Annotated in this window: 228 protein-coding genes and 1 tRNA gene (2 of these 229 only partly in view); 110 read left to right on the forward strand and 119 right to left on the reverse strand. The window is 57.7% G+C overall.

Annotation, left to right across the window (positions count from 1 at the left end):
- Positions 1-626 carry the 5' portion of a branched-chain amino acid ABC transporter permease gene (locus tag AC2FH0_RS11140; RefSeq protein WP_142635752.1) on the reverse strand. 406 nt of this gene lie to the left of the window's left edge, so the window shows 626 of its 1,032 coding nt (coding positions 1-626); the start codon lies at positions 624-626; the stop codon falls past the left edge of the window.
- A gap of 96 nt (positions 627-722) precedes the next feature.
- Positions 723-2,069: a substrate-binding protein gene (locus AC2FH0_RS11145; RefSeq protein WP_142635750.1), complete on the reverse strand. Its 1,347-nt coding sequence runs from the start codon at positions 2,067-2,069 to the stop codon at positions 723-725.
- 759 nt (positions 2,070-2,828) lie between these two features.
- Between AC2FH0_RS11145 and AC2FH0_RS11150 the strand changes: the two genes are divergently transcribed.
- The gene (locus AC2FH0_RS11150) at positions 2,829-3,674 is read left to right on the forward strand and encodes a helix-turn-helix transcriptional regulator (RefSeq protein ID WP_496789340.1); all 846 of its coding nucleotides are present in this window, start codon (positions 2,829-2,831) and stop codon (positions 3,672-3,674) included.
- Positions 3,674-4,165 carry an A24 family peptidase gene (locus AC2FH0_RS11155; protein WP_496789342.1) on the forward strand — a complete coding sequence of 164 codons (492 nt, stop codon included), beginning with the start codon at positions 3,674-3,676 and terminating at the stop codon, positions 4,163-4,165. Before AC2FH0_RS11150 ends, AC2FH0_RS11155 begins: the two co-directional genes overlap by 1 nt.
- A 13-nt stretch (positions 4,166-4,178) precedes the next feature.
- On the opposite strand, the gene AC2FH0_RS11160 is transcribed toward AC2FH0_RS11155, so the two are convergent.
- The 9 genes from AC2FH0_RS11160 to AC2FH0_RS11200 form a co-directional block, all read right to left on the reverse strand.
- A complete protein-coding gene (locus AC2FH0_RS11160) occupies positions 4,179-5,162 on the reverse strand; it encodes a type II secretion system F family protein (protein ID WP_142635745.1) in 984 nt (327 codons plus the stop codon).
- Positions 5,163-5,175: 13 nt separating this feature from the next.
- Positions 5,176-6,204, reverse strand: coding sequence for a type II secretion system F family protein (locus tag AC2FH0_RS11165; RefSeq protein ID WP_142635743.1), 1,029 nt, complete (start codon positions 6,202-6,204; stop codon positions 5,176-5,178).
- Between the two features lie 11 nt (positions 6,205-6,215).
- Complete coding sequence (locus tag AC2FH0_RS11170; RefSeq protein ID WP_496691717.1) at positions 6,216-7,613, reverse strand: TadA family conjugal transfer-associated ATPase; 1,398 nt, start codon at positions 7,611-7,613, stop codon at positions 6,216-6,218.
- Positions 7,614-7,661: 48 nt separating this feature from the next.
- The gene (locus AC2FH0_RS11175) at positions 7,662-8,867 is read right to left on the reverse strand and encodes a CpaE/TadZ family protein (RefSeq protein WP_496691718.1); all 1,206 of its coding nucleotides are present in this window, start codon (positions 8,865-8,867) and stop codon (positions 7,662-7,664) included.
- An 11-nt stretch (positions 8,868-8,878) separates the two neighbouring features.
- Positions 8,879-9,517 (reverse strand): TadE/TadG family type IV pilus assembly protein, encoded by a 639-nt coding sequence (locus tag AC2FH0_RS11180; protein ID WP_142635737.1) that lies wholly within the window; start codon positions 9,515-9,517, stop codon positions 8,879-8,881.
- Complete coding sequence (locus tag AC2FH0_RS11185; RefSeq protein ID WP_271948250.1) at positions 9,514-10,005, reverse strand: TadE/TadG family type IV pilus assembly protein; 492 nt, start codon at positions 10,003-10,005, stop codon at positions 9,514-9,516. Before AC2FH0_RS11185 ends, AC2FH0_RS11180 begins: the two co-directional genes overlap by 4 nt.
- Positions 10,002-11,486, reverse strand: coding sequence for a pilus assembly protein TadG-related protein (locus AC2FH0_RS11190; RefSeq protein WP_496789343.1), 1,485 nt, complete (start codon positions 11,484-11,486; stop codon positions 10,002-10,004). The genes AC2FH0_RS11185 and AC2FH0_RS11190 overlap by 4 nt, the downstream gene beginning before the upstream one ends.
- A 30-nt stretch (positions 11,487-11,516) precedes the next feature.
- Positions 11,517-12,344: a Flp pilus assembly protein CpaB gene (cpaB, locus tag AC2FH0_RS11195; protein ID WP_142635731.1), complete on the reverse strand. Its 828-nt coding sequence runs from the start codon at positions 12,342-12,344 to the stop codon at positions 11,517-11,519.
- A 162-nt stretch (positions 12,345-12,506) separates the two neighbouring features.
- Positions 12,507-12,695 carry a Flp family type IVb pilin gene (locus AC2FH0_RS11200; protein ID WP_281972471.1) on the reverse strand — a complete coding sequence of 63 codons (189 nt, stop codon included), beginning with the start codon at positions 12,693-12,695 and terminating at the stop codon, positions 12,507-12,509.
- Positions 12,696-13,076: 381 nt separating this feature from the next.
- Between AC2FH0_RS11200 and AC2FH0_RS11205 the strand changes: the two genes are divergently transcribed.
- Positions 13,077-14,075, forward strand: coding sequence for a LacI family DNA-binding transcriptional regulator (locus AC2FH0_RS11205; RefSeq protein ID WP_496789345.1), 999 nt, complete (start codon positions 13,077-13,079; stop codon positions 14,073-14,075).
- On the opposite strand, the gene AC2FH0_RS11210 is transcribed toward AC2FH0_RS11205, so the two are convergent.
- Both AC2FH0_RS11210 and AC2FH0_RS11215 read right to left on the reverse strand, forming a co-directional pair.
- On the reverse strand, positions 14,076-15,209 hold the full coding sequence (locus tag AC2FH0_RS11210) for a Gfo/Idh/MocA family protein (protein WP_496688851.1): 1,134 nt from the start codon (positions 15,207-15,209) through the stop codon (positions 14,076-14,078).
- A 37-nt stretch (positions 15,210-15,246) separates the two neighbouring features.
- Positions 15,247-16,350: a Gfo/Idh/MocA family protein gene (locus AC2FH0_RS11215; RefSeq protein ID WP_496706315.1), complete on the reverse strand. Its 1,104-nt coding sequence runs from the start codon at positions 16,348-16,350 to the stop codon at positions 15,247-15,249.
- Between the two features lie 126 nt (positions 16,351-16,476).
- Between AC2FH0_RS11215 and iolC the strand changes: the two genes are divergently transcribed.
- From iolC to AC2FH0_RS11230, 3 genes are read left to right on the forward strand one after another with little or no spacing between them, the layout of a single operon-like run.
- Positions 16,477-17,445: a 5-dehydro-2-deoxygluconokinase gene (iolC, locus tag AC2FH0_RS11220; RefSeq protein WP_271948662.1), complete on the forward strand. Its 969-nt coding sequence runs from the start codon at positions 16,477-16,479 to the stop codon at positions 17,443-17,445.
- 9 nt (positions 17,446-17,454) lie between these two features.
- Positions 17,455-18,291, forward strand: a complete 837-nt coding sequence (locus AC2FH0_RS11225; RefSeq protein WP_496789347.1) for a 5-deoxy-glucuronate isomerase — start codon at positions 17,455-17,457, stop codon at positions 18,289-18,291.
- Positions 18,288-19,127 carry a class II fructose-bisphosphate aldolase gene (locus tag AC2FH0_RS11230; protein WP_496700775.1) on the forward strand — a complete coding sequence of 280 codons (840 nt, stop codon included), beginning with the start codon at positions 18,288-18,290 and terminating at the stop codon, positions 19,125-19,127. Before AC2FH0_RS11225 ends, AC2FH0_RS11230 begins: the two co-directional genes overlap by 4 nt.
- Before the next feature lie 49 nt (positions 19,128-19,176).
- Here the strand turns inward: AC2FH0_RS11230 and AC2FH0_RS11235 are convergent, their stop codons facing one another.
- The 9 genes from AC2FH0_RS11235 to iolG all read right to left on the reverse strand — a co-directional run bounded on the left by AC2FH0_RS11235 (position 19,177) and on the right by iolG (position 28,869).
- Positions 19,177-19,935 (reverse strand): SDR family NAD(P)-dependent oxidoreductase, encoded by a 759-nt coding sequence (locus AC2FH0_RS11235; RefSeq protein ID WP_496789348.1) that lies wholly within the window; start codon positions 19,933-19,935, stop codon positions 19,177-19,179.
- A complete protein-coding gene (gene iolB / locus AC2FH0_RS11240; RefSeq protein WP_496789350.1) occupies positions 19,932-20,738 on the reverse strand; it encodes a 5-deoxy-glucuronate isomerase in 807 nt (268 codons plus the stop codon). Before iolB ends, AC2FH0_RS11235 begins: the two co-directional genes overlap by 4 nt.
- Before the next feature lie 39 nt (positions 20,739-20,777).
- Complete coding sequence (locus AC2FH0_RS11245) at positions 20,778-21,959, reverse strand: phytanoyl-CoA dioxygenase family protein (RefSeq protein ID WP_496789351.1); 1,182 nt, start codon at positions 21,957-21,959, stop codon at positions 20,778-20,780.
- A gap of 48 nt (positions 21,960-22,007) precedes the next feature.
- Positions 22,008-22,907 carry a myo-inosose-2 dehydratase gene (gene iolE / locus AC2FH0_RS11250; RefSeq protein ID WP_142635712.1) on the reverse strand — a complete coding sequence of 300 codons (900 nt, stop codon included), beginning with the start codon at positions 22,905-22,907 and terminating at the stop codon, positions 22,008-22,010.
- Positions 22,904-24,736, reverse strand: coding sequence for a 3D-(3,5/4)-trihydroxycyclohexane-1,2-dione acylhydrolase (decyclizing) (gene iolD, locus AC2FH0_RS11255; protein WP_282021591.1), 1,833 nt, complete (start codon positions 24,734-24,736; stop codon positions 22,904-22,906). Before iolD ends, iolE begins: the two co-directional genes overlap by 4 nt.
- Before the next feature lie 83 nt (positions 24,737-24,819).
- On the reverse strand, positions 24,820-25,641 hold the full coding sequence (locus tag AC2FH0_RS11260; RefSeq protein WP_142635708.1) for an ATP-binding cassette domain-containing protein: 822 nt from the start codon (positions 25,639-25,641) through the stop codon (positions 24,820-24,822).
- A gap of 1 nt (position 25,642) precedes the next feature.
- The gene (locus tag AC2FH0_RS11265) at positions 25,643-26,749 is read right to left on the reverse strand and encodes an ABC transporter permease (RefSeq protein ID WP_142635706.1); all 1,107 of its coding nucleotides are present in this window, start codon (positions 26,747-26,749) and stop codon (positions 25,643-25,645) included.
- Between the two features lie 68 nt (positions 26,750-26,817).
- On the reverse strand, positions 26,818-27,738 hold the full coding sequence (locus AC2FH0_RS11270) for a sugar ABC transporter substrate-binding protein (RefSeq protein ID WP_142635704.1): 921 nt from the start codon (positions 27,736-27,738) through the stop codon (positions 26,818-26,820).
- A 117-nt stretch (positions 27,739-27,855) separates the two neighbouring features.
- The gene (iolG, locus tag AC2FH0_RS11275) at positions 27,856-28,869 is read right to left on the reverse strand and encodes an inositol 2-dehydrogenase (protein WP_496701661.1); all 1,014 of its coding nucleotides are present in this window, start codon (positions 28,867-28,869) and stop codon (positions 27,856-27,858) included.
- A 365-nt stretch (positions 28,870-29,234) separates the two neighbouring features.
- On the opposite strand from iolG, the gene AC2FH0_RS11280 reads away from it, so the two are divergent.
- From AC2FH0_RS11280 to AC2FH0_RS11305, 6 genes are read left to right on the forward strand one after another with little or no spacing between them, the layout of a single operon-like run.
- Positions 29,235-30,662, forward strand: coding sequence for a tyrosinase family protein (locus tag AC2FH0_RS11280; protein ID WP_281972479.1), 1,428 nt, complete (start codon positions 29,235-29,237; stop codon positions 30,660-30,662).
- 6 nt (positions 30,663-30,668) lie between these two features.
- On the forward strand, positions 30,669-31,370 hold the full coding sequence (locus AC2FH0_RS11285) for a copper chaperone (RefSeq protein ID WP_496789353.1): 702 nt from the start codon (positions 30,669-30,671) through the stop codon (positions 31,368-31,370).
- Positions 31,357-32,964, forward strand: a complete 1,608-nt coding sequence (locus tag AC2FH0_RS11290) for a S8 family peptidase (protein ID WP_496789354.1) — start codon at positions 31,357-31,359, stop codon at positions 32,962-32,964. The genes AC2FH0_RS11285 and AC2FH0_RS11290 overlap by 14 nt, the downstream gene beginning before the upstream one ends.
- Before the next feature lie 7 nt (positions 32,965-32,971).
- Positions 32,972-34,780 carry a S1 family peptidase gene (locus AC2FH0_RS11295; RefSeq protein ID WP_496789355.1) on the forward strand — a complete coding sequence of 603 codons (1,809 nt, stop codon included), beginning with the start codon at positions 32,972-32,974 and terminating at the stop codon, positions 34,778-34,780.
- A complete protein-coding gene (locus tag AC2FH0_RS11300; RefSeq protein ID WP_496789356.1) occupies positions 34,777-37,899 on the forward strand; it encodes an ATP-binding protein in 3,123 nt (1,040 codons plus the stop codon). Before AC2FH0_RS11295 ends, AC2FH0_RS11300 begins: the two co-directional genes overlap by 4 nt.
- 51 nt (positions 37,900-37,950) lie before the next feature.
- Positions 37,951-39,933, forward strand: coding sequence for a DNA/RNA non-specific endonuclease (locus AC2FH0_RS11305; protein WP_496789358.1), 1,983 nt, complete (start codon positions 37,951-37,953; stop codon positions 39,931-39,933).
- A 37-nt stretch (positions 39,934-39,970) separates the two neighbouring features.
- Here the strand turns inward: AC2FH0_RS11305 and AC2FH0_RS11310 are convergent.
- The 4 genes from AC2FH0_RS11310 to hutC all read right to left on the reverse strand — a co-directional run bounded on the left by AC2FH0_RS11310 (position 39,971) and on the right by hutC (position 43,699).
- Positions 39,971-40,048, reverse strand: a tRNA-Arg gene (locus tag AC2FH0_RS11310).
- 625 nt (positions 40,049-40,673) lie between these two features.
- A complete protein-coding gene (locus AC2FH0_RS11315) occupies positions 40,674-42,050 on the reverse strand; it encodes a formimidoylglutamate deiminase (RefSeq protein ID WP_496789359.1) in 1,377 nt (458 codons plus the stop codon).
- A gap of 44 nt (positions 42,051-42,094) precedes the next feature.
- Entirely contained in the window at positions 42,095-42,898 is an 804-nt protein-coding gene (gene hutG, locus AC2FH0_RS11320) for an N-formylglutamate deformylase (RefSeq protein WP_496691734.1), read from the reverse strand.
- A 96-nt stretch (positions 42,899-42,994) separates the two neighbouring features.
- Complete coding sequence (hutC, locus tag AC2FH0_RS11325) at positions 42,995-43,699, reverse strand: histidine utilization transcriptional repressor HutC (RefSeq protein ID WP_246097191.1); 705 nt, start codon at positions 43,697-43,699, stop codon at positions 42,995-42,997.
- Positions 43,700-43,915: 216 nt separating this feature from the next.
- Here hutC and hutI point away from each other — a divergent pair, with 216 nt between their 5' ends.
- The 3 genes from hutI (at position 43,916) to hutU (ending at position 48,435) form a co-directional block, all read left to right on the forward strand.
- Complete coding sequence (gene hutI / locus AC2FH0_RS11330; protein WP_496789360.1) at positions 43,916-45,124, forward strand: imidazolonepropionase; 1,209 nt, start codon at positions 43,916-43,918, stop codon at positions 45,122-45,124.
- Positions 45,121-46,656: a histidine ammonia-lyase gene (gene hutH / locus AC2FH0_RS11335; RefSeq protein ID WP_496789361.1), complete on the forward strand. Its 1,536-nt coding sequence runs from the start codon at positions 45,121-45,123 to the stop codon at positions 46,654-46,656. The genes hutI and hutH overlap by 4 nt, the downstream gene beginning before the upstream one ends.
- 105 nt (positions 46,657-46,761) lie before the next feature.
- A complete protein-coding gene (gene hutU, locus AC2FH0_RS11340; protein ID WP_496709161.1) occupies positions 46,762-48,435 on the forward strand; it encodes a urocanate hydratase in 1,674 nt (557 codons plus the stop codon).
- A 101-nt stretch (positions 48,436-48,536) separates the two neighbouring features.
- Here the strand turns inward: hutU and glyA are convergent, their stop codons facing one another.
- Positions 48,537-49,844, reverse strand: coding sequence for a serine hydroxymethyltransferase (gene glyA, locus AC2FH0_RS11345; RefSeq protein ID WP_496789363.1), 1,308 nt, complete (start codon positions 49,842-49,844; stop codon positions 48,537-48,539).
- A gap of 103 nt (positions 49,845-49,947) precedes the next feature.
- On the opposite strand from glyA, the gene AC2FH0_RS11350 reads away from it, so the two are divergent.
- On the forward strand, positions 49,948-50,817 hold the full coding sequence (locus AC2FH0_RS11350) for a LysR family transcriptional regulator (protein ID WP_496691739.1): 870 nt from the start codon (positions 49,948-49,950) through the stop codon (positions 50,815-50,817).
- An 8-nt stretch (positions 50,818-50,825) separates the two neighbouring features.
- Here AC2FH0_RS11350 and AC2FH0_RS11355 read toward each other — a convergent pair whose 3' ends face one another.
- A complete protein-coding gene (locus AC2FH0_RS11355; RefSeq protein ID WP_142635670.1) occupies positions 50,826-51,302 on the reverse strand; it encodes a GNAT family N-acetyltransferase in 477 nt (158 codons plus the stop codon).
- On the reverse strand, positions 51,303-51,614 hold the full coding sequence (locus AC2FH0_RS11360) for an ETC complex I subunit (RefSeq protein WP_496789364.1): 312 nt from the start codon (positions 51,612-51,614) through the stop codon (positions 51,303-51,305). It lies immediately after the preceding gene.
- 158 nt (positions 51,615-51,772) lie between these two features.
- Between AC2FH0_RS11360 and AC2FH0_RS11365 the strand changes: the two genes are divergently transcribed.
- Together AC2FH0_RS11365 and uvrB are read left to right on the forward strand one after the other, a co-directional pair.
- Positions 51,773-52,252 carry an SRPBCC family protein gene (locus AC2FH0_RS11365; protein WP_496691740.1) on the forward strand — a complete coding sequence of 160 codons (480 nt, stop codon included), beginning with the start codon at positions 51,773-51,775 and terminating at the stop codon, positions 52,250-52,252.
- A gap of 81 nt (positions 52,253-52,333) precedes the next feature.
- Entirely contained in the window at positions 52,334-54,520 is a 2,187-nt protein-coding gene (uvrB, locus tag AC2FH0_RS11370) for an excinuclease ABC subunit UvrB (RefSeq protein ID WP_496789365.1), read from the forward strand.
- Positions 54,521-54,571: 51 nt separating this feature from the next.
- Here uvrB and AC2FH0_RS11375 read toward each other — a convergent pair whose 3' ends face one another.
- The 3 genes from AC2FH0_RS11375 to AC2FH0_RS11385 form a co-directional block, all read right to left on the reverse strand.
- Positions 54,572-55,087, reverse strand: coding sequence for a DUF3761 domain-containing protein (locus tag AC2FH0_RS11375; RefSeq protein WP_496789366.1), 516 nt, complete (start codon positions 55,085-55,087; stop codon positions 54,572-54,574).
- Between the two features lie 129 nt (positions 55,088-55,216).
- The gene (locus AC2FH0_RS11380; protein ID WP_496696316.1) at positions 55,217-55,507 is read right to left on the reverse strand and encodes an antibiotic biosynthesis monooxygenase family protein; all 291 of its coding nucleotides are present in this window, start codon (positions 55,505-55,507) and stop codon (positions 55,217-55,219) included.
- A gap of 275 nt (positions 55,508-55,782) precedes the next feature.
- Entirely contained in the window at positions 55,783-56,229 is a 447-nt protein-coding gene (locus tag AC2FH0_RS11385) for a MarR family winged helix-turn-helix transcriptional regulator (RefSeq protein ID WP_281972495.1), read from the reverse strand.
- 110 nt (positions 56,230-56,339) lie between these two features.
- On the opposite strand from AC2FH0_RS11385, the gene AC2FH0_RS11390 reads away from it, so the two are divergent.
- A complete protein-coding gene (locus AC2FH0_RS11390) occupies positions 56,340-56,564 on the forward strand; it encodes a hexameric tyrosine-coordinated heme protein (RefSeq protein WP_496789368.1) in 225 nt (74 codons plus the stop codon).
- A 43-nt stretch (positions 56,565-56,607) separates the two neighbouring features.
- Here the strand turns inward: AC2FH0_RS11390 and AC2FH0_RS11395 are convergent, their stop codons facing one another.
- The 4 genes from AC2FH0_RS11395 to AC2FH0_RS11410 form a co-directional block, all read right to left on the reverse strand.
- On the reverse strand, positions 56,608-56,961 hold the full coding sequence (locus tag AC2FH0_RS11395) for an MmcQ/YjbR family DNA-binding protein (protein ID WP_142635658.1): 354 nt from the start codon (positions 56,959-56,961) through the stop codon (positions 56,608-56,610).
- A gap of 38 nt (positions 56,962-56,999) precedes the next feature.
- Positions 57,000-57,401: an excalibur calcium-binding domain-containing protein gene (locus AC2FH0_RS11400; protein ID WP_246097187.1), complete on the reverse strand. Its 402-nt coding sequence runs from the start codon at positions 57,399-57,401 to the stop codon at positions 57,000-57,002.
- Positions 57,402-57,558: 157 nt separating this feature from the next.
- Complete coding sequence (locus AC2FH0_RS11405) at positions 57,559-57,966, reverse strand: universal stress protein (protein WP_496688893.1); 408 nt, start codon at positions 57,964-57,966, stop codon at positions 57,559-57,561.
- A gap of 71 nt (positions 57,967-58,037) precedes the next feature.
- Positions 58,038-58,358 (reverse strand): antibiotic biosynthesis monooxygenase family protein, encoded by a 321-nt coding sequence (locus AC2FH0_RS11410; protein ID WP_142635654.1) that lies wholly within the window; start codon positions 58,356-58,358, stop codon positions 58,038-58,040.
- 121 nt (positions 58,359-58,479) lie between these two features.
- Here AC2FH0_RS11410 and AC2FH0_RS11415 point away from each other — a divergent pair, with 121 nt between their 5' ends.
- Positions 58,480-59,163 carry a hypothetical protein gene (locus AC2FH0_RS11415; RefSeq protein ID WP_496789369.1) on the forward strand — a complete coding sequence of 228 codons (684 nt, stop codon included), beginning with the start codon at positions 58,480-58,482 and terminating at the stop codon, positions 59,161-59,163.
- 43 nt (positions 59,164-59,206) lie between these two features.
- On the opposite strand, the gene AC2FH0_RS11420 is transcribed toward AC2FH0_RS11415, so the two are convergent.
- The 5 genes from AC2FH0_RS11420 to phhA all read right to left on the reverse strand — a co-directional run bounded on the left by AC2FH0_RS11420 (position 59,207) and on the right by phhA (position 64,942).
- A complete protein-coding gene (locus AC2FH0_RS11420) occupies positions 59,207-61,495 on the reverse strand; it encodes a glycosyl hydrolase family 28-related protein (protein WP_496691744.1) in 2,289 nt (762 codons plus the stop codon).
- 138 nt (positions 61,496-61,633) lie between these two features.
- Complete coding sequence (locus AC2FH0_RS11425; protein ID WP_496691745.1) at positions 61,634-62,035, reverse strand: DUF4864 domain-containing protein; 402 nt, start codon at positions 62,033-62,035, stop codon at positions 61,634-61,636.
- Between the two features lie 48 nt (positions 62,036-62,083).
- Positions 62,084-63,658, reverse strand: a complete 1,575-nt coding sequence (locus tag AC2FH0_RS11430) for a lysine--tRNA ligase (RefSeq protein WP_496691746.1) — start codon at positions 63,656-63,658, stop codon at positions 62,084-62,086.
- Between the two features lie 122 nt (positions 63,659-63,780).
- Positions 63,781-64,134: a 4a-hydroxytetrahydrobiopterin dehydratase gene (locus AC2FH0_RS11435; protein WP_496709166.1), complete on the reverse strand. Its 354-nt coding sequence runs from the start codon at positions 64,132-64,134 to the stop codon at positions 63,781-63,783.
- Positions 64,135-64,141: 7 nt separating this feature from the next.
- Positions 64,142-64,942 carry a phenylalanine 4-monooxygenase gene (gene phhA / locus AC2FH0_RS11440; RefSeq protein WP_496691747.1) on the reverse strand — a complete coding sequence of 267 codons (801 nt, stop codon included), beginning with the start codon at positions 64,940-64,942 and terminating at the stop codon, positions 64,142-64,144.
- A 106-nt stretch (positions 64,943-65,048) separates the two neighbouring features.
- Between phhA and AC2FH0_RS11445 the strand changes: the two genes are divergently transcribed.
- Positions 65,049-65,516: an Lrp/AsnC family transcriptional regulator gene (locus tag AC2FH0_RS11445; RefSeq protein WP_246097185.1), complete on the forward strand. Its 468-nt coding sequence runs from the start codon at positions 65,049-65,051 to the stop codon at positions 65,514-65,516.
- An 81-nt stretch (positions 65,517-65,597) separates the two neighbouring features.
- A complete protein-coding gene (locus AC2FH0_RS11450; protein ID WP_142635642.1) occupies positions 65,598-66,020 on the forward strand; it encodes a tellurite resistance TerB family protein in 423 nt (140 codons plus the stop codon).
- Between the two features lie 2 nt (positions 66,021-66,022).
- Here the strand turns inward: AC2FH0_RS11450 and dacB are convergent, their stop codons facing one another.
- From dacB to AC2FH0_RS11470, 4 genes are all read right to left on the reverse strand, one after another.
- The gene (gene dacB, locus AC2FH0_RS11455; RefSeq protein ID WP_496701697.1) at positions 66,023-67,504 is read right to left on the reverse strand and encodes a D-alanyl-D-alanine carboxypeptidase/D-alanyl-D-alanine endopeptidase; all 1,482 of its coding nucleotides are present in this window, start codon (positions 67,502-67,504) and stop codon (positions 66,023-66,025) included.
- A 66-nt stretch (positions 67,505-67,570) separates the two neighbouring features.
- On the reverse strand, positions 67,571-68,191 hold the full coding sequence (locus AC2FH0_RS11460) for a nicotinate-nucleotide adenylyltransferase (RefSeq protein ID WP_496700825.1): 621 nt from the start codon (positions 68,189-68,191) through the stop codon (positions 67,571-67,573).
- A 32-nt stretch (positions 68,192-68,223) separates the two neighbouring features.
- Positions 68,224-68,694, reverse strand: a complete 471-nt coding sequence (locus AC2FH0_RS11465) for an MOSC domain-containing protein (protein WP_496789370.1) — start codon at positions 68,692-68,694, stop codon at positions 68,224-68,226.
- A 109-nt stretch (positions 68,695-68,803) separates the two neighbouring features.
- Positions 68,804-69,334, reverse strand: a complete 531-nt coding sequence (locus AC2FH0_RS11470) for a YcnI family copper-binding membrane protein (RefSeq protein ID WP_496700828.1) — start codon at positions 69,332-69,334, stop codon at positions 68,804-68,806.
- A 593-nt stretch (positions 69,335-69,927) separates the two neighbouring features.
- Between AC2FH0_RS11470 and ettA the strand changes: the two genes are divergently transcribed.
- From ettA to AC2FH0_RS11490, 4 genes are all read left to right on the forward strand, one after another.
- Complete coding sequence (gene ettA, locus AC2FH0_RS11475; RefSeq protein WP_496789371.1) at positions 69,928-71,583, forward strand: energy-dependent translational throttle protein EttA; 1,656 nt, start codon at positions 69,928-69,930, stop codon at positions 71,581-71,583.
- 140 nt (positions 71,584-71,723) lie between these two features.
- A complete protein-coding gene (locus tag AC2FH0_RS11480; RefSeq protein ID WP_496789373.1) occupies positions 71,724-72,326 on the forward strand; it encodes a hypothetical protein in 603 nt (200 codons plus the stop codon).
- A gap of 311 nt (positions 72,327-72,637) precedes the next feature.
- A complete protein-coding gene (locus AC2FH0_RS11485; protein ID WP_142635630.1) occupies positions 72,638-72,844 on the forward strand; it encodes a cold-shock protein in 207 nt (68 codons plus the stop codon).
- 179 nt (positions 72,845-73,023) lie between these two features.
- Positions 73,024-73,581 (forward strand): L,D-transpeptidase, encoded by a 558-nt coding sequence (locus AC2FH0_RS11490; protein WP_142635628.1) that lies wholly within the window; start codon positions 73,024-73,026, stop codon positions 73,579-73,581.
- Here the strand turns inward: AC2FH0_RS11490 and AC2FH0_RS11495 are convergent, their stop codons facing one another.
- Entirely contained in the window at positions 73,582-74,241 is a 660-nt protein-coding gene (locus AC2FH0_RS11495) for an arylesterase (RefSeq protein ID WP_496789374.1), read from the reverse strand.
- Between the two features lie 26 nt (positions 74,242-74,267).
- Between AC2FH0_RS11495 and AC2FH0_RS11500 the strand changes: the two genes are divergently transcribed.
- Together AC2FH0_RS11500 and AC2FH0_RS11505 are read left to right on the forward strand one after the other, a co-directional pair.
- The gene (locus tag AC2FH0_RS11500) at positions 74,268-74,963 is read left to right on the forward strand and encodes an ABC transporter ATP-binding protein (protein WP_496706259.1); all 696 of its coding nucleotides are present in this window, start codon (positions 74,268-74,270) and stop codon (positions 74,961-74,963) included.
- Positions 74,960-77,488: an ABC transporter permease gene (locus AC2FH0_RS11505; protein WP_496789375.1), complete on the forward strand. Its 2,529-nt coding sequence runs from the start codon at positions 74,960-74,962 to the stop codon at positions 77,486-77,488. Before AC2FH0_RS11500 ends, AC2FH0_RS11505 begins: the two co-directional genes overlap by 4 nt.
- Positions 77,489-77,490: 2 nt before the next feature.
- Here the strand turns inward: AC2FH0_RS11505 and AC2FH0_RS11510 are convergent, their stop codons facing one another.
- The gene (locus AC2FH0_RS11510; protein ID WP_496691756.1) at positions 77,491-77,937 is read right to left on the reverse strand and encodes an RrF2 family transcriptional regulator; all 447 of its coding nucleotides are present in this window, start codon (positions 77,935-77,937) and stop codon (positions 77,491-77,493) included.
- 93 nt (positions 77,938-78,030) lie between these two features.
- On the opposite strand from AC2FH0_RS11510, the gene AC2FH0_RS11515 reads away from it, so the two are divergent.
- On the forward strand, positions 78,031-78,600 hold the full coding sequence (locus AC2FH0_RS11515) for a gamma-glutamylcyclotransferase family protein (RefSeq protein ID WP_142635620.1): 570 nt from the start codon (positions 78,031-78,033) through the stop codon (positions 78,598-78,600).
- A 52-nt stretch (positions 78,601-78,652) separates the two neighbouring features.
- Here AC2FH0_RS11515 and gltX read toward each other — a convergent pair whose 3' ends face one another.
- Positions 78,653-79,978, reverse strand: coding sequence for a glutamate--tRNA ligase (gene gltX / locus AC2FH0_RS11520; RefSeq protein ID WP_496789376.1), 1,326 nt, complete (start codon positions 79,976-79,978; stop codon positions 78,653-78,655).
- Between the two features lie 140 nt (positions 79,979-80,118).
- Here gltX and AC2FH0_RS11525 point away from each other — a divergent pair, with 140 nt between their 5' ends.
- Positions 80,119-81,051 (forward strand): MBL fold metallo-hydrolase, encoded by a 933-nt coding sequence (locus AC2FH0_RS11525; RefSeq protein WP_496789378.1) that lies wholly within the window; start codon positions 80,119-80,121, stop codon positions 81,049-81,051.
- A 3-nt stretch (positions 81,052-81,054) separates the two neighbouring features.
- On the opposite strand, the gene AC2FH0_RS11530 is transcribed toward AC2FH0_RS11525, so the two are convergent.
- From AC2FH0_RS11530 to AC2FH0_RS11540, 3 genes are all read right to left on the reverse strand, one after another.
- The gene (locus AC2FH0_RS11530; RefSeq protein WP_496789380.1) at positions 81,055-82,383 is read right to left on the reverse strand and encodes an NAD(P)/FAD-dependent oxidoreductase; all 1,329 of its coding nucleotides are present in this window, start codon (positions 82,381-82,383) and stop codon (positions 81,055-81,057) included.
- 154 nt (positions 82,384-82,537) lie between these two features.
- Entirely contained in the window at positions 82,538-82,789 is a 252-nt protein-coding gene (locus AC2FH0_RS11535; RefSeq protein ID WP_142635612.1) for a hypothetical protein, read from the reverse strand.
- Positions 82,790-83,077: 288 nt separating this feature from the next.
- Positions 83,078-84,736 carry an NAD+ synthase gene (locus AC2FH0_RS11540; protein ID WP_496691761.1) on the reverse strand — a complete coding sequence of 553 codons (1,659 nt, stop codon included), beginning with the start codon at positions 84,734-84,736 and terminating at the stop codon, positions 83,078-83,080.
- Between the two features lie 146 nt (positions 84,737-84,882).
- Between AC2FH0_RS11540 and AC2FH0_RS11545 the strand changes: the two genes are divergently transcribed.
- Positions 84,883-86,352, forward strand: a complete 1,470-nt coding sequence (locus AC2FH0_RS11545) for an MORN repeat-containing protein (protein ID WP_142635608.1) — start codon at positions 84,883-84,885, stop codon at positions 86,350-86,352.
- A 6-nt stretch (positions 86,353-86,358) separates the two neighbouring features.
- Here the strand turns inward: AC2FH0_RS11545 and AC2FH0_RS11550 are convergent, their stop codons facing one another.
- Positions 86,359-87,024: an SDR family NAD(P)-dependent oxidoreductase gene (locus AC2FH0_RS11550; protein WP_496691762.1), complete on the reverse strand. Its 666-nt coding sequence runs from the start codon at positions 87,022-87,024 to the stop codon at positions 86,359-86,361.
- A gap of 283 nt (positions 87,025-87,307) precedes the next feature.
- Here AC2FH0_RS11550 and AC2FH0_RS11555 point away from each other — a divergent pair, with 283 nt between their 5' ends.
- Positions 87,308-88,879, forward strand: coding sequence for a 2-isopropylmalate synthase (locus tag AC2FH0_RS11555; protein WP_281972513.1), 1,572 nt, complete (start codon positions 87,308-87,310; stop codon positions 88,877-88,879).
- 181 nt (positions 88,880-89,060) lie between these two features.
- Here the strand turns inward: AC2FH0_RS11555 and rlmJ are convergent, their stop codons facing one another.
- Positions 89,061-89,846: a 23S rRNA (adenine(2030)-N(6))-methyltransferase RlmJ gene (rlmJ, locus tag AC2FH0_RS11560; protein ID WP_496789382.1), complete on the reverse strand. Its 786-nt coding sequence runs from the start codon at positions 89,844-89,846 to the stop codon at positions 89,061-89,063.
- 154 nt (positions 89,847-90,000) lie between these two features.
- Between rlmJ and AC2FH0_RS11565 the strand changes: the two genes are divergently transcribed.
- The 6 genes from AC2FH0_RS11565 to AC2FH0_RS11590 are packed head-to-tail and all read left to right on the forward strand — an operon-like array spanning position 90,001 to position 96,564.
- Positions 90,001-91,047, forward strand: a complete 1,047-nt coding sequence (locus AC2FH0_RS11565) for a rod shape-determining protein (protein WP_142635599.1) — start codon at positions 90,001-90,003, stop codon at positions 91,045-91,047.
- Between the two features lie 55 nt (positions 91,048-91,102).
- Entirely contained in the window at positions 91,103-92,005 is a 903-nt protein-coding gene (mreC, locus tag AC2FH0_RS11570; RefSeq protein ID WP_281972515.1) for a rod shape-determining protein MreC, read from the forward strand.
- Complete coding sequence (locus tag AC2FH0_RS11575) at positions 91,998-92,531, forward strand: rod shape-determining protein MreD (protein WP_142635595.1); 534 nt, start codon at positions 91,998-92,000, stop codon at positions 92,529-92,531. Before mreC ends, AC2FH0_RS11575 begins: the two co-directional genes overlap by 8 nt.
- On the forward strand, positions 92,531-94,480 hold the full coding sequence (gene mrdA / locus AC2FH0_RS11580; RefSeq protein ID WP_271948353.1) for a penicillin-binding protein 2: 1,950 nt from the start codon (positions 92,531-92,533) through the stop codon (positions 94,478-94,480). The genes AC2FH0_RS11575 and mrdA overlap by 1 nt, the downstream gene beginning before the upstream one ends.
- Entirely contained in the window at positions 94,477-95,616 is a 1,140-nt protein-coding gene (gene rodA / locus AC2FH0_RS11585) for a rod shape-determining protein RodA (protein ID WP_271948355.1), read from the forward strand. Before mrdA ends, rodA begins: the two co-directional genes overlap by 4 nt.
- Before the next feature lie 15 nt (positions 95,617-95,631).
- Positions 95,632-96,564 (forward strand): 2-hydroxyacid dehydrogenase, encoded by a 933-nt coding sequence (locus tag AC2FH0_RS11590; RefSeq protein WP_496709179.1) that lies wholly within the window; start codon positions 95,632-95,634, stop codon positions 96,562-96,564.
- Here AC2FH0_RS11590 and AC2FH0_RS11595 read toward each other — a convergent pair.
- The 6 genes from AC2FH0_RS11595 to AC2FH0_RS11620 all read right to left on the reverse strand — a co-directional run bounded on the left by AC2FH0_RS11595 (position 96,561) and on the right by AC2FH0_RS11620 (position 103,100).
- Complete coding sequence (locus AC2FH0_RS11595; protein ID WP_496789384.1) at positions 96,561-98,576, reverse strand: M3 family metallopeptidase; 2,016 nt, start codon at positions 98,574-98,576, stop codon at positions 96,561-96,563. The genes AC2FH0_RS11590 and AC2FH0_RS11595 overlap by 4 nt on opposite strands.
- A 59-nt stretch (positions 98,577-98,635) precedes the next feature.
- Entirely contained in the window at positions 98,636-99,679 is a 1,044-nt protein-coding gene (locus AC2FH0_RS11600) for a HesA/MoeB/ThiF family protein (RefSeq protein WP_496789385.1), read from the reverse strand.
- Positions 99,679-100,134 carry a dUTP diphosphatase gene (gene dut / locus AC2FH0_RS11605; RefSeq protein WP_496691767.1) on the reverse strand — a complete coding sequence of 152 codons (456 nt, stop codon included), beginning with the start codon at positions 100,132-100,134 and terminating at the stop codon, positions 99,679-99,681. Before dut ends, AC2FH0_RS11600 begins: the two co-directional genes overlap by 1 nt.
- A 15-nt stretch (positions 100,135-100,149) precedes the next feature.
- Positions 100,150-101,346: a bifunctional phosphopantothenoylcysteine decarboxylase/phosphopantothenate--cysteine ligase CoaBC gene (gene coaBC, locus AC2FH0_RS11610; protein WP_496691768.1), complete on the reverse strand. Its 1,197-nt coding sequence runs from the start codon at positions 101,344-101,346 to the stop codon at positions 100,150-100,152.
- A gap of 63 nt (positions 101,347-101,409) precedes the next feature.
- A complete protein-coding gene (locus AC2FH0_RS11615) occupies positions 101,410-102,225 on the reverse strand; it encodes a ChaN family lipoprotein (protein ID WP_496691769.1) in 816 nt (271 codons plus the stop codon).
- Positions 102,222-103,100 carry an RNA polymerase factor sigma-32 gene (locus tag AC2FH0_RS11620; protein ID WP_496789387.1) on the reverse strand — a complete coding sequence of 293 codons (879 nt, stop codon included), beginning with the start codon at positions 103,098-103,100 and terminating at the stop codon, positions 102,222-102,224. The genes AC2FH0_RS11615 and AC2FH0_RS11620 overlap by 4 nt, the downstream gene beginning before the upstream one ends.
- 100 nt (positions 103,101-103,200) lie before the next feature.
- Here AC2FH0_RS11620 and cobU point away from each other — a divergent pair, with 100 nt between their 5' ends.
- From cobU to AC2FH0_RS11640, 4 genes are read left to right on the forward strand one after another with little or no spacing between them, the layout of a single operon-like run.
- Positions 103,201-103,722, forward strand: a complete 522-nt coding sequence (gene cobU, locus AC2FH0_RS11625) for a bifunctional adenosylcobinamide kinase/adenosylcobinamide-phosphate guanylyltransferase (protein WP_496789388.1) — start codon at positions 103,201-103,203, stop codon at positions 103,720-103,722.
- Positions 103,719-104,297: a histidine phosphatase family protein gene (locus AC2FH0_RS11630; protein ID WP_496789389.1), complete on the forward strand. Its 579-nt coding sequence runs from the start codon at positions 103,719-103,721 to the stop codon at positions 104,295-104,297. Before cobU ends, AC2FH0_RS11630 begins: the two co-directional genes overlap by 4 nt.
- A gap of 58 nt (positions 104,298-104,355) precedes the next feature.
- Entirely contained in the window at positions 104,356-105,240 is an 885-nt protein-coding gene (locus tag AC2FH0_RS11635) for a glutathione S-transferase (protein ID WP_496789391.1), read from the forward strand.
- A 45-nt stretch (positions 105,241-105,285) separates the two neighbouring features.
- Positions 105,286-106,797, forward strand: coding sequence for a YifB family Mg chelatase-like AAA ATPase (locus tag AC2FH0_RS11640; RefSeq protein WP_496789393.1), 1,512 nt, complete (start codon positions 105,286-105,288; stop codon positions 106,795-106,797).
- Here AC2FH0_RS11640 and gshB read toward each other — a convergent pair.
- Genes gshB through rsmI form a run of 3 tightly spaced genes read right to left on the reverse strand, consistent with a single transcriptional unit; the run spans position 106,794 to position 109,017 of the window.
- Positions 106,794-107,726: a glutathione synthase gene (gene gshB / locus AC2FH0_RS11645; protein ID WP_281995201.1), complete on the reverse strand. Its 933-nt coding sequence runs from the start codon at positions 107,724-107,726 to the stop codon at positions 106,794-106,796. The two genes, AC2FH0_RS11640 and gshB, sit on opposite strands and share 4 nt — an antisense overlap.
- Before the next feature lie 60 nt (positions 107,727-107,786).
- Positions 107,787-108,158 (reverse strand): YraN family protein, encoded by a 372-nt coding sequence (locus tag AC2FH0_RS11650; RefSeq protein WP_281995202.1) that lies wholly within the window; start codon positions 108,156-108,158, stop codon positions 107,787-107,789.
- Between the two features lies 1 nt (position 108,159).
- A complete protein-coding gene (gene rsmI / locus AC2FH0_RS11655) occupies positions 108,160-109,017 on the reverse strand; it encodes a 16S rRNA (cytidine(1402)-2'-O)-methyltransferase (RefSeq protein WP_496691774.1) in 858 nt (285 codons plus the stop codon).
- Between the two features lie 87 nt (positions 109,018-109,104).
- Between rsmI and AC2FH0_RS11660 the strand changes: the two genes are divergently transcribed.
- Genes AC2FH0_RS11660 through murJ form a run of 3 tightly spaced genes read left to right on the forward strand, consistent with a single transcriptional unit; the run spans position 109,105 to position 114,594 of the window.
- Positions 109,105-110,277: a penicillin-binding protein activator gene (locus tag AC2FH0_RS11660; RefSeq protein WP_282021626.1), complete on the forward strand. Its 1,173-nt coding sequence runs from the start codon at positions 109,105-109,107 to the stop codon at positions 110,275-110,277.
- Positions 110,237-113,056 (forward strand): [protein-PII] uridylyltransferase, encoded by a 2,820-nt coding sequence (locus tag AC2FH0_RS11665; RefSeq protein ID WP_496691775.1) that lies wholly within the window; start codon positions 110,237-110,239, stop codon positions 113,054-113,056. Before AC2FH0_RS11660 ends, AC2FH0_RS11665 begins: the two co-directional genes overlap by 41 nt.
- Entirely contained in the window at positions 113,053-114,594 is a 1,542-nt protein-coding gene (gene murJ, locus AC2FH0_RS11670; protein WP_496688953.1) for a murein biosynthesis integral membrane protein MurJ, read from the forward strand. The genes AC2FH0_RS11665 and murJ overlap by 4 nt, the downstream gene beginning before the upstream one ends.
- Here murJ and AC2FH0_RS11675 read toward each other — a convergent pair whose 3' ends face one another.
- The gene (locus AC2FH0_RS11675) at positions 114,595-115,281 is read right to left on the reverse strand and encodes a rhomboid family intramembrane serine protease (RefSeq protein ID WP_281995206.1); all 687 of its coding nucleotides are present in this window, start codon (positions 115,279-115,281) and stop codon (positions 114,595-114,597) included. It lies immediately after the preceding gene.
- Between the two features lie 86 nt (positions 115,282-115,367).
- Between AC2FH0_RS11675 and trpS the strand changes: the two genes are divergently transcribed.
- The 13 genes from trpS to AC2FH0_RS11740 all read left to right on the forward strand — a co-directional run bounded on the left by trpS (position 115,368) and on the right by AC2FH0_RS11740 (position 126,953).
- A complete protein-coding gene (trpS, locus tag AC2FH0_RS11680; RefSeq protein ID WP_142635552.1) occupies positions 115,368-116,396 on the forward strand; it encodes a tryptophan--tRNA ligase in 1,029 nt (342 codons plus the stop codon).
- 60 nt (positions 116,397-116,456) lie between these two features.
- On the forward strand, positions 116,457-117,320 hold the full coding sequence (locus AC2FH0_RS11685; RefSeq protein ID WP_496700865.1) for a branched-chain amino acid aminotransferase: 864 nt from the start codon (positions 116,457-116,459) through the stop codon (positions 117,318-117,320).
- Positions 117,321-117,380: 60 nt separating this feature from the next.
- Positions 117,381-117,836, forward strand: coding sequence for a universal stress protein (locus AC2FH0_RS11690; protein ID WP_142635548.1), 456 nt, complete (start codon positions 117,381-117,383; stop codon positions 117,834-117,836).
- A gap of 10 nt (positions 117,837-117,846) precedes the next feature.
- Entirely contained in the window at positions 117,847-118,440 is a 594-nt protein-coding gene (locus AC2FH0_RS11695; protein ID WP_496789395.1) for a 2-hydroxychromene-2-carboxylate isomerase, read from the forward strand.
- A 69-nt stretch (positions 118,441-118,509) separates the two neighbouring features.
- The gene (locus tag AC2FH0_RS11700) at positions 118,510-119,073 is read left to right on the forward strand and encodes a NifU family protein (RefSeq protein ID WP_271948391.1); all 564 of its coding nucleotides are present in this window, start codon (positions 118,510-118,512) and stop codon (positions 119,071-119,073) included.
- Positions 119,063-119,650, forward strand: a complete 588-nt coding sequence (gene tsaB / locus AC2FH0_RS11705; RefSeq protein ID WP_496700869.1) for a tRNA (adenosine(37)-N6)-threonylcarbamoyltransferase complex dimerization subunit type 1 TsaB — start codon at positions 119,063-119,065, stop codon at positions 119,648-119,650. The genes AC2FH0_RS11700 and tsaB overlap by 11 nt, the downstream gene beginning before the upstream one ends.
- Positions 119,647-120,060 carry a GNAT family N-acetyltransferase gene (locus tag AC2FH0_RS11710; RefSeq protein WP_496789397.1) on the forward strand — a complete coding sequence of 138 codons (414 nt, stop codon included), beginning with the start codon at positions 119,647-119,649 and terminating at the stop codon, positions 120,058-120,060. The genes tsaB and AC2FH0_RS11710 overlap by 4 nt, the downstream gene beginning before the upstream one ends.
- Positions 120,061-120,220: 160 nt before the next feature.
- Positions 120,221-121,219 (forward strand): BMP family lipoprotein, encoded by a 999-nt coding sequence (locus AC2FH0_RS11715; RefSeq protein ID WP_142635539.1) that lies wholly within the window; start codon positions 120,221-120,223, stop codon positions 121,217-121,219.
- Between the two features lie 92 nt (positions 121,220-121,311).
- Positions 121,312-122,841, forward strand: coding sequence for an ABC transporter ATP-binding protein (locus tag AC2FH0_RS11720; protein WP_282021631.1), 1,530 nt, complete (start codon positions 121,312-121,314; stop codon positions 122,839-122,841).
- A gap of 1 nt (position 122,842) precedes the next feature.
- The gene (locus tag AC2FH0_RS11725) at positions 122,843-123,934 is read left to right on the forward strand and encodes an ABC transporter permease (RefSeq protein WP_142635535.1); all 1,092 of its coding nucleotides are present in this window, start codon (positions 122,843-122,845) and stop codon (positions 123,932-123,934) included.
- A gap of 3 nt (positions 123,935-123,937) precedes the next feature.
- Entirely contained in the window at positions 123,938-124,906 is a 969-nt protein-coding gene (locus AC2FH0_RS11730; protein ID WP_496789399.1) for an ABC transporter permease, read from the forward strand.
- Between the two features lie 356 nt (positions 124,907-125,262).
- A complete protein-coding gene (locus AC2FH0_RS11735; protein ID WP_142635531.1) occupies positions 125,263-126,183 on the forward strand; it encodes a sulfite exporter TauE/SafE family protein in 921 nt (306 codons plus the stop codon).
- A gap of 2 nt (positions 126,184-126,185) precedes the next feature.
- The gene (locus tag AC2FH0_RS11740) at positions 126,186-126,953 is read left to right on the forward strand and encodes a TIGR02186 family protein (RefSeq protein ID WP_142635529.1); all 768 of its coding nucleotides are present in this window, start codon (positions 126,186-126,188) and stop codon (positions 126,951-126,953) included.
- Between the two features lie 4 nt (positions 126,954-126,957).
- Here AC2FH0_RS11740 and AC2FH0_RS11745 read toward each other — a convergent pair whose 3' ends face one another.
- From AC2FH0_RS11745 to AC2FH0_RS11770, 6 genes are all read right to left on the reverse strand, one after another.
- Positions 126,958-127,686, reverse strand: a complete 729-nt coding sequence (locus tag AC2FH0_RS11745) for an SDR family oxidoreductase (RefSeq protein WP_496709190.1) — start codon at positions 127,684-127,686, stop codon at positions 126,958-126,960.
- Complete coding sequence (locus AC2FH0_RS11750) at positions 127,683-129,215, reverse strand: ATP-dependent DNA helicase (protein ID WP_142635525.1); 1,533 nt, start codon at positions 129,213-129,215, stop codon at positions 127,683-127,685. The genes AC2FH0_RS11745 and AC2FH0_RS11750 overlap by 4 nt, the downstream gene beginning before the upstream one ends.
- 61 nt (positions 129,216-129,276) lie before the next feature.
- Positions 129,277-129,915 (reverse strand): acyl-homoserine-lactone synthase, encoded by a 639-nt coding sequence (locus tag AC2FH0_RS11755; RefSeq protein WP_496691780.1) that lies wholly within the window; start codon positions 129,913-129,915, stop codon positions 129,277-129,279.
- A gap of 79 nt (positions 129,916-129,994) precedes the next feature.
- Positions 129,995-130,714, reverse strand: coding sequence for a helix-turn-helix transcriptional regulator (locus tag AC2FH0_RS11760; RefSeq protein WP_496691781.1), 720 nt, complete (start codon positions 130,712-130,714; stop codon positions 129,995-129,997).
- Between the two features lie 363 nt (positions 130,715-131,077).
- Positions 131,078-132,364: a crotonyl-CoA carboxylase/reductase gene (gene ccrA, locus AC2FH0_RS11765; protein ID WP_142635517.1), complete on the reverse strand. Its 1,287-nt coding sequence runs from the start codon at positions 132,362-132,364 to the stop codon at positions 131,078-131,080.
- Between the two features lie 115 nt (positions 132,365-132,479).
- Complete coding sequence (locus AC2FH0_RS11770; RefSeq protein WP_496789401.1) at positions 132,480-133,865, reverse strand: 1-acyl-sn-glycerol-3-phosphate acyltransferase; 1,386 nt, start codon at positions 133,863-133,865, stop codon at positions 132,480-132,482.
- A gap of 129 nt (positions 133,866-133,994) precedes the next feature.
- Here AC2FH0_RS11770 and AC2FH0_RS11775 point away from each other — a divergent pair, with 129 nt between their 5' ends.
- The 3 genes from AC2FH0_RS11775 to deoD all read left to right on the forward strand — a co-directional run bounded on the left by AC2FH0_RS11775 (position 133,995) and on the right by deoD (position 137,148).
- Positions 133,995-135,977 carry a protein meaA gene (locus AC2FH0_RS11775; RefSeq protein WP_496691892.1) on the forward strand — a complete coding sequence of 661 codons (1,983 nt, stop codon included), beginning with the start codon at positions 133,995-133,997 and terminating at the stop codon, positions 135,975-135,977.
- A gap of 125 nt (positions 135,978-136,102) precedes the next feature.
- The gene (locus AC2FH0_RS11780; protein ID WP_281995213.1) at positions 136,103-136,420 is read left to right on the forward strand and encodes an H-NS histone family protein; all 318 of its coding nucleotides are present in this window, start codon (positions 136,103-136,105) and stop codon (positions 136,418-136,420) included.
- Between the two features lie 17 nt (positions 136,421-136,437).
- Complete coding sequence (gene deoD, locus AC2FH0_RS11785) at positions 136,438-137,148, forward strand: purine-nucleoside phosphorylase (RefSeq protein WP_496706219.1); 711 nt, start codon at positions 136,438-136,440, stop codon at positions 137,146-137,148.
- A 39-nt stretch (positions 137,149-137,187) separates the two neighbouring features.
- Here the strand turns inward: deoD and AC2FH0_RS11790 are convergent, their stop codons facing one another.
- The 3 genes from AC2FH0_RS11790 to AC2FH0_RS11800 form a co-directional block, all read right to left on the reverse strand.
- Positions 137,188-137,385 carry a hypothetical protein gene (locus AC2FH0_RS11790; RefSeq protein ID WP_496789402.1) on the reverse strand — a complete coding sequence of 66 codons (198 nt, stop codon included), beginning with the start codon at positions 137,383-137,385 and terminating at the stop codon, positions 137,188-137,190.
- Between the two features lie 50 nt (positions 137,386-137,435).
- A complete protein-coding gene (locus AC2FH0_RS11795; protein ID WP_185956642.1) occupies positions 137,436-137,576 on the reverse strand; it encodes a hypothetical protein in 141 nt (46 codons plus the stop codon).
- Between the two features lie 136 nt (positions 137,577-137,712).
- The gene (locus AC2FH0_RS11800; protein WP_496789403.1) at positions 137,713-138,492 is read right to left on the reverse strand and encodes a succinate dehydrogenase iron-sulfur subunit; all 780 of its coding nucleotides are present in this window, start codon (positions 138,490-138,492) and stop codon (positions 137,713-137,715) included.
- A gap of 158 nt (positions 138,493-138,650) precedes the next feature.
- Here AC2FH0_RS11800 and AC2FH0_RS11805 point away from each other — a divergent pair, with 158 nt between their 5' ends.
- Positions 138,651-139,718 (forward strand): glycosyltransferase family 4 protein, encoded by a 1,068-nt coding sequence (locus AC2FH0_RS11805; RefSeq protein WP_496789405.1) that lies wholly within the window; start codon positions 138,651-138,653, stop codon positions 139,716-139,718.
- Positions 139,711-140,577, forward strand: a complete 867-nt coding sequence (locus AC2FH0_RS11810) for an FkbM family methyltransferase (protein ID WP_496691787.1) — start codon at positions 139,711-139,713, stop codon at positions 140,575-140,577. The genes AC2FH0_RS11805 and AC2FH0_RS11810 overlap by 8 nt, the downstream gene beginning before the upstream one ends.
- A 78-nt stretch (positions 140,578-140,655) precedes the next feature.
- Here the strand turns inward: AC2FH0_RS11810 and sdhA are convergent, their stop codons facing one another.
- From sdhA to AC2FH0_RS11850, 8 genes are all read right to left on the reverse strand, one after another.
- Complete coding sequence (sdhA, locus tag AC2FH0_RS11815) at positions 140,656-142,464, reverse strand: succinate dehydrogenase flavoprotein subunit (RefSeq protein ID WP_496691788.1); 1,809 nt, start codon at positions 142,462-142,464, stop codon at positions 140,656-140,658.
- A gap of 25 nt (positions 142,465-142,489) precedes the next feature.
- Positions 142,490-142,861 (reverse strand): succinate dehydrogenase, hydrophobic membrane anchor protein, encoded by a 372-nt coding sequence (locus AC2FH0_RS11820; RefSeq protein ID WP_496691789.1) that lies wholly within the window; start codon positions 142,859-142,861, stop codon positions 142,490-142,492.
- 11 nt (positions 142,862-142,872) lie between these two features.
- Positions 142,873-143,256 (reverse strand): succinate dehydrogenase, cytochrome b556 subunit, encoded by a 384-nt coding sequence (sdhC, locus tag AC2FH0_RS11825; protein WP_496691790.1) that lies wholly within the window; start codon positions 143,254-143,256, stop codon positions 142,873-142,875.
- A gap of 199 nt (positions 143,257-143,455) precedes the next feature.
- Entirely contained in the window at positions 143,456-144,118 is a 663-nt protein-coding gene (locus AC2FH0_RS11830; protein ID WP_496789407.1) for a DUF1194 domain-containing protein, read from the reverse strand.
- 50 nt (positions 144,119-144,168) lie between these two features.
- Positions 144,169-145,197 carry a MaoC family dehydratase gene (locus AC2FH0_RS11835; RefSeq protein WP_496676575.1) on the reverse strand — a complete coding sequence of 343 codons (1,029 nt, stop codon included), beginning with the start codon at positions 145,195-145,197 and terminating at the stop codon, positions 144,169-144,171.
- On the reverse strand, positions 145,197-145,403 hold the full coding sequence (locus AC2FH0_RS11840) for a DUF1737 domain-containing protein (RefSeq protein WP_142635490.1): 207 nt from the start codon (positions 145,401-145,403) through the stop codon (positions 145,197-145,199). Before AC2FH0_RS11840 ends, AC2FH0_RS11835 begins: the two co-directional genes overlap by 1 nt.
- Before the next feature lie 12 nt (positions 145,404-145,415).
- Positions 145,416-145,970, reverse strand: coding sequence for an NnrU family protein (locus AC2FH0_RS11845; RefSeq protein WP_496688977.1), 555 nt, complete (start codon positions 145,968-145,970; stop codon positions 145,416-145,418).
- A gap of 6 nt (positions 145,971-145,976) precedes the next feature.
- On the reverse strand, positions 145,977-146,834 hold the full coding sequence (locus tag AC2FH0_RS11850; protein WP_496789409.1) for an HpcH/HpaI aldolase/citrate lyase family protein: 858 nt from the start codon (positions 146,832-146,834) through the stop codon (positions 145,977-145,979).
- 171 nt (positions 146,835-147,005) lie between these two features.
- On the opposite strand from AC2FH0_RS11850, the gene AC2FH0_RS11855 reads away from it, so the two are divergent.
- The gene (locus AC2FH0_RS11855; RefSeq protein ID WP_271948426.1) at positions 147,006-147,305 is read left to right on the forward strand and encodes a hypothetical protein; all 300 of its coding nucleotides are present in this window, start codon (positions 147,006-147,008) and stop codon (positions 147,303-147,305) included.
- Here the strand turns inward: AC2FH0_RS11855 and AC2FH0_RS11860 are convergent.
- Entirely contained in the window at positions 147,302-148,057 is a 756-nt protein-coding gene (locus AC2FH0_RS11860; protein ID WP_496700902.1) for a sulfite exporter TauE/SafE family protein, read from the reverse strand. The two genes, AC2FH0_RS11855 and AC2FH0_RS11860, sit on opposite strands and share 4 nt — an antisense overlap.
- A gap of 161 nt (positions 148,058-148,218) precedes the next feature.
- Between AC2FH0_RS11860 and mdh the strand changes: the two genes are divergently transcribed.
- The 13 genes from mdh (at position 148,219) to lpdA (ending at position 161,355) form a co-directional block, all read left to right on the forward strand.
- Complete coding sequence (mdh, locus tag AC2FH0_RS11865; RefSeq protein ID WP_142635480.1) at positions 148,219-149,181, forward strand: malate dehydrogenase; 963 nt, start codon at positions 148,219-148,221, stop codon at positions 149,179-149,181.
- A 69-nt stretch (positions 149,182-149,250) separates the two neighbouring features.
- Positions 149,251-150,099 (forward strand): putative nucleotide-diphospho-sugar transferase, encoded by an 849-nt coding sequence (locus AC2FH0_RS11870; protein WP_271948429.1) that lies wholly within the window; start codon positions 149,251-149,253, stop codon positions 150,097-150,099.
- Positions 150,100-150,315: 216 nt separating this feature from the next.
- Entirely contained in the window at positions 150,316-151,509 is a 1,194-nt protein-coding gene (gene sucC / locus AC2FH0_RS11875; RefSeq protein WP_496688984.1) for an ADP-forming succinate--CoA ligase subunit beta, read from the forward strand.
- A gap of 214 nt (positions 151,510-151,723) precedes the next feature.
- Positions 151,724-151,972 carry a hypothetical protein gene (locus tag AC2FH0_RS11880; RefSeq protein WP_496789410.1) on the forward strand — a complete coding sequence of 83 codons (249 nt, stop codon included), beginning with the start codon at positions 151,724-151,726 and terminating at the stop codon, positions 151,970-151,972.
- A 72-nt stretch (positions 151,973-152,044) separates the two neighbouring features.
- Positions 152,045-152,926 carry a succinate--CoA ligase subunit alpha gene (gene sucD, locus AC2FH0_RS11885; RefSeq protein ID WP_496691799.1) on the forward strand — a complete coding sequence of 294 codons (882 nt, stop codon included), beginning with the start codon at positions 152,045-152,047 and terminating at the stop codon, positions 152,924-152,926.
- A 48-nt stretch (positions 152,927-152,974) separates the two neighbouring features.
- Entirely contained in the window at positions 152,975-153,367 is a 393-nt protein-coding gene (locus AC2FH0_RS11890; RefSeq protein ID WP_282021640.1) for a hypothetical protein, read from the forward strand.
- Positions 153,368-153,377: 10 nt separating this feature from the next.
- On the forward strand, positions 153,378-153,920 hold the full coding sequence (locus tag AC2FH0_RS11895) for a DUF805 domain-containing protein (RefSeq protein WP_282021641.1): 543 nt from the start codon (positions 153,378-153,380) through the stop codon (positions 153,918-153,920).
- Positions 153,921-153,977: 57 nt separating this feature from the next.
- Positions 153,978-154,676, forward strand: coding sequence for a sulfotransferase family 2 domain-containing protein (locus AC2FH0_RS11900; protein ID WP_282021642.1), 699 nt, complete (start codon positions 153,978-153,980; stop codon positions 154,674-154,676).
- Between the two features lie 37 nt (positions 154,677-154,713).
- On the forward strand, positions 154,714-157,671 hold the full coding sequence (locus AC2FH0_RS11905; protein ID WP_496789412.1) for a 2-oxoglutarate dehydrogenase E1 component: 2,958 nt from the start codon (positions 154,714-154,716) through the stop codon (positions 157,669-157,671).
- Positions 157,672-157,673: 2 nt separating this feature from the next.
- Positions 157,674-159,176, forward strand: a complete 1,503-nt coding sequence (gene odhB, locus AC2FH0_RS11910; protein WP_496696446.1) for a 2-oxoglutarate dehydrogenase complex dihydrolipoyllysine-residue succinyltransferase — start codon at positions 157,674-157,676, stop codon at positions 159,174-159,176.
- Between the two features lie 2 nt (positions 159,177-159,178).
- Positions 159,179-159,448, forward strand: a complete 270-nt coding sequence (locus tag AC2FH0_RS11915) for a hypothetical protein (RefSeq protein WP_142635953.1) — start codon at positions 159,179-159,181, stop codon at positions 159,446-159,448.
- Positions 159,449-159,492: 44 nt separating this feature from the next.
- Positions 159,493-159,882 carry an MAPEG family protein gene (locus tag AC2FH0_RS11920; RefSeq protein ID WP_496789414.1) on the forward strand — a complete coding sequence of 130 codons (390 nt, stop codon included), beginning with the start codon at positions 159,493-159,495 and terminating at the stop codon, positions 159,880-159,882.
- An 84-nt stretch (positions 159,883-159,966) separates the two neighbouring features.
- Positions 159,967-161,355 carry a dihydrolipoyl dehydrogenase gene (lpdA, locus tag AC2FH0_RS11925; RefSeq protein ID WP_496691804.1) on the forward strand — a complete coding sequence of 463 codons (1,389 nt, stop codon included), beginning with the start codon at positions 159,967-159,969 and terminating at the stop codon, positions 161,353-161,355.
- A 17-nt stretch (positions 161,356-161,372) separates the two neighbouring features.
- Here the strand turns inward: lpdA and AC2FH0_RS11930 are convergent, their stop codons facing one another.
- Entirely contained in the window at positions 161,373-161,951 is a 579-nt protein-coding gene (locus AC2FH0_RS11930) for a TetR/AcrR family transcriptional regulator (protein WP_496706203.1), read from the reverse strand.
- A 99-nt stretch (positions 161,952-162,050) separates the two neighbouring features.
- On the opposite strand from AC2FH0_RS11930, the gene AC2FH0_RS11935 reads away from it, so the two are divergent.
- Positions 162,051-162,644, forward strand: a complete 594-nt coding sequence (locus AC2FH0_RS11935) for an NAD(P)H-dependent oxidoreductase (protein WP_142635456.1) — start codon at positions 162,051-162,053, stop codon at positions 162,642-162,644.
- A gap of 102 nt (positions 162,645-162,746) precedes the next feature.
- On the opposite strand, the gene AC2FH0_RS11940 is transcribed toward AC2FH0_RS11935, so the two are convergent.
- The 5 genes from AC2FH0_RS11940 to AC2FH0_RS11960 all read right to left on the reverse strand — a co-directional run bounded on the left by AC2FH0_RS11940 (position 162,747) and on the right by AC2FH0_RS11960 (position 166,799).
- Complete coding sequence (locus AC2FH0_RS11940) at positions 162,747-163,799, reverse strand: sterol desaturase family protein (protein ID WP_271948450.1); 1,053 nt, start codon at positions 163,797-163,799, stop codon at positions 162,747-162,749.
- A gap of 91 nt (positions 163,800-163,890) precedes the next feature.
- Positions 163,891-164,496, reverse strand: a complete 606-nt coding sequence (locus tag AC2FH0_RS11945) for a pyridoxamine 5'-phosphate oxidase family protein (protein WP_271948452.1) — start codon at positions 164,494-164,496, stop codon at positions 163,891-163,893.
- Positions 164,483-165,223 carry a lysophospholipid acyltransferase family protein gene (locus AC2FH0_RS11950; protein ID WP_142635450.1) on the reverse strand — a complete coding sequence of 247 codons (741 nt, stop codon included), beginning with the start codon at positions 165,221-165,223 and terminating at the stop codon, positions 164,483-164,485. The genes AC2FH0_RS11945 and AC2FH0_RS11950 overlap by 14 nt, the downstream gene beginning before the upstream one ends.
- Positions 165,223-166,125, reverse strand: coding sequence for a cell division protein FtsX (locus tag AC2FH0_RS11955; RefSeq protein ID WP_281995228.1), 903 nt, complete (start codon positions 166,123-166,125; stop codon positions 165,223-165,225). The genes AC2FH0_RS11950 and AC2FH0_RS11955 overlap by 1 nt, the downstream gene beginning before the upstream one ends.
- On the reverse strand, positions 166,122-166,799 hold the full coding sequence (locus AC2FH0_RS11960) for a cell division ATP-binding protein FtsE (protein ID WP_142635446.1): 678 nt from the start codon (positions 166,797-166,799) through the stop codon (positions 166,122-166,124). The genes AC2FH0_RS11955 and AC2FH0_RS11960 overlap by 4 nt, the downstream gene beginning before the upstream one ends.
- A 182-nt stretch (positions 166,800-166,981) precedes the next feature.
- Here AC2FH0_RS11960 and AC2FH0_RS11965 point away from each other — a divergent pair, with 182 nt between their 5' ends.
- Positions 166,982-167,716 carry a zinc-ribbon domain-containing protein gene (locus AC2FH0_RS11965; RefSeq protein WP_496691808.1) on the forward strand — a complete coding sequence of 245 codons (735 nt, stop codon included), beginning with the start codon at positions 166,982-166,984 and terminating at the stop codon, positions 167,714-167,716.
- On the opposite strand, the gene AC2FH0_RS11970 is transcribed toward AC2FH0_RS11965, so the two are convergent.
- The 5 genes from AC2FH0_RS11970 to argH all read right to left on the reverse strand — a co-directional run bounded on the left by AC2FH0_RS11970 (position 167,717) and on the right by argH (position 173,431).
- On the reverse strand, positions 167,717-170,254 hold the full coding sequence (locus tag AC2FH0_RS11970) for a TIGR02302 family protein (protein WP_496750594.1): 2,538 nt from the start codon (positions 170,252-170,254) through the stop codon (positions 167,717-167,719).
- A 37-nt stretch (positions 170,255-170,291) separates the two neighbouring features.
- Positions 170,292-171,557, reverse strand: coding sequence for a diaminopimelate decarboxylase (lysA, locus tag AC2FH0_RS11975; RefSeq protein WP_496789415.1), 1,266 nt, complete (start codon positions 171,555-171,557; stop codon positions 170,292-170,294).
- Positions 171,558-171,622: 65 nt separating this feature from the next.
- The gene (locus AC2FH0_RS11980; RefSeq protein ID WP_496706195.1) at positions 171,623-171,778 is read right to left on the reverse strand and encodes a hypothetical protein; all 156 of its coding nucleotides are present in this window, start codon (positions 171,776-171,778) and stop codon (positions 171,623-171,625) included.
- A gap of 82 nt (positions 171,779-171,860) precedes the next feature.
- Positions 171,861-172,043, reverse strand: a complete 183-nt coding sequence (locus AC2FH0_RS11985; RefSeq protein WP_496691811.1) for an argininosuccinate lyase — start codon at positions 172,041-172,043, stop codon at positions 171,861-171,863.
- On the reverse strand, positions 172,043-173,431 hold the full coding sequence (argH, locus tag AC2FH0_RS11990) for an argininosuccinate lyase (protein WP_496709210.1): 1,389 nt from the start codon (positions 173,429-173,431) through the stop codon (positions 172,043-172,045). Before argH ends, AC2FH0_RS11985 begins: the two co-directional genes overlap by 1 nt.
- Positions 173,432-173,452: 21 nt before the next feature.
- Between argH and AC2FH0_RS11995 the strand changes: the two genes are divergently transcribed.
- The 11 genes from AC2FH0_RS11995 to yddG all read left to right on the forward strand — a co-directional run bounded on the left by AC2FH0_RS11995 (position 173,453) and on the right by yddG (position 181,815).
- Positions 173,453-174,019, forward strand: a complete 567-nt coding sequence (locus AC2FH0_RS11995) for a TlpA disulfide reductase family protein (protein ID WP_271948463.1) — start codon at positions 173,453-173,455, stop codon at positions 174,017-174,019.
- A 66-nt stretch (positions 174,020-174,085) separates the two neighbouring features.
- The gene (locus AC2FH0_RS12000) at positions 174,086-174,451 is read left to right on the forward strand and encodes a hypothetical protein (protein WP_496709211.1); all 366 of its coding nucleotides are present in this window, start codon (positions 174,086-174,088) and stop codon (positions 174,449-174,451) included.
- A gap of 117 nt (positions 174,452-174,568) precedes the next feature.
- Positions 174,569-174,955 (forward strand): hypothetical protein, encoded by a 387-nt coding sequence (locus AC2FH0_RS12005; protein ID WP_271948467.1) that lies wholly within the window; start codon positions 174,569-174,571, stop codon positions 174,953-174,955.
- The gene (locus tag AC2FH0_RS12010) at positions 174,952-175,923 is read left to right on the forward strand and encodes a sterol desaturase family protein (RefSeq protein ID WP_496789416.1); all 972 of its coding nucleotides are present in this window, start codon (positions 174,952-174,954) and stop codon (positions 175,921-175,923) included. The genes AC2FH0_RS12005 and AC2FH0_RS12010 overlap by 4 nt, the downstream gene beginning before the upstream one ends.
- An 88-nt stretch (positions 175,924-176,011) precedes the next feature.
- A complete protein-coding gene (locus tag AC2FH0_RS12015) occupies positions 176,012-176,200 on the forward strand; it encodes a hypothetical protein (RefSeq protein WP_496691815.1) in 189 nt (62 codons plus the stop codon).
- 84 nt (positions 176,201-176,284) lie between these two features.
- The gene (locus AC2FH0_RS12020) at positions 176,285-177,118 is read left to right on the forward strand and encodes an EAL domain-containing protein (RefSeq protein ID WP_496789417.1); all 834 of its coding nucleotides are present in this window, start codon (positions 176,285-176,287) and stop codon (positions 177,116-177,118) included.
- Between the two features lie 179 nt (positions 177,119-177,297).
- Positions 177,298-178,473 carry an acetyl-CoA C-acetyltransferase gene (locus AC2FH0_RS12025; RefSeq protein ID WP_496709214.1) on the forward strand — a complete coding sequence of 392 codons (1,176 nt, stop codon included), beginning with the start codon at positions 177,298-177,300 and terminating at the stop codon, positions 178,471-178,473.
- Positions 178,474-178,480: 7 nt separating this feature from the next.
- Positions 178,481-178,867: a hypothetical protein gene (locus AC2FH0_RS12030; RefSeq protein ID WP_496789419.1), complete on the forward strand. Its 387-nt coding sequence runs from the start codon at positions 178,481-178,483 to the stop codon at positions 178,865-178,867.
- A gap of 113 nt (positions 178,868-178,980) precedes the next feature.
- Positions 178,981-179,703, forward strand: a complete 723-nt coding sequence (gene phbB / locus AC2FH0_RS12035; RefSeq protein ID WP_271948478.1) for an acetoacetyl-CoA reductase — start codon at positions 178,981-178,983, stop codon at positions 179,701-179,703.
- 301 nt (positions 179,704-180,004) lie between these two features.
- Complete coding sequence (locus AC2FH0_RS12040) at positions 180,005-180,952, forward strand: transcriptional regulator GcvA (protein WP_496709216.1); 948 nt, start codon at positions 180,005-180,007, stop codon at positions 180,950-180,952.
- Positions 180,949-181,815: an aromatic amino acid exporter YddG gene (gene yddG / locus AC2FH0_RS12045; protein ID WP_496709217.1), complete on the forward strand. Its 867-nt coding sequence runs from the start codon at positions 180,949-180,951 to the stop codon at positions 181,813-181,815. The genes AC2FH0_RS12040 and yddG overlap by 4 nt, the downstream gene beginning before the upstream one ends.
- On the opposite strand, the gene AC2FH0_RS12050 is transcribed toward yddG, so the two are convergent.
- From AC2FH0_RS12050 to AC2FH0_RS12060, 3 genes are all read right to left on the reverse strand, one after another.
- The gene (locus tag AC2FH0_RS12050) at positions 181,812-181,976 is read right to left on the reverse strand and encodes a YdcH family protein (RefSeq protein ID WP_142635414.1); all 165 of its coding nucleotides are present in this window, start codon (positions 181,974-181,976) and stop codon (positions 181,812-181,814) included. The two genes, yddG and AC2FH0_RS12050, sit on opposite strands and share 4 nt — an antisense overlap.
- A gap of 121 nt (positions 181,977-182,097) precedes the next feature.
- Positions 182,098-182,871, reverse strand: coding sequence for a tRNA1(Val) (adenine(37)-N6)-methyltransferase (locus tag AC2FH0_RS12055; RefSeq protein ID WP_496709218.1), 774 nt, complete (start codon positions 182,869-182,871; stop codon positions 182,098-182,100).
- Entirely contained in the window at positions 182,868-183,083 is a 216-nt protein-coding gene (locus tag AC2FH0_RS12060; protein WP_496676622.1) for a putative signal transducing protein, read from the reverse strand. Before AC2FH0_RS12060 ends, AC2FH0_RS12055 begins: the two co-directional genes overlap by 4 nt.
- Before the next feature lie 56 nt (positions 183,084-183,139).
- Here AC2FH0_RS12060 and AC2FH0_RS12065 point away from each other — a divergent pair, with 56 nt between their 5' ends.
- A complete protein-coding gene (locus AC2FH0_RS12065; RefSeq protein ID WP_496709219.1) occupies positions 183,140-184,138 on the forward strand; it encodes a polyprenyl synthetase family protein in 999 nt (332 codons plus the stop codon).
- On the opposite strand, the gene AC2FH0_RS12070 is transcribed toward AC2FH0_RS12065, so the two are convergent.
- The 4 genes from AC2FH0_RS12070 to soxR all read right to left on the reverse strand — a co-directional run bounded on the left by AC2FH0_RS12070 (position 184,131) and on the right by soxR (position 188,996).
- Positions 184,131-184,952: a 4-(cytidine 5'-diphospho)-2-C-methyl-D-erythritol kinase gene (locus AC2FH0_RS12070; RefSeq protein WP_496691819.1), complete on the reverse strand. Its 822-nt coding sequence runs from the start codon at positions 184,950-184,952 to the stop codon at positions 184,131-184,133. The two genes, AC2FH0_RS12065 and AC2FH0_RS12070, sit on opposite strands and share 8 nt — an antisense overlap.
- Positions 184,942-186,750, reverse strand: a complete 1,809-nt coding sequence (locus AC2FH0_RS12075) for a tetratricopeptide repeat protein (RefSeq protein WP_496789420.1) — start codon at positions 186,748-186,750, stop codon at positions 184,942-184,944. Before AC2FH0_RS12075 ends, AC2FH0_RS12070 begins: the two co-directional genes overlap by 11 nt.
- Before the next feature lie 7 nt (positions 186,751-186,757).
- Positions 186,758-188,404 carry an electron transfer flavoprotein-ubiquinone oxidoreductase gene (locus AC2FH0_RS12080; RefSeq protein ID WP_271948491.1) on the reverse strand — a complete coding sequence of 549 codons (1,647 nt, stop codon included), beginning with the start codon at positions 188,402-188,404 and terminating at the stop codon, positions 186,758-186,760.
- Between the two features lie 136 nt (positions 188,405-188,540).
- Positions 188,541-188,996 (reverse strand): redox-sensitive transcriptional activator SoxR, encoded by a 456-nt coding sequence (gene soxR, locus AC2FH0_RS12085; RefSeq protein WP_142635400.1) that lies wholly within the window; start codon positions 188,994-188,996, stop codon positions 188,541-188,543.
- Between the two features lie 86 nt (positions 188,997-189,082).
- Between soxR and AC2FH0_RS12090 the strand changes: the two genes are divergently transcribed.
- The 3 genes from AC2FH0_RS12090 to AC2FH0_RS12100 all read left to right on the forward strand — a co-directional run bounded on the left by AC2FH0_RS12090 (position 189,083) and on the right by AC2FH0_RS12100 (position 191,182).
- Positions 189,083-189,463, forward strand: coding sequence for a VOC family protein (locus AC2FH0_RS12090; RefSeq protein WP_496709220.1), 381 nt, complete (start codon positions 189,083-189,085; stop codon positions 189,461-189,463).
- 238 nt (positions 189,464-189,701) lie between these two features.
- Complete coding sequence (greA, locus tag AC2FH0_RS12095) at positions 189,702-190,172, forward strand: transcription elongation factor GreA (protein WP_142635396.1); 471 nt, start codon at positions 189,702-189,704, stop codon at positions 190,170-190,172.
- A 17-nt stretch (positions 190,173-190,189) separates the two neighbouring features.
- Positions 190,190-191,182: a hypothetical protein gene (locus AC2FH0_RS12100; protein WP_142635394.1), complete on the forward strand. Its 993-nt coding sequence runs from the start codon at positions 190,190-190,192 to the stop codon at positions 191,180-191,182.
- On the opposite strand, the gene AC2FH0_RS12105 is transcribed toward AC2FH0_RS12100, so the two are convergent.
- Genes AC2FH0_RS12105 through AC2FH0_RS12125 form a run of 5 tightly spaced genes read right to left on the reverse strand, consistent with a single transcriptional unit; the run spans position 191,179 to position 194,990 of the window.
- Positions 191,179-192,444, reverse strand: coding sequence for a molybdenum cofactor synthesis domain-containing protein (locus AC2FH0_RS12105; protein WP_142635392.1), 1,266 nt, complete (start codon positions 192,442-192,444; stop codon positions 191,179-191,181). The two genes, AC2FH0_RS12100 and AC2FH0_RS12105, sit on opposite strands and share 4 nt — an antisense overlap.
- Positions 192,441-192,932, reverse strand: coding sequence for a molybdopterin-guanine dinucleotide biosynthesis protein B (gene mobB, locus AC2FH0_RS12110; protein ID WP_142635390.1), 492 nt, complete (start codon positions 192,930-192,932; stop codon positions 192,441-192,443). The genes AC2FH0_RS12105 and mobB overlap by 4 nt, the downstream gene beginning before the upstream one ends.
- On the reverse strand, positions 192,929-193,573 hold the full coding sequence (gene mobA, locus AC2FH0_RS12115) for a molybdenum cofactor guanylyltransferase MobA (RefSeq protein WP_496706179.1): 645 nt from the start codon (positions 193,571-193,573) through the stop codon (positions 192,929-192,931). Before mobA ends, mobB begins: the two co-directional genes overlap by 4 nt.
- Positions 193,570-194,106, reverse strand: coding sequence for a hypothetical protein (locus AC2FH0_RS12120; RefSeq protein WP_496789421.1), 537 nt, complete (start codon positions 194,104-194,106; stop codon positions 193,570-193,572). The genes mobA and AC2FH0_RS12120 overlap by 4 nt, the downstream gene beginning before the upstream one ends.
- A complete protein-coding gene (locus AC2FH0_RS12125) occupies positions 194,103-194,990 on the reverse strand; it encodes a formate dehydrogenase accessory sulfurtransferase FdhD (protein WP_496676784.1) in 888 nt (295 codons plus the stop codon). The genes AC2FH0_RS12120 and AC2FH0_RS12125 overlap by 4 nt, the downstream gene beginning before the upstream one ends.
- Before the next feature lie 49 nt (positions 194,991-195,039).
- On the opposite strand from AC2FH0_RS12125, the gene AC2FH0_RS12130 reads away from it, so the two are divergent.
- Together AC2FH0_RS12130 and AC2FH0_RS12135 are read left to right on the forward strand one after the other, a co-directional pair.
- Positions 195,040-195,750 (forward strand): AzlC family ABC transporter permease, encoded by a 711-nt coding sequence (locus AC2FH0_RS12130; RefSeq protein WP_496689036.1) that lies wholly within the window; start codon positions 195,040-195,042, stop codon positions 195,748-195,750.
- Positions 195,747-196,079 carry an AzlD domain-containing protein gene (locus AC2FH0_RS12135; protein WP_142635382.1) on the forward strand — a complete coding sequence of 111 codons (333 nt, stop codon included), beginning with the start codon at positions 195,747-195,749 and terminating at the stop codon, positions 196,077-196,079. The genes AC2FH0_RS12130 and AC2FH0_RS12135 overlap by 4 nt, the downstream gene beginning before the upstream one ends.
- Here AC2FH0_RS12135 and AC2FH0_RS12140 read toward each other — a convergent pair.
- The 7 genes from AC2FH0_RS12140 to AC2FH0_RS12170 all read right to left on the reverse strand — a co-directional run bounded on the left by AC2FH0_RS12140 (position 196,068) and on the right by AC2FH0_RS12170 (position 202,581).
- Entirely contained in the window at positions 196,068-196,700 is a 633-nt protein-coding gene (locus AC2FH0_RS12140) for a hypothetical protein (RefSeq protein WP_496789422.1), read from the reverse strand. The two genes, AC2FH0_RS12135 and AC2FH0_RS12140, sit on opposite strands and share 12 nt — an antisense overlap.
- A 21-nt stretch (positions 196,701-196,721) precedes the next feature.
- Complete coding sequence (locus AC2FH0_RS12145) at positions 196,722-196,856, reverse strand: aa3-type cytochrome c oxidase subunit IV (RefSeq protein ID WP_142635378.1); 135 nt, start codon at positions 196,854-196,856, stop codon at positions 196,722-196,724.
- 68 nt (positions 196,857-196,924) lie between these two features.
- Positions 196,925-197,485: a hypothetical protein gene (locus AC2FH0_RS12150; protein WP_496789423.1), complete on the reverse strand. Its 561-nt coding sequence runs from the start codon at positions 197,483-197,485 to the stop codon at positions 196,925-196,927.
- On the reverse strand, positions 197,472-199,337 hold the full coding sequence (locus tag AC2FH0_RS12155) for a glycerophosphodiester phosphodiesterase family protein (protein WP_496789425.1): 1,866 nt from the start codon (positions 199,335-199,337) through the stop codon (positions 197,472-197,474). Before AC2FH0_RS12155 ends, AC2FH0_RS12150 begins: the two co-directional genes overlap by 14 nt.
- A gap of 36 nt (positions 199,338-199,373) precedes the next feature.
- Positions 199,374-199,823: a DUF6173 family protein gene (locus tag AC2FH0_RS12160; protein ID WP_496691825.1), complete on the reverse strand. Its 450-nt coding sequence runs from the start codon at positions 199,821-199,823 to the stop codon at positions 199,374-199,376.
- Positions 199,824-199,828: 5 nt separating this feature from the next.
- Positions 199,829-200,875 carry an MBL fold metallo-hydrolase gene (locus AC2FH0_RS12165; protein WP_142635372.1) on the reverse strand — a complete coding sequence of 349 codons (1,047 nt, stop codon included), beginning with the start codon at positions 200,873-200,875 and terminating at the stop codon, positions 199,829-199,831.
- A complete protein-coding gene (locus tag AC2FH0_RS12170; protein ID WP_496700962.1) occupies positions 200,875-202,581 on the reverse strand; it encodes an acyl-CoA dehydrogenase in 1,707 nt (568 codons plus the stop codon). Before AC2FH0_RS12170 ends, AC2FH0_RS12165 begins: the two co-directional genes overlap by 1 nt.
- A gap of 138 nt (positions 202,582-202,719) precedes the next feature.
- Here AC2FH0_RS12170 and AC2FH0_RS12175 point away from each other — a divergent pair, with 138 nt between their 5' ends.
- Positions 202,720-203,670: an L-threonylcarbamoyladenylate synthase gene (locus AC2FH0_RS12175; RefSeq protein WP_496691827.1), complete on the forward strand. Its 951-nt coding sequence runs from the start codon at positions 202,720-202,722 to the stop codon at positions 203,668-203,670.
- On the opposite strand, the gene AC2FH0_RS12180 is transcribed toward AC2FH0_RS12175, so the two are convergent.
- Positions 203,671-204,225 (reverse strand): YqgE/AlgH family protein, encoded by a 555-nt coding sequence (locus AC2FH0_RS12180; RefSeq protein WP_142635367.1) that lies wholly within the window; start codon positions 204,223-204,225, stop codon positions 203,671-203,673.
- Positions 204,226-204,370: 145 nt separating this feature from the next.
- Here AC2FH0_RS12180 and AC2FH0_RS12185 point away from each other — a divergent pair, with 145 nt between their 5' ends.
- On the forward strand, positions 204,371-205,183 hold the full coding sequence (locus tag AC2FH0_RS12185) for a protein-disulfide reductase DsbD domain-containing protein (RefSeq protein ID WP_496789427.1): 813 nt from the start codon (positions 204,371-204,373) through the stop codon (positions 205,181-205,183).
- Positions 205,184-205,190: 7 nt separating this feature from the next.
- Entirely contained in the window at positions 205,191-205,607 is a 417-nt protein-coding gene (locus AC2FH0_RS12190; RefSeq protein WP_496696497.1) for an NUDIX hydrolase, read from the forward strand.
- Here AC2FH0_RS12190 and AC2FH0_RS12195 read toward each other — a convergent pair.
- The 6 genes from AC2FH0_RS12195 to AC2FH0_RS12220 form a co-directional block, all read right to left on the reverse strand.
- Positions 205,604-209,002 carry an efflux RND transporter permease subunit gene (locus tag AC2FH0_RS12195; RefSeq protein ID WP_496709225.1) on the reverse strand — a complete coding sequence of 1,133 codons (3,399 nt, stop codon included), beginning with the start codon at positions 209,000-209,002 and terminating at the stop codon, positions 205,604-205,606. The two genes, AC2FH0_RS12190 and AC2FH0_RS12195, sit on opposite strands and share 4 nt — an antisense overlap.
- Before the next feature lie 5 nt (positions 209,003-209,007).
- Positions 209,008-210,462: an efflux RND transporter periplasmic adaptor subunit gene (locus AC2FH0_RS12200; RefSeq protein WP_496789428.1), complete on the reverse strand. Its 1,455-nt coding sequence runs from the start codon at positions 210,460-210,462 to the stop codon at positions 209,008-209,010.
- Between the two features lie 104 nt (positions 210,463-210,566).
- Positions 210,567-211,109, reverse strand: coding sequence for a molybdenum cofactor biosynthesis protein B (gene moaB / locus AC2FH0_RS12205; protein WP_496696503.1), 543 nt, complete (start codon positions 211,107-211,109; stop codon positions 210,567-210,569).
- A 6-nt stretch (positions 211,110-211,115) separates the two neighbouring features.
- Positions 211,116-211,736 carry a LysE family translocator gene (locus AC2FH0_RS12210; protein WP_496789429.1) on the reverse strand — a complete coding sequence of 207 codons (621 nt, stop codon included), beginning with the start codon at positions 211,734-211,736 and terminating at the stop codon, positions 211,116-211,118.
- Complete coding sequence (locus tag AC2FH0_RS12215; protein ID WP_496789431.1) at positions 211,736-212,332, reverse strand: metallophosphoesterase family protein; 597 nt, start codon at positions 212,330-212,332, stop codon at positions 211,736-211,738. Before AC2FH0_RS12215 ends, AC2FH0_RS12210 begins: the two co-directional genes overlap by 1 nt.
- Positions 212,332-213,096 (reverse strand): uracil-DNA glycosylase, encoded by a 765-nt coding sequence (locus AC2FH0_RS12220; RefSeq protein WP_496789467.1) that lies wholly within the window; start codon positions 213,094-213,096, stop codon positions 212,332-212,334. Before AC2FH0_RS12220 ends, AC2FH0_RS12215 begins: the two co-directional genes overlap by 1 nt.
- A 40-nt stretch (positions 213,097-213,136) precedes the next feature.
- Between AC2FH0_RS12220 and AC2FH0_RS12225 the strand changes: the two genes are divergently transcribed.
- From AC2FH0_RS12225 to AC2FH0_RS12270, 10 genes are all read left to right on the forward strand, one after another.
- Positions 213,137-213,796, forward strand: coding sequence for a scavenger receptor class F, member 2 (locus AC2FH0_RS12225; protein WP_496693551.1), 660 nt, complete (start codon positions 213,137-213,139; stop codon positions 213,794-213,796).
- Positions 213,797-213,870: 74 nt separating this feature from the next.
- Positions 213,871-214,806, forward strand: a complete 936-nt coding sequence (locus AC2FH0_RS12230; protein ID WP_496789432.1) for an aspartate carbamoyltransferase catalytic subunit — start codon at positions 213,871-213,873, stop codon at positions 214,804-214,806.
- Complete coding sequence (locus AC2FH0_RS12235; RefSeq protein ID WP_496789434.1) at positions 214,803-215,321, forward strand: hypothetical protein; 519 nt, start codon at positions 214,803-214,805, stop codon at positions 215,319-215,321. Before AC2FH0_RS12230 ends, AC2FH0_RS12235 begins: the two co-directional genes overlap by 4 nt.
- The gene (locus AC2FH0_RS12240) at positions 215,306-215,692 is read left to right on the forward strand and encodes a hypothetical protein (RefSeq protein ID WP_496789435.1); all 387 of its coding nucleotides are present in this window, start codon (positions 215,306-215,308) and stop codon (positions 215,690-215,692) included. The genes AC2FH0_RS12235 and AC2FH0_RS12240 overlap by 16 nt, the downstream gene beginning before the upstream one ends.
- Positions 215,689-216,969: a dihydroorotase gene (gene pyrC, locus AC2FH0_RS12245; protein ID WP_496789437.1), complete on the forward strand. Its 1,281-nt coding sequence runs from the start codon at positions 215,689-215,691 to the stop codon at positions 216,967-216,969. Before AC2FH0_RS12240 ends, pyrC begins: the two co-directional genes overlap by 4 nt.
- Positions 216,969-217,577: a glycerol-3-phosphate 1-O-acyltransferase PlsY gene (gene plsY, locus AC2FH0_RS12250; protein ID WP_142635346.1), complete on the forward strand. Its 609-nt coding sequence runs from the start codon at positions 216,969-216,971 to the stop codon at positions 217,575-217,577. Before pyrC ends, plsY begins: the two co-directional genes overlap by 1 nt.
- 81 nt (positions 217,578-217,658) lie before the next feature.
- The gene (locus AC2FH0_RS12255) at positions 217,659-218,201 is read left to right on the forward strand and encodes a GbsR/MarR family transcriptional regulator (RefSeq protein ID WP_496789439.1); all 543 of its coding nucleotides are present in this window, start codon (positions 217,659-217,661) and stop codon (positions 218,199-218,201) included.
- Between the two features lie 65 nt (positions 218,202-218,266).
- The gene (locus AC2FH0_RS12260; RefSeq protein WP_496696516.1) at positions 218,267-219,103 is read left to right on the forward strand and encodes a fatty acid desaturase; all 837 of its coding nucleotides are present in this window, start codon (positions 218,267-218,269) and stop codon (positions 219,101-219,103) included.
- Positions 219,104-219,319: 216 nt separating this feature from the next.
- Entirely contained in the window at positions 219,320-219,796 is a 477-nt protein-coding gene (locus AC2FH0_RS12265; RefSeq protein ID WP_142635340.1) for a YHS domain-containing (seleno)protein, read from the forward strand.
- Positions 219,797-220,057: 261 nt separating this feature from the next.
- Entirely contained in the window at positions 220,058-220,591 is a 534-nt protein-coding gene (locus tag AC2FH0_RS12270) for an outer membrane protein (protein ID WP_271948532.1), read from the forward strand.
- 44 nt (positions 220,592-220,635) lie between these two features.
- On the opposite strand, the gene AC2FH0_RS12275 is transcribed toward AC2FH0_RS12270, so the two are convergent.
- Positions 220,636-221,619, reverse strand: a complete 984-nt coding sequence (locus tag AC2FH0_RS12275; RefSeq protein ID WP_496749978.1) for a quinone oxidoreductase family protein — start codon at positions 221,617-221,619, stop codon at positions 220,636-220,638.
- A 195-nt stretch (positions 221,620-221,814) separates the two neighbouring features.
- Between AC2FH0_RS12275 and AC2FH0_RS12280 the strand changes: the two genes are divergently transcribed.
- Positions 221,815-222,604, forward strand: the 5' portion of a protein-coding gene (locus AC2FH0_RS12280) for a DUF2189 domain-containing protein (protein ID WP_496789440.1). The gene runs 68 nt beyond the window's last position; 790 of the gene's 858 nt are visible here — the first part of the coding sequence; it begins with the start codon at positions 221,815-221,817; its stop codon lies off the right edge, out of view.

The raw sequence follows: 222,604 nt of genomic DNA on the forward strand, positions 1-222,604 counted from the left end.
AATTGCAGGAACGAGAACACAGCTCCGATAATGCCAACGGCAAACCCGAAATAGACCAGCCGCCAGATCGGATAGATGATGGCGTTGGGATCGAATCCAACCATGATGCCAAGATCAACAGACCCACTCAGCATATCGGGGGGCGGGGTCTGGATCGGATTGGCACCGAAGAAATATTTGATGATCTCCTGCAGCACGATCGCCAGGCCAAAAGTCACAAGGATCTGATCCGCATGAGGGCGCTTGTAAAAATGTTTGATCAGCCCGCGCTCCATCACGTAGCCGACAAACAACATGATCGGGATCGCGAACAGGACAGCCAGAGGAACGGACCAATCTATGATTGACGCGCCAATCTCGGGGCCAAACCAGGCCTCAATATACGGGGTTTCAACCTTCAGCGGGTTGCCCAGAAAATCTTTCTGACTTTCATCAAGGGTCACGTAGCTCAAGTTAAAGAGTTTTTGCAAAGACACGGCGCAGAACGCACCAATCATGAACAGCGCCCCATGGGCAAAGTTCACAACTCCAAGCGTTCCGAAAATCAGCGTCAGGCCAAGCGCGATCAGCGCATAAGCCGACCCCTTGTCCAACCCGTTCAGAATTTGCAGAAGAATGGCGTCCATAGTCCCCACCTTTGGCCTGTCCAGTGGACTCCCCCATAGGCGGGAGAGCCCGTTTTCTAGGTCAGAGAATTTTCGTCGAAAATTCTCGCGCTTGTGTTACGCGCCCGGATTGCATTTACCCAGTTCGCCACCGGCAAACATCGGGTGCTCGGGATCGTATTCGACCTGCGCGCGTGGGGTGATCTCGACGATCTCCAGCGTGTCATAGGCGTTGGTCGGGTTCTCGTTGCCCCGCACCACCAGCACATCCTTGAAGCACTGATGATCCGCGCCACGATACCATGTCGGTCCGTTGCCCAGACCGTCGAACTCGAAATCTTCCAGCGCTTCGGCGACACCACAGGGGTTGAAGGTACCCGCCCGTTCACACGCATCCGCATAGAGCAGAACCTGCGCATAGCAGGTCTGAGCCGAATTGGACGGCGGCTTGCCGTATTTCTCACCAAAGGATTTCACAAAGGCCTTAGTGCCTTCGTCTTGCAGCTGCCAGTTCCAGTTCATCGAACCCAGCACGCCCTTGATGTTCTCGCCAGCACCAGCAGCCATCAATTCGGAATACAGCGGCACGACAATCTTAAAGTCTTTGCCGTTGGCCACCTTGTCGAGCAGGCCGAACTGAATCGCATTGGTCAGCGAGTTCACCATGTTACCGCCATAGTGGTTTAGAACCAGCACATCCGCGCCCGAGTTCAGAACCGGCGCGATATAGGACGAGAAGTCCGTCGACGCGAGCGGTGTTTTGACCGTGTTGACTGTTTCCCATCCCAGGGCTTCGGTCGAGGCCACAATCGACTCTTCCTGAGTCCAGCCCCAGTTGTAGTCAGCGGTCAGATGATAGGCCCGGCGTTCACTGCCCATTTCGGCAGCAAGAACCGGCGCCAGAGCAGCGCCCGACATGTAAGCATTGAAGAAATGGCGGAAACCGTTCGCCTTCTTGTCCTTACCGGTCGTGTCGTTGGCATGGGTCAGGCCAGCCATGAAGATCACGCCCGCTTCCTGACACAGACCCTGAACTGCGACAGCCACGCCCGAGGACGAGCCGCCGTTGATCATGATCGCACCGTCTTTTTCGATCATCGACTTGGCCGATGCGCGTGCGGCGTCCGATTTGGTCTGGGTGTCGCCGGTTACGAACCCGACCTTTTTACCAAGAATCCCGTTCCCTTTCAGGGCCTTGGACGTAAAGGTGTTCAGGCAACCGCCATCGCCCTCACCGTTCAGATGCTCGACTGCAAGCTGCTGTGCCAGCAGTTCATCATTACCCTCTTCTGCATAAGGCCCGGTCTGCGGAACATTGAAACCCAATGTGACAGACGACCCAGAAGGTTCGTTAGTATATGCAGCAGCCGACGATGCAGTAAAAATCGTAGGTAGGGCCAGACCGGTACCGGCAACAGCACCAGACTTCAGCACGCCGCGGCGTGTGACAGATTTATTAGTCATTCATTCCTCCCAGTTCCCTGTTTTACGTCTGTTGGCTCCTCTTCCAGCAAACGATTGCGCAGGTTTACGCACCGCGAGTATGGCGGGGGTTCTGAAAATTTCTCAATAACCTATTCAAAAAGCAGCTATGTTATGTAAACAAATGAACACCTAGGTGCGGATTTTTGTAAATTTTCAAACATCTTATGCTTCTTAAGAATTGAAATTAAAAGGTATTATTTGAAAACATGCCGGTGATCGCCATGCAGGCAGTGCCGCTCTGCTCGGCAAGCAAGAAGTTGTTGCTAAATCTAAAGGAGAGCCCGGGCCGTATGATACAGCTCAGATGGTCACCGGGACGAGCTGACTTCCCCTGCAGATCAAGCCGTTTGAACTTGGATTCTCAAACCCGAAGCATCGTGCAAATCAAGAATTGTGACAAATTGAAAAACGGTTAATCCCTCCACGGCTGCATCGGTGAATACAGGCAACCGCCCGACCAACCGACGACCAAACAAGCGCAATAACCTTACAAAAAAGGCATAAACCACTACGCTTCACCCCGCATTCCGCGAATAGGTCAAAGAAATAGTCCGCGGATTTTGTGCAGTTTGTTTACTGAAACGCGACGAATTGATCGTACATAATTAGGTTAATGATTTTTTAGATGAGTTTTAGACGATTATATAGAACTATAGGAATGTAAAGAATCGGTAGGAGGTTGCGCACTCTTATATTGCAAATGCGCGTTTATGTTTGTTCGAGTACAGGTTGTTATCTATGGTCCGGGGGAATGCTCAGAGCGCTGCGTGGTTGCCAAACGCGCTTCATGCCAGAGCCATCATTAATTTCATTCATTGGAGCCAGGCAGGCGTCGTTCTTGATGCCGCGCTTGAAGGTATCGTCAAAGCATTTGGCGCCGATTGTGCTGTCATCAGCCGTGTGTGGCTGAACAAAGGGGCCCATCGTGTTGCCGCACGGGCTGACACACGGGATCCAAAATTCCAAAGACCATTGTTTCATTCTTTCGCCAACGACGCCCTCGGCCCGTTTCGGAACAAACCAAAACGCGCCTCGGTGTTTAGTCTGCGAGATGACGGGGCAGACCCCAGTGATATCTCCGCAGTTTTGTTGGATTGGATGTCGCACCGCAAGCTGGATGACATTCTGTTCATATGCCTGGACCATAACGGCGGCGAAATCGACTTTCTGGAACTTCATTTCGGGCAGAGTTCCGAACCCGGTTACCGCGAAGCTATTGAACAGGTGGCTCCGCAACTATCCGAGACCTATCAGGCCCGCCGAGCCGGACTGATCACTGAATCATTGTCTCGGCAATCAGTCACCGCACTCAGAAAATCATACAGTGAAGCACCTATTCTCAGCACCGAGAACCCAACGGGCCTGACCCGTGCCGAATGGCGTGTTTGCGTTCTTGTTTCACGCGGGCTGTCGCCTCAGTCCATTGGTGCCGAACTTGAGATCGGACCAGCGACAGTTCGCACGCATCTCAAGCATATCTATTCAAAAACGGCGCTGGACACCTTCCACATGCTGGCCCGGCGCTTGGTATCGGTAGAAGAGCGCGAGGCCCTTTTTGGGAAACCTGGCCAGGCACATGCCTGATGCCTGAACTGGACTGGCAGTCCTGGCTGACATTGTGGGTATTCACACCGCTGTTCGTAATGATCGCCTGGACGGATTTCACCCAAATGCGCATCCCTAACCTGTACTGCCTGCTGGGCGGTGCAGTCGTGCTTGTGACCGCGCCGTTTCCGGATTGGAACCAACTGCTGCTGCGCCTTCTTGTGGCCGCAGCGTGTTTTGCGATTTGTTTCGGTCTGTTTGCTGCGGGTTGGCTTGGCGGCGGCGACGCCAAGATATTGCCAATCGTATTTGCCGCAATTCCGGTCCCGGTCGTATCGACCTATCTGCTAATACTGGCAGGCTGCATGGCAGCGGGGCTGATCGGAATGTCGCTGTTTCGGCGCCTCGCCCGACAAACTTCCCCGCATATCAAGTCGACCGCCCAGTCGCGCGAATTCCCTCTTGGAATCGCTATCGGATCATCCGGGGTGATCCTAGCAATCCGGTCGGCTACTGCGCTTTGGTTCTAACCATGTCAGCGTCTTAGGGGCCAAACGCATCCATATAACGGATCACGATCGGGGCCAGGATCAGCCCAGCGATTGCAGGCAGCATAAAACTGGCCATAACCGCCGACATTTGGACAGGCAACTTGTTGGCCTTTTCTTGTGCCCGCACCTCGCGCAGTTCACGCATTTCTTCGGCATAGGTGTTCAAAGCCGCAGCCAGGGGAACGCCAAACCGGGTCGATTGCAGCACAACGCTTACGAATGAGCTCATTTCCTCGATACCGGTTCGACGCGCCATACGCATCAGCGCGGTATCTCGGTCGCGCCCTGCCTGAATCTCGGAAAGCGCAATCAGCATCTCTTCGGACATTTCCGGCGCGACGAGCTGCATTTCGACCGCCACTTTCAGCAAGGCCTGATCAAAACCGAGGCCAGCCTCGATACCGATCTGAAGCAGATCCAGCATGTTCGGAAACGCATTTTCCATCAGACGCTTGCGCTCTTTGATCCGGGCGCCCATCCATAACTGCGGTATGAGATACCCGATTCCGCACAGTACGCCGACATTCCGGATAATCTCGAACGCGTTCAGGCTGGACGTATATTCCGCGATCCGCGCACCCAAGTTGTTTGCGGGTTGCCAGGACATCAGGAAGAGGAAGGCCAGCGGCAGGAACGTCGCCAGCCCCAAACGGATAAGATAGAAATTCACGATTGCGTTTTTGCTGCGAAATCCGGAACGCGCCAACACTTGCCCAACTTCGAAACGTACACTGGCATCGCTGGGTATCAGGGCCGCACTCAAACCTGTCGGCGCTTCGCCCTCGACTTTTTCAGGAACTGCCCGTGACAAAGCCTGACGTGGTCGGCTTGACACCATGCGCTCTGCGGCTGTGGACCGTTCGCTAAGCGAGGACGAGATACCAAGAAACGCTACGACCGCACCTATCAACACACAACCCAGAACCAGGATCTGCGTTGATAATTCGCTATCAAAAATCGAACTCAAATACTCCATCGAATACGCCTCTTCAAATCCGGAAATTCACAAGCTTGAACATCACAATCGCGTTCAGGACGATGGTCACGGCGATAACGCTCATGACTGGCACAAAGGCCGGAGAGTCCGCGACATCGCCATAATATGTCGGCGTCATGATGGTCATGAACACGGCAATGCCAACGGGAATGGATGACAGGATATATGCTGTCATGCGGCCTTCGGCCGAGATGGCCTTGACCTTGCGACGCAATGACATGCGCGCTCGGATCACGCGAGCCAGCGTGCGCAGGATGCCGGCCAGGTCGCCACCTGTGCCGTGCTGCATCATCAGTGCAACAGCTAGATATTGGATATCTTCTTCATCGATGCGGTCAGCCATGCTTTTGATCGCAGTTGTCAGTTCTTCGCCATAAGAGACCTGATCAACGACCAGCCCAAACTCTGTTCCAATTGGGTCAGGCATTTCTTCAGCGACACTTTGTAAGGTTGTGTTCAGTGGGTGCCCCACCTTCAATCCACGGGACATCAGGTCCAGCGCATCGGGCAACTGCTTGATCAACGCCGCCTTGCGCTTGCGCAACGTCACCCCCAACGCAACCAGTGGCGCAATCAGGAAAACAAGGGCGCAGGTGGGGACCACTTTCAACGGATCAGCCACCATAGACCCACCAATGGCCGAGATCAGAAAGGCTGCGCCACAACCGGCCAGAAACATTTCGGGAACCATGTTCAGGCCCGAAACCTTCAACGCCAGAGGCAAATCCCCCACCAGCGGGAAACTCCGCAACAGTGGCTTGGCTTCCTGCGGTTTCAACAGGCTGAGGACATCCTCACCCGACTTCCCCTCGGACAGCATCTGAATTCGGCGGTTGATCGCCTCTTCGCGGTTTTCGCCACGCCGCATAAACTGACGCAGCCCTTCAAAAGCAATCAGCGCACCCAGGAAAACCGCAAGCGCCAGAACAAACCTGACATCGAACCCGGCAACTTCCATTTCCGGGCCGATCAGGTTGTTGATGTTCAGATTGGCCAGATATGACCTGATTTTCTCGAACATCCCGGACCTCCTTAGTTGAACTTGACGGTGGACAGGTCGACACCGGCAGCCGCCAGTGCATCACTGGATTTTGGCCGAATTCCCGTGGGCATGAACCGGCCCAGAACCTTGCCGTTTTCATCCTTGCCTTCGCGCTTGAAGACAAAGATGTCCTGCATGGTGATGATGTCGCCTTCCATTCCAGTCACTTCCGAGATCGAAGTAACCCGGCGCGTCCCGTCTGAAAGTCGATTCAACTGAAGCACAAAGTGGATGGCCGAAGCGATGGTGGCCCGGATCGCCGAATGCGGCAGCTCCATCCCACCCATCTGTACCATCTGTTCGACCCGAGACAGCGCATCGCGTGGACTGTTGGCATGAACGGTCGTCATCGAACCGTCATGGCCGGTATTCATCGCCTGCAGCATGTCGAAGGCCTCTGATCCGCGCACCTCGCCGACCACAATACGGTCAGGGCGCATCCGCAGCGCGTTGCGGACAAGATCACGCTGGGCCACAGCGCCGGTCCCGTCCAAACCAGCTGGGCGGGTCTCCATGCGGAGAACATGTTCCTGCTGCAGTTGCAGTTCAGCAGCGTCTTCGATGGTCACGACCCGTTCGTTGCCGCCGATATAGGAAGACAAGGCATTCAGCATCGTCGTTTTACCTGATCCGGTTCCTCCGGAAATCAGGACATTCATCTTTGCCTCGACCAGACCGCGCAACAACGCCGCGGCACTGTCATTCAATGCATCGTTCTTAACCAACCGCTCCATCGTCAGCGGTACGCGCGCGAATTTACGGATCGACAAGGCCGGCCCGTCCAGCGCGCAGGGCCGAATGATCGCGTTTACACGGCTGCCATCCTCAAGCCGCGCATCCACCCAGGGCTGGCGTTCATCGATACGGCGGCCAACACGGCTGACAATCTTGTCGATGATCCGAAGCAAATGACGTTCATCCCGAAAACGCGCCGAGGTTTTTTCCAGAATACCTGAACGTTCGACGAAAATCTGCTTGTGACCGTTCACCAGAATATCGTTGATCGAAGGGTCGGCCAGCAAAGGCTCCAGTGGCCCAAGCCCAAGCACCTCGTGCATCAGTTCTTCGACCAAAAGCTTGATTTCCTCAGACCGCATGGCCCGGCCCTCGGACCGCAACAGATCAGTTGCGTGTTTGCCGATTTCGCCCCGCAATGTGTCTTCTTCGACCTTGTCGATCACAGCCAGATTCAGCTTATCAAGCAGCGAGTTGTGCATCCGAGCCTTGAGGTCAATACGGTCCATCTCGCGCTCGCGCTCCATGGCACGGCGTTCGGCGTTCTTGACCTCGATATCAGCAACATTTCCGTTCGGCTGTTTCGTGTCCAACGGCACAACTTTTGGGGATTGGGATGTTGTGCGACCCGTTCTGTCAAATTCACGAAACATTCTGCTTTACCTTTTACTTAACTGATCTTCACATCTTCGGACTTCGATTTACTGTTTGCCCACGCGTGGCGGCAGAGAAACTGTGGTTTCCTGCGCGATGCGGCGGATGGCCCGTGTCAGAGGCGCCCGATTTGAGACCTCTTGCAGAGGTACGCCCCGGTCCACGCATTCACGAACGGTTCGCTCATCCTTGGGAACCCAGTGGGCGAAATCCTGTTCCAACAACTTTGCCGCTGCGCGGTGGTGCGCGGCCGGGATCAGGGGTTTCTTTTCCAGACTCGCAACCAGCTGAATTTCCAAGGCCGGGTTTTCGGCGTGATAGAAATCCATCAATTTCCGCGCTGACCGGATCGAAGGCACCGCGACATCCGTTACCAAAAGCAGCCGGTCGGCTTGGGACAAAACCGGCGTAATCCACTCGACCAGAGCTCTCGGCAGATCAATAATCACATAATCATGGCTGCGCTTGAGGCTGTCCAAAATGGCCGAGATCTGTTCTTCATTAATGGCACTGAGAGGACCAAAGCGCGACGGTGCAGCCAGAACATCAACCCCACAGGGGGACTTGGTCATGGCCTGTTCCAGAAAGGCGCCATCGGGAATGCTCTCATCCATCGCCATCCGCCACATGGCGTCACTTTCCTCAACATCCATCAGGGCGGCAATAGATCCGAACTGAAAATCCAAATCGACAACCGCGACTTCGTTGGCGGCTTTCTTCTTGAAGAACCCTTCCTTGGCCTGTAGCTCGTTGGCCAGATTGGCAGCGACGATAGACGATCCAACCCCACCACGGGATTTGGCCACGGCGATCACTTTGCCCAGGGTTGCCTGACCGCCCCACACGGCCGGCAACTGCGCCTGACGGCGGGCCCGGATTGCGTCCACCTGCGGCACAATTTCCTCGTCGATCCACTTTCTCGGAAGAACGTCGTCGACACCAAGCTTTTTCAGCTGGCGCGCCTTTTCCAAGGGCAGATCCTCGTGGGCCAACGCAATGATGATCGCATTTGGCATACGGGCATCACAGATTTTCCGTGCGGTTTGCAGTAGGTCCCCGGAATTCTCATCCACATCGAACAGAACAACATCATGCTCTGCAGTCAGCGAGATCGCAGAGCCGTTTACCCCCGCAACGGTGTCCTGACGACCGGTGAACCGGCAGTTCGCCTGCCCCCGCAACGAGCCTTCGATGGCCGAGTAAATCTGCTCGTCCGGTGAAATCAACAATACTGAAATCTGCTTGGCACTCATTATGTTTCTCCTTACTCACTCGCCCCGGCCGCCAGATCTTCGGCGGGAACCGATGTGCTCATCGCGGGAAGAGAAATACTGTTGGGGGTATTTGACGCAGGTGTTGTGCCGTTCGACGCAAGAGCGGCCAGACCGGCGATTGGCATCATGAAGTTAAAGTTTACGTTAACAAGTTCGGCGGTAACGACCGGCGTATATGGCCCCCCTAAAAATCCAAGGCGCGCGTCATGCGAATATCCGATCTGTACGTTGGCGGCAGTCGTTCCCGGTGGCAGCAACATGCGGATATCATTCCAGACACGTGCGCCGTAATCCGTCGCGGTATTCAAAGGGCAAGGCGCAGGCAGGGCAGGCACGGCACAGACATTGCCACTGCGGCAGAGCACCCCAAATTTCGTACTTGTAGGAGCGCCGCTTGCCAGCGTGTGCTCGGTCGGCAACGCACCGCAAAGCGGAGGCCCAAGAGTTGCCAGCCTGGATGCTTTTTGCATCGCCTTCTGCGCCATGGTAGTCGACCAGAACAACCGGCCATAATCCACAATGCCGAACATCAGCAACAGGAACAGTGGAATGACCATCCCCAATTCGACCAGGGCGGCGCCACGCTCCTGACGCCGGAAGGTCCGCAGGATATGCGACACCCGGGTCATACGCCGAACACCCGGCTCTGATCCGAAATCACCGTGTCAAGCGTGCTAACAGCCCCGCCGAACAGGCCCAGAACATTGCCCAGGATAAAATCAATCTGGATTTTCGCGGTCACTTCGACCACTGAGGTCGGGTCAATACGATAGCTGCCAGACCGCGATATGCAGGTCGGGGTTACATCCACCAGCGTTGTTCCGACCGGCAAATGCGCCCCACCGCCCAGTCGGTTGGCGACAATATCTGTGGCCATTGCATCATAGCTTGCGACGCCGCCCGCGCTGCATAGATCCAGCGGTGCGATGCGAGCGATCATGCGCGACGCATCCCGTACGCCGGCAGATGTCGCCTGATGTATCCAGGTGATCCGGCTGCCCTCGATGATCACAACAAAGAACAGCAAGATAACCGGCAGAACCATGGCGAACTCGACCATCGGCGCGCCAGACTCGCAGCGCTGAAAGCGTGAGAGGAAGCGACCCAGCGGCTTCATCGGTACAGCCTCACGACATCGCGGAAAATGCCATCAACGGCACTGCCACCAACTCCGCCGCCAACCTGTTTGACCACCTCGACGAAGATGTCGAAATCCGAGCCTGTGGATTCTTCAAGTGGCTGAAACAGAAAGACTTTTACGAATTCCTTCACCGGCACATCGGTGGCCCGCCCGGAAACTGGGTTCGCGGTGCAGTCAATCGCTGCGGCGATGAACGTACGCCGCTCAGGATCGGTGCTGGGCTGGCCTGAACATTGGGCGCGGCCGGTCTCGTCACGTCCGGTGACGATATCACCCGACCCGGCCCGGCTGACCTCGTCCAGATATACCTGATACCGGGTGTTTCCTGTCGGTGCGCCCTGCGCATGCGGTGTCAGCGTACCGTCCGGTCCAACTCCATAATTCATAAGATTGTAAGCCGCTTGTCCTGACGTCCAGTTGCCATCGCCAAAACGGCTGCCATTGCAAAGACCACTCACCGGGTCAAAGCAATCATCCGGTGGCATTGGAATAGTATTGGTCGACAGGTCCGGGTTGTTTTTCACACAGCCCCCGCCGGAATGGTCCCAGCCTGAAATCACATTTGGACCCGGCGCATAGTCTGGATCGTTCTTCAGTTGGTTCATGGTCGCCTGGAACATATCGAACCGCGAATTGTAGATCGCGCTGCCAATCCCGTTCCGCTGACCGGGTTCGGTGTCGACACCGCGCTGAGACACGCATTTGGTCAGGTTCCCATTCGCAGCAATGAGGCAGATATACAGCTTTGAGCCGGTCAGACCGGCGCATGGTCCGTTTGGATTGATCCCGATATCCGTTGGATCCAGGAATCCGAAATTCCCCGGCCCCCAGGCTGAGTTGTTGCCGCCAGTACGCAATTTGATGGAAGCGCCGATATTGGCGCTGGAGGTCCAGCCCGACGGGATACAGAACATCAACGGCGTTACGTCACAGGCATATGCTGAATACCCAGCGATCGAGACTGAATTCACCTCTCCGGACGGGCTGGCGACACCCAGCAAGCTGGCCAGCGATCGGCCAAAAGGCAGGAAAACAGTCCGTGGTGTCGCGGTCACCTCGACCAAGACGGCACGCGCCGGGTCTGTCGTCACAAAGGGCGTAACCGAGTCGTTATCGTCTGGGTCTGCCACCGGAGTAGGCAATCCGGTCAGAAAGCGAAGCGAAAAATCCGCAGAAGTTCCAAGGCTTTGGCTGCCATCCGCGAAAAACTGTTCGTCGTCGATCATGCCGGATGCCGCAGCTGTTGCACGTGTAATGGCGTCAGCATTGCCATCCAGCTCTCCTGCGGCGGCAAGCGCCACGTGGTCGGTATAGGCTTGCATGTCAGTTTGGGTAGAGGCGATACGCCCCAGATCAAAAGTCAGTGCAGCCATTCCGATCATGACGACCATGAACATGCCGACAAAAACCAGAATTGTGCCGTCTTCTTTGCCCCTGATTTTGCGTAGCGAAGTCATATCAACCTCCCTCGAAAGACCAACCTGACCTCAGTTCACCGGCTCAGTTGTTGCACTGGTGTTCCCAAAGACCTGAATTTCCTGAACGTCGGTTGCCCCACGGCGAACTTTCACAATCGGCCTGGGCGTGCCCTCTTCTAGCGGTGATTTTTCAAGGAGGATGTCGCTGAGGCGAACCGCTTCCAGCGGCTTATCCTCTTCTGTTTGCAGAGACCGCAGAGACAGGCTGAGCTGCCCGGCCTTCTGCGCCAGAGCCAACTTCTGACCTTCATCCGGGGTGACCTCGATCGTAACCGTGCGGGCAATGCCCGGTTGGTCAAGCTCTTCATCCGCGGTTTGGTCCACGCCGATGACCCGGATATTCTGCAGGATCGTCACTGCACGCAGTGTATCATTGGTGCCGCGGGTCAGAACAATGTCGACAAAGTCGCCAGGCGTAACAAATCCGCCTACCCCTGTCTGCGCGTCGACATTGATCGCCATCGCGCGGTTATTCTCGCCAATCGTCTGAACGATTGTCACTTTTTCACCAAAATCGGAAACTTTCGAGGTCAAAAGAATTTCGCCCTGCGCCAAAGCACGCTTGGCCCGGCGAGGTTCTATGCCTGCGGCAGGCAGGACATCATCAAAGCTTGTAAAAACACCTGCAGGCACAGATGCAGTAGGCCAATCAATGGTCGTCAGCTTGTGCCCTTCGATCGGCGTTCCGAACGCGATATCTTCGGCCACGGCCACAACACGAACTATGGTTGGTTCACCCGCTGACTGATTCCTTCGGATCTGATCCTGCGCCAGAATGACTGCGCCACCCGCCAAACCTATTCCCAGGAAAGTCATCAAAAATGATTTAATACGCATGGTATCCTCCAATTCCCGGGAAAACTCAGGATAATTACTTAATTGGGCCTGAATGGCCAAACAGACCGCTTATGCAAATCAAAGGTGGTCTGGTAGGAAACTGACGCCCCACGCTTGCGAATGGGAAGTCAGGTTTTTTCACTTGGGAAATTGGCGCGCAGCTTAAGGCGTTGTCCGCTGGGCTGCCGAGTTTGCATCACTAAAGTTGCTGCTGGTCGTGCCAGCCAAATTGGTCAGAATTGTCCCGCCGACGACAATCGCAACAAACAGCGCGATGCCATATTCAACCAGGGTGGCGCCACTCTCGTCTTTGCGTAGCTTCAGAAATACTTTGCGAATTCCATTCAACATTACTTGAACTCCAGACTGTTTTACCAAAGTGCGAAATCCCGCACTGACACGAGGAACACACCCCCGTTAACTAAATCGTTACCGATGAGGCGGTGCCGAAACCTCCCCACAAACGAAAAGAAATTCCCGCTTAGGGCGAATTTTCGATCATTTTGGGCGGAAATGTGTCAAATCGCGGACCGATTTACGGTGCGCGGCGGCAGATTTACCTGATCTCCCGTCAGAAAGAATCGATTGGTGAGAAGCTGCTCGGGGTCAATAAACCGGGCCCCGCGTCAAACGAGCAATCATTTGCAACCGATTGCAGCCACCAGACTAACTGGCTTAGTATCACGACATGAAAATGTCTGTCATCCCACCTTTCTTCTGCAGGTACGAAACATGAGCGTCACCCTAAAAGACGTCGCAGCTCTGGCCGGGGTGTCGCGCTCTGCCGTGTCGCGCACCTTTACCGAGGGTGCCTCGGTTTCGGCAAAAACCCGAAGCAAGGTGGAAAAGGCCGCGGCGGAACTGGGTTACAGCCCAAACGCCCTGGCCTCGTCCCTGACCACAGGGCGGACAAAACTGATTGGGTTGATCTCGAACAACTTTCACAACCCGATTTTCCTTGAAGTCTTCGATCAATTCACGCGCGCCTTGCAGGAACGCGGTCTGCGCCCGTTGATCGTGAACCTGACCGATGAGACCGAGCCTGCCAATTCCGTTCGGATGCTGCGCCAGTATTCTGTTGACGCTGCCATCGTGGCCTCTTCGACCCTGCCGCCAAGTTTCGCCAAGGCGTTTCACGATGCCGGTGTTCCGGTTGTGCATACGTTCGGGCGCTCTGCGACCTCACCAGAGGTACATGTCGTCGGGATCGACAATGTCGAATGTGGTCGCATGGCAGCCCGCGAGCTGCAGGCGCGGGGCTATCGGCGTGTTGGGTATTTAGGCGGGCCAAAAGATGCTACCTCCGCCATGGATCGATATCAGGGCTTTATGGAAGAGGCCGAAAAGCACCCCGATCTTGAGGTGACAAACTCTTTCGCCGGGGCCTATTCATTTGAGGCGGGGCGCGCGGAAATGCTGGATCTGCTAAAGGGTCAACCAGCCGAAAGCTATTTCTGCGGCGATGACATTCTGTCCGTCGGGGCGCTGTCCGCCCTGTCGGATCACGGGCTGAAACCGGGCAAGGATATCGGGATCATCGGCCTGAATGACATGGAGATGTCGCGTTGGGAAAGCGTGAATCTGACGACCATCCACCAACCGATCAAGCAAATCATCACCTCGTCTGTGGATCTGGTGGAAGAGATGCTGAAAGACCCCGAGCGTTATCCCGAGGCCCGCATTTTCCCCTGCCGCGTAGTCGAAAGGGGCACGCTGCGCCCCCGCGCCTAGTCAGCGGAACATAGGGGGGCGCGCATCCTTCCAGGCTCCGTCTTCATTGCCCGACGCAACGGCAGCATGGACCGCTGCGATAGACCGCACCCCATCCGCTGCGCCTGGCAACCCGTCGCGGGTTTCGCCACGAATGGCATCGGCCAGATCGCAATAGATGTTGGCCACAGCCAAGGGAAACCCTTCAGGATGTGCGATGGCCACCCGCGACAGGCGCTGGGCGTCCTCGTACAAGCCACCTTCGCCCTTTTCAATGATCTGTGTGCGACCGCCGACCGGTGTATAGAGCAACTGGTTGGGCTGTTCCGAGGTCCAGCGCAGACCGCCGGTTTCACCAAAGACCTGAATGTCGAACCCATGTTGGCGCCCGATCGCAACGGACGAAGTCCACAAGCGCCCGACGGTGCCACGCTCTGTCCGGAAGTTGACCATGGCATCATCCTCCAGCACGCGGCTTGAGATGGTCGAGGCCATGTCGGCGGACAGCGACGTGACCTCATCATCGCAAATGAAGCTGGCCATATGCAGCGCGTGTATACCGCAATCCGCGAACTGCCCCGAGACACCGGCCATCGCCGGATCATACCGCCAGCGCACGCGTGGATTGTCGGCGTCAGTGGCATCCCCGTGGTGGCCGTGGCTGAAATTCGTCACGACCAGACGCACCTTGCCGATATCCCCGACCCTCACCATTGCACGTGCCTGGCGCACCATCGGATAAGCCGAATAGCAATAATTCACGGCGCACAGCTTGCCCGATGCTTCGGCGATGCGCACGATCTCTTCGCCTTCTTCCACGGTCATCGTCATCGGCTTTTCGCACAGAACGTTAAAACCCGCTTCGAGATAGGCCTTGGCAATTTCAAAATGGGTCGAGTTCGGTGTCGCGATGGTAACCAGATCGATGCGGTCGCTACGGTCTTTTTCACCGGCTAGCATCTCTTGCCAGTCGCCATAGGCGCGATCAGTTGCAACGCCCAAACGCTGTGCATATTCACGTCCCACGTCGGGGCGGTGGTCCAACGCTCCGGCAGCGAACTCAAACAGCCCATCGGCCTGTGCGCCAAGGCGGTGCGCAGGGCCAATCTGGCTGCCTTCACCGCCACCGATCATGCCCCATTTCAGCTTAGTCATGGTCTTAGTCTCTCTTTGGAAATTGGGTGGTGAGCTTTCAGAAATCGCTGATATCTGTCCATTGCCGCCCGTCTGACGATGCCAATGCAGCCGCCAGAACGCGGTTCACCTCGTGCCCATCGCGGAAGGTGGGCCAGATATTCTGCCCAGAATGGATGGCCTGCAGGAAATCCTTGGCCTCGATAATGATCTGATCCTGATATCCTGTGCCGTGCCCCGGACCCTGGCAAAAAGGTTCGTAATCCGGGTGCGCAGGGCCTGTCAGGATCTTGGTAAAACCGCGTGCAGCTTCGGGACCTTCGCGGCGATACAGCCACAAGGCATTCTGGTCCTCCTGATCGAACCGGATCGCACCTTTGGTACCCGAGACTTCATAGGCGTAGCCCATCTTGCGACCCGTTGCGACACGGCTGAAATAGAGGTTGCCCATGACCCCGCTTTCAAAACGGCACATCATCTGCGCGTGATCATCATTGGTAACTTCGCCGCCGGGGCGATGCCGGTGCACCGTCTCCACATCGGCCATAACCTGAGTGATCGGCCCGATCAGCGCCAACGCACCATTCACCATATGCGGAGCAAGATCGCCGATGGTTCCATTGGCCATTCCCGTTGTGCGCCAGGTTGCTGGGGCCTCGGGGTCGGCATAGAAATCCTCGGTATGTTCGCCACGGAACCATGTGACCTGACCGATTTCCCCTTCAGCAATAAGCTGACGCGCATATTGGCTAGCGGGCGTACGGATATAGTTGAACCCGACCATGTTGATTGCACCTGTGGCCTCGGCTGCCGCCACCATCGCGCGGCTGTCGTCCAAGGACGCCCCCAAGGGTTTTTCGCACAGCACCGGTTTACCAAGGGCAAACGCCGCCTCAGCGATTTGACGGTGTGTCGATTGAGGTGAGGCGATCACAATGGCCTCGACCTTTGGATCCTCGACCAGCATGCGCCAGTCATCGGTGGCGCGCTGGAACCCGTAGGCGGCGCGATAGACTTCCGCGCTTGCAGATGTCGAGGCACAGATCACCTCAAGCCGCGGGCGCAGCGCGGTGTCGAACACCGCACCTACCGCTGACATCGCGACGGAGTGGGCCTTGCCCATATAGCCGCCGCCAACAATTCCAATTCCAATTTCAGGCATCTGCCGCGGCCTCGCACATATCATTTGCAACCGGTTGCAAAATCAGTATCGTGTGAATCGATTCAACGCAAGGATCAACACACCTTGCCGACCCTTTTCGCCGGAGGAAATGACGTGACCGCTTTGATGGACGGTATCAAAGGAAACCGCTTTGGCGTCTTGGGTCGTGCGGGCATGGACCTGTTTGCCGATCCCATCGGCGAGAAAAGTGAGGATGCCGACGCGTTCCGGGCCGATCTGGGCGGTTCATCGGCAAATATATGTGTGGGTCTGGTCAAGCTGGGCAGTCAAGCGTCGCTGATCACCTCGGTATCTGACGACGCGGTCGCGCGGTTCTGCCTGAACCGGCTGGCGCATTACGGCGTCGATACGTCCAACATACGGGTTGTAAGGGGCGAATACCGCATGTCGCTGGCAATCTACGAAAGCCGGACAGAAGATTTCCAGAATGTCATCTACCGCAATGGCGCAGTCGATTTCCAAGTCACCGAAGAGGATATGGACCAGGTAGATTTCAGCTCCTTCTCGGCTGTGATCTCGGCCGGAACCGTCTTTGCGGCCGAGCCTTCGCGCAGCGCCACATTCCGGGCCATCGACACGGCCCGCAAGGCCGGTGTGCCCGTAATATTTGACATAGACTATCGCCCTTACAGTTGGCCCTCACCCGAAGTCGCGTCCGAGGTCCTGTCCCGCGCCGGTGACGCCAGTGATCTGATCGTAGGCAATGACGAAGAATTCGGTTTCATGGCGGGCGGGATAAACAAAGGGTTTGCCAAGGCGCAGGAACTGGCGGCCAAACCAGGCCGCGTGGTGATCTATAAAATGGGTGAAAAAGGCGCCATCACGCTGATGGACGGGCAGGAATTTCAGACAGGCATCTATCCGGTGACTGCCGTCAAGCCGAATGGCGCAGGTGACAGTTTCATGGCCGGGTTACTGGCCTCGGTTGCAGCGGGGTACTCGCTGAAGGACGCGGTGATGCGCGGTTCGGCCTGCGCCTCGATCGTCGTGTCTCAACCCGGCTGCGCGCCCGCTATGCCGACCACCGAACAGCTGGACACGTTTCTGGCCACCCATCCCGGCCCCACGGCATAGGAGATCCCAATGCATATCGCCCCCTATGAGAACCAGAACAAACCCATCGTGGATGCCGATGACCCAATGGTGCCCCTGAACTATTTCAACATCGTCAAACTGAAACAGGGCGAGGCGTTCGAATATCAAGTGCCGGGGTATGAGACCTGCATCGTCCCGGCCACAGGTACGGTCGATGTGGATGTCGAAGGCGTGCAATTTGCCATACTGGGCAACCGAGGAGAGGATGTCTGGGATGGAGAGCCAGAGGGCGTTTATGCACCCGTTGGCGCCAAGGTGCAGATCGTCTGCGCCTCGGACCACACCGAAGTCTTCATCGCGGGCGCCAGATACGACAAGGTGCTGGACCCGTTCGATGTCCGCCAGCACGATCTGGTGCAATACGGCAGCGACGACACCAAAACCCACCGCAAGATCAAGCACATCCTGGGCCAGAAACAGCATGACAAGGTGGGCCGTCTGCTGGTGAGTGAGTTGTTCACCGTGGGTCAGGGGGGATGGTCGGGGTTTCCCAGCCACAAACACGATACCAACCGGTTGCCGGATGAAACCCGCCATGACGAGACCTATAATTTCCGTTTCAAACCCAACTGGGGCTCGGGCCTGCAGATGCTGCAGCGCGAGGATAACGAACCGGGCGACGCCTATCATATCATGGACGGATCGACCGTCTGTATCGACAAGGGTTATCACCCCTGCTGCGTCCTGCCGGGGTATGAGATGTACTATTTCACGATCCTCGGCGGCCTGACCCAACGCTCGCTGGTCCAGTATTTCCAGCCCACCCATGCCTATCAGATCGAAACCATACCGGGCATCAAAGACATGATTGCAAAATTCAAATGACCCTCGCCACACTGAAAGACGTTCTGCAACCTGCCTATGATCAGGGCTATGCCGTCGGTGGTCTGGTGACCCTGGGCTGGGAAGACATGCGCGCTTATGTGGCCGCTGCCGAAGCTGAGAACGCGCCCGTGATCCTGCAGGCCGGTCCCAGTTGTCGCGAGCACACACCCCTGCCCATTCTGGGCAAGATGTTCCGCTATCTGGCCGAAAACGCCTCTGTCCCCGTCGTCGCCCACCTGGACCATGGGTACACGTTCGAGGACTGCAAAATCGCGTTGGACAGCGGCTTTACCTCGCTGATGTTCGACGGGTCGCGCAAGCCATTGCAGAAAAACATCGATGAGACCGCGGCCATTGCCGAAATGGCCCATGCGGCAGGGATTTCATGCGAGGGAGAGATCGGCTTTGTGGGGTATTCCGGTGGCGAAGGCTCAAATGGTACCGACCCCGAGGAAGCCGCGAAGTTTGCACGCGAAAGCGGCGTCGACGCGATGGCGATTTCGGTTGGCAATGTTCACTTGCAGCAAAACAAAGAAGGTGGCCTGGATGAGGCGCGTATCGCCGAAATCGATGCCGTGACCGAAGTGCCTTTGGTCATTCATGGCGGGTCCGGTGTGCCGGTAGAGCAGCGTATGAAGCTGGCGCGCGAGACCTCGATCTGCAAGTTCAATATCGGGACCGAACTGCGCATGGCCTTTGGCACGGCGATGCGAGAGGCCGTCAACCGCGACCCCGACAGGTTCGACCGCGTCACCATCCTGAAGGAAACCCACAACCCGGTCGAGGCAGCCGCCCGCACCGTGATCCGAGCATTCGGCGCCCCGCCCCAGCGTTAGGGCGTCATGTTACCAATCGGCCGGGAGCGCATCGCCAAGCGGCATCCCCTCAGATCGAGCCGCCTTCGACCATGAAGTTCCCCGCGCTGCACATGGCCGCGTCGTCCGAGGCCAGAAACAGGACCATGCGCGCCACATAGACCGGCTCAATCGGGTCCGGCAGACATTGACGATCCACCTGCTTGGCCAGCGTCTCGGGTGTCACCCATAACTCTTTTTGCCTCTCCGTCATGATCCAGCCCGGAACAACTGTGTTCACCCGGATGCGATGGTCGCCCAACTCGCGCGCCATTGTGCGGGTCAAGCCGTGGACGGCTGATTTGGCGGTGGCATAGGCCGGGAATCCTGCCCCGCATTCCCACCAGGAATTCGATCCCAGATTGATGATGGCCCCCTTGCCCTTGGCAATCATGCCTGGGGCAACCGATTGGATGGCAAAGAACATATGGCGGATATTGGTGGCCATTCGGTCATCCCAATATCCCGGCGTCACTTCGCGCCAGTCGTGGCGTTCGTCATGTGCGGCGTTGTTAACCAGAATATCCGCTTCGCCCAGCACGGCGACCAGCCGCCCGAATGCCTCTTGCAGCGCATCGATGTCGCGCAAATCGCATTGGGCAAAGGCATGCTGCCCGTCCAGCTCCGCCAACAGCGCTTGGCCCGCATCTGCGTTCAGATCAACAAACCCGACCCTGGCCCCCTGGGCGGCAAAGGCGCGAACCGTTTCGGCGCCGATCCCCCCGGCCCCGCCGGTGATAAAGACTGTTTTTCCCGCAAGACCCGGGTAGTTGGCGAAATTCGTGCTCATGCGTCGCGCTCCATGATCCATTCTACTTCGGGGGCGGCTACAAAGCGCCATTTCCGCAATGGACCGGCCATGACGTTCAGGTAGTACATCTCAAACCCATATGGTGCGCCACAGGGATGATGCCCCCGAGGCACAAGCACGACATCACCATCCGACACGGCCATAGCCTCGTCCAGATCACCATCATCGGTATAGACCCGTTGGATGCCAAACCCGTTCGAGGGGTTCAGACGGTGGTAATAGGTCTCTTCCAGATAGGTTATGCGAGGAAAGTCATCTTCATCATGGCGATGGCTGGGGTAGGAGGACCAGTGGCCATTGGGCGTGAAGACCTCGGTCACCAGCAGGCTGTCAGCGACGTCTTCGGCCTCCATCGCGATATTGTTGATATAGCGGGTATTCACACCCTTCCCGCGTTCGGTCAGTGTGATGCCACCCGGCCCGATCCGTCGCGCCGGATGGCCACCTTTGCCGGGGGCCGAACACACGGCCACAACACAATCGGTTTCCGCCACAGCCTGCCAATCGGTTCCGTTGGGCAGGTACAGACAATGCGGCGGCGTCTTTTCAAAGACATCCATGCGGTCACCCAGCACACCCCAATCCTGCCCGGCCCCGGTGATATGCGCCTTGCCCTCGACCATGACCAAGATGACCTCATTGTCACCGGTTTCTTCGGTCGCCCTGTCGCCTGCGCGTAGGTGGTAAAGACCGAACCCGACATAGCGCCATCCCGCAGAGGCAGGGGTGATGTCATGCACCTTGCCATCGGGGCCGCGTGGTTTCCTGAGCAGGTTGGCCATGGGGCCTCCTTTCTGGGCGCGCCGGCCCGGTTCGTAACGTCAGGCGGATTGTCGGGTTTTCAACGCCGAAAGTGCCGAGGTCAGTTGCTCTGGCGTCCATTCTTCGGCGACCGCACGCCGCAAGATATCCCCCTGGCTTTCCGGAGCATTACCGCCAATCGGGGGATCTGTGTCCAGATTTGTCGGAAACGGATAGCCTTCGGCCGTCGCCGCGATGGCCGCGTCCAGCTCGGACCCAGTCAGCTCGCCGCTTCGCTTCAGGGCCACCAGTGACGGCAGCACGGCCTGCGCCATGGACCGGCGGTCGATGGCCTCCATCGCACGACCAAAAGCGGATGAGATCTGCAACAAGTTCGCCATACGGTCGATATCCGTGCTGCGGTTCTCGCCGGCCGAGTGGAACAGCGCGGGGTTGAAGAATACCGCGTCGCCTTTGTTCAACGGCACCTGAACATAGCTCTTCTCAAAGTGGTCCCTGTGCGCGGGGTCGTGAAAGCCAATATATCCGGCTGGATATAGCTGTGAAAACGGCAACAGTTTGGTGGGCCCGCTTTCCACCGGCATGTCACAATGGGCCACTGCCCCCTGCAAGGTCAGCGCCGCCGTCAGCAGATGTGCATGCACCGGATACCGGGCAGCGCTTTCAGCGGTCTGAAAGCCCAGATGGTAGTCCCTATGCGCCTGCTGTGCCTTGCCGCCGGGGCGGACCTGATTGACCTGAGCCGTGACCTGATAGTTCGGCCCCAGCCATGCCTCGCAGGCGGTGGCAACAGCAGCGTTGCCGAAGTATTTTGAGAAACCTTCCGGATCGCGCAGGCAGTGCTTTTGCAACGCATTCCATATCCGGTCATTCGCCCCTGAGGCGGCAAAATGATCACCCTCGCCTTCGCCGCTTTGGCGTTCCTCGTCGATGATCTGCCGAAAAACCTCGGTCGCCCGGTCGATCACCGACAGATCCTGATAGGCCCATTTCAGCGCGATCACCCCGGCGGATTGGTTCAGCACATGGCCCCATTCCGCCATCAAAGCGCGCCGTTGCCCTGTATCTTCCAGCGCGGGACGCAGGGCATTCATGTCATAGACGGGGACGTTCTTTTCGATCATCGCGGCCTGCGGAACCATGTCCGAGGTCAGTTTCCGAGAGGTCAACACCTTGAATTCGTCCAGATCACAGGATTCCCGGTCAAAATACCCGACATATCCAATTCTTTGACTTACCATGATTTTCTCCTTCTTCATGGCCTTGGTGTTGCCCCTTGGGGCGGTTTGTTAGTTGGTGATCTCCAATCTTGCCTGAGCGCAGACATCGACAATGTGGTCGTAACCCATCTTGGAATACTCTTGGGGTGGGGCCTTGGCGGGGTCCTGTTCGGCCTCGACCACGATCCAGCCGCTATAACCCATAGATTTCAACGCATTCGCCACGGCTTGAAAATCAATGCAACCATCGCCAGGCACGGTGAACGCGCCCGCGACGACAGCATCCAGGAAACTGCGGTTATTCTCGCGCACATCCTGGACAACGGCCGGGCGGATGTCCTTGAAATGCACATGGCGCACCCGGTCGCCCCACCGATTGAGCGTCGCCATTACATTGCCCCCACCAAACAGCAAGTGGCCGGTATCAAAGCACAAGCCAACCTCGGGGCCCGACCCTTCCATCAACCAGTTCACATCCTCTTCGCTTTCGATAATCGTGCCCATGTGGTGGTGATAGGCCATCGGCATGCCCTGATCAGCCATCCATTTGGCCAGCTCGGTGATTTTGGCGGCATAGGCCAACACCTCATCCCGGGACAGTTTCACCCGGTCATTAACCGCGACCCCGATCTGCCCCTGCACGGTGTTCGAACATTCGGCATAGACGATGCACGGGCTGTCGAGCGCTACGAATTGTTCGACCTGCGCGCGCACGGCCTCGCGCTCGGTGGCAAAATCGTTAACCAGAGAAGCCCCAGAACACCAACCGCCACACAGGACGATATCATTGGTGTCGAGATAGGCGCGCAGACCTTCGGTATCGCCGGGCATCCGCTGACCGCGTTCGACGCCGGTATAGCCGATCTCGCGCGCCTCTTTCAGGGCCTGTTCCATCGTGTAAGCCGCGGTCAGGTCCGGCAGATCATCGTTCTGCCAGGCAATCGGAGAGATGCCGATCTTCACGCTCATTTCGTGTTTCTTTCCTTGATGGCAACCTCATAGGCTGCGCGCTTTTCATTCACTTCCGGGCGGATGCTGACTTCGGGCACGGCCACTTCCCACCAGGTGCCGCCATATTCGGTCGACGGGTACGGATCGGTGTCTATGACGACCACATAGGGGCCGGTGACCTCGCCACGTTTGGCCAATGCCTGCTCCAGCTCAACGATCGAGCCCACCTTGACCGAAGTCGCCCCCATCGCCGCCGCGTGCGCAGCGAAGTCTATGGCCGAGGGCGTTTCGTGCACCGCATGATCCAGCAGATTGTTAAACTCGGCCCCGCCGGTGCCCATTTGCAGGCGGTTGATGCAGCCGAATCCACGATTGTCGGTCACGACGACAGTAAAGGAGATGCCCATCATCGCTGCCGTCGCCATTTCGGAGTTCGCCATCATATAGGTGCCGTCACCGGTAAAGCAGATGACGTCGCGATCAGGTTGGGCCATCTTGATGCCCATTGCACCGGCGATTTCATAGCCCATGCAACTGAACCCGTATTCCATGTGATAGGCACCTGGGCGGGGCGCTTTCCACAGCTTGTGCAGCTCACCTGGCATCGTGCCCGCGGCGCACATGACTACCGTGTTATTGTCCGAGGCGCGTTGCACCGCACCCACTACCTGCATATCCGTAGGCAACGCGTTTCCGTCACCGGGCGCGTCGGTCAGTGCATCCACCTTGCCAAACCAATCTGCCTTCAGCGTGTCCGCCACCGGGTCGGCCCGGTAGCCGTGCAAGGCTTCGCCAAGTTCCTCTAACCCGACACGCGCATCGCTTTGCAGCGGCATTGCGCCGTGTTTTTCGGCGTCATAGGCGGCTGTATTCAGGCAGATCATCTCGCGGTTCGGATTGGAAAACAGCCCCCAGGACCCGGTGGTAAAGTCCTGCAACCGCGTCCCAACAGCAAGCACCAGATCGGCCTCGGCGCAGGTGGCGTTGGCCGGTTCACCACCGGTTACACCAACCGGGCCAAGGTTCAACGGATGATCCCAAGCCAGCGCCGATTTCCCGGCTTGCGTCTCGGTGATCGGGATATTGTGGGATTCCACAAAGCTCTGCAGCACATCCGTCGCTCCGGAGTAATGCACGCCACCTCCGGAAACGATAACGGGACGTTTGGCTGATCTGATCGCAGTCACCGCACGGGCCAACTCCGCCTCATCCGGGCGAATGCGGCGCTGATACCAGACCCTCGGCTCGAAGAAACTCTCGGGATAGTCATAGGCTTCAGCCTGAACATCCTGGCAAAAGGCCAACGTCACAGGCCCGCAATCGGCCGGGTCGGTCATGGTGCGAAAGGCGCGAGGCAAGGCCGTCAACAGATGTTCAGGCCGCGAGATGCGATCATAGTACCGGCTGACCGGGCGAAAACAGTCATTGGCACTAACCGTACCATCACCAAAGCTTTCGATCTGTTGCAACACAGGGTCAGGCCCGCGGGTGGCAAACACATCGCCGGGGATAATCAGAACCGGCAACCTATTCACATGCGCCAACGCCGCCGCGGTGACCATATTGGTGGCCCCCGGTCCAATGGATGAGGTCACCGCCATCGCCCGCGTCCGCCGCATCTGCTTGGCATAGGCAATCGCGCAATGTGCCATTGTCTGTTCATTTTGCCCGCGATAGGTTGGCAGGCTGTCTTTCGCGCCGTGCAGCGCTTCGCCCAGCCCGGCCACATTGCCATGGCCAAAAATGGCCCAGATACCGGCGATAAAGGGCTCGCCCGCTTCGTTCATCTGCGCGCCCAGATAGCGCACCAAAGCTTGCGCTGCGGTCAGTCGGACTGTGTTGCCCATAGTGATACCTTTCAACACAAGGCCATCTCGGCCATTCCTGCAATTTCGAAATTAGCGGGCCTGTGGCCCAGACGGGGGAACGGTTAAACCGTTCCGCCCAAAGAGCCTTCCAGCTGGGCCATTTCCTGACCTCCGGCCATCAGGTCCTGCAATTCCTCGGGTGTGATCTCTCCACGTGTGGCCGTGCCCAGCGTCTTGCCACGATTGAGCACGGTAAAGCGATCACCCACTGCCAGCGCATGGCGCACGTTATGGCTGATAAACACCACACCCACGCCCTGATTACGCACCTTGTCGATGGTTGCCAAAACATTCGATGTCTGACGTACCCCAAGTGCCGACGTCGGCTCATCAAGGATCAAAACCTTGGCCCCGAAGTAAACCGCCCGGGCAATGGCAACCGTCTGACGCTCGCCCCCTGACAGGGTTCCAACGGCCTGATCCGGCCCGCGCAGATTGATACCCATCTTGCGCATCTCGGCCATACAGACCTCATTGGCCTGGTCGATATCGAACCGTTTCAGCAATCCCTTGCCCTTGGTCGGTTCGCGACCCATGAAGAAATTCCGCGTCACACTCATCAGCGGGATCATCGCCAGATCCTGAAACACGGTCGCAATGCCCGCCTCCATCGCATCGCGTGGCGTGTCAAATTGCAGCGGTTTGCCTTCGAAAAAGATCTCGCCCTTGGTGGGTTTGTGAACTCCGGACATGGTCTTGATGAAGGTCGACTTTCCGGCACCGTTGTCGCCCAGCAGGCAGTGGCATTCGCCAGGCCTGACGTCAAAGCTGACGCCTGCCAGGGCAATAATGTTACCAAAGTGCTTTTCGATATTCTTCATTTGCACGATCGGCGCAACATCCTTTACCGCATCCCCGTGATGGAACTTGCTGTCTTCAGTCATATCAGCGCTCCCCGGTTACGCGTTTGCGGATGGCGTTGTTGAACAATACCGCGATCAGAAGCATTGCGCCCAGGAACACCTGGAACCAGTCCTGATCGAAATCCGTGTAAGTCAGCCCGATGACCACCATGCCAAAGATGATCGCGCCAAAGAACGCCCCGATGGCCGATCCATAGCCACCGGTCAGCAGACAACCTCCGATCACCGCCGCAATGATGGCCTCAAACTCTTTCTGGAAGCCACGGCGCGCATCGGTCGATCCCGCGTCGATCACGGTGATGATTGCGACCAGCGCCGCACAGCAGGCGGTTAGCATGAACAAAGACACTTTGATACGGCTCACCGGCACACCAGAATTCGACGCCGCATTGCTGTCGCCACCGGCGGCAAAAATCCAGTTTCCAGCTGGGGTCCGCAGCAAAACATAGGTCGCCGCTAGGGCCAGAACGATAAACCACAGAATCTCGACCGGAATGCCCGGTACTTTCGGCGCCCCGTTTTTGAATGTATCGATCAATCCGTTTGCAGCCAGCCAGGCAAACAAACCGGCAAAAGCTTCGCCCGAGAAGAACGGGGCCAGCCAGTCGTTTTCGACTACATCGCGCACGCCACGCAGCTGGGTTGACCCGCCAGTGGCTGCTTTGAGACCCACCAGTGAGAGACCGCGCAGAATGAAAAGGAAAGCCAGAGTTACAATAAAAGAAGGTAGGCCCGACCGTATGACGATATTGCCGTTCACCGCCCCAACAAAGGCCGCAAAAACAAATGTCATCGGGATCGCAATGATCAGAGGTAACTGCCAAGTCACCACGCAGACACCAAAGAACAAGCCTGCAAAGGCAACCATCGAACCGATCGACAGGTCAAACTCACCCCCGATCATCAGCAGCGCCGCTCCGATAGCCAGGATACCCAGCTGTGCCGCAGGCGTCATAAAGTTCATAACTCCAGCCAGCGTGAACATGGAATCGTCTGCCGTGAGCGCGAAGAAAATGACCACCAGGACCACACCGGCCATGGCACCAAGCTCTGGACGTTTCATCAGCTTGGTCAGAAACGGTTCTTTCTTTACGCGTTCGTCCGTAGTGACGGGCGCTGACTCACTCATGTTTCCCTCCCAATTCGGTTGAAACGGCGCACCTGGCGCCGTTTCTGTTTTTCACTGTCCCAAACGGATCAGCGGATACCCTGTGCCGATAGGTCGATAACCTGGGCTGCCTTGTCCTGTGTGATCAGGTTCGGACCCGATGGCACGTTGCCACCTGGCATCAGACCGTATTTGGCATGCAGGCCCATGAAGTTCACAGACAGATAGCCCTGCAGATACTGCTGCTGGTCAATGGCAAATGCCGCATCTCCATCGGCGATGGACTGCAAGAAGTTCGCAGACAGGTCGAACGAGGCCACGTTCACATCACGGCCCGATGCTTTCACAGCCGCTACCGTGGGTTCACCAGCCGAACTTGCACCCAGCGCCATGACTGTGTCGACAGCGTCATTCGCGGCCAGAGCGGCCGAGACCTTCGCTTCGATTTCTGAAGGATCGTTCGAGGTCGGCAGAACTTCTACGCTGCCACCAAAGCCTTCGGCAAAACCGGCGCAACGCAGGTCAAGCGCCACGTTTCCGACTTCGTGGTTCACACAGATCGCATTCGCGCCACCCATCGAAGCCAGCTTTTCGCCTGCGGCCTTGCCCGCATCAAACTCGTCCTGACCGACATGCAGCAATGCGCCCAGCTGTTTGGACACGTCCGAACCCGAGTTGATCGAGATCACTGGAATTCCGGCAGCAACAGCACGTTCGATTGACGGGCCAAGCGCATCGGCATCCGGGATCGAGACAATCAACCCGTCCGGTTCCTGGTTCACGGCGGCGTCGATCAGCTGTGACATCGCAACCATGTCAAAGGTCTCGGGTGCGCGGTATTCCACGTTCACGCCGACATCCTTGCCCGCTTGCTCAACGCCGTTTTTCACGACGTTCCAGAAGGCGTCATTGGCCTGACCATGAGACACAACGACGATCTCCTGCGCGAATGCAGGCGTGGCCATCGCCAGTGCACCAGCTGCCAGTGCGCCTTTAAAGAAATTATTCATATGGTTTCTCCTCCCGTTTGAACAGTGTGTTGGGGTCTTGGCCCCAATCTTCCGATTAAACCGAATCTTCTTCGCCCCGATCCGGGGCGAAGCTGCCCCAAGTTTCCGCATATCCGATCATTTTGCAACCGGTTTCAAAACTTTGGCCAAAACCATCGACTGTCCGGACTGCGCAGAACGGGTTGCGGCCTCGGCCATAGCAAGCGCGGCTACACCGTCGTCCAGAGTTACAGGCACCCCTGATCCAGAATTTACTGACCTAACGAATGCATCCCATTCTGCGCGATAGGCAGACATGTAGCGTTCAAGGAAAAAGTAAGTCGGCTTGGCACCGGTCACGCCATTCGAAGTTGACTTAACTACTGAGTTTTCAAGGATATTTTGCGCCTGAAGCATCCCTTCTGATCCCAGCAGTTCAACCCTCTGATCATACCCATAGGCCGCACGCCGAGAGTTTTTGATCACAGCGATCCGGCCATCTGCATAAGTCATTGTCACGACCGCCGTGTCCACATCACCTACGGCACCGATTTCGGGGTCAACAACCGATGTGCCCACTGCCGAGATTACTTCCGGCAGGTCACCCATCAGGAAGTTCGCCATGTCGAAATCATGAATCATCATGTCCCGAAACAGCCCTCCTGATACTTTGACATAGCTCACCGGTGGCGGCGCGGGGTCGAAAGATGTAATGGACAACAACTCGGCCTTGCCGACCTCACCAGCCTCAAATGCAGCCTTCAAAGCAGAAAAATTCGGGTCGAATCGACGATTGAAACCGACCATGACGGGCTGGCCGGTGGCTTTTGCAACGGATTGACAGGCGACAGCCCTCTCAAGGCTCAAATCAACCGGCTTCTCGCACAATACCGCTTTCCCGGCTTGGGTGGCCGCTTCGATCAGGTCGGAATGCGTATCCGTCGGCGTGGCGATCAGCACTGCATTTATCGAAGGATCGGAAATAATCTCTTGTGACTGTCGCGCACTGGCCCCGAATTCCTCAGCCAAACGCGCCGAAGCTTCGGGCAGTGCATCAGACACCGCACTCAGTTCACTGTAAGGATGCGCCGCAATAGCCTGCGCGTGAACACGCCCAATGCGCCCAGCCCCCAGCAATCCTACTTTTAGCATCCCGCGCCCCCGAATCCCTTTTTTCGACACCACAATGATTCTCTTTGCAACCGGTTGCAAGAATTATTTCACTGTTACTCGAATTCACCCTTGTTTTCGGGTACTCGGCATGTGTGCCCACTGCAGCTGCGGCCGTCCAATTCACAAATATACAGTAACTGGCGCCTCTGACTCAGAACGCAAGCGAAAGGCCGCGCGTCACCCTGAATTCATCTTATTTGGGAAACGCACATTGGCACACTCAACACCTGTCCAGGCCTACCCTGCTATGGCTTGGATTCATTTTGGTTAACATAAAACCACGCAAGTGTTACACTCGACGCATTATTAGATTCCAAGATTTATTTGCAGTTTGAGGTATTGTTATGGCCACAAGAATCCGCAAAAACGTTTGGACCCTGCCAGCCAACGACGAAACTCTAATCTGGTATGAGCGTGCTGTCGAAGCTCTCTGGGACCGAGATCTGGAAGACCCGACATCGTGGTTTTTCATGGGCGCAGTTCATGGGCAGCCGCAGAATTTTCCGAACATTCCCGGTTCCGGACAATTCTGGAACCAATGCCAGCACCAAAGCTGGTTCTTCCTGCCCTGGCACCGCGGATATATCACCGCATTTGAGGCCGTCGTCGGCAAAGCCGTCGCCGATCTGGGCGGGCCGCAGGATTGGGCGCTGCCTTATTGGGACTATTCCCAACCCCTGTCAGAAAACCCGAATGCGCGCCGCCTTCCTGTGGCGTTCCGTGAGCCGACCAAGTCAGACGGCACGCGCAACTTCCTGTTTTCCCGCCGACGTGTAGTGGTGAATGGAGATTTCGGATTTCCGGACGACGTGGTGTCGTTGGATGCGTTGGATCATGAAGATTTCACCAATGATACGCCCGGATTCTCATCAGGGTTTGGTGGCCCGCAAACCGGGTTTCACCCCGGCGGTGGGGACAATGGCGCATTGGAAAGCACGCCCCATAACGATATACACGTTTGGATTGGGGGCTCTGGCGGTTTTATGGCAAATCCGGCCACTGCGGCCTTTGATCCGATTTTCTGGCTGCACCATTGCAACATTGATCGGCTATGGGAAGTCTGGCGCAACGCCGACCCGAGCCATGTCGCCCCACCCTCGCCACTGTGGCGCACTGGCCAGACATTCTCGATGCATGATGGCGATGGCGCGGCATTCACCTTCAACAGCGAAGAAATGCTGGACAGCACAAGCGTCCTGCACGGGTTTCAATATGACGGCGTTCCACCCGCAGTAGAACCCGCCATTCCAGCAGAGGAGTTCGTCATGGCAGGCAAGGAACCCGAGCTTGCTGGCGCAAGCGAAGCTCCGGTCAAGTTGCGTGGTGCAATGACCACTGCTGGCGTAAAGCTCGACACTTCAGTCGCGCTGATTTCCGGCGCCGAGGCCCCCGGCACCACCCGGCGCGTTCACCTGCATCTTGAGGGGATCAAGGGCCGTGGCATGCCCGGATCTTACCGCGTCATGCTGGATCTTCCGGATGACGCTTTGCCGCCAGCGATTATTGGCACCTTGTCGCCGTTCGGCCTTGAACAGGCAAGCAACCCGGACGGTCCACATGGCGGCAACGGCCTTGCGGTGACTTACGAGATCACAAAGCTGGCCTTTGCACTGGGGCTGAGCCAAGGCGACGCCAACAGGTTGCAAATCCGGTTTCAACGGATGTTTGATGACAGCGAGGCCTTTGGCCAAGTACCAGGGTTGGAACAGATCGCCCCAACAGAACAGCAGCCAGACATTGAGATCGGCCGCATAAACCTTTATTTCGACTGATCGCCCATGGCGTCGGCTACCGGAATAGATCGCCCTCGCCTGTTTGGACGGGCCGATATCGAAATACGCACGACACTTGGCGTGGCCGCGCTTGCATGGCTTTGGCTTGCTTTGGTGCCCGCGCCCTCATTGCATTGGCCAGCGATGGTTCTGGCGATGATGCTTCCAACGCTTGTTCCGCAGATCGCACATGTCCGCGCGCGCAGCTTCGCAGATCGAAGATCACGCTCGGCACTTCTGTTTGTTCTGCCATATCTGTTGGCCTGGCTGGTCGCAGGCGCGCTTGCTGCGTTTCTTCTGGCGCCGGTTCTGCACCAAACCGTGTTTGCGCCGTTGGCTTGCCTGTGCGCCGCAGCATGGCAGTTTAGCCCGCAAAAACGCAGCGCATTAAGGAAATGCCACAGCCGTCCGGTCCTAGCCGCCTTTGGTCCAAGTGCCGACCGCGATGTGCTGATCTTTGGGCTGACCTATGCGCGCGATTGCATCACCTCTTGCTTGCCGATGATGCTTGTCATGCTAGGGACCCATGACTTTGCCGTCATGATCTTTTTGACTGTGATCATCCTGTCGGAGCGCGCCGTTCTTCGCCCCGACCCCCGCGCCAGCGCATTCACCCTGTTGCTGACCGCGCTTGCGCTTACGGCGTTGGCCCATGCGCCCCATCATCTTTTGCTTTTGTATAAGGATATTTGCCATGCAGGAATATGACACCCTAACAAGGTCCGATGTCTCGCTCGACGGCGATCCGCTAGTCATTGAAGTGGTCTCGGATACACCGCAATCCTTGTCGGCAATTCAAGAACGTGTGGGTAGTGCACTTCCTGATGTTGCCACCAGTACCCAAGCGGTCTTTGACGCAGATGCGGATCGATTTTTCTTTGTTGAATTCCCCGAGATCGATCCAAAAGGCCAAGAGCGTGAGGTTTTTGCATTTGGCCGTGCCCTCCGTATGGCGCTGGACGTAGCCGAGGCCAACCCGGTCTTGCCAGACAGCCTGTACGGGGCTGCACATGTGGGTACGGAGAGCTTTCTCAGTTTCTGCGAAACCAAGCGTGACAACTCTCGGCCCTATGGCTGGCACCACAAACGGATCAAGACACCGCTGGCCTGGCAGCACACCCGGGGTCAGGGCAGCAAGGTCGCGGTGATCGACACGGGCTATTCCGACCATAGCGAACTGGCGGGCGTGATCGAAACCAACGGCATGTGGAATTTTGTCGAAGGGAACGGGGATGCGCGTGACCGGTTTTCAGGCGGCGTCCTTAAACATCCCGGTCATGGCACGCTTGTCACCTCGGTCGTCGGATCGCGGGGCGGGGCCGATATGAATGGCGATACCACCTCGCCGGGGGCGATAACCGGTACGGCCCCTGCGGCCAAGGTTCTGCCAATCCGGGCGATCAAATCGGTGATCGACATGACCCAGCTGCGTATTCCTGCGGCAATCTCTCATGCGGTCAGCCAAAACGCCGATGTCATCGTGATGGCGCTTGGCGGGCCGGTACGGGTCTCTTCGACGGAACAGGCGTTGCGCAATGCGGTACAGGCCGGATTGGTCATCGTCTGCGCCGCGGGCAACTGCTATCCGAACGTGGTCTTTCCCGCCGCCTATGCATCACTGGAAATCTGCACAGCTGTCGCTGCACTGCAGCCCGACAGACGCCCCTGGCGCAAAACTGGGCGTGGCCCCGAGGTCAGCTTTTCGGCCTATGGCGAAAACGTGTGGGGCGCGGCCAAGAACAAGGCGACCGACCCAAACTCGGGTATCCGCGCCAGCCAGGGTACCACGCTTGCCACCTCAATGACTGGAGGCGTTGCAGCGCTGTGGGTCGCACATCACGGCGGTCGGGCGGCGCTGTTGCAAAAGGCCCAGAATGCTGGGACCACCGTTCAGGCGATGTGGTTGCACTGTGCCAAACACGGGATAAACAAGCCAGCCGTCTGGAACGGGGCCACCGATCTTGGCGCGGGCATCATCAACGCTCAGGCGGTCTTGGACGCGCCGCTTCCCACAGGCGCCGAAAGCCCGGCGGCACCCGATCCGAATGCGACCCCAACATTGAACATTCTGGTCTCGCATCTTGCGGGAACAGACAGCACCGCCGCCGGAGAGGTTACCCCTGACATGGCCGATTACGCCAATGAGATCATCTGGCTCAGCTATCGCCGTGGGGCCCGCAAACGCATCGCCGAAAGCGATGGTGGGGCCGAGGCCATGGTTGGCGAAGACGCCCCGACCTCGGGTCTGGACACCGCATTGTCGGACAAACCGGCCCTCAGCGCCTATTTGGGCATCGGATAAGCCACGGATGGTGAACGCAGCGCATATCCGGATTGCGATCCGAAAGCATGAGCCGATTGTGCGTCATGCTTTGACCGCGCTGTTTCCCGACCCTGATGACCCCGTGAACTATGAGGCCGTCGAAGAAAGTGTAGACGAAGATATCGGAGAAACGCTTGCTGATGTCTTGCTGGAAATTCTGGTCGACGCTGCGAAGGTCAAGCAGTTCCTCAACTTTCTGCGCGCGCGCGGCGCCGACCCTGTGCCGCGCGACCGTAACCTGATTTTTGCCGAAAACATCGCTCGGTTTGACGGCACCTTGATCGGCACACCGGCAAATAATTCGTTCGACTTTGCCGCATTGGGCGATTTTGCCCCGCGCGCGGAAAGCTTTCGCTGTCAGATCTGGATCAACAACACATTCGAAGGATCCGGCGCGTTTGTTGCCCCCAATCTGGTGCTGACTGCAGCCCATGTTCTGGACCCGCTAAACTCCGTGCCCGCCGGGGTCGACCCTCGGCTTGAAATACTTGCCTCGGACGAAAAGCGGTACCGGGCAAAATGCGTAAAGCTCTGGCCCTATCACGACAGTGAAAAGGCCGGGAACCTGCCACCGGGCGATGAGGTGGATATCGCGCTGCTGCGGATATTCCTGCCGCTGGGGCATACCTATGGCAGTGTCGATGTGACCGGCGACCCCCCCGATTTTGAGGGTGCAGACCTGTTCACATTGGTCCACTACCCCGAAGGTGTCACCAAGGGGTTCATGCCCGGCAAAGTGCACCGAGAACCTGGCGCCAAGCGGTTCCCTCATGACATCGACACATCCGGCGGGTCATCGGGTGGCCCCGGTTTTGACAGCCAGTTCAGGTTTTTGGGCATCCACCAGGGCAAATGGGAGACAACGAAACGGCTTGTCCCTTTCGAGCAGTTCCACGATGACCCCGACTTCCAAGATCTGATCAGCAAGAACTCGAAACAGCGGGACATGTGGTCGCTGAGCCGCGACATTGACGGGACCATCATCATCGGCCGCAACCAATTCGTATCCGGGCTTGCCCATATGCTGGATCATCCCAAATCCAAACTGCGTGGGATCTGGATCAGGCGCGAGGATACGACGTCTATTCGTGGTCTCGGATTCAGCTATGACATGCTGGAATCCTATCTGCTGATGCAAGAAGCACCTAACGCCGCGCCGCAACATCGTTGCATCCGATTGGGGCCGACCCTGAATACGGACGATTTGCTTGCTGATCTTGCCGAGAAGGCCAACGGGACCGTCGCCTCGCCAGACGCTGCTGCTGGAACAACCGCCGCCCAGACTACCGATGTTGCATTCGAAGGCAGCCGCGCGGAGACCCTGATTGCTGACATGGATCAGGCCGCCAAAACCGCAGGGCAAACATGGTGGATCTATTTCGACAACCCGCCCGAAGGGCTCTCACCACGTGCCCAGGTACAGTTCGAGCATATCGCCAAATGCTTGCCCACATCCGAGAATCTGCGCCTGATCCTCGCAGGCTATGAGACCTATCGCCTGTCGCCCCTGCGTTTTGCCAATGTCGGCGCTGTCGACGGCGCGCAGCGCAGCGGCCTATTGGTGGAAGAGCTGGGACCATTCACACGTAGCGATGTTGAGGCTACAATTAACAGCATGATCACTTCGCTTGACCCGGCAAAAGAGCTGACACCGGCTGCTCGACGGGCAATGGTGGACTCTGCTCTGGCCGGGTTGAGCCCTGACAACACAGGTGAATTCGATGGCGAACATCTGGAAACCGTTGTCACCCGTGTTCGCCAAGAGGCCAAACGCTTTCTGGAGATAGAAGGATGAACGAGGAGCAGGAAGAACTCCGTTCGCGCCTGCTGCGCGCCGCCGCCCTTCGCGGGGCATTTGAACCACGGCAGCTTATGCGCGAGGTGCTGAGCGAGGATGAATACCGCAACCGCGTGCTGCGGGCGCGGCTGATGTCATCCCTTCGTGAGCTGAGCCATGTTGATAAGTCGGGCGACTCGACCAAATGGATTCTCCGCCTGACCGCCCGACATCGCGAATTGTCTGAGATGGAAGAGTTCGACTCGGCCACCACGCAGTCCGAGATCGTGCAGGCCCTGTCGGGCCAAGAGGGGTTCGCACCGGGCGCTCTGGATCACCTTATCGAGGCGGAAACAGATGAACAAAACCTGTCGCAGCACCTTGTCACGTTAGAGCGTGCAGGCCAAAAAGCGCCGGGATATGACCGTCTGTTCAGGCTGCGCAGCCGATTGAACCTGCTCAGACGCGAGCGCCGGTCAAAAGAGCGCCTGGGCGAAAAATTCGTGGGGCGTGTCAGCGAAATCGACAAGATTCAACGCTGGATCGACCACCCTATGCGCTCGGCCCCTTTGAAAACCTTGCATATCGAAGGTCAGTACGGGATCGGAAAATCCTACCTGCTGGAACGCATCATCCAGATTACAAGCGAACGCGAAGACGTCATCCTGATCCGACTGGATTTCGATCAGCCCTCATTGCAGACCGGTCCAATCTTTGAAGAGATCTCACGTCAGATCGGTACGGCAATACCCCAAGCGGCCCCCGAACTCCGCAAATTGCGGCTGCGCTATTCCGAACAGGTCACCCGAGAGATCTACGAAAGCTCGGACCTTACACCGCGTCAGTTGATCCTGGCGATGACCAACGCGGTGGCTGATGCCCGCCTGCGCCTTGTCATTCTGCTGGATACGCTCGAAGTACTGCATGGTCAGGGCGCGACCTTCGTGAATAACCTCATGAACGATCTGGATCGCTTTGTCGAAAAGGAACAGATCGAAGTATCGATCATCTCAGCCGGTCGCGGGCCGATTTTCGGCGAAGATCACCCAAGACGGGGCGAATACATCAAGCTCGACCAGATCGAAGACGAATTGGTCAATCAAACGCTGGATGAGGCCGGAATCCCCGAGGAATTCCGCGATCAGATCATTTTGCGCTGTCAGGGCAATCCGTTGAAATTGCGGCTGTTGATTGACGAGGTGCAGACCGAGGGCCGATTGGCCGAAGTCACCGAAGACGAGAATGACCCGATTGCTGCGGGCATCGTGAACCGGGCCATCACATCGCGCCTGCCCGTGCACCTGCGTGGCATAGCCAATTACGGCATGGTTCTAAGCGAGATAAACGCCGACAACCTGAACGGCATCGTTGCACCGGCGCTTGGGCTGGGTGACCTCAGCAGCGAAGCAGGCACAATCGTCGCGGATCTTGGCCTGCAATCCTGGCTGATGGACGCCGCCACTGATGGTCAACTGACCCATAAGGCCGACATGCGGCGGGACCTGCTAGAACCCACCTATAACCAAAGCCCCGTCGAAACCGCAGAGGTAAACCGTGCAGCTTGTGACTATTACGCTGACCGCGATCCGCTGTTGTTCCTTTATCATTCGCTTCAGCTTATGCGCGTCGGAGAAGCCCCTCCAAGCATCAATCCCTCACTGGCTGAACGCTTCCCCGAACAGCTGTTGAAAGAGCTGCCAATCGACGCGCAGGACCTGATCCGTCAAGCTCGCGGCCAGCGCTCGGCCCCGGTGCAAGAAACCAAACAACGGGAATACGGCGCCACTGGGCTGGACAGCAGTTCTGAACTTCCCCCCGAAGACCTTGTACAGGTTGAGTCCAAGGCCGCGACGGCACGAGCACGGATCGTCAAAGGTCGCGGTTATGTGGCCGCACCAGATAGTCGCGCAGTCAAAGACCTGCGAGCGATGTTGGAGCAGGGCCAGCGCCGCGAGGCAACACATATCATACGCGAAGGATTGAAAGGCGCCTATGATCCAGCAAGCGAAGTTGGCATCCTGATCCTGTGCCACAACTGGCAGAGCGGTCATTGGTCCATGGCGCGAAGCCTATTCAATTTGTTGCCAGCAGATACCTTGCTGAGAGAGGCACAACAAAGGCCCGAACTGGAAGGCCGGATGCTCCTAGAGATTTATGCCGAGTTTGAATTCGAAGAGCTCGTTAACCGACTCCGCGATAAGGACTTTCGCGACATAGCTCTTCGCGTCGTGAACAGCTCGTCTCGAATTGGAATGCAGTCAGCAGCGCTTGAATTCGCTCTTCTGGCAACGGGTATGAGCTTTGAGGGTGATCATGAGGTTCTGGGCCTGATCGCCCCCTATCTGGATCACGGCCCACGCGAGCTGACCTATGAAAGGCTCCGCTATGCGGCGGGTATCCGTCAGGAGTTCGGGCTGGAATATTCAGAGCCGGACATGCCCGACCCTGCTTTACCTACGGATGATTACGGGCTCGCGTTGGCCCCATTGAATCCCTATTTCGACCGGATGCTGGCGCTTGTGGAAGAGTTTCAAGCAAGTGGCCGAGGTCGTGTTCTGCGCGATTTGTCAAACCTTGCCACCGGCCTTTATGAAGCGGCTGACATCTTTGCCCCGGGTTTACAGGGGATCAACAATGCGATGTCCCAGCTGTCAGAGCGTCCAACGGATGTGATTTCGCTATTGCGCGCGATGGGCCTTACCGCTGATTGGGCCGAGGGGTACAGTTTTTACCACCCGATCCCTGACTTGCCAACGCTCGCACGCGCGGCAAGACGTTGGCAGCAAGTCATCGGCGGCTATTGGGCCTTCCCCTCACCACCGCCGCCAGAATGGAATTCCACACGGAAATGGAGCGACCTGACATCAAGTCGAACCTTCGATCTTTTGGAACGCGGCAGTCATGGTCTGGCAGACCGAGTTCTAAACTTTTGGGCGGATCCTTTGAACGAAGGGCGCGGTAAGTCCACTCAAACCCTGCAACGCCGCCTTGCACCTGTTGCTCGGGGGCTCACCCATGGTTCAGGAACAGAGGAAATCCTTGGTTGGCTTACCAAAAGCCGGGCGCCCGTGGTGTTTCATCCGGCACTGACCATGTTTGCCGAAACAGGGCGGGGGCCAAAATACCTCGATCCCTAGAGGCAGATCGACTGAGTTTGAAAACTTCATATTAGCTGAGGAACCAATGCCATGAGCGATTTCGAAAAGGAAACATTCAGCCGGCTAGAAGGCCTTGGAAATGCCGGAACAATCGACAAGGCGCGTGAGGCTCTGGATACCAGTCCGGGCATTCTTGGTGAAATGGGCCTGACACCGGATCGTGCCCGTGAATTGATGGGCGCGCAGATGAATAAGCTGGAAAGCTTTGGCTCTACGCCCTCGCAACTTGAAGCCATCGTGCGCGCGGTCGGACGCCCGCCCCTGATCGTGCGCGGCGGTAAGGTTGAAGGCAAACAAACACTTTCGTCCGACTTTCCGCCAGATATCGATATTCGTATCGGCAAGGCCGAAGACAATATCGCCTCGGTCGGGCGTATCGAGTTTATCAATCATGACTTTAGCTGGGGTGGCACTGGCTGGGTGATCGAAAAGAAGGACGACCATCTGCTGATCATCACCAATCGCCATGTTGCCAAGCTGGTCGCGCGGCGCAGTTTCCTGGGCGATGGTGTCTTCATGTTTGCCCCCGGCAATGCCCGCTATGGCGCCCGGATAGATTTCCTGGAAGAGGTCGGCGCGGCACAAGACCCCGAACGGCTTTTCGACATTCGCAAGTTCACCTATATCGCCGAAGATGCGGCCGCAGATATCGCGCTTGGAAAGATCGACCTGCCAGCGGATACAGCTATTTTCACGCCCGCGCCGATCCCGCGCGCCAATACAGACGCCCAGCACGGCGAATGCGTCGCGGTGATCGGGTATCCCGCCAAGGATTCCCTGCGCAATGACCCCACGCAGATGTCCAACTATTTCAACGACCTGTATGACGTGAAACGCTTTTCGCCCGGATTTCTCATCGAAGACGGCGGCGTGACGATCCTGCGCCATGACTGCACGACTTTGGGCGGCAATTCGGGCTCGCCTGTGATCTCGTTGGACAGCGGCAAAGCGGTTGGTCTGCATTATGCAGGTACCTTCGGCGTCGGAAACTCGGCGGTCAGGATCAGCACGGTCAACGCATTGTTGGACGGGGCGGTGCCGACCTCGATCCCCGGAACTGAAATCGTCCGGCCAGAACGACCTGACGGAAACCATGACGCAGACCATTTTGAACCGCGCGACGGGTACAACCCGGACTTCCTTCAAGTGGCAGAGGTCCCTCTGCCGGTGGTACCGAATGCGTTTGGGCTTGCCACTCCGTCGGATGCGACCCCGGAACGCCCCAACGAATTGCGCTATCAGAATTTCGGCATTCTCTATTCTGCGACTTTCAAAACACCGATCATTGCCGCGCTAAATATCGATGGTGCCAAGACCCGACCGCAAAAACGAGGTAGCGACAAGTGGTTCGCTGACCTGCGCATCCCAGCAAATGTCCAACTCGGCAAAGAGGATTATGATCACGCGGATATTGACCGGGGCCACCTGGTTCGCCGTGCGGCGACAAATTGGGGTGTCGATGATGCACAGGCCAAACAGGCCAATGATGACAGCTTTCACTATACCGCTGCTGCCCCGCAGCACCGGGCCTTTAACCGGAGCCACGCGCAATGGTTGGGTCTTGAGAACTTTATCATGACAAATGTGCGCACACATGGATTCAAGGCCTGTGTGTTCACCGGACCAATCCTGACCGGTGACGAGCCGATGTTGAAAGATACCGGATCGCCGGTACCCCTGAAGTTCTTCAAGCTTGTGACCATGCTGGCCGAAGAGGATGGCAGCGAAGGCATTCTTCGCCTTCATTCCACCGCCTATGTACTCAGCCAGGTTGAGGTCATCCAACAGATGCTCTCGAACCAGGGGAGCGTGGAATCTGTCGGTGGATTTGAGTTTGGTGCCTATAAGACATTCCAGATCCGCGTCCGGGATTTGGAAAAATTAACCGGGCTGAACTTTGGCCCCCTTAGCGACGCCGACCCATTGGCGCAGCGTCTGACCGATGCAGAAAGCCTGGCGGGACAACCACGTCCGATCGTCACAGTCGAGAGCTTTGCCAACGTCGTAATCTGAGGGTGGCGGATGAATACTCAATTAGGAATTGTGCATTTGGCGAGCCGTGGAGGACTCGAACCCCCGACCTGAGAATTAGAAGTTCCCTGCTCTAATCCAGCTGAGCTAACGGCCCGCTCATATTCTGGCTGTATCAGCCAAATCCCTCGCCTTGTCAACTTGATGGAGAGATGAGGTTTTGGGGCAAAAAACCTCTCTGATTTCAGCATTATCTCTGACCGGAGCAAGCTTATACAGGTACCTTGATTGCTGGGTGAACTGCACCTCGAAGCCATGCCTCAAAAGGCCCTAACCGAGTCGAACTTACCAGACTAATTCAGGCCGCTTATGCAGCCTGTCACGATGACGGAATACATCGGCAAACTGGGATGCCGCCACCTGCATCACTGCAATTTGATATTGCGCCGCGCAGTGGCAGACCTGTTTGATCAGATCTTCCGCAGATCCCAGCTGATTGCGGTGGCCGGAATTGTTAATAGCACCGCACACATGCCCAGACCCGTCATTGGGGGGTACGGTGATCCAGTTCCGTTTCGCTCAGATCCGCCAGCATCACGCGCGCAATTGATGTGACAAGGTACGGAAGGCGCGAACCAACTGGAATGTTCGAATCCAATGGGCTGGGTGACAGAAAATTCCTTGGCGATCTCGGACAATGTTTTCAGCCTGACCAGCACCAAGTGCCCCAAGGTTCTTAAGCTCGCGCAGTAATGAGTTCCGTTGGTTCTATTCACCCTTCATCATAGTTTTTGCGCCAACCGACGCATGGTGGAAATATATCCGGCGTCGATGGACTCGTGATCGGGGTGCTGACCATCTTCAATGACCTTTTGACCAGCAACATAGACGGCAATGATTTCTGCCTGCTGACCCGAGAACATGTGGAAATCCAGCACGGCTTCGGGCGACACCGCCGCCATCAGACCATTCCTATCGTAAGACAATTCTACAAAATCAGCACGGCACCCTTCTGCGATACGGCCGATATTGCGCCCGGCTGCACGTGCTCCACCTTGGGCGGCGGCTTGCCAGAGATAACCGCCGACATTGGGCATGTCCTTGGAGCACATAACATTGCGCTGCCGGTGCAGCAGGCGCTGACTATATTCCAGTGTGCGCAGCTCCTGAACTGCCTGGGTACAGATGTTGCTGTCCGAGCCGATACCAAAATGGCCATTTGCTGCCACGAAATCGACCGCCCGGAAAATCCCGTCTCCAAGATTTGATTCCGTCAGCGGGCACAGACCCACGGTCGCACCCGAAGCGGCAATGGCCGCAACCTCGGCGTCATCCAGATGGGTGGCATGGATCAGGCACCACGCGGCGTCAATCTGGACCTGGTCCATCAGCGCCGAAACAGAGCGTTTGCCACTATGGGCGATACTGTCTTCCACCTCTTTGGTCTGTTCGGCCACATGGATGTGAACTGGACACCCCGGCAACTGGTCTTGCCGAAGCTCCATAAGCCATGACATTTCATCCTCGGTTACGGCGCGCAGGGAATGCGGCGCGATTCCGAGGTTAAGCTTTTCATGCTGCTGCTTCAGGGTTTCGATCAGCAAAGCGTATTGATCACGTGCATTGGTGAATCGCCTCTGAGCATCTTGCGGAGACAGCCCGCCGAAATTTGCGTGTGCATAAAACACCGGAAGATGCGTCAGGCTGAGGCTCGTTCGATCTGCAGCAGAGACAATAGCAGAAGACAGCTCCTCAGGTTGGGCGTAGTGCGCTCCATCCTCTTTGTTGTGCAGATAATGAAACTCGACAATCTCGGTATAGCCGCCTTTGAGCAATTCCATATACAGCTTGGCAGTGATTGCCTGCAGGTCCTCGGGCGATACGTTATGAGCGAAATAATACATCATTTCGCGCCAGGACCAGAAGCTGTCGACCGGATTCCGGCGCACTTCTGATAACCCGGCCATCGCGTATTGAAAGGAATGACTGTGCAGGTTGGGCATGCCCGGCACAACCGGCCTTTCAATCACCGGATAGGCGTTGGGATTGTCGTCTGCGACCAGTGCTCCGAACTCACCAGATTCCGTGACGGTTACAGAGATATTGCTAAGCCAACCCTGGTCCGTCAGTGCCTGTTTGAAATGAAATCCAGTTGTCATCCACTTTCCTTTACTTGGATGCCGTATCGGCGAGTCTGTTTGGGTCATCCACGGGTGGTGTTAACTTCATCCAACAACGCGGTAACAAGGTTCTTGATCGCGGTGCCAAGCACCTCTGCCTTAGGGGACACAAGATCCCAAGGGGCGTGCTCGATCATATAGGTGGACTGTGCAATTTCGAGTTGCAGCGCATGAATGTTCTGGTCGGGTTGGCCATAGTGCCGGGTAATATGGCCTCCCTTAAAGCGGCCGTTTTTGACAAAGCTGTATTGGCCGGACCCCAGCGATCTTTCGGCGCAGGCCTCAAAGCGCGCGGCTGTGCTGGCCCCGCTATTTGTGCCCAGATTCAAATCCGGCAGCACCCCATCAAACAGCCTTGGCACTTCGGAACGGATGGAATGCAGATCCAACAGTATGCAGGTGCCAAACTGCGCCCTGATCCGCAGAATCTCAGACTTGAGCGCCTGATGATACGGTGCCCAATAGGATTGGATGCGCGCCTGTGTCTCCTGCCCATCTGGCTCTTGCCCTTCCAGATAAAGCGGCTGACCGTCAAAATCGATTTGCGATATCAGGCCGGTTGTCGGACCGGAATAAAGCGGCGCGTCATCAGCTGAACGGTTCAGGTCCACCACATAGCGCGAATACTGCGCCGCCATGACACCCACACCCAATTCGGCACAAGGCAGCGCCAGCTTGTCCATGTGCCAATCCGTATCCTTCAGCTCCAGCGCGGCGGGTCGCAAACGGCGTTCAACCTCCGGAGGCAGCAAGGTTCCGGCATGTGGGACATTCAGCAAAATCGGCGTTGAACCCGCCTTAAACGTCATTAGATTCTGAACAGCCATCGCGTTCCCTTTGTTTGATGTTCTGTCAGCCCATAATTCGGCAGACCGACGAAGACCGACATTTTTTACCGCCCCAAAAGCTGGAATCCGGTCAGATCAGAGATGTGTCGTCATCCGGTATCCCGGCGCAAAGTAAAGCTTGGCATATGTCACCGGCGCGCGACGCAGCCAGGTAATGCGTTCGGCGGTAAAGATCGGGTCGCCAGGTGGCGTGTCCAGGAACTTGGAGATTTCACCATCAGCCTTGGTCGCCATGAAACTAAGCTCCAGATTGCTGAATGGCACCCTGTTAACCAACCAGTCATTCGGCCCCGATTGTTCGAAACTTTCCTCCAACACTTCAGGTACAACGTCGGCAACTATCCATCGCACCTCAAGCTGAAACGCTACGTTGTCGGCATAATGCATACATCGCAGGTGCAAGACGTCCTGCTCTTTTTTCAGGTCGAGGCGTGATGCCAGCCAGGACGGTGCGGGTTGCACCTCTCGGTCCACCAAAGAGTACCGATAGGCCGCACCGGTGGCCGTTATCTCGTCACGCACCAAAGGGATCGCAAATTGCGCCTTTCTGATGGGAGAATTCAGAACCCGCGTGCCGGCCTTGCGTTTTCTTTCCAGGTATCCTTCTTCGGCAAGCTCTCTCAACGCCCGGTTGACCGTTGTTCGTGTACTTGAGAATTCAGCGGCCAAATCCATCTCGCTTGGCAAAATGGAATCCGGGCTCCAGATACCGGTTTGGATTCGATCCAAAACCACCTGCTTGATGTCCCGAAAGCTCATGTTCCCCTGAGGTCTTGCCATAAAACTCCCCAACTCAAAAACCGGCCTTAATTGGCTTATACATACACATAAGACATCTGCAATGAAGCATGTAACTCTGCCCCGCACCTAAGACCTCTACCTAATTTGCCTCCAAGAAGGCGGCTTCGGCGCGATGCCTTTCATTATTTTGTGTACACATTATACAGTAATCAGTATACCTATTTCAGAAGCATTACAACTTGGGATCAGATTCTCATGACTGGTAAAACAACCCTTCGTGGCGCAAAAATTGCAACACAAGCCAGCCAGCAGGGCCCTTATGGGCTAATCGAGGATGGCATCATCGTAATATCAGGTGAGTTTATCGAATGGGTCGGACCCAGACGCGATCTGCCCGATGAATATACCGAGCTTGAGGCCGAGGATCTGAACGGACGCCTTGTGACGCCAGGTTTGATCGACTGCCACACCCATGTTGTATTTGGCGGCGACCGCGCCCAAGAGTTTGAAATGCGCCTGAATGGTGCAAGCTATGAACAGGTTGCGCGCGCCGGAGGCGGTATTAACGCAACCGTTCAAGCGACACGGGCCGCCAGCCTGGAAGAGCTGATAGAAAGTGCATTGCCCCGCGTCGACGCGATGATCCAAGAGGGCATGACCACTATCGAAATCAAGTCCGGCTATGGGCTAGAACAACAGACAGAGCTGAACATGCTGCGCGCCGCGCGCGAAATTGGAAAACGTCGCCCAGTTTCTGTTCAAACCACATATCTGGGCGCCCACGCGACTCCGCCAGAGTACAAGGGGCGCGATGACGCCTATATCGACGAGGTCGTCATTCCGACCTTGCGGGCCGCCCATGTAGAAGGGCTGGTCGATGCGGTTGACGGATTCTGCGAAGGGATCGCCTTTCAGCCCAAACAGATCGCCCGTGTCTTTGACGCCGCCGCTGCGCTTGGCCTTCCGCTTAAACTGCATGCCGAGCAGCTTTCTAATCTGGGCGGGGCGCAGCTTGCCGCCTCCTATGGCGCATTGTCTGCGGATCATATCGAGTATCTTGACGAAGACGGCGTGATCACCATGGCCCAGGCGGGAACAGCGGGCGTAATCCTGCCCGGTGCGTTCTATACTCTGCGCGAAACGCGTCAGCCTCCGATTGAGTTTCTGCGCAAACACGATGTCCCAATGGCACTGGCAACCGATTGCAATCCGGGATCATCCCCCCTGACATCTCTTCTTCTGACCATGAATATGGGCTGCACCCTGTTCCGCATGACGCCAGAGGAAACACTTGCGGGCGTAACCTGTAACGCAGCGCGTGCCCTTGGTTTGAGTGATCGCGGTATGATCGCAGCGGGTCAGCGGGCCGATCTGGCGGTCTGGAATGTGGGCCGTCCGGCCGAGCTTTCTTATCGTATCGGGTTCAACCCGCTTCACAAACGCATCTTTGGAGGTCAAGCGTGACAACTCTCACTCTGGCGCCCGGGCAGGCTACTCTGCCTCAGCTTGAAACCATCTATTGGGATGAAGCCTCGGTCATACTTGATCCGACGTGTCGTCCTGCGGTCGAGGCGGCCGCAAAACGGATCGCTATCGCCGCTGCGGGTGATGTACCGGTTTATGGCGTCAACACGGGTTTTGGCAAATTGGCCAGTCTCAAGATCAAATCTGAAGACACCGCCACTTTGCAGCGAAACCTGATCCTCAGCCATTGCTGCGGCGTAGGAAACGCGATGCCCCGCCGGATGGTTCGGCTTATGATGTCACTTAAGCTATTGAGTTTTGGCCGTGGCGCATCTGGCGTCCGCTGGCAACTGATCAAGCTTATGCAAGACATGCTGGAAAAAGGCGTCACCCCTGTTGTTCCAAATCAGGGATCGGTTGGCGCGTCAGGCGATCTGGCACCTCTTTCACATTTGACCGCAGTAGTGATCGGTGAGGGAGAGGCGGAATATAAAGGCGAAATTCTTCCGGGTGCCGAGGCGCTTGCAAAGGCTGGCCTGTCCCCGATCGAGCTTGGCCCCAAGGAAGGTTTGGCCTTTATCAATGGCACACAGTTTTCAACGGCCTATGCGCTTGCCGGTCTGTTCGAAGTCTGGCGTGCTGTGCGCAATGCGCTTGTCATCTCGGCCATGTCCACCGATGCCATCATGGGTTCAACGGCTCCGCTGCAGCCCGAAATCCATGCGCTGCGAGGACATCGTGGCCAGATCGAAGCGGCAGGTTCGATGCGTGAGATACTGGCGCAATCCGAAATTCGAGAAAGCCACCGGGATGATGATACACGTGTTCAGGATCCCTATTGCATCCGCTGTCAGCCGCAGGTGACTGGTGCGGCGATGGATGTCCTGCGACAGGCCGCACAGACCCTTTTGATCGAAGCGAATGCTGCAACAGACAACCCACTTGTGCTGACCGAAGCGGATATGATCGTGTCCGGTGGTAATTTTCACGCGGAACCCGTTGGGTTCGCTGCTGACATGATTGCGCTGGCATTGTCCGAGATTGGCGCGATCAGTCAACGGCGTATTGCTCTGATGGTCGATCCAACGCTCAGCTTCGATCTTCCGCCCTTCCTGACACCTGAACCCGGATTGAATTCCGGCCTGATGATTGCCGAGGTGACGACAGCCGCTTTGATGAGCGAGAACAAGCATCTGGCCAACCCATGTGTCACCGATTCAACACCCACCTCCGCCAATCAGGAAGATCACGTCTCGATGGCAGCGCATGGTGCGCGGCGGCTGTCCCGCATGGTCGAAAACCTCAACCATATCCTTGGGGTCGAGCTGCTCTGCGCCGCGCGTGGCATCGAATTCCGCGCCCCCCTCCAGACGAGCCCGTTGCTGCAACAGGCCATCGCACGGCTGCGCGAGGATGTTTCGAGCCTGCAAGAGGATCGCTATATGGCGCCCGATCTGAAAGCTGCAAAGGAATTGGTCGCGTCGGGCGCGTTGCTGAACGCGCTGAACGCCTCTTTGCCGGGCCTTAACTGATGACGGTCTTTGCCATGATGGCGCGCGACCGCAGCCGAGACACATGATTGAAAACTTCAATGCCCTTGCCCTGTCGGGCTCCATCCAATCTGAAGGGAATGACCGATGAGCGATCCTCGTAAGAACAGCCGGGACATCTATCCGCCAACCGGGACCGAACTGAATGCCAAAAGCTGGTTGACCGAAGCACCACTGCGGATGCTGATGAACAACCTGCATCCTGACGTGGCAGAAAACCCGCACGAGCTGGTAGTATATGGCGGCATTGGCCGGGCCGCGCGAACCTGGAAGGATTTCGACCTGATCGTCGACAGCCTGAAAGACCTGGAAGCGGACGAAACCCTGGTCGTGCAGTCGGGAAAGCCCGTCGCCATCGTCAAAACCCACAAGGACGCACCGCGCGTGCTGATTGCCAACTCGAACCTGGTGCCGCATTGGGCGAATTGGGATCACTTCAACGAGTTGGATAAGAAAGGTCTGGCGATGTATGGCCAGATGACTGCGGGTTCCTGGATTTACATCGGGTCGCAGGGCATCGTCCAAGGCACCTATGAGACCTTCATGGAAGCAGGACGCCAGCACTATGGTGGCAGTCTGAAAGGCCGTTGGATCCTGACCGGGGGTCTGGGTGGTATGGGCGGTGCTCAGCCACTGGCTGCTGTGATGGCGGGTGCCTGCTGTCTGGCCGTGGAGTGCGACGAGAAATCCGCCGATTTCCGACTGCGCACGCGCTATGTCGACGAGAAAACCCACAGCCTGGACGAGGCGCTGGATATGATCGAGCGTTGGACCAAAGCGGGCGAAGCCAAATCCGTGGCGCTGATCGGCAATGCCGCCGATATCTTCCCCGAGATCCACAAGCGCGGCGTCAAGCCCGACATCGTCACCGATCAGACCAGCGCGCATGACCCGATCAATGGGTACCTGCCTCAAGGTTGGACCGTAGCCGAGTGGCGATCCAAGGCTGAAACCGCTCCGAAGGAAGTGGAAAAGGCAGCCCGCACCTCGATGAAGGTGCAGGTCGCGGCGATGGTTGCCTTTCACAATGATGGTGTTCCAACCGTCGATTACGGCAACAACATCCGGCAAATGGCGCTTGAGGAAGGTCTGGAAGACGCTTTCGCCTTCCCGGGCTTTGTGCCTGCCTATATCCGTCCGCTATTCTGCCGTGGCATTGGCCCGTTCCGCTGGGCGGCCTTGTCGGGGGACCCCGAGGACATCTACAAGACCGATCAAAAGGTCAAGGAACTGCTGCCCGATAACACGCATCTGCACAACTGGCTGGATATGGCGCGCGAACGGATCGCATTCCAAGGCCTTCCTGCGCGTATCTGCTGGGTTGGTCTGGGTGACCGACATCGCCTGGGTCTGGCGTTTAACGAGATGGTCAGAACGGGCGAGCTAAGCGCGCCAGTGGTCATTGGTCGTGACCATCTGGACTCCGGTTCAGTCGCCTCGCCCAACCGCGAGACCGAAGCGATGAAGGACGGGTCTGACGCGGTCTCGGACTGGCCTCTGCTAAATGCACTGGTCAACACCGCCTCGGGCGCGACTTGGGTATCTCTGCACCATGGCGGCGGCGTTGGCATGGGCTTTTCCCAGCATGCGGGTGTGGTGATCTGCGCCGACGGCACCGATGATGCTGCCAAACGCCTGGAGCGCGTTTTGTGGAACGACCCTGCCTCGGGCGTGTGGCGTCACGCCGATGCGGGTTATGACCTGGCCAAGGATTGCGCTCGTGAACACGGGCTGCGCCTGCCTGGTATTCTGGGAAACTAAGCTTGGATCAAGCGGAACAGATCCCGGCCATTCATTTGTGAAGGCCGGGATTGAACGATCACCAAACACCGTGCGCGCCGGTTGCTTTTGGAAACGGTGATCTAATGGACAAAGCAGAGCGTATTGAACGCGCGTCTCCAGGCTGAAACCTCGGAGGCAATCGGCGCGCCTTGCAGACCTTGTTTGATCAGCCCCGCCAGACGATCCGCATCGCCTGCGGTCATCCCCCAGCGGACAAGCTCGGGCGTGCCAATCCGCAGACCGTTCATATCACCTTCAACCGCCGCCACAGGTAGACCGATGCCACAGGCAAGGAACCCACTTTGGCGCAAGGCTTTTGAGGCCGCCTGCCCGCCCCCAAAGGGCTCAGCCAGCACAGCGAACTGGTGAGAGTTGGTAAAGCCCTCGGCCCCAGCGAACACAGGCACATTTTGTGCATCCAAAGCCGCAGCCAATGCCTGCGCCATAGCGATCATCTCTTTCGCATAGGCCGCGCCAAAGTCTTTCCAGTCCAGCATCGTGACCGCAAGCGCGGCAGTTTTCGCCGCATCAAAATTGGCCGTCATGCCGGGAAAGGCGATAGCGTCCAGCGTTTTGGCGATTTCTGCATCATTCGAAACGATCAGCCCACCTGCAGGGCCACCAAGGCTTTTATAGGTGCTCATCGTCATGAAATGCGCGCCCTCGGCCAGCGGGTTGGACCAGGCGCGCCCGGCAATAATGCCGCATTGATGGGCCGCATCGAACATGACCTTGGCCCCGACCTCATCGGCGATGGACCGCACTTCGGACACGGGATGCTCGAACAGGTTCAGGCTGCCACCAATCGTAATCAACTTGGGCCGCTCGGCCCGTGCCAGCGCCCGCAGTTGGTCCAGATCAACGGTATAGCCATCGGCATTCACCGGGGCCTCTATGGTGCGCAAGCCGTATAAGCCGGCGCAGCCATCGACATGATGCGTCACATGCCCGCCTAGGGATGCGGGCGGCGCAATGATTGTGTCGCCCGGTTTGCAGGTGGCCATAAAGCCATAGAGGTTGGCAATCGCACCAGAAGGCACACGAACCTCGGTGAATTTGGCATCGAACACATCCGCGCAAAGCTGGGCCGCGATCACTTCGATTTCCTCGATCGCTTCCAGTCCCATTTCGTATTTGTCGCCGGGATACCCCAAAGAGGGGCGCGACCCGATGCCAGAGGATAATAGCGCTTCGGCTTTCGGGTTCATCACATTGGTCGCAGGGTTGAGGTTAAAGCACTCTTCCTCATGGATCACTCGGTTCTGCTCGGCCAGCTGCTCGATACGGGCCAGCAGATCGGCAGACGTTGCGGACGCCGTCGTGGCCGCTATGTCTTGAATCAGGGTTTCACTGGTGCTCGGCACCCAATCTCGTTGTGCAAGCGTCATTGGACGTCCTCCGTTTTGCAGCATGGTGGCAGCCATTCCGTGACAGCGCAAAGCAGATTTGCTATTTCTTGGCGTAGAAAAACTAAGGCTTGAAATGAGTGTCATGCCCAAACGCCCGAAAGGGCCCCCGCTGAATGCAATGCGCGCCTTTGAAGCTGCCGCACGTCATGACAGCTTTGTCGCCGCCGCTGAGGAATTGAGCGTTACGCCCGGAGCGATTTCGCAGCACATCAAGACACTGGAAGGCTGGGCAGGTACCGCGTTGTTTCGGCGCAACGCGCAGGGGGTGGAACTGACCAAGGCCGGGGCTTCGCTGGTGGCTGAATTCTCTGCGGCCTTCGACGGGTTGGCCGAGGCGACGCGTGCCCTCCGCAACCTCAAACCCAACGCCGATTTTCATATCGCCGCCTTGCCATCTGTTGCGCAGCTTTGGCTGCCGAAACGGCTAAGCCGGGTCAGGGCGCAGTTTCCGCATATCAATTTTTCGGTGACCGCGATGGAAAACCCACCCAGTCTTGATCGGGAATTGTTCGATCTGGCCATATTCATTGGCGAACCGAATGCTGAGCCCGAGCAGATTTGCATTTGCCCCGATCTTATCTCTCCAGTCGGCGCGCCTAGCCTGATCGAACGTATGAACCACTTTGGCGACACCGTCCTTCTGCATGACCAGACCTGGAACGACGATTGGACAATCTGGTCACAGAACACGGGAATTGAACTGCAAGATGCGCAGACCGGGCCGAAGTTTTCTCTGTACAGCCTGGCCGTGGAGGAAGCGAAGGCAGGTGCGGGTATTCTGATGGGGCATCTATGTTTGCTTGAGGATGCCCTGGCAAGCGGCGCTCTTAAGTCTGCAAGCGAATCCACCTGCCCAACGGGCCGCTTTCTGTTCGTCCAGATACCTGGCGCAACGCGACAAAGACTCGAAACGCAACAGGTCGTGGCATTGCTGAACGAAGATAGTGCCTAACAACCGGCCTATTCTGCGGGCTTTAGATCCAATCGCATGAAGGCACTGTTGGGGTCGGCCTCATAGCCGTAGATCGGGCCGCAATAGGAATAGCCCAGCGCTTCATACAGCCTGCGCGCGGCGTCGTAGTAGGACAGATGATCGGCGCCCGTCTCAAGAACCAGCGCCGAGGTCCCTTCGACCCGTGCGTGATCAGCAAGATGGGTCATCATCACTCGCGCCAGACCGCGGCCACGTGCGGTGGCAAGGATATGCACGGATTTGACTTCGGCGGTCCCATCCGGCAGCGCCTTTAGCGCGCCGCAGCCCAGCACCTTGTTACCCTCATACAAAGCCCAGAACCGCATTCCGGGCCCGGCCAAGGCACTGGCATCCATCGTGTGATTGCTCTCGGCTGGCCCGGCGGTTTCGCTATGGGCAAAATGCGCCTCGACCACGGGGCGCAATGCGTCGGAGGTTGGGTCAGCCTCGCGAATGTCGATCATTTAATGCGTCCAGGGTGCGCGCCGATCGGTGGCAAAATTCTCGCCATAACCGCGCGCGCGCAGGTTCGGCTTGCGTTTATGCGGTTCACTGACCTGTGCGTCGATACCGTTGTCCTTGGCGTAACCCAGCGCCTCTTCCTTGGTGTCGAAATTCAGACGCACCTGAGTCTGGGTGTCACTGGAAGACGTCCAGCCCATCAACGGATCAACCTCGCGCGTGGATGCTGGGGCATATTCCAACACCCAATGCCGGGTCTTGGCCGTACCCGATGTCATCGCATTCCGCGAAGGCTGGTAGATCCGTGCGCGCATGTCGCCTCTCCGTACTCACTTGGCTGAGGTTGTTTATGCGTCAGAGCGAGGCCTGGGACAAGGTGGCAAATGTCGCGGAGGACAAGGATGTTCTGATGACGAAAACTGTCATTAGGGGAATGGTATAATCATTCAAACGCCACAACAAGGACAGCAAGATGATCCACCACGAACGCAGCCTCGACATTGATACCCGACCCGAAGATATCTGGGCCATTCTGAGCCGGTTCATGCATATCGACGATTTCGCCCCGCAGGTGACTTCAGTAGATGCGCTAACACAAGGTGCGGATGGGGTGGGATCGAAACGACGATGCCATTTTGAAAATGGGACGTCTCTGGTCGAAGAAGTCACGGATTGGCAAATCAACCGGGGCTATCGTGTCCGCTTGTCTGAGATGTCTGCAATGCCTCTGACCCAAGCACATGCAGCAATCGCCGTTGAACCCCTTGCCAACAACCAATCCAGAGTAGTCTGGAGCATGGATTATCAAATGAAGTTTGGTCCATTGGGATGGCTTATCGGGCAGACTGTGCTGAAAGCGATGATGGGGCGTGTCCTGGGTGACAACCTGAAAGCGCTTGAAGAAAAGGTGCGTTCGGATCAAATTCCGGATCATCGGTTTGCGTATTACTGAAACTGCCGTTTCTATCTCGGATCAGGTCTTGCAGTTGGACAAAATAAGAACAAATGTAGGGGCCTGACCCGGAGCCTGCCCATGCCTTACGCCCATTCCGACAAGACCCAGCTGACCGCTGATGACGTCCGCGCCCGCCTGAAACTGGAAGGCGGTAAAGAATTCGTCATGCATACCGAGTTCTCACCGGCAGGCGACCAGCCCACCGCGATCAAGGAACTGACCAACGGCATCTTCGACGGCGAAAGAGAACAGGTTCTGCTGGGCGCGACCGGGACGGGCAAGACCTTCACAATGGCCAAAGTGATCGAGGAAACCCAGCGACCCGCCATTATCCTTGCGCCCAACAAAACGCTGGCGGCGCAGCTCTATGGTGAGTTCAAAGGCTTCTTCCCGGAAAACTCGGTCGAGTATTTCGTGTCTTACTACGACTACTACCAACCCGAGGCCTATGTCGCGCGCAGCGACACCTATATCGAGAAAGAATCCCAGATCAACGAACAGATCGACCGGATGCGCCACTCGGCCACACGGGCGCTGTTGGAACGCGATGACGTAATCATCGTCGCCTCAGTGTCGTGCATCTACGGTATCGGCTCGGTCGAAACCTATGGGGCGATGACGCAAGACCTGAAGGTTGGCGGTGAATACAACCAGCGCCAGATCATGGCCGATCTGGTCGCCCAGCAATACCGCCGAAATGATCAGGCATTCCAACGGGGCTCGTTCCGAGTACGGGGTGACAGCCTGGAAATCTGGCCCGCCCACCTTGAAGATCGCGCTTGGAAATTCTCGTTCTTCGGTGAGGAATTGGAAACCATCACCGAGTTCGACCCGCTGACCGGTGAACGCGCCGCGAATATGGAACAGGTGCGGGTTTACGCCAACTCGCACTACGTGACCCCGAAGCCAACGATGAACCAGGCGATCATCGGCATCAAGAAGGAACTCCGCATCCGACTGGATCAACTGGTCGGAGAGGGCAAACTGCTGGAAGCGCAACGTCTGGAACAACGCACGAATTTCGATCTGGAGATGTTGGAGGCCACCGGCGTCTGTAACGGAATCGAAAACTACTCGCGCTATCTGACAGGCCGCGCACCGGGCGAGCCGCCCCCGACCCTGTTCGAATTCATCCCCGATAACGCCATCGTCTTCGCCGATGAATCCCACGTCAGCGTACCGCAGATCGGCGGCATGTACCGGGGCGACTATCGGCGCAAATTCACCCTGGCCGAACACGGGTTCCGCCTGCCATCCTGCATGGACAACCGCCCCCTCAAGTTCGAGGAATGGGACGCCATGCGCCCGCAATCCGTGTTCGTCTCGGCCACACCTGCCAAGTGGGAGATCGAACAGACCGGCGGCGTTTTCACCGAACAGGTGATCCGCCCCACCGGCCTGCTGGATCCCGAGGTCGAAATCCGCCCTGTCGGCATGCAGGTCGACGATCTGCTGGACGAGGTGCGCAAGGTGGCCACCGATGGCTATCGCACGCTGGTCACCACTCTGACCAAACGCATGGCCGAGGACCTGACTGAATACATGCACGAACAGGGCATCAGGGTCCGTTACATGCACTCGGATATCGACACGCTGGAACGCATCGAGATTCTGCGCGACCTGCGACTGGGCGCGTTCGACGTGCTGATCGGTATCAACCTGCTGCGCGAGGGGCTCGACATCCCCGAATGTGGGCTGGTCGCCATTCTGGACGCGGACAAAGAAGGCTTCCTGCGCTCAGAAACCTCACTGGTTCAGACCATTGGCCGCGCCGCGCGCAACGCCGACGGGCGGGTGATCATGTATGCCGACAAGATCACCGGTTCCATGGAGCGCGCGCTGAACGAAACCGATCGCCGCCGCGCCAAGCAGATCGCCTATAACGAAGAACACGGCATCACCCCAGCAACGGTGAAGAAAAACGTCGAGGATGTTCTGGCCGGTCTCTACAAAGGCGACGTCGACATGAACCGCGTCACTGCCACCATCGACAAACCGATGCACGGCGCGAATCTTGAGGCGCATCTGGACGGGTTGCGCGACAAGATGCGCAAAGCCGCGGAGAACCTGGAATTCGAAGAGGCCGCCAATATCAGGGATGAGATCAAACGCCTGGAAGCGGTCGATCTGGCCATCGCCGACGACCCCATGGCACGCCAATGGGCTGTCGAGAAAGCCTCCGAAGATGCAGTGAAATCGCGCGGGCGGTCAACGGCTGGCAGACCGGGGCAGCGGGGCGGGAATGTGAAGCGGCGGAAAAGATGAGGTTCTCGAATGCTTCCTCCCTTTTGAGATCAGAGTGCGATAGAGACTATGCTATCGCCGCTTTTTCTTGATGCGGCGTTTAGCGGGCTGTGCCTCAACCTTTGGAATTTTTGCCAATTGCTTCATTAAATGGATCTTCGATCTCCGTGCCGCCTCGGCATTTCTCGCTTGAATTTCAGTTTCTGTTCGGTTGTCTTTTGCTGGGGCGTCCGAAAATTCAGGATAACATTCTTTTTCCACCACGAACCCTTGCCGTTCTTTGTGCGTATTGGATTTTTTTGGCTCTTGGCTGATGTCCTTCTGTGAGTCCCGGCTTGAGGACTCTGAAGAGTTGATAAAAACTCCAAAAATGATGCCGATTACTAAGCTTATGAAATTAGCAGTCGCTAGAGCGCTTCGATCAACGCCACCGTGGTGTGAACAAGCACCTGAACGACCAATCGAGGGTGACCTCCACCCATCATAGCAAACCGGCTCTAAGTCAAAGATTGCCCCAAATATGAACCGGCAAACACAGACTGTAACAATCCCTACAATCCATGGATTGACTAGCACTCTTCTCATCATAGCAAAACCCAGCTAGCGTACGATGGGTTTCCAAACCATCACTCCGAGGTGGCCCAATTCGCGAGATGGGGTAAAACCCCATCCTACACACCGGGTCAAGGAAAGGGCTAGAATATCCCGCCCAAACCGTTACCCCTTATCCCAGTGCGCGACCACGTCATAGCCGACGGGGGTCGGCGGGCTTTCCATGAACTCGGCGAAATGGCCCCACAGCTCGGCCACTTTGGGTGCGTTTGCGTTCGAGGTCGCCTCGCTTTCAACAACCGAGATCACATAGCCCGACCCGTCCTCGTTCATCACATTGGTAAAGCTGTGCATGCCGGGCATGCCCATGATTTCTGATTTCAATGCGTTCATTTTCGCCGTCGCCGCCTCACGCGTGCCGGGCTTCATCTTGAATTGAGTAATACGTGCGAACATGATCTTCCTCCCTCGTCCGGCGATATCGCCATGTGGCGCGGTCGGAACGACCCCGCCGCACGCAACCTAGCACGGCAGCCCGAAATCTCACATTGATACGCGTGATTTGCGGCCATTTTCAACCATACGCCTCACTGTATTTGGGCCACTGACACGTCAGAGTTGCTGCCCAGCGCGGAAGGCTCGACATCTGAATTCACATATTGTGATTCCACAGCCGCAGCCAGATCGAACCCGAACTTCCAAAGCGCCGTTCACCGTGTTTGCGGCCTGTGCTAATTGCCGGCCTGTGACAAGCTGGCTTTCAGCTTCTCCAGCGTATTCAAAAGGCGGTCTAAGTCAGGTTCGTCCAGCCCGGTATCGGCGATCATGCAGGCGGTGATCTCATGCGCCACAGACCGTAATGCCGATCCCGCCCCTGTCAGAGAAACAACAACCTGGCGTTCGTCCTCTTTGCTACGGGTTCGGTCGACAAGTCCGTCGGCCTCAAGGCGTTTCAGAAGCGGGGTCAGCGTGCTGGTTTCCATCGACAACGCGTTGGCCAACTCACTGACATTTCGCCGGTCTCTCTGCCACAGCAGGGTCAGGGTGATGTATTGCGGATAGGTCAGCCCTAGCGGGCCGAGGTGTCTCTTATAAGCGCGGTTGATCACATGCCATGACGTATAGACCGCATGGCAAAACATCTCGTCGGTCTTCGGTTGGGTCGGAGAATCTGTCACGGCAGCACCTTCGCTCGCTTATATCGTGCACGATATAATTCATTGACCCACACCCACAAGGTCGTTTATACCGTGCTCGATATTATCGTGCACGATATAGGAGGCAACACATGTCCTGGCTAACAACGCTCATCACCGAGACACCCGAGGAGGGATTTAACCTGGCAATCAAACTATCACGGATGGCGGTTAAGAAGACTCAGCCCAATGACGAGATTCGTCAGCGCCTGAGGCCGATCTACGAAAACGATGCGGACAGCCTAACTATGGTCTCGCATGTCGTGGCGACAAATTACCAGACCGTGGCGGCGGCGAACAACTATTGGCGCAAGTGAGTAAAGGTGAAATGGGCTGGGTGGCGGATGGAATGACCCATTCCTATACGCCCAGTTCCGCCCGCATCTTCTTGGTCAGCTTGGCCACGACCAGATCATAGGACGTCACGATATGCTCGCGCAGCGACGTGTCGCTCATCCCGCGGTCCTCATAGACCTGCAGCCATTTCATCCCGCGCGAGGCCAGATATGGCGCAGGGCGAATTCCGGGTTCGTCGCTCAGCACCTCAAAGGCCAGTTCAGTGGCTTTGAAGGTGAAGGCGTCCTGACCGTCGTTCCAGCCGCAGATCGCAAACACCTTGCCCCCCACTTTCCACACGTCTGCGTTGCCCCATTGAACCACATGAGAGCTGGCCTTCAGGCCCGCGCAGAAACTGTTGAACTCTGCTCGCGTCATCGGCTCAGCCTCTTTGTTCCGAAGTCCTTACCCACCTGTCAGGGCCTCACGAATTTGGCATTGCCAACGCGTTTTTGAGGGGCAGCGCTTTGTTCTGCATTCGGGGCAATCACTCCACAGGCCACACCATCCTGATCGGGATCGTTTTGCAGGTGATAACCCGGCTCGCCCTCCAGAAACGGACCAGGAAGAACCGAGAGCGCAGCACCACATCCGGCAAGGGCAACAAGATGTAAAACCGCCTCATCACGCTCGAATTCGGAAGTGCGCAACCAGACGCTCAGGGCAATGATGCCTGTCGTCAGCGGCAACATGAGGACCATCAGCAGAATCCGCACCGGTGACAATGCGCGCCGGCGCAGAGCTTCGGCGCGTTGAACACGTTTGGCCGATTTCGGATCCGTGAACAGCGCCTTGGGAGTGGTCTTTTCTGGCTGCATTCCCGATCAATACACCAGTATCTGTGGGATGCCGATACCTAAGGGACAAACATATCTGTGAAACTCTGTCACGATGCAGGACGCTCTACGAGCCTGGACCAAGCAAACAAGACAGACCGCCAAATTCTTGGCTGCTCGCTTGTGATCTGGCAGAGACCTAACGCACCACGTGCACTGAGCATGCAGCGTGGCGGACAACATGGGTAGCGGTGGAGCCCAAAAGCAAATCCTGCATACCTGGTCGATGAGACGCGATGATGATCAGATCCGGCTTATTCACGTCGGCCCAGTCAAGGATCGTCCGACCGGAATGCCCCTCGACAACGACTCCGCGGGCGCCCGAAATATTTTCTGCCAGCGCATCCAACTCGGCTTGAACGGCCTTGCGCGCCTCGTCCAGATACCCGACCGGCATATAAGCGCTGGCATAGGCCGGTATATGTTCGACCACGTGCAGCAACGTGACCTGCGACTCGGGTGCCGCCAACAGTTGCGCCAGTTTCAATGCGGACGGCATATCACGCGCGTCGTCGAATGAAATTGGTACAAGAATATTGTGATACATGGCACGCGCCTCCTTGGTTGCTCAAGTATACTGGTCGATTACCAGACGCGTGACCTTGATCCAGGTCAGGATCAGTTGAAGGTTTCCGCAACATCGTACATGACGGGCTCAAAACTCTTGCACAGCTCGTTGATTTTACGGTTTCTATCACGCATTTCTGACGTACGCAGCATGGCCAGAAAATCCTCGCGACGCTCCCATTGCGAATAATTGGCAATCCGGGTCTGGGCGTCATTCACGTGCAATCCCGCTGCAACAAATCCAGGTTGCTTTGAGATGAAGCTGGCATAGGCATCCGTCAACGCCTCAAGCAGATCCTGGCAGGTGCCAGGCGTCATTTCAAATGTTGTGATTACGGTCTGCACAGTAGCGTTTTTGGAAATCTTTGGCATCTTGAAACTCCCTTGTTTGTCTCAAACCTAACACAGGATTCTGAAAGGTCTTGTGTTTCCTTTTGGCCTAGGCGCGCTCTTTTCAGTTCAAAATGAACAAAACACTAACACTCCGTTAACCATGCTGACGGAAGCTGCAAGCATGTATCGCTTTGCCCTGATATTGCACCTGTTGCTGATGGCCTCTCCTGCCTGGTCAGGTGCATGGCTGCGAGAAAAGGATGCAGCATTCACAGCTGCCTCACTGACAGCTTTTCGGCTCCCTGAGGATGGGTACGACTATAAAACCTCTCTCTATGCGGAATGGGGATACAGCCAGAACCTGACGGTCGGCTTTGATTTCGAGCAAAACCAAGACCTCTATGGCCATGCACTCATCTTTGCCCGTGTCCCAGTAGCGGATTTGGGCCAATGGGGTCGGTTCGCTGCTGAATTTGGTGCCGGTGCATATCACAAACAAGAACGGGCCTGGGCACAGTACAAAGTGACGCTGTCTTACGGCAAAGGATTCCAGAGCGCCTTGGGAAGCGGTTGGATCGCGATCGATGCCGCCATCGAAAACCGAACACATGATGACATCTATCGAAAGCTCGACCTGACAACAGGGCTTTCATCGGACAGGTTGATCAATCCCCTAATCCAAATCGAAACGGCCTACAGGTCTGGGCACTCAATATATTGGAAGGCACGCCCCTCGGTCATGATCCGAACCAAAGACAGTTCTACTACCTGGGTTCTGGGGGTGGAAAGAAACGATGCCCGCAAAAACACGGGCATCAGACTGGCTTTGTGGAACGAATTCTAAGTCCAATCCGTTCCTACATTAATTCAGGCAGACGCCCGCACCGTCAGCGCTCCATCCTCAGGATTGCTGAAACCTCGCCCTTCAGACCCTCAGGCCAGCGTAACTGGATATCAGATCCATCCACCCCGTGCTCCAGCAGGACATAGGGGTGCGAATATTTGGTTGACCCAAGCGCTGTCTTCAAAGGTCCCAGAACGGTAACCGAGTCACAACTGCGCGCCTTGCCACCAAAGGGCAACCGATCCTCAGAAGACACCGTCCAAGCCGTTGCAGCGGTGTTCTGCGTGTGCCGTACCCTCAGTGGATTTGCGGTTTTAGCAGTTACACCATGGAACGTATTGTTTTCAAACGTCACGTTCAAATGGGCTGTGTTGTTCAGATCAGCGAATGTCGTGTCCACGCGTTCGGCCCGGGCGATCCCTCCGTTGATGGACCGAAATTTGTTCCCCGTCACGACGACGCCGTTCAGGAAATGCCCGGCGCCATAGGGACGAATGACAATGCTGCTGAACCAGGGAGCGACCTCGTTCGAGTAGAAGATATTGTCGGTAATGCTCATGGCGCTGAACGAGAAGCCAGCGGTGTAAACAGGGTCTGAATCCCGCTCATTTGTCCATTCGACAAAACAGTTATCGACATAGTTCTCGGCAATGGTCGAGCTGTTGTAAGTTCCGATCATGACCAAACCGGCCGAGCGCACGCCCTGAGCGATGCTGTCTCCCTGGAAAAAATGGTTACCAAGGACCATGTTGTTGGTCCCTGCCAGCACCGCAAAATGCAGGAAACGAACCGCGCGATTGTGGCGCAACTTGATGTCATTGGCCGTTGAGTTCAACGCAATCGACTTGCGATCCGAGACGTCAAAGGACTCTTCAGAAGACAGGAACTGACAATTATCGACCAACATGCCCTGACACCCTGTACCGATCGAGGTGATACCACGATCCAAAGGTCGGCTGATAAAACAGTTCGTTATGGCAAATGTGCTGCCTGACGGCGCAAGGCGGATTGCGCTACAGCGGCCATTGCATTGAAACTCGATCTCTTCCATTCCGAACTTGCGCAACGTGCTGAAACCGCTGAAATCGAGCAGATATTTGAAAGACAAAAAGGTGAACGTTTGCGTCCCGGATGCGTTATAGATCGGGGCGTTCAAAGTGATCTCTCCCGCCCCCTCATCCTTGGACCGGACATAGATCTCGCGGCCTACGCCGCTGCCCTGCACCAGCGCGCCGACAGGAATGTTGGCCACATTCGCAACATTGGTCAAACGCGTTGGGTCCGACGGGCTGTAGCTTGCCAGAGATGTGAATGTCTCGGTGTCCCAGGCCGAACTGCTTTGAACATCGAACTGGCCATTGCGGATGATCCGCCGTGTAGAAAACCCTGTCTGTTTGTTGGGAACCGCCGCCGCCATATCAATCGGCTCGCTCACCGAAATCTTGCGTCCGCCCAAATCCAGCGATTCATGATCCGAGTTGTTCAGCAAAGCCTGAAAGGCCTTTTTGAACGCCAGATCTTCGGCGCCGAAGGCGGTGATATAGGCTGGCAGGTTAAAATCCTTGGTCAGCAAGAGCATCTTGTCATCGGGCATCGTGACCGTGCCCTCAAATTCAATCTCAGACGAGATCGTCGTGTTCTCCGTCAAAAGGTAAGTGCCATTCGAGACAAAAACACGCCGCCCATTCGCCGCCTGATCAGCCGCGACAAACGCATCCGTGTCATCTGCCACGCCATCGCCCACGGCCCCAAAATCGCGCACATCGACCAGAGAGATCATGTCGCGCAGGAACACATTGGTAACATCCGTGATTTCGATGTCGTCAACCCGGACCACAGCCCCGTTGGTGCCCTCAATATCCAACCCGAAATGCCCGTACAGGGCGGAAACACCCCAGGGCATATCCACGCCCATCCGTTGCCCCGCGCCAACAATCGCATTGATTTCATGCACGGTGCCGTACCCGGACAGCTGTGTTGCCGGGCCCTGTTCGACCACGCCCGGCACCTGAACATCACCTGCCCCGCCCGCCCAGGCGGCGATACGAACTTCGGGCAAGGGGCCGCTAATCGCTTTTATCCGGGCTTTGATCTGTAAGTAGCACCCGGGCAGCAGCGGTGTCTGACCCATATAGCGCAGCTGTTGTGTTGCGTTCACCTTCAGAATTTCCAGACATCCGCCAAAATCCGCGTCCGCCGGAACAAATACACCATTCCCCGATCCATGATAGGTTGGCGAACCCGGTGTTCCGTCACCACTTGACCATACGTTCAGACCGTTTGCGAAAGCAGGCGGCATGAACACGATGCCGTCGGTGATTGCCTTGTTCATAGAAATCCCTTTCCCATTCGCGCAGCGGCCAATCACCACGCGCATAAACCCAGTGTTCGGGGTCGGCCCCGAACGCAAAAGCCTGAGTATCGAAAAGGAATTAACCGCCGCTCATATCACCGTGACGGTGGTGTTGCGTTACGCCGCCGGATCCGAATTGCCCAAAAGCTGCACGCCATTGATTTTCCAGCTCTGTCCCTGAGGGATCATCTCGTAGTCCAGAATGTGAACCTGCCCGTCGCCATCCGTGATCATCACCTTCTGCCACAACGCCCCTGAAATTTCGCGAAGTTCCAGAAACCGCACGTCCGCAGGCCGCCAGACCATCGGATAGCCACGCCGGACCATCACCCCGAAATTCTCAGGCGTTCCGAACAGGCGCTGGATAGTGGGGCTGGCAAATGTAAAGGCGGTTGCGAAATCATCCGCCTTGAACGCCTGTATCTGCCCCGCGATATTCGCCTCGATCTCGGCGTTTTGGGCAATGGCTCCGGATGCCAGTCCGGCACTCAAAGATACAGCAAGCAATAAACGACGCATGGGGCCACCTCCTGATCGAAGGATAGCCCCACACGCGATCAGGTCAAATCAGACCAGCTCTCCAGCCAGCGCCTTGTCGATCAGCGCAATGGTTTCCGGCACGCCGTAAAGCGCGATAAACCCGCCAAATCGCGGCCCCTGGGATGCGCCCAACAACACCTCGTAGAGCGCGGTGAACCAGCCCCGCATAGGGTCAAACCGCTCGCGCCCGACAGAGTAGACCACCGATTGCAGCGCCTCATCCTCGATCGGTCCGTCATATGCCGCCAGCTCTGCTTTCAACGCCTCCAGCGCTTCGCGCTCTTGATCCGTCGGCGCCCGGTGCTGGCGGGTGGGCTTGACGAAATCGTTAAAGTAGCGGACCGCAAATCCCGCCGCCTGATCCAGATCAGGATGCGTCTCTGCCGTAGCCTCGGGCGCATAGCGGCGGATGAAGCCCCACAGCGCTTCTTTGTCTTCGGCCCCCGAAACTGACGCCAGATTCAACAGCATCGCAAACGGCACCATCAGCGTCGATTCAGGAACATCGCCACCGTGGATATGCCACACGGGATTGTTCAGCTGCGCCTTCAACTCTTGCCCCGGATAGGCCCGCAGTTGCTGATGATATTCATCATAGGCCTTGGGGATCACATCAAAATGCATCCGCTTGGCGGTCTTGGGCTTTTGATACATAAAATACGCAAGACTCTCAGTCGGTGCATAGGTCAGCCATTCGTCGATCGAGACGCCATTGCCCGAAGATTTCGAAATCTTCTGACCGTTCTCATCCAAAAACAGCTCATAACTGAAATGCTCTGGCGCACGGCCACCCAACGCCCGGCAGATCGCGTCATAGATCTTTTCGTTGGTGGCATGTTCCTTGCCATACATTTCAAAATCAACGCCCAGCGCGGCCCAGCGCGCACCGAAATCCGGCTTCCACTGCAGCTTTACGTTGCCCCCCGTGACCGGCAGCGTCCATTCCTTGCCGTCGTCGTCATCAAAGGTGACGGTATAGGTCTCGGCGCAGACCTTTTTCATCGGCACGTACAGAACCCGACCCGTTTCGGGGTGGATCGGCAGAAAGATCGAATAGGTCTGCTGCCGCTCTTCTCGCAGGCTTTTCAACATGATGGCCATTACGGCATCATAGTTGTCGACCGCCCGCTTCAGAATCTCGTCAAACTGACCCGAACGATAAAAGTCGCGCGCCGAATAGAAATCATACTCGAACCCAAAAGTGTCGAGGAACCGGCGTAACATTGCGTTGTTGTATTCGCCAAAGCTTGGGTATTCGCCGAACGGATCAGGGACCGAAGTCAGAGGACGCTGCAAATGCTCTTCAAGCGCTTCGGGATTCGGCACGTTGCCGGGAACTTTGCGCATACCGTCCAGATCGTCCGAGAAACAGATCAGCTTAGTCGGAATATCCGACAGCGCCTCAAACGCACGCTTGACCATGGTGGTCCGCGCCACCTCGCCAAATGTCCCGATATGCGGCAAGCCGGACGGGCCATAGCCCGTCTCGAACAACACATACCCCTTGTCCGGAGCCCCTTTCTGATAGCGTTTGAGCAACCGGCGCGCCTCTTCAAAAGGCCAGGCCTTGGACGACATCGCGGTTTCACGCAGTTCAGACATTTTCTTTAAGCTCCATCGGGAAAACAGCGTCGGCTTTCGTTTGCCGCCGACCGACCCCTCCTATTGTGCCGGTGCAGCATGAGTCAATAAAGCAAGCTGTTTTTCCTGTCTGGAAACTGGCCTCAGACGACTAACTGATCCAACTTGGCCGCCCAGATGAAATCATTCTCACTAAGGCCGTCAATTTCGTGGGTCGTCAGCTGAACATCCACATATCCCCATCCAAATCTGATATCGGGATGATGCCCTTGCTGATCGGCAAGCCAGGCGCAAAGGTTTGCCAGATAGGCCGCCTTGGCAAAACCTTTGAGTTTGAAATGACGGCTGAGTGTTTTTGCCTCCGCATCCAGCGACCAGTCCGGGGTCAACTGGGCCAGATGCGCGCTTGCCGCATCACGGTTCAAAGCTGGAATGCCGCCGGAACAAGGGGCACAGGTCCGATCCGATAGGGTGCAGGTTTGTTCTGATGTGGTCATATCCAGCTTACTCCGCCGCTGTTGCCTTTTCGGGAAACTTATTCGGCAACAGGCCCAGTGATTGCGCCTTATGCACATCCGCCAGCAAATCCCGATCGGCGGCAGCAAACAGTTCCTCGGGGTCATCCAGCACGAAATAGCCCATCTGGTGCATATCAATCCGGTAGGGCGTGCGCAGGATCGTCAGAACGTCAAAGGGATCGCGGTCGGGTATTTCGCTTTCCACCGCGTAGACAAGTTCGGTCGGGGATGAGGCAAGCCCCGATCCCAGCGCCTTGATCACCCCATCCTGACGCCGCAGGCCAAATTCGATCGAGAACCAATACAGCCGGATCAGCCAAGCATAGTCTTTTTCACCGGCCTGCACCCCCGCCAATCCGATAGCGTGGCTGAAGGCGGCAAATCGCGGATCGCTCAGCAGTGGGGTATGGCCGAAAATCTCATGAAAGATGTCAGGCTCTTCGATGTAATCGAAATCCTCGCGGGACCGGATGAACGAGGCCGCCGGGAAAACCCGGTCGGCCAACATGTCAAAGAAGGTCTTGAACCCGATCAGCGCGGGTACAGGCTGCACTTTCCAGCCTGTCATATCCAGAAGCCTCTCAGAAATATCAGCGCATGATGGAACACGGGTTTTCGGAAGCTCCAGCCGGTCCAGCCCCTCAAGATAATCACGCGCCATATAGCGCTGTACGTTCTCTTGCTGAGCGGCATAAAGATCAGCCCAGACAGCATCCTCTTCGTCGGTATATGTGATGTGACCATTGGCATTGGCCACCTTGGCGACGTATTTTGTCGACTTTGGCATGGAAGCTCCTCCTGAAAAGAGCATAGCCAGCCATCGTGAAAAATTTCATTTGAATGTTTTTCAGGATCATACAATATGAACGAAACATCTCACAAACTCAAAAGATATGACGCAAATGCTTCAAAACGCGGATATCGCCATCCTGCAAGAGCTTCAGACCGATGGCCGTCTGTCTATGCAAGAGCTCGCGGATCGTACCGGCCTGTCTGCCTCGCAATGTTGGCGGCGGGTTCGCGATCTCGAAGCTGCCGGGGTTGTGGCAGGCTATACCGCTCGTGTGCCCGCCAAATCCGTTGGCCTGAACGCAATAGCCTATGTTCATGTTGCGCTGCGCGATCATCAGGAAGACAGCATCACTTCGTTTTTGCGGCTGGTTGAGACCGAGGCTCAGATTGTCGAGTGCGCCTCAATCACCGGGGATCATGACTTCATTCTGAAAGTCTATTCGAAAACACCCGAAGATCTTGAGGCGTTCATCATGCAAAGGCTGTTGAAATCGGGGTTAGTCCGCGACACTCGCAGCAATTTTGTACTGCGGCAGACGAAAACACGTGGCCCTTTGCCCATTCTTTGATCTATCGCTCCAAAATCCGTTGAACCTATTCCCTGCCCCACCTATCGTGCGGGATCAGAACAGTTCAATCAGGACACCCCTATGACCAACCAAGTGCCACACCCGATGTCTCCTCAAGATTGCCTCGTGGCGATTATGGTTGCGATCTCTGCATCAGATGAGACCATCCGCACCGCCGAGTTGGTCAAGATCGAGGGCGCGGTCAACATGCTGCCTGTCTTTGCAGAATATGACATCGACCGGATGTATCGCGTTTCCCAAATCGTCTTCGATCTGTTTGAACAAGAAGATGGTCTGGATGCCCTGTTTGGACTGATCCGCGACAACCTGCCCGAACGCCTGAACGAAACCTCCTATGCGCTTGCATGTGATGTTGCGGCTGCAGATGGTACGCTGGCAGAATCCGAATTGCGGCTGCTCGAGGAAATCCGTTACGAGTTGGACATCGACCGTTTGCATGCCGCTGCCATCGAGCGCGGCGCGCGGGCACGGCACACGACCTGACATCAGCTGCTGCCGGCCAGCTTCCCCCACCTTTCGATCAGTGCGCGCTGCAATTTGCGCGACCTGTTATTCCAGCTCCGCCCGCCTTCGGGCCGTTCACGATACGCTCGGGGGATCGTTGCGCGATGCTCTATGTCGGCCGTGAATATCGCAAAGGCCAGCTCTGCCCCATCCGGTGAGGTTATGAACCCGCCCAGGCCCGAGACAAAGTTCAGGGTTCCGGTTTTCGCATTCACTCTGATCGGATGATCCTTGACCGGCCGCCCCTGACTGTCGGCAAGGGTAAATTTCTTCAGCAAAGGCCGGAGGTCTCCGGCTTTCTGCGCCGCCAGCAGCGCGACCACCAAATCCTCGGGCGCTACGCGTGAATCGCCCCCAAGCCCTGAATGATCGACCATCGCAACCCCGGTCACACCATAGGTCTCTGTGGCCCATCTGTTCATCTCGGCGGCTGACTCCGCCAAAGTCTGCGGTCGCGTACCGCGCGCCCTCGAGGCAGCGAGCCCTACCATCTCGGCAGTGAGGTTGGTCGAGTATTTCAGCATGCCCTGCAATATGCTCTTGAGCGGGTCGCTTTGATGAATGACCAAAGGCGTTCCATTCGGCATCTGCCGCGTGACCTGCGTCCGCCCCAGCACAATTCCGTTGGATCGGGCCAATGTTCTGAAAACGTCACCTGCATAAAGCGCGGGCTTGCGGACAGGCAGCCACCGCGCCCCATCGCTACCTAACGCGCCTTTGGCAACAGTCCACCGGTCCTGACGGGCGCTGGGTTCGTAGGTATAGATCGGCAGGTTGCGGCCCTCGACCTTCATGGACGCCACTTCCACTGCAGGGGTATAGCGCGTGCTTCGGGCATCCATGGTCACGTCATAGCTGGCGCCCTGCTTTTTCCACTCGAAATGCACGCGATTGAAATTCAGAGAAATGCCGCTGATCGCAGGGCTGTACCCCAAATGATCTGGCTGCCCCGGATCAATGCTGAACACGTAAGGCAACGCGCCATCATAAACTTTGAACGCGCCGCGAACCTCGGTGATTCCGGCCTCGCGCAAGTTTGCCGCCATCGTGGCCAGCGCATCCGTATCCAGCAATGGATCACCACCGCCAACAAGAACAAGATCGCCGTTCAATATGCCGTTTTCTATTGGCCCCTCGGCGACCAATGCAGTCTCAAACCTGTAATCGGCACCCAGCACATTCAGCGCATAGAGCGCGGTCAGAGCCTTGCCAACGCTCGCCGGAGGAAGGCTCCGGTCGCCACCATAGGTCTCAAGCACTACGCCTGTATTGGCGTCCGCTACGGCAAAGGCGACCTCGCCGCGCAGGTTCGCGGCATCGACCAAGCGCTCAACACCTACGATCGGCTCATTACGAAGCTGAGGCCTCAGTGACGTCAGCGGTGCCTCAGCCATAACGGCTACAGGCATCAGGGCCGCGCCCAGCCCAGCAATAAATCCTCGTCGCGAATAACGATCAATCATGGGTCAATTAAAATCCCAGAGATCACAGGCAAACAACCTGAGATCCGAATTATGGGCCCACAGGGGCTATTCAGGCAACACCTTGTTGCCCCAATCCCCCTGAATGCGCAACTGGGTCGAACTGACATCCAGCATCGGCACATTCACAAAACACCACGCCGGGGCCTGTGCCCGGCCGAGTAAATGCCGCGCCTGCCCGTCAATCCGGTAGTCGGCATAGCGACGCGCCGCAGGGGACATACGTGCAGAGATGCGGTCTCCGGGACGGGCAACAACGCCAACCGGTACGGTTTCGATAATCGACTGCCAATCCTGCCACTTATGGAATTGCGCCAGGTTATCCGCGCCCATCAGCCAGACAAACCTGACCTGCGGATAAAGCTTTTTCAGGGCTGCGACAGTATTTGCCGTGGCGCGCGTGCCGGTCTGGGCCTCGATATCCGTCACCTCGACACGTGGATGCTGCATCACAGCTTGCGCTGCCTTCACCCGCCGCGCCAATGGCGCAGGCCCGTGCTCTTTCAACGGATTGCCCGGAGAGACCAGCCACCACACCCGATCCAGCCCAAAGGCCTTCATTGCCTCGAGTGTCACATGCACATGGCCCTTATGCGGCGGATCAAATGACCCCCCGAACAACCCCACGACCTGCCCGGGCCGCACATATGGAATGTCACTGCGTTGCATCCCTTGCTGATGTTCAGAACTGAAGGGCGTTGTCAATCAATCGGCTGTACCGCATCACCAAGCCGCACCCGCCCGGGCCGAACAACCTCGGCACACCACCCGCCATGCCCACGCACGGCAGAATAGCCCCCCTTGCTCAGCGCCTCCTCCATCCGGCTGCAAGGGGCGCAGATGACTGTGAACCGCAAAACAGCCTCCCCCACCTGAACCTCGCGCTCTTTTAGGGCCGCCAGATTGATCCCCGACACCACCAAATTGCGCCGCAGTATTTCAGGCGCAACCGGCCCCTGCCCCAGATAAGACCCAATCGCCGCTAAATGCTCCTGCTGGATCAGCGTCACGGCCCGTTTGCCTGCACGGCTTCGGTCGCCATCGAGACCGTTGGCCGAAATCATCGCAGTTTCAACCAACTGCAACTCATCTCGTCGTGCAGGCCGCAATCCGATCCATTCGACACAACCCGACTGCGCCCAGTCGGAAATCAAGGCCTTCAAATCCGCCATTGCCAGTCTTCCCGCTTTATCCCTGTCCGAGCTACAGGCACCGATCGCGCCATACAAGAGCGGCAGTACCAACGCCTGCCGCTCTTAAGATCAGATCAACATTCCGGGGTCAGTGCGAATGCTTACCCTCCGGTTGCAGATACAAGCCCGGCGCGGGATGATCCAAGTCATGCGGATCCTGACCTTCGGCCGGAATTTCCACCCAATTGTGGCTGCCGTTGGCACATTCCTGAATGGTCGGGAAAAACAGCATCTGCTCTGCCGCAAGCGATCCATCCAGCTTGGCCCGGAATACAAACTCATCGTAATGATCATTCGACAATTCGCCGGTCCAGATAATCTCTTGCACACCCGATGTCAGGGTCGTGCCATAGTAGTCGTAGCTGTTGGCATAATCACCCGCGACGGTTTCGAGCTTCCAGCCGGGTTTGGGCATCGGCTTGACCGAAATCACACCTTCGGGGATGGCGATGCGCAGCTTTAGCGTTGCCTCGCCCTCGCAGCCATGGCCGACCCGCATCACCCCCTTGTAGAAGCTGCCCACCTGAGCTTCCTGCTGCTCCAGAGTTGCGTGCGCTTGCGCAGTCGTCCCTATTGCAGCCACGATCATCGCAGCCGATGTAAGTTTCACCAGTTTCATAAGGTATTTCCTTGTTTGACGTTCTGTTTCGTCCGGGGTCAACCCGGATTGAAGCTTCACACCATCCAAGGGGGTCCACGCGCAAAATATGCCGTTGTTGCGCCACGTGGCACCAACTCCACCCGAACTGGAATAAGAAGCGGCACACCCTCAGGGCACAAGGACGCAAGCACGAGAGGGCCACATAAGGTGACACCACTTTCAGCTAAGGTGCAAACCGGGCACCTGCTTTGATCGCCGTTCGGTTGACCGGTTCCACAAATGTCACCGGGGGCAAAGCCAAGCAGAATCGGTTCGGAATCTGCAGATACGGGACGGGTCAGATGCAGACTTGCCAAAATGACAAAGCCCAACGCTGCGAGCAGCGCCAATCCCGTTTTAAGTCGATCCAGCGTCGTCACTCTGGCTTGCCAATTCATATTTATCTTCCGCGACCGCTTAGTACCCCAGCCAGCTCAACGCAACGCCTTTTGAAAACAGCGCGTCGTATCAGGCAATCAAAATCAAACCCGCGATGCGATCCTGATTGCCCCTGCGCCCACGTTTCGCTATCACACCGCCCAACCCAATTTCCCCGACCCAGAGGACACACCATGGCCGCCTATCAATATGTCTACCACATGCAGGGTGTCTCCAAGACCTATCCCGGTGGCAAGAAGTGCTTTGAAAACATCCACCTGAGCTTCCTGCCCGGCGTGAAAATCGGTGTCGTCGGCGTCAACGGTGCTGGTAAATCGACACTGATGAAGATCATGGCGGGGCTCGACAAAGACTTCACGGGTGAGGCTTGGGCGGCCGAGGGCGCCAAAGTCGGTTATCTCCCGCAGGAGCCGAAGCTGGACGAAAGCCTCAGCGTCCGGGAAAACGTCATGCTGGGCGTAGCCAAGAAAAAGGCGATCCTCGACCGCTATAACGAATTGGCGATGAACTACTCAGACGAAACCGCGGATGAGATGGCCAAGCTGCAGGACGAGATCGACAGCCAGAACCTGTGGGATCTCGACAGCCAGATCGATGTCAGCATGGAGGCCCTGCGCTGCCCGCCGGATGATGCCAATATCGCCAACCTCTCAGGCGGTGAAAAACGCCGCGTCGCGCTGTGCAAATTGCTGCTCGAAGCGCCCGACATGCTGCTGCTCGACGAGCCGACCAACCACCTGGATGCCGAAACAATCGCCTGGCTGCAACAGCACCTGATCGACTACAAGGGCACCATCCTGATCGTCACTCACGACCGCTATTTCCTCGACAGTATCACCGGCTGGATCCTCGAACTCGACCGGGGTCGTGGTCTGCCTTACGAGGGCAACTATTCCGCGTGGCTGGAACAAAAGGCCAAAAGGCTGGAGCAGGAAGCCCGCGAGGACAAATCCAAGCAAAAGACTCTGCAGCGCGAGTTGGACTGGATGCGTCAGGGTCAAAAGGCCCGTCAGGCCAAATCCAAGGCCCGGATCAACGCCTATAATGATTTGGCGGAACAGTCCGAGCGCGAAAAGCTGACCCGCGCACAGATCGTCATCCCCAACGGCCAGCGCCTTGGTGGTAAGGTGATCGAGGTCGAAGGCCTGTCCAAACACATGGGCGATAAGCAACTGATCGAGAACCTCGACTTTACCCTGCCCCCCGGCGGTATTGTCGGCGTCATCGGGCCCAACGGCGCCGGTAAATCGACCCTGTTCAAGATGCTTACTAGTCAAGAGCAACCCGACGCAGGCACCATCACGCTTGGCGACACGGTTGAACTGTCCTATGTCGACCAGTCCCGCGATGACCTGAAGGACAACGACACCGTCTGGGAGGCGATCACCGGCGGCGCCGAGATCATCCAACTGGGTGACGCACAGGTCAATTCCCGCGCCTATTGCTCCTCCTTCAACTTCAAGGGCGGCGACCAGCAGAAAAAGGTCTCTCTGCTGTCAGGGGGCGAGCGCAACCGAGTCCACATGGCCCGCCTACTGAAAGAGGGCGGCAACGTCCTGCTGCTCGATGAACCGACCAACGATTTGGACGTCGAAACCCTGCGCGCGCTGGAAGACGCGCTGGTCGATTTCGCCGGCTGCGCCGTGGTCATCAGCCACGACCGCTTCTTCCTCGACCGGATCTGCACGCATATCCTGGCGTTTGAGGGTGATGCCCATGTCGAATGGTTCGAGGGCAACTTCGAGGATTACGAAGAGGACAAGAAACGCCGTCTGGGACCAGACGCGCTGGAGCCGAAGCGGTTGAAGCATAAGAAGTTTGCGCGATGAGACGGAAGCTCAAAAGACGGTTGGAAAAATGGCAACGTAGCGCGCTGAAAATCAGCGCGCCGCTGCGCAAGCGCATCCGGCAAATGTAAAAGACAGATTACTGTGTGATCGTCGCAAGCAATGGCCGGTCGGGCAGTACCATGACCTACCATGCGCTGCGCGATGCACTGGAAAGGCTGGACCCAAACCTCTCGGGTCAGGCCAGTTTCGTGTCTCGGTTGGACGACGCCACCTTCCAGGCGCCGTTTCTTTACAAGACGCATGATTTTCCGCAGGTTTTGTCAAACTGGTCAAAAGATACCCGAGTCGTCTTTTGCTTTGGCTCGACAAAGGACTCTACCTTTTCAGTCTACACAGCGATGGAAGGCTATGGCCCTGAGTGGATAAAAAAGCACTTCTACAATCTGCATGCGACGGGCACATATGACGAGCTTTTCGAACGTGATGTGCTGCAACAGGCACGGCAGATCAAGGAATGGGTCACTTATGACGACATCCCGGTATTGTGCGTTCACTACGATGCGTTGTGGGAATATCAGGACGAAATCTCTGAATTTACCGGATTGAAATTTGTACCGGCTCCGCGGCGTGAACGGGCTGAAAAAGATATTCCGGAAGATCTGCGAAAGGCCGCGAGCCAAATCTACGATCCGATTGACGAAGTGATTTCCCAGCTTCCCAGATGTTTTGTGGCCTCGCCCGAAATGAACGAGATCGTGGGCAAATTGCCGCTCGCAAAGTGATCCTCGGACGGTCTGGCGCGTGACGTTCTTCCGGGCGCTCGCGAATCCAAAAAATTCAGTCTAACCACATACATTGTATAGATTGTTTCAGGATATTCTGATGCGTAGATCCTGATGCCTGGCGCTAGTTTCAGCCGTTCAGGATTGCAAATCCGGCTTGTCACATCTCGTCTGAACTGGCATAATCAGAGTGCTTACGTTTTTCTATTTCGACCCACTGTCTCCTTCTACGGCGTTCAGTCTATCGATACAGACGACGACGCCAGGCTGCCGCAACTCCGTGGGCAGCACCAGATAAGGAGAACACGGATATGCCTTCAGGCACCGTAAAATGGTTCAACACCACCAAAGGCTACGGCTTTATTGCACCCGAAGATGGCGGCAAAGACATCTTTGTACACATCTCGGCTGTCGAACGCTCGGGCCTGACCGGTCTGGCCGACAACCAGAAAGTCACGTACGAGCTGCGCTCGGGTCGTGACGGTCGCGAAAGCGCCGACGACATCCAGCTGGCGTAAGCCGCTGTAAGGGCAGGGTTTTCCTCTGCCCTTTTCTATTTGCGCCTGAGCGACCACCTGTAAAAGTGTGTCCCGGCGATTACATCACAATTCAGTTACTCTTCCCCGACGATTGACCGGATCGGATATCATCCGGACACTATGGTCATGATTTTTCTGTTGTATTGAAGAGAGCTGATATGTTGACACGCCGTACATTCCTGACTGCAACAGCAGCAGCAAGCCTTGTTTCGACCGCCGCGTCGGCAAAGAAAGCCGTCGAATACGACCCCACTCCTCAATTTGTTCGAATCAAAAAGCAATTCCTGCCAGGCCAGCTTCTGGTGGTTCCACGCTCGTTCTATCTGTACTTCGTAACAGAACCTCGCAAGGCAATCCGTTACGGGTGCGGGGTGGGCAAAGCCGGGCTGGAGTTCACCGGAACAGCGACCATAGACGTCAAAAAGGAATGGCCCACCTGGCGCCCCACCAATGAAATGATCGAGCGTGAGCCAATTACATATGCTCGTTTCAAGGATAACGACTATGTGCAGCCTGGCGGTGACGGCAATCCGTTAGGTGCACGGGCGCTTTATCTGTTCCAGAACGGCGTTGACACTTATTTCCGAATTCACGGGACCACTCAGCCGCAGACCATAGGCCGTGCGGCCTCGAACGGATGTATACGCATGCTGAACACGCATGTCATCGACCTGTACCAGCGGGTGCCAATTGGAACAGTTGTGACGGTCGTCTGATCAATCTTCTGCTGATTTCACAAGTTCCAAAACCTTTGGTCCAAGGTCGTCAACGATGAGGGCCACACCACTGGCGTTGGGATGGATGCCATCTGCCTGCATGTATTCCCGTACTTCTTCGGGGTTTCCTGCCGCAGTCAAACCTGTGAAAAAACTTGGCGCATATCCAGTCTGATATCGATCCGCCAGATCGGGGTAGATCGCATCAAATGCGGCTTTATAATCTGGGCCATAATTCCCCGGCGCCTGCATCCCGACCAACAACACGGCGACCTCAGCGCCATCTGCTGCTTTCAGGATCGTCTCAAGATTTGCGCGTGCAACTGCCGGATCAAGCCCTCGCAACAGATCGTTCCCACCCAATGCGACGATCATCCCATCCACGTCGGGCGTCAGTGTCCAGTCTACACGTGCCGCCCCTCCGGCGGTGGTGTCCCCGGATACACCCGCATTGATCAGGCGCACATCCGCCCCTTGTTCCTTCAACCAACGACCCAGCTGCGGGACAAATCCGTCTTGCTCGGGCAGGCCGTACCCTTGAGTCAAAGAATCCCCGAGAGCGGCAATCACTACGGTTTCTGCTGTGGCCGCAAAGCCGCAACACGTGATAAGCACCGGCATCAAAGCCTTGCGCAACATCTCTACTGCTCCATATCCCATTTGATTACCTCGGTTCGGACCAACCCATGATCGCAACTGTTCTATCGCTTGAAAATGCCGCTTTATCGCTGGATGGCAATGCCGGTCAGGTAGATATCCTGCACGACATCACGCTTTCCGTACACAAGGGCGAGACACTGGGTCTGATTGGGCCGTCCGGGTCAGGAAAATCGTCGTTACTAATGCTGATGGGCGGGCTGGAACAGGCGACGGGCGGCCAGGTAACCGCACTCGGGCAAAGTCTGACCCGCATGAACGAAGACGAGCTCGCGCGATTCCGACGCAACAGCATGGGCGTTGTATTTCAGAATTTCCACCTGATCCCCACGATGACTGCCCTTGAGAACGTGGCCACACCGCTGGAGTTGGCCGGTCACAAAGATGCCTTTCAACGGGCCGAAGCCGAATTGGAGTCCGTAGGGCTGACGCATCGACGCGACCATTATCCGGCGCAGCTCTCCGGAGGAGAGCAGCAGCGCGTCGCGCTCGCCCGTGCCTCTGCCCCGCGACCACAGATCCTGCTGGCGGATGAGCCTACCGGCAATCTGGACGAAACAAACGGAGCCGCCATCATTGACCTGCTGCTTGGCCTGCGCGACAGGCATGGTGCTACTTTGGTTCTGGTGACCCATAGCCACAGCCTTGCGCGCAGATGTGACCGTGTTGTTCGGCTGCGCGATGGAAGGATTGCCGATGACACAAGGCAAGAGGCTGCCGAATGAGCCTGCGGATGGCCGGGCGGCTGGCGCGGCGGGAACTGCGCGGAGGTCTGCGCGGTTTTCGGGTGTTTCTGGCTTGTCTTGCACTTGGGGTCGCTGCCATTGCCGCTGTGGGTTCGGTCCGCCACGCCATCCAAACCGGACTGACGCAAGAAGGCGCGGCTCTGCTGGGCGGGGATGCACAGCTGGAATTCACCTATCGCTTTGCGGATGAGGCTGAGCGTGCATGGATGAACGACGCGGCCTTAGCCATCTCCGAAGTCGTCGATTTTCGGTCAATGGCAGTCGCGCAGCAGAATAGTGACCCACAGCGGGCGCTTACGCAGGTCAAATCCGTTGACGACTCCTATCCATTGTTGGGCAAGCCAATACTAGAGCCTCAGATGCCCCTGCGTGACGCCTTTACAGGCCAGCAAGGGGCGCCCGGTGCCGTAATGGCTCCTGCTCTGATCGACCGGCTTCAGCTATCGGTTGGGGATCGGTTTTCACTTGGAACTCAGGAATTTGTCCTGATGGCAGCCCTGATCCACGAACCGGACGGGGCGGCAGACGGGTTTGGATTGGGTCCGCGCACGCTGATCCGCACACAGGACTTGCTGAATTCCGGATTATTGGCACCGGGTACTCTGTTTTCCACCAAATACCGTCTGGATCTGCCGCCGGGGTCTGATCTTACAGCTCTTTCGGCGCAGGCAAGCGAAGCCCTTGAAGGCAGCGGAATGCGGTGGACCGATGCACGGAACGGTGCCCCCGGCATTTCAGAATTTGTTGCCCGGCTCAGCGCTTTTCTGGTTCTGGTTGGACTATCCGGGCTGGCTGTTGGCGGCATCGGCGTATCTGCAGCGGTGCGCGCCTATCTGGCGCAAAAGACTGAAACCATTGCTACCTTGCGTACTTTGGGTGCCGATCGGGCGACCGTGTTTCAGACTTATCTGATCCAGATCGGTATTCTCTCTGGCATCGGCATTTTTCTGGGCATCATATTGGGTGGATCGGTGCCTCTGCTGCTCGCGCCGCTGATCGAAACTCGCCTGCCTGTGCCCGCAGTGTTCTCGTTCTATCCGCAGCCTCTGGCTGAAGCCGCGCTTTACGGCGTGCTCACCGCCTTTTTATTCACGCTCTGGCCCCTTGCCCGTACTGAAGAAGTCCGCGCAGCGACCCTGTTTCGCGATGCGCTGTCTTCGGCGCGCTTCCTGCCCCGTGCAAAATACATCCTAGCGACGGGCATCGGGCTTGCGGCGCTGATCGGCGCAGCTGCCTTTTTCAGCGGATCGGCGCGCCTGACCCTTTGGACCAGCGGCGGGTTGGCCGGAGCGTTGGTTCTGCTTTCGGTGGCGGCGCTGGCAATCCGCAAACTGGCACGCTTGACCACAAAACCCGCCCGAGGGAATCCGCCCCTGCGATGGGCCATGTCAGCCATTTCCGACCCACGCGAAGGAGCCGCATCGGTTGTCCTGTCGCTGGGGCTGGGCCTGTCGGTTCTGGCCGCAGTCGGGCAGATCGACGGCACGCTGCGAAACGCGATTTCAGGAAACCTGCCCGATGTCGCCCCTTCTTATTTCTTCGTCGATATCCAGAAAGAGCAGATGCCTGGCTTTACCGAACGGCTGGAAAACGACCCTGCCGTAAGCCGGATCCAAAGCGCGCCCATGCTGCGCGGGATCATCACGCAGATTAACGGGCAGCCCGCGATTGAGGTCGCCGGGGACCACTGGGTACTGGAAGGCGACCGCGGGGTCACCTATTCCGACGCCCCGCCCTCGAACGCACGGGTCACCGCCGGGGAATGGTGGTCCGAAGACTATTCCGGAACGCCTCAGGTCAGCTTTGCCGCTGAAGAGGCCGAAGAGATGGGCCTGAAGCTGGGTGACCAACTGACCATCAACATATTGGGGCGCGACATCACCGCAGAGCTCACCTCGTTGCGCGAGGTGGATTTCTCGACCGCCGGGATGGGTTTCATCATGTCCATGAACCCGTCGGCCCTGGCCGGCGCACCGCATAGCTTCATTGCCACCGTCTATGCCGAAGAGCAGGCCGAAGCCGCGATCCTTCGTGATCTGGCGGGTAAATTCCCCAATATCACTGCAATCCGTGTCCGCGATGCGATTGACCGGGTCTCGGGTCTGCTGGCCGGGTTGGCCGCTGCGACGTCTTATGGGGCTGGTGTATCGCTGCTAACCGGCTTTCTGGTTCTGATCGGCGCCGCGGCAGCGGGTGAACCCGCCCGGCGGTACGAGGCCGCAGTCCTGAAAACCATCGGCGCCGACCGGCGGCGCATATTGATCAGCTTTGCCCTTCGGGCTGTTCTGCTGGGGTCTGCCGCTGGAATTGTAGCCCTGATGGTGGGCATCCTCGGCGGCTGGGCGGTTGCGACATATATTTTCGACACCAGCTTTGACGTCATCTGGCCATCTGCCATCGGCATCGTATTGGCCGGGATCATCGTCACTCTGGGCGCGGGGTTGATCTTTGCCTTGAAACCCCTTGCCGTTCGCCCGGCGCGCATCTTGCGCGCCAGCGACTGAGTTTATCGGACGCAGGCGACGGGCTGCAAAATCGTCAGCAGATTTGCATTGTCACACACCAGCGAATCCAGCGTGATTTCGTCCAGCGAGGCATAAAAGACCTCGGCCGCGTCCCGCAGCGCAAGGCGCAGCCGGCAGGCGTTGGTGAGCGGGCATGTATTGTCGGCATCCGCAAAGCACTCGGCAATCGGCAAGTCGCCCTCGATATGTCGAAAAACCGAACCGATCCGTATCTGATCAGCAGATCTAGCGAGTACCATACCACCATTGCGACCGCGATGAGTGCTCAGATAATCTAACTGGCTGAGTTGGTTGATCACCTGCGCCAAGTGGTTTTCCGAGATATTGCAGGTCTTTGCGATCTCGGATTTGGTCACCAACCTGTCTGGATTTGCTGCACAATACATCAGTAGGCGCACAGCAATATTTGTCCGCTTGGTTATCCGCATGTTTGCCTCCCTAAGTTCAACATGCTGCCTTATTGCATGTTGGGCAAAAAAGCGGTTTGACATACATCAATTCCCGGTCAGAAGTGATCCCGCATGGCAGACCCCTATTTCTTTGGCTACGGCAGCCTCGTGAATCTCGCGACCCACGATTTCCCCGACCCGCATCCCGCGCAGTTGAAGGGATGGCGGCGGGCCTGGCGGCATACCGATTTGCGCCCGGTCGCTTTCTTGACCGCCATTCCGGATCCCACTTCTGAAATCGACGGCATGATTGCCCATGTCCCAGGCAATGACTGGGACGCGCTGGATCAACGTGAGTGGGCCTACGACCGCGTTCCAGCGACTAAGGCCGTCACCCATTCTCTGCCACACGAGGTTGAGATCGCTGTTTATGCCGTACCTGATGACCGTCAATCCGCGGCCAGCCGGCGCCACCCCCTGCTGATGAGCTATATCGACGTGGTTGTGCAAGGCTATTTGCGTGCGTTCGGGTCCGAGGGCGCCGATCGCTTTTTTGCCACCACTGATGGCTGGGACGCCCCGATCCTGAATGACCGGGCAGAGCCGCGGTATCCGCGCCACCAGGCATTGAAACCGGATGAGACTTGTTTTGTGGATGATCGGCTGAAGCGAATAGCAGCCCAGATCGTAAAGACCTTATAGAAAAAAGGCGCGGCCAGGAGACCACGTCTTATCACAATCTAAGGCACTAAGATCAGCCGCGCGCGCGGATCACCTGCAAAAGGGGCAACAGGGTTGCCATCTCGGGGCCGCGCTCCATCCCTGTCAGTGCCTTGCGTAAAGGCATGAACAGACTCTTGCCCTTGCGGCCTGTCGCGTCTTTCACCGCGCTGGTCCACTGCCCCCATGTCTCGCCGTCGAACGGGCCTTCTGGCAACAACGCCACGGCCTCGGTGATGAACTCTCGGTCTTCATCGGCAATCAGAGGTTCGGCACCGTTACGGCACAGCTCCCACCACCCTTTCAGGTCTGCCAGAGTGGTGATGTTCTCGCGGGCCATGGCCCAGAACGGTTCGGCCAGTTCGGCCGGTACGCCCGCATCTGCCACAGCATCCGCAACGTCGGCCAATGACAAAGATTGCAGGTGTTTTGCCGTCAACGGAAACAGGTCCTGAACGTCAAACTTGGTCGGTGCGGCACCAAAACGACCAATGTCAAATCCATCGATCAGCTCGGCCATCTCTGTCCGCAACTCAACCGGGTCGGATGAGCCCAGACGCGCCATCAAGCTGAGCAATGCTAACGGCTGTACGCCCTGCTCGCGCAGATCACGCAGAGCCAGCGTGCCCAGTCGCTTAGACAGCGCCTCGCCCTGGGGGCCGGTCAGCAGAGAATGATGTGCAAAACGCGGGCAAGTACCACCCAGCGCTTGGATGATCTGAATCTGCGTCGCGGTATTGGTCACATGGTCCGAGCCACGCACCACATCGGTCACACCCATTTCGGTATCATCGACCACCGACGCAATCGTGTACAGAACTTGACCGTCGCCCCGGATCAGAACCGGGTCAGAGACCGAGGCCGCATCAATCGAAATATCGCCCAGAATGCCGTCGGTCCACTCGATCCGTTCATGATCCAGCCTAAAGCGCCAGACTCCGTTGCCACGTTCTGCCCGCAGCGCGTCTTTCTCGGCGTCGTTAAGGTTCAATGCTGCGCGGTCATAAACCGGCGGCTTGCCCATATTCAGCTGCTTCTTGCGCTTGAGGTCTAGCTCGGTCGGGGTTTCGAAAGCCTCATAGAACCGGCCCATCTCGCGCAGCTTGGCGGCTGCCTCGGCATAGCGGTCCAGACGCTCGGACTGTCGTTCGACCCGGTCCCAATGCAGGCCCAGCCACTCGAGGTCCTGCTTGATGGCATCGACATATTCTTCCTTCGATCGCTCGGGGTCTGTGTCGTCGATACGCAGGATGAACGTGCCGCCAGCCTTGCGGGCAATCAGGTAGTTCATCAGCGCTGTGCGCAGGTTGCCCACATGGATGTAACCGGTGGGTGACGGGGCGAAACGGGTGGTTGTCATAGGAGTCTCCTGTTGGCGCGGCTCTTCTCACAGGATGGGCAAATTGTCCAGCCACCGCACCGGTTCACGCCAACGTCAGGTGGCAATCCTCGGGCGATACCCTATCTTCAAAGTGCTGGCACACACAGGGAGATCTCAAAATGACCGTTACACTAACTCGTAGGGCCGCACTGGGCGCGGCGGCAGCCTTGCCTTTTGCATCAGCTGCTACCCCCATCCTGGCTGCAGCAAGCGATACCAAAGCGAATTCAACCATCGCGAAATCGTTCCAGCTGGGCGATTTCACCGTAACAACTCTGCTGGATGGCAGCCTGCCGCGCGATGGCGCCAAAGAGATTTTCGGCGGCGGCGCCACGGATGAGGAATTTGCAAACGTATCGGCCCAGAATTTTATTCCTGCCGATAAAGCCCAGTTCTTTTTCACACCAACGCTGGTCAATACCGGATCTGAACTTGTGCTGTTTGATACTGGCCTTGGGCAAGGCGGCATTCAGGCGGCATTGGCAGATGCAGGCGTGAACCCGGATCAAATCGACGTCGTCGTCATCACCCATATGCACCCTGACCATATTGGCGGCATGACCACAAATGACGCGCCGACTTTCCCGAACGCGCGCTATGTCACCGCATCGACCGAATATGACTTTTGGGCCGCTCAGGATTCTGGCAATCGGGTTGGTGATCTAGTCGCCGCGAAAGTTACTCCGTTGGCCGAAAAGATGACCTTTGTCGGGGATAATGGCGAAGTTCTTTCCGGAATAACGGCCGTTTCAGCGCACGGGCATACACCCGGACACACAGTCTTTCATCTGGAAAGCAATGGCCAACGCCTGGTTCTAACGGCCGATCTGGCCAATCACTATGTGTGGTCTTTTGCTCGTCCCGAGTGGGAGGTAAAGTTCGACATGGACAAAGCCGCAGCCACCGCTTCACGCCGCAATGTGCTGGGGATGCTGGCGGCAGACAAAGTTCCGATGATCGGATATCACATGCCCTTCCCCGCAGCCGGTTACGTCGAGGCGCGCGGCGATGGGTTCCGATTTGTCCCGGTCAGCTATCAGATGATGGGTTAACGTCTAATACCCCGGGTCCGGCCGAATTTTCGACCCGTCCGCAAAGCGGGACAGGCGGAAAACGGCCGGATTAACACAGGGGACATTGCCCGAGACCAGATCAGCCATCAGCCGCCCGGCACCGGGCCCGATTCCGAACCCATGACCCGAGAAACCCGTAGCGATGAACAGGCCGGGCCTGTGGTCCACGTGCGAGATGATCGGGATCGCATCCGGCGTTACATCAATCATCCCTGCCCAGCTTTGAACGATTTCAGCCTGCTTTAGCGCGGGAATGCCAGTGATTGCGCTTTTCCAAGCCCGCCGCAACGCCCGGCGCGATGGTTCGGGATCCAGAGTGCGACAAAGTTCGAACGGTGTCACATCCGTGGGCAACCACCTCCGATCTTGTCGCGCCTCTTCGGCCCACCGCTTCGACACCCGAAACCGCAGCGACCGCCACTCCTGACGAAACGCAGGAAGAAATTGCCACGCCAGACGAAGGCTATCCGGCACGATATCGACGGTGTTTTCGTGCCCGGACGCAATCGTATACCCTCCGTCGTCCCGCTTGCGTATTGCAAAATCGTCCGACCACAAGGCGGCCTCAGGGCCGGAAACCGGAGAGGTTCGGAATACGGTGTTCAGCACCTTCAGTTGTGGAAAATCAACTCCGGCATTCCCTGCAAACAAGCGCGACCACGCTCCGCCCGCCAGTACGACATTGCCGCAGGCCACGCGACCGCGTTCTGTGAAGACACCGACGACACGGTCCGCCTCTGTATCCAGACTGCGCACTGCACAGTTGGTCATCAACAGGGCCCCCCGGTCACGTGCAGCTTCGGCGATTGCGGGTGCAGCCCATTGCGGTTCCGCTCTACCGTCTTGCGGCATAAACAATGCGCAATTCAACCCCGTCCGATGGTCTGGCATTAGTTCCGCCAACAGAGCCCCGGACACCATCCTTGCACCAGTATTCAACCCCTCCACATGGCGAAGCCAGCGTTCAAGATTGCCCTGTTCCCGCTTGCCAGAGGCGCCGAACAGGATACCGGCCTGTGTGAAACCTGTCTTGCGCCCGGTGCGTTGATCGAGCTGCGCCCAGATACGCTGTGATTCCTGCATCAGCGGGATTTCCCGAGGATCGCGCATACCCAAACGCACCCATCCCCAGTTCCGTGAACTCTGCTCGGAGGCAATTTGTCCCTTTTCGCACAGAAGGACAGACATTCCCCGCTCTGACAGTTCGAGGGCGGTTGATGCCCCAATAATTCCTCCACCAATGACAACAACATCAACGGCTTTTGGCAGCTTTAGATCGGGTTCAACAGCATTAGGCTTGGGGCCAGGCATCAACCGCTCATAATTCATTGCACGGACCGCAATGAAGGCGCGGGATCACGACAGACGCAACAGAAGAAACTTTGCGTCAATGACTATTGCTCAGGCCTGTGACCATTCGGCCAACGTGGCAAGCCAGCGCATCTAATTCAGGATTTTGAAAACTTCAGGCCGCGCCGCACAATTCAGCCAGTTTCTGACGCAAAGAGGTAGCGATACCGCCTTCCGGCACCTCGGCTTCTGTTACCAGAAACTGCGCGCCGGGGCCCACCGTCGTGGATTCCTCTTTGGGCACCTCTTCATTCAACAAATTGGCAATGGCAGCATCTACCTTTGCCTCATCCAGAGACCGACCTTCGGATTGCATAGACCGCCATTTTGGCGGTGAATGAAGCGGTTTATCGTATTCATCGTACATAATGGCACCAAATCGTTAACTCAGACATCCAATTTCGGACGCGTCGCTAAAGACCGAAGGGAAAGCTCATTAACACCTATTTCCCACAATGCGTCGCATCCGCCCCACATGGGGCAACAATCAAGCTAAAATGTGGCAAAAAAAAGACCGGGTATCAAGTGGAGCTCGGATACGCCCAAGAGAATCTAAGCCACTGCACTCAAAAATAAAAACAGTTCCAGAAGCAAGCGGTTATTGCCCATAAAATGGAAACAGTTTTCGCGTCAAAATGGTGATTCCTGTAAGGCGTCAGGTCCTGTCGCGCCAACGATTCACGATAGGATACCTGCGATCCAGCCAGAATGCCCGCTTGGTCAAACGTGTCCCCGGGGCGGACTGAAACCGTTTATATTCGCTGATATAGACCAAATGTTCGATCCGGCGCGCAACGGCTTCTTCGAACCCGGCGGCCACGCAATCCGCGATCGACCCATCCTGATCAACCAATATATCCAGAATGGCGTCCAGAACCGGATAATCCGGCAGGCTGTCACTGTCCTTCTGGTCTTCGCGCAACTCGGCACTAGGAGGTTTGTCGATGACCGAGGGTCGGATGACTTCACCCTCAGGGCCTTTCATCCAGCCGCGATGATTGGCATTGCGCCAGCGGCAAGTCTCGAACACGCGGGTTTTGTACAGGTCTTTGATTGGATTATAACCACCGTTCATATCCCCATAGATCGTGGCATATCCAACGGCGACTTCGGATTTGTTGCCTGTGGTCAGCAGCATCTCGCCGAACTTGTTCGACAGGGCCATCAGCAACAGCCCCCGCAGGCGGGACTGGATGTTTTCTTCGGTCAGATCTTCGTCTCGCCCGGCAAACAATGGGGCAAGCGTATCCGTGATCGCCGCGCGCCCCTGTGCAATAGGGACGAAATCATAGTGAACACCCAACGACTTAGCCACCGCTTCGGCATCATCCAAAGAATCCTGGCTGGTATATTCCGACGGCAACATCACGCAGCGAACATTTTCAGCGCCAATCGCATCCACCGCTATTGCCGCGACAAGGGCTGAATCAACGCCGCCAGAGAGACCCAGAACACCCTTTTTGAACCCGGTTTTGGCCATGTAATCACGCAGAGCCTGGACCATCGCGCGATAGTCCTGCTCCCACGCATCTGGCTGCGGCACAATCTCGTCCGGAATTATGCGCCAACCTGCATCGCCGCGTTCAAGATCCACATGCGCTATCGCTTCGTCGAACACAGGCATTCGGAATGCCAGTTCTCCGCCTGGATTCAACCCGAAGGTCGCCCCGTCAAAGACCTGATCGTCCTGCCCTCCGACCATGTTCAGGTAAATCAGCGGCAATCCGGTCTCAACCACGCGCGCCACCATATGGTTCAGGCGCACATCATATTTGTTTCGGAAATAAGGCGAGCCGTTGGGGATCAGCAGAAACTCGGCTCCTGTCTCCTCCAGCGTCTCGGCAACATCCGGATGCCAGCTGTCCTCGCAGATTGGGCTGCCGATCCGAGAGTTGCCAATCGAATAGGGACCGCCCAGCGGGCCGGAATCATACAGGCGCACTTCGTCAAAGACTGTCTCATTCGGCAGGTGATGTTTCAGCACTTTACTGCTGATCCTGCCGTTCTTGAGGATGAGATAGGCGTTATACAGCCGGTCATCTTCGAACCACGGCCCACCGATCGCAATCGCAGGTCCATCGGCGCAACGTTCCGCAAGCGCCTCAACAGCTTTCATTGCGGCTTTGTAGAACGCGGGCTTGATCACAAGGTCCTGCGTATTATAGCCGGTGATGAACATCTCGGGGAAAGCAACAAGTTGGGCACCAGCCTCGCGCGCCTGCTCCCACGCAGAAAAAGCCTTGGCCGCATTGCCTTCCAAATCCCCGACAATGGGATTGAGTTGCGCCAGAGTGATACGGAAACGGTCGGCCATACTGCCCTCTTGCCCTCGTCTGTCCTATTGCCATTTACCAGATCGCACCGCGAGTGAAAGACCAATAAGGCAAAAGCCGTTGCCCTGCCTGCGTCGGTATCCTAGTTTTGCGCAAAAGCACGATGCTCCCGCAGACAGGACCAAACATGAACGTTTTTCGCACTTCAATCGCCGCAGTTGCATTGACCCTGTCAGCGCTGACCGCCTTCGCGCAGAACGATCAGGTAGTCGTGGCCGATGACGAAGTGGGCGGCGTATACGAAGGCACGTTCCTAAATGGCCTGCGGCACGGAACCGGCACCTACCAGTTGCCAGATGGTTTCGAATACGAAGGCGAATGGATCGAAGGCGAAATTCAGGGTCAGGGTATCGCGCGCTATGCTAACGGGTCGATCTATCAGGGCGCCTTTGCCAACGGTCAACCCGAAGGGTTCGGAACGATCATCTATGCTGATGGTGGCAGCTATGAAGGGGAATGGGCCGATGGCTCGTTCAACGGCCAAGGAGTCGCCGTCTATGCCAACGGAGCGAAATACGAAGGTGGGTTCAAGAATGCCCGGCACCACGGCAAAGGCACTCTGACCGACCCGACCGGAGAGGTGTACGAGGGCGACTGGGTCGACGGGGTCAAGCAGGGCAAAGGCAAGATAACCTCAGCCAAAGGCAACGTGTATGAGGGCGATATCAAAGACGGCAAGCGTCATGGCACAGGTAGCCTGACGCGGCCGGAAGGTATGAGTTATACGGGTGACTGGTCCGAAAATCGCATGACCGGAAAAGGCCGTCTACTGCAAGCCAATGGCGATTTGTATGAAGGCGACTTCTTTGATGGGCGCCGACAAGGCAAGGGCAAGGCAACCTATGCCAGTGGCGCCATTTACGAAGGTGACTATCACGATGATCGCCGCCACGGCAAAGGCCGTTTTTTGGGCACGGACGGGTTTGACTATACTGGTGAATGGAAAGACGGCCAGATTGAGGGCCTCGGAGAGCTGACCTATCCTGACGGTTCGACCTATGTCGGTGATTTCAGTGCAGACCTGCCCCATGGCAAAGGAATGCACACCTATCCTGATGGCCTGATTTACGACGGCGACTGGATCGCCGGCGTCTTCGAGGGTCAGGGCAAGGCCACTTACCCGAACGGCGCCATCTACGATGGGCAGTTCAAGAACGGTCTGAACCACGGCACCGGTGTTCTGACATTTGCAAACGGGTACAAATATGAAGGCGATTGGGTCGACGGTGCGCGCCAGGGCGAGGGCACAGCCAGCTTCCCGGACGGAACGACCTACAAGGGCGATTTCAAAGATGGGCAGCGCCACGGGCAAGGATCGATAACCACACCGCGCGGCTTCACCTATACAGGCGGTTGGGTCGAGGGGAAGATCAGCGGCACCGGAACCGCCACCTATGCGACTGGTGACGTGTACGAAGGTGGGTTTTTGGACAACAAACGCCACGGTGACGGCACGATGCGCTATGCTGACGGCAAAGAAGAAACCGGCGTCTGGGAAAACGGTGTTCTGCCGGGTGAAAACACCAGCGAACCGCAGGAGAGTGCTCCGGCAGACGACAGCGCGACAACGGCAACCAGCCCTGCCTCTGACGGTTAGCGGGTCTCACCACGGCACAGGTTTTCCAGCCCAGTCGAAGAACCCGCCAGTGTCTGCGGGCACAAGCGCCCTGGCGACGCTCAGCAGGTTTCGCGCGGCTTCATCCGATTCAACGGTCGGGTGTCGCCCAACATATTTGCGCGTGAATTCTGTACGCACTGTGCCCGGATGCAGAGCCACACAGATCGCCTGTTTGTGGGTGCGGGCCAGCTCAATCGCGGATGTGCGCACAATCTGATTGGCCGCAGCTTTTGAGGCCCGATAGCTGATCCATCCCCCCAGCTGATTATCTCCGATTGATCCGACGCGGGCGGACAACACCGCCACGACAGATCGCCTACCCCGTGGTAGCAGCCGCGCAGCGTGTGACAGCACAAGGGCCGGACCAACCGCATTCAGGGCAAACTGGTCCATCATTGCCTGCGCTGAAATTGATCTGATGGACTTCTCCGGCTGTGCACCATTGATTTCCAAAGCACCCGTCGCAATGAAGATCATGTCAAACGGGCATTGCAATGCTTCCAGAGCCGGGCCGACAGCTTCGACATTCGTGAGGTCGAAACCATCTGCAGAACGCGACAAGGTGGTTACGTCTACGGATTGCATGGTCAACAGCCTTTGCAGCGCGGCACCGATACCACCCGAGGCACCTATGATGAGAGCTTTCTCCATTCCGGATCAACTAGCGGTCTTCACTCGGCAATCAACCGTCACGGTTCGTGCAGGTTTTGACGTCTGCATGAAATTCCTACTTTTCATTCCCCGCATGCGCTGTATAAGCTCAACCCCATGATCAACCGCGCAGATATCCTTGTTGCCGACACCGCCCCCTGCGGTGCGTCTCTGCGTGGCCTACTGATCCTAATCCGCCTCTGAGCGTGCCACCCGGCGCGCCCGCTCAGAGGAGGACGCCCGCGCGCCATAGGCTTTAGGACAGAAGAAGAAAGAGAATCCCATGACCAATGTGACCGACCAAGACCGCGTCTTGATCTTTGACACCACTTTGCGCGACGGCGAGCAGAGCCCCGGCGCGACCATGACCCATGCCGAAAAGCTGGAAATCGCGGAACTGCTGGACGAGATGGGTGTCGACATCATCGAGGCCGGTTTCCCGATCGCATCAGAAGGCGACTTCAAAGCCGTCAGCGAGATTGCCGAGCGATCACAAAACAGCCGCATCTGTGGGTTGGCCCGTGCGAATTTCGCTGATATCGACCGCTGCTGGGAGGCGATCAAACACGCTGGCAAGAACCGCATCCACACTTTCATCGGCACCTCGCCGCTGCACCGTGCCATTCCGAACCTGACCATGGACGAGATGGCCGACAAGATCCACGAAACCGTCAGCCACGCCCGCAACCTGTGCGAAAATGTACAGTGGTCGCCGATGGATGCGACCCGGACCGAGTGGGATTATCTGTGCCGTGTGATCGAGATCGCGATCAAGGCCGGTGCCACAACGATCAACATCCCCGACACTGTCGGTTACACGGCACCTGTCGAATCCGCTGACCTGATCAAGCGCCTGATCGAAACGGTTCCGGGCGCGGATGAGGTGGTGTTTGCCACCCATTGCCACAACGATCTTGGCATGGCGACGGCGAACTCTCTGGCGGCTGTCGCTGGTGGTGCGCGTCAAATCGAATGCACCATCAATGGCCTTGGCGAGCGTGCGGGCAATACTGCGCTGGAAGAAGTTGTGATGGCGCTGCGCACCCGCAATGACATCATGCCGTGGCACACTGGCATTGATACCACCAAGATCATGCATATTTCGCGCCGGGTTGCGACGGTTGCGGGCTTCCCGGTTCAGTTCAACAAAGCCATCGTCGGCAAGAATGCCTTTGCGCATGAAAGCGGGATCCATCAGGACGGCATGCTGAAGAACCGAGAGAATTTCGAGATCATGCGCCCTGAAGATATCGGCCTGTCGGGCACCTCTCTGCCGCTTGGCAAACACTCGGGCCGGGCTGCGTTGCGCGACAAGCTGGAAACGCTCGGTTATGAGGTCGGTGACAATCAGCTCAAGGACATCTTCGTGCGGTTCAAGGATCTGGCCGACCGCAAGAAAGAGGTTTTTGACGACGACCTGATCGCGTTGATGAGCCAGGATGATGAGGCCGACGATCACCTGCAGTTGGTTTCGATGAAAGTCACCTGCGGCACCGGCGGTCAGGCGGAATCGACGGTCGAGCTGGAAGTGGATGGCAAGGACATTGTCGCGACCGAACATGGCGACGGTCCAGTCGATGCCACCTTCAAAGCCGTTCGCCGAATCTATCCCAACACCGCCCGCCTGCAACTGTATCAGGTCCATGCTGTGACCGAGGGTACTGATGCGCAGGCAACCGTATCGGTTCGGCTGGAAGAGGACGGCATGATCGCCACCGGTCAGTCAGCGAATACCGATACGGTCGTGGCATCCGCCAAGGCCTATATCCACGCACTGAACCGCCTGATCATGCGCCGTGAAAAGGCCGGGCCAGGTGCAGACACGCGTGAAATCAGCTATAAGGACCTGACCTGACCGCCAGATGAAACTCCCAAGGGCTCCCGCACCCGCGGGTGCCCGGCTACACCGGACGCCCTTGCGGCTTTGGGCCCGGCAGCGCGCATGCGGCGCGCTGCCGGGCCCAACACGTTTGACGGCATCTTTAGATGCTGGCAGATGAGGCGGGAGAACCTTGTGGTCCGAAATCAGACTGGCGTCACAGCCCTTTGAACAGCTCTGACAGACGGTCCATTTCATCTTGGATGCCAAAGGGCGCGTTCAGTAGGAACATGCCAGATCCGACCATTCGGTGGCCTTCACGCGCAGGTGCAAACCGGACTTCATGACAGATCGCCTTGGGAAAGCCCTGCGCCTTCAACGCGGCAACCATCGGGGCCTGACGTTGATCGGTCAGGATCGGATACCAAAGCGCGATGACGCCCACATTCCATTTACGGTGCAGTTTTGAGATCACGCCCGGCAGCCGGTCATAATCCGCCTTCACCTCATAGCTGGGATCAATCAACAGCATCCCGCGCCGCGGAGTTGGTGGCAGCAACGACTGCGCCAGCTCAAACCCGTCCTGTTTGTACTCCTTTGCCCCAAAGGGGGACATGGTCATCGACAATGCCGCGTATTCCTGCGGGTGCAGTTCTGCGAAATGCAGACTGTCCTGATCCCTCAGCAGGTTGGCCGCGATCAGCGGTGAACCGGCATAGCTGTTTTCTCCGTGCCGTTCATGGACCTTGGCCAACGCCAGAGACAAAGGATGATCTGCTGGGAACCACCCTTCGCGCTGCGCTCGCTTGATACCTACGGCTGCCTCGCCTGTGCGCACGGCTTCTGCTGCGTCTAACTGGTACAGGCCACGCCCGGAATGGGTTTCCAGATAGGTTATCGGCTTATCTTTTCGCGTCAGATAGTCCAGTACCCATGCCAAAAGAGCGTGCTTTTGAACATCAGCCAGATTCCCGGCGTGGTAAATGTGTTGATAAGAGAGCATGTTGCCTTCTAAAGTCCCTCTCAATAAGGCGGAAAGGTGCTGAGTTACGCGGAATCAGCCCTTTTACCGGGCGAGATGGCACCCTATAAGACATCCGTCCCGGAACCGTCGAGTCGCGGGCAGTAGAAATTCTGACGAACGGGATCAGTACAACATGGGCATCTTTGGCAATCTGGGCGGCTTGTTCTCAGCGGACATGGCGATCGACCTTGGAACAGCAAATACGCTTGTTTATGTCAAAGGGCGCGGTGTGATCCTGTCGGAACCTTCAGTTGTGGCTTACCACGTCAAGGATGGGGTTAAGAAAGTCCTCGCCGTCGGTGAGGATGCCAAGCTGATGCTGGGCCGAACCCCTGGTTCGATCGAAGCGATCCGCCCCATGCGCGAAGGCGTGATTGCGGATTTCGACACTGCTGAAGAGATGATCAAGCACTTTATTCGTAAGGTGCATAAACGCTCCACCTTCTCAAAACCCAAAATCATTGTCTGTGTCCCCCATGGTGCTACGCCTGTTGAAAAACGGGCCATTCGCCAATCGGTTATGTCCGCAGGCGCTCGCCGGGCGGGACTGATCGCCGAACCCATCGCTGCGGCTATTGGTGCAGGAATGCCCATCACTGACCCGACCGGCAACATGGTCGTGGATATCGGCGGCGGCACCACCGAGGTTGCGGTTCTGTCGCTGGGAGACATCGTCTATGCCCGTTCGGTCCGCGTCGGCGGAGACCGGATGGATGAGGCGATCATCTCTTACCTGCGCCGCCAGCAGAACTTGTTGGTGGGTGAATCCACCGCCGAGCGGATCAAAACCACCATCGGAACCGCCCGTATGCCTGATGACGGGCGCGGCCAGTCGATGCATATCCGTGGCCGCGATCTGTTGAATGGCGTGCCCAAAGAAATCGAGATCAGCCAAGCGCAGGTCGCCGAGGCCCTGTCGGAACCGGTTCAGGCAATCTGCGAAGCCGTTATGACCGCACTTGAAACTACGCCGCCTGATCTGGCCGCAGATATCGTGGACCGCGGCGTCATGCTGACCGGTGGCGGTGCTTTGTTGGGCGATTTGGATCTGGCACTGCGGGAACAGACAGGTCTGGCCGTATCGATTGCTGATGAAAGCCTGAACTGTGTGGCTTTGGGCACCGGCAAGGCACTGGAATACGAAAAACAGCTGCGCCACGCGATTGACTACGAAAGCTAAGGCGCGCACCCTCTAAAGGGTACATTCGGGCGCGAGCAGCACGGGAAGGAGTCCTGTGGCAAAGGACCGATCACAGCGCGATGAATACACCACCCCGCTCCGCCGTCTGCTGCTGGGGATTGTGGTTCTGTGCCTTCTGGGCATCTTTCTGGTCTGGCGCATTGACAGCCCTCGCGTCGAACGGTTTCGGGCGCAGGTTGTCGACAACGTGGTGCCCTCGATGGATTGGGCGATGGTTCCGGTTACCGCTGCGGTCAATCTGGCACGGGATTTTCAGAGCTATCAACGCCTGAGCGAGCAGAACCAGGAATTGCGCAGCGAGTTGCGTCTGATGCGCGCCTGGAAAGAGGCCGCACTGCAACTTGAGCAGGAAAATGCCCGGCTTCTGGATCTAAACAATGTGCGTCTCGATCCGCGCCTGACCTATATTACCGGGGTCGTCATGGCCGATAGCGGTTCTCCGTTCCGGCAGTCGGTTCTGTTGAACGTGGGCGAGCGTGACGGAATTATGGATGGATGGGCCACCATGGACGGGATTGGCGTTGTCGGTCGTATCTCGGGTGTTGGTCCAGATACCGCACGGGTGATCCTGATGACCGACGCATCCAGCGCGATACCTGCCACGATTCAACCGTCGGGGCAGACCGCTCTGATTGCCGGGGACAACACCGCCGCGCCTGTGGTTGAATTTCTGGAGAACCGCGAACTGGTGCGCCCGGGCGACAGGGTTGTGACCTCGGGGGATGGCGGCGTTTTCCCTGGCGGCCTGCTGATCGGTCAGATTACCGCTGATCCGGGTGGCCGCCTGCGGGTGCGGCTGTCTGCAGATTTTGAACGGCTCAAATTTCTAAGAGTGCTACGCTATCAGTCTGCGCCACTTATTCAGGACCCCGGAGGAATTGTCGGCCCACGCCAACCCGAAGCGGCACTGACACCGACGGAGACCGGCGATGGATAGTGCCGCGTCCAATCTGTGGCTCAAACGTGGCCTATATCTGCTGTTGGCGCTGCTGGTCTTGTTCCTGCACCTGCTGCCACTGGACACGCAGCCGGATCGCTGGCCGTTTCCGGATTTCCTGATTGCGTTGACCTTTGCCTGGGTTCTGCGGCGCCCCGAATATGTGCCAACCCTGCTGGTCGCCCTGATCATGCTGGCAGCCGACCTTCTGTTTCAACGCCCCCCCGGCTTGCTGGCCGCGCTTGTTGTGTTGGGTACTGCCTATCTTCGGTCCGCAACTCCCGGGTTGCGCGACGCGGGCTTTTTGGGCGAATGGACCACCGTTGCCGTCGTGATCACAGCTGTTTTTTTCCTGAATCGCGTCATTCTTGCTATTCTGTCCGTGCAACAAGCGGCATTGGGGATGGTCGTGGTGCAAGTGGTTCTGACAATCGGGATCTACCCATTGATCGTTCTGCTCAGTCAGAACGGTTTTGGTGTGCGTCGTGTCGCACCTTCTGACCCTGGCCTGTCGGGAGGGCGGTAATGAAACAGCGCAAACCTAAGTCACAGGGCCTCGCCTATAAACGTTTGCCACGCCGTGCGCTGATCCTTGGAGGCCTGCAAGCCGCTTTTATCGGAGGTCTGGCCGCCCGGATGCGGTTTATGCAGGTAGATCAGGCTGACGAATACCGCCTGTTGGCCGAGGAAAACCGGATTAACATCCGCCTGATCCCGCCCACACGTGGTCGAATATACGATCGCAACGGGCAGATCATCGGGCAAAACTCTCCGTCCTACCGTATCGTCATGGTGCGCGAAGATGCAGGAGATGTTGAAGCCGTCATCTCCAAGCTTTCTGAACTGATCCCACTGACCGAGGATGAGATCGAACGCGCCATGACCGAAATGCGCAGATCGGCCCCGTTCCTGCCGGTCACTCTGGCCGATCAAGTCACGTGGGAAGATATCTCGAAAGTTGCCGTCAACGCCCCCGCCCTGCCCGGTGTCACACCCGAGGTCGGGATGACCCGGCAATATCCCAGATATGAGGATTTCGCGCATATCGTCGGCTATGTCGGACCGGTCAGCGATTACGACCTCAGTCAGATAGAAGATCCGGAACCCGTTCTGCGCATTCCCCGTTTTCAGATCGGCAAGGTCGGGCTTGAGGCCAAACAGGAAATCAGTCTGCGTGGCAAAGCAGGCGCCAAACGCGTCGAAGTGAACGCCACCGGCCGCGTGATGCGTGAACTTGACCGTCAAGAAGGTTTGGCCGGGGCCGATTTGCAACTGTCGGTCGATGCCGATCTTCAACAATACGCTCAGGCCCGTTTGGCTGGTGAAAGCGCCGCAGCAGTGGTGATCGATTGTGAGACCGGTGATATCCGCGCCATCAGTTCCGCACCCAGCTTTGATCCCAACCTTTTTGTGCGCGGAATCTCGGTTGCCGATTACCGGGCTCTGACACAAGACAACTATCGCCCGTTGGCCAACAAGACAGTACAGGGCACCTATCCACCCGGCTCGACCTTTAAGATGATCACTGCCATGGCAGCGCTTGAGGCTGGGGTCATCGGTCCTGGAAACACTGTTTACTGCCCCGGCCACTTGAAAGTCGGCAGTCGCCGGTTCCATTGTTGGAAACGCGGCGGGCATGGTACGGTTGATCTTGGTCTGTCTCTGAAACGCAGCTGCGATGTGTATTATTACGACGTTGCCCTGCGCACAGGCATCGACAATATCTCCGACATGGCTCGTATCTTTGGGCTGGGCGTGAAACACGATATCCCGATGTCCGCAGTGGCTGCAGGGCTTGCCCCCAATCAGGCTTGGAAAGAGCGTGTCCACGGCGAAGAATGGCTGGTAGGTGACACTGCCAATGCCTCAATCGGTCAGGGCTTTATGCTGGCCTCACCGCTGCAACTAGCCGTCATGACAGCCCGGATTGCAACTGGGCGTGCGGTCTCGCCACGCCTTGTGCGTTCGGTCAATGGGGTTGAACAACCCTCGGGCGCGGGGGAACCGCTCGCGGTCAATCGGACTAATCTGGAATATGTCCGCAAGGCAATGTTTTCGGTCTCGAACGACCGGCGCGGCACGGCTTATCGCAGCCGTATCATCTCGGATGAGTTCCGTATGGCGGGCAAGACCGGCACCAGCCAAGTCCGCAATATCACCAAGGCAGAACGTGCGGCTGGCGTTATCCGCAACGAAGACCTGCCGTGGGAACGCCGTGACCACGCGCTGTTCGTCAGCTTTGCCCCCTATGACAACCCGAAATACGCCGTAGCCGTCGTGGTGGAACATGGCGGCGGGGGGTCGAAGGCCGCGGCACCGGTTGCACGGGATATCATGCTGCAGGCGCTGTACAACGGTACGCCACCACTCGAAGCCTATCCGGCCGCCGATCGTGAGCGTATCAAGGAACAGCAAAAACGGCTGGAGGGCGACCGCCGCCCCAAAGCGCGTCCGCCCCAGAAGGACCGCGCATGAGCTATCTTGAATATGCCGTCAAATCCACGCCATCGGGGTTCCGCAAGTTCCTGTATATGAACTGGCCCCTGACCCTGCTGCTGATCAGCGTGGCCAGCGCAGGGTTCCTGATGCTGTACTCGGTGGCGGGTGGATCATGGACCCCTTGGGCCGAACCTCAGATGGAACGCTTTGGGTTGGGCTTGATCGCGATGTTCATTGTGGCACTGGTCCCGATCTGGTTCTGGCGAAATATGTCGGTTCTGGCTTATCTGGCCGCGATCGCTCTACTTGTGGTGGTCGAGTTGTTCGGAACGGTTGGCATGGGCGCGCAACGCTGGATCGACCTGGGGTTCATGCGCCTGCAGCCATCAGAGGTGATGAAAGTAGCACTGGTGATGGTGCTTGCGGCCTATTACGACTGGCTCCCATCGCATAAAACGTCACGCCCCCTTTGGGTTCTGATCCCTGTCATCCTGATCCTGATCCCCACCTTCATGGTGTTGCGCCAGCCGGATCTCGGCACCTCGATCCTGCTGCTGGCGGCGGGGGGAGGCCTGATGTTTCTGGCCGGCGTTCACTGGGCCTATTTCGCTGCGGTTATCGCCGCGGGTGTCGGTCTGATCGCCACGGTCTTCAACAGCCGCGGAACCGAGTGGCAGTTGCTCAAGGATTACCAGTTCCGCCGCATCGACACCTTCCTTGATCCCTCCACCGATCCGCTGGGCGCGGGGTATCACATCACCCAATCCAAGATCGCGCTGGGGTCCGGAGGCTGGAACGGGCGCGGGTTCATGCAGGGCACACAATCGCGCCTGAACTTCCTGCCCGAGAAACACACAGATTTCATCTTTACGACGCTGGCCGAAGAATTCGGATTTGTCGGCGGCATCACCCTGCTGGTTCTCTATGGGCTGATCCTGATCTTTTGCCTGGTTACGGCCCTGACAACCAAGGACAGGTTCTCCTCTTTGGTCACGCTGGGTATCGCACTGAACTTCTTCCTATTCTTTGCCGTGAACATGTCGATGGTCATGGGCTTGGCCCCAGTCGTAGGAGTTCCCCTGCCGATGGTCAGCTATGGCGGTTCGGCCATGCTGGTTTTGATGGCAGCTTTCGGCATCGTCCAAAGTGCCCATATTCACCGCCCCCGCTGATCCGAAAGGCCCGTTATGACTGCAAACATCCTGTTCTCGGCACGCCCCGAACTATGGCCCGTGTATCAACCCTTGATGACACAGTACCTGACTAATGCCGGGGTCGCGTTTCAGCTAGGCACCACGTTTGAACCAGATCAGGTGGATTACGTCGTCTATGCGCCCAATAGCGGCTTACGGGATTTTGCACCTTACACCCGCCTCAAGGCCGTGCTCAGCCTATGGGCTGGGATCGAAAGCATCGTCGAGAATGACACTCTGACTGTGCCGCTGGCGCGAATGGTGGACCACGGGTTGACGCAGGGGATGACCGAATGGGTCGTCGGTCACGTGCTGCGCTATCATCTGGGTATGGACCGACACATCACGGTTCAGGATGGGGTTTGGGCCCCAGATCCACCACCGCTGGCCTCGGACAGAACCGTCTGCATCCTGGGCCTTGGCGCATTGGGAGAGGCCGCAGCCCTCGCGCTGTCTGTACTGAATTTCAACGTTACCGGCTGGAGCCGCTCGGCCAAGGCCATCCCCGGAGTCACCTGCTTTCACGGTGAGGATGGGTTGCGTGCGGCACTGACACAGGCCGAGATCGCGGTTCTATTGCTGCCCGATACGCCTGCCACGGAAAACACACTGAACGGCGAAACCCTGTCCCTGATGCCCAAGGGTGCGCATATCATCAACCCGGGCCGAGGGCCGCTGATCGACGATCAAGCCTTGCTGGCAGCTCTGGATACGGGCCAGATCGGTCACGCAACGCTGGATGTTTTCCGGGTCGAGCCGCTGCCTGCGAGCCACCCGTATTGGACGCATCCAAACGTCACGGTGACGCCTCACGTTGCCTCTGAAACCCGCCCCGTTACATCGGCGCAGGTGATCTGTGAAAATATTCGCAGAGGTGAGGCGGGCGAGCCTTTCCTGCACCTCGTTGACCGCGAATTGGGATATTAGGCTGCGATAAGGCCGCGCCCCTTCAGCAGGGCCTCAACCCCCGGCAAACGACCGCGGAAGGCCAGATACAGGTCTTCGGCTTCGCGGGAACCGCCAGTGGACAGGATATTTTCCTCCAGCGCTTTTGCGCGTTCGGAATCAAAGGCGCCCCCCGCCTCTTCGAACGCGGCGAAGGCGTCTGCATCCATGACCTCGGACCACATATAGCTGTAATAGCCTGCGCTATAGCCGTCACCGGCAAACACATGCGCAAAATGCGGCGTGGCATGGCGCATCCGGATTGCCGCGGGCATTCCCAGATCCGCCAGAACTTCTGCCTGTCTCGCCATCGGATCGTCGGGCACAGCGCCCTCATGAAAGGCCAGATCAACCAGCGCCGAGGCCACATATTCTACAGTCTGGAACCCCTGATCGAAATTGGCGGCCTTGAGCACTTTCTTTAGCATCTCCTGCGGCATCGGCGCGCCGGTTTCGGCATGAGTGGCGAATTCGGCCAGAACCTCTGGGACTTTAAGCCAGTGTTCGTATAGCTGGCTGGGAAGCTCGACAAAGTCGCGCGCAACGGAAGTGCCCGAGATGCTTTCATAGGTCACATTCGACAGCATCTGATGCAACGCATGGCCAAATTCATGGAACAAGGTCCGCGCATCGTCATATGACAACAGCGCCGGATCGCCTTTGGCAAAATTACAAACGTTGATCACGACCGGAGCCTGCACCTTGGGAAACTTGGCCTGCCCGCGCATCGCACTGCACCAAGCGCCTGACCGTTTGGAGCCGCGTGCAAAGTAATCCCCGATGAACACCGCGATATGCTGCCCGTTCCGAGTCACGTCCCAGGCCCGGCAGTCCGGATGGTACAACGGCACATCCAGCTGCTTGAACTCCAACCCGAACAGGCGATTTGCGCAGGCAAAAGAGGCCTCGATCATCCGATCCAGCTGTAGATACGGTTTCAGCGCCGCCTCATCCAGATCGTGTTCCGCCTTGCGGCGTTTTTCTGCATAGTAGCGCCAGTCCCATGCCTCCAGAGGGCCATTCACTCCATCATTCTGCATCATCTGCGTCAGGATTTCAGCATCAGCATTGGCACGCGTCTTTGCAGGCTCCCAAACCTGCATCAGCAGATCACGGACGCGGTCGGGCGTGCGGGCCATTTCGGTTTCCAGTTTGAAATCGGCAAAACTTTCATAGCCCAGCAACTTTGCACGTTCCTGACGCAACTGCAGAATTTCGGCGGCAATTTCCCGGTTGTCAGTCTCGCCGCCATTTGCCCCCCGGGCAGTCCATGCACGATAGGCTTTCTGGCGCAAATCCCGGCGCGGTGAAAACTGCAGAAACGGTACGATCAGTGACCGGGACAGGGTGACAACCGGTCCTTTTGCACCCTTTTCCTCACCCGCTGCCCGGGCAGAATTGACCACAAAATCAGGAAGCCCCTGTAGGTCATCTTCGGACAATTCCATGAACCAATCGCGCTCATCGGCAAGAAGGTTCTGGGTGAAGGACGTCCCCAGCGAGGCAAGCCGCGCTTTGATCTCTTGCATCCGCGTGTCTTCGTTTCCCTCAAGCGCCGCACCAGCGCGCACAAACCCACGATGCGACAGCATCAGAACGCGTGCCTGCTCATCCGTCAGGCCCAGTTCATCCTTGCGCACCCACAGATCGGCAACCCGCTGAAACAACGCCTTGTTGGACGAAATCCCCGAGAAATGCGCGGCCAGCTTGGGTGAAAATTCGCGCTGCAACTCCTCACGCAAGGGATTGCTGTCTGCGCCCGCGACCGTGAAGAATACCGACAGAACCTTGTCCATCATCTCTCCTGCAGCTTCCAGCGCTTCGACCGTGTTGGCAAAAGTCGGGGCCTCCGGGTTAGAGGCAATCGCGCCAATCTCAGCGTTATGGGCCTGCATGGCCGCGTCCAGGGCCGGGGCGAAATCCGTGTCGGATATCGTGTCGAACGGTGCAATTTCGAACGCGCTGGTCCAGGCGCACAGAATCGGGTTGGTCATTGAAGTCTCCTTTGTCCCCTACCTAAGAACGACGGCGCGTTCGATCCAGAGCAGGGGGGTTATCCTTTGCCACAAACGGGGCAATCTGCACGGCGAGGCAGTGTAATCTTGCGGCTTTCGCCATAGAGAGCGTCGTAAATCAGCATCTCACCCCTCAGTGCCAGACCCGCCCCGGTGATCACCTTGATCGCCTCAACAGCCATCATCGAACCGACGACGCCAGGCAAGGGGCCGATCACCCCAGCCTCGGCGCAGGACGGGGCCAGACCTGGAGTCGGAGCCTCGGGGAAAATGCACTGATAACAAGGCGCATCGTTGGCCGGGTCGAAAACGCTGAGCTGGCCTTCCCATTGCGACAGAGCCCCCGAAATCAGCGGCTTGCCCAACGCGACCGCCGTGCGATTGGCCAAATAGCGCGTGTCGAAATTATCAGTTCCGTCCAGGATGACGTCAAAATCGGAAAATAGCTCGGTGGCGACCTCTTCGGTCAGTCGGCGGTGATAGGGCAGAACAACCACATTCGGGTTTTGCGCCAGCATGGCCTGCTGGGCCGAAAAAACCTTGGGCATGCCGATATCCGCATCCTGGTGGATCACCTGACGCTGAAGATTGGCGTTCTCAACCTCATCATCATCAATCACCCCGATCGTGCCGACCCCGGCCGCAGCCAGATACTGCAAAGCGGGCGCCCCAAGCCCCCCGGCGCCGATCACAAGCACGCGGGCCTGCTTCATCTTTTTCTGCCCTGGCCCACCAATTTCGCGCAACACGATATGGCGGGCATAGCGGTCAAGCTCGGTCTCGGAGAATTTGTCTGAGGGCATGGCTGGCTCCTTGTTCGAGGCCGGCGCCGCGCGTTTTCGCAGCGCTTTCAGTCCCCTTCCATAGATCAGAACCAGAACCCCCGTACCAATCAAAATCAACCAGGTCGCAGCAGAACCACCCGTGGCCTGACGCAGGGGGTTGCCAAGGGGCAAAACCAGCTGTCCCGAGATTACCCCCAGCAACAACACCCCAACCGAAATCATCCGTGCATTGCGTGACACGCCAGCCAGATAGCCGAGCCCCCAAAGCGCTGCGGCGATGATCAGGACAAGTAACATCAGCCGCGCCCGGTCGAACCGAACCCGCCTGCACCGCGGTCAGTATCGCTGAGTGTATCCGTGGCCTCGAATGACGCCTGCACCACCGGGGCGACGACCAGTTGGGCGATACGTTCCCCATGGGTGATTTCAAAGCTCTCCTGCCCAGCGTTCAACAGGATCACCCCCAGAGGGCCGCGATAGTCGCTGTCGATCGTACCCGGCGTATTGGGCAGCGTGATCCCGTATTTCAGCGCAAGGCCCGAGCGGGGCCGGACCTGCACCTCATACCCATTTGGGATTTCAATCCGCAGTCCGGTGGGAACCAGAGCCCGCTGACCGGGCAGCAACGTGATCGGTGTCTTGCCCGGGAAGTTTGCACGCACATCCGCGCCTGCCGCTCCGGTGGTTTCATAAGATGGCAAGGGCACCGAAGGGTCGGCCCCGTCCTCACGGATCACACGAATTGCTACCATCGGATATCCTCTTGTCTAACCGGCCAACGCGTCGGAAATCTTGCGTGCCAGTTTTTCGGCCACTGCGTCTTTGCCCATGCGTGGCCATTCCTCGGCCCCATCGTCGGAAATCAGGATCACCGCGTTTTCGGCCCCTCCCATGATCCCGGTCGCAGGGCTGACATCATTGGCAACGATCCAGTCGCACTCTTTGCGCTCGCGTTTGGCGGTCGCATGTTCGATCACGTTGTCGGTTTCCGCAGCAAAGCCAACAACTAGCGCGGGGCGTCCATCGTCCAGCTTGGCGACCCGCTTCAGAATGTCCGGGTTTTCAGCAAAATCCAGCGCCGGAAGACCGTCGCGCGTCTTTTTCAGCTTGCGGTCCGACGCGCTGGCCACCCGCCAATCCGCCACGGCTGCGGCAAATACCCCGGCATCGACAGGCAATGCTGCATCCACCGCGTCTGACATCTGCTGGGCTGTTTCAACCCGCACAACCTCGACCCCATCGGGTGCGGGAACCTCAGCAGGTCCGGTCACAAACACAACCTCTGCACCCAACGCAGACAGAGCACGTGCAATCGCTGTGCCCTGCGCCCCGGATGAGCGGTTCGCGATATAGCGCACCGGGTCAATCGGCTCGTGCGTGGGACCCGAGGTCACAAGAATGCGTTTACCGCTGAGGGGTCCGCTGCCCAGCCACGCCTCAATCGCGGCGACAATTTCAAGCGGTTCCGACATGCGGCCCGGCCCAAATTCGCCACAGGCCATGTCGCCTTCGTTCGGCCCGACAAACCGAATGCCGTCCGCCTGCAACTGTTCAAAATTACGACGCGTCGCCGGGTGATCCCACATACGGACATTCATCGCAGGCGCACACAGAACCGGTGTGTCAGTCGCCATCAATAGGGTCGAGGCCAGATCATTCGCCAACCCACCTGCCATTTTGCCCATTAAATCCGCAGTCGCCGGAGCGACCACGACAAGATCGGCGGAACGGGACAGCTGGATATGCCCCATCTCGGCCTCATCGGTCAGATCGAACAGATCGCGATAGGCTTTCTCACCGGCCAGCGCGGCGACAGACAGAGGGGTCACGAATTCTTCGGCCGCGCGGGTCAGGACCGGGGTCACAGCGGCGCCGCGTTCCTTCAGTCGCCGGATCAGATCCAGCGACTTATAGGCAGCGATACCGCCACCGATGATCAGCAGAATCCGTTTCGATGCCAGCATGTTGTGCCCTTCCCGTCTCGGTCGGCCCCGACATTAGGCAAGCGCGCCCAACAGTTCCAGCGGTTAATTCTGCGGCTGAAAGGCCAGGCAGGGGTCTTCTCGGTCAGCGGTCGGGCTGTCGATGACCGCATCATACTCGCCTTGGATGCTGCCGTCTTCGGACTGACCCAGGACATAGACCTTAAGACCCGGACGCAGGCGCGACAGGAATGTCGGAATACCGCGATCCTTTCGGGCATGGCCATTTCCGGTGATTACCGCAACCGGGCCACCAGTTTCGTCAACGGCACGCAATATGGCCCGTGCCAGCACCGCATCGCGCAACCTTTGGATCGCAACCAGCTGCGGCAGAGCGCTTTCCGGCAGCGCATCGCAATGCGCCGCCATCTGGTCAGCCTCGCGCGCCGCCTGTTCCGCCTTTGACAGAGGAACGGTCAACCCAAACCGCGCTGCGTCAGCGCCCAGCGCAGTTGCAGCGCCACGTTCCATCGCTGTACGCGCTGCCTTACGCGGGACCATTGCGCCATAGACCGGCGCATCCGTGGCCTGAAAGATCGGGTAATACAGGCTGAGAGGGGGCCAGCCGGATTCCGCCCAACGCAGGATGCGTGACAGTTCTTCGGGATCGGACGCCGCTTTTTGCGCCAGGCGCTGCGCGCCTTCCTCGGTGACCATTTCCCAGACCACGGCGGAGGGGTCGATCAATGTAATCGCCCGTTCCTGAACCAGATGATGGCGGGGATTGTCATGGGTTTCGCCCAGCAAAACAACGTCTGCCATTCGCATCGCTGCCGCAACATCGTCAGGGATCAGGTCATCGGCATGACCGGACCCAGCCATAACCATCAGCGTACACATCAGAATCGCAATCTGTTTCATGCGATGAAGTGTTGCACCTCGCGCGATTGAGCTTCAAGGTTCTTACGCATTTTTACAAAAGCCGCGGCTTCAAGCTGACGCACCCTCTCTTTCGACAGGCCCAGTTCCTGACCCAGGCTTTCCAGTGTGCGCACCGGTTCACGCAGCTTGCGTTCGCGCACGATGAAGCGCTCTCGGTCGTTGAGGGCCTGCATCGCCATCACCAACCATTCGCGCAACTGTTCGGTGTCGTGCTTGTTTTCAACGGTTTCAGCGGCCTGTTCCCGGTCATCCTCTAACGCGTCGATCCATTCGCGCCCGTCTTCATCCGTGGATTGCACAGCGTTCAACGAGAAATCCGACCCTGCCAGCCGGCCTTGCATCATCTCAACGTCGCGCAACGGAACACCAATCTCGGCTGCTATCATCTGGTGCAACTGGTGACGGTCCAGCGCCATCCCACCAGTGGCCGCTTCGCGTTCAAGCCGGGCCTGGACGCGACGCATGTTGAAAAACAGGGATTTCTGGGCAGAGGTGGACCCGGTCCGAACCATTGACCAGTTTCGCATTACATAGTCCTGGATACTCGCCTTGATCCACCAGACGGCGTAGGTCGAGAACCGAACCCCGCGATCCGGGTCAAATTTCTCAGCGGCCTTCATCAGACCCAATCCGGCCTCTTGGATCAGATCGTTCATCGGCGCGCCGTAACGTTTGAACTTGGCCGCCATCGAAATTGCCAACCGCATATAGGCCGTGATCAACCGGTGCAGCGCCTTTTCATCGCGCTGGTCACGCCAGGCATAGGCCAGCTTCAACTCGGTTTCTGCATCCAGTAACTCGGCCTTCATCGCCCTGCGCGACATCGAGAAATCGTTTGCGCTGTCCAGTGCCATGGAAATCTCCCTTTTTCGCTGGCGCGGCCCGGGCTTGCCTTGCCGACCCATGGTCGATACGCAGAACAACACCAGGTGGATCACTTAAAAGGTAATGATCGTGGGTTCGGATTTAACCTTTGTGCTGGGCGGAGCAGCCTCAGGCAAGTCGGCATTCGCCGAGCAACTTGTTGTTTCATCAAGTAAAAGCCGCGTTTATCTGGCCACATCACAAGTGTTTGATGATGAGATGCGCGATAAGGTTAAGCGCCATGTTTCACAGCGCGGCAGCGGTTGGGAAACGATCGAGACCCCCCTGGACCTTGGCGCACCCCTGGCCGAGCTGACCCAGGATCAGATCTGTCTGATAGATTGTGCCACCATGTGGCTAACCAATCACCTGCTGGCGGAACACGACCTGCAGCAGGCCCAGACAGCACTGCTTGATGCGTTACGAGACTGTCCTGCCCCGGTCGTCATCGTCTCGAACGAGGTTGGCCACGGGATCGTCCCGGGCAACGCCCTGTCTCGCCAATTCCGCGAGGCGCAAGGCCGCCTGAACATCACGCTCGCCGCGCAGGCTGATCTGGTGGTTCAGGTCACTGCCGGGCTTCCTGTGGTATTGAAAGGGCAACTGCCATGACGCGTCTGCATCTAGTCAGGCATGGTCCGACCCATGCCAAAACCATGGTCGGCTGGTCCGATCTGCCTGCTGACCTAAGCGACCACGCCGCCATTGGTCGGCTACAAAGCTACCTGCCGGCCAACGGGTTGTTGATCTCATCCGACCTGTGCCGTGCCGCTGACACGGCTTCGGCGGTACAGGGCACCCGGCACCGCCTGCCCCACCACCCCGACCTGCGTGAGATCAATTTTGGCAGTTGGGAATTGCGCGGGTTCGAGGAAATCGAGGCCGAAGACCCCGAACTAACCTTCGCCTACTGGGAAAATCCCGGTGAAGTTCGCCCGCCAAACGGCGAAAGCTGGAATGAAGTCCGAGCCCGCGTCAACGCGGTTATTGACAGGTTGATTGGCGATCACACCGGCCAGGACCTGATCATTGTTGCCCATTTCGGCGTCATCCTGACACAGGTCCAGCGTGCCATGGATGTGGACACGCAAGAGGCTTTCGGCCACCGGATCGACAATCTTTCCGTGACGGAGATCACCCATCACGGCGACCGTTGGTCGGTCGGTCAGATCAATCACTGCCCGTGATCAGGCCGCGCACAAATCTCTGTTTTACGGATTGAATAGCCTGAGTCATCCTAGACCCATGACCTATGATTTGTTTATCGGAGACCGCCTGTTTTCCAGTTGGTCCTTGCGTGGTTGGTTGATGCTGGAGAAGTTCGACCTGTCCTATCGAAACCACATGATCGGCCTTTATTCAGGCACTATGGCCGAGGATATGAAACCCCTGTTCCCGGCGCGTCTGGTGCCTGCTCTGCGCCTGCCAGACGGAACTGTGGTTGGTGAAAGCCTTGCCATGGCCGAGACCTTGGCTGAGCGCCACCCACAGGTCGGATTGTGGCCCTCTGACGCGGCTGCCCGCGCCACTGCACGGTGGCTTTGCACCGAGATGGTGGCCGGGTTTTCAGCCCTCCGCGGGGAATGCGCGATGCAGCTGCTTCATAGTTGGAAGGGGTTCGAACCGGCGGCCGAAACGCTTGCTGACCTGCGCCGGATCGAAACCCTTTGGGATCATGCGCGCCAAGTGTCTGGGGCGAACACCGGCCCTTTGTTCGGTACATATTCTTTGGTGGATGTGTTTTACACGCCCGTTGCCGCGCGGATCATCGGTTATGGGCTGCCTGTTTCGGACGCCAACCGGGACTATTGCCTGACCCTCCTGTCGGATCCGGTTGTCAGGCAGTGGCGTGCGATGGGTCTGACAGTCCAGTACGACCCTTTCCCGTATTCGCTGGACCTTCAATCGGATCCCTGGCCAATCGGCGGGGCATCGTCTGCTGTGGCCGCCCAGAGCGGTCCCTCGGTCAACCAGACCTGCCCCTATTCCGGAGAGCCCGTCACAGATTTTCTGGACCTGGACGGTCAGCGCTGGGGATTCTGCAATCGGTTCTGCCGCGACAAAACCCTCGCCGATCCGGCGGCATGGCCGAAATTCACTCAGATGGTCAGCGCCGTTAACGATTCCTAAACCGGCGGCGTGCCAGTAACGACCTGTTAACCAAGCAGGTCGTTCATGGTCGCTCGTTCTCATACAGTCGCCTTTCAAGGTGTCGACGCCCGCCCGGTCGAGGTGCAATGCGCGGTTTCACCCGGGTTGCCTGCCTTTTCCATCGTCGGCCTGCCCGACAAAGCAGTTTCAGAGGCCCGCGATCGCGTCCGAAGCGCGCTAAGTTCGATGGCCATTGCCCTGCCGTCAAAGCGTATCACCATCAACCTGTCCCCCGCTGACCTGCCCAAAGAAGGCAGCCATTTCGACCTGCCCATTGCGGTGGCTCTGCTGTCAGCCCTGGAAATCATTCCCAAGGACGCGGCTGAAGGGGCCGTTTCACTGGGGGAATTGTCACTGGACGGGTCTCTTGTGCCTGTTGTCGGGGCGCTTCCTGCCGCGATGACCGCCGCGGCCGAGGACCGAACCCTGCTGTGCCCTCGGGCCTCCAGCGCCGAGGCGGCTTGGGTTGACGCTACTCAGGTGATCGGCGCTGAATCTTTGGGCGATGTTGTCCGCCACTTCTCGGGCCAAGCCCCTTTGCCCGCTGCCCTGCCCGGCGAGGTCAACCTTTCCCCCAGCACCCGCGACCTGCGCGATGTCAAAGGGCAAGAGCGGGCGAAACGCGCGTTGGAGATTGCCGCCGCAGGGCGGCACCACCTGATGATGATCGGCACGCCGGGGTCCGGGAAATCCATGTTGGCCGCGCGCCTGCCGGGGATCTTACCGCCCCTGACACCGGCCGAGGCGCTTGAAACCTCGATGATCCAATCCCTGTGCGGCCTGCTTGACGAAGGCGGCATCAGCCGCACCAGACCATTTCGCGAGCCGCATCATACGGCATCGATGGCGGCCATTGTTGGTGGAGGGAAAGGAGCCAAACCAGGAGAAATCTCATTGGCCCATAACGGGGTTTTGTTCATGGATGAATTTCCCGAATTCCCACGAACCGTTCTGGAAACCCTGCGCCAACCCATCGAAACCGGAGAGGTCATGATTGCACGTGCCAATGCGCATGTGAAATATCCCTGCCGCTTTATGCTGGTTGCCGCCGCCAACCCCTGCAAATGTGGCTACCTGACGGACCCGGCGCGAGCCTGTTCGCGTGCGCCGGTCTGCGGCGAGGATTATCTGGGACGCATTTCAGGCCCGCTGAAAGATCGGTTCGACCTGAGGATCGAGGTGCCTCCGGTCGGGTTCACCGACCTTGACCTGCCTCCATCCGGGGACAGTTCGGCCACGGTAGCCGCGCGTGTCGAGCAGGCGCGTGCGGTTCAAGCGCAAAGATACACTGGAACGTCCGCGCGCCAGAATGCGGATGTTGAGGGCAATGTGCTGGAAGAAATCGCCGCGCCGGATGCCGAAGGAAAAGAGCTGCTGTTGAAAGCGGCTGAGAAATTTGGTTTGTCAGCGCGCGCCTTTCACCGCATCTTGCGGGTCGCGCGCACAATTGCCGATCTGGACGGCGCATCAGATGTCCGAAGACCCCATGTGGCCGAGGCGCTGAGCTTTCGCATCAGCGCCAATATTGCATCTTAAAGCCTGGCTTCGATGGCCTGCCAAATCTTTTCTGCGATGTTCACGCCATCAAACCGTTCCAATTCCTGAATTCCGGTTGGCGAAGTCACGTTAATCTCGGTCAGGTAATCGCCGATTACATCGATACCAACAAAAACCTGCCCTTTTTCCTTCAACAAAGGTCCAATGGCTGCGCAAATCTCAAGATCGCGATCCGTCAGACCAACCTTTTCGGGCCGTCCCCCCACATGCATGTTGGATCGTGTTTCACCTTTGGCGGGAACACGGTTGATTGCACCCACAGCCTGACCGTCCACCAGAATGACCCGTTTGTCGCCATTGCTGACATCGGGCAGGAATTTCTGAACGATCAGAGGTTCGCGCGAAAACCCGGTGAACAATTCGTGCAAAGATGTCAGGTTCCGGTCGTTGCCATCCAACCGGAACACCCCCGCACCGCCATTTCCATAAAGCGGTTTCAGGATAATATCGCCGTGCTTTTCTTTGAACGCCTTAATCGTCTGCAGATCGCGGGCGATGGTTGTCGGTGGCGTCAGATCAGGGAAATCCAGCACCAGGAGTTTTTCGGGATAGTTCCGAACCCAGAATGGATCATTTACCACCAGCGCCTGTCCCTTAAGCCGGTCCAGCAGGTGGGTAGAAGTGATATAGTGCATGTCAAACGGGGGATCCTGACGCAGCCAGACCACGTCGAACTCGGCCAGATCAACCTCGCGCTCGGGCCCCAATTCCGCCGGGTTTCCAGCCACGCGCTGCACCGTCATATCGTGGCCGCGGGCCGTGATCCGGCCCTCCTGATAAGCCAGTTTGTCAGGGCTGTAGAAGAACAGCGTATGCCCGCGCGCCTGTGCCTCTTCGGCCAGACGGAATGAGCTGTCGGCATTGATATCCACGGCCCCGATCGGGTCCATCTGAAAGGCAATTTTCATGGCGTGTCCCTCAGTTTCACGCCAGATACATGGCCCAGCCAGGCCGGGGGTTCAATGGGGTCAGACCTGATCAAAGGCGTTTTCGATGATTTGCACCGCGCCGAATGCATCCACCAAAGCCGCATCAAACCGAACATTTGTCAGCTGGCCGTTGGGTTCCCCTTCCAGAAATTGGGCGGCCGAGGCACAGATACGGTCCATCTGGCGCCGTTTGATCCGGGCAGCAGCCATCTCAAAGCTTGTGCTTTTCTTGACCTCGACGAAAACCAATCCGTCACCGTTGCGGACGATCAGATCAATCTCGCCCCCTGCCCCGCGCCAACGGCGATGTGCTATGGAATATCCCCGCCGCTCGTAATCTGCCGCAACTTGCTGTTCCGCCGCCTGACCCGCATGATAAGAAACCGAACTTCGGACAGTGCGTGAGGTCATCTTACCCTTTCCCGAGTTTCAGCGCCTTCTGATAGATCGGTCGACGCGGCAGTTTATACATCTGCGACACCAAATCCGCCGCATCGCGTACTGAATGAGTTTCCAGGGCGCGTATCAAAGCCTCTTCTATGTCTGAATCGTTAACAGTTTCCGAAGCCCCACGGTCTACCAGCAGAACAATTTCGCCTTTGACCGTCTGACTCGCCAATTCTTCTGCCAGCTCTGCCAGCGACCCGCGCCGAACTTCTTCGAATTTCTTGGTTAATTCGCGGCACATCGCGGCCTGCCTGTTTTCCCCTAGAACCTCGGCCAGATCCGACAGACAGGACGCCACACGTTTCGGAGATTCATAAAATACCAACGTTCCAGGCACATCTCGCAGCGTCTCGATCCGCGTCCGGCGCGCGCCTGAGGCATTGGGCAAAAACCCCGCAAAGAAAAAGGCATCCGTCGGCAAACCGGCCAGCGTCAGCGCCATCAGCGCGGCGGACGGCCCCGGCGCGCAGGTGACAGTGTGCCCCGCCTCGGCCGCCTGTCGTCCCAGATCGTATCCCGGGTCCGCGATCAACGGCATCCCGGCCTCAGACGCATAGGCCACCGATTTCCCCTCAGCCAGCGCGTCCAGGATTTTGCCGCGGGCGCCTGCACCGCTGTGATCGTGATAGGCAAGAATGCGGCGCCCCTCGAGCGGAACGCCGTGAATCTCCATCAACCGGCGCAGGCTGCGCGTGTCTTCGGCGGCGATCATGTCCGCCGACGCCAACACGTCTAGCGCCCTGAGCGTAATGTCGCGCGCCGCCCCGATCGGAGTGGCAACAAAATACAGGCCCGTGCCCAATTTGACTTTTTGAAAATTCAAAGCTGGACCCTCACAGCGTGACGTCTATTATCGCGGCGCAAATAATGGCAGCATCCCAAGCCGCCGGATCAGGGAGTTTTCATTTAGATGTTTACCGTTTGCAAGCCCGTTCGCAAGTTGGCGCGTGCAGCCGCCGTCTTGGCCACCGCGACCATTCTGGCGGCGTGTGACGTCAGCAGTATCGGCGGAGGCCCGTCGATCAACACCTCAAAACCTGTACCGGTTGCTTTGCTGGTTCCGGCCGGATCTGGAAATTCCGGGGATGCTGAACTGGCGCGTAGCCTTGAAAACGCAGCCCGCCTGGCGATGTCCGATCTGCAGAATGTACAGATTGATTTGCGGGTCTACGACACCCGGGGCAATTCGGGTACCGCCGCAACAGTCGCGCAGCAAGCCGTGGCAGACGGTGCAAAGATAATCATCGGTCCGGTCTACGCCCAGGCGGCAAACTCAGCTGGTCTTGCGGTACTGAACAACAAGGTCAATCTGCTGTCGTTTTCGAACAATACCAGCATCGCAGGCGGCAATGTCTTCGTGCTCGGCCCTACTTTTGAAAACACCGCCAACCGGTTGGTCAACTATGCCGGTTCGCGCGGCAAGACCGGAACGGTCATCGTGCATAGCAACGATGCTGCCGGGCGGCTTGGACAATCGGCTATTGCAACCGCGCTGAGCAACAGCCGAGTGGGTAACGCAGGCACGGTCGGCTATGACCGCTCTCAGCAGGGGGTCATCAACTCGGTGCCGACAATCAAAGCTACTGTGGCGTCCTCGGGGGCGGATTCGATCTTTCTGACTTCGACCACTGCAGGGGCGTTGCCGCTGTATTCCCAGCTTCTACCAGAAGCGGGCGTCTCCCCGGCAACCACGCAATATATGGGTCTGACTCGCTGGGACATCCCGGCCCAGACACTGGAACTGCCAGGCGTTCAGGGTGGCTGGTTCGCATTGCCGGACCCATCCAAGGCACAGGCTTATCGTCAGCGGTACAACAACACCTATGGCGAGGCACCACATCCGATCAGTGGCCTAGCCTATGATGGCATAGCCGCGATTGCTGCCTTGGTCAGCCAGGGCAAATCCGACGCTCTGACCGCATCTGCCCTAACTCAGAACGCCGGTTTTCAGGGCGTTGGCGGTATCTTCCGTCTGCGACCCAACGGTACGAATGAACGCGGTCTGGCCATTGCCACGATCCAGAACAAACAGGTGGTTGTGATTGACCCTGCCCCACAAAGCTTCTCTGGCGCCGGATTCTGATCGGCTGGCTCTGACACTCATCCCAAGGGGTGACCTGATTTGCCAGCCCGAAGAAATCTTTGACAGCGCAGCCGTTATGGCACAGCTGTCAGAGGCCTTCGACAAGACATCTGATAACGCCGAAAGGCGCGGCGAAACCGTGCGGATTTTGCGCAACATCCAGAAATCCGGTCGTCAGGCAATCGCCGATGCCTTTGTCCGCGATCCATTTGACGCGCGGCGGCTGACCCATTCCTATACCTACCTGACCGACGGGCTGGTCTGCACCGCGATGCAAGTGGCCAGTCGCGAGCTTCACCCGCTGGCCACGCCGACACAGGGTGAAAAAATGGCCGTGCTGGCAGTGGGCGGCTATGGGCGTGGGGAAATGGCCCCGTCCTCGGATGTCGATCTGCTGTTTCTGACCCCCTACAAAATCACTGCCTGGGCAGAGAGTGTGATCGAATCCATGTTGTATATCCTGTGGGATCTGCGGCTGAAGGTCGGGCATTCTTCGCGCACCATCAAGGATTGCCTGCGCCTGGGATCCGAGGATTTCACCATTCGCACCGCGATGTTGGAACAGCGCTATTTGGCTGGCGACGCCGATCTGGCAAATGAGTTGGAAACGCGCCTGAAAGACGATCTGTTCAAAGGCACTGAGCGCCAGTTCATCGAGGCCAAGCTGCAGGAACGCGACGCGCGCCATCTGAAACAGGGCGAGCGGTATATGGTCGAGCCCAACGTAAAAGAGGGCAAAGGCGGATTGCGCGACCTGCAATCGCTCTACTGGATTGCCAAATATATCTACAGCGTTCAGGACGTGGCCGAGTTGGTACCGCTGGGTCTGTTCACCCCCGAGGAATTCAGCACTTTTGTGGAAGCCGAAGATTTCCTGTGGGCCGTTCGCTCACATTTGCATCTGGTGACCGGGCGCGCAACCGAACAACTGTCTTTTGACATGCAGGTCGAGGTTGCTTCCCGAATGGGATACGAAGACCGGGCGGGTCGTCGGGCGGTCGAAGTGTTTATGCAGCGCTATTTCCGCGAGGCCACGAAGGTTGGCGAGCTGACGCGCATCTTCCTGACCAAACTCGAGGCGACGCATATGAAAGGCGCGCCTCTGCTAGAGCGTATTTTCCGCCGCCGCCCCAGGATCAAAGCCGGATACAAAGTCGTCCATGGACGTCTGGACGTAGCCGACCCGAACAAGTTTCTGGCGGACAAGCTGAACCTTCTGCGCCTGTTCGAGGAAGGTCTGCGCACCGGCATGCTGATCCACCCGGACGCGATGCGGCTGGTCAGCGCCAACCTGAACCTGATTGATGACGACATGCGCGAAGACAAAGAGGCGCGGCGCATCTTTCTCGACCTGATGCTGAAACACGGCAACCCGGAACGCGCCCTGCGCCGCATGAACGAACTGGGGGTGCTGTCGGCCTTTCTGCCCGAGTTCGAACACATCGTGGCGATGATGCAGTTCAACATGTACCACAGCTATACGGTGGATGAGCACACCATTCAGTGCATCGTCAATCTGGCCCAGATTGAACGCGGAGAGTTGGGGGAATCCCTGCCGCTTGCGTCTTCAATCCTGGAAGGAGGGGTCAATCGCAAGGTTCTGTATGTTGCTCTGCTGATCCATGACATTGCTAAGGGGCGACCCGAGGATCATTCGATTTTGGGCGCACAGATGGCCCGAAAGATTGCACCTCGGCTGGGTCTGAACAAATCGGATTCAGAAACCGTGGAATGGCTGGTGCGGTATCACTTGTTGATGTCGGACATGGCGCAGAAACGCGATATTTCCGACCCGCGCACGGTGCGCGACTTTGCCAAGGCCGTGAAGACAGTCAAAAGGTTGGACCTACTGACCGTGTTGACCGTCTGCGACATTCGCGGCGTTGGACCCAACACCTGGAACAACTGGAAAGCCACCCTGCTACGCGCGCTGCATGCAGAAACCAAGCGCGCGCTTGAGACCGGGATGGAAGACCTCAACCGTGCCAATCGCGGTGCCGGTGCCAAAAAGGCGTTGCGGGCCGAGCTGGCGGAATGGACCAAAGCCGCCCTCAAAACCGAGACGGGTCGGCACTATGACCCCTATTGGCAGGGCCTGAACCTTTCGACCCATGTAGAATTTGCCGAGATGCTGAAAGAGCTGGACCGCAGCGGTGATGCTGGCGCGATGGAAATCCGTCTGCACCCGGATGAAGACCGCGACGCGACGCGGGCCTGCTTTGCCATGGGTGATCACCCCGGCATTTTTGCCCGTATCGCAGGCGCTTTGGCGCTGGTCGGGGCCAATGTGGTTGATGCCCGCAGTTATACCACCAAAGACGGCTATGTGACCGATGCGTTCTGGATTCAGGACGCCGATGGACACCCGTTCGAGGCCAGCCGTTTGCCGCGCCTGACACAGATGATCCACAAGACCATGAAAGGCGAGGTCGTGGCGCGGGATGCCCTTAAATCGCGCGACAAGATCAAGAAACGCGAACGGGCCTTTAACGTGCCGACCCATATCATCTTCGACAATGACGGGTCCGAGATCTACACAATCATCGAAGTCGATACCCGGGACAGGCCCGGTCTGCTTTATGATCTGACACGAACGCTTGCTGCAGCCAATGTCTATATCGCCAATGCGGTGATCGCGACCTATGGCGAACAGGTGGTGGACACCTTTTACGTCAAGGATATGTTTGGGTTGAAATATCACTCGGAAAGCAAGCAGCGCGGGCTTGAGGCCAAGCTGCGCAAGGCCATCTCCGAAGGCGCCGAGCGCGCGGTCTCATGAAACAGATCCGGCTGTTTTCAGGCCTGTTCACTGTCGGGTTCTGGACCCTGGCCAGCCGTATTCTGGGCTTTCTGCGGGAAATCCTGCTGACCGCATACATCGGGCCCGGGCCAGTAATGGATGCATTCGTCGCCGCCTTTCGCCTGCCCAACATGTTCCGCCGCTTCTTTGCCGAAGGTGCGTTTAACGCAGCCTTTGTGCCGATGTTTTCCAAACGGCTGGAAGGCGGGGAAAACGCGCAAGGCTTTGCACAGGACGCGTTCAACCTGCTGGCCGTGGCGGTGTTGGCGCTGGTCGGGCTGGCGATGGTTTTTATGCCTGGCCTGGTCTGGCTGACGGCTGAGGGCTTTTACGGTGACGACCGCTTCGACCTTGCCGTGGATTATGGATATGTGGTCTTTCCCTACATCTTTTTCATGTCGCTAGCGGCGCTGTTCTCGGGCGTGCTGAACGCAACCGGCCGTTTCGCGGCTGCCGCCGCCGCGCCGATTTTACTGAACATCTTTGCCTGCACAGCACTGATCGCCGGCGCTATATCAGGCGGAGAAGTCATCCGTTGGCTGATCGCCGTCATCCCCATCGCTGGTGTTGCGCAGCTAGCGCTGGTCTGGATTGCAACCGAACGTGCGGGCATCCGTATCCGCCCGGGCCTGCCGAAACTCAGCCCTGAAATGCGCAACATGGTCCGCATTGCGGTTCCGGCCGCCTTGGCCATGGGGGTTACACAGGTCAATCTGGTGGTGGGCCAGCTGGTTGCTTCGAAAACCGAAAAGGCCGTCAGCTGGTTGTTTGCAGCGGATCGCTTGTACCAGTTGCCATTGGGCGTCGTGGGCATCGCCGTCGGCATCGTCCTGTTACCCGATCTATCTCGCCGCCTGCGCGCTGGGGACAAATCGGGCGCCCGCGATGCGTTTTCTCGCGCAGGTGAGTTTACGTTGCTGTTGACCATCCCGTCGACCGTTGCCTTTGTGCTCATCCCCACCCAGCTGGTCTCGGTTCTGTTCGAGCGCGGACAGTTCACCCCCGAAGACACCGCCGCCACCGCACTTGCCGTGGCGATCTATGGCATCGGCCTGCCCGCGTTCATGCTGCAGAAATTGTTGCAGCCTTTGTATTTCGCGCGAGAAGATACACGCTCGCCCTTTCACTATGCAGTGTTTGCGATGGTCGTGAACGCTGCACTGGCTTTCGGGCTGTATCCGTTGGTGGGATGGTTCGCGCCGGCGATTGCCGCCTCGGTGGCCGGATGGGCCATGGTTGGACTGCTGGCCTTGGGCGCGCGAAAAATGGGGAAAGAAGCGCAGTTTGACGACCGGTTCAAGAACAGGGCATGGCGGATCATTGCGGCGTCCATGGGGATGGGAGCTGTCTTGTATGCCGCTATTGAGCTGTTTGGCTGGGCCTTTGCCCTGGAAGGCTGGCGTTACCTGGCACTGCTCGGTTTGATCATCGTTGCTGCAGTCACGTATTTCCTGCTCGGCCACCTGATTGGTGCATTCAAACTTTCCGAGTTCAGAAAGGCTCTGCGTCGATCCTGATCAGTCGCGCCGAATACGCCTGACGATCCGCGCCCACCCACCCGGAGCAACCAGGAACGACAGGGCAAAACCAGTGGCAAAACCGCCCAGATCAGCCACCCAGTCCAGCGTTCCGCCAAACAGCAGGCCGAACAACAACTGAATGCCCATCAAAACGGCGATCAGGCTGAAGGCGCGGGATTGGTTTGCGCCCACCAGCGACAGCTTGCGCCATAATATCCACGTAAACGCTCCGATCAGCCCATAGACCGGAGGGAACCCACCCACCAGCGGAAAGCGCGGATCCAGCAACAGTGCATAAGCCAGCGCACCACCCACGCCCGACAGCACAAAGATCACCAGCATCTGAACACTGCCAAAAACCTCGGCCACCATTTTACCCATGGCCAGCACAAAGACGCAGACAAAGATGGCCTGTGTGAACGTACCGGATACAAACGGATAGGTGACAAAGCGGATCAGATGCTCGAACGGCCAGCGCCCGTTTTCCACCATCCAGTCGAAGATATCCGGCGAAAACGAATAGTGCTGCAAAGCGTCCAGGCGCCAGCCTACAGCAGTTGGCCCCCCAATGATCCCGCGCGTACCTAGAGTAAATGCCAGTTCAACCCCCATGATGAACACACACAAAGCCACCACCACGGGCGGCAGAGGGTTCACGGCGGGTGTATAATGCTCACTGCTCATTGGGCGGGCCTTTCGCGGCTGTTGACGTCCCTTTGCCTCATGGGTAAGCGACGGGGGCTGATTTTTCCAGACGGGAGTTCCCTTCGATGACCGATTCCAAGTTCACGCCGCGCGTGTTTTCCGGTGCACAGCCATCCGGTAACCTGCACCTTGGCAACTATTTGGGCGCATTGCGGAACTGGGTCCGGATGCAAGGGTCCGACTATCAGACAATCTACTGTATGGTCGATTTGCACGCGATCACCGTTTGGCAGGACCCCAAAGAGTTGCAGCACGCAACGCGTGAGCTGTGCGCGGGGTATATCGCATCAGGATTAGATCCCGAAAAATCGATCCTGTTTAACCAAAGCCAGGTTCCTGAGCACGCGCAACTTGCATGGATTTTTAACTGCGTTGCCCGGCTTGGCTGGATGCAGCGCATGACACAGTTCAAAGATAAGGCTGGCAAGAACGCACAGAATGCATCGTTGGGCCTATTCGCCTATCCGGCGCTCATGGCCGCAGATATCCTTGTATATCACGCGACACATGTACCCGTCGGAGATGACCAAAAGCAACACCTGGAACTAACCCGAGACATCGCAACTAAGTTCAATCATGACTATGGCGTCGATTTTTTTCCGTTGACAGAACCCGTCATCAAAGGTGCGGCAACTCGGGTCATGAGCTTGCGCGATGGGTCAAAAAAGATGTCCAAATCCGACCCCTCTGACATGACCCGGATCAACATGACCGATGATGCCGACACGATCGCCAAGAAAATCCGAAAGGCCAAGACCGACCCGGACGCTCTGCCTTCGGAAGTCGATGGCTTGGACAACCGCCCCGAGGCCCGCAATCTGGTGAATATCTACGCCGCCCTCAGCGATCAGACGGCGGATCAGGTTCTGGCCGACGTTGGCGGCAAGCAATTTGGCGAGTTCAAACCGATGCTGGCCGATCTGGCGGTTGCCAAACTGTCTCCGATCTCGACCGAAATGGCCCGCCTGATGGGTGAAGAGGCCGAGATTGATCGCATTCTGGCCAATGGCGCAGAAAAGGCGCGGGCGATTGCAGCCCCGATCCTACAGCAGACCTACGACATTGTGGGCATGGTTGGTGCGAAACGGGGCTGATTGGCTCTGGACGTTGCCTTAACGCCTTCCTAGGTTTGCCGCAAAGCTTGGGAGGGCGTCATGGCAGTCGGCAAGAACATCCGCACCTATTTCAACGGGCAATGGCATGATGGGGATGCACCGATCATGCGCGCTGCGGATCATGGCGCATGGCTGGGATCATCCGTCTTTGACGGCGCGCGGTTCTTCAACGGGCTGACCCCGGACCTGAACGCCCATTGCGCCCGCGTGAACCGCTCTGCCGAGGCGCTGATGCTGACCTCCACCGTCACCACAGACCAGATGGTCGAGATCGTGCTGGAAGGGCTTGAGACCTATGCGCCCGACGCGGCCGTGTATATCCGCCCGATGTATTGGGGGATCGACGGAGATGCGACAGCGATCGTACCGCAGGAAAACAGCACCGGGTTTGCTGTCTGCCTGGAAGAGATTCCGATGGCGCCTGAGACCGCCTCGGCCACGCTGGGACTGACCCGATTCCGCCGTCCGGTACTGGAATCCTCGGTGGTGAATGCCAAGGCCGGGTGCCTGTATCCCAACAATGCACGGATGCTGAACGAGGTACGTGCGAACGGGTTTTCGAATGCTCTGGTGGCTGACGCATTGGGCAACGTAGCCGAAACCGCAACCGCCAATATCTTTATGGTCCGCGACGGCGAGGTCTTTACCCCCGTCCCCAACGGCACCTTCCTTGCCGGCATCACCCGTGCACGACATATCAAAAACCTGCGGGCCGACGGCGTGGCTGTGCATGAGGCGGTTCTGAGTTTCGAGGATTTCTACGGGGCCGACGAGGTATTCATGACTGGCAACATGAGCAAGATCACCCCGGTGACTGCGCTGGAGGACACCCGGTTTCAGGTCGGTCCCATCGCCCGGCGTGCACGCGACCTGTATTGGGACTGGGCCGCCAGTGGGCGTTAGGCTCTGGTTGCCAGCACGCACCTAGTCGGGCATGATCCCCGGAAATGAATGAGGACACCCATGCGCAAGTTCCTAGTGGTTCTGGATGACAGTCGCGAATGCCTGAATGCGATGCGATTCGCGGCTATGCGCGCGGCCCATACCGGCGGCGGCGTAACAATCCTGTCGGTAATCCCACCGGACGAATTCAACCATTGGATCGGCGTTGCCACCGTCATGCGTGAAGAAGCGCGCGAGCGTATCCATGCGCATTTTGAAGTTTTCGCAAAATGGATGCGCGACAAGCAAGACGTTGATCCTGAACTGGCCATCCGCGAAGGCGAGCCCGTTGCCCAGATCATCGAGCATGTGCAATCCGATCCTGATATCGGCGTTCTGGTTCTGGGTGCAGGCACTGACAAAAAGGGACCTGGCCCATTGGTGACTCAACTGACCAAAAACTCAGGCAGCCTGCCGATCCCAATCACTATTGTTCCCGGTGATCTGAGCAAAGAAAAACTCGAAGCGATTACCTGAGGCCACACCGATGCAACGCAGCATTCAATTCTGGTTCGAATTCGCCTCGACCTATTCTTATCTCAGCGCGATGCGTATCGAAGAGGCTGCCACCCGCCAGGGCGTCTCGGTCGAATGGCAGCCTTTTCTGCTGGGGCCAATCTTTGCCGCCCAAGGGTGGGACAATTCTCCGTTCAATCTGTACCCGGCAAAAGGCCGGTACATGTGGCGGGATATGGAACGCCTGGCCGCCCAGCGCGGCTTGCCGTTTTCCCGGCCCGATCCTTTTCCGCAGAACGGCCTGAAAGCGGCCAGGTTAACATTGGCGATTGAAGATCAGGGGCAAAAAGCTGCCTTTGTGCGCGCCGTCTATTCTGCCGAATTTGCCCAAGGGCAGAACATCGCGGATGAGGCTGTTTTGGCCGGATGCCTCAGCTCAGCCGGGCTTGCCGCTGATTTACTTTCCCAGACCCAGAATCCGGCGATCAAAGCAGCGCTTATCGCGCAGACAAAAACCGCTCAGGCCAAAGGGCTTTTTGGCGCGCCCAGCTTTCTGGTCGGGGACGAGCTGTTTTGGGGCGATGATCGGCTGGACGACGCGATAAGCTTAGCTGCGGAAATTTAGAATCGTTCCAATTCTTGACTTCCAGCTCGCGGACCCGCATATCAGAGACAACAGATACGGAGCCGCGCCATGTTCATCCAGACCGAATCCACACCGAACCCTGCAACCCTGAAATTCCTGCCCGGCCAGACCGTGCTGGAAGCGGGCACTGCGGATTTCCCATCGGCTGAGGCTGCAGAGAAATCGCCGCTGGCCAACCGCATTTTTGCTGTAAGTGGCGTGACCGGAGTGTTTTTCGGCAATGACTTCGTAACCGTGACCAAAGCGGACGACGTCCAGTGGGATCACATCAAACCCGCCATTCTGGGCGCGGTGATGGAGCATTACCAGTCCGGCCAGCCGATCATGGGTGCGGATGCCAATGCGGGCTCGGGCCATGCTGAACACAGCGGCGAGGACGCCGAAGTGGTCAATCAGATTAAAGACCTGCTGGACAGCCGGGTGCGCCCTGCTGTTGCACAGGACGGCGGCGACATCACGTTCCACGGCTTTGACCGCGGCGTTGTCTACCTGCACATGCAAGGGGCCTGCGCAGGCTGCCCATCCTCGACCCTGACGTTGAAGATGGGGATCGAAAACCTGCTGCGTCACTACATTCCCGAAGTGACCGAGGTGCGCCCTGTTGCCGTCTGAACCACTCATTCTGGCGTTTGACACATCGGCCGCGCATTGCGCGGCCGCTTTGTTGCGCGGTGACCGGATTGTGGCGTCTTGTGTCGAGCCCATGTCGCGGGGACAAGCCGAACGTCTGATGCCGCTGCTCGAAGAGGTGCTGTCATCAGAACAATGCTCATGGCGCGACCTGTCAGCGATCGGCGTTGGAATAGGCCCCGGTAATTTCACCGGAATACGCATCTCGGTCTCGGCCGCGCGGGGTCTGGCCTTAGGTCTGGGGATACCGGCCATTGGCGTATCGGGCTTTGACGCGCTTGCTGTCCTGGACAGCGATGCGTTGCCAGCGATCCGAGCGCCCAGAGATCAGGTCTATGTTTCGCGGCCTGATATGGAACCGGCACTGATCCAGCTTGATCAGGCAAAATCGCTGGGCACACTGACGTTCAACGACAACCCCGAGGCTCAGGTCTGCGCTATTGCCCGAGTGGCTGCACAAAGAAGGTTGACCAAGACCGAGGCTCCCGCCCCTCTTTACATACGCCCCGCTGATGCGGCGCCCTCCAAGGACCAACCTCCGATGTTGCTGGACGGATGACCTCCGAAGAACTGGCAAATACTCACGCCGCAGCATTCACACAATCGCGCCCCTGGACCGCCACAGAGTTTGCAGAGCTGCTGCAGAATCGCTTTACCCATATCGTAGGTGATGCCCAGTCCTTTGCCCTTTTCCAGGCAATCGCAGACGAAGCCGAACTGCTGACGATTGCCACCCATCCCACAGTTCAGCGGCAGGGACTGGCTAGGGAACGTATGGTCGAATGGCACGCGGCTGCCAAAAAACTGGGCGCTATCCGGGCGATTCTGGATGTTTCCATCGCCAACCAGCCCGCGATTACACTTTACAAGCATTGCGGGTATCGTGTGTGCGGCACGCGCAAGAATTACTATACGGTTGAAAATAATCAGAAAATTGATGCCATCGTCATGGAATGCAATTTAACCTGAGACAGGCCGCGAATTTTCTTGGACCAAATGGTCAAAAATCTGTTGACCGCGGCGGTTGCAAACGGCCTTAATTCCCGCCATCACAACGGTTATGCTCGCTAACAGTGGGTAAACGGGGCTATCTTGGCTCCGACCGAAAAAAAACAAACGGGAGTAACAAATGACCCTGATGAAATCCTTGATGGGCGCCGCAGCGGCGGTTGCACTGACAGCGGGTGCCGCACTGGCCGAACCGGCACTGATCTTTGATCTGGGCGGCAAGTTCGACAAATCGTTCAACGAAGCCGCGCACAACGGCGCCTCACGCTGGGCGGAAGAAACGGGCGGAACCTACCGCGAGATCGAAATGCAGTCCGAAGCGCAGCGCGAACAGGCCCTGCGCCGCTTTGCCGAAGCAGGCTCGAACCCGATCATCACCATGGGTTTCGGTATGGCTGACCCGCTCAGCGCGGTTGTTGCCGACTATCCGGACACGAAATTCGTTGTTGTCGACGTAACCTGGCTGGACGCGCCCAACTTGCGTCAGGTTGGTTTCGCTGAACACGAAGGCTCGTATCTGGTTGGTATGATGGCTGCGATGGCGTCCGAATCCGGAACCGTTGGCTTCATCGGCGGCATGGATGTTCCGCTGATCCGTCACTTTGGCTGCGGCTATGCTCAGGGTGCCAAGGCGGTGAACCCAGATATCAACGTGGTTGCCAACATGACCGGCACAACGCCTGCGGCGTGGAACGACCCGGTTAAGGGTTCGGAATTGACAAAGGCACAAATCAGCCAGGGTGCTGACGTGGTCTATGCCGCGGCTGGCGGAACTGGTGTTGGTGTCCTGCAAACCGCTGCCGACGAGGGCATCCTGTCAATCGGTGTAGACAGCAACCAGAACCACCTACACCCGGGCAAAGTTCTGACCTCGATGCTAAAGCGCGTGGACGTCGCTGTTTATGAGGCGATGAGCGCAGGCGAGAACGTTGAGACCGGCGTATATATCATGGGTCTGGCCGAAGACGGCGTTGGCTATGCGATCGACGACAACAACGCTCCGCTGGTTTCGGATGATATGAAAGCAGCAGTCGACAAAGCCCGTCAGGACATCATCGACGGCAATGTTTCAGTTGTCAGCTATTACGAGAACGACAGCTGCCCAGCACTGCAGTTCTGATATCGCGCGGGTCGGGGGTGATGCTCCCGGCCCGATTCCACTTTGCTGCACCGGGATGACCGGGCAGTCCTTTCGGCAACTGAGGACAAGACATGACCGTCCCCGCCATTGAGCTCAAAGGGATATCCAAATCCTTTGGGCCGGTTCAGGCCAACAAAGACATTTCCATCAGCGTCGCCCCCGGTACGATCCATGGGATCATCGGTGAAAACGGTGCGGGCAAATCCACGCTGATGAGCATTCTCTACGGCTTTTACAAAGCCGACAAAGGTGAGATTTGGATCAACGGTCAAAAGACCGAAATCCCTGACAGCCAGGCCGCGATCGCCTCGGGCATCGGGATGGTGTTTCAGCATTTCAAACTGGTCGAGAATTTTACCGTTCTGGAAAACATCGTGCTGGGCGCCGAGGATGGCGGGCTATTGGCCCCGTCCCTGACCAAGGCCCGCAAAGAGTTGAAAGAGCTGGAAGAAGAATACGAGCTGTTCGTGGATCCCGACAAACGGATCGACGAGATCGGTGTGGGGATGCAGCAGCGGGTCGAGATCCTCAAGGCGCTGTATCGCAAGGCCGAGATCCTGATTCTGGACGAACCAACCGGCGTGCTGACACCATCTGAGGCGGATCAGCTGTTCCGCATCCTCGACCGGCTGCGGGCTGAGGGGAAGACGATCATCGTGATCACCCACAAACTGCGCGAGATCATGGAAAACACCGACACCGTGTCGGTCATGCGCCGCGGGCAAATGACGGCCACCGTGAAAACCGCCGAGACCAGCCCCGAAGAACTGGCCGAGCTGATGGTGGGCCGCAAGGTTCTGCTGCAGGTCGACAAGGTTCCGGCGCAACCCGGTAAGCCCATCCTCGAGATTGAAAACCTGCGTGTTTTCGACAGCGCGGGCGTCGAGCGTGTCAAAGGCATCGACTTGAACGTGCGCGCTGGTGAGATCGTGGGCATCGCAGGCGTCGCCGGCAATGGCCAATCCGAACTGCTAGAGGTTCTGGGCGGGATGCGCCCGGGCCAGGGCCAGATCAAACTGAACGGTACGCCGCTTGCGCTCAGCGGGGCGGGGTCAGATGGCCAGGCGCGGCGCGCGCAGCACATTGCGCATGTGCCCGAAGACCGCCAGCGCGAAGGCCTGATCATGGATTTCCACGCCTGGGAGAACGTGGCCTTCGGATATCACCGTGACCCGGCCTATCAACGCGGCATCTTCATGGATAATGCGGCGCTGCGCGCTGATACCGAAGCCAAGATCGAAAAATTCGATGTGCGCCCGCCGAACCCCTGGCTGTCGGCTAAAAGCTTTTCGGGCGGCAATCAGCAGAAGATCGTCGTCGCGCGTGAAATCGAACGTAACCCAGACCTGCTGTTGGTCGGTCAGCCGACCCGAGGCGTGGATATCGGGGCGATCGAATTCATTCACAAACAGATCGTCGATCTGCGCGACCAGGGCAAGGCGATCCTGCTGGTCTCGGTCGAGCTGGAAGAGATATTCTCGCTGTCGGATCGGATCGCGGTCATGTTTGACGGACATATCATGGGCGAACGCCTGCCCCATGAAACTGATGAAAAAGAACTTGGCCTGTTGATGGCCGGTGTTGCGGGAGAGGCAGCGTAACATGGAAAAAATGCCCAAATGGGCCGATGTCGTTCTGATCCCGGTGATCAGTCTGCTTCTGGCCGCAATCCTGTCGGCGCTGGTGATCCTCGCCATTGGTGAAAACCCGATCGAAGCGGTGAACCTGATGGTCACCGGCGCGCTGGGATCGACCTATGGCTGGGGCTATACGCTGTATTACGCCACGAATTTCATGTTCACCGGACTCGCTGTGGCGGTCGCCTTTCATGCACGGCTGTTCAACATCGGCGGCGAAGGTCAGGCGATGCTGGGCGGGCTTGGCGTGGCCGTGGTGTGCCTTTACATCGACTGGCCGCATTGGAGCATCGCCTTGCTGGCCGCCTGTGCCGCATCGATGGTGTTCGGGGCCGCTTGGGCGGCCATTCCGGCCTATCTGCAGGCCAAACGCGGCAGTCATATCGTGATCACCACGATCATGTTCAACTTCATCGCTGCTGCCTTGCTGAACTATATGCTGGTCAACGTCATGCGCCCGCAGGGCTCGCAAGACCCGGCAACTGCACGCTTCCCCGAGGCGGTGCATCTGCCGACGTTCCAGTCGATGTTCTCGACCGCTGAAAACGTCGTATTCCGTGGCGCACCTGCCAATATCTCATTCTTTGTTGCAGTCCTGGCCTGTGTGATCGTTTGGGCGCTGATCTGGCGCACCCGGCTGGGCTATGAGATCCGCGCCTATGGGCATTCGGAAACCGGTGCCGTCTATGCCGGTATTTCTCCGGTTCGGATCACCATCATCGCCATGCTGATCTCGGGCGCGCTGGCTGGTCTGATGGCCACGAACAACGTGATGGGTGAGGCAGAGCGGCTGGTTCTGAACTCGACCGAGGGCGCTGGCTTTATCGGTATCGCCGTGGCGCTGATGGGCCGGTCCCATCCGTTTGGCGTGTTCCTTGCGGCGCTGCTGTTTGGTTTCCTCTATCAGGGCGGGGCCGAGCTGGCGCTATGGACGTCTATCCCCCGAGAGCTGATCGTAGTCATACAGGCCCTGGTGATCCTGTTCACCGGCGCCTTGGACAACATGGTCCGCATGCCGCTTGAGAAACTGTTCCTTGCCATGCGGAAGGAGGGCTAAGCGATGGATACTTTCGTTACCCTCATCCAGGTCCTCGATTCGACTGTCCGCCTGGCCACGCCGCTGTTGCTGGCCTGTCTGGCCGGTCTGTATTCCGAACGCGCCGGTGTTTTCGACATCGGGCTTGAGGGCAAGATGCTGATCGCCGCCTTCTTTTCTGCCGCCGTCGCCGCCGTGACCGGATCGGTCTGGCTGGGATTGCTGGCCGGGATCGCGGCCTCTCTTGTTCTGTCCGCCCTGCATGGGGTGGCCTCGATCACCTTTCGGGGCAACCAGCTGATTTCAGGCGTCGCCATCAACTTTCTGGCCTCTGGGCTGACGGTCCTGATCGCGCAAAGCTGGTTCAAACAGGGCGGGCGTACCCCCTCGCTGTTCGGCGGAGGGCGCTTTGAACCGATCACCTTCCCTTTTGCGGATGCGGTGAGTGATGTCCCATTTCTTGGGCCAATCTATTCCGAGCTGCTGTCCGGCCATTCGATCCTGGTCTATGTGTCTTTCCTTCTGGTCCCGACAACCTGGTGGGTTTTGTACCGCACCCGCTTTGGCCTGCGCCTGCGCGCGGTGGGTGAAAACCCAGCCGCTGTGGATACGGCCGGGGTTTCTGTCGTTGGGCTGCGTTTTGCGGCTGTAGCGATCTGTGGCGTGCTGTGCGGCATTGCCGGTGCCTATCTGGCCACGGCCCTGCAAGCTGGATTCGTCAAGGAAATGACTGCCGGTCGCGGGTTCATCGCGCTGGCGGCGCTGATCTTTGCAAAATGGCGGCCATGGCACGCGATGTGGGCTTGCCTGCTGTTCGGACTGTTGCAAGCCGTTGCGTTGCGGTTCCAAAATATTGACCTGGGTGGCGTGGTGATTCCTGTGCAGGTCATGGATGCGCTGCCATATATCCTGACCGTCGTCATTTTGGCCGGCTTTGTCGGCAAGGCCGTTCCACCGAAAGCCGGTGGCGAACCCTATGTAAAAGAGCGGTAATAGGTCCAGTTTGAAACACACGTCAGTCCTGTTCGCTGCATGGCGGCATGTAGAGTTGATTTTACATGCCGCAACGGCTCTAAAGGGGCATGGATGTGTTTCCAGTGACAGCTGATTTGAGAGAGTTTCTCGCCGGGGTGCCGGATGCTAGGTCTTGCGCTTGGTCTAAGGGGATACTCCCTGTCAAAACGCCTTCTGCGGATGCACAGTTTCAGACTGGTCCAAGCCGCCAGCCCTGCTCTACCCTGCCTCGCCAAGGGCGTGATTCTGCGCGTCAGATACGAACCCTTTCACAAATTCCAGAAGTCGAATGTGTCACATTGCGCGACGCAGCTGGCCCTAATTACTAGTACCTCATGCAAATTTACCTTCCTATCGCTGAAGTTTCCGTAAACGCCTTTCTGCTGCTTGGGTTGGGCGGCATGGTCGGCATCCTGTCAGGGATGTTCGGGGTCGGCGGCGGGTTTCTGATGACCCCGCTGTTGTTTTTCATTGGCATCCCACCAGCAGTTGCCGTAGCCACCGAAGCGAACCAGATTGTCGCCTCGTCCTTTTCTGGGGTTCTGGCCCATTTCCGCCGAAAGACGGTCGACCTGAAGATGGGCACGGTATTGCTGGTCGGGGGACTGATCGGTGCTGCGTTCGGGGTGGTGATCTTCAACTATCTCAAAAGCCTCGGACAAGTCGATTTGCTCGTAACCCTGTGTTACGTGGTCTTTCTGGGCGTCGTCGGCAGCTTGATGTTCATCGAAAGCCTGAACGCGCTGCGTAAATCCAAAAAGGGCACCGCCGCCCCTGTTGCACGTCGTCAGCGCGGCTGGATTCACGCGATGCCGTTCAAAATGCGGTTCCGTACATCGGGCCTCTATATCTCGGTCATCCCCCCCGTCCTGGTCGGGCTTAGCGTAGGTATCCTTTCTGCGATCATGGGTGTCGGAGGCGGCTTTATCATGGTTCCTGCCATGATTTACCTGCTGGGAATGCCCACCAAAGTCGTTGTCGGCACCTCCCTGTTCCAGATTATTTTCGTAACAGCGTTCACCACGATGCTGCACGCGACAACCAACTACACAGTCGACATTGTTCTGGCTGTGTTGTTGCTGGTCGGCGGCGTGATCGGGGCGCAGATCGGAACGGTGATCGGCGCACGAATGCCTGCCGAGCAGCTGCGCGTATTGCTGGCTGCACTGGTCTTGGTGGTTTGTGGCAAACTGGCGCTGGATCTGCTTCTGGAACCCTCCGAGCTCTATTCGCTCGGCGTTGCAGGGGGGCACTGATCATGCTGAGACGGTTGATCCTGCTACTCGCCCTCTGTGTCACCCCGGCCATCGCCGAGGAGGAACAGGTCGTGCTTGGCCTAAGCCAAGACCGGGTTGCCATCACGGCGAATTTCGATGGCTCGGAAATTCTTATTTTCGGTGCCGTGAAACGTGAAACGCCGATCCCTTCCGGCCCACCGCTTCAAGTTATCGTGGCCGTTGCAGGCCCCTCGAGCCCAGTGACGGTCCGGCGAAAAGAACGCAGGCTGGGTATCTGGGTCAACACCGACAGCGTCCTGGTCGACCTTGCGCCCAGTTTTTATGCGGTTGCCACCAGCGCTCCCCTTACAGAAATCCTGTCAGATACAGAAGACTTGCGGTACAGGATCTCGATTGAACGGGCCATTCGGTCAGTGGGTGCCGCGATGAATATCCGGGGCGCGCAGAATTTTGCCGAGGCCGTCGTTCGCATCCGTGAGGATGAGGGCCTGTATTCTATCCGCGAAAATACGGTTGCGGTGGACGAGCAGACATTGTTCCGAACCTCAATCGACATGCCAGCCGATTTGACCGAAGGCGCCTATTTCGCGCGCATATACCTGACCCGCGGCCGAGAGGTTGTTTCCCAGTTCGAGACCACAATCGACGTGCGGAAGGTCGGGCTGGAACGGTTCCTCTACAACATGTCCCGTCAGCAGCCGGTCTGGTATGGCCTGATGTCTTTGGTCATTGCCATCGCGGCGGGTTGGGGAGCGTCCACAGCCTTCCGACTATTGCGCGAGAACTAAAGCCCTATCCACGCCCGATATAGGGCATCGTAGTGGCCATGACGGTCATGAACTGGACGTTTGCCTCTGCAGGCAAAGACGCCATGTGCAGTACAGAACGTGCGGCATCGTCAACAGCCATCGTCGGGTCGGGCTGCTGCCCTCCCGCGATGGCGTTTTCAACCAGGTTTTGCACCATCTGTGTTCGCGCGTTGCCAATATCGATTTGACCACATGCGATACCAAAGGCGCGCCCGTCCAGTGATAGGCTGCGTGTCAGGCCTGTTATCGCGTGTTTCGTAGCGGTGTAATGGACCGAATTCGGACGCGGTACATGCGCGGCGATCGAACCGTTATTGATGATCCTTCCCCCTTGAGGGGCCTGATGCCGCATAATGCGAAAGGCTTCGCGCGCGCTTAGGAACATCCCGTTCAGGTTCACGCTGACGCTCTGGTACCAATCCTCCAACTGGATTTCGTCTATCGTGCCGCCGGGGGCAAAGATTCCGGCATTATTGAATAATACGTCAAGACGTCCCGCCTCATTCTGGAATGTCTCGAAAGCACCCGAAACAGCGGTGGGATCGGTAACATCGGTCACCAAGGGGATCGCATTCTTGTGCCTTTCAGCCAATTCGTTCAGCACATCCGCGCTGCGCGCCAGCAGCCCAACCGCCCAGCCCTCGGCCAAAAACAACTCGCCAGTTGCCCGTCCGATGCCTGAACTGGCGCCTGTGATGATGATGGATTTCATATCTCTTCCGCCTCCAGGGTCAGCGTCGCCGCCGGAGCCGCGCGCAAATCATCCACGCGCAGCGGATAAGTGGGCTTGGCCAGCCTGTTGCGCACCACCCAAATCAACCTTTCTTGCGCCCGCGTGATCGCAACATAAGCCAGACGTTTCCACAAAGGTTGCCCAGCCTCGGTTCGCCCCATCCGAGCAGCCGCATATATATCCGGCGCAAACACCTGTACCGTGTCCCACTGCGACCCCTGCGCCTTGTGAATGGTCACTGCTGCGCCATGCAAAAAGGTTGCCCCCATACGCGCTGCAAATGGAATAAACGGTTCTTCCTCATCAGGCATTTCGATTTTGACAATCGACGCTGCACTGACCTGAGGATCCTCGGCCCCCATCACATGCAGGCGCGAAAACCCCGGTTTTCGTCCTGGCCCCAGATAGATGACCTGAGCACCCTTGATTAGCCCGCGCGCCTCAAGATCCAGCCTTTTCTTGCGGTGCTTCAGCGGCAGTTCGATTCCATCGCAAATCAGCGGCTCTCCCGCCAGAAGCTCGGTGTCGGGTGCCGCGTGGACATTGCGGAAGGCCTGAATCAAGCGAATTCGGGTGGCATTTCGCCAGACCAGAACCGGGCTGCGGGCCATCAGGTCAACTTCAACACGCTGCCCCCAAACAACACGGTCATCCTGTCGGGCGGTCTGTTCGACGAGCCGTTCAAAATCCTCAAACCCCATCTGAGGGTCGGCCAGCGCATGCGCGAGGTCCAGGATCGGGTTGTCTGCCGTCTGCCTGTGGACCCTGTGCAATACCTGCTTTCGCGGCTCGGGCAGCGTCTCAAATACCATGCTGCCGGACTGATTGACCGGGGCGAGCTGCGCCGGATCGCCAAAAAGCAACAGGGTCGGAAAGATCTCTTTCAGGTCTTCGAACTGCCGGTCATCCAGCATCGAGGCCTCATCTACAAAGCCTATGTCCAGCGGTTCCTCCCGACGCTTCCAGCCGGTGATAAAGTCGGACCCACGCAGGCCCGCAGCGGCCAGCGCGCCGGGGATCGACTTGTTGTTCTGATAAAAAGCGGCCGCCCGGTCCAGCGCTTCGTCAGTCAACCCTTCAACCTCGGGGCGTTCATCGTTGCCCGCCAGCCATTCGGCAATGCGTTCATATTCCGGGTCATATACCGGCGTATAGAGGATGCGGTGGATCGTGGTCGCAGGCACACCCCGCAGGCGCAAAACACTGGCGGCCTTGTTCGTTGGCGCAAGAATGGCCAAGCTGCGTTTCTCGCGCGCTTTGCGGCTTTCGAAATCACCGGAAACAATCTGAAGACCCGCGTCAGCCAATGCTTTGTAAAGCTCTGCCAGCAGTAGCGTTTTCCCTGAACCCGCCTTACCGATCACGGCCATCACCCCGGATTCGCCATTGCCGGGCATTTTCAGCAGGGCGTCATCATCCAAGTCCACACCAGCAGATTTCAGCATCTCGGAAATGCTGTCATAGGCGGCGGCTTGATCGTCAGAAAAGGTTACTGTGGGTATAGACATGGCGCGACCCTACAGGGCCACGCCAGCTATCGCCAGATACGGAATTGGCTTTCACACCCCGTCAGGCGGACATGGCAAACCGGTGTTGCCGGGCGGTGCCAAACGCGGTTCTGAACCACATCCTGGACAGCTCACGCGGGATGCCCGCCCGTTCAGCCACGCGATAGCAATCTTGGGCCGAATAGGGCCACAGCCCGACGGAAATCTTGTCACGACCCGTCCCCTCGGACCCCAAAACGACCGGAGACGATCCGATCAGCCGGTAAATCCGAATCATCCGCGCATCAAAGACGCCCGCAATATGGGTCAGCCCGAAGCCTTCCATGATTTCGCCCCCGCTCAGCATGATGGCACCAGCGGTATGGGCGCTGGCCGTTCGGGACAGGCAAAACCGCGTCACCTCCCAGATCAGCGGGCTGTGGACGGGCTTACCCCCTGTCAGGTGCCCGAACACTTCATTCACCATGACAGGTCCTGTCGTCGGCAAAACCCGCATCGACCCCCCATGGCTGCCATCCTCTTCTTCCCAGATGACATAGAGCGGATTCAGATCATCATATTGATCCCGCTCTTCCCCATTTTCATCAACGTGGACATCCCAGCCCAGCCGGGTTTTGAACTGATCCGCTCGATCCCGGAACATCCCCTCGGCCAGATTCGGAAATTTATGTAGTTCGTCCGCAAACAAATAGCGCAACATGACTTTTCCCCTCGTCTTGTGCAAGAACGAAGGGAGTACAAAGTCGTGGTTAATTTCCCGTTTTTAGAGCGTGCGCTTGTTAAACCACTATTAATCCACGGCTGAGTGCTGTTGCGATGGCATGGGTTGTGTTTTGCGCCCCAAGCTTGGCACGCGCACTTTCAATATAGACACGCAGCGTATGTTCCGAGATTGACAATGAGTGCGCGACTTGTGCCCGGCTGTATCCAAGCGCCAGCAAGGTCATGGCATCCGTCTCACGAGGCGACAGGCCCCGGGTCGTATCCGGCTGCCTGTCGGTTTCGAACTCCAGAGCCTTTCGGTTAAAGTAATGCGCGATCAAAATCAGCTCGCGGCCATGGGCCTCGATGAAGGACTTCCATTTCTCATCATCACATGAGTGATTCACTGTGAATAAGGCAAACTGGCCGTTCGGCCCCCGGATGGGGATCGAATAACCCTGATTGCCAACTCCATGTTCAAGGGCATCTTGCAAAAAGGCTTTCGCCACTTTTCCAGACCAGTCCAGCAATTTCCAGTCAACCGGGTGGAACCGTTGGAAACACCCCAGGATCACCGGATCTATGCGGTGATAATTCCGCTCACGATATCGCTCGGCCCAAGCGTCCGGGTAAGTTGTATAGCCGTATTGATCCCCGGCACCATCAACCCAATGATAGATAAGATGTTCAACCTGCAGCCGGTCGCGCAATCGAACGGCTACATCGCCCAACTCGTCAAGCGTGTTGGTGCTTTCCAAGTCCTCTAGGACCTGACTCATGTCGAGTTGTGTTCCCATTCGCGGGCGCCTGTGCCTTATCCTGCATGGACGCAATCTCGGCCGCTGCGATCAACTTGGTATCATCAAGCTGCTCGGCAAGTGCGGTCAAACCGTTTTCAACAGCGAAGGCGTTGAGGTCCGACAAAACGTCCAGTATCCACTCATTATGCGCCATCTAAAGTCTCTCCGAAACGGTTAACGAAGGGTTAACACAACCATAACATGTGAGGTGCTTTTAAGCCTATTCACTGGTTTCTACTCCCCAAAACTAGCGGGTCACGATTTCGCAACCCACTGTAATTATTGCCTAATACCTAGAAATAGGTACACCCGCGCTCGCTCGATGCGATTCGCGGGTGCTAATATTCTTTTTTTGGGGGCTCAGCCTTTTGCGTCTAGAACCTCTTCAAGCGTGCGCAAGCCCGTCTGCGGCGCCTGAACCAGAACCGACATGTTGCCTGGTTTATGCTCATTCCGCATCATCTTCATATGCGCGTCTGGCAATTCACCCCAGGCGAACACTTCGGACATGCAGGGATCCAGACGGCGTTCGACCATCAGTTGGTTCGCGGCAGCAGCCTGCTTGAGATGCGCAAAATGCGAACCTTGCAGGCGTTTCTGATGCATCCACATATAGCGAACGTCGAAAGTCAGGTTATAGCCGGTGGTACCGGCGCAGATCACAACCATACCACCTTTTTTCACGACAAAGGTCGACACCGGAAATGTGCTTTCGCCGGGATGTTCAAACACCATGTCGACATTCTTGCCTTTGCCGGTGATTTCCCAGATCGCCTTGCCGAATTTGCGCGCCTCTTTGAACCAGTCCGCATATTCCGGTGTGTTTACTGTGGGCAACTGACCCCAGCAGTTAAAGTCTTTGCGATTCAGCACGCCCTTGGCGCCCAGCCCCATAACAAAGTCACGCTTGCTTTCGTCCGAGATCACGCCGATCGCGTTGGCGCCTGCGGTATTGATCAGCTGGATCGCATAAGAGCCCAGGCCGCCCGAGGCACCCCAGACCAGAACGTTCTGGCCCGGCTTCAGATCATGCGGCTCGTGCCCGAACAGCATCCGATACGCGGTCGCCAGCGTCAGAGTATAGCAAGCGCTTTCTTCCCAGGTCAGGTGCTTGGGGCGCGGCATCAACTGCTGGGCTTGAACGTTGGTGAACTGTGCAAAAGACCCATCCGGCGTTTCATAACCCCAGATCCGCTGGCTGTCCGAATACATCGGATCGCCACCATTACAATGTTCGTCGTCGCCATCGTCCTGGTTGCAGTGAATGACAACCTCGTCGCCCACTTTCCAGCGCGTTACTTTCGAACCCACGGCCCATACGATCCCTGAAGCGTCAGAACCGGCGATATGATACGGGGCTTTGTGGCCGTCAAAGGGCGAGATCGGCTTGCCCAGGGATGCCCAGACGCCGTTATAGTTAACGCCCGCCGCCATCACCAGAACCAACACCTCGTGGCTGTCCAGCTCTGGTACGTCCACGACTTCCTGGACCATCGCAGTATCCGGTTCCCCGTGGCGTTCCTTACGGATTGCCCATGCATACATTTTCTTAGGCACAAACCCCATCGGAGGGATTTCACCCATTTCATAGAGGTCTTTTTCCGGCGCGTCGTAAGTTGCGATACCGCTGTCGGTGTCCAGAGCCATGTTGGCCTCCTTATTTCTCATTCCTGTTTGCCGCGATGCAGAAGCGCTTGCGTTGGATGATGAGATATTGGCCTGAAGGAAATAATGCAATAGATTTTGCATCATTTTTGTAATTTTATGACCCAGCACCTGCAGAAACTTCTTTCGCTGCCGCAGCATCAGGCCAGCCGTCGCCAATCGGGGCTGAGGCTGCATAGTAGTCGAGCAGATCAACCCTTTGCCCGGATTGAAATATTTTCCCACCTTCTCGTTTCAGAATTCTGCGTTCGACCAGCTGATCCAAGGCAGCTGAAACCGCAGACTCATCCTGATCACCCAGAGTTCCGTCACGTTGCAAAAACCCGGTGATCAAGCTTTTAAGCTCGTCTTCGGGCATTTCTCCTTTGGTGCGAACCAGCCAGCACGCTGCAGGAACAGGCGCCTGCGGAATCGCTTCTTTGATCCGTTGCATGAGTTCGCGCGCGAGATCAGTCATCACATCGTCATGGGCGGTGCGAAATTCCTTCAACGAGATAGGGTGACCATATCGCACCCCAGCAAATCCAAACCGCTGGTAGCGACCGGTTAGGCGCCTACCTATTTGTTTCAATATCCACCCAGTTATGACCCCGATCCGGGCACGAAATTGCCTTTGATTGCCAAGTGCGGCCTTGGTCAGGATCGTATCTTCAAGAACCCGGTCATAGTTTAGCGCAACGGGAACAAACACCACATCCGCCCCATCCGCGCTGGCACCATCGATTATGTATTTCAAAAGCCCCAGCTTGGGGCGTGCCATAGCCCCGGTCAGGCTCAGCCCGCCTTCGGGGAACATAGCCTGTGTGACACCGGCATCGGTGGCATGCCGGACATAGCAGGCCAATACCTGACGATAGAGTTCGCTGCCGGATTTGCGGCGAATAAAATAGGCCCCCATCGCACGAATCAACCGACTGAGCGGCCAAACACGCGCCCATTCGCCAACAGCATAAGACAAAGCCGATTGCTGGGCCGCCAGATAGGTGACCAGCACATAATCCATGTTGCTGCGGTGGTTCATCACAAAAACAACTGTCGCATTTGGATCAATATCTTTCAGGGCATCTTCATCCTGATAACTAAGCCGTACATCATAAAAGGCGTTGCTCAGAATCCGCGCCAACCGGATGGCGATACTGAAATAGGCAACGGCGGAAAAAGAAGGCACGATCTCGCGCGCATACCGCTGGGCCTGTTCAAAGGCGACCGCTTCGGGGATGCCTTCTTCACGTGCGTGCTGCTGCACGGCCTGCCCTACTTGAGGATCATAGATCAGGCGTTGAATCATATCGTGGCGTCGGGCCAGCTTGAACGGCTGTATCGGGCGCTGCAGGCGGGTGTTCAGGCGTTTGACCGCACGCTCCAACCTACGGCGAAAAAACCACCGCACTGACGGAAACAGAAAATGCGAGGCCAGTGTGACCGCGGCGAATACCAGGATCAACAAAAACAGCCAAAGCGGAAGTTCCACGGTCTGTGTCATAAATGCACCCTGCCACCAATCGCTGCATCCCACAATCGGCACAACCGGAAATGCCGCGACGCAGCGAATTGACATGTCCCGAAAATTGCGCTTTAGAACCCATGAACGTAATTTTCTTGCCCACCCGCAATACGAGGCCCAGTTATGACGCAGACGCAGAAAGATCGCCCCTGGCTCATCCGAACCTATGCCGGTCATTCCACCGCCAAAGCGTCCAACGCGCTGTATCGCGGGAATCTGGCCAAGGGTCAGACGGGTCTGTCAGTGGCCTTCGATCTGCCGACGCAAACCGGCTATGACAGCGATCACACGCTGGCACGCGGCGAGGTTGGTAAAGTGGGTGTACCGATCAGCCATCTGGGCGACATGCGGGTTTTGTTCGACCAGATCCCGTTGGAACAGATGAACACGTCGATGACGATAAACGCCACGGCTCCTTGGTTGCTGGCGCTCTATATAGCGGTTGCCGAGGAACAGGGCGCCGATGTCTCTAAACTGCAGGGCACGGTTCAGAACGATCTGATCAAGGAATACCTGAGCCGCGGCACTTATGTCTGTCCGCCGAAACCGTCGCTCAAGATGATCGCGGATGTGGCCGAGTATTGCTATTCCAATGTGCCGAAATGGAACCCGATGAACGTCTGTTCCTATCACCTGCAAGAGGCCGGCGCGACGCCGGAACAAGAGCTGGCCTATGCGCTGGCCACAGCCATCGCCGTGTTGGATGAGCTGCGCCCGCGCGTCCCAGCCGAGGATTTCCCAGCATTGTGCGGACGGATTTCGTTCTTTGTGAATGCCGGCATCCGCTTTGTCACCGAGATGTGCAAAATGCGCGCCTTTGTGGATCTTTGGGATGAAATCTTGCAACAACGTTATGACGTAGAAAACCCGAAATTCCGCCGCTTCCGTTATGGGGTGCAGGTGAACTCACTGGGACTGACCGAGCAGCAGCCGGAAAACAACGTCTACCGTATCCTGATCGAAATGCTGGCGGTTACTTTGTCGAAAAAGGCCCGTGCCCGTGCGGTACAACTGCCAGCATGGAACGAGGCCCTTGGCCTGCCCCGCCCGTGGGATCAGCAGTGGTCGATGCGGATGCAACAGATTCTGGCCTATGAAACCGACCTGCTGGAATATGGCGATCTGTTCGACGGCAACCCGGCCGTAGACGCCAAAGTCGAAGAATTGAAACAGGGCGCGCGGGCCGAACTGGCGAACCTGGATTCGATGGGGGGTGCCGTCGCTTCGATCGAATACATGAAGTCCCGTTTGGTCGATTCCAATGCAGAGCGCCTCAACCGGATCGAGCGCAACGAGACCATTGTGGTCGGCGTGAACAAATGGGTCGAGGGCGAGCCCTCACCCCTGGAAACCGAAGACGGCGGCATCATGGTCGTTGATCCGGCAGTAGAGCAGGAACAGATCAACCGCCTGAACGAATGGCGCACCGAACGGGATGGCGCGGCAGTTGCAGCAGCGCTGGCCGCTTTGCGTGAGGCCGCACAATCCGGTGCGAATGTAATGGAGCCGTCTATCGTCGCCGCCAAGGCTGGCGTCACCACCGGCGAATGGGCCGAAGAGATGCGCAAAGTCTATGGCACATATCGCGGCCCGACCGGCGTTTCCGGCTCGGTCTCAAACAAAACCGAAGGGCTGGAGGACTTGCGCTCGGCCGTTGACGCGGTCAGTGACAAGCTGGGACGTCGCCTGAAATTCCTGGTCGGGAAACCCGGTCTGGACGGCCATTCAAATGGCGCTGAACAGATCGCCTTCCGCGCCCGCGATTGCGGTATGGACATCAGCTATGACGGCATCCGTCTGACACCCGAGGAAATTGTGGCCGCCGCAATCGAGGACAAAGCCCATGTGATCGGCCTGTCGATTCTGTCCGGCAGTCACATACCGTTGGTTCAGGACGTTCTGAACCGTCTGCGCGAGGCGGGCCTGAACGATGTTCCTGTTGTTGTCGGTGGCATTATCCCTGATGACGATGCTGAAAAGCTCAAAGCGATGGGTGTGGCCAAAATCTACACACCAAAAAACTTCGAGTTGAATGCAATCATGGGCGACATAGTTTCCTTGGTTGATCCGCAAAACCTGGCCGCTGAATAACCGCCAATTTGCCACCCATTTTCCCCGTATCTATCGCCTTCGCGAAAGGGATAGATAATGGATGCTTTTAGAACTACGGTGACTCTTCGGGGACATTGTAATTCGGTAACATCAGGGGAATGTAAATGGGAATGAATCTCGAAAAGATGACGCGCAATGAACTGTTGGAATTGCGTGCCAATGTAGATGTGGCGCTGAAAGCAGCCGAAAGACGTGATAGGAAAGAGGCTTTGAAAGCCGCTCAGAAAGCCGCAGCGGAATTTGGGTTTTCCCTTTCCGAACTTTCTGATGGGTCCTCGAAATCTCTTAAGATTTCGAAAACGAAAGCAAAATACCGAAATCCATCCAACCACGATCAAACCTGGTCGGGACGCGGTCGCAAGCCGCATTGGGTACACGAAGCTTTGAAAGCCGGAGCGGATATTTCGGATATGGAAATCTGAATGGAATTGATAACGAAATGACGATTCATATAGGCGCCAAAAAAGGCGAAATCGCTGAAACAGTTCTTTTACCCGGTGATCCTTACCGGGCAAAATGGGCTGCAGAAACTTTTCTGGATAACGCCAAACTGGTGAATGACGTGCGTGGCATGTTGGGCTTCACCGGAACCTGGAAAGGTAATCCGGTCACGATTCAAGGCAGCGGTATGGGAATGCCCTCGCTGTCAATTTACGTGAATGAATTGATCCGCGATTTTGGCGCCAGAACTTTGATCCGTATAGGGTCATGTGGCGGGATGCAGGACAGTGTGAACATTCGTGATGTCATTTTGGCGATGACTTCGACCACGCTCAGCACTCCGTCTCGGGGGATCATGAAAGAGCTCAACTTTGCACCTTGCGCGGATTGGAGCCTGTTGCAGGCCGCCTTTCAGGCTGCGGCAAACAAAGGAACACCAACTCATGTTGGCGGGATTTATTCCTCGGATGTATTCTACGATGAACGTCCCGATCTGAACGAACAGATGGTGCGTCACGGCATTCTGGGCGTCGAAATGGAAGCCGCCGAACTTTACATCCTGGCCGCGCGCCACAAGTGCCGGGCCCTTGCCGTGCTGACCGTTTCCGACCACTTGCTGACAGGAGAAGCTCTGCCATCGTCCGAACGTGAAAGCAGCTTTGGCGACATGGTTGAGATCGCACTTCAGGCGGCGTTTCCAAAAGCTTAGCAAACGGGTTGGGGCAGGGTCGACCCTGTCCCGCATCGGCTATCTACCGGTCGATCCCTTTGAACACTGCTTGGGGCTTTCCGCCCCATCGGTCTGAGCACCGCAAAACGAACAGACCCATTGCCCTTCTTTTCGGTGCTGGCGCCAGCGGCATTCACGCGTCAGTGACGAAGTGCGGGCGCGCCACAGAAAATAGGCGAATACGGCGGCAGCAAGAAGCAGAAGAATAACAGGCATTCTCCTGCTTTGCTGATCAGTCGGTTGTTTTCAAGCCCTGCAATCGCAGGTCAGGCAGCATTTGCGTATTCGAACAGCTCTGGCATTCGCTCTGAAGTGGGGATTACCGTTTCTGGCGTATAATAGGCCCATGCCTGTTCCAGCAATTCCAGGGCTTCGGCGGCATCAGCGGAGTTGGTTTTGGTTCTCATCGGAGTGATCCCATTGTGACATAATCACTCCTCCCTGAGCCAAACATAGGACAGGCTGCAGGCGTTCACACCACATATTCTTGCAAATGGGAATTGCACCTGCCGCAACACAGCAGGCACATGGATCAAGTCCGCCTCACACCGTGCGTTCGACCATCATCTTTTTGATCTCGGCGATTGCCTTTGCAGGGTTCAGACCCTTCGGGCAGGTTTTGGCGCAGTTCATGATCGTGTGGCAACGATACAGCTTGAACGGATCTTCCAACTCATCCAGGCGCTCACCAGTTGCCTCATCTCGGCTGTCAATGATCCAACGATATGCATGCAGTAGAGCCGCCGGGCCAAGATAGCGGTCGCCATTCCACCAATAACTTGGGCACGAGGTCGAGCAGCTGGCGCACATCACACATTCATAAAGACCATCCAGCTTTTTGCGATCTTCAATGGATTGCTTCCACTCTTTCGCAGGCCGGTTGGTCTTGGTTTCTAGCCAGGGCATGATGCTGGCGTGCTGGGCATAGAAATGGGTCAGGTCCGGAATCAGGTCCTTGACCACAGGCATATGGGGCAAAGGATAGATTTTCACATCGCCCTTGATCTCATCCATGCCATAGATACAGGCCAGCGTGTTGATCCCGTCGATATTCATCGCACAGGACCCACAAATGCCCTCGCGACAAGACCGGCGGAAGGTCAAGGTTGGGTCGATCTCATTCTTGATCTTGATCAGCGCATCCAAAATCATCGGACCGCAGCTGTCCATATCGACGAAATAGGTATCCACCCGGGGATTTTGACCGTCGTCAGGATTCCAGCGATAGATCTGGAACTTGCGCGCATTCGTCGCGCCCTCTGGCTTGGGCCATGTCTTTCCGGTGGTAATCCGAGAATTTTTTGGCAGGGTGAGTTGTACCATTTCCGACCTCGCTAAATTCCCGTGTATAGATACACGCTGCAAGTGCGAAAGCCAACCATTTAGCCTTGAAAACAGTCAATAAAGATGGGTGATTTCACCTTTACATTGAGCTTATGTGCATGGAGTCTGCACCCGAGAAAGCAAAAGCTGAGTGCCGTATGCAGACACGAGTATTGAATATTCCCTACGGCACCAAAAACCCCTATCAAAACATGATGTACAGCGCATGCGAGCCAGAGTTTTCTCTGGCTGCAATGAAACAGCTGAACTTTGCAGAGATTGCGAAACCAGAGTTTCAGACCGAACACGGAATCCTGCATATCCAATGGGATGACAGGCTGTTTCCGATCAAGGATGGTGAAGATCCCGCGAACAACGCTCTGTTTCAAGATGCCGTGTCGGGACTTGAGCTGTATAAATCAAACGGTGGTCGCGTCATCTGGACCATTCACAATCGCGCCGCGCATTCAGCGCGTGAGGGCAACGATGGATTTCACGCGGCGCGACGCAAGTTGGCAGAGCTGGTCGATATGATCCATGTCCATACCCCAAATGCGCGACAACATATGATCGCCCAATATGACGCGGAGCCGAATAAGATTTGCCTGATCCCTCACCCAAGCTATCTAGGCGTTTATGAAAGCGCTGAAATCACGCTTGCGCGCCTGATGCAACCACGCGATCAGACCCATTTTTTGACCTTTGGCGCGATGCGCGGAAACCGCGAGTTGGACCGGCTTCATTTCGCCATCCGGAAGCTAACCAACAGGGGTTTCGACTTTCATATGTCAGTGGTAGGCCGAGTCTTTCGGCCCAGTCGGCGATTGGTACGACGGCTGGACGCCATTTCAAACGTAACCGTGATAGGCGAACGCGTAGAAGATGAGGCCATTCCGAGTGTTTTTTCCCAAGCTCACGCCTATGTTTTGCCATCTACACAAACCTTCACCTCTGGAACCGCAATGCTTGCCATGACCTTCGGCTTGCCAGTTGTCGCCCCGGACATTGAACCCCACCGGCAGACAACCCCGGAAACCTGTCACGATCTACTATATCCGGCACAAAACCCACGAGGCCTGATCCGCATGATGATGAAGGTGATGGAAATGTCCGATTCAGAACTGGCTGAAAAACGTAGGGCTTGCTTCGAGTTCGCTCAGGAACGCGCGCCAGAGCGGATCAGCGGCATGCTGGCCGAAGCGCTTACGGAGCTCAGAAATGGATAAGCCCTTCCACGCCCGCATTTCCGCTTTGTACGATCTTCTGGACTTGACCAGTTTTGCGCGCATTGCGGATATTGGCGCCAATCCAATGCGCCATGACGCCCCTTACCGTGATTTGCTAAAGAACGACCTCTGCAATGTCGTCGGTTTTGAACCTCAGGAAGACACGATGAAAGAGGTCATCCGTAACAAGGGGGCAAATGAAGAGTATTTCAACTTTGCAGTCGGAGACGGCAAACCGGCCTTGTTGAATATCTACAAGGGCTCGGGTTTGACATCCTTGCTGAAAATAAGGGAAAAAACACTTTTTTACCTGCGCGGCCTACGCAAAGCTGCAAGGCAAATTGGCAGTATGGAGATGCAGACCCAGCGGCTGGATGATATCGCAGGTTTGGGTCCAGTGGATTTTCTGAAAATTGACATTCAGGGCGCCGAACTTTCGGTGTTTACCTCGGCGGAAAACACGCTGAAAAATGTCGCCGCCATACAGACCGAAGTATCGTTTTTTCCATTGTACGAGAATCAGCCAGGTTTTGGCGAGGTTGACACATTTCTCAGAAAGTTGGGGTTTTTGCCCCATAGTTTTGCGCATATCGAGAACAGGCTGGTCATATCGAAATGGTCGGGAGTTCTTTCGGACTTTGAATCGACACAAATGCTGGACGGGGACATTATCTATCTCAGGGACTTGTCTGATCCTGCAGAGCTGAACAGCCAGATGCTAAAGCGACTGGCAATTCTAACCGAAGGTGTTTTTGGGTTCACAGATGTCAGCCTGAAAATTCTCGATATATTGGCACAGCGTCAGGAAATCTCTGAAGCCGATGTGAATGAGTACATTGAAACATTCATCTCGCCATAGCCGATTGGCTAAGTACAGATATTACTTACCCATAGAATTTGAGCAGTCCGGTGGTTGGTCGCGGACTGCCCAATCACATCAGAAAGTCCGCGCCTTGGGCGCGATTTTCTTCAGGCTGATTCCGCCTTCTGCTTCGGTGCTCAGCGGATCGACGATCACCGGGCGATAGCTGAGGTTCACCTTATTACCGTCTACGCGGGACACCGTGTGAACGCGCCAGTTTTTGTCGTCGCGTTCGCTGAAATCCTCATGCGCATGGGCACCACGGCTTTCCTTGCGCGCTTCGGCACCGACGATGGTGGCCAGCGCACTTGGCATCAGGTTGGTCAGTTCCAGCGTTTCCATCAGATCGCTGTTCCAGACCAGCGAGCGGTCGGTGACTTTCAGGTCGTCCATTTTGGCGGCAATCGCCGTCATCTTTTCAACGCCTTCGGCCATGGTTTTGGCGGTGCGGAATACGGCCGCGTCAGCCTGCATGGTCTTTTGCATCTCAAGCCGCAGATCGGCGGTCGGAATCGCTCCGCTGGCGTTACGGACGTCGTCAAAACGATCAAAGGCGCCATCGACAGAGGCCTGATTCAGAACCGGATTGGCGCTATCTGCATCCACAACCTTACCAGCCCGGATCGCCGCCGCGCGGCCAAAGACCACAAGGTCGATCAGCGAGTTCGAGCCCAGACGGTTCGCGCCGTGGACCGAGGCACAACCCGCCTCACCTACAGCCATCAGGCCGGGCACGACAGCGGTTGGATCATCGGCGGTGGGGTTCAGAACTTCACCCCAATAGTTGGTCGGGATACCGCCCATGTTGTAATGCACGGTCGGCAGAACCGGGATCGGTTCTTTGGTCACGTCCACACCGGCAAAGATCTTGGCGCTTTCGGAAATACCCGGCAGACGCTCGGCCAAAGCCTCGGCAGGCAAGTGGCTAAGGTTCAGGTGGATGTGGTCGCCCTCTGCACCCACACCGCGCCCTTCGCGGATTTCCATAGTCATTGAGCGCGAGACATAGTCGCGCGGTGCCAGGTCTTTGTACTGAGGCGCATAGCGCTCCATGAACCGTTCGCCTTCGGAATTGGTCAGGTACCCGCCCTCACCCCGCGCACCTTCGGTGATCAGACAGCCCGAGCCGTAGATGCCGGTCGGGTGAAATTGAACGAACTCCATATCCTGCAGCGCCAGACCCGCGCGGGCCACCATACCGCCACCGTCACCGGTGCAGGTATGGGCCGAAGTGGCGCTGAAATACGCCCGGCCATAGCCGCCGGTCGCCAGCACCACCATCTTGGCGTTGAAGACATGCATGGTGCCATCGTCCAGCTTCCAGCAGACGACACCCTGACACTGTCCGTCGTCGGACATGATCAGGTCGATGGCGAAATATTCGATGTAGAACTCAGCATTGTTTTTCAACGACTGACCATAGAGCGTGTGCAGGATTGCGTGGCCGGTCCGGTCAGCAGCGGCACAGGTCCGCTGAACCGCGGGGCCTTCACCAAATTCGGTGGTGTGGCCGCCAAAGGGACGCTGATAAATCTTGCCTTCCTCGGTCCGGCTGAAGGGCACACCGTAATGCTCTAGCTCATAGACCGCCTTGGGTGCCTCACGTGCGAGGTATTCCATCGCGTCGGTGTCGCCCAGCCAGTCCGAGCCCTTGACCGTGTCGTACATATGCCACTGCCAGTGGTCAGGACCCATATTCGACAGCGACGCCGCGATGCCGCCCTGCGCGGCAACCGTGTGCGAGCGGGTCGGGAACACCTTGGTCACGCATGCCGTACGCAGACCCTGTTCCGCCATACCCAGCGTTGCGCGAAGACCTGCACCACCTGCGCCTACGACAACAACGTCGTATTCGTGGGTTTCATATTCATATGCTGCTGTCATTGTTCTTATTCCTTACCGCGCATCATCACAGGGCGAGTTTCACCAGGGCGAACAGCCCCGCGACCATCAGCGTGTAGCCAAAGGCCCACATCGCAACCAGCGTCACTTTCTCGGCAACGCCATGGATATAGTCCTCGATGGCCTCTTGCGCTTCGTACATCAGCTGCAACAGGCCAACGATCAGCGCCAGCGCGCATACGATCGCCGGGAATGGCCGGCTGAAATAGGCCAGAACCTCTTCGTAGGTTCCACCCAGACCGGCCCCAAATGTGAAGATGAAGAGAGGCACCAGAACGGTCAGGATCATCGCCCGAACCATTGTGTTCCAATGTGCTTGGGTTCCGGATTTGCCCGCTCCCAGACCCTCGGCGCGTTTACGGTCAGTCAGGTATCGCATCGAACGTCTCCTTAAACCATAAGAACGGTGATGATGGTCAGGATCGTGGCACCAACGAACATGCCCCATCCCAGCTTTTCAGAGAGATCAACATCCAGGCAGTAGCCGAAATCCCAAAAGACATGACGCAACCGGCCCAATGTGTGGTACCACAAACCCCAGGCCGCTCCGGTCATGACAAGATCACCGAACCAGCTGCGCAGAAACCCGTCTATGCCTGCAAAGGCCGCCTCAGAGGTTGCCGCCGCCAACAGCCACCACACCACAAGTGCTGCGATTGCGAACACGGCCAATCCAGTCATCCGAACCATGATCGACGACAGAGACGTCATCTGTGGGCGGTAGATGCGGATATGCGGTGAGAGCGGGCGGTTGCCCCGATTTACATCGCTCATGGCGGCTCCTTTTCGGTTGGCTTCCGAAGGTTTTACTGGTTTTTGCGACACTGTCACGTGCTGCAGCTGCAAAAAAGCTCAGAATTCGCGCAAAATGACAGATTAAGCGATAAAGTGATCACACAAAATATTCTTGTGATCACAAATCAAATCAGACGAAACAGATGTTAGCGCCTGCAGCTCCGAATCCCTGCCACACTTATTTCAGACCGGCCGTTTGCCGGGTCACTTCCCGCAACAGTTTCTTTCGGATGCGGGCCGGATAATCCTCGAACCCGGCCGCCGAAACGACAAACGCTCCCTCACCTACAATGACGTTCTCAAAGAAATAGGCCGTCAAGTCGGGTTCGCTTTCCTCGATGGCGATGGCATTTACCGTGACACCTTTCCCACGCAACACATCGTGAATCTCGGACGGTTCAACCCCTTCGTTGGAAACCCCATCACCCGAGATATCAATCAGGTGCCGTTTGCATTCGGTTACCTCGCTGAAACTGGACATTGTGGTCTCAAGCGCCTCACCGATTGCAGTCGAAAAATTGCGCCAGACTCTGGCATCTGCGGCCACCTGGTTGGCGAAACTATCTATGGCTTCAAAGCTATCCATATGTGTCCAGGGGATCGTCACCTTCTGACGAGAGGCTCCGGTCCATTGGACCAGCATCAACCGCGCATTCCCGCGCACCAGCGCCTCGGAGACGATGGGGTCACGCAATCCAGCGGCCAGGCCGTCCATTTGTATGCGGTATTCGTTCGAGTCCACCGATCCCGAGACATCAACGGCCAGAGCCAAAGCAAGATCACACGCCTCGGCGGTCGGGGCCAGAAAGAAACAGGCGACGAAAGAGCGAAGCAGAGACATGGTCGCAGCCTAGCACGAATATTGCAGGCTGCGTTCAAATGAATGTGGGGTCAGACTGGCATCAAAGCCCAGTAGTCGAGGTCCAACAGAACGTTGGGCAGATATCGGCCATCGTCATTTTTCAACTCGAATGGCTCTCCACCCTTCGTGGCGACCAGCCGCAACCGGACCGCCCCAACGCCGGGGATGCCGGTTTCGGCTTTGTCCAGCACCTCAGACCAGGCCTTAATGGTATCGCCTGAGAAGCAAGGGTTGGCATGGGCGCCACCGTTCAACCCGACGATCATCTGCGCATTTGCCAATCCATTGAACGACAGGGTCCGCGCCATCGAGATCACGTGCCCGCCATAGATCAGACGGCCTTCGGGGCGGAAGGTCAGATCGAAATGAACCTTGGCAGTGTTCTGCCAAAGCCGCGTGGCCAGCATATGCTCGGCTTCTTCCACCGTGACGCCGTCCACATGATCAATCTTTTCACCAATCGCGTAATCGCCCCACCGATGCGCCTCACCGGCCTGAACAAATTCATAGGAGGAAAAGTTCAGCCCTTGTGGCACTACCAGATCCTGAGGCTCCAGCGCCTGTTTCAACTCGGGCACCACCGTGTCCGGGGCGGGCGCGTCAGGGTTCGATTTGCGCACCATCACCCAGCGGACATACTCAATAACCACCTCATCGCGCTGGTTTAGGCCACGGGTTCGCACCCACACAACACCGGTTTTTCCGTTCGAGTTCTGCTTGACTCCAATCACTTCGGATTCCGACCGCAGCGTATCGCCGGGATAAACCGGCTTCAACCAACGCCCCTCAGCATAGCCCAGATTGGCCACTGCATTCAGCGATACATCAGGGACAGTCTTGCCAAACACCACGTGAAACGCCGCCAGATCATCGATCGGGCTTTGCGGCAGGCCACAATTCCGGGCGAACTCATCCGAGGAATACAGAGCATGACGCGCCGGATAGAGCGCATGATACAACGCCCGTTCGCCATCGGTCACGGTGCGAGGCACCGCGTGGTGCAGCACTTGCCCTACAGAATAATCCTCGAAGAAACGGCCCGGATTGGTTTTTGCCATTATTGCTGTCCCAGTTTCATTTCAGGGGAATAGTCGGTCGCAACCTCTTTGGTCACGGCCTGCGCACAACGCATCACGTTGTTTGCAGTGTCAAAGGCATAGGACGGGTCGCCATACAGCTCCCACCCTTTTGCCAGCGCGTCCGACACTTTGTGACAGAAGGCTGCGGTGTCTTCCTCGGTCAGCAGACGATAGAGTGTTGCCATGTTGTCAAACCTTTATGAACCAAACGGCGACGGGCCGACCAACCCGTGAATATAGCCGATAATGCCCAGCAGAACGATCGACGCGACAAAGAACATCGCATCCTTGCCGTAAGTGCCCGGCTCGCCCGGTGTCCAGTCCGGCTCGGATTTGTTGATCACGATCACTTCGACCACCGCCCAGGCCAGCAAGCCGCCGAACAGGACGATTGAGGCCAGATCACCATTGACCAGCAAATGCGCAAAGGCCCAGAGCTTCATGCCGCCCAGCATCGGGTGACGCAGCTTGTTCAGCAGACGACCCTTTTGGCCTGCGGGGCTCATCATATAGATGGCGATCAGCACCAACAGGTTGTTGACGTGGATCAGAAAGGTCGGCGGCGACCAGATTGGGATGAAATCGGTCATGCGATAACCGAAGATCATCAACAGGATTGACGCCAGCAGCGCCAGCGCCACCGCGCCCGCACCGCCTTTGCCCATCGCCGCGCGCTGGTCCGGCATCACGCGTTTGAACAGATGTGCAGCCCACCAGAGCGCCACACCAAGAATCAGAAGAACAAAGCCCATGCTGGCTTACCCCGCTTGCAAAGCTGAAATCGCCTCTGCTTTTGCCAGAATTTCACGGGCGGTTGCAACGTGCAGGTTTTCCACGATCTTGCCATCGACGACCGCGACGCCCTGCCCTTGTGCTTCGGTCTCTTCAAACGCGGTGATCTGGCGGCGGGCCAGATCGATTTCCTCATCCGATGGGGCGAAGGCGTCGTTGGTGACATCGACCTGTGCGGGATGGATCAGGGTCTTGCCGTCAAAGCCCATATCGCGGCCCTGCGCGCATTCTGCCGCCAGGCCTTCGCTGTCCTTGAAGGCGTTATAGACGCCATCGACGATGATCAGCCCCTCGGCTTTTGCGGCTAACAGGCACAGGCCCAGCGACGTCTGCAACGGCAGGCGGTCTCGGCGGAACCGTGTCTGCAATTCCTTGGCCAGATCGTTGGTGCCCATGACGAAGCCCGCCATCTGCGGATGCGCGGCAATTTCGGCGGCGTTCAGCATCCCGCGCGGCGTCTCCATCATGGCCCATATCGGCAGATCACCGGTTATTGCGGCCAATGCATCCACATCTGCGGCAGAATTCACTTTGGGCAGCAGAACCACATCCACGTCCATGTCCCGCACGGCTTGGGCATCGGCCCGGCCCCATTCGGTATCTAGGCCATTGATTCGTACGATCTTGACCCGCGCCCCATAACCGCCAGCAGCCAAGGCAGCCCCGAGCGTTTCACGCGCGTTGTTTTTTTCGTCCGCCGTGACCGCATCTTCGAGGTCAAAAATAACCGCATCAACAGGCAGGTTGCGGGCCTTGTCCAACGCCCGGTCTTTGGAACCGGGAATGTACAATACGGAACGGTAGGGTCGCTGACGGGAGTCCATTGGCTTCGGCCTCTTGAAATAATGTTGCGCAGAATGGGGCATTTTCTGCAGGAAAGTTCAAGCGCAAACTTGCCGCACCGCAGCATTAACGACGCAACGTGCGTTCCTTTAACCGTATTTCGGTCTGCAACGGTCACCGTCTTGGCAGATCGCAATCAAAAGGGTTCACCGATGAGCAAGACGCTGTTCAATATGACAATGGGGCTGGGTATCATGGTTCTGGCCGCCCAGCAGGTGCAGGCTCAAAGCTGCGCCCCCCGCGACGAGGTCATAACTCGACTGGCCGAGACTTATGGCGAAACGCGTAAGAGCATTGGCATCGCCCGACAAGGTGCGGTGATGGAAGTCTTTGCGTCTGATCAAAGCGGAAGCTGGACTATTACGGTGACATTACCGGATGGAATGACCTGCCTTGTGGCTTCGGGCCAGTCCTACGAAGATATGGCCGAAGCACTGCCGCCCAATGTCTAGCTCAGGGCCTCCCAGATCAGCTTTGTTCCGGTCAGCATCAGCAAAACGTAGGCAATACCGAAGAACAAGCGTTCGGATATCATGAAATGCGCGCGCACACCCAGCCATGCACCAAGCACGGCAAATGGAGCCAGCAACAAGTCGGCCAGCGCAGTGTGCCATGTGAACAGACCCAGATAGGCATACGGAATGAATTTAGCGACATTGATGACCCAGAAGACCAGCACAGTGCTCGCCTGAAACTCGGTTTTCGACAGACGCTGCGAGATCAGATAGACGGCGGCGGGTGGGCCGCCCGCGTGACTGACAAAGCTGGTGAACCCGGCGACCAACCCCGCAAAAATTCCCGCAAATGGCGGCAGACGATTGGCAAAGCCGCGGATCCAGCCCTTTCTCTGGGCCACATGCCAGATCACGAACCCCACTGAAATTCCTCCGATCAGCAGGCGCAGAAGGTCGTCATTCGTGGCGCGATACAGCCAGGCGCCCACTGCCACACCGGGTACTGCCCCCACGATCAGCAGGCGTGAATCCGGCCAGCTCCAGCGTTTCCAATAGGGGCCCAACGTAGCGACGTCGATTACCATCAGAATTGGCAACATCAGTGCAAGCGCCTGTCCCGGTGTCAGGATCAGTGCCAGAATCGATGATGCGGCAAACGCCACCCCCGAGCCGAACCCACCCTTCGAGATGCCGGCGAAGATCACAGCAGGGATCGCCACGGCAAAAAACATCAGGTCCATCTCGAACATGCGGCGTCCCGTAAATATGCATGAGTCACAGGCGGTTTAGCGCAATCGGTAGGAGACATGCAAACGGTATGCGGTGGCATGCCGCGCCGCAGAAGGCTTGCGCAGCGCCGGTTTTAGGACTAGCAAAACCGCGATTTCAATACCGACCGGAGATTTTCCAAATGGCCAGACCCAAGATCGCGCTGATCGGCGCAGGTCAGATCGGCGGCACGCTCGCCCACCTCGCAGCAATGAAGGAACTCGGTGACGTCGTGCTGTTCGACATCGCCGAAGGCACTCCGGAAGGCAAGGCGCTGGATATCGCAGAATCCGGCCCTTCCGAAGGGTTCGACGCCAAGCTGAAAGGCACCCAGTCCTATGAGGACATCGCAGGCGCCGACGTTTGCATCGTCACCGCAGGTGTCCCACGCAAGCCAGGCATGAGCCGTGATGACCTGCTGGGCATCAACCTGAAAGTCATGAAGTCGGTCGGTGAAGGCATCGCCGCCAACGCGCCCGATGCTTTTGTCATCTGCATCACCAACCCGCTGGACGCGATGGTCTGGGCTCTGCGTGAATTCTCGGGCATGCCGCACAACAAGGTCTGCGGCATGGCGGGCGTTCTGGACTCGGGCCGTTTTGCCCATTTCCTGTCAGAAGAGTTCAACGTGTCCATGCGCGACGTCACTGCCTTTGTTCTAGGTGGCCACGGCGACACCATGGTTCCTTCGGTTCGTTATTCTACGGTTGCGGGCATCCCGCTTCCCGATCTGGTCGAGATGGGCTGGACCACACAAGAGAAACTGGACGCAATCGTGCAGCGTACCCGAGACGGCGGGGCTGAAATCGTTGGCCTGCTGAAAACAGGTTCGGCTTTCTATGCGCCTGCCACATCGGCAATCGAAATGGCCGAAGCCTATCTGAAAGACCAGAAACGCGTCCTGCCCTGCGCCGCTTATTGCGACGGAGAGCTGGGTGTCGAAGGCATGTATGTCGGCGTACCCACCGTGATCGGCGCAGGCGGTATCGAGCGTATCGTCAACATCAAGCTCAACGAAGAAGAGCAAGCCGGTTTCGACAACTCGGTCAACGCCGTGAAGGGCTTGATCGAAGCATGTAAAGGCATCGACAGCTCTCTGGCCTGATCCGCCTAATACCGTTAAACAGTGCCCGGCTCACCTTTGGTGGGCCGGGTCATTTTTTGGAAGATTGCCATGTCGCCCCAGGGATTTGTGATTGCCGCAAGCGGTAAGGATTACATCGAAACAGCGGTGGCAGCGGCTCGGTCGTTAAAGGTCGCCATGCCGGATGTACCGGTCGACCTGTTCACCGACCTCGAAAACATCCCGGGAACAGAAGTGTTTGACCAAATCCACATGCTGGACAAAAGCTGGTTCCGACCCAAGTTCGAAAGCCTTGTGCGGTCCCGGTTCGAAAAGACGGTCTATTTGGATGCCGATGTGCGCTGTCTGGCAGATATGTCGGATATCTTCACCGTCCTGGAGCAGTTTGATATCGCGATGGTCCATGACCCTTTACGCAACTCGGCCCATGCGCAACGTGTTTGGAAAACTCCGCTGCCCAACGCATTTCCCCATCTCAATGGCGGGCTGGTTGGAATTCGCACTTCGGACGCAGTGCTGGATTTCCTGCGAGATGTACAAGAGACTATCATCTCGGAAAACCTGACCTCAGATCAGGCGCTGATCCGCGAAAAGCTGTTTGCCAGCGCGTTGCGACTGGCAGTTCTGCCACCCGAGTACAACTTCCTCGATTATCGTCAGGCCGAGATGTTTGGTTTTCTGCACAGCGCCCCGCGCCTGCTGCATCACTACAAATTTCACAGCCGTCATGACAAGCGGCTGGACAGTGCAAGAACCGTCGCGGGTTTGGTGGGGCCCGATCTCGAACGTCATATCAACAGCCTTATCGAAGCCGACGCACAGCTCACGCCCGGCGCGTCGAAAAAAGTCCGACCACTGGTTGACAAAGGCTTGTTGGGCAAACTGCGCAAACTGGTGATGTCTGTGAAAAAGGGTATCGTCCGCCTCAGACGCGGATAGGTTAGCGCTAGCTTGAAAACGTCATATTCTATTGGGTGAATTTCCCGACGAATCAACGCTCAATACCGACTCAAGTTTTGTGATCACACCCTGAAATGCTGTGATCACAAATAATGAAAATCTTCGTGAAAAACCTACTCAACATCAAAAAAGCCTTTAAACTTGCCCCTTAGACACGCCTATATCGGTCAATCGTAGTCAGACGGGACAGTTTCGATGAACATTCACGAATATCAGGCCAAAGCGCTTCTTCGCAGCTATGGCGCCCCGGTTTCCGACGGTCGCGCGGTCCTGCGCGCCGAGGAAGCTAAAACCGCAGCCGGTGAGTTGGACGGACCTCTTTGGGTCGTCAAAGCGCAGATCCACGCGGGCGGCCGCGGCAAGGGGTCTTTCAAGGAATCCGATGCCGGGGAAAAAGGCGGCGTCCGTCTGACCAAATCGGTTGAAGAGGCCGCCGAGGAAGCCAAAAAGATGCTAGGCCGCACGTTGGTCACGCATCAGACCGGTCCTGCGGGCAAACAGGTCAACCGCATCTATATCGAGGCCGGTTCCGGCATCGAACGCGAACTGTACCTGGCCCTGTTGGTAGACCGCCAGACCAGCCGCATCTCATTCGTCTGCTCGACCGAAGGCGGCATGGATATCGAAGAGGTGGCCGCAGCCACGCCTGAGAAAATCTTGTCCTTCTCGGTTGACCCAGCCACCGGTTATCAGGCCTATCACGGCCGCCGCATCGCATTCTCACTGGGTCTGCAGGGCGCACAGGTCAAACAATGCGTCAAACTGATGAGCCAGCTCTATGCCGCCTTCGTCGAGAAGGACATGGAAATGCTGGAGATCAACCCGCTGATCGTCTCGGACAGCGGCGACCTCAAGGTGCTGGACGCCAAGGTCAGTTTTGACGGCAACGCGATGTATCGCCACCCGGATATTTCAGAACTGCGCGACACGACCGAGGAAGACCCCAAGGAACTGGAAGCCAGCAAATACGACCTGAACTACATCGCGCTGGATGGTGAGATCGGCTGCATGGTCAACGGTGCCGGTCTGGCGATGGCCACGATGGACATCATCAAGCTGTATGGGGCCGAACCTGCCAACTTCCTCGACGTCGGCGGCGGCGCCACCAAAGAGAAAGTCACCGAAGCGTTCAAGATCATCACCTCGGACCCGCAAGTCAAAGGCATTCTGGTCAACATCTTCGGCGGTATCATGCGCTGTGACGTCATCGCCGAGGGCGTTGTCGCCGCGGTGAAAGAGGTCGGTCTGCAGGTTCCGCTAGTCGTGCGTCTGGAAGGCACGAACGTTGAGAAGGGCAAAGAGATCATCAACACCTCTGGCCTGGACGTAATCGCGGCGGACAACCTGAAAGACGGTGCCGAGAAGATCGTGAAGGCGGTTAAGGGGTAAATTCGTGGGTCTTTTCAGTAAGCCACTGTTGTTTGCAGGCGCACTGCTTATCTTGGCCGCCTGTCAAACAACAACTGAGAGCACGTCGCCGTCGAACCCGCCAGAAATCAAGCGGTCATCAAACGCGGGTCCAGGCGCCAATCCGGTCTCGGCCGGACAAGCTACGGCGTATTTCCGCGCGCTGTGTGGTCAGGCAGAATTGGGACGCAGTGCTTTGGAAGACGCAGCGGCGGCAAATGGATTTGTCCAGAACTCGAAAACAACGACATACTTTCATCAGAAACAAGATCTTTCGGTCAAACTGACCGATACTGCCTGCTCAATTGTGTTTGTGTCCAACGAAAATCCATCAACGGTCAATGGGACTTTTAACGCTTTGCAAAGCGACTTGGGTCCGATCAGCATCCGGGACGTGGGTGTAATCAGCGGCGAACACTACTTCAGCGCACGGATCAAAGTTTGAATGGGCGTGAGCCTACAACCAATACCTTAAGGGTCACCTGACCCATCAATGGTAAAAATAGGAGAACGCCAAATGGCAGTCCTCATCGACGAAAATACCAAAGTGATCTGTCAGGGCTTTACCGGCTCGCAGGGCACATTCCACTCTGAACAGGCCATCGCCTATGGCACCAAGATGGTCGGCGGTGTGACCCCCGGCAAAGGCGGGATGACCCACCTTGACCTGCCCGTGTTCAACTCGGTCCACGAGGCCAAGCATGTGACAGAGGCCAATGCCAGCGTGATCTATGTGCCGCCGCCCTTCGCGGCGGACTCGATCCTTGAGGCGATTGATGCCGAGATGGAAGTGATCGTCTGCATCACCGAAGGCATCCCGGTTCTGGACATGATGAAGGTGAAGCGCGCGCTGGAAGGCTCAAGCTCGCGCCTGATCGGGCCGAACTGCCCCGGTGTGATCACGCCTGACGCCTGCAAGATCGGCATCATGCCCGGCCACATCCACAAGCGCGGGAGCGTGGGTGTCGTTTCCCGCTCGGGTACGCTTACTTATGAAGCTGTGAAACAGACAACAGACGTAGGCCTGGGCCAGTCCACCTGTGTGGGCATCGGCGGCGACCCGATCAAAGGGACCGAGCATATCGACGTGCTGGAATGGTTCCTGGCCGATGACGAAACCGAATCAATCATCATGATCGGTGAGATCGGTGGCTCGGCCGAGGAAGAAGCCGCGCAGTTCCTGGCGGATGAGGCCAAGAAGGGCCGCAAGAAGCCCACGGCGGGTTTCATCGCAGGCCGCACGGCCCCTCCGGGCCGCCGCATGGGCCACGCGGGCGCGATTGTCGCCGGCGGCAAAGGCGGTGCTGAGGACAAGATCGAAGCCATGCGCGCCGCCGGTATCGTCGTGGCCGAAAGCCCGGCGCAGCTGGGTGAGGCTGTGCTGGAAGCGATTGGGTAAGTGATTGCTCTCCGGGCATACGCTCTGAGGGCTACGCCCGAAAAGAGGGTGGGCGAAAAACGCCCGCCCTTCTCGCCTTTGGCGTATTTTTGGTCTCTGCTTTTAGCAGTAACTTTAGCATTCTCTGCATCAGAGCAAGCCGAAGCAAAAGTTTGTAGCGTTCTTATCGGCTGGACAAGCGAGGGACAATTCATCCGGGACGAGGCTTGCGAGACTCACTACATCGCCAAAGAAAGAGGGTTTTCCGAACTCAAATTGTCCGGAAGCCAGAAGTACCAGTTTCGCTTTCGAGCAAGTAAAGACTCCACCAAGGATGTGATCGTGAAACGCGTTGGTTATGTTTGCGGATTGGTTGGCAGCGACAGCGCTGTTTTCACTGCCAATCGAGGTACGCGGAACGCTCTTATCGTATCTTTTTCCTGTAATGGAATAGTTGGGTGATTGACCAGATATGACCTTCTCCGACGCCATCCGCACCTGCTTCGCCAAGTTCTTCACCTTCTCGGGTCGCGCCTCGCGGTCTGAATATTGGTTCTTTTTCCTGTTCATCATGATCTGGAGCATCATCGCCGGGATTATCGACGCGCAGTTCTTCACGCAAGTCGCTGTGACTGAAACCGAGACGTCCAGATCCGTGTCCGTCACGTCTTCGCAGCCTGTGCAGGGTATTGTTGGTCTAATCGTGTTCTTCCCGCATCTGGCCGTCGCATGGCGGCGGATGCATGATACCGGGCGCAGCGGGCTGTATGCGCTGCTGCCAATCCTGCTGTTCTTTGGCGCCGGGGCCGTACTGGTCTTTGGCATCGGTCTCGCCTCGCATTTCCAGCATGGTGGCAATCTGGACATCCTGTTCACCCGCGCCACACTGCTGATCGTCGTTCCTACATTTATAGTCCTGTTTGTTTCTCCCCTTCTGGTGCTGTGGTGGCTGGCCCGACCCAGCCAGCCTGGCACCAACCAATACGGTCCCAATCCTTCAGAGGTCCCTCAATGAACCTGCTGAGCGTAAACTCTCTACAAGCGGCCCCTGTAGCCAGAGGGGCCATCTGACATGGTTTTGGTTTGCCATGAGCATAAGTTTGTCTACCTCAAGACGACAAAGACAGCGGGAACCTCTACCGAGATAGCGCTTCAGCCTTTATGCGAAGAACCCGGTCTTCCGCGGCTTGAAAATGGGCAAATCCGCGTATCGAAATACGGTATTGTCGGTGCTCGTGGGAAAACTGCAAGTTTGGTCCGGCCAAAATGGCAGTTCTGGCGCAAATACGCATGGCGCAACCATATGCCTGCGAAACAGGTTCGAGCCAATCTTGGGGCAAAGACCTTTGATTCCTATACAAAGATCGCCAACGTACGAAATCCATTCGATCGTGCTGTATCCGACTACCACTTTCGGAAACATCAGCAAGGATTGCCCTCGGAAGACCCGCAGACCGAAATTGCTCAGTTCAAAGAGTTCATCCGGTCAAAGGCCTGGGGCAATAACTGGGACATAGTCTCGATCAACAACAAGCTGATCGTGGACAAGTTCGTCCGCAAGGAAAACCTGCAGTCAGATCTGAAAGAGATTTATCGATCCTTTGGGTTGCCGGAAGACAGCTTTGAATTGCCGCACGAGAAGTCGATGGCCGAACGCCGAAAAGGCATTCCGGTGCCCGATTATTTCGACGCAGATACGATAGATATCGTTCGACGAAGAATGACCTGGATATTCGAGGCCGGAAACTACCCCGAAGATCCGCAAGACTAAACCATACCAAACCCGAAATCGCATTTGAGGTCCTACAATGACCGAACATACGCCCAACTCTGCCTTCCACGCCTCAAGCTTTATGCAGGGGCATAACGCCGAATATCTGGAGCAGCTCTACGCCCAGTATTCCAAGAACCCCGGCGCGGTGGATGCCGCCTGGGCCGAGTTCTTCAAGGCCATGGGCGACGCCTCGCCTGATGTCCAGCGCGAGGCCGAGGGGCCTTCGTGGGCGCGGTCCGACTGGCCGCCGATGCCGACGGATGATCTGACCGGTGCATTGACTGGCGAATGGGCCGAGATCGACGCCAAGGCGGCGGGTAAGAAGATCAAGGAAAAAGCCGCCGACAAAGGTGTTGCCGTCAGCGAAGACCAGATTAAGCGCGCAGTTCTGGACAGTCTGCGGGCGCTGATGCTGATCCGGGCCTATCGTATTCGGGGTCATCTGGCCGCCGATCTGGACCCGTTGGGCATGCGGGCTGCCAGCACGCATCCGGAATTGGACCCCAAGACTTATGGGTTTACCGATGCCGATATGGATCGCCCGATCTTTATCGACAACGTGCTGGGCCTGCAGATGGCCAGCATGCGCCAGATCGTCGAGATCGTGAAACGCACCTATTGCGGCACCTTCGCGCTGCAATACATGCATATTTCGAACCCGGAAGAGGCTGCCTGGCTGAAGGAACGGATCGAAGGCTATGGCAAGGAAATCGCGTTCACCAAAGAGGGCCGCAAGGCCATCCTGAACAAGATGGTCGAGGCCGAAGGGTTCGAAAAGTTCCTGCACGTGAAATACATGGGCACCAAGCGCTTTGGTCTGGACGGCGGCGAAGCACTGATCCCCGCGATGGAACAGATCATCAAACGCGGCGGGGCCCTAGGCCTAAGCGATATTGTCATCGGCATGCCACACCGCGGACGTCTGAACATTCTAGCGAATGTAATGGCCAAGCCATACCGCGCCATCTTTAACGAATTCCAGGGGGGCAGCTTCAAGCCTGAGGACGTGGATGGCTCGGGCGATGTAAAATACCACCTGGGCGCCTCAAGCGACCGCGAATTTGACGGCAACAGCGTACACCTGTCATTGACCGCTAACCCAAGCCACCTTGAGGCGGTGAACCCTGTTGTTCTGGGCAAGGTCCGCGCCAAGCAAGATCAGTTGAACGACACCGACCGGACCAGAGTCATGGCCATTCTACTGCATGGCGATGCGGCCTTTGCCGGTCAGGGTGTCGTTGCCGAAGGATTCGGCCTGTCCGGCCTGCGCGGTCACAGGACCGGCGGCACCATGCATATCGTGGTGAACAACCAGATCGGCTTTACCACTGCACCGCATTTCTCGCGCTCCAGCCCTTATCCCACGGATATCGCACTGATGGTTGAAGCCCCGATCTTCCACGTGAATGGCGACGACCCCGAGGCAGTGGTACACGCAGCCAAGGTTGCGACCGAGTTTCGCCAGAAGTTCCACAAGGACGTGGTTCTGGATATATTCTGCTATCGCCGGTTCGGGCATAACGAGGGCGACGAGCCCATGTTCACCAATCCGATCATGTACAAGAAGATCAAGACCCATAAGACCACGCTGTCACTATACACGGAACGGCTGGTCAAGGACGGGTTGATCCCCGAAGGCGAGATCGAAGATATGAAAGCCGCCTTCCAGGCCCATCTAAATGATGAGTTCGAAGCCGGCAAAGACTATAAGCCCAACAAGGCCGACTGGCTGGACGGGCGTTGGGCGCATCTGGATAAGAACAAAGACGAATATGTTCGCGGCGATACTGCGATTGCACCAGAAACCCTGGCCGAGGTTGGTGCATCGCTAACCCGGGCCCCCGAAGGATTTGCGCTCCATAAAACTGTCGGCCGCCTGCTGGATCACAAAAAGCAAATGTTCGAAAGCGGCAAAGGCTTTGACTGGGCCACGGGTGAGGCACTGGCCTTTGGATCATTGCTGACCGAAGGCTATCCAGTTCGCCTGTCGGGACAGGACGCGACGCGCGGTACGTTCAGCCAGCGCCATTCCGGCTTTATCAATCAGGAAACTGAAGAGCGGTACTATCCACTGAACAACATCCGGGCTGGTCAATCACAATATGAGGTGATCGACTCGATGCTGTCGGAATACGCGGTTCTGGGCTTTGAATACGGCTTTTCCCTGGCTGAACCCAACGCTCTGACCCTGTGGGAGGCGCAGTTCGGCGATTTCGCCAACGGTGCGCAGATCATGTTCGATCAGTTCATCAGCTCGGGCGAAAGCAAATGGCTGCGCATGTCCGGTCTGGTGACCCTGCTGCCGCACGGGTTCGAAGGGCAAGGGCCTGAACACTCTTCCTCGCGTCTGGAACGCTTTCTGCAGATGTGTGGTCAGGACAACTGGATCGTGGCCAACTGCACGACGCCTGCGAACTACTTCCACATCCTGCGCCGTCAGTTGCACAGAACCTTCCGCAAGCCTCTGATCCTGGTGACACCGAAATCGCTGCTGCGCCACAAGCTGGCGATCAGCACGGCCGAGGATTTCACCACCGGCTCCAGCTTCCACCGGGTGCTGTGGGACGACGCGCAAAAGGGTAACTCGGACACAACCCTGGTCAAGGATGACAAAATCAAGCGGGTCGTGATGTGTTCCGGCAAGGTCTATTTCGACCTGCTGGAAGAGCGTGACGCGCGCGGCATCGACGATGTGTATCTGATGCGGATCGAACAGTACTATCCGTTCCCCGCGCATTCGCTGATCAATGAACTGGAACGGTTCAAGGGAGCCGAAATCATCTGGTGTCAGGAAGAGCCCAAGAACCAGGGTGCATGGTCTTTTATCGAACCCAATATCGAATGGGTCCTGACCCGGATCGGCGCCAAACATACCCGCCCGGTCTATGTCGGCCGCGCCACCTCGGCCTCACCTGCGACAGGTCTGGCCAGCCAACATAAAGCCCAACAAGAAGCGCTGGTGAACGAAGCGCTGAGCATTGAAGGAAAGTAATGATGTCCATTGAAGTTCGTGTTCCCACGCTGGGCGAATCCGTTACCGAAGCCACCGTCGCCACCTGGTTCAAGAAACCCGGTGATGCAGTCGCGGTCGATGAAATGCTGTGCGAGCTTGAAACCGACAAGGTCACGGTCGAGGTCCCCTCGCCCGCCGCTGGCGTGATGGGTGAGGTTGTCGCCGCCGAAGGCGAAACCGTTGGTGTTGATGCCCTGCTGGCGACAATCGTCGCCGGAGAAGGTGCCGCCCCGGCCCCAGCCGCCGCACCTGCGCCTGCCGCAGCACCGGCAGCCTCGGGCGGCAGCGTTGATGTGATGGTGCCCACGCTGGGCGAATCCGTGACCGAAGCGACGGTCTCGACCTGGTTCAAACAGGTCGGTGACAGCGTCGCACAGGACGAGATGCTGTGTGAGCTGGAAACCGACAAGGTCTCGGTCGAGGTTCCCGCCCCTGCGGCGGGTGTTCTGGCAGAAATCGTTGCCCCTGAAGGCGCAACCGTAGATGCCGCAGCCAAGCTGGCGGTGATCTCGGGTTCAGCAGCAGGGGCAGTAGCCGCTCCGGCAGCGGTTGCACCTGCAAGCGGAAGTGATTCCGTTGGCGGCAAAGATGTGGCCAATGCACCCTCGGCCGAAAAAGCCATGGCCCAGGCTGGCCTGTCCGCCGATCAGGTCACGGGAACTGGACGCGACGGACGTATCATGAAGGAAGATGTGGCCAAGGCAGTCGCGGCCCCAGCGCCCGCTGTCGCGGCACCCGCACCTGCGACCCAGGCACCACGCGCACCCGTTGCTGCACAGGATGCCAGCCGCGAGGAACGTGTGCGCATGACACGCCTGCGCCAGACCATCGCCAAACGCCTGAAAGACAGCCAGAACACCGCCGCCATGCTGACCACCTATAACGAGGTGGACATGACCGAGGTGATGGCCCTGCGCAACCAGTACAAAGACCAGTTCGAGAAGAAGCACGGCGTCCGTCTGGGCTTTATGTCCTTCTTCACCAAGGCCTGCTGTCATGCACTGAAAGAAGTGCCCGAAGTGAATGCCGAGATTGATGGCACCGACATTGTCTATAAGAACTTTGTGCATATGGGTGTCGCCGCAGGCACGCCGACCGGTCTTGTTGTTCCGGTCATCCGTGATGCGGATTCGATGTCATTTGCCGCGATCGAAAAGGCCATCGCCGAAAAGGGCAGGCGCGCCCGTGACGGCAAGCTGAGCATGGAAGAGATGCAGGGCGGCACCTTCACCATCTCGAACGGCGGCGTCTATGGCTCGCTGATGTCCTCGCCGATCCTGAACCCGCCGCAGTCGGGTATTCTTGGTATGCACAAGATTCAGGACCGTCCGATGGCCATCAACGGTGAGGTCAAGATCCGCCCGATGATGTATCTGGCTCTGTCCTATGACCACCGGATCGTGGACGGCAAAGGTGCTGTTACCTTCCTAGTGCGCGTGAAAGAGGCGCTGGAAGACCCACGTCGTCTGCTGATGGATCTATGACCATGGCAACTCATGTACTCTGGCAGGCTGACGTTGCCGATTTCGATGTCTGGCTGAAAGTGTTTCGCGAAGACAAGCCAATGCGGGAGGCCGCGGGTATCCGCGACCTCCACATCTGGAAAGACCCCGATCAGCGTGATCATGCGGTTGCAATGTTTGAGGTGGTTGATCTTGAAAAGGCCCTGAGTTTCTTTGATTCCGAGGAATTGGCAATGCATCACGAACGCGGCGGGATCGCGCATATTCAGGTGAAGCTTCTGACGCCAGTTTAAACCGATTTATCGCATCCGTTCCTAGTGCCGAGGAAACAAGCTGAATGACCACGGAATTGACCGTCTTGTCGCTGGCAGCCCTTCTTTGGGTCGCTCAATTTGTCGCCTATTTGATCTCTGGCCACGGTAAGGTCGATGTGCTGCACGCGTTGGGGCCACGTGATACCCCGTTTGACAAACCTGCTGCAATGGGACGTCTGCACCGGGCGCTTAGCAACCATTCCGAAGGGTTGGTTTTGTTCGCTATCGCATCTTTGGTCATTACGACCTCGGGGCAATCCAGCGCTTTTACTGCCGCATGTAGTTGGGTCTACCTGATCGCACGCGCTTCCTATGTTCCGGCCTATGCATATGGCTGGACACCATGGCGTACGGTGATCTGGATGATCGGGCTGCTGGCGACCACTGCAATGCTGTTGGCAGCTGTGTTTTGATTCGAGCTGCCGCATAGATTATTCAATGGGGGTGCATTGCGCAGACAAGCGTATCCGACCCCACCAAATACAAGGACCGGACAAATGGCAAACTATGACGTCATCGTAATCGGAGCAGGCCCCGGCGGCTATGTCTGCGCCATCCGCTGCGCGCAGCTGGGGTTGAAAACCGCCGTGGTCGAAGGGCGTGAGACGCTGGGCGGCACCTGCCTGAACGTGGGCTGCATCCCGTCTAAGGCGTTGCTGCATGCCAGCCATCAGCTGCACGAGGCCGAGCATAACTTTGCCAAGATGGGCCTCAAGGGCAAAAGCCCTTCAGTCGATTGGAAGCAGATGCAGGCCTATAAGGACGAAGTCATTGACGGCAACACCAAGGGCATCGAATTCCTGTTCAAGAAGAACAAGATCGACTGGCTGAAAGGCTGGGGTTCGATCCCGGCCGCTGGGCAGGTCAAGGTCGGTGATGAGGTTCACGAGGCCAAGAACATCATCATCGCGTCCGGGTCCGAGCCATCCGCACTGCCTGGTGTCGAAGTGGACGAAAAGGTTGTCGTGACCTCGACCGGTGCGTTGGCGCTGGGAAAAATCCCGAAAAAGATGGTCGTCATCGGCGCAGGTGTGATCGGGCTTGAACTGGGCTCGGTCTACAGCCGTCTGGGTTCCGAAGTCACGGTGATCGAATTCCTCAAGGAAATCACCCCGGGCATGGACCCTGAGGTTCAGAAAACCTTCCAGCGCATCCTCAAGAAACAGGGCCTGAACTTTGTCATGGGTGCTGCGGTGCAAAAGACCGAAGCCACCAAGACCAAGGCCAAGGTGACTTATAAGCTGCTGAAGGATGACAGCGAGCATGTGATTGACGCCGATACCGTCCTTGTCGCTACTGGGCGCAAACCGTTCTCGGATGGTTTGGGGCTGGACGCTTTGGGTGTTGAAATGACACCCCGCGGTCAGATCAAGGTAGGCGCCGATTGGCAGACTAACGTGCCGGGCGTCTATGCCATCGGCGACGTGACTGAAGGCCCGATGCTGGCGCATAAGGCCGAAGACGAGGGCATGGCCGCCGCCGAACAGGTTGCGGGCAAGCATGGGCATGTGAACTATGGCGTCATTCCGGGCGTGATCTACACCTGGCCCGAGGTCGCCAATGTCGGCGAGACCGAGGCGACGCTCAAGGAACAGGGCCGTGCCTATAAGGTCGGAAAGTTCATGTTCATGGGCAATGGCCGCGCCAAGGCGAACTTTGCCTCGGATGGTTTCGTCAAGATTCTGGCAGACAAGGAAACCGACCGCATTCTGGGCGCGCATATCATTGGCCCGGCTGCGGGTGATTTGATTCACGAGGTCTGCGTGGCGATGGAATTCGGCGCCTCGGCCGAAGATCTGGCGCTGACCTGTCACGCGCATCCGACATATTCCGAAGCGGTGCGTGAGGCGGCCCTGGCCTGCGGTGACGGGCCAATTCACAGCTAACAAAAGGACCCCGGTGACTAGGTCGCCGGGGTCAACCATGCATCCAGATAGACCCTCAATCGGTCGGTAAAACCGGTCGAGGCGTGCAAGGCGCAGAACTTCAGGGACATGGCCTGAATGGCAAAGGCCTGAACACCTTCGGCCAACAGCTCGGTCGGAATGTCCTGCCGGACATCCGCAGCGTCAAGCCACATCATCACCACACGAAAGTAGCGCTCAAAGCAATATGCGATCGGTCCGATATCGGCGATAGCCGCCGCCCCCGAATATCTTATCAACAAGTCAAAGACATACCGTTCGGATGTCATGAAGCTGTGAACCGGCTGCAGGGCGGTCATGATATCATTCACCGATTTGGGCGCGGTCCCAGCCTCGGCCTGATCGAGGCAGGCATTCAGCCGATCTGCGATCAGAAGCTCCATCAAGGCATCCTTGTCGCGAAAATGCGCGAAGAACGTCCCTTTGGCGACGCCAGCGCTCTGGACGACCTCTTCTACCCTCAGCGCTTCGTATCCGCTGTTTTCAATGAGTGCCTCGGCAGCCGCCAAAAGCCGGGCCCGAGTTTTGAGAGTTCGTTTCTGGGGTGGTTTTTGCATATGGTTAGCTCGCATGTTTTTTGACCATGGTCAAATTTTTATTGACCGCGGTCACTTTTCGATTCTATAAGTGACCACGGTCATTTTCAGGAGAGCCCCATGCAACCGAAGAAAATACTTGTCCTCGACGGACACCCCGCCGATAGCAGCCTGTCGCGGACCTTTGCCGAAACTTATGCCGACGCCGCCCGAGGCAAGGGACATGACGTGCGTCTGGTCCATCTAAGCGAGATGCAATTCGACTTTGATTTTGGTCAGGGCAACTATCACGATTTCAAACCGCTAGAACCGGTTCTTGAGCAGGTATTGCAAGATTTCGAATGGAGCGAGCACCTGGTCTTGACCACGCCAATGTGGTGGGGCGGATTGCCCGCAAAGCTCAAAGGTCTGATCGACCGGATGTTCATCCCCGGACGCACCTTTGACACGCGAAACACCACGAAGATTGGATTGCCCGCCCCGATGCTGAGCGGACGCACCGCGCGCGTCATTCTGACATCAGATACGCCGGGTTGGTTCATGCGCCTGATCTATCGCCAGGCCCTGATCCGCCAGGTACGCGATCAGATATTGGGATTTGTTGGCTTCAAGCCGACCCGGTTCACCTATTTTGCCGGGGCAAGTTATCCCAAACCGGGTCACGTGGACCGCTGGGTCAGCAAGATCGCCAAGATCGGAGCCGCCGCGGCTTGAGGGCGTTTGCGTCACTATGCCCAGCCGAAACCACCGCCAAGGCGTTGCCGGGCACAGGCGATCAGCGGATCACGTCAGGCCGGCAACCACCGCAGATGCTCGCTATTTGACCGAATGGCGACTGGCGGCATCTGCATCGGGCGCTTGGTAAGACGATGGCCGCCGTTTCTTGTTCAGAATACGCCACGCATCTCTGAACGGCAGGAAATAGAGCTTCATGCAGGTGTCCATCTCGTGACCCTTGTCCTTCTCGGTCACGCCGAATTTCACGTCCCTGTTATCCTCGGGCATGATGTAGGTGCCGAACAACACATCCCAGAACGGAAACATGAAGGCGAAGTTTTTGTCCAGATGGTCCGGGTGGCAACTGTGATGCACGTGGTGATGCGCAGGCGAGGGAAAAACTTTCGACCACACACCCGGCCAACGCAACCAGATATGGGAATGTCGCAGATTATAACCTCCGACATTGAACAAGAACATCAGCACCGGCACGCCCAGCAATGCCGGCATGTTCGGCTGGTACCCTAACAGTCGAAACGCAAACCCGGTTACTGCGCCGGCACCAAACCCAATCGCAACATTGTAGAGGATATTGTCTATCGGATGTTCGCGAAAATTCGACAACGGGTGCATCACCTCGGCGCTGTGATGAACTTTGTGAAATTGCCACAACAGCGGGACCTTGTGCTGCAGGTAATGGGCTGCGTAGCCGATGAAATCCATAATCAGGAATAGAATGAGCATGTAGGTGAAGGTAGCCAAAGCCCCCAACCAGCCAACCAAGGGCTCTGCCCGGGGTGAGTTATTGGGGTCAAGCCCACCGCTTGCCCATTGATAGGACAAGGCAGCTGATCCGGCGAGCAGACCCAATATCAGAAAATGCCCGATCAGTTTGTGGAAAAAGAAATAGCGGATATCGAGCCATGCCGAAGGGTGGTCCCAGACCTTGCGGGGAAACAGAAACCCCAGAAAGCTGCTCTCACCGTCGACATGTGACGCGTTTCTGCGCTTCACGGCATAGATGGCGAAGGCAATCAGCAGAGAACTGCCAACATAAACATAGAAAATCCGGTTCGTGGGATCCAAAGGAGACGTAAACACATAGCGGGCGTGGTTCAGGAAAGAATCCCAAACTGAACTAAGCTGCTCCATTGACGGCTCCTGTAACCTGTATTTGCCTCACGGTTCTCTACTTACCTACCCGTGTGACGATTCTTTGACCAAACCTTGATAAGTAAACAGGCTACCACATCGTTTTTGCGGCGCGTTGCCCCCAGGCCTCATCATATTGCGTGCCACCTTCCTCGCCGTCTGACGCTTCGGCCAGGATTTCACCCATTGTCGGCAATATGGCGGCTTCGTCCCCGCTGCTCCAAGTCCGCGCACGCATCAGCGCACGGGCACACTGAGTGTAGACCTCGGTAATGTCGATGACGATCACGGTGGCCGGAAGCCTGCCTTGTTTTTCGAACCGGGTTCGAAGGTCTTGGTCCGCTGTCAGTCGGGCCGACCCGTTGACGCGCACAACATTGTTCGACCCTGGGACCATGAACATCAAGGACACACGCGGATCGCGCACGATATTGCGCAAGCTGTCCAGCCGGTTGTTTCCGCGCCAGTCGGGCATCGCCAATGTCTTTGGATCCAGTTCCAGAACCACCGAACCATCATCGCCACGTGGGCTGCCATCGACCCCTTCGGGCCCAACCGTACTGAGTACGCATAGCCGCGAAGCCATGACCCATTGCCGGTACATAGGCGTCAACCGGTACGCTACTTTACGCAATGATGGGGCGCCCGGTGCGCCGTAATGTCCCTCGAGCGTTTCGATATCGTCAATGAACTGCATCAGGATCAAACCCCACTTCTGTCATCAATGCGTTCGAGCGCGTCTCGATCACATCTTCCAATCGGTCCAGAAAGCGCGCACGTTCGACGCCGGGTTCTATCGGATCAAGGAAGTCGACGATCGCAAGGCCGGGTTTGCGCATCACGCCGCTTCGGGGCCAGAACACTCCGGCATTTGTTGCAACAGGTACGCAAGGGATTCCCAAGCCTTCGTACAGGACGGCAGTTCCAACCTTATACGGTTTGTGAACGCCTGGCGCGACACGGGTGCCCTGCGGATAGATCACCAACTGGCCAGGTTCTGTAAATTCCTTTGCCACATCCTGGACCATCTTGGCCACAGCAGCGCCCTTCTTGCCGCGATTGACCGGGATGCACCCCAGGCGGCTAGCGTAAAGCCCAATGACTGGCGTCCACAGTAATTCGCGCTTCATAATGAACTTGCCATGAGGAATCGCGCTAAAGATCATGATGATATCGAGGAAAGACTGGTGTTTGGCCCCGATGACCACCTCGTCCACTGGCACAGTCCCGCGAACTTCGCATCGAATACCAACCATCCAACGCGCCAGCCACATGGTTGTGCGCGCATAGGTCTTGCATGCATGTAACGCTCCGCGCTTTGCAAACATGGCGTAAGGAGCAAACACGAGGCCAAGGACCAGCATCCACATGTAGATCACGATCATGAAGACCAGTGAGCGGATCCATTGAATTGGAGTGGCCATTACGAAAGCTCCTTCAATTTGCGGTTTGCCGCAGTCCATGTGGCTAGAAAGGCCACCGCAGCACCCAGTACCGGGATGAGGGCTGGCAACAGCCACCCTGCCCCCTGAAAGCCCAGGCCCGTCAGAAAGCCGCCCTCGTCCGACGATGCCTCGGGCAGCAACAACACACCTGTCATTCCGAACAGCACACCAACCATCGCGCCAAAAAATGCGCGGTAGGTGAAGCGGCGAACAAACGCATTGGCAATAAATCGATCCCGGGCCCCGACTAGACGCAGCACCTCGATAATCTGCGCGTTGGCTGCCAGCGACGCATTGGCCGCCAATGTGATCATGGCGGCGGTCGCTCCGCCAATCAGAAGGATTGAGACCCAGCCAAGCCTCCGGAGCGAGCGGGCCGCATCAACCAAAGGTTCGCGCCAGCGCGAGTGGTCGTCCAGAACGGCTCCGGGCACCTCGGCCCCAAGACGCAGGCGCAATCCTGCTGCATCCAGACCTGGCTCACCTTCGACAATTTCGATCAGCTGCGGCACGGGCAGCGTGTCCAGTGGCAAATCCGGGCCAAACCAGGGCGACAACAGCGCAATCTGCTCCTCGATGGTCAACGCCCGGGCAGAGGCGACACCGGGTGTTTGCGACAACACCGTCAGCGCGGTTTCAGTCTGGGCGGCCATCTGGTCGGCCGGGGCATTGATCCGCACCGTGGCAGCGCCGGCAAGTTCGCTTGCCCAGCGGTCTGCCACTCGCCCCGACGCCAATGACAGAGCCAGCGCGAACACCGCAAGAAAGCCCATCGCACCGGACACGAACAGTGTGAGATGTGCAGTATAGCCAGTGGGCGGAACAACTCGGTCGGCACGACCATCACGTTTCAACAGGTTGCGGAAAGTTTCCACGTTCATAGATCCGCCCCCGCCAGTTGAATTTGGCGCTGCGAGATGCGCAAAACACGCGCCTGCACCTGGCTTTTCGCCGCACGGATCAGGCTAAGATCATGGGTCGCAATCAAGACTGTCTTGCCCATCTTGTTCAACTCGACCAGCAGGCGCAAAAGGCGCTGAGACATTTCCCAATCCACATTGCCCGTCGGCTCATCGGCCAGCACGACATCCGGCGACAGCATCACCGCACGGGCCAGCGCCGCACGCTGGCGTTCACCGCCTGACAGCTCTGGTGGCAGCGCGTCAAGACGCGCACCCAGCCCGACCCAGTTTAACAGATCTGACAGATCTGTTTGCTCGGCAATTTCCGCCTTACCGGATACCATCAACGGCAAAGCGACATTCTCGGCCAAAGTCATGTGATCCAGAAACCGGCAATCCTGATGCACCACACCTATCCGGCGGCGCATCAGGGCCATCTGATCGCGGTTAAGGCGGGCGATATCCTGATCGAACACGCTCAGCCTTCCCGATGTGGGCAGCAATGCGCCATAGCAGAGCTTTAACAGGGTTGTTTTGCCAGCACCGGACGGCCCGGTCAGGAAATGAAACGACCCCGGTTGAAGCTTAAGCGATACGTCGCTCAGCAATTCACCTCCACCATAGGTGTAGCTGACATGGTCCAGCTCGATCACGGGGGCCCCCAATTTTTGTGCCGCTCTTCTTGCCCCAGCGCGGTTCAGGTTTCAATGCCCGTACCGGGTCCAAATGGTGACACTTGGCCCGCGAAACCGAAAACGCGCTTTGCTGTTTGGTTCTAACGGAATATCATTCTTAAAAAAACTATTATCAGGCCAACCCCCGGCCCGGAGGCAGCATGCGTCTTACTTGTCCCAACTGCAGTGCCCAATACGAGGTGCCAGACGAGGTCATTCCAGAGGAAGGCCGCGATGTTCAGTGTTCGAATTGCGAGAAAACGTGGTTCCAGGCCAAACATCCGGCGGATCCAACCGTTGAGCAACCTGCAGATGAAACGACTGCCGAGGATAAGGCTGTTCCACCGGCGGAGCCAGAAACCGCCGACCAGACCGAGCCCGAGCCCGAAGCCACACCAAAGGATGGTGCGCCGGTCAGCAATGTGGATCCTTCGGTCGCCGATATACTGAAGGAAGAAGCCGCACGCGAAGCCGAATTGCGGGCCCAGGAAGGCAGCAGTCTTGAAAGCCAGCCTGATCTTGCTCTTGATCCACCTTCCGAGCCGGAACCAGACCCCGAACAGGCGGTCAAGGAACTGACAGCTACAGAAACCGCTAAAGATTCCGGGCAAGGTGACGCCCTGCCCGATGTCGAAACGATCAATTCCGGATTCCGCGGCGACGCCTCTGCAGATGCGCCTGAGGCATCAGCGCCTGCGCCCCCCAAATCCGGCGGCTTTCTGCGTGGGTTCGCTCTGATCTTGATACTTGGTGTGATCCTGTTCCTGATCTACGGCAATGCTCCGCAAATCAGTGAGGCTGTTCCTCAGGCGGATGCAGTTCTCAAACCTTATGTGTCTTTGGTGGATCAAGCCCGGCTTTGGCTGGATACCCAGGCTGGCGCTTCCCAGAACTGATCAGAACCGTTCAAGCAGGCGCTTGAGATATTCCAATTCAATCTCGGGACGTTCGGATTCACCGGTCCGGCGGCGAATTTCGTCCAGCAACTCGCGCGCACGGCGATAAACGTCCTCACCCTGCAGCAGGCTCTCATCGGTTGACATCGACCCGTTTGCCCCAGGGTTGCGGCCCAGCGGATCGCGGTTGTTGGCCTGCATATCACCTTCCTGGCTGCCTTGACCTGGTTGATTCTGCTGGTTCTGGGCCAAGGCCTCACCTAACGAGCGCATCCCTTCCCGCAGCGCATCCATCGCTTCGGACTGGTTGTCGATAGCATCAGCCAGCTCGTCATTCCGCAGAGCCTGCTCAGCCTCATTCATGGCACGGCCAGCGCGCCCAAGCGCATCACGGGCGGCTTCGCCTTCCGGAGTACCGGCACCGGGCAGGTTTTGTTGCTGGCGGCCCAGCTCATCGCGCAGGGCCTGTTGACGATCGGCCAGCGAACCCTGACCCTGCTGACCTTCATCAGCCTGGTCCGAACCCTGCCCCTGTCCGCCCTGGCCTTCGTGGCTCTGACCACGGCCCTGACCGCCATTGCGGCCCTGATTGCCCTGGTTATCACCAGTCTGCGCACCGGGATTGAACTGCTCTTGCAGATCGCGGAAAGCCTGATCGCTCAGCCCCTGTTGATCGCGCAATGTCTCTGCCAAACCCTCCATCGCCTGTTGGCCTTCGGATTGCTGACCTTGACCCTGACCTTGCGTGACGCGCATGTTCTCCATCATCTGCTGGAATTCCTCCAGCGCCTGCTGCGCCTCGGCCATACGGCCCTGCTCCATCAGATCCTGAATTCGATCCATCATCCGTTGCAGATCATCCTGCGTCATCTGCAAGGATTCTCCGTCTTGCCCCTGCTGACCTTCTTCGCCGTTCTGCTCTGCCAACCGCTGTAACTGTTGCAGATAGTCCTGGGTGGCCTCGCGCAGCTCTTGCATCAGCTCAGCGATCTCTTCGTCGCTTGCCCCGTTCTGCATCGCCTCCGTCAGGCGCTCCTGCGCCCGGCGCATCCGCTCAAGAGCGTCGGCAAGCGTACCGTCCTCGATCAATACGGCCAGCTTCCATAGTGAGGCCGCGATTTCTTCCTGCTGCGTCGGCTTCAACCCGTATTCGGTAAATGTCTCAAGCCGCCGAAGTGTCACCCGCAGGCGTAAATAGGCCGTATCCGAGCGGAACAGGTCCTCGGGCAGATACGATACCGCCCGCAGAATCTGAGATACCCGTTTCGCGTTGTCCCGTGACCACAGCAGATCGCGCCGCTGTTCAACGATCGCAGCCGCCAGCGGATCAAAGAACCGACGCGCCGGAAGTGCTGTTGTATAGGGTTCAGACTGCCCTTGCTGATCGGCAGCATCACGCGCCATCAAAGTGATCTTTACTGGCAGATGCGCCCAGGGATGTTGTGAGAAATCCTCGATCAGATTCTCGGTGAAATCGGCCCGGTCGCCTGTAATGGGCATCGGTAACTCAACCTCGATCACCTCACGCGGTTCTGGAATCGCCATCAGACCATAGCGACGATCAATTGCATCCAGATCCAGTTCGATCAGGGCAGAGCCTGTTATCACACCGTAATCATCTTTGGCCGCAAAGGGCAGTTTCATCTGGCCGCCTGCTTCGGATTTGGCAACGTCCGACACGGTGATCTGCGGAGACGTATCTGCGATCACTTCCAACGCCCAATCGCGCCCGGAAGGCCCGTCTATCGTCATTTGGCCCGAACGTTCGACAACAAATTCCTGTTCAGGGTCGGTGACCGCTTCCGTGCCCAGCGGTGTCGAGGTTTCGGTCAAGCTGTGCGCACCGACCTCGCCGTAGAATCGCAATGTGATGCGGCTGCCTTGCGGGACCGAAAGTGTCGGGTCGGATTGATCCGCCAGATAGAGCGTTGGCAAGCCGGTATAGCGTGGCGGCTCGACCCAGCCTTCCCAACTTGGTCCCTGACCGGCAACGGCTGCACCCGGTGTCATCTCTGTCACGGATCCTATGCGCCAGAAAGAGCCGAAAAGCACTGCAATCACCAGCGCCAGCAAAGCTATGAACCGCAGAGCATAGGGGTCGCGGTCGGCCAGTCGGAGATCGGGCTTTACCGGCGCAGCCTGTGCGGCACGTTCCGCCATACGCGCCTGATGAGCCCGCCACAGGGCCACAGAATCAGCATCCATCGCGCCGATGGCCTGTTCATCCATCAGAGCCTGGATAGGACGCCCTGGCAGGGTCTCATCCATCCGGATCAACGCTTCGTTTCGTGTCGGGATACGGAACCGCCGCGCGCCGTGGATCAGTGCAACCAACAGCCCAAACAACGCCGCCGACCCCGCGACCCAAACGGTTTCCACCCCGACATGGTCCTGCAGTCCGAGCATCAGCGCGGCCAACAGCGCCATGGAAATTGAGAAAAACGGCCAGAAAGACCGCCAAACCTGCTCGCTTAGCATCCCCACCTGCGTTAGCAGCAAAGACAATCTGGGGATCGGCAAGGTTTCTCTTGCGGTCAAGTCGGGCCTCCGTTCACCGGCCCGCGCGTCTATTGCGTCAGAGCCACTCGGGTATGGTATCGCGGTTTATGATTTCGTCAAAGCTCGGACGTTCACGAATTACGGCAAATTGATCTCCGTGCACCAGAACTTCAGGTATCAGGGGCCGCGTGTTGTATTCGCTGGACATGACCGCGCCATAGGCCCCTGCGCTGCGAAAGGCGACCAGATCACCAGCACCCAGTGGCGGCATCTGCCGTTGCTTGGCAAATGTATCGCCGCTTTCGCAAACCGGACCGACGATATCATAGGGTTGCTGTTCCGTGCCCGGCACGGGTTCGATCACCGGTACGATATCGTGATAGGCTTCGTACATGGCCGGGCGGATCAGGTCGTTCATGGCACCGTCGAGGATCAGGAAATCCCGGCCCTCGCCGGATTTCACATAAATCACTTTGCTGACCATCAAACCAGCATTACCGGCAATCAGGCGGCCCGGCTCTATTTCGATTTCGCATCCCAGATGACCCAGAGTGTCTTTGATCAGCGCACCGTATTCCAAAGGCAGCGGCGGCGCGTCGTTCGAGCGCGCATAGGGAATGCCCAGCCCCCCACCCAGATCAAGGCGGCGAATATTGTGACCCTCATTGCGCAGCGTCTCAGTCAGCTCAGCAACCTTCTGATAGGCCAATGCAAAAGGCTCCAGCTCGGTCAGTTGCGAGCCGATATGGACGTCGATGCCAATGACCTCCAGCCCGGGCAGGCTGGCAGCGTCGGCATAGACTTCTGACGCACGGGCGATCGGAATGCCGAATTTATTCTCGGATTTTCCGGTGGCGATTTTGGCATGGGTCTTGGCGTCCACATCCGGATTTACCCTAACGGTGATCGGAGCAACGACGCCCAAATCAAGCGCAACGGCGTTGATCACCTCCATCTCGGGTTCGGATTCCACGTTGAACTGACGAATGCCACCGGTCAGAGCGGTGCGAATTTCTTCGGCTGTTTTGCCTACGCCCGAAAACACGATCTTATCGCCGGGCACTCCGGCAGCTTTGGCCCGCAGGTATTCCCCACCCGAAACAACGTCCATCCCCGCGCCTGCCTCGGCCAGCGTCTTCAGGATCGCCTGATTGCTGGCGGCCTTCATCGCATAACATACGAGGTGGTCGGTCCCGTCCAACGCCTCATCGAACAGCTGGAAATGACGCAGCAGCGTCGCCGTCGAATAGACGTAAAAGGGTGTCCCAACCGCAGCTGCGATTTCGGAGATCGGGACATCCTCGGCGTAAAGCGCGCCGTCGCGGTAAAGAAAGTGATCCATAAAGACGCGCTTAGACCAAAATGCCCCGGCGGATCAATGGATTCTACGCAAACAGGGGTGTCGCGTCATTCAATATGCGAAACGCCGACCCGCCCATAACCGGATATCGAAATTCCAGATCCGCCGGATTGGGGTTCGGGATCGGGTCGCGGTTTATAGGATGGGTCGCAAGCCGCAAGAATGGCGAAGCCAAAGAACAGGCCTAAAATCTTCATATTCATTTCTTTTTCCAAGGTTTACGGCCGAGCGCCATTGATCGGTCTGAAATGGGAACTGAGTGCTGAAACTGCAACTCGGGAAACACTACCGCCCGAGAAAAACGCTCAGGGGGCCGCGTTGCAGGCCAACGCCGCCCCCGACATAGGCGCCGCTGGTGCCGACGCCGATATTGGCGCTCATCGTTGGTTGGATCGGTTCGCCATCCGCACCGCATCCGGCCAGGGTTACCCCTGCCAGCACCAACAGAGCCGCAGTCAGAATTCGCATTACACCAACGCCTTCCATCGCTTGACCTGAGCCCGCACCTGATCCGGTGCCGTGCCGCCGTAAGACTGGCGCGAGTTTACCGAATTTTGCACCGTAAGGACAGAAAAGACGTCATCGGTGATCTCCGCATGCACTGTTTGCATATCCGCAAGCGTCAGGTCCGGCAGATCGCAGCCCTTGCTCTCGGCCATCGCAACCAGCGATCCGGTGACGTGATGGGCATCGCGGAACGGCAGGCCCAGAACGCGCACCAGCCAGTCGGCCAGATCAGTCGCGGTCGAAAAACCCGACCCTGCAGCCGCAGCCAGGCTTTCGCGGTTGGCGGTCATATCCTTGACCATGCCTTCCATCGCTGCCAGCGCCAGCATCCAGTTATCGGCAGCGTCAAAAACCTGTTCCTTGTCTTCCTGCATGTCCTTGGAATAGGCCAGCGGCAAGCCCTTCATCACCATCATCAGCGCGGTGTTGGCGCCATAAATGCGCCCGACCTTGGCACGGATCAGTTCTGCCGCATCCGGGTTCTTCTTTTGCGGCATGATAGACGAGCCAGTCGAAAAACGGTCAGACAGGGTGACAAAGCGGAACTGGGCAGAAGACCAGATCACCAGTTCTTCGGCAAAGCGCGACAGGTGCATTGCACAGATCGAAGCAGTTGACAGAAATTCCAGCGCAAAATCGCGGTCACTGACGGCGTCCAGCGAATTGGCAGCGGGACGGTCAAAGCCCAGCGCCTCGGCGGTCATGACCCGATCAATAGGGAACGAGGTTCCAGCCAGCGCGGCAGCCCCCAGTGGGGATTCGTTCATCCGCGCGCGGGCATCGCGGACGCGGGACAGATCACGCCCGAACATTTCGACATAAGCCATCATGTGATGACCCCAGGTCACAGGCTGGGCGGTTTGCAGATGGGTAAAGCCCGGCATGACCCAGTCCGCCCCGGCCTCTGCCTGCGCCAAAAGCGCGCGGATTAGGGCCAGCAGACCGGCATCGGCGGCATCGAACTGATCACGCACCCACAATTTGAAATCGGTCGCCACCTGGTCATTGCGCGACCGGCCTGTGTGCAAACGGCCCGCAGGTTCGCCAATGATCTCTTTCAGGCGCGCCTCGACGTTCATGTGGATGTCTTCCAGAGCTGTCGAGAACTGAAACGCGCCGTTCTGGATTTCTGACAATACGGTGAGCAGCCCTTCCCGAATAGCTTCAGCATCACTATCAGTAATAACGCCCGTGGCAGCCAACATGGCGGCATGGGCGCGCGAGCCTGCAATGTCCTGGGCTGCCATCCGCTGATCGAACCCGATCGAGGCATTGATTGCCTCCATGATCGCGTCTGGACCGGCGGCAAAGCGGCCGCCCCACATCTGGTTCGAAGATTGATCGGTCATGTAAGAAAACCCGGAGTTGATATGCGCCTATTTCGTCTGATCCCCCTTTATATGGCCCTTGCGCTAGGTGCAAACGCGGCTTTGGCCACAGATGCGGAAACTCTGGGTCCGCTGCGCGAAGGCACCCTGAAGCGGTTGATCCTGCACAAAGAGCCCAAACCGCACACCTTGGTCGAATTTCAGTTGGAAGATGACGGTGGCACCGCAACGCTTGCCGACTATCAGGGCAAATACGTCCTGCTGAACTTTTGGGCCACATGGTGCGCACCGTGCCGCAAGGAAATGCCTCAGATCGCCGAGTTGCAGGCGGAATTCGGGGGTGACAAATTCGAAGTCCTGACATTGGCCACCGGGCGCAACTCACCCGCGGGGATCAAGAAGTTTTTCGAGGAAAACAACATCGAGAACCTACCGCGCCATCAAGATCCGGGCTCGGCCGTGGCACGTGAGTTCGGTGTCATTGCCCTGCCAATCACGGTCATTCTTGACCCCGATGGCAATGAAGTCGCCCGCCTGATCGGGGATGCCGAGTGGAATTCAGACAGTGCCAAGGCGATCATTGCGGCACTGGTAGCGGAAGAAAGTTAAGGTCGTTTTCCTGAAGTCCTGAATTTATGATAGCCTCCCCGTCGATGTAACGAGGAGGCTTTCTTTATGAAGAACGTATTCACTCTGGCCATTGCTGCCTGTCTGATTTTGGGCTCGGCATTGGTCGCCGAGGCCAAAGACATCAAGAAAGAACAAGATTTTCTGAATGCTGTCGCCGGTAAGAAACTGGTGGATGGCGGCACCTGGGTGCTTATTTCACCCGACGGGAAGATTTCCGGGCAAACCAGCGACAAGGTCATATTCTCGGGCGCATGGGCCTGGAACAAAAGGTTTTGGTGCCGAACGCTTGTTGTTGGCGGAAATCAGATCCCGCAGGATTGCCAGAAAGTAACGATAGAAGGGAACCAGGTGACCTTTACCCGCAACAAGGGCAAGGGTGATTCCGGGGGCACCTATACGATTACCAACTGACCTCTTTGCACGGGTAGCGTGATCCCCAACCGGTGCTTCAGGTCGAATTTCAGCTTACGCGACGCCACCTTTGACAGCCAAGCCTCCGCTTTGCAGTTTGTGGGTCAGGAGGAAGTCATGCCGCTGGAGATATTGTTGGTTCTGGTCGTTGGGGGGATCGGCGGAATTACTATTCTGCTGCATCTGACGGGCCGTTCGCGGCAGTTCGCCCTGACGCCTGATCTGGCCCGTGCGCAATGGTCGCGCCATTTCCCCGATGACGTGATCGCAGATGTAACCGTAGCGCATGACCAACGTTCCGCGCTGATCCGAACCACAACCGGTTCTGGCCTTTTGTGGTCGTTCGGCGCGGATACCGTGGCCCGCCACCTGCAGGATTATGACTGGATCGAGCATCCGGACGGATTCGAAGTTCAGTTTCATGATTTCGGAACCCCCTCAACCCGCATCCACCTCGATGACATCGAACGCGCCCACTGGCGACACTTGATGGAGCCCGCATGACCGACCAGATTTCCTTTCCCGATGCCGTGCAATGGGCAGTCCCGTTCTTTATCGCCGCAATTCTGGCCGAGTTCGTCTGGATCGCTTTCAAAGGCCGGGGCGGGCGCTATGAAACGCGGGATGCGGTCACCTCGCTGATCATGGGCGCGGGCAATATTGCCTCGGGGTTTCTGCTCGGTTTCATCGCCTACGGGTTCTTTATGTGGTTGTGGCAGATTACTCCGCTGAACCTGGGCACCTCGATCCCGGTGATTATCCTGTGCTTTTTGCTGGACGATTTGCGTTACTATTGGGTGCATCGGTTCGGGCATCGCATCCGTTGGGTCTGGGCCAGCCATGTGAACCATCATAGCTCTCAGCATTACAACCTGACCACGGCGTTGCGTCAGACCTGGACTTATACATTCACCTTCATGATGGTCGTGCGCGCGCCGCTGATCCTGCTGGGGTTTCATCCGGCAATGGTTCTGTTTGTCGGCGGTCTGAACCTGATCTATCAGTTCTGGATTCACACCGAGGCCATCGGCAAGATGCCCCGCTGGTTCGAGGCGGTTATGAACACCCCCAGCCACCACCGCGCCCATCATGGCCGCAACGCGCGCTATCTGGATTGCAACTATGCCGGCGTGTTCATCATCTGGGACAAGATGTTCGGCACCTTTGTGCCAGAGCAGGTCGATGACAAGGTCGACTATGGGTTGGTTCACAATATCGGAACCTTCAACCCGTTGCGCGTCGCCTTTCACGAATGGGTCGGAATCTGGCAGGATGCCACGCAATCGGGGCTAACTTTGCGCCAGCGGTTGGCCTATTGCTTTGCCCCACCCGGTTACAGCCATGACGGCAGCCGGGATAGCTCGGAGCAGATCAAAGCCAAGCATATCTCGCGCAACCCCAGGGATCGAGGGACGCCCGGATTTGAGCATTTTGAGACCGAAACGCACAAATCCGAAGCAAAACAAGCTTGAATCCGCCGGTCACGTGCTGATTTTCTTGAAAATTAGCTCAGCCTGCACATATCCAAACGATGTGCATTACGAGTGACCGGAGATTATCATGACCCGTTGGACAACATTTTCCACAGTTTTAGGACTGATAGGCTTGCTTCTCGCAATGCTGACAGCACTGGCCGCCGGGACCGCAACGCTGATCGCGTTTGGACTGGCCATGATGGTGCTGGGATTTACGGGCGCAGTTATTGGTGCCGCTAGATCTCTGGGACGTGTTCTGGACGCAGCCCGCTGAATTTTCATTTCCATTAACCGCAGATTCACATCTTTGCCCTGAAATTGGATCCTGACCGACGACGGTAGGGAAGCGATTTCGATCATGCGGGACAGGAAACTGGCAGATTTACCCGAAGGATCAGACAGCCCGTTAAACGCGGCTGTGTTGTCGCGCGACAACTCAACGATCCAGATGGCTACGGATGCTGTCAAACACAAACAGTGCAAACTGGCCTTTCAACCGGTCATGCAGGCTAACGCGCCACATGGTATCGCCTTCTACGAAGGCTTCATCCGGGTGCTGGATGAAACCGGTCGTGTCATCCCGGCACGCGAATTTATGCCTCAGCTTGAAAACACCCCGATTGGCCGCGAATTGGACTGCATCGCGCTTGAGATGGGCATGCGCACATTGGCGCGCACCCCAGACATCCGCATGTCGATCAATATGTCCGCACGGTCGATCGGATATGGACGTTGGTCGCGCGTTCTTGACCGGTTCATGAAAAAAGACGCCAGTATCGGTGAAAGGCTGATCCTTGAAATATCCGAAAGTTCGGCCATGACCGTGCCGGAACTCGTGGTCGATTTCATGGACCGGTTGCAACCACGTGGCGTTGCATTTGCGCTGGATGATTTTGGTGCCAGCAATTTCTGCTTCCGCCATTTCCGTGAGTTTCTTTTTGATGCCGCCAAGATTGATGGCCAGTTCATCCGCGGCATCAGTGAAAACCCTGATAATCAGGCGCTGGTTCGTGCCCTGATCGCAGTTGCAAGGGAATTTGAGATTCTGGTCACGGCCGAATCGGTCGAAACCAAAGCGGATGCTGAGTTTTTGGTGGCCAATGGTGTCGATTGTCTGCAAGGATTTCTGTTCGGCGCACCTACGGTTTCTGCGCCCTGGAAAACGGAAAACGAACAGAAATCGGTGGGTTAACCCCAAAAAACCAGGGACCTTGGGTCCTGAGACAAGCTGCCCGTTGCTGCAAATGCAGCATTGCGCTATTGCAGTGATACTTGAGCGGGGGATTACGGGGCGCTCTTGTTGCGGGGGGAACCTCTCGACCTGCGCCGTCAGACATTCCGCCGGACCATGTCGGTAAAGGACTGATCATAATGACCAATGTAGTTATCGCATCCGCCGCACGTACAGGCGTCGGCAGCTTTGGTGGTTCGTTTGCGAACACCGCAGCCCATGATTTGGGCACAGCCGTTCTTGAAGCCGTAGTCGAACGCGCCGGAATCGAAAAAGGCGAAGTCAGCGAGACAATTTTGGGTCAGGTTCTGACCGCAGCCCAGGGTCAGAACCCGGCGCGTCAGGCGCATATCAACGCCGGTCTGCCGCAGGAAAGCGCGGCCTGGGGCATCAACCAGGTCTGCGGATCCGGCCTGCGCGCCGTGGCACTGGGCGCACAGCATATCCAACTGGGCGATGCTGATATCGTCGCTGCTGGCGGGCAAGAGAACATGACCCTGTCGCCCCATGCCGCCGCTCTGCGCGCCGGCCAAAAGATGGGCGACATGAAGTATATCGACACAATGATCCGCGATGGACTGTGGGATGCGTTCAACGGGTATCACATGGGTCAAACCGCCGAAAACGTTGCTGAAAAGTGGCAGATCAGCCGCGATATGCAGGATGAATTCGCCGTCGCAAGCCAGAACAAGGCCGAAGCTGCGCAGAAGGCAGGCAAATTCGCCGATGAGATCACCCCCTTTACCATCAAGACCCGCAAGGGTGACATCGTGATGGACAAAGACGAATACATCCGCTACGGCGCAACCATGGAAGCCATGGCCAAACTGCGCCCGGCTTTTGCTAAAGACGGATCGGTCACCGCCGCCAATGCCTCGGGCCTGAACGACGGCGCGGCTGCGACCCTGCTGATGTCGGCGGCAAATGCCGAAAAGCGCGGGATTGAGCCTCTGGCGCGGATTGCATCTTATGCTACCGCTGGTCTGGACCCGTCGATTATGGGCGTCGGCCCGATCTATGCCTCGCGCAAGGCGCTGGAAAAGGCGGGCTGGTCGGTTGACGATCTGGATCTGATCGAAGCCAACGAAGCCTTTGCCGCACAAGCTTGTGCCGTGAACAAAGACATGGGCTGGGACCCGTCCATCGTGAACGTCAATGGCGGCGCCATTGCCATCGGTCACCCGATCGGCGCTTCGGGCTGCCGCGTTCTGAACACTCTGTTGTTCGAAATGAAGCGGCGGGACGCGAAAAAAGGTCTGGCGACTCTGTGCATCGGTGGCGGCATGGGCGTTGCCCTATGTGTCGAGCGCGACTGATCTAACAATGCCTTCTCGGCCCACTCTTATTTCGGCCCTTGTGATTTGCTTAGCAGGGGTCGCAGACGCACAGAACCGTCAACCGCTTTCGACCAGCCTGACGGAGTGCAGCATCATCTTTACAGAGCTGGCCGAGCTGAGAGCACGCCGGAACAAGGACCAAACAACCACAGACGCCGCGCTTGCCAGCGCGGCGTTATTCGTTGTGGAAGCTCGTGATCAGGCCGCAATGGAAGGCATTAAGAACCCCTACAAACACATCCAGTCCGCGCAGGTTCGATTGTCCGAGACATGGCACGTTCGCTTTGGCAATTTGGCTCTGCTGAACGAAAATAAGGACTGGATCGACTATTGCCGTGCATTGGGTAAAGATCGTGGCCTCACACTACCCTGAGGCGAAACCAAAAACCCCAGCGCTGCGGCAACTTGCCTGCGCAATATTGTTGCGCTGGTTGGTTCGGAATAGTAACAGCATTACCAAGACGACTTAAATTGGAGGATTCCTAAATGGCACGAACAGCACTCGTCACCGGCGGTTCCCGCGGCATTGGCGCAGCAATTTCCAAGGCGCTTAAGGCCGAAGGGTACAATGTTGCAGCCACCTACGCGGGGAACGACGAAGCCGCCGCGAATTTCACCGACGAGACCGGAATCGCCACCTACAAATGGAACGTTGCGGATTATGACGAATCCAAAGCGGGCATCGAAAAGGTCGAAGCCGAGATTGGCCCGATCGACATCGTTGTTGCCAATGCCGGCATCACCAAGGACGCCCCATTCCACAAAATGACACCCGAGCAGTGGCATCAGGTGATCGACACCAACCTGACCGGCGTATTCAACACCGTTCACCCGGTTTGGCCTGGCATGCGTGAGCGCAAGTTTGGCCGTGTCATCGTCATCAGCTCGATCAACGGTCAAAAGGGTCAGTTCGCTCAGGTGAACTATGCCGCAACCAAGGCGGGTGATCTGGGAATCGTGAAGTCGCTGGCGCAGGAAGGCGCGCGCGCGGGCATCACCGCCAACGCTATCTGCCCTGGCTATATCGCAACCGAAATGGTCATGGCTGTCCCCGAGAAGGTTCGTGATTCCATTATCAGCCAGATTCCGGCGGGCCGACTGGGCGAACCGGAAGAGATCGCACGCTGCGTTGCTTTCCTGGCCTCTGAAGACTCGCAATTCATCAACGGATCGACCATCTCGGCCAATGGTGCTCAGTTCTTCGCCTAAGTTGGCTGCCAAAATGCAAGCGGGCCGGTTCTAAGCAGAACCGGCCCTTCTTTTATCCCGTAAGACCGCGCGCGCTGCGATCAGCGGGAACCGAAAATCCACTTCAACACATTCAGAACCGCTTTGCCCCGCGCCTCATGCGCGCGCAGAATCGCCGATTGTGCAGCTGGATTTGTTGTCATCTCAATCATGGCAGCCTCTCAGTTCAAAACAGTTTTCCTTGACTTATGAGCAATATGAACTCTAGTTGGCAAAGCCGCAAACGAGCTTTTTTGAACATTCAGTTAAGAATTTCTATACTATGAGCGACTACCTGCCGCCCTTGACCGCTTTGCGTGCCTTTGATGCCGCCGCCCGGCACATGTCTTTTGCCAAAGCCGCGGCAGAGCTGCATGTAACGCCTGCGGCCCTGTCCTTTCAGATCAAATCCCTTGAGGAGCATTTGGGCCACCCTCTGTTTCACCGCCTGAACCGCGCGGTGGAGCTGACAGAGGCTGGGCGCACCCTGGCCCCGGGCGCCGCGGATGGATTTGCCACGTTACAAGCCGCATGGCGCGCCGTGAGCAGACAGGGTGACGACACTAGCCTGACCGTCACAGCGGGCCCTGCCCTGACGGCCAAATGGCTGGCGCCCCGCCTGTACGAATTTGCCCGCGCACATCCCGAAATAGATCTGAAATTCTCGGCCACGTTACGCATCATCGACCTTGAACGGGATGATGTGGATGTGGCCATCCGATTTGGCGAAGGTGCGGATAAGGGGCTGTATTCCGTGCCAGTGCGCCGGGAATGGCTGACGCCGGTCATGACGCCCGAGCTCGCCCGCCAGTTCACCACGCCGGAAAGCCTGCGGGATGCACCGTTGATCCATGACGCCTCGATCCGCTTTCTGACCCCACCCAGTGATTGGCCCGCCTGGTTCAGGGCCGTGGGCATCGCACATACCCCGACCCATGGTGCCGAGTTTTCGAACGCCGATCACGCAATTGACGCGGCTGTTGCGGGCGTTGGCGTCGCGCTTGGCCGCCGGGCCATGATCCTGAAAGATCTGACCGAAGGCACGCTGGTCGCACCTTTCAAGACCGCCATCGAAACAAAGGGGCGCTTTCGCTTCCTGTGCCTCTCGGGGGCCGAGAACCGCCCTCAGATTGCGGCGTTTCGGGATTGGTTTCTGGCCGAGATTGAAAAGACCGCACATATATCCGATGAGTTCGACATCATTCCAGTCGAGGACCTGTCAGCCGCATGACCCGAAACCGCGCCACTACTATCGGTTTTGTCGCCGTTTTACTCTGGTCCCTTCTGGCCCTGTTCACCGTCGGTTCAGCACCGGTTCCTGCGCTGTTGCTGAATACGATCTGCTTCTCGATCGGGGGTACGCTGGGGCTGGTCTGGGCCTGGGCCAATGGCGGGCTGGGGCAGTTGCGGTCCGTGCGTTGGACCACCTATCTGTTTGGCACCATCGGGTTGTTTGGCTATCACGCACTCTACTTCTCGGCCCTGCGCATGGCCCCTGCAGCCGAGGCCGGGCTGATTGCCTATCTCTGGCCCCTGTTGATTGTGCTGTTCTCAGGTTTGCTACCGGGCGAGCATCTGCGTGCAGGGCACCTGATCGGAGCCTGCCTGGGCTTTGCTGGGGCCGCTGTGATCATCGCCAGGGGTGGTGGCGCAGGATTTCAGGCCAGCCACCTACCCGGTTACGGGCTGGCGCTGCTGTGTGCTCTGACCTGGTCGGGCTATTCCGTTATGTCCCGTCGTCTTGGGGATACGCCCACAAGCTCTGTCGCTGTGTTCTGCATCTTTACCGCCATCGCCTCGGGTGGTCTGCATCTAGCCATCGAAGAAACCGTTTGGCCGGGCACGGCCTTTGGCTGGGCTTCGATCGCGGCACTTGGGCTGGGGCCTGTTGGTCTGGCGTTCTATGTCTGGGACATCGGGGTCAAACAAGGCGACATTCAGATTCTTGGCACCGCGTCTTATGCAGCGCCCCTGTTGTCTACCGTCGTTTTGGTGGTTGCCGGGATCGCAGCCCCATCCTGGGGTCTGGCAATCGCAGCCATCCTGGTCACCGGCGGCGCGGCCATAGCCGCGCGCGCCAGCCTTAAAAGTTAACTGGAAAGTCGCTCTATCTCTTCCTTAAGCCTTAGCTTCTGTTTCTTGAGTTGAGCGATATGGAGATCGTCGATGCCTGGCGCGCGCTGGGCTTGTTCTACTTCGAGACCGAGAGTTTCGTGCTTCTTCTTCAGTTCCGTCAGATGTGCGCTCACGCTCATGGCGATACTCCTTCATTGGTGTCTCTGAATAACGTAGGAAGTTGAGCACATCGTTTCCAGCCTGTCACGCTGCAGACGCACAGATTCTATAATAAATCTGACAAATTCGGCTGGTTGGCGCCTATTGATCCGAAAACCCGTTCAGCGCAGCAGCGTCGCGCAAAACGGACGATATCTGAGAGGTATAGCTTTCGCCGTCTTTTTCGTGGCGCACACCCTTGTGCAAAATCAGCGGGGCATGCAGTTGAAACGCAGTCCGACCGCCTTTTCTGGCCCTAAGGATCATCAATTGAGCCTTCCGACCAGCCCGCGCGGCCAGAGGCAGAACCTCGACTGAGCCAAGCCGCCCCGCACAGGCTGACAGCATGTCTGGCAACCGATCGGCCTTTTGGATCATGTGCAGATAGCCCCGCGGTGCAAGGCGCTTTGCCGCACAATCGAACCAATCGCGCAACGGTGTATCCTCGCCCAAGGCAATTCCGCGACCCGAGTCCGCCGCAGGGCTGTGGGCACCGGCCAAGTAATAGGGCGGATTCGCAATCACATGATCGAACTGCTGTTGTTTCAGTTCAGCGGGCAGTTTGCTCAGATCGGCCTGCACCACTGTCAGCGCCTGCGCATTCTGATCCGCGTTGCGGGTGGCCAGATCGGCATAGGGCGATTGCAGCTCAACACCCGTGGCGTTCAATCCCGGCACGCGCGCCATCAGGCACAAGATGGCGGCACCAGCGCCACATCCCAGCTCCAGCACGGATTGCCCAGCCTTGGCCGGTACCGCTGCCGCCAGCAACACAGGATCGACCCCGGCGCGATAGCCGGACAGGGGCTGCCAAAGCCGAACGCGCCCATTCAGAAAGTCGTTCAAACTTAGCTCTGGGTCAGTGAATTGCGTCATCGGCCCAGCGGGATCTCGTTGTCGCGCATCACCCGTTCAGCGCGGATCAAATCATCTGCCCGCACCATAAGGCGACGCGGGAAAATACCGATGCCGCCTTCTAGGATGCTCATATTTACGTCCATCTGAAAGCAGTCTATATCCTCGCCCTGAAGTAGGGCGGATGCAAAGGCCAGGATCGTCGGATCAGTGCTGCGCAAAAGTTCTTTCATGGGGATGGATGTAAGGGCAAGGTGAGGCGGAAGTCGAGCCTTGTATCAGGAGTGTGATGAACATCAGCACAGTCTCAAAACCGCATGAGCGGCTGGCCGAGATTCTTTCGGGTGAAATGGACGCGGTCAATGACCTGATACGCACGCGCATGGCCTCAGAACACGCGCCCCGCATTCCCGAAGTCACCGCACATTTGGTCGAAGCGGGTGGCAAGCGCCTGCGTCCGATGCTGACACTGGCCGCGGCGCGGCTGTTCGACTATGCCGGGGACCATCATTTGCGTCTGGCGGCAACGGTTGAGTTCATCCACACCGCGACCCTGTTGCATGACGATGTTGTCGACGAAAGCGCACAAAGGCGCGGACGGCCAACAGCGAATCTGCTTTGGGACAACAAATCCAGCGTTCTGGTTGGGGATTACCTGTTCTCACGCAGCTTCCAGCTTATGGTCGAGACCGGGTCTCTTAGGGTTCTGGACATCCTTGCCAATGCGTCTGCAACAATCGCCGAGGGCGAAGTGCTACAGATGACTGCTGCAACCGATCTGGGCACGGATGAGGCCATCTATCTTCAGGTTGTGCGCGGCAAGACCGCAGCCTTGTTCTCAGCCGCAACCGAGGTGGGCGGGGTCATCGCCCAAGCGTCAGAGGCCCAGGTCAAGGCGCTCTTCGATTATGGCGATGCGCTGGGGATTGCCTTCCAGATCGCTGATGACCTGCTGGATTATCAGGGTGACAGCAAAGCGACCGGCAAGAATGTCGGCGACGACTTTCGCGAGCGTAAGCTGACGCTGCCAGTGATCAAGGCGGTGGCGCAGGCCACCCCCGAAGAACGCGCCTTCTGGCAGCGCACCATCGGTAAGGGTCGTCAGGAAAGCGGTGATCTCGAAACCGCTCTTGGCCTTATGGGCAAATACGGCACGCTTGCGGCGACGCGAAAAGATGCGCTTGGCTGGGCCAACAAGGCTAAGGCGTCGCTAGGCATCCTGCCCGACCATGAGATCCGCACCCTGCTGAGCGATTTGGCAGACTTCGTTGTCGCGCGCCTTAGTTAAGCTGAACCGCACGGCACCACCAGTCGGGATGGGCTGCTCCAATCTCATAGGCGGCGAAATGGGCAGCTTTCATCGTCGGATACAGCGCGAAACAGGTCGATCCTGACCCCGACATGCGCGCCAACAACGCCGCTTTTGTATCGCTCAGCGCATCCAGCACCTGCGCGACTTCGGGGGCCAGCAATGTGGTTGGACCTTCCAGGTCGTTTCGCTGTTTCCCCAGCCATTCGGCACAATCCTGAGGCCCCTCAAATACCGGGATATCCTCTGCCATGGGCGGGTTTTCCCTGCATTCCAAAGCCGCGAATATCGCAGGCGTTGGAACCTCTACACCCGGGTTGACCAGCAAGGCTGGTAGATGTGGGAGGGTGACCGGGTTCAGACACTCTCCGATCCCGCGCATACGGCTTGATCTGGCTGCCAAGCAGGCAGGGACATCCGCACCCAGGCGCAGTGCTGTTTCTGGCGGGACGTGCCCACCCTCATCTTCTATCATCCGCAAGGTTGCGGCGGCATCGGAAGAACCGCCGCCGATCCCGCCCCCATGCGGCAGCACTTTGTTCAGGTCAATATGCCCAGTCCAGCCTGCAGCCTCGGCGGCTTTCCACACCAGATTGCGACTATCGCTTGGCACACCCGCCGCATGTTCGCCGGTGACAGAGATCGACAGCGCCTCACCTGCGGTGAAATGCAGCGTATCGCCCAGATCGGCAAACACCACGAGCGAATCCAACAGGTGATAGCCGTCCACGCGCTGGCCGGTGACGTGCAAGGTAAGGTTGATCTTGGCGGGCGCGAAAGCCTTAGCCTTCATTGGCGACCTTCAGCGGCGCGGCACCTTCTTCGATCAGAACCTCGTCCAGCCCGACCTCGATCTTGCGACGAATACGCTCGGGGTCGGCCTCACCATCAGCGTCTTCGAGGTCAATGAAAGACAATGCCCGCTTCCACTGGAACTCGGCTTCGCGTGCGCGGCCCACGGCCCAGTAAACGTCACCCAGGTGATCATTCACCACTGGGTCTACCGGCATCAGCTCGACGGCACGCTCCATATGCTCGACCGCCTCTTCATAGCGGCCCAGTCGAAACAGAACCCATCCCAAGCTGTCGACGATATAGCCGCTACCAGGGCGCGCGGCGACGGCGCGTTCGATCATGCCAAGCGCTTCGTCCAGATTTTCGCGCCGTTCTACAAGCGAATAACCCAGATAATTCAGGACCTGCGGTTGGTCGGGGTTAAGTTCTAGCGCACGGCGGAAATCGGCCTCAGCATTGTCCCACTGCTTTAGTCGCTCGTACGAGATACCACGGGCGTAGTGCAGGAACCAGTTGCCGCCACCATCAGCATCAATCAATTCAATCGCTGTGCTATAGGTTTCGGCAGCCGCAGCATAGTTTTCTTCACGTCTTTGCAAATCAGCCAGCGCCACGTGAACACTTGGCAGATCCGGTCTCTGCGTCGCAAGGGTCTGCAAGACTTCTTCCGCCGCATCGGTTTTGCCTGCCGTGACAAGCACCTCGGCCCGGCCCAGTTCAGCAGCGTGATAGTCACTGCTGCTCGTGGGCACTTTGCGATACGCTTCGACGGCAAGATCGTATTGCTCCAACTCGTCCAAAAGTTCGGCACTCAACAAGATTGCGTCCACGTGATCCGGGCGCAGAAAGGCTGCGACCTGCGCATAAAGCAAGACGTAATTCTCAGCCGCCTCACTGCTGAGCGCGGCTCCCACAGAAAAGAACACTTCTGCGATACCGTCCTGCGATGTGCGGACATGAGTAAAGGGCAGCGTTTCGCCAGCGCTCAGACGCGCTTCGTACCCTTCAATCGAGGGATCAGAGCCCGACTCGAACACGTCATCCAGAAACTGCAGCGCATCCTCATTGCGGTCCAGCTGCGACAGAACCTCGGTCCGTGCCAGCGCTGCGCGGCGGGTAAATCGCGCCACAACACCATTATCGGCAGCAAAGACTGCCTCGGCGCCTTCAAAGTCTCCGACCGAGGCCAGTGCCAAAGCTTTGTGGTAAAGCGCGAACTCGCGCAGGCCTTCCTGCGCTGCAACTTGATCAAACTGCTCCAGCGCGCTGGTCATCGCGCCCTGGCCCATATGGGCCCAGCCCAATATTAACCCGTCAACCAGCGGCCCGACGCCTTGCGTTTCGGGGTCGCGGGCAAGCAGTTCATCCAGCTTGCCTTCAGCCACCAGATTAGCGGCAATCGCCATTTTCGCGGGCTGGTTGGGCAGGCCTAACTCTTCGATGGTTTGGGCAATCGGCAAAGCGCGCTTAACCTCGCCCAGCGACAAGCGCGCAACGACGACATTCTCCAGCAACCGGTCATTTTGAGGATCTGCGCGCAATGCTTGCGCAAAATATTTCTCAGCCGCCGTATAGTCGTCCTGAAAAATCGCCTGACGCCCGGCAAGATACGCACCGAACCCAGTGTCGGCATAAGCCTGAATGGCGAATGACGTGGTAAACAGCACAGCTAGCGCTGTGCGACGAATGAGAAAAGTCACCAAATTCCTGCCTTGCGATTGCCGGTTGCGCAATAAGCTAGGGCTTTGACCAGAAAGAGGCAATGGCAGAGCCTTCACGACGCCGCCATTGCCCATTTTTCGCTTACATATTGGGATAGTTCGGACCATCCCCTCCCTGCGGCGTGGTCCAGGTGATATTCTGGCTGGGATCTTTGATGTCGCAGGTCTTGCAGTGAACGCAGTTCTGAAAGTTGATCACGAATCGCGGACCATTTTCATCCTCGACCATCTCATACACCCCCGCCGGGCAATAGCGCTGCGCCGGTTCGTCGAATTCGGGCAGATTGACACTGACCGGAATCGCCGGGTCCGAGAGTTTTAGATGGCAAGGCTGACTTTCCTCGTGGTTCGTCATCGCGAACGAGACGTTGGTCAGGCGGTCGAAGGACAGCGTGCCATCCGGCTTTGGATAGTCGATCGGTTTATGTTTACTGGCTTCTTCAGTCGATTCCGCGTCGTTCTTGCCGTGGCCCAGAGTGCCAAACAGCGAAAAGCCCAGAGTGTTTGTCCACATGTCCAAACCGCCCAGCGCCAGCGAGGGCATCAGACCCCACTTTGACCACATCGGTTTGACGTTGCGCACTTTCTTGAGGTCTTTGCCGATGGCACCTTCGCGAACATCTGCTTCATAGACAGTCAATTCATCGCCCGAACGCTCGGCTTTGATGGCATCAAATGCCGCCTCGGCCGCAGCTTTGCCAGACAGCATCGCGTTGTGGTTGCCCTTGATGCGCGGCACATTGACCATGCCCGCCGAACAGCCCAGCAGCGCCACGCCTGGCGCGACCAGCTTGGGCATCGATTGATATCCACCCTCAGTAATCGCACGAGCGCCATAAGCCACGCGTTTGCCGCCTTTCAGCAGCTCGGCCACCATCGGATGATGCTTAAAGCGCTGGAATTCCATATAGGGGTACAGGTGCGGGTTCTTGTAATTCAGGTGAACCACAAACCCGACATAGACCTGATTGTTTTCCAGGTGATAGATGAAAGACCCGCCGCCCGCGTTGCTGCCCAGGGGCCAGCCCATCGTATGGGTGACGGTGCCTTCCTTGTGCTTGGCCGGGTCGATCTCCCAGATCTCTTTCATGCCGACGCCGTATTTCTGGACTTCTTTTCCGGCTTGCAGATCGTATTTCGCGATCACTTCCTTGGACAGCGACCCGCGCACACCTTCGGACAAGAAGACATATTTGCCGTGCAGCTCCATGCCCGGCTCGGTGTTCGGGCCGTAGGAGCCATCGGCCTCAAGGCCGAAGACACCGGCAACAACGCCTTTGACTTCGCCATTGTCGCCATAGACCAGCTCGGAACAGGCCATGCCGGGGAAGATTTCCACGCCCAGCTCTTCGGCCTGTTCAGCCATCCAGCGGCAGACATTGCCCATCGACACGATATAGTTGCCGTGGTTGTTCATCAGCGGCGGCATCGGGAAGTTCGGAATGCGGATTTTTCCGGCCTCACCCAGCATATAGAAGTTATCTTCGGTAACCGGCGTGTTCAGCGGCGCACCTTTTTCCTTCCAGTCCGGTATCAGCGCATCCAGGCCGCACGGGTCCAGCACCGCACCTGACAAGATATGCGCACCGACCTCCGAGCCCTTTTCCAGAACGACGACGTTCAGATCGGCATCCAGCTGTTTCAGACGGATGGCCGCCGACAGTCCCGCGGGGCCGGCGCCCACGATCACCACGTCATATTCCATCGCTTCGCGTTCAATCTCGGCCATTGCGGGCTCCTTCGCTAACTTTCCGAATTGGCGCATCTAACGCACGGTCGGCGCAATTTTGTTTCACGGCTGATTACATGCTGGGAAAGCCACAGGTCAATCGAAACACGGCGTAACTATGCCGCTATGCGGCAGATCACGTGTCCGGAGTGTCACCCATCAGGTATCTGGGGCCACTTCCCTTGGATTTGGCACGGTCATCAGGATTGTAAAGAGCACATTTGGGCAAACTAAGGCACCCACAGCCAATGCATCCGTCCAGATTGTCACGCAGGCGCATCAACGTATCGATTCGCTGATCCAGATGCGACCGCAGATCCTTGCTGATGTTTTTCCAATCCTGCGGCGTTGGTGTACGATTTCCGGGCAAGCCGGACAGGACTTCTCGGATTTCGGGCAGGGTTAGTCCGAATTGCTGCGCTATCATCACAAAACTCAACCGTCTTATGTCGGCGCGCTGATATCGCCGCTGCCCACCTGCATTGCGCCATGGGGCGATCAGACCCTGCGCCTCGTAATATCGGATCGCTGAAACCGCCAGCCCGGTGCGCTGGGCCAAAGCGCCTATTGCCAGCCCCTCTGAAATCGCCATCTCGTCCTCAAAAAATTCCTTGACCTAAAGTTAGGTTTAGAAATTACGGTGAGTCGAGACAAGCCTCAAATTGAATAGGAGATCCCATGATGGCGACACTTGAACACACCAATTTCACCGTCCGCGACCCGCAGGCTTCGGCAAAATGGATGCAGGACGTCTTCGGTTGGAAAACCCGCTGGGAAGGCCCTGCAATCGCGGGTGGCTATACCGTGCATGTCGGTAGCGCACATACCTACCTGGCGCTTTATGCACCCAGCGATCCCAGACCATCGGGTGAAAGCAGCTATGACATCATCGGGGGGCTGAATCATGTCGGCGTTCTGGTCGAAGACATCGACGCAACCGAAGACAAGGTGGTCAAAGCAGGTTTCACCCCCAAGTCGCATGCAGATTACGAGCCCGGCAGGCGGTTCTATTTCGATGATGAGAACGGCATCGAGTTTGAGGTGGTGCAATATGCTTGAAACACTCTGGATGGCCTCAACCACCTGGAAATGGCAGCGCGGTCAGCTGTTTGGACAGCGTAACAGGTGCCCACGGCGCCCAATTCAACGGCGTTAAGTCGCAAATCCAGCTTGCTGTCTTCTTTGACCTCTTGCATTTCACGCATCATTTGGGTCAGGTATTTGCCAACCCATCAAATCGCCCCGACGCTGGTTCCATGCGGCGGGGCGTTACAATTTCAGCGTGGACGACAAGAATATGGAAAAAATTCCCATGACGCCTGCGGGCAATGCTGCGCTTCAGGCCGAACTCAAGAACCTAAAATCCGTCGAGCGGCCAGCTATTATCGAAGCCATCGCCTCGGCCAGGGAACTGGGTGACCTGAAAGAAAACGCCGAATATCATTCGGCCCGGGAAAAGCAGGGTTTTATCGAAGGCCGCATCAAAGAGTTGGAAGGCATCCTTTCACTGACCGATGTGATCGACCCTGCCAAACTGTCCGGTGCTATCAAATTTGGCGCCAAGGTCACGCTTGTTGACGAAGACACTGACGAGGAAAAGACCTGGCAGATTGTAGGGGAATATGAGGCCAATATCGAAGCCGGCCTGCTGAACATCAAATCCCCTATTGCCCGCGCCCTGATTGGAAAGGACGAAGGCGACAGTGTCGAAGTACGCACACCTGGCGGTGTACGTTCTTATGAAGTCCTGAGTATCACTTACGCCTGAGCCCCGGAGCGTTCCCAATGTCCGAGCCCACGCCAGAGCAGGAAGCCAATCGGCCAACCTCACTGGGCATATATGATAGGCCAACCAAGCCTTCGATAACCGAGATCGAAATTGCAGCCGTCGCCCTCAGCGTGATCTGGCTGATCGTCTCGGTTGTTTTTCTGGTGCTGCCCGACGAGGTCGACGGCGGAGGCTTTGTCGTGACCTTGCTGGCGGTCTTCATGCCGGTAGCGATGATCTGGGTCGCAGCAATGGCCATGCGCGCCAGCCGGATCATGCGCGAGGAAAGCGCACGACTACAAACCTCGATTGACGCCATCCGAAACGCATATATCGCTCAGCAACAGCGATCTTCCAGCACCTATGAGCCGGCCGTATCCAAAAAGCTGGATCAGATCGCGGAAACGGCCAAGAAAGCCGAAAGCGCGCTGGCCACGTTTTCAACCAAGCGCAGGGAACCCGCACAGCAACCGACAGCCGTGGGGAACGGCGATCAGACTTCGCTGGAACTGGGTACACAAGCTGGGGATATCGTGCCCCCGCTTGGCACCGACATCTTTATCCGTGCGCTGAATTTTCCGGAAACACAGGAAGATACCGAAGGCTTTGATGCCCTACGGCTGGCGCTCAAGGACCGCAAGACAGCCAAGCTTGTACAGGCCTCTCAGGACGTGCTGACCCTGCTCAGCCAAGAGGGCATCTATATGGATGACCTGCGCCCTGACATGGCCCGCCCCGAGATCTGGCGGCAATTTGCGCAGGGTGGGCGCGGACGGGCTGTCGCGGCCTTGGGCGGCATTCGCGACCGCTCCTCGCTGGCGCTGACTTCGGCCCGGATGAAGCAGGATCCCATTTTCCGGGACGCCGCCCATCACTTTCTACGCAGGTTCGATCACATGATCATCGAGTTTGAACCCCGTGCCAGCGATGCAGAGCTGACCGCTTTGGGTGATACAAGAACCGCGCGGGCCTTCATGTTGCTGGGGCGTGTGGCCGGAACCTTCGACTAGATTCCGAAACTTCCATAGGGGATGAATCGGACAAGATCACCCGGTTGGATGTGGCGCGCTCCGTCTTCGATCTCGACCAGCCCTTCGGCCCAGCTTAGCCCGCTGATCCGCCCGGACCCTTCCGAAGTGAAAACTTCGGCTTTTCCGTCTCGGATGCGGGCCCGCAGATATTCCCGCCGCCCGGGTTTCTTGCGCTTATCAAAGGCGGCTGGCAGATCGAACCCCTGCGGGTCCCGCCAGCCCTCGCCAGCCATCAGGCCCAGCGCCGGGCGGGCAAAGATTAGGGTGCAGACCAATGCCGCTACTGGATTGCCGGGCAGTCCGAAAACCGGCACTCCGTCCCAAATCCCCAAAGCCAGAGGTCGCCCCGGTTTCAGGGCAATACGCCATTCCTGCATCGCTCCGGCCTGCCGCAACAGCGCGGAGACATGGTCTTCGTCCCCTGCCGACGCGCCGCCGCTAGTCAGAACAACATCCGCCTCTTTCGCAGCTTCGTTCAGCCGCTCGCGCAGGGTTTCACGATCATCGGCAACGCGGCCCATATCCAGTGGCTGGAATCCCATCCGCTGGATCAGAGCCAGCAACATTGGGCGATTGGCATCGTAGATTTGCCCTGGCTCAGCAACCTCGCCGGCCTCGACTAGCTCATCCCCCGTTGACAGGACGGCTACCCGCAGAGCTTTGCGAACCAGCAGATCACCAGCACCCGTCGCGGAGAGAAGGGCCAGATCGGCAGGTGTCAACCGGCGTCCAGCGGGCAAAGCCAGATCACCTCCAACCACATCTTCGCCCGCATTGCGGGTATTGGCACCCTGTTTCAGGGGGCCGCGAAAGGCGATATGCCCGTCCTGAACTGTCACGTCCTCTTCCAGAATAACGGTGTCCACCCCATCGGGCAGGGCCGCACCAGTCAGAATCCGTATGGCGTGGCCGGGCGCAAGCTGACCATCAAAGGGAACACCAGCCGCAGCACGCCCGTCTTGCAGCGGCATCACATGCGGCCCATCCGGAACCGGACCGGCAAAGCCATAGCCATCTACCGCCGTATTTGCCTGCGGCGGGTTCGAACGTTGGGCATATACATCGGCGGCCAAAATCCGACCTGCGGCTTGTGCCAACGGAACGGTTTCAGCCCCCATCACGACCGAAAGGCGGTCGCGCAGCAGGGCCAACGCTTTGTCAACCGGCGTCCAGCTCACGCCCGCAGGCAAGGCAAAACAATCGTTGCGCAAGGGCGGTGGGGCAATGTCCGGTTTGCTCATAATCCTACCTCTTGCAGAATGAACCCTGCGATGGCTGCGGTGTCGTCCAGATCAAAAACCGGACGGTCGAAGTTCAGCTCTGTGTCACTGGCAACCGCGCGCACAGTTTCGTTCTCGGCCGCGATCAACGGATTTCCAGCGGCCACCCGATACGCCTCGACCTTGGGGTGGGCTTCGCGTTTGAACCCCTCGATCAGCACAAGATCAACCGGAGCCAAGCGTGCCAGCAGATCAGAGAGAGGCGGCTCGGGTGCGCCGCGCAGTTCCTGCATCATCGCAATGCGCTTGCCGGACGCCAACAGCACCTCGGACGCACCGGCTTCTCGATGGCGGAAACTGTCCGTGCCGGGCTGGTCGACATCGGCGGCGTGATGGGCATGTTTGACGGTCGAAACCGAAAAGCCGCGCGCGGTGATCTCGGCCACCAAACGCTCCATCAGGCCGGTCTTGCCCGCGTTTTTCCAGCCGGTGACGCCATAGACCTTCATGCCTGCTCCAGCAGCTTTTGCGCCCGCGCCAGATCGTCGGGCGTGTTGACATTGAAGAAGGGGTCAAACGGCTCCGCCGGAAACAGCGCCTCACGGCCATCATGTTTATCTGTCCACAGCACAACCTTGCGTAGCCCGTCATTCAAGGCGTCCCGCAAATCATCTCGCAACGCGACAGGCCAGAGGCCAAATGTCGGATGCCGGTTGACCCGTTTACCGCCGCCGGATTTCAGTGCTTCATCCCCGGTTCGAGGCGTAGTCGCCAGCACCAGCGGATGGGTTTGCCCTTGAGCAGCATCCGTTAGGCGCGCCACAAGATCGCGCGGAAAAAACGGCGTGTCGGCAGCGGCGGTGACGATACTGTCGGCGCCCTGTTCTGCTGCCCAATCGAGCCCCGCCAGCACACCCGCCAGAGGCCCGGCGAAACCTTCAATCGTGTCGGGAAGAACCGGCAGGTTGAGGTCGGCGAACCGTTCGGGATCACCATTGGCATTCAGCGCCAGACCGACCACCTGCGGGCCAAACCGGTCAATGACATGAGACAGCAGGCTCTGCCCACCGACTGTCAGCAAGCCTTTGTCGCCACCACCCATCCGAGTGGCAAGGCCTCCTGCGAGGATGATGCCGAGGGGGCGGGTCATTTGATCTCCTCAAGCGCGGGCCATTTCCTGAATTTCTGGGTGGGCAGGAAAAGCAATGGACAGACGGCCAATCCGAATGCTGTAAACCAAATAATTGCAGGCCACCCCGTCAATTCGGCCGCCTTGTGACTCAGGCTATAGTGGGCTGGCAAAAACACTAAGACGGCCCCAACAGCAAAGATAAGACCAAAACAGCACCGATACGTGCGCACCGCCTTTCTGACCTCATCTGGTATCCCGGCAAACTCAGGCAGACCGTGCATCAAAACCCGCTGAAGCACGAGTGCTTGTTTTTGAGACAACTCCGCCCATGCCTGCCAACCAAGCCGAAAGGGGGCAGCGATGTTCCAAATGCTGAGGTATTCCTCTGGCGCCCACCCCAGACGGTTACGCAGGTTGACGTCCAATTGCGCCATACCCTCAATGATCGCGCGTTTCGACCGCTCAAGGAGCCAGAACACATAGACCATCAATGGCAGCAAGCCCAATGTCGCGACGAATAAAATAAATAAACCAAAGACTTCCAAAATCATTCCGCACTCTTCCGTCTATGCTTTTTATCTTCGACCGCCACTGTCGACGGGTCCACATCCCGCACCAGTCGATCCTCGCCCGCAAGGCACACGAACCGCTGCCCCCGCATACGACCGATCAGCGTCAGGCCAACCTCACGCGCGATTTCGACACCCCAAGCGGTGAACCCTGATCGTGACGCCAGAACCGGGATGCCCATCATTGCAGTCTTGATGACCATTTCCGAGGTCAGACGGCCTGTAGTGTAGAGGATCTTGTCCTCGGCCCCCACATTTTCGGACAGCATCCAGCCGGCGATCTTGTCGACCGCGTTGTGGCGTCCCACGTCCTCCATGTAGACCAACGGTCGGTTTTCCCGACACAGGACCGTGCCGTGAATTGCACCAGCCTCAAGATACAATGAAGGGGTTCGGTTGATCTTGGCTGCCAGATCATACAGCCATGAGGTGCGGACCTGAACCTGCGGCAGGCGCACGTCCTCCAGCCCTTCCATCATGTCACCAAACACAGTGCCGACCGCGCAGCCGCTGGTTCGGGTCTTTTTCTTCAGCTTATCCTCATATGAGGTTTCGCGCGCGGTGCGCACCACCACGGTTTCCAGATCGTCATCGTAATCCACGCCGGTAATGTCATCATCGGCTAACAGCATCCCCTGATTGCGCAGGAACCCCAGCGCCAGATATTCAGGGTAATCGCCGATTGTCATTGCAGTCACGATTTCCTGCGCGTTGAGGAAAATCGTCAGGGGGCGTTCCTCGACAACCGAGATCCGGCTGACCGCGCCATTCTGGTCGATGCCTTCGACCGCACGGGTCAGGCGGACCGCGCCAGGATCAGGGGCGATGATGTAGTCGGTGGCATCCGGTTTCGTGGCCAATTGCAACCCTTTCCCAAGATCGCTACTGCTGTTGGCGATACCATAGGAATTTGCCATGGCTTACACCACATCCAAGTCATACTTCTGGAAGGGTTTTCGTGATGGAGCGCCGTTTATCTTTGTGGCAATTCCGTTCGGCACCCTTTTCGGCGTATTTGCGACCGAGGCTGGGCTGGATATTATCCAGACAATCGCCTTTTCGGCGGCTGTCTTTGCCGGGGCGGCCCAGTTCACCGCCCTGCAGCTGTTGCAGGACAACACACCCAGCCTGATCGTTCTGGCATCGGCCCTGGCGGTAAACCTACGCGTGGCAATGTATTCGGCCTCACTGACGCCTTATCTTGGGGCGGCCCCCCTGTGGCAACGGGCCTGCGCCGCCTATCTGACGGTCGATCAGTCCTATGCCTGCTCCATTGTACAGTTCGAAAAAGAGCCCGATATGACCGTGCCGCAGCGAATGGCCTATTTCTTTGGCTCGGTCACACCGATTACGCCGCTTTGGATTTTGGCAACTTATCTGGGCGCAGTTTTGGGCGCACAGATTCCAGAAAGCTGGGCGCTGGATTTTGCACTTCCGATCACATTCCTGGCAATGATCGGGCCGATGATGAGGACGCTTGCCCATGTCATCGCCGCCTTAGTCGCCATAACCGTTGCTCTGTTGACCGTAGGCGTGCCGTTCAACCTGGGCCTGCTGATCGCCGGGACCGCCGGGATGATCGCAGGGGCGCAGGCCGAATTGATGTTAGAGCGGAATAGGTCATGACACAGATTGATCCGGTGACCATGTGGAGCATTATCGTTGGCTTGGCGATCGGCAGCTTTGCCCTACGCTTTACCTTTATCGGCATCGTCGGAGACCGCCCGATGCCACCCTGGTTGTTACGCCACCTGCGCTATACCGCCGTAGCCATCGTTCCGGCCCTGATTGCGCCGCTGGTGGTCTGGCCAACCGCAACGGATGGTCAGCCCGACGTGCCGCGCATGGCCGCCGCAGCGGTTGCTTTGGCGGTTGGTGTCATCACAAAAAACGTGGTCATTGCCATCTTTGCCGGGGCGGGCACGCTCTATGGCTTGCTGTACCTATTGGGTTGAGGCCGCTTCCAACTGGTTCAGGCGCGCATTGTTCGAGGCCAAGCCGGCCTGCAGGTCAGCATCGTCATTCTCGCGGTATTCGGTGGTCACGACGCCGGGGAGTTCACCGAACTGATCGGACAGCTTGACCGGGTAGAAGGTCGTATTGATCTGCCCGAAACCCGGCACCTGCTGCAATAGCTGCGAGGTTGAGTTGGCGCAAAACGCTTCGGATACAGGGCCCATCTGCTTGGCCAGTTGCAGGGCAATTTCGGCCTGCTGTGGTGTCACCTGAATCGTCTGGATACGCGCATAATGCGTTTCGCGCGCGTGGCTGCTGCGATAAGCGCGTTCGACATTCGGCGTGATGCCATACAGAACATCGTTTCGGATCGGCACTACATCGGCGCGAAATGATCCGGCGGGGTCAAAGATCACCCTCTCGCTGCCGCTTATCATCAGCGAGGTATGCGCCCCCGAACCGGTCCGGGTGCTGATCATGGTATAGAGCGTCAGTGTTGATGGTCCCGGATCACGATAGGAACGGGCCACAACTTCGGTCTGATCGGCCTGCGGACGCTGCGAACCGGCACAGCCAGCCACTGTTGCTGCCAGCAGGCAGGCAATCACAAATCTGATCACGGCGGTCAGCCTCGCCCGGGATTAAGCGGCGAAAACCGCCAGAAACAAGCAAAGGAAAGCAATCGCCACCACGCACCATGTGGTCGCTTTTACGAAACCGTTGAAGGTTTTGGTTTGAACGGTGATGTCCATTTCGCCGTGCTTATGTTCAGCCATGATTTTCAGAATCCTAATTCGCGTGTTTGATACGTTGGATAGTCGAAAATCTCGGGCCTGTCACCACGTCATTCGGGCGCAGGTGACACGGAATCAAAGACCGAACACCCGCGATATCCGAACCCCCACCGCCAGGGCAGGCCCGAACAGGGCGCCCCGCCCAATCGCACCGCGCCATACATGGCCTCGGCGGTTATGGCATGGGCGGATCGTATCTGATCCGAAGTCATGTCATAGCGTTCGGCGTAAATTTCGGCGTTCTCATCCCCGTGTTGCCGCACGCAGGCTCTCAGGCTGTCATCGGCTGACAGGCGCGCGTCATAACTGTCTTCGGGGCGCAGGCCTCCGCCCGCGTGGTGATAGGCCCGGTCATGGCTGACACAGCAACTCTCCCATGGGGGATGCGCCTCGAACAGGGCTTGAAAACTGGGAAATGTGTCGGCCACAAAGCGCCAGCTGGCTGACAACCCGCCCGAGCAGCCATCCGTTTCAAACGGCGTCAATTCCGCAGCGCCCCGCTGTGCGATCAGCGCGCGATGGGCGGGCATCTCAAGACTGCGCATAAAGTCCTGCGCGTCGACTGGCGCCGCGATCAGCGCCAGAGAAACGGCCAGATTACGGGCTTTCATCGCGCATCGCATCGGTATCAACGGCCATGCCGAGCACCGTTGCCAGCCACAGCATCAGACGTTCTGCCGGCCCCATTTCAGCGCGGATACGCAAGACTTCTTTGGCCATTGCCGGTCGGTCCGTGATCAGCCCATCCACCCCCATCGAGGCCATGGCCGACATTTGCAACGGGTCATTCACCGTCCAGACATAGATATCCTTGCCCGCGGCCTGCACCGAACGTACCAGCCCCGGCGTGGCCATGGCGGCGTTGACAGCCACAAAATCCCCTTCGAGACCCGACAGATCGCCCACAGCGGTTGCCGCCAAAACCCCCGCTCGCCATTCAGGGCGCAGTGCCTTCATCTTTTGCACAGTTGGATATTTCAACGACATGGTGGCGATGTCATCCTCCATGCCGAATTCCTCGACCAAGGCCGCAACGCGGTTTTCCAGATCGACGTCATGACCGTAATATTTCAACTCGATGATCACCTTGGCCCTGCCTTTGGCCGCAGCCAGTACGTCGCGCAGTGTTGGCGTGCGTTCATCTGCGTATTCCGGGCCAAACCAACTGCCGATATCGATCTCGGCCACGTCTTCCATCGTGGCATCCCAGACCTTCAGGTTCACCCCGGCCAGCTTCATGAAATCGCTATCATGGGCGACGATTATCTCATCATCCGCCGTTTCCTGCACGTCGATTTCAACCCAGTCCGCCCCGTCCTCAATCGCCTTCAGAACCGAGGCCATGGTGTTTTCCGGCCGTAACGCAGCGGCACCACGGTGGCCGATCACCTCGGCCCTGTCAGGGGCCTGAACGCGTTCCAGCAGGGATTGACCGAACCAGAGCCCGACCAATACCGCCACCGCCGCAATGCCAACAGCACTCAGCAGACCAATGCGCAGATTGCCTGGCGCGGGATGTGGTGGTTCAGAGGTCCGGATCTCGAAAAAACCGTCCAGCAAAACCGCCAGTGCTCCCAGCGCGGTGGCTGCCAAAACCAGCCCGGCCAACGACCAGAGCCCGGCGACCAGAAGGCTGTAAACTAGCGCCAGCCGCAGATGCTCTGCCCCCTGCAGGGGCACCAACGCGAATAATGATCCCGCGCCCCAAGCGATCAGCGCGGCAAGAACTGCCCTCAGCCCCAGCCAGAACACCAGTGCGATCTTGAGCCGCCCGCGCTTGCCCTCCATCCGATCCGCGCTGACCTGGAAAGCATCAGCCGGTGGCAGGTTTTCGAACAGAACCAGATGCAGTCCCAGCGCCCATGCGGACAGCTTGCGGATCAGCACCCATGCCATGACCAGCACCACAGCTCCGATCAGCGCAACGGCGATCCAGAAAGACGGCGGATGGAAGGTCAGGTAATAGTTGATGTCATACTCGGTCAGCGTCCACCAGGCGATCAGAGCAGCGATAGCGGCGAAAGGCAGGATCAACAGGATGATCCGCAGAACCAGGCGTGCAGCAAATCCAAACAGCGCAGGCAGGCGCGACAGGATCAACTTGATCGCCGCGCTCCCCGCGCGCCACGGATCGCTTTCGCCCATCCTCAGCGACCCGGCCATGACCGAGAAGACAAAGACCTCGGCCAGCAGGAACAGGCTGAGCATTGCGATTGCGACCGCAAACCCCAGCGGAGACAGGATGAACGCGGCAATATCCTGATCCGTCAGGGCGGTCTGACTGGAGAGCGAAACCGCTAGGTTCACCGCAATCGCCACGCCCGGCGCAATCAGCGCAATCAGCAACAGGCGCACGGCGACATAGATCGGCACAAAGACCCGGCGGCGTGCCCACGCGCCCTTGTATGCTTTTGTAACGGCAGAGAAAGTGGCCACGTTGCGCCCCCCAAATGATTGATTCATTCAAGGCTGCGCAGACGTGAATTGCAAGTCAGGCTATCAGTTTTCTTCCAGATCAGCCGCCAGTCGGAATCCGATGCGATTGGCGGGCTTATCCTCGACCGACTTGGGCAGCGCTCGCAGCATTACATTCAACTGGCTGACATGCTGCACGAGCTGGGTTCGCGCCCCGGACCCATCTGCGCCATAAAAAGTGATGATATCAGGGTCGAAATAGCCCATCCCTTCGATCCGCATTACCCCGGCATCACCGCCAGTAAATCCCATGGCGACCTCATGATCCGCATCCAGCGTATTCTCGAAATTCTGGATATACAGGATCAACCGTTCATAGGCCCATTGCGCCGAACTTTTTGTGGCTACGGGCTTTTGCAACTGGCCGGGCAGGTCCTTGGCGCCGGATTTCGTATCCGGGTTGGCATGCACCTCGTAACATCGGGGCAATGCTGCTGATTCCGCTGCCTCGGCTGAGGTTTCGATCTTGTCCATGCCTTCTACCCCTTGCGCTGAAACTCCCACGCCCCGTCCGCGCGCCGCGTTCGGGTAACAGCACCAATGTGGTAGAGATGGTTCAGATGTGCAACTGCTTCGACCAGAGCAAGCCCATACTCTCCTTCACCGATCTGGCGTTTGAACAAGGGCACAAAGCACTCAGCAGCGGTTTTGGGCTGGTCCAGATAATTCTGCAGACGGTCCAGCGCGCTGTGGTGGTTGTCGATCAACTGCCTCATCCTGACCGGCAGGCCGGTAAAGGGCAGTTTGTGCCCGCCCAGCGCCATATGATCCGGGCGCGCCAGGTCTTGCAGGCGCTCGCAGGCTTCCATCCACTCCGCCACGGGATCCGCCATGGGCTCGGTAACATAGACGCCCAGATTGGGGCTGATCGAGCTGAGAACCTGGTCGCCCGTGATCACCAGATTATCGTCACGGCTCCAAAAAGTTGCATGTTCGGGAGCGTGGCCATTGCCCATATGAACATCCCAGTCGCGCCCACCCATACGAATGACGCTGCCCTGTTTGATCCGGGTAAAGCCCAGCGGCATCGGATAGACCGTGTCGCAGAAATTGAAGGGCCGTTCTGTCATCCTTTTGGCAAGGAAATCGGCATCCATCCCGGCGCTTCGGTAGTAATCCAGCGTTTCCTGCGGCCAGTTTTCCTGCACATCCAGCGTCAGCATCCGTGCAAACAGCCATGCAGTACGCGACGTGACCAGCTCGGCCCCGTGTTCAGATTGAAACCAACCGGCATTGCCAACGTGATCGGGATGGTGATGGGTCACCACCACGCGCGTCACGGGTTTGCCCCCCAGCGGTCCTGCCATCAGGTCCGCCCAAATACGGCGCGTCTTGTTCGAGGACATGCCAGTGTCGATCACCGTCCATCCGTCGCCATCATCCAGCGCATAGATATTGACGTGATCCAGCGCCATAGGCAGCGGCAACCGCATCCAAAGCACGCCTTCGGCAATTTCAACGGCCTCGCCCAGGGCCGGAGCCTCGGGCCAAGGATAGCGGATCGTCAAATGTGTATCACCGTCCATCAGGCAGCTACCATTTCCTCGGCGCTGAGAGCAAAGACGTCATCTGCACCGTTCTGCGCCTGAACCAAAAGCCCCGAAAACTCAGGCAACAGCGCATTGATATAAAAGCGTGCCAGCTTGAAACGGGTGCCGTTTGGCTCGGCCAGGGCCGCCTTGAGGTGATAGTGACCGCCCAAAACGCGGGCGAATGCCTTCAGATAGGGCACGGCGCCGGCAAATCGCGTGTTCATGTCGGACTGCGATATCAACCACTCGGTCGTTTCACGCAGGCTTTCCGTGGCCTCCCAGACAGGACCCGCCAGTTCCGGCATCGACCCACGCGCGCGTTCAGCGTGATCCTCGATTTCGTCCAGCAAACGGGACGCCGCTTCGCCGCCATCCATCATCTTGCGTGCGACAAGGTCCATGGCCTGAATGCCGTTGGTGCCCTCGTAAATCGCGGTCACACGGACGTCGCGATAGAACTGTGCCGCGCCGGTCTCCTCGATAAAGCCCATACCGCCATGGACCTGCACGCCTTCTTCCGAAACCCGCATACCGGTTTCGGTACCGAAGGCCTTGTTTATCGGCGTCAACAAGGCCGCGCGCGAAACCCAGTCCGCGTCGCCTGTTGCATTGGCCATATCGATCGCGGCTGCGTTTGCAAGCATGATCGCACGCGCAGCAAAAGTATCCGCACGCATACTCATCAGCATCCGGCGTACATCGGCGTGATCGAGGATTGTGCCCGAAGGTGTCTTGCCTTGCTTCCGCTCAAGCGCATATTCTAGGGCCTGCTGATAGGCGCCTTCGGCGGCACCGATACCCTGTCCGCCGACGCCCAGTCGCGCGTTGTTCATCATGGTGAACATCGCAGCCATTCCACCATGTTCCTTACCCACAAGCCAACCTTTGGCGCCATCATACTGCATCACGCAAGTTGGCGAACCATGCAGACCCATCTTGTGCTCGAGCGAAACCACTTTCAGGTCATTTGCCACACCCGGATTGCCATTCTCGTCCGGCAGGTATTTGGGCACCAGAAACAGCGATATTCCCTTGGTTCCGGGAACAGCATCGGGCAGGCGTGCCAACACCAGATGGCACACGTTTTCAGCAAAATCGTTGTCACCCCAGGAAATGAAGATCTTCTGACCAGACACCGAATAGGTGCCATCTCCATTCGATTCTGCCTTCGACGTCAGCGCACCCACATCCGATCCCGCCTGCGGCTCCGTCAGGTTCATCGTGCCCGACCATTCACCAGCGATCATTTTGGGCAGGTATAGGTTCTTCAGCTCATCACTTGCGTGGTGCTCCAGTGCTTCGATCTGGCCCTGCGTCATCAGCGGCGCCAGTTGCAGTGACAGGCAGGCCGCAGACATCATCTCGTTGACGGCAGTGGTCAAGGTCATCGGCAGCCCCATACCGCCATATTCGGGATCAGCGCTCATGCCGATCCAGCCCCCCTCGGCAATAGCGTTCCAACCGTCGCTAAATCCTGGCGAGGTACGCAACACGCCGTTTTCCAGACGCGCGGGCTCTAGGTCTCCGTTCCGCTGAAGCGGCGCCATGACCTCTTCGCAGAGTTTTCCAGCCTCGGTCAGGATGGCGCTGACGACGTCTTCGCTTGCTTCCGCGAACTTGTCGGTCGCTGCAATACGATCAAAATCAACCGCATGGCGGAACAGAAATTCGTAATCTGCAACTGGTGCGCGATAGGGCATAATATTACCTCGGGGCTGTCTTAAACGGTCCGCGACGCCGGGGTTGGAAATCCGCTGACTCGCCGTTATTCATCTGGGTTTGAACGATTACGTACCCATCCTTATGCTACAAGCAATCAAAACGCGGCGTCACTCACAATGATCTCTAACGGTACACTCGAACTGTCAGCCGACCCGGCGGGAATTGCTCAGGCTGCGGATCTTTTGAGGCAGGGACAGCTGGTCGCTTTCCCGACTGAAACGGTCTATGGGCTGGGTGGGGATGCCCGCAACGGAGAGGCTGTCGCCAGCATCTATGCCGCCAAGGGCCGACCCAGTTTCAACCCTCTGATTGCGCATGTCGCATCGGTAGAGTCCGCGCGCAAGTTTGTTGAATGGTCAGATCAGGCCGAGGCGTTGGCACAGGCGTTCTGGCCCGGCCCGCTGACTCTGGTTCTGCCGCTGCGGGAAGGGCACGGTGTATCGTCGCTTGTCACTGCCGGGCTGGATACATTGGCGGTTCGGGTGCCTGCGCATCCTTCTGCCCGGGCTATTCTCGAGATGTTCGACGGGCCGGTCGCTGCGCCCTCGGCCAACCCTTCGGGACAGATCAGCCCGACAACAGCCGCGCATGTCCGCGCCGGTCTGGACGGGCGCATCGCTGCCATTCTGGATGATGGTCCCTGTGGTGTCGGGCTGGAATCCACCATTGTCGGCCTCGCTGGAGAACCTGCACTGCTACGCCCCGGCGGGGTGGCTTTGGACCAGATCGAAGCAGCTCTCGGCTCGGCATTGCATCTACACCAATCCGGCGACACGCTAACAGCACCCGGACAGATGCTGTCGCATTACGCGCCGGACGAGGCGGTCCGGTTGCACGCGCAGACTACATATGGTGACGAGATTCTCTTGGGATTTGGGCCGGTCGAATGCGACCTGAACCTGTCCGCTGATGGCAACCTGACCGAGGCGGCGGCCAATCTGTTTGCGGCTTTGCACAAGCTCAACAGCACCGGACGCCCGATTGCCGTGTCCCCTATTCCGGACCACGGATTGGGTGCCGCTATCAACGACCGGTTGCGCCGGGCCGCAGCGCCACGTGACAGTTGATCAGGCGCGCCCTGCGCTGGCCGACAAAGTCAGAGGATCGACACCCAGCGTTGCCAGCGCCGCCTCCCATTTCTGATCATCGGGGACATCGAACACCAGCTTCGAATCCGCCTCGGTTGTGAGCCATCCGTTCATCGCGATCTCATCCTCAAGCTGCCCGGGTCCCCAGCCTGAATACCCTAGCGTCAGCATAGAATTCAGCGGCCCTTGCCCCGAGGCCAGGTCTTCAAGCACGTCCAACGTTGCAGTCATGCTGAAATCGTCCGAAATCTGCAGGGAATGGAGGTTCGCGTCATAATCGGCGCTGTGCAGGACGAATCCGCGCGACATCTCGACCGGGCCGCCGAAATGCACCAGACGCTCACCCACGATCGGGATACGGCAAGCGATATTCAACTGACCCAGCAGCGTCTTTATGCGTAAATCCGAAGGTTTGTTGATGATCAGACCCATCGCGCCATCGTCGCCATGGCTGCAAATATAGACAACCGAATGATCGAAACGCGGATCGCCCATCCCAGGCATCGCAATCAACAGTTTACCGGTCAGATCCATAAGACGACATCTCTTGCTGAGCTCCCATCAACAATGCCCCCGCAGTCCCGGTATTGGCAAGGGACGAGCGGCGATTTCGCTAGATTTCATTCGAGTGACCCGAACGTGACTTGGAATTCGCCTCGAGACCACGCATTTATAGGGTATGAACATTCACAAGACATTTCTGGCAGCCGCCTTTGCCGTGACCGTTGGCGCGATTGGACCGGCATCTGCACAAGTGGTCGGCTCGGTGGCCGAATTGGATATCCTGGACGGCGGGCGCACAGCAAATGGAGCCTATCTTGGGGCGCTGCGGGTGACCCTGCAGGACGGCTGGAAGACCTATTGGCGGGCGCCGGGCGATGCAGGTATTCCGCCACAGTTCGACTGGAATAGATCAACCAATGTCGGCAGCGTGTCGATCACATGGCCCGCGCCGGATGTCTTTGATCAGAATGGCCTGCAGTCGATTGGATACCAAAATCAAATGGTCCTCCCTGTCGAAATTTTGCCGAAGAACCCGGCCAAACCCGTGCGGCTGAAAGGCACGGTGGATCTGGGGGTCTGCAAAGACGTCTGCATCCCGGAACGTTTGGGCTTCGATCATACCCTGAACGCCGAAGCAGAGCGCAACCCGACGATCGCGGCGGCACTGGCCAAGCGTCCCTATTCCGCCAAAGAAGCCCGGGTCGCCAACGCGCGGTGCCACCTGACCCCGACGTCTGACGGAATGCAGATCGAGGCGCGCGTCACCATGCCTTCCGCCGGTGGCCTCGAGGTTGCCGTGATCGAGCCCGGCAACCCCGAGCTGTGGGCCTCGCAAACCGACGCCAAACGGCAGGGCGGTACTCTGGTCGCCACATCCGAGGTGATCAACGCCTCGGGCGGTCCGTTTGCGCTGGATCGCTCAAAGATCCGGATCACTGTTCTGGGTGCCAATCACGCGGTGGACATTCTGGGGTGCAGCGCTGGCTGACCCCATGATGCAAACTCCGAAAATCGGTGCGCTTGCGGTCGTCATTCATGACGGGCACGTCCTTCTGGTTCAGCGTAGCAAGCAACCGGATAAGGGGCTATGGGGCTTTCCCGGCGGCCATGTGGAATGGGGCGAAACCGTCCTGCAGGCAGCACAGCGGGAACTGCGCGAAGAAACCTCGGTGATTGCCGAGCCGTTGCGGTATCTGGACAATCTGGACCTGTTGCGCCGCGACGCTCATGGCGCGGTTCTGTCTCATTACCTGTTGGTTGGCGTGGCCTGCCAGTATCAGACCGGGCAACCGGTTGCGGGGGATGACGCAATGGATGCACGCTGGTTCCCACTGGACTTGATCCGACAAGGCGCACTGCCCATGAGTGACCGGGTCACAAACCTGTTGGAAACCGCACTACGTCAGGGCTAGGCGGTGCGTCCTTTGAGACGGGCGTACAACAGGCCCGACAAAACAATGCTCACCACCAGAATCACCGTGGCGCCGGCAGTAAAAGCTCCAAACCCCATCCGCAGGATTGAGGGGCCCTCTGGCCCGGCATAAAGCCCCGAAACAAGGCCCGGTGGAGACCCGGTCACCGCAGGCCAGATCATCGTCAACGCAAACCAGAGCATCAAGGCAAACCCGGTGACAACAAGCGCCCCCTGCACCACACGATCCGGCGCCCGAATTGCGCGACGCATGGCCGTCATTGGCCGCGACAGATCGTTCAGGATCCCCAGCAGGGCAGGAACGAGTAGCAATACCAGCACCATCCCAAACGCCAACCCATAGACCAGCGTGATCACAGTCGGTTTGAGGAACTGTGCCTGCTGCGATCCTTCGTACAACAGTGGGGTCAGGCCCAGAACCGTGGTCAGCGTCGTCAGCATTACTGGCCGCAATCTGTCCGATGTCCCCTCGACGATGGAGGGCATCAGCCCACGAGTCTGCTGATACTCGTCAATCGTCGTCACCAGAACAATCGAGTCGTTGATGATGATTCCGGTCATCCCAAGCAGGCCAACGACCGTGAACATGCTGAGCGGAACCTCCCAGATATAATGACCCCAAATGGTTCCGACCAAACCAAACGGAATGATCGCCATCACCACCAATGGTCGGGTCCAACTGGCAAAGACCCAGGCCAGCACCAGATAGATGCCCGTCAGGCACAGGATCAGACCGGTACGGGCTTCGGACAGAAACTCTTCTTCCTGCTCGCTCAGACCTGCCATGGTCCACTCGACCTGACGTGTGGCTGCGATATTGGGCAGAATTTCCTCGCTCATCGCACGGGCGATCTCGGCCGCGCGTGTTGGATCATCCTCGGAGATATCGCCATAGACCGAAATCACCCGCAGCCCGTTTTCACGCCGCACGGTCGAGAATCCGGATTTACGCTGAACCGAAACGATATCGGCCAACGGGACATAGACTCCATCGGGCGTGCGCATCAGTGTGCGTTCCAGGAAATCGGCGGTCAGTTCTCCTTCAGGCAATTCAACCCGGATCTCGGCACTGCGCGGGCCATCAGGAAAGGTCGCGGCCTCGATCCCGTTCAGACGGTCCCGCAGCACCCGGCCCAATGTTTCGATCCGAAAGCCCAGCGCCTGTCCCTGCGCGGTCAGATCCAAAATGTATTCTTCCTTGTCATAGGCCAGATTGTCTTCCAGCGCTGAAACCTCAGGGTATTTCGAAAGCGCGACCTGCAAGTCCTCGGAAGCCGTTTTAAGCGTGTTCACATCGGCGCCGTAGAGCTGCACGTCAATCGCATCTCCTCCCGGACCAGACCGCCAGCCCCTGAAGCTGAGCAGCTCAAGTTTGGGATGGCTTGGCGCCATTTCCTGCAACTCTCCGACAAACTCGAAGCTCGAATAGGGGCGCAGGTCGGCATCTATCAACTCGATCGAAATCCCGCCCAGCAAATCCGTGTCCTTGCCATCCGCTGCCGAAAGTGCACGGCCCGCGGATCCCCCGATCTCGGCCAGCACGTAATCAATGGGGTTGCGCCCGTGCCGCTCTTCATAGCGTTGGCCAAGCGCCTCTACCGAGGTCTGTAGTTGGTGCATCATGGCCAACGTATCCGCGCGGCCTGCGCCCTCGGCCATGATAAAATTGCCTGTAACCGATCCACGCTCGGGCGCATTGAAGAACCGCCAGTTCACGTCCCCGCGGATGAACAGGGAAATCTGGCTGGCCAGAATGACGATCATCGCCGACACCACCACATAGCGTGCCCAGATTACCCAGGCGATCAGCGGTCGGAACAGCGTATCGCGCACCCAGCGAAACCCCTTGTTCACCACACGGTTCGGCAGGTCATACCAATGTTCCTTGGCAGAGTGCGCAATCGCGTGGGCCATATGGTTGGGCAGGATCAGAAAGCATTCGATCAGCGAAGCGATCAATACCGCTATCACCGTGAAGGGGATATCGCGGATTAACTCTCCGAAACGTCCACCAATCGCAGTCAGGCCAAAAAAGGCAATAACCGTGGTCAGCGTCGCAGCAAAGACCGGCATCGCCATGCGACGTGCGGCGCGTTCGGCGGCCACCATTGGTGGCTCACCCAGCCGTCGCGCGCGAAAATCGGCATGTTCACCCACAACGATGGCGTCATCCACGACAATACCCAGAGTGATAATCAAGCCGAACAACGACACCATGTTGATCGACAGGCCACCAATATACATGAACGCAATCGCCGCCGACATTGCCACCGGAATACCCGCGGCAACCCAAAAGGCAATCCGCGCATTCAGAAACAGAAACAGAAGGCAGACCACAAGACCCAGCCCAACCAGCCCGTTATCGACCAGAATATCCAGCCGGTCGGTGATCGCTTGCGCCCGTGTCCGGATCAGCTCGGCCTTTACGCCCTCGGGCAGGCTGGCTTGCATCTGCGAGACGACATCTTCGACCGTGTGTTGAATTTCAATCGCGTCCCCCAGATTTGACCGGTCCACACGGACGGACATTGCCGGGTTCTTGCCAACAAAATAGCTGCGGTTTCGGGTAACCCCCTCGATCCGGATCTGCGCCACATCACCGATCAACAGCTTTGAGCCATCGGTGAAATTGCGCAGCGTAATCCCTTCGATCTCTTCCGGGCTGCGCTTTTCGGTGCCCGTGCGAATGCGCGCATTGGCCCCTGTCACATCCCCTGCCGGATTGGCGTTGACCTCGGCAGCGATGGCTAAGGCGATCTCGGATAGGGTGATGTCGTTGGCGATCAGCTGTGCTGTGGGCACCTCGACTACAACGCGCGGCGCGGCGAGGCCCCGGATCGTGGTGCGGGTCACGCCAACAGCGAACAAACGGTTGATCAGCTCATCGGTGAACTTGGCCAGCTGTTCAGGATCGACAGGGCCAGTGACGACAACATCCGTGACGCGATCGCGCCAGGCGCCGCGTCGGATGGTCGGCTCATCAGCGTCGTCTGGCAGGTTGGTGACACTGTCGACCGCTGTTCTGACCTCTTCGACCGCGCGAGACATATCCCAGTTCGGCTCGAACTCCATCCGGATCTGGGCTGTGCCCTCGCGCGAAGTCGAAGAGGTGCTGGACACGCCTTCAACGGCCAGAAGGGCCGGCTCCAACAACTGAACGATGCCATTATCGACATCTTCAGGGCCAGCTCCATCCCAGCTAACGCTGACATCCACCCGTTCAAGGATCACATCGGGAAAGAACTGCGCCCGCATATTCGGGATGGCCGCCGCGCCCAGCACCAGCATAACTAGCAGCAGCAGGTTGGCGACCGTCCTGTGGCGCGTGAAATAGCTGAGTATCCCCCCAGCCGCGCCGGGAATTTCGCGCATCATCGCGCCTAACCTCCGGCTCGGTTTTCGATGCTGCGCACCAACGACGCGGGAACCTTGGCTTCGCCCAGTTGGCCCAGCACGCGGGCTTTGACATCTTGAGGCAATGCATCACTGGCTTCGACCTGCGCCACCAGCTGGGCACGCTGTTCCTCGGACAGCTCGACCATATCCGTCTGGCCCCCTGCGTTGGCCTCATCCCGCAGCGGCCTGACCCGGACACCGGCCCCAAGCAGAGGCGTTCGACCAATGACAACCTCGCGACTTTCCAACCCCCGCCCGCGCAGCAGCACCTCATCACCCTGACGGCGGATCAACTGCACTGGTAGAACCTCAAGCCGGTCATCCTTGCCCAGAATCAGAACCGTCCCTGCTGAATCCAGAACCGAAGACGGCAGGCGCACCACGTTCTCAAGCGGCTGTTCCTGAACCGAGACTGTCACGAAATCACCGGGCTTGAATCCCGAAGTATCCTCGAGCAAGGCATAAAGCAGGCGACCGGTTTGCCCTTCTCCGGCCGAGCCGCTATCGCGGCTTATGCGGCCCTGCGCCGCAAGATCTGCTCCTGTAACCTCTAGCGATACAGTGACCGGGGAATTGATCAGATCCCCTTCAGCATCCAGCAGGCGCACGAATTGCGCGGTCGAGACGCGAAAGGCCACCTCAAGTGCTTTAGGATCAACCAATTCGGCCAGTTTTTCGTTGGCCGAGACCAGGCGACCCTCGACCAAAGTTACGTCGGTCAATGTGCCCCCGAACCGGGCATGGATGGTCATGTCTTCCAAATCACGTTCGGCGGCGGCCAGTGCGATACGGGCGCGGGCCAGCAAAGTCGTTGCCTGATCGACGCGCGATTCCGCCTGTGCCAGCGCGATCCTCCGGGCCAAAACAGATTGCTGTGCCGATGCCTCGGCCAGTTCCGCCTCTTCCACGGATGCCGCCGCGCCCACTCCCCGGCTTTTCAAGTCTTTTTGACGCTGCAGGGCACGGCCCCGCAATTCGGCCTGCGCCTCGGCCGAGTTCAGCTCATCCTGCGCCAACAGCAGCGACCGTTCGGCATCGCGTTCCTCAAACTGAGCATCCAGCAGGTCCGACTTGGCGCGATCCAGCGCCGATTGTGCATCCGCCGGATCAAGCTCGACCAGAACCTCTCCTGCAGTGACGGCACCGCCATCTTCGAAATCTTCGGACAAGGTAATCACACGGCCACCAAGCGCTGCACGCAGTTCCAGGCGGCGGCGGCTTTGTACCTCGCCAAATGCTTCAAGATAAGGCGTTACGGTTTCCACTTCGGCATTCCGGACAGTAACCGCAAAAATGCGCTCCCGCGCCTGCGGAGCGGCATCCTCGCGCGTCAGAACATCCTGCACTGCACCCGCGATCATCTGAACCGCCACAAACAAGAGTGCCAACGTCAAGGACGTCAGGAAAACTCCGGCAAGGCTCTGCCTCAGAAAGCGCATTTACTATCACCCCGTTCGCATCAGGCTAGCATTTCAGAAGGTAGCTTTGCCCCGAAAAATACCAAGCCACAAAGCGGTAATACACATTTGAACGTGTAACCAGCTTACTTCCGTCGCAGATGTTCGTCCAATCTGGGCATAATTTCCACGAAATTGCAGGGCCGGTGACGATAATCGAACTGTTTTAGCAATATTCCATCCCAGGCATCCTTGCAGGCACCGGGGCTGCCGGGCAATGCAAACAGATAGGTGCCCCCGGCGACGCCACCTGTGGCGCGCGACTGGACGGCAGAGGTGCCGATCTTTTGCATCGACAGGATTGTAAAAACCGTGCCGAATGCGTCGATTTCCTTCTCGTAGACATCCCGATGCGCCTCGACTGTAACGTCGCGCCCTGTCAGGCCGGTACCCCCGGTCGAGATGACGGCATCTATTTCAGGATCTGCGATCCACACGCGCAGCTGTTCTGCAATCTGGGCGCGCTCATCCGGAAGGATCTTGCGGTCCGCGACCAAATGGCCCGCCGCCTGAATCCGATCCACCAAAGTCTGTCCCGATCTGTCCTCGGGCAGCGTCCGCGTATCCGAGACAGTGAGGACGGCGATCCGAACTGGAATGAATTCTTTGCTTTCGTCGATGCGTGACATATGACGTCAGGCCCTTTCCATAATCGCAAGCCGAATGGCGAGCGCCGTAAAAATCCCTCCGGTCACCCAGCCCATGAAACGCGACGCACGCGGGTTCGAGACCAAGACTCGGCCCGTGCCACCGGCAAACATGCCGACCATCCCGTTCACCACAAAGCCGCCCAGCGCGATGATAAGGCCAAGGGTCAGGAACTGCGGCAAGATTGGCCCCAAGGTCGGGTCCACAAATTGCGGGATGAAGGCCAGCACGAACAGGATGACCTTTGGATTGGTGAGATTGACCAGCAGCCCATCACGAAACGCAAGTTTCCCGCTATGTGCCGGTGCCTCGGCCGGCACGGCACCGTTTTGGATCGAACGCCAGGCCAGATACAGCAGATAGGCCACCCCCAACCAACGGATCACATCAAACAGCCAGGGCAGCGTGGATACCGCCGCGCCAAACCCAAGCCCAGCCAGCAGGACATGCACCATCGACCCTGCAGAAATACCGGCGCTGGCCGCAAGCGCGGGCCGTGCGCCTTTGCGCAGGCCCTGCCCAAAGCAGAACATCATATCAGCTCCGGGTGTGAGGTTCAGAGCGAGCGCAGCCGGGATAAACGCCAGAAGGGTTACAGTTTCGATCATCAATGCAGCTCAAACCAATTTGGTCTGGGCCCCAGATTGGCCACCTGGGTGCGCCCGATTGCCCCGCGATACCCCCAGCTGTCATGGATATGGCCATGCAGAGAAAGCTGCGGCTGCACCCGCTCGATCGCGTCGCGCACCGCGACCGAACCGACAGCGCCGCCCATCGACGTGACATCGCCATGCCCTTTGGGCGGAGAATGCGTAATCAGAATATCGGCAGCGTCGCACCGATCCAGCAACTCGGCGGCCTCGGCCTCGGTCAGATCGCAGGACCAACCGCCAAAAAGCGTCACCGGCACACCATATCCCAGACCAAACAGGCGCACCCCGTCCACAGTCATCCCGGTACCGTGCAGCACGTGGACACCTTCGGGCACAGCCGCTGTCAGCTCTTGGATGCTTTCGGCATTGCCGGGGGTTAGAACCAGAGGGGCCGAAATGCCCGCAAGCATCTCCATTGCCTGATCCAGCCCTTGCCGCATATTGCAGAAATCACCAGCACCGATCACCAGATCCGCCTCGGCGCTGGCGGCAACCAATTCGACCGCCCGGCTGCGCGCCATATGCAGGTCGGAAAAGGCCAGGATGCGCATCACTTGCCCTCCAGCCGGGCCTTCAACTCCAACAGATCTGCCCAGGCCTGCCGTTTCATTGGCGGTTGCCGCAGCAAGTAAGCAGGGTGAAACATCGGGATGACCGGCAGCCCCCAAGCCTGATCCCACTGGCCGCGCAACCGAGTTATACCGCGTTTGCCCAGCACCGCCTGACAGCTGATATTGCCCATCACGACCAGAACCTCGGGCTTGGCCAATGCGACGTGGCGCTCCAGAAACGGCTTCATCATGCCGATCTCTTCGGGCTTGGGATCCCGGTTCTGCGGGGGCCGCCAGGGCAGAACATTGGTGATATAGACGTTTTCGGCACGGTTCAGCTCAATCGCGGACAACATCCTGTCCAGCAACTGCCCGGCCCGGCCAACAAAGGGCTTGCCCTCGCGATCTTCATCCCGGCCCGGAGCCTCGCCTATAATCATCACCCGAGCACCCGGCGTCCCGTCGGCAAACACCAACTGGCGCGCACCACGTTTCAAATCGCAATGATCAAACGCATCCATCGCAGCGCGCAACTGGTCCAGCGATCCAGCAGTCTTGGCGACTGAATCGGCAATCGCCAACGCATCGACCGGCTTGGGCTTTTCCGGCGCCGTTTGTACCGCTGTGGGCTTTTTGGATTTGGGCGCAGTGTCGGGCAACGCATAGCGGTCCACCGGGGCATCCCCGATCGCATCCGTCGCGCCGAGTTCAATCTGCCAATCCAGCAGAGCCCGCGCTGTGTGAAAGTCCAAAGCCGATTCCATAGACCTCAATCTAACCTCCTTTTGACCGAGGGAAAGCGAATTGGCCTTGATTGCGCGCTCGGTCGCACCGACCATTGGGGCAATCATGCTGATCCTGTTTCGAATCCTCTCAATTTGGGCGCTGCTGGCCTTGGCCAGTGGGCCGGTTTCGGCGCAGCTGTTTGACCGTAACGACCAGTGCCGCGCGGGGCAGTTCGCCTGTGGCAGTCGGTGCTGTTCCGGTGGGCAAAGATGCAGTTTCGACAATCATTGCATCCCGCTGGGCGGCACCTATTGCGGCGGCGGCCGCAGCTGCGGGCCGTTCGAGCGCTGCGTGGCAGGCGGGTTGCGCTGCGCACCCAAAGGGGCCAACGCATGCACCACGCGTCTGGACTGCCCCGGCGACAGCTTTTGCAACGCGCGCGGGGAATGCCAGCGAAACACCCCCGAATTCGACCCGGATTCAGCCACCAGCGGCAGCCCCATCACCTGTGACGACGGCTTGACCTGTGCGGCCGGATCATCCTGCCTGCCAGGCGGAGGATGCGCGCAGCCCGGTTGGTTCTTGTGCGAGAAAACCGGATCACAATGCCGCCCCGGATTCAAATGTTCGAACCATCAAGGATGTGTGCCGGTTAAGGCGATCGACTGCGGCTATGGCAAATGGTGCAAACCCGGCGAACAGTGCTTGCCCGAGGGGGGGTGCGAGAAACTGCCCTAACGCCTTGATCCCAAGGTTGCCTTGCGCGGCGCGGCTTTCTATAAGCGGGCCGATTGTCAGACAGGAGTCCGCCCATGCGTTTCGCCCATCGTCACCTTCTTGGCATCGAGCACCTGTCCCAATCCGATATTACCGCCATTCTTGATCTGGCCGAGACCTATGTCGAGATGAACCGGCAACCGAACAAGCACTCAGATGTGCTGGCGGGGCTGACGCAAATCAACATGTTCTTTGAGAACTCGACCCGTACTCAGGCCAGTTTCGAACTGGCAGGCAAGCGGCTGGGTGCGGATGTGATGAATATGGCAATGCAGGCCAGCTCGATCAAAAAGGGTGAGACGCTGATCGACACGGCGATGACGCTGAACGCAATGCATCCCGACCTTCTGGTGGTGCGGCACCCGCATTCCGGCGCGGTTGATCTGTTGGCGCAGAAGGTGAATTGCGCCGTACTGAACGCAGGCGACGGGCGGCATGAGCACCCGACACAGGCGCTGCTGGATGCGTTGACCATTCGCCGCGCCAAGGGTCGCCTGCACCGGTTGAACATCGCGATCTGCGGCGACGTCGCCCATTCCCGCGTGGCGCGGTCGAACCTGATCCTGCTGGGCAAGATGGAAAACCGCATTCGCCTGATCGGCCCGCCAACGCTGGTCCCCAGCCAATTTGCCGAGTTTGGAGCCGAGATCTATGACGATATGAACGAAGGCCTTCAAGACGTCGATGTCGTGATGATGCTGCGCCTTCAGAAAGAGCGGATGGATGGCGGGTTCATCCCCTCGGAACGTGAATACTATCATCGCTACGGGCTGGATGCCGCCAAACTGGCGCAGGCCAAACCCGATGCCATTGTAATGCATCCCGGCCCAATGAACCGCGGGGTCGAGATTGACGGAACGCTAGCCGATGATATCAACCACTCGGTCATTCAGGAGCAGGTTGAGATGGGTGTCGCCGTCCGCATGGCTGCGATGGAACTGCTGGCCCGCAATCTGCGCGAGGCCGCATGAGCGATCTGGCCGTCGCATCCCATGAACACGGCGTTATCCGCCTGTTCGCACTCGACATGCGCCCGGAAGAGGCCAAGTTTCTGCGCGAACCCGGAGCCGTCGATCAGATTCTAGGGGTAGCGGGGCTGGATCCCGAACAGGTTGACGTCTTTCCGGTCTCGGACCTCGAAGACCTTGGCCTCTATGGCTATCTGACCGAGGGCTGCGACGTGTCCGCAGATCAGCTGGACCACACAGCGCTGGATGCGATTGACGGCTGGGTTCTGGTGGTCCGCAGCGCCGCATTTCGCGGTCGTACAGCCGCTTTGCGCCCCGACCGCAGGCTGCGCCTGATCGGCCTCTACACCGAAGAAGCAACAAGCTGGGCAGGTGGCCGGATTGAGACGGAAAGCGCGAAACCGTATTCGGCGTCGCAATCCGCACCGCAAAATGACAAACCGCGCCGCATGGGCTCTGCGGTTCTGGCGCTGCTGATCCTTCTGGTTATCGGAGGTGCCCTATGGCTGATCCTGTGACTTTCCCGCCCGACAAAGGGGCCTATATCCGCACCAACACGTGGATGGCAGCCGCGGCTATGGCAGGGGCCATGATCATCCTTTGGCTGATCGGTAATCCCTATGTGTGGACCGGCGCGCCAGCGGGCCTTGCTGCAATCGGCATTCGTGCGTGGTATCTGGCCTCAGAAGAGCTGACGGCCGCATGGGAAATGACAGACACTACTCTGACCGGCCCTGGCCCGCGCAAAGTGGCGCTGAACCAGATCGAGGCTGTCAAAACCATGGATAGCTTTGTTCAAATCGTCACAAAAGGCGGGGACAAGCACCTGATCAAGTATCAGGCAGATCCCGCCGCTACCAAAACCGCTATTGAAAGGGCCATGGCATGAGCAATCTGATCTTCACCAACGCCCGCCTGATCGACCCCGAAACTGGCGCGGACGCACAGGGATGGGTGCATGTGGCTGATGGCCGTATCGTGGCCAAGGGCGAAGGTGCGGCCCCGTCGATTGACGCGCAGGTCATCGAATGCGGCGGGCATTGCCTGGCACCGGGCATCGTCGATCTCGGCGTCAAGGTTTGCGAGCCGGGCGAGCGGCACAAGGAAAGCTATAAATCCGCAGGCCTGGCGGCGGCGGCAGGCGGTGTGACCACGATCGTGACGCGCCCCGATACCTTACCCGCCGTGGACACGCCGGAAACGCTGGAATTTGCGACCCGGCGCGCACAGGCGGATGCCCCAGTCAACGTGCTGCCCATGGCGGCCCTGACCAAAGGGCGCGAAGGGCGCGAGATGACCGAGATCGGATTTCTGCTGGATGCCGGTGCCGTCGCCTTTACCGACTGTGATCATGTCATTGCAGATACCAAAGTGTTCACCCGCGCGCTGACCTATGCGAAATCCTGCGGTGCGCTGGTGATCGCCCACCCTCAGGAACCGGGGCTGAGCGCTGGCGCCGCCGCCACCAACGGCAAATTCGCCGCCTTGCGCGGATTGCCCGCCGTTTCCCCAATGGCCGAGCGTATGGGGCTGGACCGCGACATTGCGTTGCTGGAAATGACCGGTGCGACCTATCACGCCGATCAGATTACCACCGCCCGCGCCCTGCCCGCGCTGGAACGGGCCAAGCGGAACGGGCTGGACATCACTGCTGGCACCTCGATCCACCATCTGACGCTGAATGAGCTGGACGTGGCCGACTATCGCACCTTCTTCAAGGTCAAACCTCCGCTGCGGTCGGAAGATGACCGGCAGGCTGTCATCGAAGCGGTGCGGGCAGGTCTGATCGACACGATCAGTTCCATGCACACGCCACAGGACGAAGAAAGCAAACGCCTCCCGTTTGAAGAGGCGGCCTCGGGCGCGGTGGCGCTGGAGACTTTGCTGCCTGCGGCTTTGCGCCTGTACCATTCTGATCAACTGGACTTGCCGACTCTGTTCCGCGCGATGGCTCTGAACCCAGCTAAACGACTGGGTCTGGACAGCGGTCGCTTGTCTGAGGGCGCGCCGGCCGACCTGGTTCTGTTCGACCCGGATGTGCCCTTTGTGCTGGACCGGTTCACGCTTAGATCCAAATCGCAGAATACGCCATTTGACGGCCAGAGGATGCAAGGTAAGGTCACCGCAACCTTTGTGGCAGGCCAAGAAGTATACCGGAGACCCTGATGCCCCTGATCGACAGTACGATGACCCAGCTGATCCTCTGGGCCGCGATTGGATACCTGATGGGGTCGATCCCCTTTGGCATGATCATCGCCAAGGTGATGGGACTGGGAAATCTGCGCGATATCGGGTCGGGCAATATTGGGGCGACCAATGTACTTCGCACCGGTAACAAGGCCGCCGCCGCGCTGACTCTGATCTTTGACGCCGGGAAAGGGGCCGCTGCCGTCTTGCTCGCCCGTGCCATGGCCGGGGAAGACGCCGTACAGGTCGCCGCATTGGCCGCGTTTCTGGGCCACTGTTTTCCAGTTTGGTTGGGCTTCAAAGGTGGCAAGGGTGTCGCGACCTTTCTGGGCCTCTGGCTAGCGCTTGACTGGGGCGTGGGCATTGCCTGCTGCATAACCTGGCTGGTGGCCGCTGCCATCTGGCGGATTTCGTCGCTTGGGGCCCTTGCAGCAGCGTCCCTGTCTACAACCTGGGTCATGGTTTTGAGTGACGGGTCGACGTTTATTCTGGGAATCGTCCTGACATTGCTTGTGTACTGGCGCCATGCCGCCAATATCTCGCGCATCAAAGCTGGCACCGAACCCAGGATCGGGTCCAAGACCTGATATCCGCCTGAGTTAATTGGTTCTTGATCGAATCAATTCTATCTGTAATTTCTGTCATTACAGAAATTACTGGATACAATCATGCACCTTACTGAATCCATGCGCGACTTTATCCTCCATTGGGGGGAAATGGGTACCAAGTGGGGTGTGAGCCGCTCGGTCGCGCAAATCCACGCGCTATTGCACATCTCGCCCGAACCGATGACTGCAGATGAGATCTGTGAAACGCTCGGGCTGGCCCGCTCGAACGTCTCGACCGGGCTGAAGGAACTGCAAGGCTGGAAGCTGATCAAAGCCAGCCGAAACCTGGGTGACCGGCGCGATCACTTTCATTCGATCCGGGACATGTTTGACCTGACCAAAGCTGTGGTTGAAGGCCGCCGCGAACGTGAATATGCGCCCACTCTGGCCGCGCTGCGTATCGTTGCCCAAGAGGCTCAGAATGACGGCACCTCGCCCAAAGTGCGCCAGCGGATTGATGAGACGCTAGAGACCATGCAAATGTTCGACGACTGGTATGTCGATGTGAACCGTCTACCTCGCCGCGTTCAACTGGCAATCGTCAAACTTGGCGGACGCATCGCCCGGCTGCTGCCAAAGGGACAAGGAGACAAGTCGCCCTAAAAATTTTGCCTCCAAATTTCTCTCGATACAGAAATCTCAGAATATGATGTAAGAAGGAGCATGACATGATCCAGCCCAAACGCCCGCCCGAACGCGCCCCGAAAGGCATCCAATGGGCCGACCTGGTTCCCCTGAACCGCTGGGACAAGATCAAGGAACTGATGCTGCCGCTGCCCTGGCTGCTGCTGTCTCTGACGCTCTACAGCACTGCCCTCTGGCCACTTGGTGCTATGGCCAGCTTTCTGTTCTTTCTGTGCGCCCTGCGCCTGAACCACGAAGCGATCCATGGCAATCTCGGGCTGTCGCGGCGGCAGGATTCCTTGGTGATGCATGTGCTCAGCGCGCTTATGTTGGGTTCTAACCACGCTTTCTGCCAATGCCACCTGCTGCATCACAAACACGCCATGGGTCCGGGCGATTGCGAGGGGAATTGCGGGCACATGACCCTGGCGCAGGTCTTGGTATACGGACCCCGGTTTCCCTTCGACATCAACCGTGCGGCCTGGCGGGTCGCCAACGTCAAGGCCCGTCGCCGCATCCTGATCGACTGGGGGCTGGTGCTTGCCGTGATCGCCACTGCTGTGCTGAGCGGATCGCAAACCCTGCTACTGCACGTGGCTGCGATGAGCACAGCCCAATGCCTTGCCGCCCTGTTTGCGGTCTGGATAACCCATCAGGGCACGCATGACAGTGGCGTTGCCGCGCGCAGTCAGCGCGGGGTGCTGGCGCGGCTGGCCTATCTGATGTTCTACCACCGCGAACACCATCTGTTCCCGAAGGTTCCTGTCAGCCGGTTGCCCGTTCTTGCGGATCGGCTGGAACGTTCGGTTGCGGGATATGCCGCAAGTCGCAAGCCGGTCATCGGCTGGCTGGAACCCCGCCGGTTCCGGGTTGAACCCTAATCCTTGCTGGTACGCGCACCCAAGGATCCTGAGCGGAAACGCACAGGATCCGTTTGCCAGCACACAATCACCTTTAGTTGTTTTGAACGTGATCAATACGCTGCCCACTTCGGGGTCGTGGCGGCCAATTACCGACCGCACGGAACAAAACAATCAGGGTTGCCCAGACTCAATTACGGAATCCCCCGGCAGTCCGATTCACGAAAGGTGAAAACAATGAACAAGATCAAATCCCTTATCGGCGGCGTCGCGCTGTCTGTTGCCATCGCAAGCTCAACCCTGGCTGCAGGCGTCGAACTGAACGCAAGTTCGACCGGTCTGGCGCTGCAGGGCTATGACCCGGTCGCTTACTTCACCGCTGGCGAAGCCACCAAGGGCGATTACCGCATCACTGCGCTGCACAACGAAGCCTTGTACCGCTTTGCCTCGGAAGAAAACAAAGTCGCGTTTGAAGAAAACCCCGATGCCTACCTGCCTGCATATGGTGGCTATTGCGCATTCGGCACCGCGATGGGCTTCAAGTTTGACGGCGACCCGAACTACTGGAGAATCGTCGACAACAAGCTGTACCTGAATCTGTCCGCAGATATTCAGGAACGTTGGGAAGGCGACATCCCCGGCTTTAACGAGCGCGCCGACACCAACTGGAAAGATATCGCCGACAAGAGCCCTTCGGAATTGCAGGCGCAATAATCCGCCCAAGAAAAACACCGGATCGGCGGCAGTTCACCCTGCCGCCGATTACCATTTGAAACCGCCATTTTTCACCCTAGTTGTTCAAGCAGGAACGAGCCCAAAAAACGTGGGCCAGTGCCCCGAAGCGGCGGCACAGAGATCAGGTACGGAAACAGCCAAAAAACAGCGATCCGGTCGTCAGACCGGGCCCTGGCAATACCACGTACAAATGAGCAGCACAGGTTTGCTGAAGACCAATTCGAAAGAAAGGTTAACAGAATGACAGGTAGATTTTTTATTGCGGCCTTTATCGCCTCTATTGCGGCCGGAGGCGCCTCGGCGCAATCCTCGGGCAACTGGACGGGCTTTTACGGCGGCCTTCAGGTCGGCTATGCCGATATCGACACCAATGTTTCGGGCGTCGACGGTGATGGCGCGATTGGCGGTATCGTGTTGGGATATGATTATGATCTGGGGGATTGGGTTGTCGGTGGCGGTTTTGACTATGACTGGACCAGCATTGAACTGACCCCCGGCGTCGAGGTCGAAGACGTTTGGCGCCTGAAAGCACGCGCCGGATACAAAGTGACTCCGGTGGGGCTGCTATATGGTATCGGGGGCTATGCCGAGGCGAGTACGGACAATCTTGGCAGTGACGATGGTTGGTTCATCGGCGCTGGGTATGAACAAATTGTCGCCCCCAATGTCAGCGTTGGAGGCGAAATCCTGTATCACGAATTCAACGATTTCGATTCGACCGGAATTGATGTGGACGCGACCACAATCCAGGCCCGCGCCACCTACCGGTTCTAAGAAAACAGTGACGGAACCCGGCACAAACGCCGGGTTCCTTTCATTTACAGCTCAAGAACAGTGCTGCCTGTGGTTTGGCGCGCCTCAAGTGCGCGATGGGCCTCGGCCACCTGATCCAGCGGGAACCTCTGATCAATGTGGATTTTGACCTCGCCGCCTTCGACCTTGTTGAACAGGCGCCGCGCCATGGCCTGACAGACCGCGTGGTCCGAAATATGTGTGAAGAGCGTTGGCCGCGTTATCTTGAGCGATCCTTTCTTGGCCAGAATGCCAATGTCGATCAGAGGCACCGGGCCAGAGGCATTGCCGAACGAGATCATCATGCCAAGCGGTTTCAGGCTGTCGAGCGATCCGTCAAACGTGTCCGACCCGATGGAATCCATCACCGCGTCTACGCCTTTGCCCTTGGTGATCTGCGCGACGCGCTCGGCAAAGCTCTCGGTCCGGTAATTGATGCAATGCGCGGCACCATTGAACTGCGCCAAACTGCATTTTTCATCGGTTCCGGCAGTACCGATCAACGTGATCCCCTCGGATTTGGCCCATTGACAGGCAATCAAGCCAACACCCCCGGCAGCTGCATGAAACAACACGGTATCCCCGCGTTTTAGCGGTGTGGTGCGATGAAACAGATATTCGACTGTCATCCCCTTGAGCATCATCGCGGCCGCCGCATCAAAAGAAATTCCATCCGGAAGCGGGCACACCTGTGCGGCGGGCATGACCCGTGCCTCGCAATAGGCTCCGGGCGGAGAGGCAGCATAGGCCGCGCGCTGCCCGGGTTCCAGATGCGTTACACCTTCCCCAACGGCTTCGATCACGCCAGCGGCCTCCATGCCCAAAGCCTGAGGCAGATCCAGCGGATACAGCCCAGTGCGCTGATATACATCAATGAAATTCAGCCCGCAGGCATGATGACGAATACGAACCTCACCGGGGCCGGGTTCACCAAGTGGGCGATCTTCGATCTTCAGAACCTCGGGGCCACCGTGTTCATGGATGACGACGGTTCGTGCCGTTTTCTGCATGTTGTCCTCCTCTAGCCTCAGGCCAAGCTAACATGCCTGTGACGCAGGGCAATCGACACGATTACGCGAGGCGCAACCCAAACGCGAAATTTTGTGCTATACTATGCCCAAGGCGTTGCTGGCTGGTCCGGCCAAAAGCAACAAGTCGCCGGATTGACCCCGCTGCGCAACATCGCAATGCAGGAGGGGACGGCAATGGACAAAACGATTGGCAATCCGATCACCTGGGCGGCACGGAACATAGGTGCAACCGGGGATCACCTAGCTGAAAATATCAGCCATATCGGCAGCGCGGATACACGACACCTGCCAGTGGTTCGTACGCTGACGATGGATGATCTTTGGGCCTGCCTGAGGGCAGGATACAGCGATTTTCTGGATACAAGGGCCGATGCGATATTCGTGGTGCTCATCTATCCGATCGCAGGTTTTCTGATGTTCGGAATTGGGCTGAACACAAACATGGTTCCACTGCTGGCACCGCTGGTTGGTGGTTTTGCGCTTGTGGGTCCGGTAGCCGCCCTTGGCCTGTACGAAATCAGCCGCAAACGAGAACATGGTGACGAGGCTGGATGGCTGGATGCGTTTGGCGTGTTCCAGTCCCCTTCCCTGGGTGCAATTCTGGCTTTGGCGTTTTACATGGTCATGCTGTTTCTGGTCTGGCTGATGGTCGCGCAGAGCATCTATGTTCAGACACTCGGCCCTGACCTGCCCGCGTCGCTGGGTGCCTTTCTAACCCAAGTGTTCACCACCGCCGCTGGATGGACCATGATCTTGTTCGGGCATGCTGTTGGGTTTCTGTTTGCCCTCGTCGCCCTGGCAATCAGCGTCGTCAGCTTTCCGCTGCTGCTGGACCGCAAAGTGGGCGTTCCGGTCGCCGTGGTGACATCCGTACGGGTGTTGCGTCGCAATCCGGGCGTCATCCTGAGCTGGGGATTCATCGTTGCCGCGCTGCTGGTCATCGGAGCGATCCCGATGTTGCTGG

This window comes from Ruegeria sp. CDSC051 (assembly GCF_059610665.1).

What these genes read in the sequence shown, in the direction of transcription:
- AC2FH0_RS11145 (WP_142635750.1), bottom strand. Translation starts at nt 2,069, where the DNA reads ATGACTAATAAATCTGTCACACGCCGCGGCGTGCTGAAGTCTGGTGCT.
- AC2FH0_RS11150 (WP_496789340.1), top strand. Translation starts at nt 2,829, where the DNA reads ATGGTCCGGGGGAATGCTCAGAGCGCTGCGTGGTTGCCAAACGCGCTT.
- AC2FH0_RS11155 (WP_496789342.1), top strand. Translation starts at nt 3,674, where the DNA reads ATGCCTGAACTGGACTGGCAGTCCTGGCTGACATTGTGGGTATTCACA.
- AC2FH0_RS11160 (WP_142635745.1), bottom strand. Translation starts at nt 5,162, where the DNA reads ATGGAGTATTTGAGTTCGATTTTTGATAGCGAATTATCAACGCAGATC.
- AC2FH0_RS11165 (WP_142635743.1), bottom strand. Translation starts at nt 6,204, where the DNA reads ATGTTCGAGAAAATCAGGTCATATCTGGCCAATCTGAACATCAACAAC.
- AC2FH0_RS11170 (WP_496691717.1), bottom strand. Translation starts at nt 7,613, where the DNA reads ATGTTTCGTGAATTTGACAGAACGGGTCGCACAACATCCCAATCCCCA.
- AC2FH0_RS11175 (WP_496691718.1), bottom strand. Translation starts at nt 8,867, where the DNA reads ATGAGTGCCAAGCAGATTTCAGTATTGTTGATTTCACCGGACGAGCAG.
- AC2FH0_RS11180 (WP_142635737.1), bottom strand. Translation starts at nt 9,517, where the DNA reads ATGACCCGGGTGTCGCATATCCTGCGGACCTTCCGGCGTCAGGAGCGT.
- AC2FH0_RS11185 (WP_271948250.1), bottom strand. Translation starts at nt 10,005, where the DNA reads ATGAAGCCGCTGGGTCGCTTCCTCTCACGCTTTCAGCGCTGCGAGTCT.
- AC2FH0_RS11190 (WP_496789343.1), bottom strand. Translation starts at nt 11,486, where the DNA reads ATGACTTCGCTACGCAAAATCAGGGGCAAAGAAGACGGCACAATTCTG.
- cpaB (WP_142635731.1), bottom strand. Translation starts at nt 12,344, where the DNA reads ATGCGTATTAAATCATTTTTGATGACTTTCCTGGGAATAGGTTTGGCG.
- AC2FH0_RS11200 (WP_281972471.1), bottom strand. Translation starts at nt 12,695, where the DNA reads ATGTTGAATGGAATTCGCAAAGTATTTCTGAAGCTACGCAAAGACGAG.
- AC2FH0_RS11205 (WP_496789345.1), top strand. Translation starts at nt 13,077, where the DNA reads ATGAGCGTCACCCTAAAAGACGTCGCAGCTCTGGCCGGGGTGTCGCGC.
- AC2FH0_RS11210 (WP_496688851.1), bottom strand. Translation starts at nt 15,209, where the DNA reads ATGACTAAGCTGAAATGGGGCATGATCGGTGGCGGTGAAGGCAGCCAG.
- AC2FH0_RS11215 (WP_496706315.1), bottom strand. Translation starts at nt 16,350, where the DNA reads ATGCCTGAAATTGGAATTGGAATTGTTGGCGGCGGCTATATGGGCAAG.
- iolC (WP_271948662.1), top strand. Translation starts at nt 16,477, where the DNA reads ATGGACGGTATCAAAGGAAACCGCTTTGGCGTCTTGGGTCGTGCGGGC.
- AC2FH0_RS11225 (WP_496789347.1), top strand. Translation starts at nt 17,455, where the DNA reads ATGCATATCGCCCCCTATGAGAACCAGAACAAACCCATCGTGGATGCC.
- AC2FH0_RS11230 (WP_496700775.1), top strand. Translation starts at nt 18,288, where the DNA reads ATGACCCTCGCCACACTGAAAGACGTTCTGCAACCTGCCTATGATCAG.
- AC2FH0_RS11235 (WP_496789348.1), bottom strand. Translation starts at nt 19,935, where the DNA reads ATGAGCACGAATTTCGCCAACTACCCGGGTCTTGCGGGAAAAACAGTC.
- iolB (WP_496789350.1), bottom strand. Translation starts at nt 20,738, where the DNA reads ATGGCCAACCTGCTCAGGAAACCACGCGGCCCCGATGGCAAGGTGCAT.
- AC2FH0_RS11245 (WP_496789351.1), bottom strand. Translation starts at nt 21,959, where the DNA reads ATGGTAAGTCAAAGAATTGGATATGTCGGGTATTTTGACCGGGAATCC.
- iolE (WP_142635712.1), bottom strand. Translation starts at nt 22,907, where the DNA reads ATGAGCGTGAAGATCGGCATCTCTCCGATTGCCTGGCAGAACGATGAT.
- iolD (WP_282021591.1), bottom strand. Translation starts at nt 24,736, where the DNA reads ATGGGCAACACAGTCCGACTGACCGCAGCGCAAGCTTTGGTGCGCTAT.
- AC2FH0_RS11260 (WP_142635708.1), bottom strand. Translation starts at nt 25,641, where the DNA reads ATGACTGAAGACAGCAAGTTCCATCACGGGGATGCGGTAAAGGATGTT.
- AC2FH0_RS11265 (WP_142635706.1), bottom strand. Translation starts at nt 26,749, where the DNA reads ATGAGTGAGTCAGCGCCCGTCACTACGGACGAACGCGTAAAGAAAGAA.
- AC2FH0_RS11270 (WP_142635704.1), bottom strand. Translation starts at nt 27,738, where the DNA reads ATGAATAATTTCTTTAAAGGCGCACTGGCAGCTGGTGCACTGGCGATG.
- iolG (WP_496701661.1), bottom strand. Translation starts at nt 28,869, where the DNA reads ATGCTAAAAGTAGGATTGCTGGGGGCTGGGCGCATTGGGCGTGTTCAC.
- AC2FH0_RS11280 (WP_281972479.1), top strand. Translation starts at nt 29,235, where the DNA reads ATGGCCACAAGAATCCGCAAAAACGTTTGGACCCTGCCAGCCAACGAC.
- AC2FH0_RS11285 (WP_496789353.1), top strand. Translation starts at nt 30,669, where the DNA reads ATGGCGTCGGCTACCGGAATAGATCGCCCTCGCCTGTTTGGACGGGCC.
- AC2FH0_RS11290 (WP_496789354.1), top strand. Translation starts at nt 31,357, where the DNA reads ATGCAGGAATATGACACCCTAACAAGGTCCGATGTCTCGCTCGACGGC.
- AC2FH0_RS11295 (WP_496789355.1), top strand. Translation starts at nt 32,972, where the DNA reads ATGGTGAACGCAGCGCATATCCGGATTGCGATCCGAAAGCATGAGCCG.
- AC2FH0_RS11300 (WP_496789356.1), top strand. Translation starts at nt 34,777, where the DNA reads ATGAACGAGGAGCAGGAAGAACTCCGTTCGCGCCTGCTGCGCGCCGCC.
- AC2FH0_RS11305 (WP_496789358.1), top strand. Translation starts at nt 37,951, where the DNA reads ATGAGCGATTTCGAAAAGGAAACATTCAGCCGGCTAGAAGGCCTTGGA.
- AC2FH0_RS11315 (WP_496789359.1), bottom strand. Translation starts at nt 42,050, where the DNA reads ATGACAACTGGATTTCATTTCAAACAGGCACTGACGGACCAGGGTTGG.
- hutG (WP_496691734.1), bottom strand. Translation starts at nt 42,898, where the DNA reads ATGGCTGTTCAGAATCTAATGACGTTTAAGGCGGGTTCAACGCCGATT.
- hutC (WP_246097191.1), bottom strand. Translation starts at nt 43,699, where the DNA reads ATGGCAAGACCTCAGGGGAACATGAGCTTTCGGGACATCAAGCAGGTG.
- hutI (WP_496789360.1), top strand. Translation starts at nt 43,916, where the DNA reads ATGACTGGTAAAACAACCCTTCGTGGCGCAAAAATTGCAACACAAGCC.
- hutU (WP_496709161.1), top strand. Translation starts at nt 46,762, where the DNA reads ATGAGCGATCCTCGTAAGAACAGCCGGGACATCTATCCGCCAACCGGG.
- glyA (WP_496789363.1), bottom strand. Translation starts at nt 49,844, where the DNA reads ATGACGCTTGCACAACGAGATTGGGTGCCGAGCACCAGTGAAACCCTG.
- AC2FH0_RS11350 (WP_496691739.1), top strand. Translation starts at nt 49,948, where the DNA reads ATGCCCAAACGCCCGAAAGGGCCCCCGCTGAATGCAATGCGCGCCTTT.
- AC2FH0_RS11355 (WP_142635670.1), bottom strand. Translation starts at nt 51,302, where the DNA reads ATGATCGACATTCGCGAGGCTGACCCAACCTCCGACGCATTGCGCCCC.
- AC2FH0_RS11360 (WP_496789364.1), bottom strand. Translation starts at nt 51,614, where the DNA reads ATGCGCGCACGGATCTACCAGCCTTCGCGGAATGCGATGACATCGGGT.
- AC2FH0_RS11365 (WP_496691740.1), top strand. Translation starts at nt 51,773, where the DNA reads ATGATCCACCACGAACGCAGCCTCGACATTGATACCCGACCCGAAGAT.
- uvrB (WP_496789365.1), top strand. Translation starts at nt 52,334, where the DNA reads ATGCCTTACGCCCATTCCGACAAGACCCAGCTGACCGCTGATGACGTC.
- AC2FH0_RS11375 (WP_496789366.1), bottom strand. Translation starts at nt 55,087, where the DNA reads ATGATGAGAAGAGTGCTAGTCAATCCATGGATTGTAGGGATTGTTACA.
- AC2FH0_RS11380 (WP_496696316.1), bottom strand. Translation starts at nt 55,507, where the DNA reads ATGTTCGCACGTATTACTCAATTCAAGATGAAGCCCGGCACGCGTGAG.
- AC2FH0_RS11390 (WP_496789368.1), top strand. Translation starts at nt 56,340, where the DNA reads ATGTCCTGGCTAACAACGCTCATCACCGAGACACCCGAGGAGGGATTT.
- AC2FH0_RS11395 (WP_142635658.1), bottom strand. Translation starts at nt 56,961, where the DNA reads ATGACGCGAGCAGAGTTCAACAGTTTCTGCGCGGGCCTGAAGGCCAGC.
- AC2FH0_RS11400 (WP_246097187.1), bottom strand. Translation starts at nt 57,401, where the DNA reads ATGCAGCCAGAAAAGACCACTCCCAAGGCGCTGTTCACGGATCCGAAA.
- AC2FH0_RS11405 (WP_496688893.1), bottom strand. Translation starts at nt 57,966, where the DNA reads ATGTATCACAATATTCTTGTACCAATTTCATTCGACGACGCGCGTGAT.
- AC2FH0_RS11410 (WP_142635654.1), bottom strand. Translation starts at nt 58,358, where the DNA reads ATGCCAAAGATTTCCAAAAACGCTACTGTGCAGACCGTAATCACAACA.
- AC2FH0_RS11415 (WP_496789369.1), top strand. Translation starts at nt 58,480, where the DNA reads ATGCTGACGGAAGCTGCAAGCATGTATCGCTTTGCCCTGATATTGCAC.
- AC2FH0_RS11420 (WP_496691744.1), bottom strand. Translation starts at nt 61,495, where the DNA reads ATGAACAAGGCAATCACCGACGGCATCGTGTTCATGCCGCCTGCTTTC.
- AC2FH0_RS11425 (WP_496691745.1), bottom strand. Translation starts at nt 62,035, where the DNA reads ATGCGTCGTTTATTGCTTGCTGTATCTTTGAGTGCCGGACTGGCATCC.
- AC2FH0_RS11430 (WP_496691746.1), bottom strand. Translation starts at nt 63,658, where the DNA reads ATGTCTGAACTGCGTGAAACCGCGATGTCGTCCAAGGCCTGGCCTTTT.
- AC2FH0_RS11435 (WP_496709166.1), bottom strand. Translation starts at nt 64,134, where the DNA reads ATGACCACATCAGAACAAACCTGCACCCTATCGGATCGGACCTGTGCC.
- phhA (WP_496691747.1), bottom strand. Translation starts at nt 64,942, where the DNA reads ATGCCAAAGTCGACAAAATACGTCGCCAAGGTGGCCAATGCCAATGGT.
- AC2FH0_RS11445 (WP_246097185.1), top strand. Translation starts at nt 65,049, where the DNA reads ATGACGCAAATGCTTCAAAACGCGGATATCGCCATCCTGCAAGAGCTT.
- AC2FH0_RS11450 (WP_142635642.1), top strand. Translation starts at nt 65,598, where the DNA reads ATGACCAACCAAGTGCCACACCCGATGTCTCCTCAAGATTGCCTCGTG.
- dacB (WP_496701697.1), bottom strand. Translation starts at nt 67,504, where the DNA reads ATGATTGATCGTTATTCGCGACGAGGATTTATTGCTGGGCTGGGCGCG.
- AC2FH0_RS11460 (WP_496700825.1), bottom strand. Translation starts at nt 68,191, where the DNA reads ATGCAACGCAGTGACATTCCATATGTGCGGCCCGGGCAGGTCGTGGGG.
- AC2FH0_RS11465 (WP_496789370.1), bottom strand. Translation starts at nt 68,694, where the DNA reads ATGGCGGATTTGAAGGCCTTGATTTCCGACTGGGCGCAGTCGGGTTGT.
- AC2FH0_RS11470 (WP_496700828.1), bottom strand. Translation starts at nt 69,334, where the DNA reads ATGAAACTGGTGAAACTTACATCGGCTGCGATGATCGTGGCTGCAATA.
- ettA (WP_496789371.1), top strand. Translation starts at nt 69,928, where the DNA reads ATGGCCGCCTATCAATATGTCTACCACATGCAGGGTGTCTCCAAGACC.
- AC2FH0_RS11480 (WP_496789373.1), top strand. Translation starts at nt 71,724, where the DNA reads ATGACCTACCATGCGCTGCGCGATGCACTGGAAAGGCTGGACCCAAAC.
- AC2FH0_RS11485 (WP_142635630.1), top strand. Translation starts at nt 72,638, where the DNA reads ATGCCTTCAGGCACCGTAAAATGGTTCAACACCACCAAAGGCTACGGC.
- AC2FH0_RS11490 (WP_142635628.1), top strand. Translation starts at nt 73,024, where the DNA reads ATGTTGACACGCCGTACATTCCTGACTGCAACAGCAGCAGCAAGCCTT.
- AC2FH0_RS11495 (WP_496789374.1), bottom strand. Translation starts at nt 74,241, where the DNA reads ATGGGATATGGAGCAGTAGAGATGTTGCGCAAGGCTTTGATGCCGGTG.
- AC2FH0_RS11500 (WP_496706259.1), top strand. Translation starts at nt 74,268, where the DNA reads ATGATCGCAACTGTTCTATCGCTTGAAAATGCCGCTTTATCGCTGGAT.
- AC2FH0_RS11505 (WP_496789375.1), top strand. Translation starts at nt 74,960, where the DNA reads ATGAGCCTGCGGATGGCCGGGCGGCTGGCGCGGCGGGAACTGCGCGGA.
- AC2FH0_RS11510 (WP_496691756.1), bottom strand. Translation starts at nt 77,937, where the DNA reads ATGCGGATAACCAAGCGGACAAATATTGCTGTGCGCCTACTGATGTAT.
- AC2FH0_RS11515 (WP_142635620.1), top strand. Translation starts at nt 78,031, where the DNA reads ATGGCAGACCCCTATTTCTTTGGCTACGGCAGCCTCGTGAATCTCGCG.
- gltX (WP_496789376.1), bottom strand. Translation starts at nt 79,978, where the DNA reads ATGACAACCACCCGTTTCGCCCCGTCACCCACCGGTTACATCCATGTG.
- AC2FH0_RS11525 (WP_496789378.1), top strand. Translation starts at nt 80,119, where the DNA reads ATGACCGTTACACTAACTCGTAGGGCCGCACTGGGCGCGGCGGCAGCC.
- AC2FH0_RS11530 (WP_496789380.1), bottom strand. Translation starts at nt 82,383, where the DNA reads ATGCCTGGCCCCAAGCCTAATGCTGTTGAACCCGATCTAAAGCTGCCA.
- AC2FH0_RS11535 (WP_142635612.1), bottom strand. Translation starts at nt 82,789, where the DNA reads ATGTACGATGAATACGATAAACCGCTTCATTCACCGCCAAAATGGCGG.
- AC2FH0_RS11540 (WP_496691761.1), bottom strand. Translation starts at nt 84,736, where the DNA reads ATGGCCGACCGTTTCCGTATCACTCTGGCGCAACTCAATCCCATTGTC.
- AC2FH0_RS11545 (WP_142635608.1), top strand. Translation starts at nt 84,883, where the DNA reads ATGAACGTTTTTCGCACTTCAATCGCCGCAGTTGCATTGACCCTGTCA.
- AC2FH0_RS11550 (WP_496691762.1), bottom strand. Translation starts at nt 87,024, where the DNA reads ATGGAGAAAGCTCTCATCATAGGTGCCTCGGGTGGTATCGGTGCCGCG.
- AC2FH0_RS11555 (WP_281972513.1), top strand. Translation starts at nt 87,308, where the DNA reads ATGACCAATGTGACCGACCAAGACCGCGTCTTGATCTTTGACACCACT.
- rlmJ (WP_496789382.1), bottom strand. Translation starts at nt 89,846, where the DNA reads ATGCTCTCTTATCAACACATTTACCACGCCGGGAATCTGGCTGATGTT.
- AC2FH0_RS11565 (WP_142635599.1), top strand. Translation starts at nt 90,001, where the DNA reads ATGGGCATCTTTGGCAATCTGGGCGGCTTGTTCTCAGCGGACATGGCG.
- AC2FH0_RS11575 (WP_142635595.1), top strand. Translation starts at nt 91,998, where the DNA reads ATGGATAGTGCCGCGTCCAATCTGTGGCTCAAACGTGGCCTATATCTG.
- mrdA (WP_271948353.1), top strand. Translation starts at nt 92,531, where the DNA reads ATGAAACAGCGCAAACCTAAGTCACAGGGCCTCGCCTATAAACGTTTG.
- rodA (WP_271948355.1), top strand. Translation starts at nt 94,477, where the DNA reads ATGAGCTATCTTGAATATGCCGTCAAATCCACGCCATCGGGGTTCCGC.
- AC2FH0_RS11590 (WP_496709179.1), top strand. Translation starts at nt 95,632, where the DNA reads ATGACTGCAAACATCCTGTTCTCGGCACGCCCCGAACTATGGCCCGTG.
- AC2FH0_RS11595 (WP_496789384.1), bottom strand. Translation starts at nt 98,576, where the DNA reads ATGACCAACCCGATTCTGTGCGCCTGGACCAGCGCGTTCGAAATTGCA.
- AC2FH0_RS11600 (WP_496789385.1), bottom strand. Translation starts at nt 99,679, where the DNA reads ATGTTACTTGTCCTGATCATCGCCGCAGCGCTTTGGGGGCTCGGCTAT.
- dut (WP_496691767.1), bottom strand. Translation starts at nt 100,134, where the DNA reads ATGGTAGCAATTCGTGTGATCCGTGAGGACGGGGCCGACCCTTCGGTG.
- coaBC (WP_496691768.1), bottom strand. Translation starts at nt 101,346, where the DNA reads ATGCTGGCATCGAAACGGATTCTGCTGATCATCGGTGGCGGTATCGCT.
- AC2FH0_RS11615 (WP_496691769.1), bottom strand. Translation starts at nt 102,225, where the DNA reads ATGAAACAGATTGCGATTCTGATGTGTACGCTGATGGTTATGGCTGGG.
- AC2FH0_RS11620 (WP_496789387.1), bottom strand. Translation starts at nt 103,100, where the DNA reads ATGGCACTGGACAGCGCAAACGATTTCTCGATGTCGCGCAGGGCGATG.
- AC2FH0_RS11630 (WP_496789389.1), top strand. Translation starts at nt 103,719, where the DNA reads ATGACGCGTCTGCATCTAGTCAGGCATGGTCCGACCCATGCCAAAACC.
- AC2FH0_RS11635 (WP_496789391.1), top strand. Translation starts at nt 104,356, where the DNA reads ATGACCTATGATTTGTTTATCGGAGACCGCCTGTTTTCCAGTTGGTCC.
- AC2FH0_RS11640 (WP_496789393.1), top strand. Translation starts at nt 105,286, where the DNA reads ATGGTCGCTCGTTCTCATACAGTCGCCTTTCAAGGTGTCGACGCCCGC.
- gshB (WP_281995201.1), bottom strand. Translation starts at nt 107,726, where the DNA reads ATGAAAATTGCCTTTCAGATGGACCCGATCGGGGCCGTGGATATCAAT.
- AC2FH0_RS11650 (WP_281995202.1), bottom strand. Translation starts at nt 108,158, where the DNA reads ATGACCTCACGCACTGTCCGAAGTTCGGTTTCTTATCATGCGGGTCAG.
- AC2FH0_RS11660 (WP_282021626.1), top strand. Translation starts at nt 109,105, where the DNA reads ATGTTTACCGTTTGCAAGCCCGTTCGCAAGTTGGCGCGTGCAGCCGCC.
- murJ (WP_496688953.1), top strand. Translation starts at nt 113,053, where the DNA reads ATGAAACAGATCCGGCTGTTTTCAGGCCTGTTCACTGTCGGGTTCTGG.
- AC2FH0_RS11675 (WP_281995206.1), bottom strand. Translation starts at nt 115,281, where the DNA reads ATGAGCAGTGAGCATTATACACCCGCCGTGAACCCTCTGCCGCCCGTG.
- trpS (WP_142635552.1), top strand. Translation starts at nt 115,368, where the DNA reads ATGACCGATTCCAAGTTCACGCCGCGCGTGTTTTCCGGTGCACAGCCA.
- AC2FH0_RS11685 (WP_496700865.1), top strand. Translation starts at nt 116,457, where the DNA reads ATGGCAGTCGGCAAGAACATCCGCACCTATTTCAACGGGCAATGGCAT.
- AC2FH0_RS11690 (WP_142635548.1), top strand. Translation starts at nt 117,381, where the DNA reads ATGCGCAAGTTCCTAGTGGTTCTGGATGACAGTCGCGAATGCCTGAAT.
- AC2FH0_RS11695 (WP_496789395.1), top strand. Translation starts at nt 117,847, where the DNA reads ATGCAACGCAGCATTCAATTCTGGTTCGAATTCGCCTCGACCTATTCT.
- AC2FH0_RS11700 (WP_271948391.1), top strand. Translation starts at nt 118,510, where the DNA reads ATGTTCATCCAGACCGAATCCACACCGAACCCTGCAACCCTGAAATTC.
- AC2FH0_RS11710 (WP_496789397.1), top strand. Translation starts at nt 119,647, where the DNA reads ATGACCTCCGAAGAACTGGCAAATACTCACGCCGCAGCATTCACACAA.
- AC2FH0_RS11715 (WP_142635539.1), top strand. Translation starts at nt 120,221, where the DNA reads ATGACCCTGATGAAATCCTTGATGGGCGCCGCAGCGGCGGTTGCACTG.
- AC2FH0_RS11720 (WP_282021631.1), top strand. Translation starts at nt 121,312, where the DNA reads ATGACCGTCCCCGCCATTGAGCTCAAAGGGATATCCAAATCCTTTGGG.
- AC2FH0_RS11725 (WP_142635535.1), top strand. Translation starts at nt 122,843, where the DNA reads ATGGAAAAAATGCCCAAATGGGCCGATGTCGTTCTGATCCCGGTGATC.
- AC2FH0_RS11730 (WP_496789399.1), top strand. Translation starts at nt 123,938, where the DNA reads ATGGATACTTTCGTTACCCTCATCCAGGTCCTCGATTCGACTGTCCGC.
- AC2FH0_RS11735 (WP_142635531.1), top strand. Translation starts at nt 125,263, where the DNA reads ATGCAAATTTACCTTCCTATCGCTGAAGTTTCCGTAAACGCCTTTCTG.
- AC2FH0_RS11740 (WP_142635529.1), top strand. Translation starts at nt 126,186, where the DNA reads ATGCTGAGACGGTTGATCCTGCTACTCGCCCTCTGTGTCACCCCGGCC.
- AC2FH0_RS11745 (WP_496709190.1), bottom strand. Translation starts at nt 127,686, where the DNA reads ATGAAATCCATCATCATCACAGGCGCCAGTTCAGGCATCGGACGGGCA.
- AC2FH0_RS11750 (WP_142635525.1), bottom strand. Translation starts at nt 129,215, where the DNA reads ATGTCTATACCCACAGTAACCTTTTCTGACGATCAAGCCGCCGCCTAT.
- AC2FH0_RS11755 (WP_496691780.1), bottom strand. Translation starts at nt 129,915, where the DNA reads ATGTTGCGCTATTTGTTTGCGGACGAACTACATAAATTTCCGAATCTG.
- AC2FH0_RS11760 (WP_496691781.1), bottom strand. Translation starts at nt 130,714, where the DNA reads ATGGGAACACAACTCGACATGAGTCAGGTCCTAGAGGACTTGGAAAGC.
- ccrA (WP_142635517.1), bottom strand. Translation starts at nt 132,364, where the DNA reads ATGGCTCTGGACACCGACAGCGGTATCGCAACTTACGACGCGCCGGAA.
- AC2FH0_RS11770 (WP_496789401.1), bottom strand. Translation starts at nt 133,865, where the DNA reads ATGACACAGACCGTGGAACTTCCGCTTTGGCTGTTTTTGTTGATCCTG.
- AC2FH0_RS11780 (WP_281995213.1), top strand. Translation starts at nt 136,103, where the DNA reads ATGGGAATGAATCTCGAAAAGATGACGCGCAATGAACTGTTGGAATTG.
- deoD (WP_496706219.1), top strand. Translation starts at nt 136,438, where the DNA reads ATGACGATTCATATAGGCGCCAAAAAAGGCGAAATCGCTGAAACAGTT.
- AC2FH0_RS11790 (WP_496789402.1), bottom strand. Translation starts at nt 137,385, where the DNA reads ATGCCTGTTATTCTTCTGCTTCTTGCTGCCGCCGTATTCGCCTATTTT.
- AC2FH0_RS11795 (WP_185956642.1), bottom strand. Translation starts at nt 137,576, where the DNA reads ATGAGAACCAAAACCAACTCCGCTGATGCCGCCGAAGCCCTGGAATTG.
- AC2FH0_RS11800 (WP_496789403.1), bottom strand. Translation starts at nt 138,492, where the DNA reads ATGGTACAACTCACCCTGCCAAAAAATTCTCGGATTACCACCGGAAAG.
- AC2FH0_RS11805 (WP_496789405.1), top strand. Translation starts at nt 138,651, where the DNA reads ATGCAGACACGAGTATTGAATATTCCCTACGGCACCAAAAACCCCTAT.
- AC2FH0_RS11810 (WP_496691787.1), top strand. Translation starts at nt 139,711, where the DNA reads ATGGATAAGCCCTTCCACGCCCGCATTTCCGCTTTGTACGATCTTCTG.
- sdhA (WP_496691788.1), bottom strand. Translation starts at nt 142,464, where the DNA reads ATGACAGCAGCATATGAATATGAAACCCACGAATACGACGTTGTTGTC.
- AC2FH0_RS11820 (WP_496691789.1), bottom strand. Translation starts at nt 142,861, where the DNA reads ATGCGATACCTGACTGACCGTAAACGCGCCGAGGGTCTGGGAGCGGGC.
- sdhC (WP_496691790.1), bottom strand. Translation starts at nt 143,256, where the DNA reads ATGAGCGATGTAAATCGGGGCAACCGCCCGCTCTCACCGCATATCCGC.
- AC2FH0_RS11830 (WP_496789407.1), bottom strand. Translation starts at nt 144,118, where the DNA reads ATGTCTCTGCTTCGCTCTTTCGTCGCCTGTTTCTTTCTGGCCCCGACC.
- AC2FH0_RS11835 (WP_496676575.1), bottom strand. Translation starts at nt 145,197, where the DNA reads ATGGCAAAAACCAATCCGGGCCGTTTCTTCGAGGATTATTCTGTAGGG.
- AC2FH0_RS11840 (WP_142635490.1), bottom strand. Translation starts at nt 145,403, where the DNA reads ATGGCAACACTCTATCGTCTGCTGACCGAGGAAGACACCGCAGCCTTC.
- AC2FH0_RS11845 (WP_496688977.1), bottom strand. Translation starts at nt 145,970, where the DNA reads ATGGGCTTTGTTCTTCTGATTCTTGGTGTGGCGCTCTGGTGGGCTGCA.
- AC2FH0_RS11850 (WP_496789409.1), bottom strand. Translation starts at nt 146,834, where the DNA reads ATGGACTCCCGTCAGCGACCCTACCGTTCCGTATTGTACATTCCCGGT.
- AC2FH0_RS11855 (WP_271948426.1), top strand. Translation starts at nt 147,006, where the DNA reads ATGAGCAAGACGCTGTTCAATATGACAATGGGGCTGGGTATCATGGTT.
- AC2FH0_RS11860 (WP_496700902.1), bottom strand. Translation starts at nt 148,057, where the DNA reads ATGTTCGAGATGGACCTGATGTTTTTTGCCGTGGCGATCCCTGCTGTG.
- mdh (WP_142635480.1), top strand. Translation starts at nt 148,219, where the DNA reads ATGGCCAGACCCAAGATCGCGCTGATCGGCGCAGGTCAGATCGGCGGC.
- AC2FH0_RS11870 (WP_271948429.1), top strand. Translation starts at nt 149,251, where the DNA reads ATGTCGCCCCAGGGATTTGTGATTGCCGCAAGCGGTAAGGATTACATC.
- sucC (WP_496688984.1), top strand. Translation starts at nt 150,316, where the DNA reads ATGAACATTCACGAATATCAGGCCAAAGCGCTTCTTCGCAGCTATGGC.
- sucD (WP_496691799.1), top strand. Translation starts at nt 152,045, where the DNA reads ATGGCAGTCCTCATCGACGAAAATACCAAAGTGATCTGTCAGGGCTTT.
- AC2FH0_RS11895 (WP_282021641.1), top strand. Translation starts at nt 153,378, where the DNA reads ATGACCTTCTCCGACGCCATCCGCACCTGCTTCGCCAAGTTCTTCACC.
- AC2FH0_RS11900 (WP_282021642.1), top strand. Translation starts at nt 153,978, where the DNA reads ATGGTTTTGGTTTGCCATGAGCATAAGTTTGTCTACCTCAAGACGACA.
- AC2FH0_RS11905 (WP_496789412.1), top strand. Translation starts at nt 154,714, where the DNA reads ATGACCGAACATACGCCCAACTCTGCCTTCCACGCCTCAAGCTTTATG.
- odhB (WP_496696446.1), top strand. Translation starts at nt 157,674, where the DNA reads ATGTCCATTGAAGTTCGTGTTCCCACGCTGGGCGAATCCGTTACCGAA.
- AC2FH0_RS11915 (WP_142635953.1), top strand. Translation starts at nt 159,179, where the DNA reads ATGGCAACTCATGTACTCTGGCAGGCTGACGTTGCCGATTTCGATGTC.
- AC2FH0_RS11920 (WP_496789414.1), top strand. Translation starts at nt 159,493, where the DNA reads ATGACCACGGAATTGACCGTCTTGTCGCTGGCAGCCCTTCTTTGGGTC.
- lpdA (WP_496691804.1), top strand. Translation starts at nt 159,967, where the DNA reads ATGGCAAACTATGACGTCATCGTAATCGGAGCAGGCCCCGGCGGCTAT.
- AC2FH0_RS11930 (WP_496706203.1), bottom strand. Translation starts at nt 161,951, where the DNA reads ATGCAAAAACCACCCCAGAAACGAACTCTCAAAACTCGGGCCCGGCTT.
- AC2FH0_RS11935 (WP_142635456.1), top strand. Translation starts at nt 162,051, where the DNA reads ATGCAACCGAAGAAAATACTTGTCCTCGACGGACACCCCGCCGATAGC.
- AC2FH0_RS11940 (WP_271948450.1), bottom strand. Translation starts at nt 163,799, where the DNA reads ATGGAGCAGCTTAGTTCAGTTTGGGATTCTTTCCTGAACCACGCCCGC.
- AC2FH0_RS11945 (WP_271948452.1), bottom strand. Translation starts at nt 164,496, where the DNA reads ATGCAGTTCATTGACGATATCGAAACGCTCGAGGGACATTACGGCGCA.
- AC2FH0_RS11950 (WP_142635450.1), bottom strand. Translation starts at nt 165,223, where the DNA reads ATGGCCACTCCAATTCAATGGATCCGCTCACTGGTCTTCATGATCGTG.
- AC2FH0_RS11955 (WP_281995228.1), bottom strand. Translation starts at nt 166,125, where the DNA reads ATGAACGTGGAAACTTTCCGCAACCTGTTGAAACGTGATGGTCGTGCC.
- AC2FH0_RS11965 (WP_496691808.1), top strand. Translation starts at nt 166,982, where the DNA reads ATGCGTCTTACTTGTCCCAACTGCAGTGCCCAATACGAGGTGCCAGAC.
- lysA (WP_496789415.1), bottom strand. Translation starts at nt 171,557, where the DNA reads ATGGATCACTTTCTTTACCGCGACGGCGCGCTTTACGCCGAGGATGTC.
- AC2FH0_RS11980 (WP_496706195.1), bottom strand. Translation starts at nt 171,778, where the DNA reads ATGAATATGAAGATTTTAGGCCTGTTCTTTGGCTTCGCCATTCTTGCG.
- AC2FH0_RS11985 (WP_496691811.1), bottom strand. Translation starts at nt 172,043, where the DNA reads ATGCGAATTCTGACTGCGGCTCTGTTGGTGCTGGCAGGGGTAACCCTG.
- argH (WP_496709210.1), bottom strand. Translation starts at nt 173,431, where the DNA reads ATGACCGATCAATCTTCGAACCAGATGTGGGGCGGCCGCTTTGCCGCC.
- AC2FH0_RS11995 (WP_271948463.1), top strand. Translation starts at nt 173,453, where the DNA reads ATGCGCCTATTTCGTCTGATCCCCCTTTATATGGCCCTTGCGCTAGGT.
- AC2FH0_RS12000 (WP_496709211.1), top strand. Translation starts at nt 174,086, where the DNA reads ATGAAGAACGTATTCACTCTGGCCATTGCTGCCTGTCTGATTTTGGGC.
- AC2FH0_RS12005 (WP_271948467.1), top strand. Translation starts at nt 174,569, where the DNA reads ATGCCGCTGGAGATATTGTTGGTTCTGGTCGTTGGGGGGATCGGCGGA.
- AC2FH0_RS12010 (WP_496789416.1), top strand. Translation starts at nt 174,952, where the DNA reads ATGACCGACCAGATTTCCTTTCCCGATGCCGTGCAATGGGCAGTCCCG.
- AC2FH0_RS12015 (WP_496691815.1), top strand. Translation starts at nt 176,012, where the DNA reads ATGACCCGTTGGACAACATTTTCCACAGTTTTAGGACTGATAGGCTTG.
- AC2FH0_RS12020 (WP_496789417.1), top strand. Translation starts at nt 176,285, where the DNA reads ATGCGGGACAGGAAACTGGCAGATTTACCCGAAGGATCAGACAGCCCG.
- AC2FH0_RS12025 (WP_496709214.1), top strand. Translation starts at nt 177,298, where the DNA reads ATGACCAATGTAGTTATCGCATCCGCCGCACGTACAGGCGTCGGCAGC.
- AC2FH0_RS12030 (WP_496789419.1), top strand. Translation starts at nt 178,481, where the DNA reads ATGCCTTCTCGGCCCACTCTTATTTCGGCCCTTGTGATTTGCTTAGCA.
- phbB (WP_271948478.1), top strand. Translation starts at nt 178,981, where the DNA reads ATGGCACGAACAGCACTCGTCACCGGCGGTTCCCGCGGCATTGGCGCA.
- AC2FH0_RS12040 (WP_496709216.1), top strand. Translation starts at nt 180,005, where the DNA reads ATGAGCGACTACCTGCCGCCCTTGACCGCTTTGCGTGCCTTTGATGCC.
- yddG (WP_496709217.1), top strand. Translation starts at nt 180,949, where the DNA reads ATGACCCGAAACCGCGCCACTACTATCGGTTTTGTCGCCGTTTTACTC.
- AC2FH0_RS12050 (WP_142635414.1), bottom strand. Translation starts at nt 181,976, where the DNA reads ATGAGCGTGAGCGCACATCTGACGGAACTGAAGAAGAAGCACGAAACT.
- AC2FH0_RS12055 (WP_496709218.1), bottom strand. Translation starts at nt 182,871, where the DNA reads ATGACGCAATTCACTGACCCAGAGCTAAGTTTGAACGACTTTCTGAAT.
- AC2FH0_RS12060 (WP_496676622.1), bottom strand. Translation starts at nt 183,083, where the DNA reads ATGAAAGAACTTTTGCGCAGCACTGATCCGACGATCCTGGCCTTTGCA.
- AC2FH0_RS12065 (WP_496709219.1), top strand. Translation starts at nt 183,140, where the DNA reads ATGAACATCAGCACAGTCTCAAAACCGCATGAGCGGCTGGCCGAGATT.
- AC2FH0_RS12070 (WP_496691819.1), bottom strand. Translation starts at nt 184,952, where the DNA reads ATGAAGGCTAAGGCTTTCGCGCCCGCCAAGATCAACCTTACCTTGCAC.
- AC2FH0_RS12075 (WP_496789420.1), bottom strand. Translation starts at nt 186,750, where the DNA reads ATGGGCAATGGCGGCGTCGTGAAGGCTCTGCCATTGCCTCTTTCTGGT.
- AC2FH0_RS12080 (WP_271948491.1), bottom strand. Translation starts at nt 188,404, where the DNA reads ATGGCCGAGATTGAACGCGAAGCGATGGAATATGACGTGGTGATCGTG.
- soxR (WP_142635400.1), bottom strand. Translation starts at nt 188,996, where the DNA reads ATGGCGATTTCAGAGGGGCTGGCAATAGGCGCTTTGGCCCAGCGCACC.
- AC2FH0_RS12090 (WP_496709220.1), top strand. Translation starts at nt 189,083, where the DNA reads ATGATGGCGACACTTGAACACACCAATTTCACCGTCCGCGACCCGCAG.
- greA (WP_142635396.1), top strand. Translation starts at nt 189,702, where the DNA reads ATGGAAAAAATTCCCATGACGCCTGCGGGCAATGCTGCGCTTCAGGCC.
- AC2FH0_RS12100 (WP_142635394.1), top strand. Translation starts at nt 190,190, where the DNA reads ATGTCCGAGCCCACGCCAGAGCAGGAAGCCAATCGGCCAACCTCACTG.
- AC2FH0_RS12105 (WP_142635392.1), bottom strand. Translation starts at nt 192,444, where the DNA reads ATGAGCAAACCGGACATTGCCCCACCGCCCTTGCGCAACGATTGTTTT.
- mobB (WP_142635390.1), bottom strand. Translation starts at nt 192,932, where the DNA reads ATGAAGGTCTATGGCGTCACCGGCTGGAAAAACGCGGGCAAGACCGGC.
- mobA (WP_496706179.1), bottom strand. Translation starts at nt 193,573, where the DNA reads ATGACCCGCCCCCTCGGCATCATCCTCGCAGGAGGCCTTGCCACTCGG.
- AC2FH0_RS12120 (WP_496789421.1), bottom strand. Translation starts at nt 194,106, where the DNA reads ATGATTTTGGAAGTCTTTGGTTTATTTATTTTATTCGTCGCGACATTG.
- AC2FH0_RS12130 (WP_496689036.1), top strand. Translation starts at nt 195,040, where the DNA reads ATGGCTTACACCACATCCAAGTCATACTTCTGGAAGGGTTTTCGTGAT.
- AC2FH0_RS12135 (WP_142635382.1), top strand. Translation starts at nt 195,747, where the DNA reads ATGACACAGATTGATCCGGTGACCATGTGGAGCATTATCGTTGGCTTG.
- AC2FH0_RS12145 (WP_142635378.1), bottom strand. Translation starts at nt 196,856, where the DNA reads ATGGCTGAACATAAGCACGGCGAAATGGACATCACCGTTCAAACCAAA.
- AC2FH0_RS12150 (WP_496789423.1), bottom strand. Translation starts at nt 197,485, where the DNA reads ATGAAAGCCCGTAATCTGGCCGTTTCTCTGGCGCTGATCGCGGCGCCA.
- AC2FH0_RS12155 (WP_496789425.1), bottom strand. Translation starts at nt 199,337, where the DNA reads ATGAATCAATCATTTGGGGGGCGCAACGTGGCCACTTTCTCTGCCGTT.
- AC2FH0_RS12160 (WP_496691825.1), bottom strand. Translation starts at nt 199,823, where the DNA reads ATGGACAAGATCGAAACCTCAGCCGAGGCAGCGGAATCAGCAGCATTG.
- AC2FH0_RS12165 (WP_142635372.1), bottom strand. Translation starts at nt 200,875, where the DNA reads ATGGACGGTGATACACATTTGACGATCCGCTATCCTTGGCCCGAGGCT.
- AC2FH0_RS12170 (WP_496700962.1), bottom strand. Translation starts at nt 202,581, where the DNA reads ATGCCCTATCGCGCACCAGTTGCAGATTACGAATTTCTGTTCCGCCAT.
- AC2FH0_RS12175 (WP_496691827.1), top strand. Translation starts at nt 202,720, where the DNA reads ATGATCTCTAACGGTACACTCGAACTGTCAGCCGACCCGGCGGGAATT.
- AC2FH0_RS12180 (WP_142635367.1), bottom strand. Translation starts at nt 204,225, where the DNA reads ATGGATCTGACCGGTAAACTGTTGATTGCGATGCCTGGGATGGGCGAT.
- AC2FH0_RS12185 (WP_496789427.1), top strand. Translation starts at nt 204,371, where the DNA reads ATGAACATTCACAAGACATTTCTGGCAGCCGCCTTTGCCGTGACCGTT.
- AC2FH0_RS12190 (WP_496696497.1), top strand. Translation starts at nt 205,191, where the DNA reads ATGCAAACTCCGAAAATCGGTGCGCTTGCGGTCGTCATTCATGACGGG.
- AC2FH0_RS12195 (WP_496709225.1), bottom strand. Translation starts at nt 209,002, where the DNA reads ATGATGCGCGAAATTCCCGGCGCGGCTGGGGGGATACTCAGCTATTTC.
- AC2FH0_RS12200 (WP_496789428.1), bottom strand. Translation starts at nt 210,462, where the DNA reads ATGCGCTTTCTGAGGCAGAGCCTTGCCGGAGTTTTCCTGACGTCCTTG.
- moaB (WP_496696503.1), bottom strand. Translation starts at nt 211,109, where the DNA reads ATGTCACGCATCGACGAAAGCAAAGAATTCATTCCAGTTCGGATCGCC.
- AC2FH0_RS12210 (WP_496789429.1), bottom strand. Translation starts at nt 211,736, where the DNA reads ATGATCGAAACTGTAACCCTTCTGGCGTTTATCCCGGCTGCGCTCGCT.
- AC2FH0_RS12215 (WP_496789431.1), bottom strand. Translation starts at nt 212,332, where the DNA reads ATGCGCATCCTGGCCTTTTCCGACCTGCATATGGCGCGCAGCCGGGCG.
- AC2FH0_RS12220 (WP_496789467.1), bottom strand. Translation starts at nt 213,096, where the DNA reads ATGGAATCGGCTTTGGACTTTCACACAGCGCGGGCTCTGCTGGATTGG.
- AC2FH0_RS12230 (WP_496789432.1), top strand. Translation starts at nt 213,871, where the DNA reads ATGCGTTTCGCCCATCGTCACCTTCTTGGCATCGAGCACCTGTCCCAA.
- AC2FH0_RS12235 (WP_496789434.1), top strand. Translation starts at nt 214,803, where the DNA reads ATGAGCGATCTGGCCGTCGCATCCCATGAACACGGCGTTATCCGCCTG.
- AC2FH0_RS12240 (WP_496789435.1), top strand. Translation starts at nt 215,306, where the DNA reads ATGGCTGATCCTGTGACTTTCCCGCCCGACAAAGGGGCCTATATCCGC.
- pyrC (WP_496789437.1), top strand. Translation starts at nt 215,689, where the DNA reads ATGAGCAATCTGATCTTCACCAACGCCCGCCTGATCGACCCCGAAACT.
- plsY (WP_142635346.1), top strand. Translation starts at nt 216,969, where the DNA reads ATGCCCCTGATCGACAGTACGATGACCCAGCTGATCCTCTGGGCCGCG.
- AC2FH0_RS12255 (WP_496789439.1), top strand. Translation starts at nt 217,659, where the DNA reads ATGCACCTTACTGAATCCATGCGCGACTTTATCCTCCATTGGGGGGAA.
- AC2FH0_RS12260 (WP_496696516.1), top strand. Translation starts at nt 218,267, where the DNA reads ATGATCCAGCCCAAACGCCCGCCCGAACGCGCCCCGAAAGGCATCCAA.
- AC2FH0_RS12265 (WP_142635340.1), top strand. Translation starts at nt 219,320, where the DNA reads ATGAACAAGATCAAATCCCTTATCGGCGGCGTCGCGCTGTCTGTTGCC.
- AC2FH0_RS12270 (WP_271948532.1), top strand. Translation starts at nt 220,058, where the DNA reads ATGACAGGTAGATTTTTTATTGCGGCCTTTATCGCCTCTATTGCGGCC.
- AC2FH0_RS12275 (WP_496749978.1), bottom strand. Translation starts at nt 221,619, where the DNA reads ATGCAGAAAACGGCACGAACCGTCGTCATCCATGAACACGGTGGCCCC.